The organism is Streptomyces sp. NBC_01320, from assembly GCF_035974375.1.
Classification (GTDB): Bacteria; Actinomycetota; Actinomycetes; order Streptomycetales; family Streptomycetaceae; genus Streptomyces; species Streptomyces yanii.
This window is the reverse complement of sequence record NZ_CP108390.1, coordinates 6,470,794-6,699,596: the sequence shown is the minus strand read 5'-3', so window position 1 is coordinate 6,699,596 and position 228,803 is coordinate 6,470,794. Positions and strand designations below refer to the sequence as shown.

At 69.8% G+C, this 228,803-nt stretch carries 205 protein-coding genes, 2 tRNA genes, 3 rRNA genes and 7 pseudogenes (2 of these 217 only partly in view); 87 read left to right on the top strand and 130 right to left on the bottom strand.

Annotation, left to right across the window (positions count from 1 at the left end; translation table 11 throughout):
• The 4 genes from OG395_RS30515 to hemL form a co-directional block, all read right to left on the bottom strand.
• Nucleotides 1-80, bottom strand: the 5' end (the start) of a protein-coding gene (locus OG395_RS30515; RefSeq protein WP_327245793.1) for a TlpA family protein disulfide reductase. The gene continues 532 nt to the left of window position 1, outside the view; only the first 80 of its 612 coding nucleotides appear in the window; its start codon is at nt 78-80; the stop codon falls past the left edge of the window.
• A 67-nt stretch (nt 81-147) separates the two neighbouring features.
• Complete coding sequence (locus OG395_RS30510; protein WP_327245792.1) at nt 148-1,398, bottom strand: hypothetical protein; 1,251 nt, start codon at nt 1,396-1,398, stop codon at nt 148-150.
• A gap of 209 nt (nt 1,399-1,607) precedes the next feature.
• Complete coding sequence (locus tag OG395_RS30505) at nt 1,608-2,321, bottom strand: histidine phosphatase family protein (RefSeq protein WP_327245791.1); 714 nt, start codon at nt 2,319-2,321, stop codon at nt 1,608-1,610.
• Nucleotides 2,318-3,625, bottom strand: coding sequence for a glutamate-1-semialdehyde 2,1-aminomutase (hemL, locus tag OG395_RS30500; RefSeq protein WP_327245790.1), 1,308 nt, complete (start codon nt 3,623-3,625; stop codon nt 2,318-2,320). Before hemL ends, OG395_RS30505 begins: the two co-directional genes overlap by 4 nt.
• 284 nt (nt 3,626-3,909) lie before the next feature.
• On the opposite strand from hemL, the gene OG395_RS30495 reads away from it, so the two are divergent.
• From OG395_RS30495 to OG395_RS30485, 3 genes are all read left to right on the top strand, one after another.
• A complete protein-coding gene (locus tag OG395_RS30495) occupies nt 3,910-4,491 on the top strand; it encodes a hypothetical protein (RefSeq protein WP_266984526.1) in 582 nt (193 codons plus the stop codon).
• Nucleotides 4,492-4,625: 134 nt separating this feature from the next.
• A complete protein-coding gene (locus tag OG395_RS30490) occupies nt 4,626-5,750 on the top strand; it encodes a hypothetical protein (protein ID WP_327245789.1) in 1,125 nt (374 codons plus the stop codon).
• Nucleotides 5,751-5,871: 121 nt separating this feature from the next.
• Nucleotides 5,872-6,234, top strand: coding sequence for a hypothetical protein (locus OG395_RS30485; RefSeq protein ID WP_327245788.1), 363 nt, complete (start codon nt 5,872-5,874; stop codon nt 6,232-6,234).
• Here the strand turns inward: OG395_RS30485 and OG395_RS30480 are convergent.
• Complete coding sequence (locus OG395_RS30480) at nt 6,167-6,739, bottom strand: TIGR03086 family metal-binding protein (protein ID WP_327245787.1); 573 nt, start codon at nt 6,737-6,739, stop codon at nt 6,167-6,169. The genes OG395_RS30485 and OG395_RS30480 overlap by 68 nt on opposite strands.
• Nucleotides 6,740-6,827: 88 nt before the next feature.
• On the opposite strand from OG395_RS30480, the gene OG395_RS30475 reads away from it, so the two are divergent.
• Nucleotides 6,828-7,634 (top strand): helix-turn-helix domain-containing protein, encoded by an 807-nt coding sequence (locus tag OG395_RS30475; RefSeq protein ID WP_327245786.1) that lies wholly within the window; start codon nt 6,828-6,830, stop codon nt 7,632-7,634.
• Nucleotides 7,635-7,663: 29 nt separating this feature from the next.
• Entirely contained in the window at nt 7,664-8,260 is a 597-nt protein-coding gene (locus OG395_RS30470) for a GNAT family N-acetyltransferase (RefSeq protein WP_327245785.1), read from the top strand.
• Here OG395_RS30470 and OG395_RS30465 read toward each other — a convergent pair.
• The gene (locus OG395_RS30465; protein WP_327245784.1) at nt 8,229-8,672 is read right to left on the bottom strand and encodes a GNAT family N-acetyltransferase; all 444 of its coding nucleotides are present in this window, start codon (nt 8,670-8,672) and stop codon (nt 8,229-8,231) included. The genes OG395_RS30470 and OG395_RS30465 overlap by 32 nt on opposite strands.
• Before the next feature lie 112 nt (nt 8,673-8,784).
• Between OG395_RS30465 and OG395_RS30460 the strand changes: the two are divergent.
• The 3 genes and pseudogenes from OG395_RS30460 to OG395_RS30450 form a co-directional block, all read left to right on the top strand.
• Nucleotides 8,785-8,984, top strand: a pseudogene (locus OG395_RS30460) (metallophosphoesterase); the annotation flags it as partial.
• 113 nt (nt 8,985-9,097) lie between these two features.
• Nucleotides 9,098-9,937 (top strand): SDR family oxidoreductase, encoded by an 840-nt coding sequence (locus tag OG395_RS30455; protein ID WP_327245783.1) that lies wholly within the window; start codon nt 9,098-9,100, stop codon nt 9,935-9,937.
• A gap of 75 nt (nt 9,938-10,012) precedes the next feature.
• Entirely contained in the window at nt 10,013-10,762 is a 750-nt protein-coding gene (locus OG395_RS30450) for a Mut7-C RNAse domain-containing protein (RefSeq protein WP_327245782.1), read from the top strand.
• Nucleotides 10,763-10,819: 57 nt separating this feature from the next.
• Here the strand turns inward: OG395_RS30450 and OG395_RS30445 are convergent, their stop codons facing one another.
• The 3 genes and pseudogenes from OG395_RS30445 to OG395_RS30435 all read right to left on the bottom strand — a co-directional run bounded on the left by OG395_RS30445 (nt 10,820) and on the right by OG395_RS30435 (nt 12,341).
• Nucleotides 10,820-11,323 (bottom strand): MarR family winged helix-turn-helix transcriptional regulator, encoded by a 504-nt coding sequence (locus OG395_RS30445; protein WP_327245781.1) that lies wholly within the window; start codon nt 11,321-11,323, stop codon nt 10,820-10,822.
• Between the two features lie 65 nt (nt 11,324-11,388).
• Nucleotides 11,389-11,636: pseudogene (locus OG395_RS58460) on the bottom strand (TetR/AcrR family transcriptional regulator); the annotation flags it as partial.
• 180 nt (nt 11,637-11,816) lie between these two features.
• On the bottom strand, nt 11,817-12,341 hold the full coding sequence (locus tag OG395_RS30435; protein WP_327245779.1) for a hypothetical protein: 525 nt from the start codon (nt 12,339-12,341) through the stop codon (nt 11,817-11,819).
• A gap of 117 nt (nt 12,342-12,458) precedes the next feature.
• On the opposite strand from OG395_RS30435, the gene OG395_RS30430 reads away from it, so the two are divergent.
• Together OG395_RS30430 and OG395_RS30425 are read left to right on the top strand one after the other, a co-directional pair.
• Nucleotides 12,459-12,794, top strand: a complete 336-nt coding sequence (locus tag OG395_RS30430; protein WP_266984500.1) for a YnfA family protein — start codon at nt 12,459-12,461, stop codon at nt 12,792-12,794.
• A gap of 234 nt (nt 12,795-13,028) precedes the next feature.
• Nucleotides 13,029-13,787, top strand: a complete 759-nt coding sequence (locus OG395_RS30425) for an SDR family NAD(P)-dependent oxidoreductase (RefSeq protein WP_327245778.1) — start codon at nt 13,029-13,031, stop codon at nt 13,785-13,787.
• 79 nt (nt 13,788-13,866) lie between these two features.
• Here OG395_RS30425 and OG395_RS30420 read toward each other — a convergent pair whose 3' ends face one another.
• The gene (locus OG395_RS30420) at nt 13,867-15,060 is read right to left on the bottom strand and encodes an RtcB family protein (RefSeq protein WP_327245777.1); all 1,194 of its coding nucleotides are present in this window, start codon (nt 15,058-15,060) and stop codon (nt 13,867-13,869) included.
• A 169-nt stretch (nt 15,061-15,229) separates the two neighbouring features.
• On the opposite strand from OG395_RS30420, the gene OG395_RS30415 reads away from it, so the two are divergent.
• The 3 genes from OG395_RS30415 (at nt 15,230) to OG395_RS30405 (ending at nt 18,579) form a co-directional block, all read left to right on the top strand.
• Entirely contained in the window at nt 15,230-16,018 is a 789-nt protein-coding gene (locus OG395_RS30415) for a DUF3558 domain-containing protein (RefSeq protein ID WP_327245776.1), read from the top strand.
• A 142-nt stretch (nt 16,019-16,160) separates the two neighbouring features.
• Nucleotides 16,161-17,021 carry a DUF3558 domain-containing protein gene (locus OG395_RS30410; RefSeq protein WP_327245775.1) on the top strand — a complete coding sequence of 287 codons (861 nt, stop codon included), beginning with the start codon at nt 16,161-16,163 and terminating at the stop codon, nt 17,019-17,021.
• Nucleotides 17,022-17,220: 199 nt separating this feature from the next.
• Nucleotides 17,221-18,579: a DUF2637 domain-containing protein gene (locus tag OG395_RS30405; protein WP_327245774.1), complete on the top strand. Its 1,359-nt coding sequence runs from the start codon at nt 17,221-17,223 to the stop codon at nt 18,577-18,579.
• A gap of 102 nt (nt 18,580-18,681) precedes the next feature.
• On the opposite strand, the gene lysS is transcribed toward OG395_RS30405, so the two are convergent.
• The gene (lysS, locus tag OG395_RS30400) at nt 18,682-20,442 is read right to left on the bottom strand and encodes a lysine--tRNA ligase (protein ID WP_327245773.1); all 1,761 of its coding nucleotides are present in this window, start codon (nt 20,440-20,442) and stop codon (nt 18,682-18,684) included.
• 134 nt (nt 20,443-20,576) lie between these two features.
• Here lysS and argS point away from each other — a divergent pair, with 134 nt between their 5' ends.
• The 4 genes from argS (at nt 20,577) to OG395_RS30380 (ending at nt 25,400) form a co-directional block, all read left to right on the top strand.
• Nucleotides 20,577-22,352 carry an arginine--tRNA ligase gene (gene argS / locus OG395_RS30395; RefSeq protein ID WP_327245772.1) on the top strand — a complete coding sequence of 592 codons (1,776 nt, stop codon included), beginning with the start codon at nt 20,577-20,579 and terminating at the stop codon, nt 22,350-22,352.
• A gap of 154 nt (nt 22,353-22,506) precedes the next feature.
• Entirely contained in the window at nt 22,507-23,931 is a 1,425-nt protein-coding gene (locus OG395_RS30390; RefSeq protein ID WP_327245771.1) for a hypothetical protein, read from the top strand.
• A 329-nt stretch (nt 23,932-24,260) separates the two neighbouring features.
• A complete protein-coding gene (locus tag OG395_RS30385; protein WP_327245770.1) occupies nt 24,261-24,593 on the top strand; it encodes a hypothetical protein in 333 nt (110 codons plus the stop codon).
• An 84-nt stretch (nt 24,594-24,677) separates the two neighbouring features.
• On the top strand, nt 24,678-25,400 hold the full coding sequence (locus OG395_RS30380; protein WP_327245769.1) for a hypothetical protein: 723 nt from the start codon (nt 24,678-24,680) through the stop codon (nt 25,398-25,400).
• 79 nt (nt 25,401-25,479) lie between these two features.
• On the opposite strand, the gene OG395_RS30375 is transcribed toward OG395_RS30380, so the two are convergent.
• On the bottom strand, nt 25,480-26,253 hold the full coding sequence (locus tag OG395_RS30375; protein ID WP_327245768.1) for a class II aldolase/adducin family protein: 774 nt from the start codon (nt 26,251-26,253) through the stop codon (nt 25,480-25,482).
• Nucleotides 26,250-27,230, bottom strand: coding sequence for a C-terminal binding protein (locus OG395_RS30370; protein WP_327245767.1), 981 nt, complete (start codon nt 27,228-27,230; stop codon nt 26,250-26,252). The genes OG395_RS30375 and OG395_RS30370 overlap by 4 nt, the downstream gene beginning before the upstream one ends.
• A gap of 219 nt (nt 27,231-27,449) precedes the next feature.
• On the opposite strand from OG395_RS30370, the gene OG395_RS30365 reads away from it, so the two are divergent.
• From OG395_RS30365 to OG395_RS30320, 10 genes and pseudogenes are all read left to right on the top strand, one after another.
• Nucleotides 27,450-28,349 (top strand): Lrp/AsnC family transcriptional regulator, encoded by a 900-nt coding sequence (locus OG395_RS30365; RefSeq protein ID WP_327245766.1) that lies wholly within the window; start codon nt 27,450-27,452, stop codon nt 28,347-28,349.
• 199 nt (nt 28,350-28,548) lie between these two features.
• Nucleotides 28,549-30,204 carry an amidohydrolase gene (locus OG395_RS30360; protein ID WP_327245765.1) on the top strand — a complete coding sequence of 552 codons (1,656 nt, stop codon included), beginning with the start codon at nt 28,549-28,551 and terminating at the stop codon, nt 30,202-30,204.
• Nucleotides 30,205-30,275: 71 nt separating this feature from the next.
• A complete protein-coding gene (locus OG395_RS30355) occupies nt 30,276-31,625 on the top strand; it encodes an MFS transporter (protein ID WP_327245764.1) in 1,350 nt (449 codons plus the stop codon).
• Nucleotides 31,626-32,066: 441 nt separating this feature from the next.
• Nucleotides 32,067-32,537 (top strand): helix-turn-helix domain-containing protein, encoded by a 471-nt coding sequence (locus tag OG395_RS30350; protein WP_327242201.1) that lies wholly within the window; start codon nt 32,067-32,069, stop codon nt 32,535-32,537.
• The gene (locus tag OG395_RS30345) at nt 32,426-33,208 is read left to right on the top strand and encodes an IS630 family transposase (protein WP_327243833.1); all 783 of its coding nucleotides are present in this window, start codon (nt 32,426-32,428) and stop codon (nt 33,206-33,208) included. Before OG395_RS30350 ends, OG395_RS30345 begins: the two co-directional genes overlap by 112 nt.
• A gap of 27 nt (nt 33,209-33,235) precedes the next feature.
• Entirely contained in the window at nt 33,236-34,042 is an 807-nt protein-coding gene (locus OG395_RS30340) for a HEAT repeat domain-containing protein (RefSeq protein WP_327245763.1), read from the top strand.
• Nucleotides 34,043-34,226: 184 nt separating this feature from the next.
• Nucleotides 34,227-34,433: pseudogene (locus OG395_RS30335) on the top strand (Scr1 family TA system antitoxin-like transcriptional regulator); the annotation flags it as partial.
• Nucleotides 34,424-34,552: pseudogene (locus tag OG395_RS30330) on the top strand (DUF397 domain-containing protein); the annotation flags it as partial. The pseudogenes OG395_RS30335 and OG395_RS30330, both read left to right, overlap by 10 nt.
• A gap of 24 nt (nt 34,553-34,576) precedes the next feature.
• Nucleotides 34,577-35,236, top strand: a complete 660-nt coding sequence (locus OG395_RS30325; RefSeq protein WP_327245762.1) for a maltokinase N-terminal cap-like domain-containing protein — start codon at nt 34,577-34,579, stop codon at nt 35,234-35,236.
• 51 nt (nt 35,237-35,287) lie between these two features.
• The gene (locus OG395_RS30320) at nt 35,288-36,094 is read left to right on the top strand and encodes a DUF4253 domain-containing protein (protein ID WP_327245761.1); all 807 of its coding nucleotides are present in this window, start codon (nt 35,288-35,290) and stop codon (nt 36,092-36,094) included.
• Between the two features lie 45 nt (nt 36,095-36,139).
• On the opposite strand, the gene OG395_RS30315 is transcribed toward OG395_RS30320, so the two are convergent.
• The 7 genes from OG395_RS30315 to OG395_RS30285 form a co-directional block, all read right to left on the bottom strand.
• On the bottom strand, nt 36,140-38,983 hold the full coding sequence (locus OG395_RS30315; protein ID WP_327245760.1) for a PDZ domain-containing protein: 2,844 nt from the start codon (nt 38,981-38,983) through the stop codon (nt 36,140-36,142).
• Between the two features lie 246 nt (nt 38,984-39,229).
• Nucleotides 39,230-40,228, bottom strand: coding sequence for a porphobilinogen synthase (gene hemB, locus OG395_RS30310; protein WP_327245759.1), 999 nt, complete (start codon nt 40,226-40,228; stop codon nt 39,230-39,232).
• Nucleotides 40,229-40,354: 126 nt separating this feature from the next.
• Nucleotides 40,355-42,022: a bifunctional uroporphyrinogen-III C-methyltransferase/uroporphyrinogen-III synthase gene (locus tag OG395_RS30305; RefSeq protein WP_327245758.1), complete on the bottom strand. Its 1,668-nt coding sequence runs from the start codon at nt 42,020-42,022 to the stop codon at nt 40,355-40,357.
• Nucleotides 42,019-43,005, bottom strand: coding sequence for a hydroxymethylbilane synthase (hemC, locus tag OG395_RS30300; protein ID WP_327245757.1), 987 nt, complete (start codon nt 43,003-43,005; stop codon nt 42,019-42,021). The genes OG395_RS30305 and hemC overlap by 4 nt, the downstream gene beginning before the upstream one ends.
• Nucleotides 43,002-44,504, bottom strand: a complete 1,503-nt coding sequence (locus OG395_RS30295; protein WP_327245756.1) for a glutamyl-tRNA reductase — start codon at nt 44,502-44,504, stop codon at nt 43,002-43,004. The genes hemC and OG395_RS30295 overlap by 4 nt, the downstream gene beginning before the upstream one ends.
• Nucleotides 44,501-45,274, bottom strand: a complete 774-nt coding sequence (locus tag OG395_RS30290) for a redox-sensing transcriptional repressor Rex (RefSeq protein WP_327245755.1) — start codon at nt 45,272-45,274, stop codon at nt 44,501-44,503. The genes OG395_RS30295 and OG395_RS30290 overlap by 4 nt, the downstream gene beginning before the upstream one ends.
• 272 nt (nt 45,275-45,546) lie before the next feature.
• Nucleotides 45,547-45,822: a glutaredoxin family protein gene (locus OG395_RS30285; protein WP_326604418.1), complete on the bottom strand. Its 276-nt coding sequence runs from the start codon at nt 45,820-45,822 to the stop codon at nt 45,547-45,549.
• A gap of 158 nt (nt 45,823-45,980) precedes the next feature.
• On the opposite strand from OG395_RS30285, the gene OG395_RS30280 reads away from it, so the two are divergent.
• The 3 genes from OG395_RS30280 to OG395_RS30270 all read left to right on the top strand — a co-directional run bounded on the left by OG395_RS30280 (nt 45,981) and on the right by OG395_RS30270 (nt 49,491).
• Nucleotides 45,981-46,937 carry an HAD family hydrolase gene (locus OG395_RS30280; RefSeq protein ID WP_327245754.1) on the top strand — a complete coding sequence of 319 codons (957 nt, stop codon included), beginning with the start codon at nt 45,981-45,983 and terminating at the stop codon, nt 46,935-46,937.
• A 376-nt stretch (nt 46,938-47,313) separates the two neighbouring features.
• Entirely contained in the window at nt 47,314-48,090 is a 777-nt protein-coding gene (locus tag OG395_RS30275; protein ID WP_030928170.1) for an ECF subfamily RNA polymerase sigma factor, BldN family, read from the top strand.
• 210 nt (nt 48,091-48,300) lie between these two features.
• On the top strand, nt 48,301-49,491 hold the full coding sequence (locus OG395_RS30270) for a DUF5667 domain-containing protein (RefSeq protein ID WP_327245753.1): 1,191 nt from the start codon (nt 48,301-48,303) through the stop codon (nt 49,489-49,491).
• 100 nt (nt 49,492-49,591) lie between these two features.
• Here OG395_RS30270 and OG395_RS30265 read toward each other — a convergent pair whose 3' ends face one another.
• The 12 genes from OG395_RS30265 to OG395_RS30210 all read right to left on the bottom strand — a co-directional run bounded on the left by OG395_RS30265 (nt 49,592) and on the right by OG395_RS30210 (nt 63,354).
• The gene (locus OG395_RS30265) at nt 49,592-50,647 is read right to left on the bottom strand and encodes a lysophospholipid acyltransferase family protein (protein ID WP_327245752.1); all 1,056 of its coding nucleotides are present in this window, start codon (nt 50,645-50,647) and stop codon (nt 49,592-49,594) included.
• Between the two features lie 15 nt (nt 50,648-50,662).
• Nucleotides 50,663-51,757: an NAD-dependent epimerase/dehydratase family protein gene (locus tag OG395_RS30260; protein ID WP_327245751.1), complete on the bottom strand. Its 1,095-nt coding sequence runs from the start codon at nt 51,755-51,757 to the stop codon at nt 50,663-50,665.
• Nucleotides 51,758-51,970: 213 nt separating this feature from the next.
• A complete protein-coding gene (locus OG395_RS30255; protein WP_003948845.1) occupies nt 51,971-52,069 on the bottom strand; it encodes a 30S ribosomal protein bS22 in 99 nt (32 codons plus the stop codon).
• A 109-nt stretch (nt 52,070-52,178) separates the two neighbouring features.
• The gene (locus OG395_RS30250) at nt 52,179-52,394 is read right to left on the bottom strand and encodes a helix-turn-helix domain-containing protein (protein WP_327245750.1); all 216 of its coding nucleotides are present in this window, start codon (nt 52,392-52,394) and stop codon (nt 52,179-52,181) included.
• A 128-nt stretch (nt 52,395-52,522) separates the two neighbouring features.
• Nucleotides 52,523-53,338 (bottom strand): phosphatase, encoded by an 816-nt coding sequence (locus tag OG395_RS30245; protein ID WP_327245749.1) that lies wholly within the window; start codon nt 53,336-53,338, stop codon nt 52,523-52,525.
• Between the two features lie 121 nt (nt 53,339-53,459).
• Entirely contained in the window at nt 53,460-54,632 is a 1,173-nt protein-coding gene (locus OG395_RS30240; protein ID WP_327245748.1) for an acetoin utilization protein AcuC, read from the bottom strand.
• Complete coding sequence (locus tag OG395_RS30235; protein ID WP_327245747.1) at nt 54,601-55,800, bottom strand: MFS transporter; 1,200 nt, start codon at nt 55,798-55,800, stop codon at nt 54,601-54,603. The genes OG395_RS30240 and OG395_RS30235 overlap by 32 nt, the downstream gene beginning before the upstream one ends.
• Before the next feature lie 41 nt (nt 55,801-55,841).
• Nucleotides 55,842-56,486 (bottom strand): HAD family hydrolase, encoded by a 645-nt coding sequence (locus OG395_RS30230; RefSeq protein WP_266984437.1) that lies wholly within the window; start codon nt 56,484-56,486, stop codon nt 55,842-55,844.
• A 72-nt stretch (nt 56,487-56,558) separates the two neighbouring features.
• Nucleotides 56,559-56,675 (bottom strand): 5S ribosomal RNA (rrf, locus tag OG395_RS30225).
• A 79-nt stretch (nt 56,676-56,754) separates the two neighbouring features.
• Nucleotides 56,755-59,879 (bottom strand): 23S ribosomal RNA (locus OG395_RS30220).
• Between the two features lie 299 nt (nt 59,880-60,178).
• Nucleotides 60,179-61,704, bottom strand: a 16S ribosomal RNA gene (locus OG395_RS30215).
• Together the 16S, 23S and 5S rRNA genes form the textbook arrangement of a ribosomal RNA operon.
• Nucleotides 61,705-62,337: 633 nt before the next feature.
• Nucleotides 62,338-63,354 (bottom strand): GlxA family transcriptional regulator, encoded by a 1,017-nt coding sequence (locus tag OG395_RS30210; protein WP_327245746.1) that lies wholly within the window; start codon nt 63,352-63,354, stop codon nt 62,338-62,340.
• 74 nt (nt 63,355-63,428) lie between these two features.
• On the opposite strand from OG395_RS30210, the gene OG395_RS30205 reads away from it, so the two are divergent.
• A complete protein-coding gene (locus OG395_RS30205; RefSeq protein ID WP_327245745.1) occupies nt 63,429-64,016 on the top strand; it encodes a cysteine hydrolase family protein in 588 nt (195 codons plus the stop codon).
• A 3-nt stretch (nt 64,017-64,019) separates the two neighbouring features.
• Here OG395_RS30205 and proC read toward each other — a convergent pair whose 3' ends face one another.
• The 10 genes from proC to OG395_RS30155 form a co-directional block, all read right to left on the bottom strand.
• Nucleotides 64,020-64,829, bottom strand: coding sequence for a pyrroline-5-carboxylate reductase (gene proC / locus OG395_RS30200; protein WP_327245744.1), 810 nt, complete (start codon nt 64,827-64,829; stop codon nt 64,020-64,022).
• Between the two features lie 76 nt (nt 64,830-64,905).
• On the bottom strand, nt 64,906-65,727 hold the full coding sequence (locus OG395_RS30195; RefSeq protein WP_327245743.1) for an ABC transporter permease: 822 nt from the start codon (nt 65,725-65,727) through the stop codon (nt 64,906-64,908).
• Nucleotides 65,724-66,491, bottom strand: coding sequence for an ABC transporter ATP-binding protein (locus OG395_RS30190; protein WP_327245742.1), 768 nt, complete (start codon nt 66,489-66,491; stop codon nt 65,724-65,726). The genes OG395_RS30195 and OG395_RS30190 overlap by 4 nt, the downstream gene beginning before the upstream one ends.
• A gap of 182 nt (nt 66,492-66,673) precedes the next feature.
• Nucleotides 66,674-67,447: a class I SAM-dependent methyltransferase gene (locus OG395_RS30185; RefSeq protein WP_442818617.1), complete on the bottom strand. Its 774-nt coding sequence runs from the start codon at nt 67,445-67,447 to the stop codon at nt 66,674-66,676.
• 16 nt (nt 67,448-67,463) lie between these two features.
• Entirely contained in the window at nt 67,464-68,012 is a 549-nt protein-coding gene (locus OG395_RS30180) for a hypothetical protein (protein ID WP_327245740.1), read from the bottom strand.
• 76 nt (nt 68,013-68,088) lie between these two features.
• Nucleotides 68,089-68,556 (bottom strand): acetyltransferase, encoded by a 468-nt coding sequence (locus OG395_RS30175; protein WP_327245739.1) that lies wholly within the window; start codon nt 68,554-68,556, stop codon nt 68,089-68,091.
• A 154-nt stretch (nt 68,557-68,710) separates the two neighbouring features.
• The gene (gene ilvD / locus OG395_RS30170; protein WP_326792483.1) at nt 68,711-70,561 is read right to left on the bottom strand and encodes a dihydroxy-acid dehydratase; all 1,851 of its coding nucleotides are present in this window, start codon (nt 70,559-70,561) and stop codon (nt 68,711-68,713) included.
• 235 nt (nt 70,562-70,796) lie between these two features.
• On the bottom strand, nt 70,797-71,459 hold the full coding sequence (locus OG395_RS30165) for a TetR/AcrR family transcriptional regulator (RefSeq protein ID WP_327245738.1): 663 nt from the start codon (nt 71,457-71,459) through the stop codon (nt 70,797-70,799).
• The gene (locus OG395_RS30160; protein ID WP_327245737.1) at nt 71,456-72,283 is read right to left on the bottom strand and encodes a sugar phosphate isomerase/epimerase family protein; all 828 of its coding nucleotides are present in this window, start codon (nt 72,281-72,283) and stop codon (nt 71,456-71,458) included. The genes OG395_RS30165 and OG395_RS30160 overlap by 4 nt, the downstream gene beginning before the upstream one ends.
• Nucleotides 72,284-72,409: 126 nt before the next feature.
• Nucleotides 72,410-73,360, bottom strand: coding sequence for a Ppx/GppA phosphatase family protein (locus OG395_RS30155; protein WP_327245736.1), 951 nt, complete (start codon nt 73,358-73,360; stop codon nt 72,410-72,412).
• A gap of 40 nt (nt 73,361-73,400) precedes the next feature.
• On the opposite strand from OG395_RS30155, the gene OG395_RS30150 reads away from it, so the two are divergent.
• Nucleotides 73,401-74,282: a hypothetical protein gene (locus OG395_RS30150; protein ID WP_327245735.1), complete on the top strand. Its 882-nt coding sequence runs from the start codon at nt 73,401-73,403 to the stop codon at nt 74,280-74,282.
• A 24-nt stretch (nt 74,283-74,306) separates the two neighbouring features.
• On the opposite strand, the gene OG395_RS30145 is transcribed toward OG395_RS30150, so the two are convergent.
• Nucleotides 74,307-76,178, bottom strand: a complete 1,872-nt coding sequence (locus OG395_RS30145) for a BACON domain-containing protein (RefSeq protein ID WP_442818616.1) — start codon at nt 76,176-76,178, stop codon at nt 74,307-74,309.
• A gap of 195 nt (nt 76,179-76,373) precedes the next feature.
• Here OG395_RS30145 and radA point away from each other — a divergent pair, with 195 nt between their 5' ends.
• Together radA and disA are read left to right on the top strand one after the other, a co-directional pair.
• Nucleotides 76,374-77,786 (top strand): DNA repair protein RadA, encoded by a 1,413-nt coding sequence (radA, locus tag OG395_RS30140; protein ID WP_327245733.1) that lies wholly within the window; start codon nt 76,374-76,376, stop codon nt 77,784-77,786.
• 80 nt (nt 77,787-77,866) lie between these two features.
• Nucleotides 77,867-78,991: a DNA integrity scanning diadenylate cyclase DisA gene (gene disA / locus OG395_RS30135; RefSeq protein WP_327245732.1), complete on the top strand. Its 1,125-nt coding sequence runs from the start codon at nt 77,867-77,869 to the stop codon at nt 78,989-78,991.
• Between the two features lie 231 nt (nt 78,992-79,222).
• On the opposite strand, the gene OG395_RS30130 is transcribed toward disA, so the two are convergent.
• Entirely contained in the window at nt 79,223-79,987 is a 765-nt protein-coding gene (locus OG395_RS30130; protein WP_442818775.1) for a hypothetical protein, read from the bottom strand.
• Between OG395_RS30130 and OG395_RS30125 the strand changes: the two are divergent.
• From OG395_RS30125 to cseC, 6 genes and pseudogenes are all read left to right on the top strand, one after another.
• A pseudogene (locus OG395_RS30125) lies at nt 79,986-80,672 on the top strand (phosphatase PAP2 family protein); the annotation flags it as partial. The gene OG395_RS30130 and the pseudogene OG395_RS30125 sit on opposite strands and share 2 nt — an antisense overlap.
• A 343-nt stretch (nt 80,673-81,015) precedes the next feature.
• Nucleotides 81,016-81,918, top strand: coding sequence for an A/G-specific adenine glycosylase (locus OG395_RS30120; RefSeq protein ID WP_327245730.1), 903 nt, complete (start codon nt 81,016-81,018; stop codon nt 81,916-81,918).
• 344 nt (nt 81,919-82,262) lie between these two features.
• Entirely contained in the window at nt 82,263-82,913 is a 651-nt protein-coding gene (locus OG395_RS30115) for a SigE family RNA polymerase sigma factor (RefSeq protein ID WP_327245729.1), read from the top strand.
• Nucleotides 82,901-83,662: a hypothetical protein gene (locus OG395_RS30110; RefSeq protein ID WP_327245728.1), complete on the top strand. Its 762-nt coding sequence runs from the start codon at nt 82,901-82,903 to the stop codon at nt 83,660-83,662. The genes OG395_RS30115 and OG395_RS30110 overlap by 13 nt, the downstream gene beginning before the upstream one ends.
• A gap of 9 nt (nt 83,663-83,671) precedes the next feature.
• The gene (gene cseB / locus OG395_RS30105; RefSeq protein ID WP_327245727.1) at nt 83,672-84,376 is read left to right on the top strand and encodes a two-component system response regulator CseB; all 705 of its coding nucleotides are present in this window, start codon (nt 83,672-83,674) and stop codon (nt 84,374-84,376) included.
• Entirely contained in the window at nt 84,373-85,752 is a 1,380-nt protein-coding gene (gene cseC / locus OG395_RS30100) for a two-component system sensor histidine kinase CseC (protein WP_327245726.1), read from the top strand. Before cseB ends, cseC begins: the two co-directional genes overlap by 4 nt.
• 132 nt (nt 85,753-85,884) lie before the next feature.
• On the opposite strand, the gene OG395_RS30095 is transcribed toward cseC, so the two are convergent.
• Entirely contained in the window at nt 85,885-87,474 is a 1,590-nt protein-coding gene (locus OG395_RS30095; RefSeq protein WP_327245725.1) for an MDR family MFS transporter, read from the bottom strand.
• 125 nt (nt 87,475-87,599) lie between these two features.
• Between OG395_RS30095 and OG395_RS30090 the strand changes: the two genes are divergently transcribed.
• A complete protein-coding gene (locus tag OG395_RS30090; RefSeq protein ID WP_327245724.1) occupies nt 87,600-88,184 on the top strand; it encodes a TetR/AcrR family transcriptional regulator in 585 nt (194 codons plus the stop codon).
• A 125-nt stretch (nt 88,185-88,309) separates the two neighbouring features.
• Here OG395_RS30090 and OG395_RS30085 read toward each other — a convergent pair whose 3' ends face one another.
• Nucleotides 88,310-89,008, bottom strand: coding sequence for a M23 family metallopeptidase (locus tag OG395_RS30085; protein WP_327245723.1), 699 nt, complete (start codon nt 89,006-89,008; stop codon nt 88,310-88,312).
• Between the two features lie 598 nt (nt 89,009-89,606).
• On the opposite strand from OG395_RS30085, the gene OG395_RS30080 reads away from it, so the two are divergent.
• The gene (locus tag OG395_RS30080; protein ID WP_327245722.1) at nt 89,607-89,732 is read left to right on the top strand and encodes a trypco2 family protein; all 126 of its coding nucleotides are present in this window, start codon (nt 89,607-89,609) and stop codon (nt 89,730-89,732) included.
• A gap of 91 nt (nt 89,733-89,823) precedes the next feature.
• Nucleotides 89,824-90,024, top strand: a complete 201-nt coding sequence (locus tag OG395_RS30075; protein WP_327245721.1) for a hypothetical protein — start codon at nt 89,824-89,826, stop codon at nt 90,022-90,024.
• Nucleotides 90,025-90,106: 82 nt separating this feature from the next.
• On the opposite strand, the gene OG395_RS30070 is transcribed toward OG395_RS30075, so the two are convergent.
• Nucleotides 90,107-92,635, bottom strand: a complete 2,529-nt coding sequence (locus tag OG395_RS30070) for an ATP-dependent Clp protease ATP-binding subunit (protein ID WP_266984391.1) — start codon at nt 92,633-92,635, stop codon at nt 90,107-90,109.
• Between the two features lie 430 nt (nt 92,636-93,065).
• Between OG395_RS30070 and OG395_RS30065 the strand changes: the two genes are divergently transcribed.
• Complete coding sequence (locus OG395_RS30065; RefSeq protein ID WP_327245720.1) at nt 93,066-93,704, top strand: SCO3374 family protein; 639 nt, start codon at nt 93,066-93,068, stop codon at nt 93,702-93,704.
• On the opposite strand, the gene OG395_RS30060 is transcribed toward OG395_RS30065, so the two are convergent.
• From OG395_RS30060 to OG395_RS30015, 10 genes are all read right to left on the bottom strand, one after another.
• Nucleotides 93,683-94,018, bottom strand: coding sequence for a histone-like nucleoid-structuring protein Lsr2 (locus OG395_RS30060; RefSeq protein WP_327245719.1), 336 nt, complete (start codon nt 94,016-94,018; stop codon nt 93,683-93,685). The genes OG395_RS30065 and OG395_RS30060 overlap by 22 nt on opposite strands.
• 144 nt (nt 94,019-94,162) lie before the next feature.
• Nucleotides 94,163-94,720, bottom strand: coding sequence for an amino-acid N-acetyltransferase (locus OG395_RS30055; RefSeq protein ID WP_266984385.1), 558 nt, complete (start codon nt 94,718-94,720; stop codon nt 94,163-94,165).
• A gap of 9 nt (nt 94,721-94,729) precedes the next feature.
• Nucleotides 94,730-95,146, bottom strand: coding sequence for a BlaI/MecI/CopY family transcriptional regulator (locus OG395_RS30050; RefSeq protein ID WP_327245718.1), 417 nt, complete (start codon nt 95,144-95,146; stop codon nt 94,730-94,732).
• Nucleotides 95,147-95,268: 122 nt separating this feature from the next.
• Nucleotides 95,269-95,448: a hypothetical protein gene (locus OG395_RS30045; protein WP_327245717.1), complete on the bottom strand. Its 180-nt coding sequence runs from the start codon at nt 95,446-95,448 to the stop codon at nt 95,269-95,271.
• 60 nt (nt 95,449-95,508) lie between these two features.
• Nucleotides 95,509-96,090, bottom strand: coding sequence for a hypothetical protein (locus OG395_RS30040; RefSeq protein WP_327249501.1), 582 nt, complete (start codon nt 96,088-96,090; stop codon nt 95,509-95,511).
• Between the two features lie 138 nt (nt 96,091-96,228).
• The gene (locus OG395_RS30035) at nt 96,229-97,026 is read right to left on the bottom strand and encodes a type III pantothenate kinase (RefSeq protein WP_327245716.1); all 798 of its coding nucleotides are present in this window, start codon (nt 97,024-97,026) and stop codon (nt 96,229-96,231) included.
• Nucleotides 97,026-98,069, bottom strand: a complete 1,044-nt coding sequence (nadC, locus tag OG395_RS30030) for a carboxylating nicotinate-nucleotide diphosphorylase (RefSeq protein ID WP_327245715.1) — start codon at nt 98,067-98,069, stop codon at nt 97,026-97,028. Before nadC ends, OG395_RS30035 begins: the two co-directional genes overlap by 1 nt.
• A gap of 2 nt (nt 98,070-98,071) precedes the next feature.
• Nucleotides 98,072-99,823, bottom strand: a complete 1,752-nt coding sequence (locus OG395_RS30025) for an L-aspartate oxidase (RefSeq protein ID WP_327245714.1) — start codon at nt 99,821-99,823, stop codon at nt 98,072-98,074.
• Nucleotides 99,820-100,833, bottom strand: coding sequence for a pantoate--beta-alanine ligase (gene panC, locus OG395_RS30020; protein WP_327245713.1), 1,014 nt, complete (start codon nt 100,831-100,833; stop codon nt 99,820-99,822). Before panC ends, OG395_RS30025 begins: the two co-directional genes overlap by 4 nt.
• Nucleotides 100,830-101,789, bottom strand: a complete 960-nt coding sequence (locus OG395_RS30015; RefSeq protein ID WP_327245712.1) for a Rossmann-like and DUF2520 domain-containing protein — start codon at nt 101,787-101,789, stop codon at nt 100,830-100,832. The genes panC and OG395_RS30015 overlap by 4 nt, the downstream gene beginning before the upstream one ends.
• A 181-nt stretch (nt 101,790-101,970) precedes the next feature.
• Between OG395_RS30015 and OG395_RS30010 the strand changes: the two genes are divergently transcribed.
• Nucleotides 101,971-103,164 carry a threonine aldolase family protein gene (locus OG395_RS30010; RefSeq protein ID WP_327245711.1) on the top strand — a complete coding sequence of 398 codons (1,194 nt, stop codon included), beginning with the start codon at nt 101,971-101,973 and terminating at the stop codon, nt 103,162-103,164.
• Between the two features lie 123 nt (nt 103,165-103,287).
• Here OG395_RS30010 and OG395_RS30005 read toward each other — a convergent pair whose 3' ends face one another.
• Nucleotides 103,288-103,554 carry a hypothetical protein gene (locus OG395_RS30005; protein WP_327245710.1) on the bottom strand — a complete coding sequence of 89 codons (267 nt, stop codon included), beginning with the start codon at nt 103,552-103,554 and terminating at the stop codon, nt 103,288-103,290.
• A 104-nt stretch (nt 103,555-103,658) separates the two neighbouring features.
• Here OG395_RS30005 and OG395_RS30000 point away from each other — a divergent pair, with 104 nt between their 5' ends.
• Complete coding sequence (locus OG395_RS30000) at nt 103,659-104,771, top strand: DUF5937 family protein (RefSeq protein ID WP_327249500.1); 1,113 nt, start codon at nt 103,659-103,661, stop codon at nt 104,769-104,771.
• A 79-nt stretch (nt 104,772-104,850) separates the two neighbouring features.
• Here OG395_RS30000 and OG395_RS29995 read toward each other — a convergent pair whose 3' ends face one another.
• Nucleotides 104,851-105,528, bottom strand: coding sequence for a response regulator transcription factor (locus tag OG395_RS29995; RefSeq protein ID WP_327245709.1), 678 nt, complete (start codon nt 105,526-105,528; stop codon nt 104,851-104,853).
• Nucleotides 105,529-105,571: 43 nt separating this feature from the next.
• Nucleotides 105,572-106,771: a sensor histidine kinase gene (locus tag OG395_RS29990; protein ID WP_327245708.1), complete on the bottom strand. Its 1,200-nt coding sequence runs from the start codon at nt 106,769-106,771 to the stop codon at nt 105,572-105,574.
• A 96-nt stretch (nt 106,772-106,867) separates the two neighbouring features.
• On the opposite strand from OG395_RS29990, the gene OG395_RS29985 reads away from it, so the two are divergent.
• Nucleotides 106,868-107,875 carry an SAM-dependent methyltransferase gene (locus tag OG395_RS29985; protein ID WP_327245707.1) on the top strand — a complete coding sequence of 336 codons (1,008 nt, stop codon included), beginning with the start codon at nt 106,868-106,870 and terminating at the stop codon, nt 107,873-107,875.
• Between the two features lie 110 nt (nt 107,876-107,985).
• A complete protein-coding gene (locus tag OG395_RS29980; protein WP_327245706.1) occupies nt 107,986-109,128 on the top strand; it encodes an NADH-quinone oxidoreductase subunit D in 1,143 nt (380 codons plus the stop codon).
• Nucleotides 109,129-109,161: 33 nt separating this feature from the next.
• Here the strand turns inward: OG395_RS29980 and OG395_RS29975 are convergent, their stop codons facing one another.
• From OG395_RS29975 to OG395_RS29960, 4 genes are all read right to left on the bottom strand, one after another.
• Nucleotides 109,162-110,166 (bottom strand): hypothetical protein, encoded by a 1,005-nt coding sequence (locus OG395_RS29975; protein WP_327245705.1) that lies wholly within the window; start codon nt 110,164-110,166, stop codon nt 109,162-109,164.
• A gap of 106 nt (nt 110,167-110,272) precedes the next feature.
• Nucleotides 110,273-111,250 carry an ABC transporter substrate-binding protein gene (locus OG395_RS29970; protein ID WP_327245704.1) on the bottom strand — a complete coding sequence of 326 codons (978 nt, stop codon included), beginning with the start codon at nt 111,248-111,250 and terminating at the stop codon, nt 110,273-110,275.
• 60 nt (nt 111,251-111,310) lie between these two features.
• Complete coding sequence (locus tag OG395_RS29965; protein ID WP_327245703.1) at nt 111,311-111,985, bottom strand: ABC transporter permease; 675 nt, start codon at nt 111,983-111,985, stop codon at nt 111,311-111,313.
• Nucleotides 111,986-111,988: 3 nt separating this feature from the next.
• Entirely contained in the window at nt 111,989-112,702 is a 714-nt protein-coding gene (locus OG395_RS29960; RefSeq protein WP_327245702.1) for an ABC transporter permease, read from the bottom strand.
• 299 nt (nt 112,703-113,001) lie between these two features.
• On the opposite strand from OG395_RS29960, the gene OG395_RS29955 reads away from it, so the two are divergent.
• Both OG395_RS29955 and OG395_RS29950 read left to right on the top strand, forming a co-directional pair.
• Complete coding sequence (locus OG395_RS29955; RefSeq protein ID WP_327243526.1) at nt 113,002-114,201, top strand: IS110 family transposase; 1,200 nt, start codon at nt 113,002-113,004, stop codon at nt 114,199-114,201.
• Between the two features lie 82 nt (nt 114,202-114,283).
• Nucleotides 114,284-115,462 carry a betaine/proline/choline family ABC transporter ATP-binding protein gene (locus OG395_RS29950; RefSeq protein WP_327245701.1) on the top strand — a complete coding sequence of 393 codons (1,179 nt, stop codon included), beginning with the start codon at nt 114,284-114,286 and terminating at the stop codon, nt 115,460-115,462.
• Nucleotides 115,463-115,507: 45 nt separating this feature from the next.
• On the opposite strand, the gene OG395_RS29945 is transcribed toward OG395_RS29950, so the two are convergent.
• Entirely contained in the window at nt 115,508-116,629 is a 1,122-nt protein-coding gene (locus tag OG395_RS29945) for an alpha/beta hydrolase (RefSeq protein WP_327245700.1), read from the bottom strand.
• A gap of 140 nt (nt 116,630-116,769) precedes the next feature.
• Here OG395_RS29945 and OG395_RS29940 point away from each other — a divergent pair, with 140 nt between their 5' ends.
• From OG395_RS29940 to OG395_RS29915, 6 genes are all read left to right on the top strand, one after another.
• Nucleotides 116,770-118,611 (top strand): phosphatidylglycerol lysyltransferase domain-containing protein, encoded by a 1,842-nt coding sequence (locus OG395_RS29940; protein ID WP_327245699.1) that lies wholly within the window; start codon nt 116,770-116,772, stop codon nt 118,609-118,611.
• Between the two features lie 30 nt (nt 118,612-118,641).
• Nucleotides 118,642-119,502, top strand: a complete 861-nt coding sequence (gene folP / locus OG395_RS29935) for a dihydropteroate synthase (protein ID WP_442818615.1) — start codon at nt 118,642-118,644, stop codon at nt 119,500-119,502.
• The gene (locus OG395_RS29930) at nt 119,499-119,972 is read left to right on the top strand and encodes a nuclear transport factor 2 family protein (RefSeq protein ID WP_327245698.1); all 474 of its coding nucleotides are present in this window, start codon (nt 119,499-119,501) and stop codon (nt 119,970-119,972) included. Before folP ends, OG395_RS29930 begins: the two co-directional genes overlap by 4 nt.
• Nucleotides 119,973-120,190: 218 nt before the next feature.
• Entirely contained in the window at nt 120,191-120,550 is a 360-nt protein-coding gene (gene folB / locus OG395_RS29925; protein WP_266984344.1) for a dihydroneopterin aldolase, read from the top strand.
• Nucleotides 120,547-121,158 carry a 2-amino-4-hydroxy-6-hydroxymethyldihydropteridine diphosphokinase gene (gene folK / locus OG395_RS29920; protein WP_327245697.1) on the top strand — a complete coding sequence of 204 codons (612 nt, stop codon included), beginning with the start codon at nt 120,547-120,549 and terminating at the stop codon, nt 121,156-121,158. The genes folB and folK overlap by 4 nt, the downstream gene beginning before the upstream one ends.
• Before the next feature lie 98 nt (nt 121,159-121,256).
• The gene (locus OG395_RS29915; protein WP_327245696.1) at nt 121,257-121,739 is read left to right on the top strand and encodes a DUF3180 domain-containing protein; all 483 of its coding nucleotides are present in this window, start codon (nt 121,257-121,259) and stop codon (nt 121,737-121,739) included.
• 41 nt (nt 121,740-121,780) lie between these two features.
• On the opposite strand, the gene folE is transcribed toward OG395_RS29915, so the two are convergent.
• The 6 genes from folE to dacB form a co-directional block, all read right to left on the bottom strand.
• Complete coding sequence (folE, locus tag OG395_RS29910; RefSeq protein ID WP_327245695.1) at nt 121,781-122,386, bottom strand: GTP cyclohydrolase I FolE; 606 nt, start codon at nt 122,384-122,386, stop codon at nt 121,781-121,783.
• A gap of 145 nt (nt 122,387-122,531) precedes the next feature.
• Nucleotides 122,532-124,559: an ATP-dependent zinc metalloprotease FtsH gene (gene ftsH / locus OG395_RS29905; protein WP_327245694.1), complete on the bottom strand. Its 2,028-nt coding sequence runs from the start codon at nt 124,557-124,559 to the stop codon at nt 122,532-122,534.
• A 215-nt stretch (nt 124,560-124,774) separates the two neighbouring features.
• On the bottom strand, nt 124,775-125,314 hold the full coding sequence (hpt, locus tag OG395_RS29900) for a hypoxanthine phosphoribosyltransferase (RefSeq protein WP_072487175.1): 540 nt from the start codon (nt 125,312-125,314) through the stop codon (nt 124,775-124,777).
• Between the two features lie 99 nt (nt 125,315-125,413).
• On the bottom strand, nt 125,414-126,496 hold the full coding sequence (gene tilS, locus OG395_RS29895; RefSeq protein WP_327245693.1) for a tRNA lysidine(34) synthetase TilS: 1,083 nt from the start codon (nt 126,494-126,496) through the stop codon (nt 125,414-125,416).
• A gap of 198 nt (nt 126,497-126,694) precedes the next feature.
• Entirely contained in the window at nt 126,695-127,828 is a 1,134-nt protein-coding gene (locus OG395_RS29890; RefSeq protein WP_326792489.1) for a zinc-dependent metalloprotease, read from the bottom strand.
• 49 nt (nt 127,829-127,877) lie between these two features.
• Entirely contained in the window at nt 127,878-129,383 is a 1,506-nt protein-coding gene (dacB, locus tag OG395_RS29885) for a D-alanyl-D-alanine carboxypeptidase/D-alanyl-D-alanine endopeptidase (protein ID WP_327245692.1), read from the bottom strand.
• An 86-nt stretch (nt 129,384-129,469) separates the two neighbouring features.
• Here dacB and OG395_RS29880 point away from each other — a divergent pair, with 86 nt between their 5' ends.
• Together OG395_RS29880 and OG395_RS29875 are read left to right on the top strand one after the other, a co-directional pair.
• Entirely contained in the window at nt 129,470-129,964 is a 495-nt protein-coding gene (locus OG395_RS29880; protein WP_037691000.1) for an inorganic diphosphatase, read from the top strand.
• 204 nt (nt 129,965-130,168) lie between these two features.
• Complete coding sequence (locus OG395_RS29875; protein ID WP_327245691.1) at nt 130,169-131,890, top strand: threonine/serine ThrE exporter family protein; 1,722 nt, start codon at nt 130,169-130,171, stop codon at nt 131,888-131,890.
• A 30-nt stretch (nt 131,891-131,920) separates the two neighbouring features.
• Here the strand turns inward: OG395_RS29875 and OG395_RS29870 are convergent, their stop codons facing one another.
• Nucleotides 131,921-132,637: a DedA family protein gene (locus tag OG395_RS29870; RefSeq protein WP_327245690.1), complete on the bottom strand. Its 717-nt coding sequence runs from the start codon at nt 132,635-132,637 to the stop codon at nt 131,921-131,923.
• Between the two features lie 146 nt (nt 132,638-132,783).
• On the opposite strand from OG395_RS29870, the gene OG395_RS29865 reads away from it, so the two are divergent.
• The gene (locus OG395_RS29865; RefSeq protein WP_266984322.1) at nt 132,784-133,149 is read left to right on the top strand and encodes a YbjQ family protein; all 366 of its coding nucleotides are present in this window, start codon (nt 132,784-132,786) and stop codon (nt 133,147-133,149) included.
• Between the two features lie 54 nt (nt 133,150-133,203).
• Here the strand turns inward: OG395_RS29865 and OG395_RS29860 are convergent, their stop codons facing one another.
• Entirely contained in the window at nt 133,204-133,962 is a 759-nt protein-coding gene (locus OG395_RS29860) for a MerR family transcriptional regulator (protein WP_327245689.1), read from the bottom strand.
• A gap of 157 nt (nt 133,963-134,119) precedes the next feature.
• Between OG395_RS29860 and OG395_RS29855 the strand changes: the two genes are divergently transcribed.
• Both OG395_RS29855 and OG395_RS29850 read left to right on the top strand, forming a co-directional pair.
• Complete coding sequence (locus OG395_RS29855; protein WP_327245688.1) at nt 134,120-135,397, top strand: ion channel protein; 1,278 nt, start codon at nt 134,120-134,122, stop codon at nt 135,395-135,397.
• Nucleotides 135,398-135,575: 178 nt separating this feature from the next.
• Entirely contained in the window at nt 135,576-137,000 is a 1,425-nt protein-coding gene (locus OG395_RS29850) for a glutamate decarboxylase (RefSeq protein WP_327245687.1), read from the top strand.
• Between the two features lie 25 nt (nt 137,001-137,025).
• On the opposite strand, the gene OG395_RS29845 is transcribed toward OG395_RS29850, so the two are convergent.
• The 6 genes from OG395_RS29845 to OG395_RS29820 all read right to left on the bottom strand — a co-directional run bounded on the left by OG395_RS29845 (nt 137,026) and on the right by OG395_RS29820 (nt 142,577).
• The gene (locus tag OG395_RS29845) at nt 137,026-137,838 is read right to left on the bottom strand and encodes an ABC transporter permease (protein WP_327245686.1); all 813 of its coding nucleotides are present in this window, start codon (nt 137,836-137,838) and stop codon (nt 137,026-137,028) included.
• Nucleotides 137,835-138,773 (bottom strand): ATP-binding cassette domain-containing protein, encoded by a 939-nt coding sequence (locus OG395_RS29840; protein ID WP_327245685.1) that lies wholly within the window; start codon nt 138,771-138,773, stop codon nt 137,835-137,837. Before OG395_RS29840 ends, OG395_RS29845 begins: the two co-directional genes overlap by 4 nt.
• Nucleotides 138,774-138,868: 95 nt before the next feature.
• Nucleotides 138,869-139,510 (bottom strand): PadR family transcriptional regulator, encoded by a 642-nt coding sequence (locus OG395_RS29835; RefSeq protein WP_327245684.1) that lies wholly within the window; start codon nt 139,508-139,510, stop codon nt 138,869-138,871.
• 18 nt (nt 139,511-139,528) lie between these two features.
• Nucleotides 139,529-140,080, bottom strand: a complete 552-nt coding sequence (locus OG395_RS29830) for a DinB family protein (protein ID WP_327245683.1) — start codon at nt 140,078-140,080, stop codon at nt 139,529-139,531.
• A gap of 103 nt (nt 140,081-140,183) precedes the next feature.
• Nucleotides 140,184-141,641 (bottom strand): aldehyde dehydrogenase family protein, encoded by a 1,458-nt coding sequence (locus OG395_RS29825; protein ID WP_327245682.1) that lies wholly within the window; start codon nt 141,639-141,641, stop codon nt 140,184-140,186.
• A 54-nt stretch (nt 141,642-141,695) separates the two neighbouring features.
• Nucleotides 141,696-142,577, bottom strand: a complete 882-nt coding sequence (locus OG395_RS29820; protein WP_327245681.1) for a helix-turn-helix domain-containing protein — start codon at nt 142,575-142,577, stop codon at nt 141,696-141,698.
• A gap of 306 nt (nt 142,578-142,883) precedes the next feature.
• On the opposite strand from OG395_RS29820, the gene OG395_RS29815 reads away from it, so the two are divergent.
• On the top strand, nt 142,884-143,408 hold the full coding sequence (locus OG395_RS29815; RefSeq protein WP_327245680.1) for an ATP-binding protein: 525 nt from the start codon (nt 142,884-142,886) through the stop codon (nt 143,406-143,408).
• Between the two features lie 60 nt (nt 143,409-143,468).
• Here OG395_RS29815 and OG395_RS29810 read toward each other — a convergent pair whose 3' ends face one another.
• Nucleotides 143,469-143,711, bottom strand: a complete 243-nt coding sequence (locus OG395_RS29810; RefSeq protein ID WP_037690973.1) for a DUF397 domain-containing protein — start codon at nt 143,709-143,711, stop codon at nt 143,469-143,471.
• 260 nt (nt 143,712-143,971) lie between these two features.
• Here OG395_RS29810 and OG395_RS29805 point away from each other — a divergent pair, with 260 nt between their 5' ends.
• On the top strand, nt 143,972-144,445 hold the full coding sequence (locus tag OG395_RS29805; protein ID WP_327245679.1) for a hypothetical protein: 474 nt from the start codon (nt 143,972-143,974) through the stop codon (nt 144,443-144,445).
• Nucleotides 144,446-144,467: 22 nt separating this feature from the next.
• On the opposite strand, the pseudogene OG395_RS29800 reads toward OG395_RS29805, so the two are convergent.
• Nucleotides 144,468-146,309, bottom strand: a pseudogene (locus OG395_RS29800) (FUSC family protein).
• 85 nt (nt 146,310-146,394) lie between these two features.
• Nucleotides 146,395-147,561 carry a DUF2786 domain-containing protein gene (locus OG395_RS29795; protein WP_327245678.1) on the bottom strand — a complete coding sequence of 389 codons (1,167 nt, stop codon included), beginning with the start codon at nt 147,559-147,561 and terminating at the stop codon, nt 146,395-146,397.
• Between the two features lie 106 nt (nt 147,562-147,667).
• Here OG395_RS29795 and OG395_RS29790 point away from each other — a divergent pair, with 106 nt between their 5' ends.
• From OG395_RS29790 to OG395_RS29775, 4 genes are all read left to right on the top strand, one after another.
• Nucleotides 147,668-148,450 carry an ABC transporter ATP-binding protein gene (locus OG395_RS29790; protein ID WP_327245677.1) on the top strand — a complete coding sequence of 261 codons (783 nt, stop codon included), beginning with the start codon at nt 147,668-147,670 and terminating at the stop codon, nt 148,448-148,450.
• Nucleotides 148,444-150,576: an ABC transporter permease gene (locus OG395_RS29785; RefSeq protein WP_327245676.1), complete on the top strand. Its 2,133-nt coding sequence runs from the start codon at nt 148,444-148,446 to the stop codon at nt 150,574-150,576. The genes OG395_RS29790 and OG395_RS29785 overlap by 7 nt, the downstream gene beginning before the upstream one ends.
• Nucleotides 150,577-150,629: 53 nt before the next feature.
• Nucleotides 150,630-150,998, top strand: a complete 369-nt coding sequence (locus OG395_RS29780) for a hypothetical protein (protein ID WP_327245675.1) — start codon at nt 150,630-150,632, stop codon at nt 150,996-150,998.
• Between the two features lie 74 nt (nt 150,999-151,072).
• A complete protein-coding gene (locus OG395_RS29775) occupies nt 151,073-152,767 on the top strand; it encodes a bifunctional 3'-5' exonuclease/DNA polymerase (protein WP_327245674.1) in 1,695 nt (564 codons plus the stop codon).
• Nucleotides 152,768-152,773: 6 nt separating this feature from the next.
• On the opposite strand, the gene OG395_RS29770 is transcribed toward OG395_RS29775, so the two are convergent.
• Complete coding sequence (locus tag OG395_RS29770) at nt 152,774-153,052, bottom strand: hypothetical protein (protein WP_327245673.1); 279 nt, start codon at nt 153,050-153,052, stop codon at nt 152,774-152,776.
• A gap of 138 nt (nt 153,053-153,190) precedes the next feature.
• Here OG395_RS29770 and OG395_RS29765 point away from each other — a divergent pair.
• Together OG395_RS29765 and OG395_RS29760 are read left to right on the top strand one after the other, a co-directional pair.
• A pseudogene (locus OG395_RS29765) lies at nt 153,191-153,739 on the top strand (DUF2804 domain-containing protein); the annotation flags it as partial.
• 37 nt (nt 153,740-153,776) lie between these two features.
• Nucleotides 153,777-154,457: a phosphotransferase gene (locus tag OG395_RS29760; protein ID WP_327245672.1), complete on the top strand. Its 681-nt coding sequence runs from the start codon at nt 153,777-153,779 to the stop codon at nt 154,455-154,457.
• On the opposite strand, the gene OG395_RS29755 is transcribed toward OG395_RS29760, so the two are convergent.
• The 4 genes from OG395_RS29755 to OG395_RS29740 form a co-directional block, all read right to left on the bottom strand.
• A complete protein-coding gene (locus OG395_RS29755; RefSeq protein WP_327245671.1) occupies nt 154,438-154,905 on the bottom strand; it encodes a hypothetical protein in 468 nt (155 codons plus the stop codon). The two genes, OG395_RS29760 and OG395_RS29755, sit on opposite strands and share 20 nt — an antisense overlap.
• Nucleotides 154,906-154,993: 88 nt before the next feature.
• On the bottom strand, nt 154,994-155,425 hold the full coding sequence (locus OG395_RS29750) for a GntR family transcriptional regulator (protein ID WP_376333690.1): 432 nt from the start codon (nt 155,423-155,425) through the stop codon (nt 154,994-154,996).
• Between the two features lie 168 nt (nt 155,426-155,593).
• The gene (locus OG395_RS29745) at nt 155,594-156,580 is read right to left on the bottom strand and encodes an ABC transporter permease (RefSeq protein ID WP_327245669.1); all 987 of its coding nucleotides are present in this window, start codon (nt 156,578-156,580) and stop codon (nt 155,594-155,596) included.
• Nucleotides 156,577-157,515, bottom strand: a complete 939-nt coding sequence (locus tag OG395_RS29740) for an ABC transporter ATP-binding protein (protein WP_327245668.1) — start codon at nt 157,513-157,515, stop codon at nt 156,577-156,579. Before OG395_RS29740 ends, OG395_RS29745 begins: the two co-directional genes overlap by 4 nt.
• 1,040 nt (nt 157,516-158,555) lie before the next feature.
• Here OG395_RS29740 and OG395_RS29735 point away from each other — a divergent pair.
• A complete protein-coding gene (locus tag OG395_RS29735; RefSeq protein WP_327245667.1) occupies nt 158,556-158,792 on the top strand; it encodes a hypothetical protein in 237 nt (78 codons plus the stop codon).
• On the opposite strand, the gene OG395_RS29730 is transcribed toward OG395_RS29735, so the two are convergent.
• The 4 genes from OG395_RS29730 to OG395_RS29715 form a co-directional block, all read right to left on the bottom strand.
• Complete coding sequence (locus OG395_RS29730; RefSeq protein WP_327245666.1) at nt 158,773-159,564, bottom strand: ABC transporter permease; 792 nt, start codon at nt 159,562-159,564, stop codon at nt 158,773-158,775. The genes OG395_RS29735 and OG395_RS29730 overlap by 20 nt on opposite strands.
• Entirely contained in the window at nt 159,561-160,547 is a 987-nt protein-coding gene (locus OG395_RS29725; RefSeq protein ID WP_327245665.1) for an ATP-binding cassette domain-containing protein, read from the bottom strand. The genes OG395_RS29730 and OG395_RS29725 overlap by 4 nt, the downstream gene beginning before the upstream one ends.
• 75 nt (nt 160,548-160,622) lie before the next feature.
• Complete coding sequence (locus tag OG395_RS29720) at nt 160,623-161,465, bottom strand: DUF4097 family beta strand repeat-containing protein (RefSeq protein ID WP_327245664.1); 843 nt, start codon at nt 161,463-161,465, stop codon at nt 160,623-160,625.
• Between the two features lie 97 nt (nt 161,466-161,562).
• Entirely contained in the window at nt 161,563-162,081 is a 519-nt protein-coding gene (locus OG395_RS29715; RefSeq protein WP_327245663.1) for a toxin-antitoxin system HicB family antitoxin, read from the bottom strand.
• Between the two features lie 339 nt (nt 162,082-162,420).
• Here OG395_RS29715 and OG395_RS29710 point away from each other — a divergent pair, with 339 nt between their 5' ends.
• The gene (locus OG395_RS29710) at nt 162,421-162,630 is read left to right on the top strand and encodes a hypothetical protein (protein WP_327245662.1); all 210 of its coding nucleotides are present in this window, start codon (nt 162,421-162,423) and stop codon (nt 162,628-162,630) included.
• Between the two features lie 68 nt (nt 162,631-162,698).
• On the opposite strand, the gene OG395_RS29705 is transcribed toward OG395_RS29710, so the two are convergent.
• From OG395_RS29705 to OG395_RS29635, 15 genes are all read right to left on the bottom strand, one after another.
• Nucleotides 162,699-162,772 (bottom strand) — tRNA-Thr (locus OG395_RS29705).
• A 126-nt stretch (nt 162,773-162,898) separates the two neighbouring features.
• Nucleotides 162,899-164,428, bottom strand: a complete 1,530-nt coding sequence (locus OG395_RS29700; RefSeq protein ID WP_327245661.1) for an alpha/beta hydrolase — start codon at nt 164,426-164,428, stop codon at nt 162,899-162,901.
• An 86-nt stretch (nt 164,429-164,514) separates the two neighbouring features.
• Entirely contained in the window at nt 164,515-165,720 is a 1,206-nt protein-coding gene (locus OG395_RS29695; RefSeq protein WP_327245660.1) for a DNA polymerase III subunit delta', read from the bottom strand.
• 118 nt (nt 165,721-165,838) lie between these two features.
• On the bottom strand, nt 165,839-168,973 hold the full coding sequence (gene tmk, locus OG395_RS29690; RefSeq protein WP_327245659.1) for a dTMP kinase: 3,135 nt from the start codon (nt 168,971-168,973) through the stop codon (nt 165,839-165,841).
• Between the two features lie 152 nt (nt 168,974-169,125).
• On the bottom strand, nt 169,126-171,984 hold the full coding sequence (gene topA, locus OG395_RS29685; RefSeq protein ID WP_327245658.1) for a type I DNA topoisomerase: 2,859 nt from the start codon (nt 171,982-171,984) through the stop codon (nt 169,126-169,128).
• A 334-nt stretch (nt 171,985-172,318) separates the two neighbouring features.
• Entirely contained in the window at nt 172,319-172,516 is a 198-nt protein-coding gene (locus OG395_RS29680) for a hypothetical protein (RefSeq protein WP_327245657.1), read from the bottom strand.
• Between the two features lie 160 nt (nt 172,517-172,676).
• Entirely contained in the window at nt 172,677-173,498 is an 822-nt protein-coding gene (locus OG395_RS29675; RefSeq protein ID WP_327245656.1) for an ABC transporter permease, read from the bottom strand.
• A gap of 49 nt (nt 173,499-173,547) precedes the next feature.
• Nucleotides 173,548-174,351, bottom strand: a complete 804-nt coding sequence (locus tag OG395_RS29670; RefSeq protein ID WP_327245655.1) for an ABC transporter permease — start codon at nt 174,349-174,351, stop codon at nt 173,548-173,550.
• The gene (locus tag OG395_RS29665; protein ID WP_327245654.1) at nt 174,348-175,379 is read right to left on the bottom strand and encodes an ABC transporter ATP-binding protein; all 1,032 of its coding nucleotides are present in this window, start codon (nt 175,377-175,379) and stop codon (nt 174,348-174,350) included. The genes OG395_RS29670 and OG395_RS29665 overlap by 4 nt, the downstream gene beginning before the upstream one ends.
• An 81-nt stretch (nt 175,380-175,460) precedes the next feature.
• On the bottom strand, nt 175,461-176,468 hold the full coding sequence (locus OG395_RS29660) for an ArsR/SmtB family transcription factor (protein ID WP_327245653.1): 1,008 nt from the start codon (nt 176,466-176,468) through the stop codon (nt 175,461-175,463).
• A gap of 28 nt (nt 176,469-176,496) precedes the next feature.
• Nucleotides 176,497-178,008, bottom strand: a complete 1,512-nt coding sequence (locus OG395_RS29655) for a class I SAM-dependent methyltransferase (protein WP_327245652.1) — start codon at nt 178,006-178,008, stop codon at nt 176,497-176,499.
• A gap of 80 nt (nt 178,009-178,088) precedes the next feature.
• Nucleotides 178,089-178,715 (bottom strand): small secreted protein, encoded by a 627-nt coding sequence (locus tag OG395_RS29650; RefSeq protein ID WP_327245651.1) that lies wholly within the window; start codon nt 178,713-178,715, stop codon nt 178,089-178,091.
• Between the two features lie 301 nt (nt 178,716-179,016).
• The gene (locus tag OG395_RS29645) at nt 179,017-181,452 is read right to left on the bottom strand and encodes a sodium-translocating pyrophosphatase (RefSeq protein ID WP_327245650.1); all 2,436 of its coding nucleotides are present in this window, start codon (nt 181,450-181,452) and stop codon (nt 179,017-179,019) included.
• A gap of 288 nt (nt 181,453-181,740) precedes the next feature.
• The gene (locus OG395_RS29640; RefSeq protein WP_327245649.1) at nt 181,741-182,193 is read right to left on the bottom strand and encodes an ATP-binding protein; all 453 of its coding nucleotides are present in this window, start codon (nt 182,191-182,193) and stop codon (nt 181,741-181,743) included.
• Between the two features lie 414 nt (nt 182,194-182,607).
• Nucleotides 182,608-182,961: an STAS domain-containing protein gene (locus OG395_RS29635; RefSeq protein WP_003967428.1), complete on the bottom strand. Its 354-nt coding sequence runs from the start codon at nt 182,959-182,961 to the stop codon at nt 182,608-182,610.
• A 78-nt stretch (nt 182,962-183,039) separates the two neighbouring features.
• On the opposite strand from OG395_RS29635, the gene OG395_RS29630 reads away from it, so the two are divergent.
• The gene (locus OG395_RS29630) at nt 183,040-185,565 is read left to right on the top strand and encodes a DEAD/DEAH box helicase (protein ID WP_327245648.1); all 2,526 of its coding nucleotides are present in this window, start codon (nt 183,040-183,042) and stop codon (nt 185,563-185,565) included.
• Here OG395_RS29630 and OG395_RS29625 read toward each other — a convergent pair.
• The 7 genes from OG395_RS29625 to ssd form a co-directional block, all read right to left on the bottom strand.
• Entirely contained in the window at nt 185,459-185,839 is a 381-nt protein-coding gene (locus OG395_RS29625; protein ID WP_442818774.1) for an Rv3654c family TadE-like protein, read from the bottom strand. The genes OG395_RS29630 and OG395_RS29625 overlap by 107 nt on opposite strands.
• Nucleotides 185,840-185,976: 137 nt before the next feature.
• Entirely contained in the window at nt 185,977-186,378 is a 402-nt protein-coding gene (locus OG395_RS29620; RefSeq protein ID WP_327245647.1) for a TadE family type IV pilus minor pilin, read from the bottom strand.
• Nucleotides 186,365-186,574, bottom strand: coding sequence for a DUF4244 domain-containing protein (locus OG395_RS29615; RefSeq protein WP_327245646.1), 210 nt, complete (start codon nt 186,572-186,574; stop codon nt 186,365-186,367). The genes OG395_RS29620 and OG395_RS29615 overlap by 14 nt, the downstream gene beginning before the upstream one ends.
• Before the next feature lie 55 nt (nt 186,575-186,629).
• Complete coding sequence (locus OG395_RS29610; RefSeq protein ID WP_327245645.1) at nt 186,630-187,433, bottom strand: type II secretion system F family protein; 804 nt, start codon at nt 187,431-187,433, stop codon at nt 186,630-186,632.
• A complete protein-coding gene (locus OG395_RS29605; RefSeq protein ID WP_442818614.1) occupies nt 187,430-188,311 on the bottom strand; it encodes a type II secretion system F family protein in 882 nt (293 codons plus the stop codon). The genes OG395_RS29610 and OG395_RS29605 overlap by 4 nt, the downstream gene beginning before the upstream one ends.
• Nucleotides 188,308-189,456 carry a TadA family conjugal transfer-associated ATPase gene (locus OG395_RS29600; RefSeq protein WP_327245644.1) on the bottom strand — a complete coding sequence of 383 codons (1,149 nt, stop codon included), beginning with the start codon at nt 189,454-189,456 and terminating at the stop codon, nt 188,308-188,310. Before OG395_RS29600 ends, OG395_RS29605 begins: the two co-directional genes overlap by 4 nt.
• Nucleotides 189,453-190,580 (bottom strand): septum site-determining protein Ssd, encoded by a 1,128-nt coding sequence (gene ssd / locus OG395_RS29595; protein ID WP_442818613.1) that lies wholly within the window; start codon nt 190,578-190,580, stop codon nt 189,453-189,455. Before ssd ends, OG395_RS29600 begins: the two co-directional genes overlap by 4 nt.
• Nucleotides 190,581-191,084: 504 nt before the next feature.
• On the opposite strand from ssd, the gene OG395_RS29590 reads away from it, so the two are divergent.
• Complete coding sequence (locus OG395_RS29590) at nt 191,085-191,924, top strand: HAD family hydrolase (RefSeq protein WP_327245643.1); 840 nt, start codon at nt 191,085-191,087, stop codon at nt 191,922-191,924.
• Between the two features lie 536 nt (nt 191,925-192,460).
• Here the strand turns inward: OG395_RS29590 and OG395_RS29585 are convergent.
• Entirely contained in the window at nt 192,461-193,285 is an 825-nt protein-coding gene (locus tag OG395_RS29585; protein WP_327245642.1) for an oxidoreductase, read from the bottom strand.
• 102 nt (nt 193,286-193,387) lie between these two features.
• Between OG395_RS29585 and OG395_RS29580 the strand changes: the two genes are divergently transcribed.
• Entirely contained in the window at nt 193,388-194,383 is a 996-nt protein-coding gene (locus OG395_RS29580; RefSeq protein ID WP_327245641.1) for an ATP-binding protein, read from the top strand.
• Nucleotides 194,384-194,440: 57 nt separating this feature from the next.
• Here OG395_RS29580 and OG395_RS29575 read toward each other — a convergent pair whose 3' ends face one another.
• Nucleotides 194,441-195,766 carry a hypothetical protein gene (locus OG395_RS29575; protein ID WP_327245640.1) on the bottom strand — a complete coding sequence of 442 codons (1,326 nt, stop codon included), beginning with the start codon at nt 195,764-195,766 and terminating at the stop codon, nt 194,441-194,443.
• Nucleotides 195,767-196,052: 286 nt separating this feature from the next.
• Here OG395_RS29575 and OG395_RS29570 point away from each other — a divergent pair, with 286 nt between their 5' ends.
• From OG395_RS29570 to OG395_RS29545, 6 genes are all read left to right on the top strand, one after another.
• Nucleotides 196,053-198,665 carry a bifunctional SulP family inorganic anion transporter/carbonic anhydrase gene (locus OG395_RS29570; protein WP_327245639.1) on the top strand — a complete coding sequence of 871 codons (2,613 nt, stop codon included), beginning with the start codon at nt 196,053-196,055 and terminating at the stop codon, nt 198,663-198,665.
• A gap of 166 nt (nt 198,666-198,831) precedes the next feature.
• On the top strand, nt 198,832-200,829 hold the full coding sequence (acs, locus tag OG395_RS29565) for an acetate--CoA ligase (RefSeq protein ID WP_327245638.1): 1,998 nt from the start codon (nt 198,832-198,834) through the stop codon (nt 200,827-200,829).
• A 251-nt stretch (nt 200,830-201,080) separates the two neighbouring features.
• The gene (nhaA, locus tag OG395_RS29560; RefSeq protein ID WP_327245637.1) at nt 201,081-202,487 is read left to right on the top strand and encodes a Na+/H+ antiporter NhaA; all 1,407 of its coding nucleotides are present in this window, start codon (nt 201,081-201,083) and stop codon (nt 202,485-202,487) included.
• A gap of 47 nt (nt 202,488-202,534) precedes the next feature.
• The gene (locus OG395_RS29555; protein WP_327245636.1) at nt 202,535-203,074 is read left to right on the top strand and encodes a phage holin family protein; all 540 of its coding nucleotides are present in this window, start codon (nt 202,535-202,537) and stop codon (nt 203,072-203,074) included.
• Nucleotides 203,071-204,066 (top strand): alpha/beta fold hydrolase, encoded by a 996-nt coding sequence (locus tag OG395_RS29550; protein ID WP_327245635.1) that lies wholly within the window; start codon nt 203,071-203,073, stop codon nt 204,064-204,066. Before OG395_RS29555 ends, OG395_RS29550 begins: the two co-directional genes overlap by 4 nt.
• A gap of 163 nt (nt 204,067-204,229) precedes the next feature.
• Nucleotides 204,230-204,433 (top strand): hypothetical protein, encoded by a 204-nt coding sequence (locus tag OG395_RS29545; RefSeq protein ID WP_266984224.1) that lies wholly within the window; start codon nt 204,230-204,232, stop codon nt 204,431-204,433.
• Nucleotides 204,434-204,487: 54 nt separating this feature from the next.
• Here the strand turns inward: OG395_RS29545 and OG395_RS29540 are convergent, their stop codons facing one another.
• The 3 genes from OG395_RS29540 to nth form a co-directional block, all read right to left on the bottom strand.
• The gene (locus OG395_RS29540; RefSeq protein WP_327245634.1) at nt 204,488-205,693 is read right to left on the bottom strand and encodes a MarP family serine protease; all 1,206 of its coding nucleotides are present in this window, start codon (nt 205,691-205,693) and stop codon (nt 204,488-204,490) included.
• Between the two features lie 88 nt (nt 205,694-205,781).
• Entirely contained in the window at nt 205,782-206,507 is a 726-nt protein-coding gene (locus OG395_RS29535; protein WP_327245633.1) for an NUDIX hydrolase, read from the bottom strand.
• A gap of 59 nt (nt 206,508-206,566) precedes the next feature.
• Nucleotides 206,567-207,454, bottom strand: coding sequence for an endonuclease III (nth, locus tag OG395_RS29530; RefSeq protein WP_327245632.1), 888 nt, complete (start codon nt 207,452-207,454; stop codon nt 206,567-206,569).
• Nucleotides 207,455-207,767: 313 nt separating this feature from the next.
• On the opposite strand from nth, the gene OG395_RS29525 reads away from it, so the two are divergent.
• Nucleotides 207,768-208,442 (top strand): Crp/Fnr family transcriptional regulator, encoded by a 675-nt coding sequence (locus OG395_RS29525; RefSeq protein WP_030925113.1) that lies wholly within the window; start codon nt 207,768-207,770, stop codon nt 208,440-208,442.
• 122 nt (nt 208,443-208,564) lie between these two features.
• Here OG395_RS29525 and OG395_RS29520 read toward each other — a convergent pair whose 3' ends face one another.
• The 4 genes from OG395_RS29520 to OG395_RS29505 form a co-directional block, all read right to left on the bottom strand.
• Nucleotides 208,565-209,395 carry an MBL fold metallo-hydrolase gene (locus tag OG395_RS29520; RefSeq protein WP_266984220.1) on the bottom strand — a complete coding sequence of 277 codons (831 nt, stop codon included), beginning with the start codon at nt 209,393-209,395 and terminating at the stop codon, nt 208,565-208,567.
• Nucleotides 209,392-210,306 carry an NUDIX hydrolase gene (locus OG395_RS29515; protein WP_327245631.1) on the bottom strand — a complete coding sequence of 305 codons (915 nt, stop codon included), beginning with the start codon at nt 210,304-210,306 and terminating at the stop codon, nt 209,392-209,394. Before OG395_RS29515 ends, OG395_RS29520 begins: the two co-directional genes overlap by 4 nt.
• 171 nt (nt 210,307-210,477) lie before the next feature.
• The gene (locus tag OG395_RS29510; protein WP_266984217.1) at nt 210,478-210,948 is read right to left on the bottom strand and encodes a RidA family protein; all 471 of its coding nucleotides are present in this window, start codon (nt 210,946-210,948) and stop codon (nt 210,478-210,480) included.
• Complete coding sequence (locus OG395_RS29505) at nt 210,948-211,106, bottom strand: DUF4177 domain-containing protein (protein ID WP_019992579.1); 159 nt, start codon at nt 211,104-211,106, stop codon at nt 210,948-210,950. Before OG395_RS29505 ends, OG395_RS29510 begins: the two co-directional genes overlap by 1 nt.
• A gap of 71 nt (nt 211,107-211,177) precedes the next feature.
• On the opposite strand from OG395_RS29505, the gene OG395_RS29500 reads away from it, so the two are divergent.
• Entirely contained in the window at nt 211,178-212,164 is a 987-nt protein-coding gene (locus tag OG395_RS29500) for an ArsA family ATPase (protein ID WP_327245630.1), read from the top strand.
• Nucleotides 212,161-213,531 carry an ArsA family ATPase gene (locus tag OG395_RS29495; protein ID WP_327245629.1) on the top strand — a complete coding sequence of 457 codons (1,371 nt, stop codon included), beginning with the start codon at nt 212,161-212,163 and terminating at the stop codon, nt 213,529-213,531. Before OG395_RS29500 ends, OG395_RS29495 begins: the two co-directional genes overlap by 4 nt.
• Nucleotides 213,532-213,563: 32 nt before the next feature.
• On the opposite strand, the gene OG395_RS29490 is transcribed toward OG395_RS29495, so the two are convergent.
• Nucleotides 213,564-213,911, bottom strand: a complete 348-nt coding sequence (locus tag OG395_RS29490) for a WhiB family transcriptional regulator (protein ID WP_327245628.1) — start codon at nt 213,909-213,911, stop codon at nt 213,564-213,566.
• A 407-nt stretch (nt 213,912-214,318) separates the two neighbouring features.
• On the opposite strand from OG395_RS29490, the gene OG395_RS29485 reads away from it, so the two are divergent.
• The gene (locus OG395_RS29485; RefSeq protein WP_327245627.1) at nt 214,319-216,556 is read left to right on the top strand and encodes a transglycosylase domain-containing protein; all 2,238 of its coding nucleotides are present in this window, start codon (nt 214,319-214,321) and stop codon (nt 216,554-216,556) included.
• Nucleotides 216,557-216,638: 82 nt separating this feature from the next.
• On the opposite strand, the gene OG395_RS29480 is transcribed toward OG395_RS29485, so the two are convergent.
• Nucleotides 216,639-217,103: a GatB/YqeY domain-containing protein gene (locus OG395_RS29480; protein ID WP_266984209.1), complete on the bottom strand. Its 465-nt coding sequence runs from the start codon at nt 217,101-217,103 to the stop codon at nt 216,639-216,641.
• Nucleotides 217,104-217,182: 79 nt separating this feature from the next.
• On the opposite strand from OG395_RS29480, the gene OG395_RS29475 reads away from it, so the two are divergent.
• The 3 genes from OG395_RS29475 (at nt 217,183) to OG395_RS29465 (ending at nt 219,490) form a co-directional block, all read left to right on the top strand.
• Complete coding sequence (locus OG395_RS29475; protein WP_327245626.1) at nt 217,183-218,121, top strand: metallophosphoesterase; 939 nt, start codon at nt 217,183-217,185, stop codon at nt 218,119-218,121.
• Nucleotides 218,122-218,218: 97 nt separating this feature from the next.
• Nucleotides 218,219-218,292, top strand: a tRNA-Pro gene (locus tag OG395_RS29470).
• A gap of 415 nt (nt 218,293-218,707) precedes the next feature.
• Nucleotides 218,708-219,490 carry a DUF4118 domain-containing protein gene (locus tag OG395_RS29465; RefSeq protein ID WP_327245625.1) on the top strand — a complete coding sequence of 261 codons (783 nt, stop codon included), beginning with the start codon at nt 218,708-218,710 and terminating at the stop codon, nt 219,488-219,490.
• Here the strand turns inward: OG395_RS29465 and kdpC are convergent.
• The 6 genes from kdpC to OG395_RS29435 form a co-directional block, all read right to left on the bottom strand.
• On the bottom strand, nt 219,435-220,094 hold the full coding sequence (kdpC, locus tag OG395_RS29460) for a potassium-transporting ATPase subunit KdpC (protein WP_327245624.1): 660 nt from the start codon (nt 220,092-220,094) through the stop codon (nt 219,435-219,437). The two genes, OG395_RS29465 and kdpC, sit on opposite strands and share 56 nt — an antisense overlap.
• Before the next feature lie 30 nt (nt 220,095-220,124).
• On the bottom strand, nt 220,125-222,254 hold the full coding sequence (kdpB, locus tag OG395_RS29455) for a potassium-transporting ATPase subunit KdpB (RefSeq protein WP_327245623.1): 2,130 nt from the start codon (nt 222,252-222,254) through the stop codon (nt 220,125-220,127).
• On the bottom strand, nt 222,254-223,918 hold the full coding sequence (gene kdpA, locus OG395_RS29450) for a potassium-transporting ATPase subunit KdpA (RefSeq protein ID WP_327245622.1): 1,665 nt from the start codon (nt 223,916-223,918) through the stop codon (nt 222,254-222,256). Before kdpA ends, kdpB begins: the two co-directional genes overlap by 1 nt.
• A gap of 11 nt (nt 223,919-223,929) precedes the next feature.
• Entirely contained in the window at nt 223,930-224,019 is a 90-nt protein-coding gene (gene kdpF / locus OG395_RS29445; protein ID WP_327245621.1) for a K(+)-transporting ATPase subunit F, read from the bottom strand.
• Between the two features lie 241 nt (nt 224,020-224,260).
• Nucleotides 224,261-226,780, bottom strand: a complete 2,520-nt coding sequence (locus OG395_RS29440) for a sensor histidine kinase (protein WP_327245620.1) — start codon at nt 226,778-226,780, stop codon at nt 224,261-224,263.
• 320 nt (nt 226,781-227,100) lie between these two features.
• Nucleotides 227,101-228,803: the 3' portion of an APC family permease gene (locus tag OG395_RS29435; protein ID WP_327245619.1), read on the bottom strand. Its footprint extends 115 nt past the window's final position; 1,703 of the gene's 1,818 nt are visible here — the last part of the coding sequence; its start codon lies off the right edge, out of view; the stop codon is at nt 227,101-227,103.

Here is a 228,803-nt window from a genome sequence, read left to right as displayed (position 1 = left end):
AGGGTCAGCGCCAGTGCGGCGGCCGCTGCGGGGGCGGCGAGCAGGGTGAAGCGGCGTCGGGGTGCGCGGCCAGAGCTCATGTGAAAAGTTTCGCATGGCTGTTTCGGGGATCTTGCGCACCCCCCTCGGTGCCCGTAAAGCCCGTTGTCAGGCCCGTTTAAAGAAGGACTTCCAGCCACCGTCGGGCGACTGGCCGACCTCCAGCGTACGGAGCTTCGCGAGCACGGCCGGATCCTGGACGTCGAGCCAGTCGACGAACTGCCGGAAGGAGACGAGCCGCACATCCGGCTTCCCCGCGATCCTTTTGATGGTCTCCTCGGCCGCATCCATATAGATGCCGCCGTTCCACTCCTCGAAGTGGTTGCCGATGTAGAAGGGTGCGCGATTCGACCCGTACGCACGGTTGAACGCGGCGAGGTACGACTGAGTGGCCTGGGTGCGCCATTCCGGATAGCGCGACGGCATTCCCCGGGTGGTGTTCTGTGACTGGTTCGCGAGGATGTTGTAGTCCATCGACAGCACTTCGAAGGTGTGCCCGGGGAACGGCATGCCCTGTAGCGGAAGATCCCATATGCCCTGGCGCTTCGTGGGCCAGATCTGGGTGCCGCCGGGCGAGCTCGCGTCGTAGCGCCAGCCCAGTCGGCGCGCGGTGGGCAGCAGATTGTTCTGACCGAGCAGACAGGGGGTGCGGCCGCCGACGAGTTCCTTGCGGTAGTCGAAGGGCAGCGGGTCGAGATCGGTCCAGCCGGTGTTGGTGCGCCATTCGGTGACGAAGGAGACGGCCTGATCGATTTCGCTCCGCCACTGATCGGCCGTCCAGTTGGCGACCGATCCGGACCCGGCACAGAAGTGCCCGTTGAAGTGCGTGCCGATCTCATGGCCTTCGAGCCAGGCCCGACGGACGTTCTTCAGCGTCTCCCTTATGTGACCGTCGCTGAGATAGCCGATGTCGGAGGCGCCGATTTCGTTGTTCGGTGGCCGGTACCGGAATTTCTTCGACTCGGGCAGCAGATAGAGCCCGGAGAGGAAGAAGGTCATCGCCGCGTCGTGCTCCTTGGCGAGTTCGAGAAAACGCGGAAAGAGCCCTGTGCCGAGCTCACCCGCCCCGTCCCAGGAAAAGATCACGAACTGCGGCGGGGTCTGTCCGGGTTCGAGCGGGACCGGCGCGGAAGGCTGGTGCGGCTGCTTCCCGGTGTCCGCGGTGGAACCGTCACCGATCTCCCCGGCGTCCTCCTCCTCGCCGCCGCCCCTGGCTTTCCCGTCCGCTCCCGTGTCCGCCCTGCCAGGGCCTGGCCGCCCCGTTGTGGAGCGGTCCGACGAGCCGCAGCCCGCCACCCCGATTGCAGCTGCAGCCCCAAGTCCCGCTCCGAGCAAACTCCTTCGGCTGATGTCGCGCATGGCGTCCCCATCTGCGGTCGTTCTGACTCAAGTCCATACAAACTGGCGAAGGCTTAGATGAACGAAACAACACGACGGTTCCGCCGATTATCACAAGTTTCTTTGCATGACCAGACCCCGCTCTTGACCTGTCCTTGTTCCTGACCCGAACGCACCACGGGCCCCGGCCGACACATCGGCAGGGGCCCGTGCGGGTCGAGAAGTCCCGGCTACGCGCCGAACGCCTTGGACTTCCCCTTCGCCGGCTTCGCGCCAGCCAGCAGGTGCGCAGGAACCAGATCGCGGGCCGGCTCGGTGTAGCCGACCGAGACGATCTTGTCGCCCTGATACGTGAAGCTGGTCAGCGAGGCCAGCGTGCACTGCCGCTTGCGCGGGTCGTGCCAGAGCCGCCGTCGCTCGACGAAGCTCCGGACGATCCAGATCGGCAGCTGGTGGCTGACGCAGACCGCCTCGTGCCCGCGGGCCGCGTCGCGCGCGGCGTCGAGGGCGCCCATCATCCGTACGACCTGCTCGATGTACGGCTCGCCCCAGGACGGGCGGAAGGGGTTGGTGAGGTGCTTCCAGTTGTCCGGCTTGCGCAGCGCACCGTCGCCGACCCCGAAGGTCTTGCCCTCGAAGACATTGGCCGCCTCGATCAGCCGCTCGTCGGTGCCCAGGTCCACGCCGTGCGACTTGGCGATCGGCGCCGCCGTCTCCTGGGCGCGCTCCAGCGGGGAGGCGACGACATGGGTGATGTCGCGCTTCTCCAGGTGCTCGGCCACCCGGTCGGCCATCTGCCGGCCGAGCTCGGAGAGGTGGTAGCCGGGACGGCGTCCGTAGAGCACGCCCTCGGGGTTGTGCACCTCCCCGTGCCGCATCAGATGGACGACCGTGATGTCCTTGCGCGCAGTGTCTGCGGAGCTGGTACTGCTGGTCTCGCTCATGCGGTGGCCTCCGAGGCGGCGCGGGCAGCGGCGGGCAGGGCGGCGGCGATCCGCTCGACGGCCTGCGTGTCGTGGGCGGTGGAGACGAACCAGGACTCGAACGCGGACGGGGGCAGATAGACGCCCTGCGACAGCATCGAGTGGAAGAAGGCGGTGAAGCGGAAAGCTTCCTGCTTCTTGGCGTCCTCGTAGTTGCGCACCGGCTGGTCCGTGAAGAACACGGAGAACATGTTGCTCGCCGCGGACACCGTGTGCGCGACGCCCTCCTTGGTGAACGCCTCGCTCACCAGGGACCGGATCTCCGCGGAGACCGCGTCGACCCTCGCGTACGCCGCGTCGTCGAGCAGCCGCAGCTGGGCGAGACCGGCGGCGGTGGCGATCGGGTTTCCGGAGAGGGTGCCCGCCTGGTAGACGGGGCCGACCGGGGCGAGGTGCGCCATCACGTCGGCACGCCCGCCGAAGGCCGCGGCCGGGAAGCCCCCGCCCATGACCTTGCCGAAGGTCATCAGGTCGGGCCGCACGCCGTCGATGCCGAACCAGCCGGCCCGCGAGGTACGGAATCCGGTCATGACCTCGTCGGAGATGTACAGCGCACCGCCCTCGGCGCAGAGCTCCTTGAGCCCGGCGTTGAAACCGTCCAGCGGCGGCACCACACCCATGTTGCCGGGCGAGGCCTCGGTGATCACACAGGCGATCTCACCCGGGTGCGCGGCGAACGCGGCCCGCACGGCTTCCAGGTCGTTGTACGGCAGCACGATCGTGTCGCCGGCCTGCGCGCCGGTGACGCCCGGGGTGTCCGGCAGACCGAAGGTCGCGACCCCGGACCCGGCGGCGGCAAGCAGCGCGTCGACGTGCCCGTGGTAGCAGCCGGCGAACTTCACGACCTTCGCCCGACCGGTGAACCCGCGGGCCAGCCGGATCGCGGACATGGTCGCCTCGGTGCCGGAGGACACCAGCCGCACCTGCTCCACGGGCTCGATCCGGGCCACGATCTCCTCGGCGAGCGCGACCTCGCCCTCGCCGGGCGTACCGAACGAGGTGCCGCGGGCGACAGCCTCCTGGACTGCGGCGATGACCTCGGGGCGGGAGTGGCCGAGGATCATCGGCCCCCACGAGCACACGAGGTCGACGTACTCACGGCCGTCGGCATCGGTGAGGTACGGACCGGTACCGGACACCATGAAGCGGGGCGTACCGCCCACGGCCCGGAAGGCACGTACGGGAGAGTTCACGCCACCGGGCGTCACGAGGGACGCGCGGTCGAAAAGCGTCTGCGAAACTGGGGCTTCGTATGAATACGGCACTTTGGTCCTGATCTGCGATTCGGAAGGTCGGGGGGCCGGGCCGGAAATCCGGCCGCCAATGAGCAGGAAGCGTGATCTCCTCGTATGACGAAAGGACGTCAGCCCTCTCTCGTCTGCAAAACTGGGGCGTCATAGGGAAAGCTCACACAAGCCATGGTGTCAGAGCCTCCGGCGGTCTTGCGGACAGGTGTTTCACACCACGCCCGTGGGGGAGGTCACTGGCACGAAGATCGGGTTGCGCGGCGGGGGCTGTGTCTCCTAAGTAGTAGTCGGATGGATGAGATATGCATCGCGGTGGCGAAGTGGGCGAAGGGACCGACGACCTGGGGCCCGAGCCTGCCCGCCGAGGTCGGCACAGGCGTGAGGCCGAGCGCCGGCAGGGCATTCAGGCCGGCAGTGCGCAGTCCGGAAGCGGGAGTGGTGGCCGGGTGGGGGTGACCTACAAATATTTCGGGGCCCCCGACGGGGCCACGGCCGCGCGGGTGCCCATTTCCATGCGCCCCGAGGAGCTCGGCGGCGACGAGCTGGGCATGGGCGGCATGTTCACCAAGATCAAACCGGAGACGGTGGCGGCCATGGTCCTCACCGGCATCCAGGGCATACCCCTGCACAAGGTCCCCCCGCTGGAACTGGTCGTCCTGCACCCGGACTACGCCGTGGTCAAACTCCCCATGACAGTCGTCGACCCGCTGCGCGGCGTCGGCGAGGAGTCGGTCGGCGCCGCAGCCTTCATCTGGTCCACGGTCCCGGACCGCGGCGGCCCGCGCGACGCGTTCAACGTCTACCAACTGCTGCACGAGTGGCAGGATTTCAGCCATCGTCTGCATGACGCGGGGCATCAGGCGTACTGCCTGGTCTGGCCCTGAGCCGGGGTTCCCGCACGTCCCGCACGTCCCGAGCCGGTCCCGACCCCACCCCGTGGCCCGGCTGTCACCCATGGGCTCTACGGTTCTCCCTTGTTCTGGTGCACGCCGCAGGCTGCACGTTCGGGAGGGGAACCATGATCACCAGCGCTGTAACCGCGCGTCTTGTCGCCACATTCACCGCGCCCCTGGACCGGGAGCGCGACGCCGCGTACGCCCCGTCCGTTCTGCGGTGGCCGGACCGGCGTCTGCTGATACAGCGGGGCGATGCCGAGGCGGTCGCCGTCGGACTGGACGACAGGTCCGTCCCGCGGACCCGCTTCCCGGCGCCGTGGCCGCGCCGTTTCGGTACGTTCACGGTGGCGCCGGGCGGGGATCTCGCGGTCTTCTCGGGGGTGCATGCGGTGCGCGCCGTCGATCCGGCGGGCGTGGTGCGCTGGGAGGTGCGGCACGGCTGCTGGGAGGGCGGCTGCCGCGTCCTGCACGAGTCGTACGAGGAGTACGCGGACGACAAGGCGCACCTGTACGCGGACAGCGGCTCGGCGGTGTTCTCGGCGGACGGGTCGCTCGTGTGGGCCCATGTCCGCGGCCCCGTCGCCTCGGCCGGCCCGGATCCGGAGGCGCTCGACGAGTGGCTGGTGATCGATGCCGCCGACGGGCGGGTGCTGGGCCGGGCGGACGCGGAGACCGTGGCCGCAGGCTCGGAGCACGTACCGCACCCGGATCCGGCACAGATGGGGCTGAGCGTCGGCGAGGGCCAGGACGGGGCACCGCTGCTGTGGGGGCGGTGGGACGGGGTGGAGCTCTCCGTGGAGCAGTTCGGCGAGCAGGAACGGATCCTGACGTCGGTGAGCCCCACCGGTGAGTACTTCCTGACCGTGGCCCACGACCTGGACTCGCTCGCCCTGCACCGGGTCGCGGACGGCGAGGTGGTGGCCGAACTGCATGCGGAGGACGCCGTGCCCCGTCATCCCGACGCGGATCCGGACGACTGTGACGCCGACGAGGTGATGTGGGACTACGAGTGCGGCTTCCTGGACCGGGAGACCGCGATCACCAGTACGGACCAGGAGGAGGAGTTCGGCCCGGTCCGGCACTGGCTGCTGGAGACGGCGGGAATGCGGTCTGCCGGGCAGATCGCGTACCCTTTCCCGGTCTGCGGCACGCCCACGGCGCTCGGCGACGGCACCTGGTACACGGTGTCCAGGGACGGGGATGCCCTGCACGTGTGGACTCCGGACAACCGGAGGGTGTCCGGTTGACCCCCACAACCGGCCATTCATTGGCCGAAGAATGATCTTCAGCCCGCCTGCCGGACATGCCGATGCAGCCCATACGACCCACGTGGTCGTGTGCGGGGCATCGACATCGAGGAGACCTGCCATGGGTGACACGCTGCTGGCCCTGTCCATCCCTCTGCTGGTCTTCGCCGGGGGGATCTACGCAGGGTGCGAGAACTGGTGGCGGCGCCGGCACCCGGCGCCGCCGTCGCCGTACACCCATCAGGCGGCCCGCCTCGCCGAGCGCGAGACGGCCGAGGCGGCGAAGGAGATCGTCGACGAGGCGTACGCGACGCTCGGTGCGTTCTACGGCGCCGCGGGAGCGCCGGAACCGGCCGAGCAGAGGCCGACGCCGGCGGAAACCCTCGGCGCCGCGAGCGCCCCGGGCGTCCCCGGGGTCACGCCCGGGGCGGCTGCCAGCCCGGGTCGCGGCCGGTCATACCCAGCATCCGCTCAAAGGGGCTAGCACTGTCCGGCACGGGAAAGGGTTCGCCGTACACCTTCGCCTTCCGCGCGTTCGGCGCCATGTCGGCGACACCGGGCCCCAGTTCGCGCACCACGGCCTCGTCCGGAACGAATTCCTGCCCGGTGGCGCGCGCCAGGTCCCATGCGTGCACGGTCAGATCGCCCAGCACCATCTGCGCGACGGTTCTGGCGGGGAACCCCATGGAACCCGCGGTCCCCTCGTCCGCACCCGGCGCACCCCACGCCGCCACCAGCTCGGCCGTCTCCTCGCCGAAACGGCTGCGCCAGTCGCCGGTGACCACGGTCGGCTTCGCGCCGAAGTCCGGCTCCTCCCTGGCCGCCAGGGCCTGGAAGTTGACGACCACCTGGAAGAGGTGGTCGACCAGGGCCCGCACGTCGTACTCCGTGCACGGCGTGGGGTCGCCCAGCTGGCCGTCGTCGATCCCGCGCACCACAGGAATCGCCCGCTCCGCGGCCACGTCCAGCAATTCACTGATCTTCTTCATGCTTCAACCGTGCATCCGGCAATCGCCCGCTTCCTGAAGAAACGCGGCACGGATGACTCGAACTTTTGTGCGGCATAGGATCGCGGCCATGTCAGGTCCTCGACGCGACTACCGGGGCATCGTCGACGCCCACGAACTCTTCTCGCACGTGCACTTCCGCCGACGCGAGCCCGCCCCCGGGCTGCGGACGCAGGTGGCGAACTACTGGCTGATCGACTGGGACCTGCCGGAGCCGTACATCTCGCACGTGGTGCCGCACCCTTCGGTGAACCTGGTCTTCCAGCACTACGAGAGCACCGGCGAGCCCGCCTTCGCGGAGGTCGCGGGCATCGGGCTCCAGCTCTTCAGCCAGAAACTGGAGGGCCGGGGACGGGTGTGCGGGGTGAAGTTCCGGCCGGGCGGCTTCAGGCCGTTCGCACCGGACCACCCGGTGTCGCGGTGGTCGGGCCGCCGGCTCATGGCGGACGAGGTCCTCGCCGTACCGGCGCCCGTGGCGGCCGTGCTGGACCCGTTCGAGGAGGACGCACGGGTCGCGGCGCTGGACGCGTACCTGCTGGCGCTCGTCCCGGAACCCGACCCGCAGGCCGAGCGCGTGATGGCGCTGGTCGAGCGCGTCCGCACCGACCGCACGATCCGCCGCGTCGACGAACTCGCCCGCACCGAAGGGCTGTCGGCGAGGTCGCTGCAGCGGCTCTTCGCCACCTATGTGGGCGTCGGCCCCAAGTGGGTCATCCTGCGCTACCGCATCCACGAGGCGCTGGAACGTGCGGAGACCGACCCGGAGGTGGACTGGGCCACGCTCGCGGCGGAACTCGGTTACAGCGACCAGGCGCACCTGGTCAGGGACTTCACGACGACGCTCGGAGTGCCGCCGACGGCACTCGCCGGGCGCTGATTGTCAGTGCCGCGTCCTACTGTTGGCGTATGGAGCACACTCCCCCGTCATCCGCGTCTCCCGTACGGATCGAGCCCTGGTCGGACGGCGACCTGGAGCTCCTGCGCCGGGTCAACGCGCCGGAACTGATGGATCATCTGGGCGGTCCGGAGTCGGAGGAGCAGCTCATGGTGCGCCACGGCCGCTATGTGGAGCTGAGCGCGGACCGCACGGGCCGGGGCAGGATGTTCCGGATCACCCTGACCGACGGGAGCCGGGGCGAGGCCGTGGGGACGATCGGGTTCTGGGAGCGCACCTGGCAGGGCCAGGAGGTGTACGAGACGGGGTGGGCCGTCCTCGCCGGCCACCAGGGGCGGGGCATCGCCACGGCCGCGACCAGGGCCGTCGTCGAGCAGGCGCGGGCCGAGCGCAAGCACCGCTATCTGCACGCCTACCCGTCCGTCGGCAACGGCGCGTCGAACGCGGTGTGCCGCAGGGCGGGCTTCATCCTGATCGGCGAGTGCGACTTCGAGTACCCGCCCGGCCATGTGCTGCTGACGAACGACTGGCGACTGGACCTCACTCCGGAGCTCGGTTCCGGGCCCGGCCCCGGGCTCAGTCCGAATTCCGGGCCAGAGGCTTGTTGAAGCTGAACGCGACGATGTCCAGCCGCTCCCGCAGATAGAAGCGGTGGGCATCGGTGCGATGGGTGCCCGAGTCCAGACTCAGGTCCAGGCAGCCGGCCTCCCGGGCGCGCTGCTCCAGATACCCCAGCAGCCGGCGGCCGACACCGGTGGACCGGGCGTGCTCGGCGGTGACCAGATCGTCGACGTACAGCTTGCGGATCTGGCTGGTGTTGTCGACGATCCGCCATCCGGCCGCGCCCACGCATGCGCCGTCGCCGTCGTGGACGGCGGTGAAGCGGAGCCCCTGCGGGTACCCCTTGTCGTACACCTCGCGGAAGAGGTCCTCCGTCAGATGCGGGCGGAGTTCGCGCAGCACGGGAAGAAGGTCCGTGGTCAGTCGGGGGTCGCCGGGTTCGAGGTCGGTGATCTTCATGCGGGAACTGTAGGCACTGCCCCGGGGGCTTGCGAGGGGGATCCGGCAACCATTCTCATGGCCGATGGCCCATCGACTACGAGAACCGCTTCACCGAGCGACGGGGGACCCGATGCTGCTGGCACACATCAGCGATCTGCATCTCGACGGAACGGCCCGTGCCACGGACCGCGCGAGCAGGGTGGTGAACTACCTCAACTCCCTGGTCCGGCAGCCGGACGCGGTCTGGTCACCGGCGACATCGCGGACCACAGCGCACCCGAGGAGTACGCCGAGGCGGCCCGCCTGCCGGCCACGCTGACCGCGCCCGGCGTCACCCGCGGGCCCGCCCAAAACGTTTGACGGGCGGGCCCCCTCATGGATATTTATCTGCACTGCGCAGCTTATGCGTTACGCACAAAATAACTGAAGGAGCTCACCCCGTCATGCTCACTCTCGTCACCGGAAGCCGCGGCCGTGTCGGTTCCGCACTCGTTTCGCTCCTGCACCGCGGCGGCCACGCCGTGCGCGCCGCCTCCCGTGCCCCCGCCCGGCTCGACCCGCCCGCCGGAGTACCGGCCGTGGCGTGCGATCTCGCCGATCCCGCCACCTTCGCCCCCGCGCTGGACGGCGTCGGCTCCGTCTTCCTGTACGCCGAACCGGCCGGGACCGACTCGTTCCTCACCCGGGCGGAGGCAGCCGGAGTCCGGCACATCGTGCTGCTCTCCTCCAGCTCGGTACTCGGCCCGGACGCGCAGGAGAACCCGATCGCCCGCTCCCACCACGCGGTCGAGCAGGCGCTCGCCGCCTCGCCGCTCACCACGACCTTCCTGCGCCCGGGCGCCTTCGCGACCAACGCGTACCAGTGGTCCGCGGCGGTACGGAGTCACGGCGCCGTGGACCTGCCCTACCCGCGCAGCCACACCAGCCCGATCCATGAGGCGGACATCGCCGAGGCCGCCCTCGCGGTCCTCACCGAACACCGACTGCAGGGCGCGGCGTACCACCTGACCGGTCCCGAATCGCTCACAGCCGCCGAACAGATCGGCCTGCTGGCGGCGGCCTCGGGGCGCCCCGTCACGGTCAACGCCGTGAGCCGGGCGGCCTGGAAGGAATCCGTCGCCCCGCACATCCCCGAGGAGGTCGCCGAGGGACTGCTCAGTTACTGGGCATCCACGGACGGTTCACCGGCCGAGGTGACCGGCGAGACCGAGAAACTGACCGGCCACCCGGCCCGTACGTTCGCCGCCTGGGCCGAGGAACACGCGGAAGCGTTCCGCGCCTGAGCCGGCCCACCCCCTGCTGCCCCACGCCCATGAATTCCCTGGCTCACACAGACCGCCCGGTGGCATGCTGACGACGTGAACGGACCGGAGATCCACCTCGAAGTCGCCCCTGAACTGTGGCTCTTCGTTGCCCATGAACGCCGCAACGGACGCACGTCAGTGACCACCGACGGAGCCTCGACGCTCGGCCATGTCGTGGAATCGCTCGGCGTCCCGCTCACCGAGGCCGGCCAACTGCTCGTGGACGGCCGCCCCGTCCCCGTCTCGCACATCCCGGGCGCGGGCGAACTGGTGGAGGTGCGCGCGGTGGCGCGACCCCAGCGCGTCGAGGGCGCGCCACTGCGCTTCCTGCTCGACGTCCACCTCGGCACGCTCGCCCGGCGGCTGCGACTGCTGGGCGTCGACGCCGCGTACGAGAGCGAGGACCTCGGCGACCCGGCGCTGGCCGCCATGTCGGCGAAGGAGCAGCGGGTGCTTCTCTCCCGGGACCGGGGACTGCTGAGGCGGCGGGAGATCTGGGCGGGGGCGTACATCTACAGCGATCGTCCGGACGACCAGCTGCGGGACGTGCTGGAGCGGTTCACACCGGAGCTGGCCCCGTGGACCCGGTGCACGGCCTGCAACGGACCACTGACCGACGCGGACAAGGAATCCGTCCGGGAGCAGCTGGAGCACGGCACACAGCAGTCGTACGACGTCTTCGCGCAGTGCACGGAGTGCGGTCGGGTGTACTGGCGCGGTGCCCACCACTCCCACCTGGAGACGATCGTCGCCGACGCGGTGCACGAGTTCGGCGCCCGGGATCAGACCGGCCCGGTCCGGTAGGGCCGTCCGGCGGGGCGCGGCCGGACACGATCCGCACGGCACACCTGACGAATCGCCCTATGCCCCGCCCTGCGCCGCATCGAACTCCCCGCTCCGCAGCCGCGCGATCTGGGCCGCACCGAGCTCGACCGTCCGCCGCATATGAGCGATGAGGAGTGCCACCTCGTCGTCGTCGTACGCCTCGAACATCGCCGCCCAGTCCCGACTCAGCCCCTCCCAGACGGCGCCGAACTCCGCCATCCGCTCCGGCACGGTCGCGACGAGCACCCGCCGCCGGTCCGCCGTGTCGCGCTCGCGCGTCACATAGCCGGCCCGTTCCAGCCGGTCGACGAGCCGGGTCGCCGACCCGGTGGTGAGCCCGGTCAGCTCCGCGATACGTCCCGTGGTGACGGGTTCCGCTTCGAGGCCGAGCAGGTTGAGGCACTGCAGATCGGTGGGGTGGATCCGCAGATGGTCGGCGACGGCCTGATTGAAGAGGGCGTACGCGGCCATGTAGCGGCGCGACTCGATGGACAGCTCGGCCAGCAGAGCACTGCGCCGGACCGGGGACTTCTGCGGCATGCAGAGAGTGTACGAAGCAGACACTGCTCCTGCGTCATCCTCACGGGCCCGGACCACCGCACTCACTACGGCTGCTCGGCGATCGGATAGCGCTGGACGGTGGGCGCGAGCCAGGCGATCACCTCGTCACGAGGCATCGAGACAGCGGGCGCGACGCGCAGGACATCGCGGGCGAGCGCCATCCCGAAGATCTGGGACGCGACGAGCGCCGCGCGGCGCGGGCCTCGGCGGGGACCGGGCGGACACCGGCAGCTATCGGACCGAGCTGCTCCGCAAAGACGGCCCGCATGCGTTCGGCCCCCGCGTCATTGGTCCGTCTCGCCATGGCCCGCACCCTGCCGCAGCGAGCGGTTCACGCGGCCCGACCCGGCGGCGCTGCAGGCCGCTCCCACCCGATGACCACCGATCGGCCCCGGCACCGTGCACGTCGCGCGTCCACGGCGCCCGCCGCGCCCGCGACCGCCACCGCACCGGCCCCTCGCGCCACCAGAGGTCAGAAGACGTACTCGTCACCGGTGGCGGGCGCCAGCACCTCATGCCGGTTGTTGTCGGGGTTCCGGTCGGTCGCACCACCGTTCCAGACGGTGTCGATCCGTACGACCACCTCGTTCGGCCGCCTCGCCAGCTGCAACTCGAGCGCGAGCTGGCGGCCCGCCCACTCGTCCGCCCGTAGCGGACCCGTCCGGCACAGCACGGTTCGGGCGCTCGCCTGCAGACACTCGACCGGCATCTCCTGCAGGCCGCTGAGGGGCACCGAGAAGCGGAACCGCACGGTCACGCTCGCCGGACTCGACGGACCGTGGTTCTCGCTGTGCAGCCAGATCCCGAGCCCCCTGCCCCACAGCGAGACATGCCCGTGGTGCGAGACGTCCGCCTCCCGCGCCACCCGCCGGTCCGCCGGCACGGGCACGGGCCCCGTCGCGACCGCCTGTCCAGCCCCCCATGCCACTGTCGACACCGTTGCCGCCATCGCCGCCGCGGCGGAAACCGCCAGCCGAGCCTTACGCGTGACTACCATGCCCCGAAGATACTGATCACCCTGAATTATCCGTATTTACACACCGATTCCCCGCTCCACTCCACCCGCTTGCCCCACCCATCCGAACCCACCCGACCCGCATGAAACGCTGCACCCATGGTCGTCGCCCGCTCTGTCGCACTCTTCGCCGTTGCCGCGCTCTTCGAGATCGGCGGTGCCTGGCTCGTCTGGCAGGGCGTGCGGGAACACCGGGGCTGGATCTGGATCGGCGCCGGAGTCATCGCCCTGGGGGCGTACGGCTTCGTCGCCACGCTGCAGCCGGACGGTGAGTTCGGCCGCATCCTCGCCGCGTACGGCGGCGTCTTCGTCGCGGGCTCGCTCGCCTGGGGCATGGTCGCCGACGGCTACCGCCCCGACCGCTGGGACGTCATCGGCGCGCTGATCTGCCTGGCCGGCATGGCCGTGATCATGTACGCCCCCCGCAACCACTGAGAATCAGCACCCCACCGGCCACGTCGTCGACACCCACCACCGACCGACCGACCGCCGACCACGCCGATAACCCCCACCGCTCGGGCGCCGACCGCCGGCCACGCCGACACCCGCCGGACTCCGGCACCTCTCCCCGCCCCGGCCGCCTCGGGAAATGCGGCCGCCGAACGGAACCTCGCGCCGCCTGCCTATCCTGACCCCGTACCGATCAGCTGTCCGAGGAGTCGAGTCCGCATGGCCGCCACCCCCATCGCCGTCATCACCGGAGCGAGCAGCGGCATCGGTGCCGCGACCGCCCGGCAGCTGGCCGCCGCCGGCTACCGCGTCGTCCTGACCGCCCGCCGCAAGGACCGCGTCGAGGCGCTCGCCGCCGAGATCAACGAGGCGGGCCACGAGGCCACGGCGTACGCCCTGGACGTCACGGACCGCGAGGCGGTCGACGCTTTCGCCACCGCCTTCCGCTCCCTCGCCGTCCTCGTCAACAACGCGGGCGGCGCGCTCGGCGCGGACCCCGTCGCCACCGGTGACCCGGCCGACTGGCGCCAGATGTACGAGACGAACGTCATCGGTACGCTCAACGTCACCCAGGCCCTGCTCCCCGCCCTCACCGCGGGCGGCGACGGCACGATCGTGATCCTCTCCTCGACGGCGGGCCTGTCCACGTACGAGGGCGGCGGTGGCTACGTGGCCGCCAAGCACGGCGAACACGTCCTCGCCGAAACCCTCCGCCTGGAGATCGTCGGCACCCCGGTCCGCGTCATCGAGGTCGCCCCCGGCATGGTCAAGACGGAGGAATTCGCCACCACCCGCTTCCGCGGCGACACCGAGAAGGCCGCCAAGGTCTACGCCGGCGTCGATGCCCCCCTCACCGCCGACGACGTGGCCGACACGATCACCTGGGCCGTCACCCGCCCCAGCCACGTCAACATCGACCTCCTGGTGGTCCGCCCCCGCGCCCAGGCGTCCAACTCCAAGGTCCACCGCACGCTCTGAAGCCATCGGCCCGCACGGAGGAGCCCCGGACCACCACCACAGGGTCCGGGGCTCGTCTTCGTAGCGGCGCCAAGGGCACTCAGCCCTTCACACACACCACCTGCTTCAGCTTCGCGACGACCTCCACCAGGTCCCGCTGCCGCTCGATGACCTGCTCGATCGGCTTGTAGGCGCCCGGGATCTCATCCACGACGCCGGAGTCCTTACGGCACTCCACGCCCCGCGTCTGCTCCTCCAGGTCCCGCGTCGAGAAGCGCCGCTTGGCCGCGTTGCGGCTCATCTTCCGGCCGGCACCGTGCGAGGCCGAGTTGAACGACTTCGCGTTCCCGAGCCCCTTCACGATGTACGAGCCGGTGCCCATCGACCCCGGGATGATGCCGAAGTCGCCCGAACCGGCACGGATCGCCCCCTTACGGGTGACCAGCAGGTCCATGCCCTCGTACCGCTCCTCCGACACATAGTTGTGATGGCAGGAGATGACCGGTTCGAAGGTGACCCGGGCCTTCTTGAACTCCTTGCGGACGACGTCCTGGAAGAGCCCCATCATGATCGCGCGGTTGTGCTTCGCGTACTCCTGGGCCCAGAACAGGTCGTTCCGGTACGCCGCCATCTGCGGGGTGTCCGCGATGAAGACGGCCAGGTCACGGTCGATCAGACCCTGGTTGTGCGTCAGCTTCTGCGCTACCCCGATGTGGTGATCGGCGAGTTCCTTACCGATGTTCCGGGACCCGGAGTGCAGCATCAGCCACACCGAACCCGCCTCGTCGAGGCAGAACTCGATGAAGTGGTTTCCGGATCCAAGCGTTCCCATCTGCTTGATGGCACGTTCATGACGGAATTTGACCGCATCCGCAACCCCGTCGAACCGTGCCCAGAAGTCGTCCCAGCCCGCGGTCGGGAAGCCGTGCAGTCGGCCGGGGTCCACGACGTCGTCATGCATGCCCCGGCCCACCGGAATGGCCTGCTCGATCTTCGACCGAAGCCGCGACAGGTCGCCCGGAAGGTCATTGGCCGTCAGGGAGGTCTTCACCGTGGACATGCCGCACCCGATGTCCACTCCCACCGCCGCCGGACAGACCGCACCACTCATCGCGATCACCGAACCGACGGTCGCACCCTTGCCGTAATGCACGTCGGGCATGACGGCCAGCCCCTTGATCCAGGGCAGCGTGGCAACGTTCCGCAGCTGCTGCATCGCGCCGTCCTCGACCGAAGCCGGGTCGGCCCACATCCGGATGGGCACCTTCGCCCCCGGCACCTCTACGTACGACATAGCCCCTCGATCCCCCCGAAAAGTCTGAAAGCGCAAAACCGGTGCCAAGGTCGGCAAAAGAGTCGGCCGACCGGCAATCACAGCGGCGCGTGCGATACACATTGTGTCCACCGGCCGCCATCGAGCGGCAACTTCTTTTCGCTCGAAGGGAGCCCGGACCGTGCGACGAATGGCGTACGTACCCGGCGTCGCACTCCTCGCAGTGCTGACGGCCGGCTGCACCGGTGGCACCGGTACCGAAGGCCCCGCCGCCGACAGCAAACCCGGCAGCCCGAGCATCGCCGCCGCCCCGTCGGGCAAGTACCGCACGCTTCCCGAGCCCTGTCGCTCCATCGCGCGATCCACGCTGAAGGACCTGCTTCCGGGCATCGCCGAACTGCCGGAGAACCAGCAGGAGAAGGCGTACAGGGGCACGGCCGCCGTCACCTATGACACCGACCGCAGGGTCGGCTGCCAGTGGAAGTCGGAGGCCGCGGCCTCGTCCCGCTCCGTCGTGCTCGACTTCGAGCGCGTCGTCTCGTACGACACCTCGGTGAGCGACGAGGACCGCGCCCGCGAGGTGTACGGGAAGAAGGAGACCGCGGCCCACCTGCCGTCCGGCACCTTCACCCCCGGCGACGCGGAGAAGGTGACGACCTCCCCGTCGGACTCCCCGTCGGACTCCCCCTCCGGCTCTGCGCAGGGCACCGACGGCGACGCGGGCGCGGGCTCCGAGGACCTCCGTCCGCGCACGCTCGACGGCCTGGGAAATGACGCATTTCTGGACGATCTGCTCACTCGGGCAGGATCCAGCGCACAACACCGCACGGTGAGCGTGGTATTCCGCACATCGAACGTCATCGTGACCGTCCGGTACTCCGAGCAGCCCGCCCTCGCGAGCCAGGTCCCGGACAGCAAGGAACTGCAGGAGAAGGCCCAGGCGCTGGCCCGGAAGCTGGTCGACAAGTTCAGCGAATAGCCCGCCGCGGGGCGCCACCGAACCGCACCCGCGTCGGTCGGCGGAGGCGGCATCCGGCCGCCGTCCGTCGTACCGTGGCCCTCCGGAACACCCGCCCGAGCACCATGCCACCCGCCCGTCGCGCCACCCGAGTGAAGGAACCATGCACCGATCAGCCCCGCGACTCACCCGCATACTCGCCTGCGCCGCCGTCCCGGTGATGCTCGTCGTCGCCGGCTGCTCGTCGGACTCCGACAGCAAGAAGGAGTCGGGCTCGTCCTCGGCCTCCGCTCCGAGCGCGCAGAAGACGGAGGCGACGGTCGAACCGGCGAAGTTCGCCGCGCTGCCCGACCCGTGCGACGCGGTCTCCGCAAGGACGATCACCTCCCTGGTGCCCAAGGCCAAGAGCAACGCCGGTACGCCGGCCCGGTCCAGCGACACCACGGCGCGCGCCGGCTGTTCCTGGAACGGCCTCGACGACAACGGCGTCAAGGGCTCGCAGTACCGCTGGCTCGACGTCGGCTTCACCCGCTCCGAATCGGACCAGGCGCTCGGCAGCGGCGCCAAGCGCGCCCAGGAGGACCTCGCGAACCAGGTCGCCAAGAGCAAGGCGACCGAGGGCGCCAAGAAGGTCGTCGAAGCCCCCGTCAGCGGTATCGGCGACCAGGCCACCACCATCACGTACGACCTCACCAAGACGAAAGAGGACTTCAAGTACGCGACGGTCGTGGCCCGTACGGGGAACGTCGTCGTCACCCTGACCTACAACGGCGCGGGTTACGCGGGCGCGAAGACGCCGTCCGGCGACGACATCCTGAAGGGCGCCGAGAAGGCCGCCAAGGAGGCGGTCGCGGCGGTCGCGGAGGTCGCCGATAACGGGAAGAAGTCGAGCCCGTCCGCGGGCACATCGAAGTCTCCGACGGCGACGAAGTCCGCGGCGTCCGCGAAGTCCGGCTCGTCCCCGAAGTCGACACAGTCGGCGCGCTCCCCCAAGTCGACGAAGTCCGCGGCGTCCACGTCGTAAGACCGCACCACCGCCCGCCGGGCATTCCCGCAAGATCCACGGCAGGTACCCGAACAACCCTGCGCAGAAGCAGTCTTACGAAGCCCGGCCCTCCCCCGAGAGCCGGGCTTCGCCCCTCCCCGAGCACCGCACCCCACGCGCATGTGCCAGGCTGTGCCCGCCAGAAGTCGAAGTCGGGAACGCAGGGAGGGGATCGCGGGTGGCCGCGATGCAGCTGACACGCACGCACCGGATACTCATCGGGATCGTCGTCGCCGGCGCGGCAGTCATTGCCGCGATCGGCTTCGCGGGCTCGTACGCCGCGGTGCGCGCGCTCGCAGAACAGAAGGGCTTCGGGAACTTCTCCCTGGTCTTCCCGATCGGCATCGACGCGGGCATCTGCGTACTGCTGGCGCTGGACCTGCTGCTGACCTGGATGCGGATCCCGTTCCCACTGCTGCGCCAGACCGCCTGGCTGCTGACCGCCGCGACGATCGCCTTCAACGGCGCCGCGGCCTGGCCGGATCCGCTGGGCGTCGGCATGCACGCGGTGATCCCGGTGCTGTTCGTGGTCGCCGTCGAGGCCGCCCGGCACGCGGTCGGCCGGATCGCCGACCTCACGGCCGACAAGCACATGGAGGGTGTCCGTCTCACTCGCTGGCTGCTCTCCCCGATCCCGACGTTCAAGCTGTGGCGCCGGATGAAGCTGTGGGAGCTGCGTTCGTACGAGCAGGTCATCAAGCTCGAACAGGACCGGCTGATCTACCAGGCGCGGCTCCAGGCCCGCTTCGGCCGCCACTGGCGCCGCAAGGCGCCGGTCGAGTCCCTGATGCCTCTGCGGCTGGCGAAGTTCGGTGTCCCGCTGGCCGACACAGGCCCGGCCGGGCTGGCCGCAGCCGGTATCGAGCCGGCCCTGCTGCCGCCGGCTCCGGCGGCAGCCGAAACGGTGCACCCTCAGCCCGAGCTGCCGTACGCCGCCCAACAACAGCAGCAGTACGCCGAGCCCCGGCAGCACCCGCAGCAGGCCCAACAGCAGTACGCCCACCCCTCCGACCCGGCCGCCGAGGAGTGGCCCCCGGAGGGCCCCGGCGCCCACGAGAGCCCCTGGTTCGCGGCGCCGCAGGTCCCGGAGGGCGCGTACGAGGGCGCGTACAACCCCACGTACGTCGAGGGCCTGGAGCCCACCCCGGTCATGATCCCGTCGGGCCCGGGCGGCCGCACCCGTCCCCTGGGCAACGTGGGCACGATCGGCGCGGTCCCTCACCCCCGCAGCGAGGAACCCCTGCCGGAGCAGCTGGAGCAGCCGCAGGGTCTGCCCCAGGAGGAGCCGCAGCCCCAGCAGGAAGCCGATCCGGCGGAGTGGGCCGAGGCGGAGATCGAGTTCGGCAACATCGCGTACGAGGTGTTCTCCGACCTCACGCACCAGCACCAGGTCCACCCGAGCGCCGAAGTCCTCGACATAACGCTCTCGGACGTCCACGGCGTCAGTCACCCGCGCAGCACGGCCCTGCTCCGGCGCCTGATCCCGGGCTTCAAGCAGCGCTTCGACAACGAGATGGCCGAGAACCACATCGCGTAGCCACCCCCGACTCCGTCCGCCGCACGAGAGTCGGACCGGAACCGGCAGAACGGAGGGCCGTCACCCGAATCACCGGGTGACGGCCCTCCGTACGACCGACTCCTACGCGCCCATCAGCTTCCGCACCCGGTCCGCGCCGACGGCCAGCAGCAGCGTGGGCAGCCGCGGACCGGTGTCACGGCCGACCAGGAGCTGGTACAGCAGCACGAAGAACGACCGCTGCGCGGCCTTCAGCTCGGGCGTCGGCTTGGCGTCCGGCTCCAGCCCCGCCAGGGCCTTCGGCACCCCGTAGACCAGCGTCGTGAGGCCGTCCAGCGACCAGTGCGTGTCCAGCCCGTCCAGGAGCAGTCGCAGCGACCGGCGCCCCTGGTCGTCCAGCGAGCCGAGCAGTTCCTTGTCCGGCTCGTCGCGGACGATGGTGCGGGCGTCGGCGGGGACCTGGTTGGTGATCCAGTTCTCCGCACGGTCGAGCCGCGGCCGCGCCTCGTCGAGCGAGCCGATCGGGTTCTCCGGGTCCAGCTCGCTCAGGATGCGCAGCGTCTGCTCGTCGTGGCCGGCGGTGATGTCGACGACGGACGCGAGGGTGCGGTACGGCAGCGGGCGCGGCGTGCTCGGCAGCTCACCGGCGGCCGTGCCGATGGCCCGCGCGTATGCGGCGGCGTCGGCGGGCAGCACGGAGCCGTCGGCGACCTTGCGCGCCAGCGAGTCCCACTCGTCGTACAGCCGCTGGATCTCCTGGTCGAAGGCGATCTTGAAGGACTGGTTGGGCTTGCGGCGCGCGTACAGCCAGCGCAGCAGCGGTGCCTCCATGATCTTCAGCGCGTCGGCCGGGGTCGGTACGCCGCCCTTGCTGGAGGACATCTTCGCCATTCCGGAGATGCCGACGAAGGCGTACATCGGGCCGATCGGCTGCACACCGTCGAAGACCTCGCGGACGATCTGGCCGCCGACGACGAACGACGAACCGGGCGAGGAGTGGTCCACGCCGCTGGGCTCGAAGATCACTCCTTCGTATGCCCAGCGCATCGGCCAGTCGACCTTCCAGACCAGCTTGCCGCGGTTGAACTCGTTGAGCCGGACGGTCTCGGCGAAGCCGCAGGCGGTGCACGTGTAGTTCAGCTCGGTCGTCTCGTCGTCGTACGACGTGACGGTCGTGAGGTCCTTCTCGCAGTTGCCGCAGTAGGGCTTGTACGGGAAGTAGCCGGCGGAGCCACCGCTGCCGTCGTCCTCGCTCGCCGCGCCGGAGCCCGCCTCGGCCTCCAGCTCGGCCTCGTCGACCTTCTTCTGCTGCTGCGGCTTCTTGCCCTTGCCCGCGGCCGCCGGGTCCTTCTTGGTGCGGTACCGATCGAGGACGGCGTCGATGTCGGCGCGGTGCCTCATGGCGTGCAGGATCTGCTCGCGATAGGCCCCCATCGTGTACTGCTCGGTCTGGCTGATGCCGTCGTACTCGACACCCAGCTCGTCCAGCGCGGCCGTCATGGCGGCCTTGAAGTGCTCCGCCCAGTTCGGGTACGCGGACCCGGCCGGGGCGGGCACGGACGTCAGCGGCTTGCCGATGTGCTCGGCCCACGACTCGTCGACACCGGGGACGCCCGCCGGGACCTTCCGGTAGCGGTCGTAGTCGTCCCACGAGATGAGGTGCCGGACCTGGTGCCCGCGGCGGCGGATCTCGTCCGCGACCAGGTGCGGGGTCATGACCTCGCGGAGGTTGCCGAGGTGGATCGGGCCCGACGGCGAAAGACCGGACGCGACGACGACCGGTTTGCCAGGCGCACGACGCTCCGATTCGGCGATGACATCGTCCGCGAAACGGGAGACCCAGTCGGCCTCGGTGCTGCTCTGACTCTGAGCCACGGTCGGCACGTCCTTCTCTCTGGTAGGGCTCGTAGGGGCACCGTCCATTCTCCCAGGTCCCACCGGCAGCGCGAAAACGGCTTTACAGTGCGTGGGATACTGGGCGCGATCCCTTGTACCCCTACGGAAACGGCAGCCATCCCATGGCCTCGGTCAATTCCCTCGCTTCCACGCTCCAGCAGCAGCTCGCGGACGCCCTGACGGCAGCACTGCCGGATGCCGGCACCGCGGACCCGCTGCTGCGCCGAAGCGACCGGGCCGACTTCCAGGCCAACGGAATCCTGGCCCTCGCCAAGAAGCTGAAGGGCAACCCGCGTGAGCTGGCGTCCCAGGTGACGGCGGCGATCCCGGCGGGCGACCTGATCAAGGAGATCGAGGTCTCCGGCCCCGGCTTCCTGAACATCACGCTCAGCGACAAGGCGATCATCGAGACCCTCGCCGCGCGCGCCGCGGACGACGAGGGCCGGCTCGGCGTGCCGTACGGGCAGAACGCGGGCACGACGGTCGTCGACTACGCGCAGCCGAACGTGGCCAAGGAGATGCACGTCGGGCACCTCCGCTCCGCGGTGATCGGTGCCGCGATGGTGGAGGTCCTGGAGTTCACGGGTGAGAGCGTGGTCCGGCGCCACCACATCGGCGACTGGGGCACCCAGTTCGGCATGCTCATCCAGTACCTGATCGAGCACCCGCAGGAGCTCGACCACCGGGGCGGCGAGGAGCAGGACGGCGAGGCCGCCATGTCCTCGCTGAACCGGCTCTACAAGGCGTCGCGGGCGCTCTTCGACTCCGACGAGGAGTTCAAGGCCCGGTCCCGGGACCGGGTGGTGGCGCTCCAGGCCGGTGACGAGGAGACGGTCACGCTCTGGCAGCGGTTCGTCGACGAGTCGAAGATCTACTTCTACTCGGTCTTCAACAAGCTCGACATGGAGATCCGCGACCCCGACATCGTCGGCGAGTCCGGCTACAACGACATGCTCGAAGAGACCTGCCGGATCCTGGAGGAGACGGGCGTCGCCGTCCGCTCCGAAGGTGCGCTGTGCGTCTTCTTCGACGATGTGAAGGGTCCGGACGGCAACCCGGTCCCGCTGATCGTCAAGAAGACGAACGGCGGCTACGGCTACGCGGCGACCGACCTCTCCGCGATCCGTGACCGGGTCCAGAACCTCAAGGCGAGCACCCTGCTGTACGTCGTGGACGCGCGGCAGTCGCTCCACTTCAAGATGGTCTTCGAGACGGCCCGCCGGGCAGGCTGGCTGAACGAGGACGTGAAGGCGCACCAGTTGGCGTTCGGCACGGTCCTCGGCAAGGACGGCAAGCCGTTCAAGACGCGTGAGGGCGAGACGGTCCGGCTGGTCGACCTGCTCGACGAGGCGATCGAGCGGGCGACGGCCGTCGTGCGCGAGAAGGCCGAGAAGGTCGGCCTGACCGAGCAGGAGATCGTCGAGAACGGCGAGTACGTCGGTATCGGCGCGGTGAAGTACGCCGACCTCTCCACGTCCGCCGTCCGGGACTACAAGTTCGACCTGGACCAGATGGTGTCGCTGAACGGCGACACGTCCGTGTACCTCCAGTACGCGTACGCCCGTATCAAGTCCATCCTCCGCAAGGCGGGCGAGACCCGGCCGATCGCGCACCCGGAGCTGCAGCTGGCCCCGGCCGAGCGGGCGCTGGGTCTGCATCTGGACCAGTTCGGCGAGAACCTGGCCGAGGTGGCGTCGACGTACGAGCCGCACAAGCTGGCCGCGTACCTCTACCAGCTCGCCTCGCTCTACACGACGTTCTACGACCAGTGTCATGTGCTGAGCGACGACAACCCCGCCGAGGTGGTCGAGAACCGGCTCTTCCTCTGCGACCTGACCGCCCGCACCCTGCACCGGGGCATGGCACTGCTCGGCATCCGCACCCCCGAGCGTCTCTGACCCTCTGTCTCCCCCTGTGACCTGCTGAAATCGCCTATTGACCGGGTGTCGGCCACCGGGCGATTGTGTACGCGGCCGACCTGTTCGGCCGCGTACACAACAGTCACAGGCGGGGGACGGACCCATGCAGGTCGACGGCGAAGAGGACAGATCGGTGCGCGCGGAAGCGGAAGCACTGCTGCGGGCGGGACGGCTCTTCGAAGCCCGGTGCACGGCACAGGACGCGCTCGACGCGGACGGGCCGGACGCCGGGCTCTACGCCGTTCTGGGACGGTCCCATGCGGCGGAGGACGCGGACGACGAGGACGATCTCGCCGAACGGGTCTACCACAGAGGGCTCGCCGCGTTCCCCGACGACCTCGACCTGCTCGCCGCCTATGCGGAACTCTGCCTGAACAGCGACCCGTTCGACCACCCCGCCCGGTACAGGCGCGCCCCCGAGCTGGCCGAGCGGCTGCGCGAACTGGCGCCGGGCTCTCCGCAGGCGCTCCGCGTCGAACAGGCCGCCTCGCGCCGCGGCAGGCTCACCGGCAGGACCGGCCCGCAGCCGCCGTCGGAGTCCCGCACCCAGCGTCACGACGCCCGCGAGGCACTGACCTCGGCAGCGGCGGCAGGCGCGGCCCCGCACGAGGCCGCGCGCAGCGCCCGGGAACAGGCAGGCGAGCGCCCGTCCGACCTCCGTCTGGCCGTGCGCGCCGAGACCCTTGCGGCACTGACCCGCCCGGGCCTGGCTCCGCTCCGTCTTCTGGTACGTGCTCCGCTGGCAAGTCTGGCGGCGCTCTCGGTGACCGTGGGCGCCGCCGCCCTGGCCGTACCGGCGTTCCACCTGCCGTGGTGGGTGTCGTTCGCGGGCCTGGTGCTCTGCCTGCCGCACCGGCTGCTCGCGCTTCTGCTGCGCGCGGCCCGTCGCCGGGCCGCGACCACCGCCCCGCCCACCGGCGCCGAGGAACCGGACCCGACCGCATACCCCCTGCTGCAGCCCGTCCCGACGATCTCGCGCAGGGAGCGGACCGTGTTCCTGACCTCGGCTCTCGTCGTCGTCGCCGCGGTGACGACCGCCGGGGTGTGGTCGGACGCCCGGTACCGGTCCTACCCGCGCTACACAGCATCGCCTCCGGCTGTCTTCCGGGGAGCGCAGCTGCTCCCCGGCACCCCGGCCGGAACCGCCATCAGCGATGCGATGACCATCGAATGGGACTCCGAGGTCGGGGAGCCGTTCACGTACGTCTACGGGACGCCGGGCCGAGCACAGCCCGACGCCATGGTGTTCGGCGCGATCGGCGACTTCCACGACACCTCGCCCGATGTCGTCGAGTTCTTCGAGAAGGGGCTGGGGGGCACCCTCTCGAGGGCCGGCACCGCTTGGAACGCCGACCCGGGCGACGACGGCGGATGGCTGCGCTGTGTGGCGTACACGCCCGTCGTCGACAGCAGCGCGCGCCAAGTGGCGTGCAGCTGGGCCGACAAGGGCAGCCTGGGCACGGTCGTCGTCAACGAGGAGGGGCTGGATCACGAGTCCGCAGCCGGGCTGACCCGGGCGCTGCGCCACGCGATCCTGCACACCGGCCCCGAGGCCTGACAGGCTCCGCCGTCAGTGGCCCCGGACCGTCCCTCGAGCACCGTGGTCAGGTCCTCGTATCAGCCGGTGAGCCACTCGGCGGTGTCGCAGTGGCGCCTTCCGGGACAGCACCCGCACATGCAGACCGTGCAGGACGACCGCTTCCTGCGAGGTGCCCTGCACGCTGAGTTCGAGAAGTGCCCTGCACGCTGAGTTCGAGCAGCATGTCGCCGCAGTCCACACCGCCGAGCGCCTTGGCCCAGCCACGGGTGTCCTGCGGCGCGGGCGGCGGAGGCACGGACGCCGGCTTCTGGTTGAGCAGGTAGTACTGCCCGCAGGGCGCCTCCCAGTTGTACGAGCTGATGGTGACGTTCGGGGCGGCGCCCCCGTTCGCCCGCCGCTCCGGCCCCGCTGCCCGGATCCTCGACGCCAGCCGTCCGCAGGCCGTGGTGACGCCCGGCCCGGGCCAGTTCGCGTACGCCGCCATCGGCCTGACCGGCGGCACCGAGGTGAAGGACCAGCACAAGGGCACCCGTCTCGCGGTGCACTTGTCCGCGAAGGACCCCTCGGGCTCCACGGGCACCGTTCCGGACGAGCTGGAGCTCCCGGCCGACACCTACTGGGACGAGAAGCGCTTCGTCACCTACCGGCAGAGCGACATGGCCGACGCCCTCACCTACTGAGTCCGCACCCACTGAACCGCCAACTCCCCGCCTCCCAGGGGGAGTAGATCGTAGGATCGAAGATCGAAACCTGAAGGAGGCAGCGTGCGGGCAGAAAGTGGCGGCAGACCACCGACGTCGAACATACGAACAGCGGCAGCCGTCGCAGCCGCAGTCGCATCGCTGGTGCTGATCACCAGCTGCGGCCAGGCGTCGGGATACCGCGCGTCGGACAACGCGTCCAGCACCTCCTCGCCGACCCCGAGCGTGAACCCGTCCTACGGCGCGAAGTTCCTTGCCATCAACGAGTGCGCTGCCCCCGAACCCGGCCGGACGGACGTCTACCGCGAGGTCCCGTGCGACGACCCCGAGGCCGTCGCACGGGTGACCAACCGGATGAACACCGGCCACGCCGAGCCGTTGTCGGGCACCAGCTGCTTGGATTACACGGACTTCGCGATCGATGTGCCGGTCAGTCTCGCCACCCTGGAGGGCACACAGGCGACGGGTGAGAGCTACGCCTGCATGCGCAACCTGAAGCCTCCGCACCCCGGCGAGCCCGGCGGGGGCGGCGGCCCGGGAGTCGAGGTCGGCGACTGCGTGAGCGGCGGGTCGAAGGACGGGGACGTGATCACGGAGGCCGCCTGCCGGACCAAGGGCAAGAAGGGCGGCGCGACCCACAGGATCATAAAGATCGTTGAGGACGGGTTCGTGGGCGGCTTCAATGACCCGTGCGACTACAAAGCCGACGCCGTGTTCACCGAGAACCCGGTCTTCGACTCCGACCCGGCCAGGAACGACCGCGTCCTGTGCGGCAAGAAGCTCTGACCCACACGACCGGGGGAGCAGCCCCGCCACCGGCCCCGGCCCCCGCTCCCCCGCCCCCGGATCCCCCACATCCTCCGGTTCAGTCCCCGTAGTCCGGCGCCACCCGGTCCAGCAGACGCAGCATCGCCGCCCAGGCCAGGTCGTACGCCCCGTCGTCCTGGAAGTCCGCGTCCGCCTCGCCCGCGAGCTGACGGGCGGTGTACTCGCACGTCTCGGGGGAGGGGACGATCAGCGGTCCGCCGCCGGCCTGGGCGGTGACCTGGATCTCGCAGGCCCTCTCCAGGTAGTACATGCGCAGGAAGGCCTGGGCGGCGCTCTCTCCCACCGTCAGCAGACCGTGGTTGCGCAGGATCAGCGCCGGGTGGGTGCCGATGTCGTCGACCAGGCGCTTCTGCTCGTCGAGGTTGAGGGCGACGCCCTCGTAGTCGTGGTAGCCGACGCGGTTGTAGAACTCCATCGACATCTGGTTGAGCGGCAGCAGCCCGTCGCGCTGTGCGGCCACGGCGCAGCCGGCCCTGGTGTGGGTGTGCAGCACGCAGTGGGCGTCCTCGCGCGCGGCGTGGATCGCGCCGTGGATGACGAAGCCCGCGGGGTTGACCGGATACGGGGTGGGCTCGACCGGGTTGCCCGCCAAATCGATCTTGACCAGGTTGGAGGCGGTGATCTCCTCGAAGAGGAGACCGTAGGGGTTGATGAGGAAGTGGTGATCTGGCCCCGGAAGCCGCAGCGAGATGTGCGTGAAGATCAGGTCGGTCATCCGGAAGTGCGCCACGAGCCGGTACACGGCGGCGAGTTCGCGCCGCAGCCGCGTCTCCTCATCGACAGTTGCGTCGGCGGTCTGCACGTCGGTCATGAGGGGGCTCCTTCAAGGGTCGGGTCGACCACGGGGGTGAGGGGTCGTCCGGTGCGGTGCCAGGCGATGACGTTCTCGGCGGGTGCGCACACGTAAGCCCGCTGCGACGCGTCGGACAGATAGGCGCTGTGCGGGGACAGCTGGATGCGCGGGTGGCTGCGCAACGGGTCGTCGAGCGGCGGGGGTTCGACCGGGAACACGTCCAGTGCCGCCGCCCCGAGCCGTCCGCTGTCCAGGGCGGCCAGCAGGGCCGCTGTGTCGACGAGTTCGCCGCGGGCGACGTTCACGAGGAAGGCGCCGGGCCGCATCCGGGCGAGCAGCGCCGTGTCGACCATGCCGCGGGTCTGCGGAGTCAGCGGTGTGTGCAGGGAGAGTACGTCGGAGCCGGCGACCAGTTCGTCCAGGCCGAGCCGCTCGACACCGTCGGGCCACCCGGCCACGTCGGCGTGCGGGTCGTAGGCGGCGACGCGGCCGAAGACGGGGGCCGCGATCCGGGCCAGGACCCGCGCGATGCGTCCGAATCCCCACAGTCCGAGTGTCAGCTCCCCCGCCCTGCGCGGCAGTGCGGCGAATTCGGTGTTCCAGCCGCCACCGCGCACGGTGGCGTCTGCCTGGGGCAGCGCACGCACCAGGCTGAGCGCACTGGCGAGTGCGTGCACCGCGACGTCCTCGGTCGCGGCGTGCGGAAGGTTGCTCACCCACAGCCCGCGGCGCCGCGCCTGCACCGTGTCGATCATGTCGTACCCGGCGGACATGGTGGCCAGCATCCCGACACCGGGGAGGCGGTCGAGCAGTGCGGCGTCCACGGGCGCGTAGCCGACGATCAACGCGACGGCGTCACGCGCGGCGGCGGCGATCGCGTCCGGGTCGCGGCTGCCGACGACGCGCGTGTCGAATCCCGCGTCGGTCAGCAGTCGTACACCCGGACCGACGTCGAGTTCCTCGGGGTCCGTGAACACCACCAGGGGCCGACTCATCCCATCCTCCTCAAGTTGCTCAGAGCGTCATGCGATGATGATTCGTTCGCCACGCTCGCGCAGAACCTACGTTTCATCCGAGAGAATTGTCCAGCGACGGTGATGCGATCGTCAGCGATACGCGCCGTCCGGGTCCGGACCCCGAACCCCGGTGTTCGAGAATGGACCCCGCACCGGGCGCACCCGCCCCGGGCTGTCGAGCCGAGGGGAACCGCTCAGGTGGATCTGGACCACACCGATCTGGCCGTCGTCCGCGAACTGCAGACGGACGGCCGCCTGACGTACGAGACGCTGGCGCAGCGCGTCGGCCTCTCCCGTCCCGCCACCCGCGCCCGGGTGCAGCGGCTGCTCGCGGGTGGCGGCGTGCGGGTGGTGGCCGTCGTGCATCCCGCCGTACGGGAGCTGACCGCATCGGCCCACCTGTCGATCGGTGTGAGCGGCCCGGCCGAGCCGGTGGCCCGCACGATCGCCGCCATGCCGCAGGCACCGTTCGTCACACTCACCGCGGGCAGCCGCGCCATCATGGCGGAACTGCGCACCAAGGGACTGGCCGAGCTGGACCGGGCCGTGGAGTCCATCCGCTCCCTGAAGGGTGTGGACGTGGTGGATCCACTGATCTCCCTGGAGCACCTCAAGGATCCTTATCTGCTGGCGGGCCGGCCCGAGATGCCGGAGCCGGACGAGACGGACCGGCTGATCCTGGACGAGCTGGAGCGCGACGGGCGGCTGCCCTTCGCGGAACTCGCCGAGCGCGTGGGCCTCTCACCCGGCGCCGCCCGCGCCCGCACGCTGCGCCTCCTCGACGGCGGTGTCGCCAAGGTGCTCGCACTGGTGCGCCCGGAGCTGCTGGGGCTGGGCTTCCTGTGCGGGTTCGCCGTACGACTGGACGGCGAACGGGATGCGGTCGCCCGACGCCTGGCGGCCTGGGACCGGGTCTCGTTCCTCTCCGCCTGCATGGGGCGCGCGGAGCTCGTCGGAACGATCAGCGCGGAGTCCCTCGCGGCGGTGCGCGACACGTTGGAGGACATGCGGGCCTGCGCGGGCGTGCGCGCAGTGGAGAGCTGGATCCACCTGGAGTTGATCAAGGAGCGCTACGACCTCACCAACCACCCGTCCTGACGAGAAACCCTCCCCCCGCGATCACTCGGCGGACGATACGTAAGTAAAACTCGCCATCACATTCCGAAAAATTTGTGAGCGAAGGGTCTAGGCAAGGCATCGTCTGCTGCATATCGTCCATGCGAACGAATCAGCCGTTGCGGACTCTCCGTGCGTACGGCTCCTCATGGACGTCCCCCGGTCGAAAGCAGGCCCCCTCATGCACCACCCCCTCGACGACACCGACCGCACGCTCCTGGTGACCGGCGCGGCCGTCGCCGCGCCCGGCACCTCCGTACGCGCCGAGGCGCTGGCCGTCCGCGGCGGCCGGGTCGTCCACGTCGGCACGGCCGAAGACGCCCGCGCCGCGCTCGGCGGCCGCGCCGACGACGTCCTCGACCTCGACGGCGGCCTCGTCCACCCCGGATTCGTCGACGCCCACTGCCACCCGGTCATGTACGGGCAGGCGCTCGCCTGGGTCGACTGCCGCCCCGAACGCGTACCCGACATCGAGACGCTCGTCGCCGTTCTCACCGACGCCGCCCGCGAACTGCCCGCCGGAGTCCCCGTGCGCGGCTTCGGCTACGAGCACCGCCGGCTCGCCGAGCGCCGCCACCCCACCTGCCACGACCTGGACCGCGTCGCCACCGACCGCGAGGTGTACGTGATGAACGCCTCCGGCCACGGCGGCGTCGTCAACTCCCACACCCTGCGCACCTGCGGCGTCACCGCGGGCACCCCCGACCCCGAGGGCGGCAGCATCGGCCGCTTCACCTCCGGCGAGCCCGACGGCCAGCTCTGGGACGCCGCCTGCGATCTGCTCACCGGCCCCGGCGGCGTAAAAATCGGCAACCACGGCCCGAACTTCCACCTCTCCGAGCCCGACGCCATCATGGCCGACCACCTCCAGCGCGCCCAGGACGTCTTCCTCGCCGCCGGAGTCACCACCGTCGGCGACGCCCAGGCGTCCCGCCGCGAGATGGAGACGTATCTGCGCGCCCGCGCCGACGGCTCCCTGCGCATGCGCGTCTCCGCCTACCTCACCTCCGCCCTCCTCGACACCGCGCTCGACCTGGGCGTGGTGAACGGCTTCGGCGACGACCTTTTCCGTGTCCAGGGCGTCAAGTTCTACGCCGACGGGACACTCGGCGGCTGGACCGCGTACTTCCCCGAGGGGTACGCCGCCGACTGCTGCCACCACGGGCAGCTGTACCACTCGGCGGAGGAGTACGCCGAGATCGTCGCCCGCGCCCACCGCGCCGGCCTCCAGACCGCCACGCACGCCCAGTCCCCGTACGCCATCGGCATGGTCCTCGACGCCATCGAGAAGGCACAGGCCGGCCGGGAGCGCCCCGACATGCGCCACCGGATCGAGCACTCCGGCCTGCCCACCGACGAACAGATCGCCCGCATGGGCCGGTTGGGCGTCATCCCGGTGATGCAGCCCCAGCACCACCTGCGCACCGGCGACGGCACACTGACCGCCGTCGGCGACCTCGGCCACCGCTACAACCCGGCAGGCACCTGCCTCGCCGCCGGCGTCCCCGTCGTCTTCAGCTCGGACGCCCCCGTCGCCCCGCCCGCCCCACTGGAGGCCGTCTCCGCCGCCGCGACCCGGCGCACCGTCCTCGGCACCGTCCTCGGCGACTCCTCGCTGCGGATGCCCGTGGCGGACGGTCTGCGCGCACACACCGAGTCGGCCGCCCGGGCCCTGCACCGCGAACACGCCGTGGGCGCCCTGGCCCCGGGCATGCTCGCCGACTTCGTCGTCCTGGACAGCGACCCGCTCACCGCGGACCCGGCCGGACTCGCCTCCATCGGCGTACGCGAGACCTGGATCGGCGGCACCCGCGCCTGGTCCGCCCCCGGCCGCTGACCCGCCCCTTCCGCTCCTCTCTCCGCTCGCCCCACCCCTTCCTCGCCGCCCCTCCCGCCCCCGGAGGCCCCATGTCCCCGCAGCCCAGCACCGATAAGAGCCCGTACAGAGCCGCCGTCGCGGCACTGGCCGGGACCTCCATCGAGTGGTACGACTTCTACGCGTTCGCCACCGCAGCGGCGATCGTCTTCAACGACGTGTTCTTCCCGCCGGACATGTCGCCGTACCTCAGGACCCTGTCCGCCTTCGCGACCTTCGCCATCGGCTTCCTGCTGCGCCCGCTCGGCGGCATCGTCTTCGGACATATCGGTGACCGCGTCGGGCGCAAGAAGACCCTGGTCATCACGCTGGTGATGATGGGCGTCGCGTCCTTCGCCATCGGCCTGCTGCCCACGTACGCCCAGGTCGGCGCCCTCGCCCCGATCCTGCTGATCGTGCTGCGCCTGGTCCAGGGCATCGCGATCGGCGGGGAGTGGGGCGGCGCGGTACTGATCGCCGTGGAGAACGCCCCGCGCGGCAAGGCCGCCTTCTTCGGATCGTTCGCCCAACTCGGATCATCCGTCGGCGCATTGCTCTCCACGGGCGCCTTCAGCCTGATGAACCTCTTCGGCGACGACGCGTTCATGAGCTGGGGCTGGCGCGTGCCCTTCCTGGCCTCCGCCGTGCTGGTGATCGTGGGCCTGATCGTCCGGGTCAAGCTGGAGGAGTCCCCGGTCATGGAGGAGGTACGCAAGGAACAGGGGGCAAAGGAGGACGGGGCGGCCAAGCTGCCCGTCGTGGAGGTCTTCCAGAAGGCCTGGCGGACGGTCCTCATCGGCGTCTTCGCACTGGCCACCGCGACCGGCGGCTATTACGTCGTCACCAGCTTCCTGCTCTCGTACGGCACCGGGGACCTCCACCTGTCGGAGTCCATGCTTCTGAACGGCCTCACCCTGGCCGCCTTCCTGGAACTCCTCGTCACGCCCTGGCTGTCCTGGCTCGCCGACCGGGTCGGACCGCACAAGGTCGTGATCGCCGGCCTCGCGGGCGTCATCGTCCTCGCCGTGCCCCAGTTCATGGTGCTGGGCACCGGCAGCGTCTTCCTCATCTGGCTGATGATGCTGGCCATGCGCCTGGTGATGTCCGCGCTGTACGGGCCCATCGCATCGATCCTCGTCGAGGGCTTCGCCCCGCACGTCCGCTACACCGGCATCTCCCTCTCCTACCAGATCTGCAACATGATCTTCGGCGGCCTCGCACCGCTGGCCGCGGTCTCCCTCGCGGCGGCCGCGGGCGGTCACTACTGGCCGCCGGCCGTGATGCTGATGGTGATCTCGGCGATCGGCATCGTCTGCACGGCGCGCCTGCGCCGGCTCGGCACGCCACCGTCCGACGACCGTACGCCGGACCCGGCCCGGCAGGCGGTACAGGCCGCCTCGTAGGACCTGCGGCCACGCCGTGTCCTCGATCGCCGGACGGCCTTGAATTGGAAGCCCGTCCGGCGATCGAGGACACAACGGAACCGGACGGACCCGGTCGAGCCATGCGGCCACAGCACTGGTGCCCCTCCCGGCAAGCTCTGCCCCCTCGCACCGTCCAGCACGCCCTCCCCCAAGGCCATAAGGGCCAGGGGGGACCCCCTTCTGCGTCGGCCAAAAGCCCTGGTGGCTCCTTCCCCAAGCTCTCCACTCCGTTCGAGCAGGGCAGACCCCGTCCAAGGACATCCGGCCGCCTTGCGATCGCACGCACCGGACGACGCTCCTCACGGGTCAAACATCGCCGGTCACGGCACTAGTAGCGTGTCGCCGCTTAGTTATGGTGCACCTGACTGGGAGGTTGGTGTCTGGCAGATTCCTTCCCCTTTGCCAGATAGGACTGTTGTCATGGGTTCGCAGAAGAAGCGGCCGGTCAGTTTGACCGCGCAGGATCGTGAGGATCTGGTCCGGGTGACCACGACAGGTGTTCGTGGAGCCTCGATGATCATGCGTGCGCGGGTGCTGCTTGCGCTGGACAGCTCGGTGGGTGAGGTGGACACCAAGGAGGTGATCGCGGCCCGGCTCGGCGTCTCCGGTGAGACGTTGCGGCTGGTCGCCAAGCGTTTCACCGAGACCGGTGGCGATGTGCACGCCACGATTGCTCGGAAGAAGCGCGACCTCCCGCCGGTGCCCTCGCCGGTGACCGGTGAGGTCGAAGCCCGGCTGATCGCGATGGCGTGCTCACAACCACCCCAGGGCTATACCCGGTGGTCGCTGCGGCTGCTGGAGAAGCACGTCGCGCTGGTCGAGGACATCCCCGACCTGGACCACTCCACCATCGGGCGGGTCTTAAAAAAACGGAACTGCGTCCTCACCTGAGAAAGTGCTGGACCATCCCGCCACGAGCGAACGCGGAGTTCGCGGCCCGGATGGAAGACGTGCTGGCCGTCTATGCCCGGCCCTACGATCCGGCACGTCCCGTGGTGTGCATGGACGAGAAGCCCTACCAACTCCTCGACCATGCCCGCGACCCGCTCCCGGCCCGCCCTGGTCACGACGCCTGCCAGGACAGCGAGTACATCCGCCGCGGCACGTGCTCAATCTTCGTGTGGGCCGAACCCCTGCGCGGATGGCGTCGAGTCCAGGCACTGTCCCAGCGGACCCGGATCGACTGGGCCGGCCAGGTCAAACAGTTACTGAGCGTGGACTACCCCGACGCCAAGGCCGTGGTGCTGGTGATGGACAACCTCAACACCCACGGCATCGCCTCACTGTACGAGGCATTCGAACCAGAAGAGGCCTTCGCCCTGGCCCAACGCCTCGAGATCCACCACACGCCCAAACACGGGTCATGGCTCAACATCGCCGAGATCGAACTCTCCGCGCTGACCCGGCAATGCCTCGACCGCCGGATCAGCAACCTCGACAACCTCAACACCGAACTCTCAGCCTGGCAGAACGCCACCAACACCGACCAACGTCAGGTCGACTGGCAGTTCACCACCCACGACGCACGCATCAAACTGCGCCACCTCTATCCCAAAAATTAGCTGCGACGGTCTACTAGCATCGGCCTCATGGCGATGTTCGTGCACCTGACACCCACCGCGAACGCGGCCCGCATCCGCCGCTCCGGGATACGGGCCATCAGCCACCGCCGCGACGGATCGCGGGGCCTGTTCTGCTTCCCCGTCCTCCCGTCGTACACCCTCACCCACCAGTGGCTGCGCGAACTCGCCCGGCACGGCGGTCCCCGCGGCCTCGTCGCCGTACACATCCGCCTGCCGGACGACGAACCCGTCACGGTCGGCCGCTACAACGACCGCCCCGGCCAAGGACCCACGGCAACCACAGCGAGCGAAGCCGTACGCCGCATCGCCGCCCTGGACGACCCACGCGGCTGGGAAGTGTTCGTCCCCAGAGCCACCACCAAACGCGAAGTGCACCGGCTCCGCGCCGTCAGCCAGGTCACCGGATGGCGCTACTTCCCCGACTCCAACGGCAAGGCACCCTGCACCTGCATCGGTTGCAGGGTGCGCGGCGAGTACGGATCGCAGCGCCTGCGCGAACGCCGCCCGCACCCCCTGGACGGCCCGGCCCCCGCCAACCCGGTCCTCCTCCGCCGGATCGCCGCGGCGGGTAACCCCGGCGACCCGACCGTGCTCACCGAGACCCTCCACTGGTTCGGCCTGCGCCGACGCGGGCCGATCGACCAGCTGGCCCACCTCGGGGACCATCCGGACCCACGGGTCCGCGTGGCCCTCGTCGAGGCCGTCGCCAACTGGTCGACACCGGGTGTCAAGGAACTCCTCCACCGGCTCGGACGGGACCCGCACCCGGACGTCCGCGAGGCCGTCGAGTTCACCCGACCCGATCAGCCCTGACCGAACTCCCACCACACAACCTTGCCGGGCTCCCCACACCCCACAGATCCGCCGGCGCCTCCACGATCAGCGGCCCCCGCCCCGCCGGCAAGCGCGGTGCGTACGAACTCCCTGGCCGCACGGACCGACCGACGCTCCCGCCGGTGGAACCGCTCGCGCAGCAGCGGGAGTTCCGCGCACGTGCGCAGAACTCCCGGGCATTTGCCTCCAGATCCTTCCGCTGCACCGTCGCACTCATGCTGGTCCCGACGGCCCCTTCGCGCTGCTGGAAACACCGGACTACGAGCACGTCGCCCACTCCGAAACACAGCGTGGCGGCCTGCTTGTCTCCGACCCCGATGAGGTCAGCATCCTGGCCCAGAAATATGCGATGCTGCGAGCGTTGAGGTAGCCACCCACCCCACCGCCGTCCACGTCCGCGACTCCAAGAACTCCGACGGCCCCTTCACCATCGCCCCCGCCGCCTGGTCGGCCTTCACCGGCTTCGCCGGCGGCCGGCGACTCGTCTGAGCCCACGGGAGGGATACCACCGCCATGGCTTTCATCCACCACACCACGCTGACGCCCACCAAGCTGGAACTCCTCGCCGACTGGCTGCCCGCGCAGCCCTGGTACCGCGGCAAGGGACAACCCGAGCTGGTGAAGGTCGGCGGATTCCGACTGGACGACCCGAAGGGCGAGGTGGGGATCGAGTTCATGGCGGTCACCGACACGTCGGGAGACCAGCCGGTCACGTACCAGGTGCCGTTCAGCTATCGCGGCGCACCGATCGCGGGCGCCGACGCAGCGCTCATCGGCACCACCGAGCACGGGGTGCTGGGGCAGCGGTGGGTGTACGACGGAACGCGTGACCCGGTCCTCGTCGCCCAGCTGTTCGCGCTGATCGTCGGCGAGGCAGAGCCGCAGATGCAGAGCACGAGCGACACCCCCGACCCTTCCGTCAGCGGTTGGTTCGCGGAGTCCGGCGTCACGACGGCGATCGCCTCCACGACCGTGAGCGACGACCCGGACGGTACGGACCTCCTCGTGGAGACAGCATCCGACGGACGACGCCTGACCATCCACATCAACCGCGTTCTCCAACCCGGTCAGGACACCGAGGGGCGGGTACTCGGCCACGTCACCGCGGACGCGCCGATGCCCGACGGCACCACGGCGCGCACCGCGTTCGCCGTCGTTCACGCACACCCGTAGTCCACGGCCCGCGCCCCACCGCTGTCAGTGACCGCGTCTAGAGTCGCGGTCATGGCGACGCTCCCGAACCCGCTTCCGTCCCTGGCCACCTCCGGGCTCCAACTCCCGCCCGGCACACTGGTGGACGAGACGCACGACGGCCCGTGGCACGAACCGCTGCTCTGGTACGCGGACGGGCCCGCGACCCCGGACACCTGGCCGCTACTGCTCGCCGAAGGCAGGGCGGTCGGGCTGCTCCCCGTACTGCTGGACGGCGGGACACGCGGTGAGTGGCCCGAGAACTGGGAGCTCAACCCCGGCATGACGTCGTACCCCGGCGACCACGACGCCGAAGAGGTGCTGGGCGAACTCTGGGAGGAGTACGCGGAGGACGAGCTCGAAGGCGCCGCGATCGACCCGTTCGGCCCGGACTGGCCGGGCCTCGCACCCGACCCGTCCGTGAGCGACCCCGTCGACGCGGAGGAACGGGCCGCCGGAATCGCCGCCCGCCTCACCGCCGAGGACAGCCGGATACCGGGAGCCCGCGCGGCCCTGGTACCCGCCCGGCGCAGCGCGGACATACCGGCGGCGATCGGCTGGACGGGCCCGCTCAATTACGAGAACGACGTGGCGCGGCTCTGCGCAGTGCTCCGGTCCTGGGAGGACCGCTTCGGCATACGGGTCGTGGCGCTCGGCTTCGACCACCTGACCGTCTCGGTGGCCACACCGCCCACCACCGTCGACGAGGCGGTGGCGGTCGCCGCCGAGCACTTCGCGTTCTGCCCGGACAACATCGCCCACAACACCCCGGACACCCTGCGCGCCTACGCGGACCAGTACGTGCTGGGCAAGGAGTCCTGGTCGTTCTGGTGGGACTGAGAGCCGGGGCGGGGACCTCGCCCCAGGTCCCCGCCCCCTCTCCCGCTAGTGGATCCTGAAACTGTCGACGATCATGTAGTCGCTCGTCTTCATGACGCCCTTGAGGGTGTGGATTCCGGGTGTCAGCCCGGTCCTGCTGAAGACGGTCTTCTGGTGCACGCGAGTGGCGTTGTAGTTGTCGATCGTGCCGACGGACAGGCCGTCGAGGAAGAGCTCGACCTCGCCCTCGTCGGTGTTGACCTGGGTGATGAGGTCGATCGCGGTGCCGTTGAAGGCGAGCTCGAAGGAGTCGCCCGCGGCCTGCGTGGCATGCACGTCGTCGGCCCATCCACCGGCCCCGCCCCGGGAGCTGTTCTTCCAGTCCCATCCGGTGCCCGTGTACACGACCCCTGAGGTGTTGTTGATCTGCTCGCCGCCGACGGGCTTGCGCAGGATCACGTCGGCCGATGCCTGGTTGCGCCAGACCTTCAGCGGAACGTCGGTGCCGGGAGCCGCCTGGTTGTACACGAGCCAGAAACTGTTGCGGTCGGTGACCTGACGGCCTCCGATCTCTCTGATGACGTCATTGGCGCGCAGCCCTTGCCGGTACGCCTCCGAGGTGTTCGGCACGGCGGCCAGGTGCAGACCGTTGGTGTCGGTCAGGCCCGTGGCGGACTTGATCGCGTCGGAGTGGATCCGCGTCACCGGGGCGCCCAGCAGCGGTTCCGGGAAGGCGTCGAGGGTGTCGGTGGCGGGAGACACGGTGGGCCAGGTGAGCGGCGGCGGCGTGGGGGAACCGGCCTTGCCGAAGCCGTCCATCGCGATGTTGCGGAAGCCGAGCGCCAGCGCGGGCGAATCGGACCCGACGGTGTAGTCGAGCTTCTTCGGGTCGTCGAAGGGGGAGGCACCCGTGAACTTCGGGTCGGCGATCACCGACCGGGTGTCCAGCCCCTGGGCGCGCCAGGCGTCGCCGAGCCCCTGGACGGTCTTCCCGTTGTTCCAGAACAGGTTGTCGTTGATGACGGGCTTGCTCCTGGCCATGTCGACCTGGATCAGGCTGTAGGGGGTGTCGGTGACGAAGACGTTCTTCTCGACGACATCGCCACTGTCCGCGAACCAGACATGGAAGTGCGCGCCGCCGTTGACGAACACGTTGTTGCGTACGGTCCGGTGGAAGCCTTCACGCAACTTGACCCCGCCATTGAGCAGCAGATTGTCCTCGATGAGGTAGTTGGAGCTGCCGTCGTCGAGGTCGATGTCCCAGTGCGAGGAGTGCCGGATCCGGTTGTGGCGGATGACGGTGGTCTCCATGGCGTCCAGTCCTGCGTACGACTTCTTCGTCGCGTCATCGGCGGTCAGCGGCCAGAAGCGGTCGCGGCCCCAGGAGTTGAACGGCCCGTGGTCGGACGTCTCCTTCACGCAGTTGAAGATGTCGTTGTTCTCGATGAGGTGCCCGCCCCACGTGCCGTCGTTGATGTCGACGCATGCACGGGGACCGTCGTGGATGGTGTTGCCGTCGACGGTGACGCGACGGCTCATCGATATCTGCACGCCGGAGGTCTGCTTCTCGAACTGACCGTTGTCGTGCATGTAGTTGTCGCGGATGCTGATGTCGCGAGGGTAGTTCTCCGTCTTCGGTCCCGGCCGGGTGTCGCTGATGGTCCTGCGCATGCTGTCCCAGGTGGACGGCTCACGGACCGCGTCAGGGCTGCCGATGACAGCGACATCGGAGGCTCCGGAGTGGCTGAACTCATTGCCCGATACGGCGTCACGGCTGTTGTACCCGTCGACGAGGACCGCGTTGCCACCCACCTGGTCGAAGTGCGAGTCGCTCACCACGACGTTCTCGGTGTTCTTCAGATGAACCGCAGCCGCTCGCGCGAATGCCCAGTCGCCGAGCTGGAGCTTCTCGTACGGCTGGTTGAACAGCGTGCGATGGGTCTGGGTGAAGGTGAAGCCGGAGAAGGTCAGATGGTGGACGGCATCGCCCGGACCGTTGCCCTCCACTCGGATCAACTCGTTCTGCTCTGCCGTCTCGACACGCGCCTTCGCGGGATCGACGCCCTCGGGGGGATAGAAGTAGAGCTTCCCGGCGGGCTTGTCGTAGAACCACTCGCCGGGCGCGTCGAGCTCCTCGAAGACGTTCTCGACCATGCGGTACGTACCGTGCAGACCGCTGCCCCGGTTGTTGTCACCGACCCAGGCAAGCTCCGGCGTGCCGTCCGCCTTCACGCCCGTGACCTTGAAGGAGTTCCCGCCCCACATGCCGTTGTGCAGACCACGCACGAGAGCCGTCGTCGGATTCTTCCAACGGGCCACGCGTTGCGCGGAGATGGCGTCGGCTGCGTACCCACCGAGGATCGCCGTGTCCGGGTCGTGGTTCGGGTACCGGGCAAGCGTCTGCCGCTCCCCGTCGAGGAAGAGCCCGTCGAAGTCGAGGCCGGCTCCGATGTCGGCGACCTCGACGGCGCCCGAGTAGGAGCGCCACTGGGGTGCGAGAGTGCGGCCGCCGCTGATGACGACGCGCTCGCCGGGCGCCGCGACATAGCGGACCGGGGCTTTCGCGGTACCCGAGTCGGCGACGCCGAATCTCAGCGTGGACTGCACCCGGTACGTACCGCCGTGCACCACGACATCGACCGGTCTCTCCTGACGCACCGCCGCACGAAGCGATGTGCGGACAGCCTTCTGAACCCGCTCCAGCGTCCGGAACGGCTTGGCCGCCGATCCCTTGGCCTTGTCACTGCCGGTGGGTGAGACGTGAAAGACGATCGGCGCCCCGCTCCGGGCGGCGGCAGGGGCGACGGGCAGTACAACCAGCCCGACGCCCATCGCGGCGACGGCCACGACGGAAGTCAGCGCTGAGGCCGGGGTTCGGCGGCCGGGACACAGGCCTGGGACGGCGCGCATGGGCACTCCTCATCGACGGTCACGCCGGGTCGGCTTTCCAGAGAAGCCAGGCATCCAATGTCTGAGCCCAACTTCTGCGAGTTGTACAGGGATTACCGCACCGAAAGCTATAAATACATCGGATGATCGTCAAGAGGTTGAGACGCCCCGGATCGCATCAGAGCCTCCGGAAGAGCTCCGCCCGAACGCACGAAGGCCCGGCCCACGGGGATTCCGTGGGCCGGGCCGCTTCGAGAACGCGTCCGCTCAGCGCCGCCCGAGCCGCTGCGCGACCTCCGTCGCCCAGTACGTCAGGATCATCTGCGCACCCGCGCGGCGGATCCCGGTCAGGCTCTCCATGATCGCCGCGTCGCGGTCGATCCAGCCCTTCTCGGCGGCGGCCTCGATCATCGAGTACTCGCCGCTGATCTGGTACGCGGCAACCGGCACGTCCACCGAGTCGGCGACCTTCGCCAGGACGTCCAGGTACGGTCCGGCCGGCTTGACCATGACCATGTCGGCGCCCTCGTCGAGGTCGAGCGCCAGCTCGCGCAGGGACTCGCGGGCGTTCGCCGGGTCCTGCTGGTACGTTTTGCGGTCGCCCTTGAGCGAGGAGCCGACCGCCTCACGGAACGGCCCGTAGAACGCCGACGAGTACTTCACCGTGTAGGCGAGGATCGAGACGTCCTCGTGACCCGTCTGGTCGAGCGCGTCACGGATGACGCCGACCTGGCCGTCCATCATGCCGCTGGGGCCGACCACATGGGCGCCCGCGTCCGCTTGGACCTGGGCCATCTCGGCGTACCGCTCAAGGGTGGCGTCGTTGTCGACGCGGCCGTCGGCGGTCAGGACGCCGCAGTGACCGTGGTCCGTGTACTCGTCGAGGCACAGGTCCGACATGACGACGAGGTCGTCACCGACCTCTTCGCGCACCGCGCGCAGACCGACCTGGAGGATGCCGTCCGGGTCGGTGCCCGCCGTCCCCCGGGCGTCCTTCTTCTCATCCGCCGGAACACCGAAGAGCATGATCCCGGAGACCCCGGCCGAGACCGCGTCGACCGCGGCCTTCCGCAGGGTGTCCAGGGTGTGCTGCTGGACACCGGGCATGGCCGAGATGGCGACGGGCGCCGTGATGCCCTCGCGTACGAACGCGGGCAGGATCAGGTTCGCCGGGTCGAGCCGTGTCTCGGCGACCATCCGTCGCATCGCCGGGGTCGTCCGCAGCCGCCGGGGGCGGGAGCCGGGGAAGTTTCCGTACACAGTCATCCTTCGACGATAGACCCGTACACATCACCGTCTTACCGACACCCGTGCCGGAAAAACGGACCGGAGAACGGGCAGGGGCCCGGCCGCCGAAGCAACCGAGCCCCTGAACACCCCCGAACGGGCCGGTCAGGTCGTCGTACGACGCCTGCGAGCACCCGGACGCCGCTCGCTCGGCCGCGTCACCGGGTCACCGGCCTCCTTCGCCGCCTCCCGGCGCTGCGCGCCGAACTCGGCGAGCGCCTCGGCCAGCTTGTGCACCGACGGCTCCGGGGAGAGCACGTCGACCCGCAGGCCGTGCTCCTCCGCGGTCTTCGCCGTGGCGGGGCCGATGCACGCGATGACGGTCACGTTGTGCGGCTTGCCCGCGATACCGACCAGGTTCCGGACGGTCGACGACGAGGTGAAGAGCACCGCGTCGAAACCGCCGCCCTTGATCGCCTCACGCGTGTCGGACGGCGGCGGCGAGGCGCGGACCGTGCGGTACGCGGTGACGTCGTCGACCTCCCAGCCCAGCTCGATGAGGCCGGCGACGAGCGTCTCCGTGGCGATGTCGGCGCGCGGCAGGAAGACACGGTCGATCGGGTCGAAGACCGGGTCGTACGGCGGCCAGTCCTCCAGCAGACCGGCGGCGGACTGCTCACCGGACGGCACCAGGTCCGGCTTCACACCGAAATCGATCAGTGCGGCGGCGGTCTGTTCGCCGACCGCGGCAACCTTGATCCCGGCGAAGGCACGGGCGTCGAGCCCGTACTCCTCGAACTTCTCCCGGACCGCCTTGACCGCGTTGACGCTGGTGAAGGCGATCCACTCGTAGCGGCCCGTGACGAGGCCCTTGACCGCGCGCTCCATCTGCTGGGGCGTACGCGGCGGCTCGACGGCGATCGTCGGGACCTCGTGCGGCACGGCGCCGTACGAACGCAGCTGGTCGGAGAGCGACGCCGCCTGCTCCTTCGTCCGCGGCACGAGCACCTTCCAGCCGAAGAGCGGCTTGGACTCGAACCACGAGAGCTGGTCCCGCTGGGCGGCGGAGCTGCGCTCACCGACCACGGCTATGACGGGCTGGTGCCCGTCCGGCGACGGCAGCACCTTCGCCTGCTTCAGGACCTGGGCGATCGTCCCGAGGGTCGCCGTCCAGGTGCGCTGGCGCGTCGTCGTACCCGCGACCGTCACGGTCAGCGGGGTGTCGGGCTTGCGGCCCGCCGAGACCAGCTCGCCCGCAGCGGCCGCGACCGAGTCCAGCGTCGTCGAGACGACCGCCGTGGCATCGCTCGCGCCGACCTCGGCCCAGCAGCGGTCCGACGCGGTCCGGGCATCGACGAACCGGACGTCGGCGCCCTGCGCATCACGCAGCGGCACACCGGCGTACGCGGGCACGCCGACGGCGTTCGCGACACCCGGCACGACCTCGAAGGGAACGCCGGCCGCGGCACAGGCGAGCATCTCCGCGCCCGTGTTCCCGTCCAGGCCCGGGTCCCCGGAGACGGCACGGACGACCCGCCTGCCGCCCTTCGCGGCCTCCATGACAAGATTGGCCGCGTCCCTGAGAACGGGCACCCCGGCGGCTGTTGACGTCACGTCAACAACCGCCAGCTCGGGCGTGCTTACGCCTGCCCGCGCATGGCCGCGGACGACGCCGAGAACGTCCGGCTCGGCGACAAGGACGTCCGCGCTCGCGAGCGCCTCGACAGCGCGCAGAGTCAGCAGTCCCGGATCGCCGGGACCGGCGCCGAGGAAGGTGACGTGCCCTGCGGACAGGACCGGAAAGTCGGATGCGGCGGGGCCGGTGGGGCTCAAAGTGCTCGCTCCCCCATAAGACCGGCCGCACCCTTGGCAAGCATCTCGGTCGCGAGCTCGCGACCGAGGGCCGCCGCGTCGTCGGGCGACGTGGGGACGGGACCGGTGGTGGACATCTGTACCAGCGAGGAACCGTCGGTGGAACCGACGACACCGCGCAGGCGCAGTTCGTTGACAACCTGTCCGTCGACCAGGAGGTCGGCCAGCGCACCCACAGGTGCGGAGCAGCCGGCCTCCAGGGCGGCGAGCAGGGCGCGCTCGGCGGTCACGGCGGCCCGGGTGTACGGGTCGTCGAGCTCGGCGAGCGCTGCGGCGAGGTCCGCGCTGGTTGCAGCGCATTCGATCGCCAGTGCTCCCTGGCCGGGAGCGGGCAGAACGGTGTCGACCGACAGGAAGTCGGTCACCTCACCGATCCGGCCGAGGCGGCTGAGCCCGGCCGCGGCAAGAACCACCGCGTCCAGTTCACCGCTTCGTACAAATCCGATACGCGTATCGACGTTGCCGCGGATCGGCACGGTCTCGATGTCGAGGCCATGGCTGCGGGCGTACGCGTTGAGCTGCGCCATGCGGCGGGGCGAACCGGTGCCGATGCGGGCACCGGACGGCAGCTGCTCGAAGGTCAGACCGTCCCTCGCCACCAGCACGTCGCGCGGGTCCTCGCGCACCGGCACGGCGGCGAGGACGAGGCCCTCGGGCTGCGCGGTCGGCAGGTCCTTCAGCGAGTGGACGGCGAAGTCCACCTCGCCGCGCAGCAGCGCCTCCCGCAGCGCCGCGACGAACACACCGGTGCCGCCGATCTGCGCGAGGTGCTCGCGGGAGACATCTCCGTACGTGGTGATCTCGACGAGCTCGACGGCGCGCCCGGTCACCTCGCTGACCGCGTCGGCGACGAGGCCGGACTGCGCCATGGCGAGTTTGCTGCGCCGGGTGCCCAGCCGGAGCGGCACGTCGGTCTGCGCGCGCTGGGATGAGTTGTCGGTCATGACCGCCCTCTATTCGGGTCGTTCAGGTCTGCCCGGGAGACGGCGGCGACCGTCTGCGGGTCGAGGTCGAAGAGTTCCCGCAGCGCATCGGCGTACCCGGCGCCGCCGGGCTCGCTGGCGAGCTGCTTGACCCGCACGGTGGGCGCGTGCAGGAGCTTGTCGACGACGCGGCGCACGGTCTGTGTGATCTCGGCGCGCTGCTTCTCGTCCAGGTCGGGGAGGCGTCCGTCGAGCCGTGCGATCTCGCCGGCCACCACATCGGCGGCCATCGTGCGCAGGGCGACGACGGTCGGCGTGATGTGGGCGGCGCGCTGGGCGGCACCGAACGCGGCGACCTCGTCGGCGACGATGGTGCGCACCTGGTCCACATCGGCGGCCATCGGGGCGTCCGCGGACGCCTCGGCGAGCGACTCGATGTCGACGAGGCGTACACCGTCGAGGCGCGTCGAGGCGCCGTCGATGTCGCGTGGCATCGCGAGGTCGAGCAGGGCGAGCCTGACCGGTCCGGCGGACTGGGACTGCGCGGGCACGGTGGCCCGGCGGACGGCCTGTACCTGCGCGGTCGTGGTGGCGGAGCCGTTCTCCACCCACGCGGCGTGCTGATCCAGGTCGGCGGCGGGCACGGCGGGCGCCGGGGGGGCGGTGACGGCCCCGTCGAAGGGCAGCCCGAGCGCTCCGGCGACGGCTTCGGCGGTCAGCACGAGACCGGTCGCACCGGTGCAGGAGACGACGACATCGGCACGTGTCAGTTCGTCGGAGACCGCGGCCATCTCCACGGCGCGGGCAGTCACTCCCGTACCGCCGGGCTGATGCAGGATCTCGACGAGCCGGTCGGCGCGGGCCCGGGTCCGGTTGGCGACGACGATCTCGGCGACACCTGCACGGGCCAGCGTGGCGGCGGCCAGCGAGGACATCGAACCGGCGCCGATCACCAGGGCACGCTTGCCCTTCGCCCAGACGGCGACATCGGCGCCGCCGGCGAGCTGCTGCAGACCGAAGGTGACGAGCGACTGCCCGGCCCGGTCGATCCCGGTCTCGCTGTGGGCACGCTTGCCGACCCGCAGGGCCTGCTGGAACAGGTCGTTCAGCAGGCGACCGGCGGTGTGGAGCTCCTGCCCCAGAGCCAGCGCGTCCTTGATCTGGCCGAGGATCTGGCCCTCGCCGACGACCATCGAGTCCAGCCCGCACGCCACCGAGAAGAGGTGGTGGACGGCCCGGTCCTCGTAGTGCACATACAGATACGGAGTGAGCTCGTCCAGCCCGACCCCGCTGTGCTGGGCGAGGAGCGTGGACAACTCGGCGACACCGGCGTGGAACTTGTCCACGTCGGCGTACAGCTCGATGCGGTTGCAGGTGGCCAGGACGGCGGCCTCGGCCGCGGGCTCCGCGGCAAGGACGTCCTGCAGCAGCTTGGCCTGCGTCCCGGCAGCCAGCGAGGCCCGCTCCAGTACGGAGACGGGGGCGCTGCGGTGGCTCAGCCCTACGACAAGAAGACTCATGCCGGCATCACGGCGGGAACGTCCCCGTCGGGTCCCTTCCGGCTGCTGTCCGTGGCGGCGCGCACGGGCGGCGCGGCCGGGTCGACGCTGCTCCCGCCGACGGCTTCCTCGCCCGCCTTCCGCTGCTCGTGGAAGGCAAGGATCTGGAGCTCGATCGACAGGTCGACCTTGCGGACGTCGACGCCCTCGGGCACGGAGAGCACCGTCGGCGCGAAGTTCAGGATGGAGGTCACGCCCGCGGCGACGAGCCGGTCGCAGACCTGCTGCGCGGCACCGGCCGGGGTCGAGATGACACCGATCGACACGCCGTTGTCGCTGACGATCTTCTCCAGCTCGTCGGCGTGCTGGACGGGGATCCCGGCGACCGGCGTACCGGCCATCGCGGGGTCGGCGTCGATCAGCGCGGCGACCCGGAAGCCACGGGAGGCGAAGCCGCCGTAGTTGGCGAGCGCGGCGCCGAGGTTACCGATACCGACGATGACGACCGGCCAGTCCTGGGTGAGCCCGAGCTCGCGGGAGATCTGGTAGACGAGATACTCGACGTCGTACCCGACGCCGCGCGTCCCGTACGACCCGAGGTAGCTGAAGTCCTTGCGCAGCTTGGCGGAGTTGACCCCCGCCGCCGCGGCGAGTTCCTCGGACGAGACCGTGGGGACCGAGCGCTCGGAGAGCGCGGTCAGTGCGCGGAGATACAGCGGAAGCCGGGCGACGGTGGCCTCGGGAATTCCTCGGCTACGGGTCGCCGGTCGGTGAGTTCGGCCAGTTGCCACGGTGCTCCTGCGGGATGAGCGGGGCTGCAGGCGGCCATATGTTCCAAGACCGCCCCGTCGAATGCAGGCTATGTCTTTGTGAACGCGTGCACAAAGATGGTGTCCGTTTTGTCCGGTCAAAGTGACCGGGGTCACGCACATCCGTCGCGCGATCCCGGAACCACGGATCGCATCAGCCCGTTGCAGGCCCGAAGGGGGCAAGGCGGTACACACTCCTCACGACTACACCCCCGAGACCACTCAAAACGCCCACGATGGTAACCGGGTTTCGCTCAGGAAAGCAGTGCGCTGCGCAGCCTCGCCGGGTCCACCCGCCAGAACGTGTGCTGTTCGTTATCAATGAGGACGACCGGAATCTGCTCCCAGTACTCCCGGTGCAGCTCCTCGTCCTGGGTGATGTCCTTCTCCTCCCAGGACGCGCCGGTCTCCTCGCAGACCTCCCTCACCACCAGCCGCGCGTCGTCACAGAGGTGACAACCGGGCTTCCCGACCAGGGTCACGACACGGTCCGCGGGCTTCTTCTTCGTGCGACGCAACAAGGCACTCATGTCTTTATTCTGCGCCGCCCGCCCGCCGTTTCCGGAGCCCGTCGGGCGCCGATCCGTTACGCCCGGAATCGCCCGTTTAACAATTCGGTCCCCGAGAGTTCACGCCACCGCATCCCGGCACGTCGGTCAAGGCCGAACGGACTGGCTATGCTCACGACATGGCCGCTCTTGGATGGCTCACACCCCGTAGGCGTTCCGCGACAGCACGGAGCGTGCTGGCAGGCGAGGCAGCAGCCGAGGCAGCGCGGAAGTCGTCACTCCCCGCCGAACAGCCCGCCGGACGATCCACCGGCACGGCCCCCGTCACGACCGAGGAGCCGGAACCGGCCTTCCCGGTCGTCGGTGACGAACGGGCCGCCGCCTTCTTCGACCTGGACAACACCGTCATGCAGGGCGCGGCGATCTTCCACTTCGGCCGCGGCCTGTACAAACGCAAGTTCTTCCAGCGCCGCGAGCTGACCCGGTTCGCCTGGCAGCAGGCCTGGTTCAGACTGGCCGGCGTCGAGGACCCGGAACACATGCAGGACGCCCGCGACAGCGCCCTGTCCATCGTCAAGGGCCACCGCGTCTCCGAGCTGATGTCCATCGGCGAGGAGATCTACGACGAATACATGGCCGACCGCATCTGGCCCGGCACCCGCGCCCTCGCCCAGGCCCACCTCGACGCCGGACAGAGGGTCTGGCTGGTCACCGCCGCCCCGGTGGAGACGGCCACGATCATCGCCCGCCGCCTCGGCCTGACCGGCGCGCTCGGCACGGTCGCCGAGTCCGTCGACGGTGTCTACACCGGCCGCCTGGTCGGCGAACCGCTGCACGGGCCCGCGAAGGCCGAGGCGGTCCGCGCCCTGGCCGCTGCCGAGGGCCTCGACCTGGCGCGTTGCGCGGCGTACAGCGACTCGCACAACGACATCCCGATGCTGTCCCTGGTCGGACACCCGTACGCGATCAACCCGGACACCAAGCTCCGCAAGCACGCCCGGGCCCTGGACTGGCGGCTGCGCGACTACCGCACGGGCCGCAAGGCGGCCAAGGTCGGCATCCCGGCCGCCGCCGGTGTCGGCGCCCTCGCGGGCGGCACCGCGGCCGCAGTCGCCCTGCACCGCCGCCGCCGCTGACCCGCGGACGCACCGACGCACCGACCATGTGGCCCGGCCCCCGCCTCCGGGGGGCCGGGCCACGCCCGGCCGCGCCGCCAATCGGGACCTCTTACCCACCGACCGCTCCCGCCAGTCGGATTGCGCGCACCCGACCACAACCCGTCGCGGCCGCAGCCAGATCACGAAGTAATCCGATCAATAACCGGTCACGATGTGCTACTTGATGCGTCGCATAGTCGCTACAGAAGCGACGGAATCGATGATTTGAGCAACTGGGTGTAGCACTGCCTGTACGAAGCGTTATTCTCCTCAGACGCATTCCGGAACCCCTGCTCACTACGACGAGTGACGGTTTCGCACTGCACGTGATGGAAGCTCTGCCTCTGGGAGTCCCGTGTACCCACACGTCGGGGTTGACGCCTCGGGCCTGGCTACGCTGCGCGCAACGGTCGCCGACCGCTTGCGCGGCTTCGTCCCCACCGCGTACGCCGTACCCGCCTTTGCCACCCCTGCACCTGTCGGCCCTTGCTACGCCCTGGCCGAACGCGGTGCGGCGGTCGGAAGACGCAGCAACCGCGGCGCAACGACCACGTCCACCGTTCGTCGGCCGACCGCCGACAGCGACAGCGCGCGCATGATGGATCTCGTCGAGCGCGCACAGGCCGGTGAGGCTGACGCCTTCGGCCGCCTCTACGACCAGTACAGCGACACCGTCTACCGATACATCTACTACCGGGTGGGCGGCAAGGCGACGGCGGAGGACCTCACCAGTGAGACCTTCCTGCGCGCCCTGCGCCGCATCTCCACCTTCACCTGGCAGGGCCGCGACTTCGGCGCCTGGCTGGTCACGATCGCCCGCAACCTGGTCGCCGACCACTTCAAGTCCAGTCGGTTCCGGCTGGAAGTGACCACCGGCGAAATGCTCGACGCCAACGAGGTCGAGCGCAGCCCCGAGGACTCCGTCCTGGAGTCCCTCTCCAACGCCGCACTGCTGCAGGCCGTGCGCCGACTCAACCCCCAGCAGCAGGAATGCGTGACGCTGCGCTTCCTGCAGGGCCTCTCGGTCGCCGAGACGGCCCGCGTGATGGGCAAGAACGAGGGCGCGATCAAGACCTTGCAGTACCGCGCCGTCCGCACCCTTGCCCGGCTGCTGCCGGACGACGCCCGCTGAGAACACCCTCGGCGACTCCCCGATCACGCACTGGTCCGATCATCTTTCGTGCGTAACCCAAGTGCCGCGCCACTCGTTGTGCCGGTTGCAGGCCCCCTGTCGTCACTCCATGTCCGCCGACACTCACTCTTTCGTGTGGAAGCGCTCAAGGTGTGCAACCTTCCGGACCCCCAGGGGAGTCGACCGTCATGACGAGAGGAGGTGCCGCCAGTGATCGCAAACGTTTCGGCACACCGGCGGGCGAACGCCTTCGCCCAGGCCCTGGATGAGCAGGAGCTCCGGGGTGCGGCGGCCGTACAGCCCGAGGAACCGGCCGAACCGGCCGACCACGGAACGCTGTTGGCCCTGGCGAACGGCCTCGGTGAGCTGCCGAGACCGGAGTTGGATCCCGAGGTCAAAGTGGTGCAGCGAGCGCAGCTCGTGGCCGCCATGGAGGCCATGTTTGCCGAGGGCGGCGCATCCACGGGCCCTACGGTGCCCGAACAACGGAGCAAGGGGGCCCACCGGGCCTCCCCGCTCCGAAAACTGCGCCCCCGCTCCCGCTGGACGAAGGGTCTCGCCGCCGGCGGGCTCACCGTCGGCGTGGCCGCGGGAGCCTTCGGTGGAGTAGCCGCTGCCAGTTCCGACGCCCTTCCGGGTGATTCGCTGTACGGGCTGAAGCGCGGCATGGAGGACATCCACCTCGGTATGGCCAACGGCGATACCGACCGCGGCGAGGTCTACCTCGACCAGGCATCGACGCGGCTGAGCGAGGCCCGCAGGCTCATGGAACGCGACCGCGCGGGCGATCTGGACCACGAATCACTGGGCGAGATCAGGCGCACGCTGAACGGCATGACGCACGATGCCACCGAGGGCCACCGCCTGCTCCACGCCGCGTACCAGCGCGACGGAACACTCGGCCCGATCCAGACCCTGGACTCCTTCTCCCGCAACCATCGCGGAAGCTGGAGCAACCTGCGCGACCGCCTGCCGGTCCAGCTGACGGACGTCGGGGACGAGGTCAGCTCGGTCTTCGAGGCCATAGACCAAGAGGTCGCACCGCTGCAGTCCCTGCTGCCCCTCACCCCGGACCGGAGCGCCGACTCGCAACAGTCCGGATCGTCGCAGCAATCCGACGACCCGTCCCTCATGGACAGCCCGGCACCCTCGTCCCCCGAAGCCTCACAGGGCCGGCGGGGCGACACCGGCACCCCGGACCCGTCCGGTTCGGCCTCCACCTCGGCCGACGGCCTGATCGCGGGCGGCGCGGACGGTCTCCTGGACCTCCCGTCACCGGGCGCCACCCCGTCCACAACGGGCAGGGGATCCACCCCACCCACCCCGGACGTCACACTGCCCCCGCTACTCCCCGGGCTGCTCCCAGGCCTGGGAATCAACAACGAGAGCGCAGACGACTAGGGGACACCCGTGGCCCCAACCGTCCTCAATCGCCGGCACATCAAGCCTGTCCGGCGATTGAGGACAAAATGCCCCCCGGACGCCCCGGGCACAGGCACCGTCAGAAGAACACCGACCGCCGCTGAACCAACAACTTGTACAGCGTGTGCTGAATCTGCTCCCGCACCTGATCCGTCAAGTTGAACATCAGCATCGGATCCTCCGCCGCCTCCACCGGATACCCGTCCGTAGAAATCGGCTCACCGAACTGAATCGTCCACTTCGTCGGCAGCGGAACCGCACCCAACGGTCCCAGCCAGGGAAACGTGGGCGTGATCGGGAAGTACGGAATCCCCAGCACCCGCGCCAGCGTCTTCGCGTTGCCGATCATCGGGTAGATCTCCTCCGCCCCCACGATCGAGCACGGCACGATCGGCACCCCGGCCCGCAGCGCCGTCGACACGAAGCCGCCCCGCCCGAACCGCTGCAGCTTGTACCGATCGCCGAACGGCTTGCCGATGCCCTTGAAGCCCTCCGGCATCACCCCGACGACCTCGCCCTGCCTCAGCAGCCGCTCCGCGTCCTCCGCGCAGGCCAGCGTGTGCCCGGCCTTCCTGGCCAGTTCGTTCACCACCGGCATCACAAACACCAGGTCCGCGGCGAGCAGCCGCAGATGCCGGTCGGCCGGGTGGGTGTCGTGCACGGCGACCTGAAGCATCAGCCCGTCCAGCGGCAACGTCCCCGAGTGGTTGGCCACGATCAGTGCCCCGCCGTCCGACGGGATGTTCTCGATGCCCTTCACCTCGACCCGGAAGTACTTCTCGTACATCGGTCTCAGCACCGACATCAGAACCTGATCGGTGAGCTCCTTGTCGTACCCGAACTCGTCGACCTCGTACTCGCCGGTGACCCGCCGCCGCAAAAACGCGAGCCCACTCGCGATCCGCCGGTCCCAGCTGCCGCACCGAGCCCCTTCCTGAGCCTGCGCACCCTCCACGGGTTCCCCGTCCCCCTGCACCACCTCCTGCGCCTGCACGGCGTCGTGCTGCCCCGGCAGGGCACTGAGGGCTGCGGTGCCCACCGCGGGCCCCGCCGCCGCCCTCCGGCGGGCGGAACGCTGCGCGCCACCCGACCGTGAACGGTCGTCATCGAACGGAATGACCTTGGCATCCACCATCGTCGGTGCGCTCCTCTACCTGACGCCGGGGGTCGGTTGTGTGTCGCCTGCCCCGGTGATCACCGGAACCTCGCCGGTCCCGCCGGCGAACGGCATCGCCGTCAGCCGGTCGACGGCCCTGCCCACCGTCCCGGGCGGCAGCAGTCCGGGGCCCACGCTGCGCGCGAACGCGGCGAACGTCTCCGAGGTGGTGAATCCCGGGTGGAAGCCCAGCGTCTCGCGCATCTGGACGGTGGAGACCACCCTGCCATGCGTGAGGAGCCTGATCTGCTCCGGCGAGAAGTCCGTCATGCCGACCGTACGCAGCGCCTGCCCCACCCAGGTGACGGCGGGCAGCGGCACCGGCATCGTCGGCCGCCCGAGCCGTCGCGCGCACTGCGAGAGCAGCAGCACCCCGTCGCCGGCGATATTGAACGTGCCACTGTTCAGCGTCCCGCGCCGCGGCTCGTACGAGGCGATCCTCAGTACATCGATGACATCGTCCTCATGCACGAACTGGAGCCGTGGGTCGTACCCGAACACCGTCGGCAGCACGGGCAGTGCCAGGTAGTCGGCGAGCGGCGAGTCCGCGTCCGGCCCGAGGATGTTCGCGAACCGCAGCACGCACACGGCCACGTCGGGCCGGCGGCGAGCGAAGCCCCGTACGTATCCCTCGACCTCCACCGCGTCCTTCGCGAAGCCACCACTCGGCAGGGACTTGGGCGGGGTGGTCTCGGTGAAGACCGCCGGATCGCGCGGCGCGGAGCCATACACACTCGTACTGGACTTGACCACCAGCCGCCGGACCGTCGGCGACTTCTGGCAGACACCGAGCAATTGCATGGTGCCGATGACGTTGGTCTCCTTGACGGTGGTCCGGCCGCCCGCGCCGAGCGCCTTGCCGCTGACGTCCAGATGCACGACCGTGTCGACTGCGTGCGCGGCAAGGACTCTGGCGATCGCGGGCTGGCGGATGTCCACACGTACGAAGTCGGCGTCACCCAACTGGTGTGCGGGCGCGACCGCGTCGACGGCGATCACCCGGTCCACGTCCGGATCACGCTGGATGCGCCGCACGAATCGGCCTCCCAGTTGCCGGGCCGCTCCCGTGACGAGCACGACCTTCCCCAAGATCAGCGCCTTCCGTCGAAGAGGTTTCCCCTGGCGGTCACCGTAGCGGGTGGATGTTGCCCTGTGATGACTGCACGGCGGCCTTCTGCCGAGTCTTTGGCCCAAATGTGCGTCACACGGCCCACACACGCCCGCAGAGGCCCCTCCCGCAAACGCACCGCAGCCCCCCCGCCGTATCAGCGGGAGGGCTGCGGATTCACGAACTGCGTTCGCTTACTTCTTGTTGCGACGCTGAACGCGCGTGCGCTTGAGCAGCTTGCGGTGCTTCTTCTTGGCCATCCGCTTGCGCCGCTTCTTGATAACAGAGCCCACGACTACCCTCGCTCACTTCTCTTCACTGGTGCGGGGCGTCTGGGCCCACACGACCTACGTCGGCCTAGCCTACCCGCCACCGGGTGAGGGACGTAATCCGAGGCGACCGTCAGGCGGACTCCACCCCCACAAAGGACTCGCGGAGATACTCGTGAACCGCTTGCTCCAGGACCCGGAAGGACCTGCCCACCCGGATCGCCGGCAGATGACCACTGTGCACCAAGCGGTACACGGTCATCTTCGACACGCGCATGACCGAGGCGACTTCCGCCACGGTCAGAAACTTGACCTCGTTGAGAGGCCTCTCGCTGCCAGCACCAGCCATGACCCACCTGTACCTTCCGCACGAGACGCGCACCGGCTTCCCCTCCGGTGACTCTTCGTCGTTGTGCGCTCACTCCCCAGATTAGGGGCGGGTGATGCGAGTGGGGAAGAGGAGGGACCATCGGCCGCCTACTGTGACAGACACGCCCGATTGAGCACATAGCGAGTAAGCGGCCGGTAGTAATCGGACCGCACGGCGTCGTCGAGCGGAACGGCGACCGACACCCGCCCCTCGGCCTCCCCGACGAACAGTGCGGGATCGTCCGTATCCGCCAGACCGATTGCCTCAATGCCCAACTGACCTGCGCCGCAGACCCAGCCGTGGTCCCCGACGACGAGCTCCGGAAGTCGCCCGTGAACCGTCACCGCCGCCTCCAGCGCGACCCGGACCGGCAGCGGCGAGTGGGTATGTGCGCCCGGCTCACTGCCGTGGGGCCGCACGCCCGGTTCGCGCACCATGGCGACTCCCCGTACGTAGTCGAGCTTGTACGTGCGTACGCCGAACCGGGTCGTTATGTCGATACATCTCCCCTGCGCGGGGGTGAGTACGGCGCACCCCGCCGCCGACATGGCGTCTGCCAGTTCGACGTAGAACCCGAGCAGCCGGTGCGGATGACCGGTCCCGAACAGCACCGGTGCCCTCCGGACCGCCGCGCTCGACAACCGCTGGGCAAACGCATCCAGACCGGCCAACGTCCGCTCCGGATCGATCACATCAGGACCCGCAACGTGAGCGGGATCGTTCGAAACCCCGCACTTGTCGGCCATCAGCCGAAGCACATCGGGCTCCTTCCACCCCCATGCGGGGTCGAGCCCGAGCATCACCCGCGGATCCCTGGCCGCGAACAGCCGATAGCTCCGCAGACTCACCTCCCGCGAGGTGGCCACGGGCCCGGCCAGCCGGGCCGCCAGCAGATGCGCGCGCAGCGCTCCGGTGCTCAACACCCTGCCGATGCTGCCTCAATCACCCGGACGGAGGGCCAAAAGAAGGGTTGGGCCCCACAGTTGGCGTAACTCGTCCCCACCGCCGCGCAGAAACGGCCGAACCGGACCGCCCCCACCCGCCTCAGGCCAGCAGCCCCCGCAACGGGAACGCCGCCCGCCTGGTCGCCCGCACCGCCTGGTCCAGCCGGTCCGCCGGGTCGTACCCCGTCTCCCACGACTGCCACGAAGGCGTACGCCCGTCGGTCATCCGAGCCGGCCCCAGCTGCCGGGTCCGGGCATAGACCTCGTCCCGCCACGAGGCAGGAACCACCACCTCAGGGTCCACCGGCGCATGCGCGGCGATCCCCACCAGATGCGTCCAGGACCTCGGCACCACATCGACGACCGCATACCCGCCCCCGCCGAGCGCCACCCACCTCCCTCCCTCCGCATGCGCGTGGGCGAGCTCATGGCACGACTCCATGACCGCCCGCTGCGCGTCCAGCGACACCGCCAGATGCGCGAGCGGATCCTCGAAGTGCGTGTCGGCCCCGTGCTGGGTCACCAGCACCTGCGGCCGAAAGTCCTCGATCAGCTCCGGCACCACCGCGTGGAACGCCCGCAACCACCCCGCGTCCCCCGTACCGGCGGGCAGCGCCACATTCACCGCGGCCCCCTCCCCCGCACCGGAACCGGTCTCCTCCGGCCAGCCGGTCTGCGGGAACAGCGTCCGTGGATGTTCGTGCAGCGACACGGTCAGAACCCGCGGGTCCTCCCAGAACGCGGCCTGCACCCCGTCACCGTGGTGGACGTCCACATCGATGTACGCGACCCGCTCCGCACCCAGTTCCAGCAGCCGGGCAATGGCGAGCGCCGGGTCGTTGTAGATGCAGAACCCCGACGCAGCGCCCGGCATCGCATGGTGCAGCCCGCCCGCGAAGTTCACCGCATGCGCGGTGTCCCCGCGCCACACCGCCTCGGCGGCGGCCACCGACTGCCCGGCGATCAGCGCCGACACCTCGTGCATCCCCACGAACGCCGGATCATCCATCGTCCCGAGCCCGTAGTTCTGATCGGCCGCCCTGGGATTCGCGGAGGCCGCGCGCACGGCCGCCACGTAGTCCTCACGGTGCACGAGCCGCAGCGTGGATTCCCCGGCCGGCTTGGCGGCCACCACATCCACCGCGCTGTCGAGACCGAACGCCCGCACCAGACCCATCGTCAGGGCCAGCCTGACGGGGTCCATCGGATGACCGCCCCCGAAGTCATATCCCGTTACTGCGTCATCCCACATCAACTGTGCGCGGCCGCTCATGCCCGCCACCGTATCGGGCGGGCTCCGAACCGAACGACTTGGCGTACACGAGCGTCGCGAGCACCAGCACCATCGGGACCAGCATCGCGCCCCGGTAGCTCCACGCGTCCCCGAGCGCACCCACCAGAGGCGACCCCACCAGGAACCCCACATAGTTGAAGACATTCAGCCGGGCGATCGCCGTATCGCTGGCCCCCGGGAACATCCGCCCGGCGGCCGCGAACGTCTGCGGCACGATCACACAGAGCCCGAGCCCCAGCATGGTGAACCCGAGCATCCCGATCCACGCCCCGGAAGCCACCGCCACCACCGCGAAACCCGCCGCAGCCAGCACACTCCCGAACCGCACGACAGCCACAGCCCCGAACCGCCGCACCCCGAAGTCCCCCACGGCCCGCCCGAGCAGCGTCGTCACCATGTAGACGTTGTACGGAACGGTCGACAGCTGCTCGGAACTCCCCAGCACGTCCTGCAGATACTTCGCACTCCAGTTGGAGACCGTCGAGTCCCCGATGTACGCGAAGCTCATCACCAGACAGAGTGGCATCAGCAGCTTGAACGAGACCGAGCCGCCCTGACGCTCTGCCTCCTGCCCATCGTCCTCAGCCTTCCCCTCGACGTACCACCGGCTCCCGATGAACGCGGCGGGCAGCAGCAGGACGACCGTGGGAAGGTAGGACACCAGCAGCGTGAGATCCCAGTGCGCCCCGGCCCACGCCATCGACGCCCCGGCGATCCCGCCCAGGCTGTACGCGGCGTGGAACCCCAGCATGATGCTGCGCCCGTACGCCCGCTGAAGGCTGACCCCCATCATGTTCATGGAGGCGTCGAGCGCTCCGACGGACAGTCCGAACACCCCGAGCGCGACGGCTGCCTGCCACAGTTCGCTGCCGGCCCCGACACCGAGCAGCGCCAGCAGCACGACGGGCTGCGCCCACCTCAGTACGACCCGGGGCCGTACCCGCGCGACCACCTTCTCGGTGACCACGCTGCCCACACCGGCCAGGATCGGTACGGCGGCGAGGAACACGGGCAGCAGCCCGTCGGATATCCCGTACCGGTCCTGAATGGCTGGAATGCGCGTCACGAGCAGGGCAAAGGTCACCCCTTGCACGAAGAAGCTCAACGCCAAGGAGGCCCTACCGTGCCGCAGCCGCGCATCCGTCATGGCCGCAGCGTAGGGCCCTGGCCTACCCATGGGTAGATGGATCAGGCGAGCAGTTCCCGCAGTTGGGCCATGTCGGAGAAGTGCCCGGTCACCCCGGCGAGCTGGTCGGCGGGCATCATCGACGTGAACCCGTACACATCCATCCCCGCGGCCCGCGCCGCCTCCACCCCGAGCGGGCTGTCCTCGATGACGACACACCTTTCGGGCGGAACGCCCATCCGCTCAGCGGCAAGGAGGAACAGGTCGGGTGCCGGCTTTCCGTGCCCGACGTCCTCCGCGCTGAAGATCCACTCCTCCTCGAACCACTGGTCGAGCCCGGTCTTGCGGTGCCCGACCCGGATCCGTTCGTGGCTCCCGGAGGAGGCGACGCAGTACGGCACGCCGTCGGCGACGAGCTTTCCCAGCACGTCGTCGACGCCTTCGACGGGTTCCAGCTCTTCCTGGAAAGCGGCGAAGATCCGGGAGTGGAGCGTCTCGTCGAAGTCCGCGGGCAGCTTCTCTCCCGTCCTCTCCTCGACGAGGTCGTGCACCCGGTGCACGGCGGACCCCATGTAGTCACGGAGCGATTCCTCGTACGAGGTGGGGTGACCGAGCTCGGTCAGGTAGCCGGAGAGGACGGTGTTGGAGATCGGCTCACTGTCGACGAGCACACCATCGTTGTCGAAGATGACCAGTTCGTAGCGCATGGTTCGAGCCTAGACGCTCAGAACGCAGAAAAGCCCCGTGCCACAAGGGCACGGGGCTTTCCCGGAATAATTGTTCGGCGGCGTCCTACTCTCCCACAGGGTCCCCCCTGCAGTACCATCGGCGCTGAAAGGCTTAGCTTCCGGGTTCGGAATGTAACCGGGCGTTTCCCTAACGCAATGACCACCGAAACACTATGAAATTAACCAACACCGGGCAACAACACGGCCGTTCGTTATTTCAGAACTAACACAGTGGACGCGAGCAACTGAGGACAAGCCCTCGGCCTATTAGTACCAGTCAGCTCCACCCGTTGCCGGGCTTCCACATCTGGCCTATCAACCCAGTCGTCTACTGGGAGCCTTAACCCCTCAAAGGGGGTGGGAATACTCATCTCGAAGCAGGCTTCCCGCTTAGATGCTTTCAGCGGTTATCCTTTCCGAACGTAGCCAACCAGCCATGCCCTTGGCAGGACAACTGGCACACCAGAGGTTCGTCCGTCCCGGTCCTCTCGTACTAGGGACAGCCCTTCTCAATATTCCTACGCGCGCAGCGGATAGGGACCGAACTGTCTCACGACGTTCTAAACCCAGCTCGCGTACCGCTTTAATGGGCGAACAGCCCAACCCTTGGGACCGACTCCAGCCCCAGGATGCGACGAGCCGACATCGAGGTGCCAAACCATCCCGTCGATATGGACTCTTGGGGAAGATCAGCCTGTTATCCCCGGGGTACCTTTTATCCGTTGAGCGACAGCGCTTCCACAAGCCACTGCCGGATCACTAGTCCCGACTTTCGTCCCTGCTCGACCCGTCGGTCTCACAGTCAAGCTCCCTTGTGCACTTACACTCAACACCTGATTGCCAACCAGGCTGAGGGAACCTTTGGGCGCCTCCGTTACTCTTTAGGAGGCAACCGCCCCAGTTAAACTACCCATCAGACACTGTCCCTGATCCGGATCACGGACCCAGGTTAGACATCCAGCACGACCAGAGTGGTATTTCAACGGCGACTCCACAACCACTGGCGTGGCTGCTTCAAAGTCTCCCACCTATCCTACACAAGCCGAACCGAACACCAATATCAAACTGTAGTAAAGGTCCCGGGGTCTTTCCGTCCTGCTGCGCGAAACGAGCATCTTTACTCGTAGTGCAATTTCACCGGGCCTATGGTTGAGACAGTCGAGAAGTCGTTACGCCATTCGTGCAGGTCGGAACTTACCCGACAAGGAATTTCGCTACCTTAGGATGGTTATAGTTACCACCGCCGTTTACTGGCGCTTAAGTTCTCAGCTTCGCCGACCCGAAAGTCAGCTAACCGGTCCCCTTAACGTTCCAGCACCGGGCAGGCGTCAGTCCGTATACATCGCCTTACGGCTTCGCACGGACCTGTGTTTTTAGTAAACAGTCGCTTCTCGCTGGTCTCTGCGGCCACCCCCAGCTCACCGAGTAAATCGGATCACCAGTGATGGCCCCCCTTCTCCCGAAGTTACGGGGGCATTTTGCCGAGTTCCTTAACCATAGTTCACCCGAACGCCTCGGTATTCTCTACCTGACCACCTGAGTCGGTTTAGGGTACGGGCCGCCATGAAACTCGCTAGAGGCTTTTCTCGACAGCATAGGATCATCCACTTCACCACAATCGGCTCGGCATCAGGTCTCAGGCTCATGTGTGACGGATTTACCTATCACACGCCCTACACCCTTACCCCGGGACTACCACCGCCCGGGCTGGACTACCTTCCTGCGTCACCCCATCGCTTACCTAGTACAAGTCTGGTTCGTCGGCTCCACCACTACCCTCAACTCCGAAGAGATCGGGCCGGCTTCACGGACTTAGCATCGCCTGATTCAGTATTGGGCGTTTCAAAGCGGGTACCGGAATATCAACCGGTTGTCCATCGACTACGCCTGTCGGCCTCGCCTTAGGTCCCGACTTACCCTGGGCAGATCAGCTTGACCCAGGAACCCTTAGTCAATCGGCGCACACGTTTCTCACGTGTGTATCGCTACTCATGCCTGCATTCTCACTCGTGAACCGTCCACAACTCGCTTCCGCGGCTGCTTCACCCGGCACACGACGCTCCCCTACCCATCCGTACTCCCGTTGGGGATACATGTACGAATGACACGACTTCGGCGGTACGCTTGAGCCCCGCTACATTGTCGGCGCGGAATCACTTGACCAGTGAGCTATTACGCACTCTTTCAAGGGTGGCTGCTTCTAAGCCAACCTCCTGGTTGTCTCTGCGACTCCACATCCTTTCCCACTTAGCGTACGCTTAGGGGCCTTAGTCGATGCTCTGGGCTGTTTCCCTCTCGACCATGGAGCTTATCCCCCACAGTCTCACTGCCGTGCTCTCACTTACCGGCATTCGGAGTTTGGCTAAGGTCAGTAACCCGGTAGGGCCCATCGCCTATCCAGTGCTCTACCTCCGGCAAGAAACACACGACGCTGCACCTAAATGCATTTCGGGGAGAACCAGCTATCACGGAGTTTGATTGGCCTTTCACCCCTAACCACAGGTCATCCCCCAGGTTTTCAACCCTGGTGGGTTCGGTCCTCCACGAAGTCTTACCTCCGCTTCAACCTGCCCATGGCTAGATCACTCCGCTTCGGGTCTTGAGCGTGCTACTAAAACGCCCTGTTCGGACTCGCTTTCGCTACGGCTTCCCCACACGGGTTAACCTCGCAACACACCGCAAACTCGCAGGCTCATTCTTCAAAAGGCACGCAGTCACGACTATTGCTCCGAAGAACAACAGCGACGCTCCCACGGCTTGTAGGCACACGGTTTCAGGTACTATTTCACTCCGCTCCCGCGGTACTTTTCACCATTCCCTCACGGTACTATCCGCTATCGGTCACCAGGGAATATTTAGGCTTAGCGGGTGGTCCCGCCAGATTCACACGGGATTTCTCGGGCCCCGTGCTACTTGGGTGTCTCTTAAACGAGCCGTCAATGTTTCAGCTACGGGGGTCTTACCCTCTACGCCGGACCTTTCGCATGTCCTTCGCCTACATCAACGGTTTCTGACTCGTCTCACAGCCGGCAGACCGTGAAAAAGAGATCCCACAACCCCGCATGCGCAACCCCTGCCGGGTATCACACGCATACGGTTTGGCCTCATCCAGTTTCGCTCGCCACTACTCCCGGAATCACGGTTGTTTTCTCTTCCTGAGGGTACTGAGATGTTTCACTTCCCCTCGTTCCCTCCACACTGCCTATGTGTTCAGCAGCGGGTGACAGCCCATGACGACTGCCGGGTTTCCCCATTCGGACACCCCCGGATCAAAGCTCGGTTGACAGCTCCCCGGGGCCTATCGTGGCCTCCCACGTCCTTCATCGGTTCCTGGTGCCAAGGCATCCACCGTGCGCCCTTAAAAACTTGGCCACAGATGCTCGCGTCCACTGTGCAGTTCTCAAACAACGACCAGCCACCCATCACCCCACCCGAAAAGGGCGAGTTCACTGGGGCCGGCAACTGAAGGCGACCATACGGCCGTACCCTCAGACACCCAACAACGTGCCCGACACAACCGATCCCTTCCCACGTTCCACGCCGAAGCAGTACTAGTGAAAAACAACCTGTCGTGCCGAATAGTCAACGTTCCACCCATGAGCTACCACCGTCGAACATTTGCCGACGTAGTGGCCTCTGACCAAGCACGCTTGGTAAGAAGTGCTCCTTAGAAAGGAGGTGATCCAGCCGCACCTTCCGGTACGGCTACCTTGTTACGACTTCGTCCCAATCGCCAGTCCCACCTTCGACAGCTCCCTCCCACAAGGGGTTGGGCCACCGGCTTCGGGTGTTACCGACTTTCGTGACGTGACGGGCGGTGTGTACAAGGCCCGGGAACGTATTCACCGCAGCAATGCTGATCTGCGATTACTAGCAACTCCGACTTCATGGGGTCGAGTTGCAGACCCCAATCCGAACTGAGACCGGCTTTTTGAGATTCGCTCCGCCTCGCGGCATCGCAGCTCATTGTACCGGCCATTGTAGCACGTGTGCAGCCCAAGACATAAGGGGCATGATGACTTGACGTCGTCCCCACCTTCCTCCGAGTTGACCCCGGCAGTCTCCTGTGAGTCCCCATCACCCCGAAGGGCATGCTGGCAACACAGAACAAGGGTTGCGCTCGTTGCGGGACTTAACCCAACATCTCACGACACGAGCTGACGACAGCCATGCACCACCTGTATACCGACCACAAGGGGGGCACCATCTCTGATGCTTTCCGGTATATGTCAAGCCTTGGTAAGGTTCTTCGCGTTGCGTCGAATTAAGCCACATGCTCCGCTGCTTGTGCGGGCCCCCGTCAATTCCTTTGAGTTTTAGCCTTGCGGCCGTACTCCCCAGGCGGGGAACTTAATGCGTTAGCTGCGGCACCGACGACGTGGAATGTCGCCAACACCTAGTTCCCAACGTTTACGGCGTGGACTACCAGGGTATCTAATCCTGTTCGCTCCCCACGCTTTCGCTCCTCAGCGTCAGTAATGGCCCAGAGATCCGCCTTCGCCACCGGTGTTCCTCCTGATATCTGCGCATTTCACCGCTACACCAGGAATTCCGATCTCCCCTACCACACTCTAGCCTGCCCGTATCGACTGCAGACCCGGGGTTAAGCCCCGGGCTTTCACAACCGACGCAACAAGCCGCCTACGAGCTCTTTACGCCCAATAATTCCGGACAACGCTTGCGCCCTACGTATTACCGCGGCTGCTGGCACGTAGTTAGCCGGCGCTTCTTCTGCAGGTACCGTCACTTTCGCTTCTTCCCTGCTGAAAGAGGTTTACAACCCGAAGGCCGTCATCCCTCACGCGGCGTCGCTGCATCAGGCTTTCGCCCATTGTGCAATATTCCCCACTGCTGCCTCCCGTAGGAGTCTGGGCCGTGTCTCAGTCCCAGTGTGGCCGGTCGCCCTCTCAGGCCGGCTACCCGTCGTCGCCTTGGTAGGCCATCACCCCACCAACAAGCTGATAGGCCGCGGGCTCATCCTTCACCGCCGGAGCTTTTAACCCCGTCCCATGCGGGACAGAGTGTTATCCGGTATTAGACCCCGTTTCCAGGGCTTGTCCCAGAGTGAAGGGCAGATTGCCCACGTGTTACTCACCCGTTCGCCACTAATCCACCCCGAAGGGCTTCATCGTTCGACTTGCATGTGTTAAGCACGCCGCCAGCGTTCGTCCTGAGCCAGGATCAAACTCTCCGTGAATGTTCTCCCGTGATCGGGATGACACACACGAGAGCGGAACGACCGGTCGGAATAGGACCGATCGTTCACAGCGTCCTCGCTGTGTAATTGCCTACCGGAACCGTGAGGCCCGGCAGGACTTTCAAAGGAACCTCGAACCTGCCGAAGCAGGCCGGGGTATCAACATATCTGGCGTTGACTTTTGGCACGCTGTTGAGTTCTCAAGGAACGGACGCTTCCTTTGTACTCACCCTCTCGGGCTTTCCTCCGGGCTTTTCCCTTCGGTCTTGCGTTTCCGACTCTATCAGACTCTTTCGTGTCCGATTCCCGGTCGAAGCGGGTTCCGCTTTCCAGTTCTTCGCTTTCGCGTTTCCCTTTCCGGCGAGTCCGACTCTATCAGATCCTTTCGGGCCTGATTCCCAGTCAGCGGGGTTTGTCTTCCCGGCTGTTGGGCCGTTCCGACGAGTGAGACTTTAGCGGAATCCTGGGCCCCGACGCTAATCGGGGTCGCGCTCCTTCGAACGCGGATTCCTCATTTCGCAAATGTGCACAGAAAGCTGGGCGACAGATGTCGCTTGCTCGATGTGGTTCCTGCGGAATGGCTGTCCGGGGACCGACCGGAGTCGGCGCTCACATCGGACAACCCGGAGAACATTACGGATGCAGGCGGCCCGTGTCAACCTCCGGCTGACCCGGGGTGTGGCGGAAGGCCAGGCGGTAGTCCCGGGGGCTGGTGGCCAGGTGGGTCGCGAAGTGCTGGCGCATGGTGATCTCGCTGCCGAAACCCGTACGGCGGGCCACCTCGGGGAGCGGGAGGTCGGTCCGCTCCAGAAGCTTCTGGGCTGCGGCGATGCGTTGAGTGATCAGCCAGCGCAGCGGCGTGGTGCCCGTGGTCGCCTGGAAGTGGCGGGCGAAGGAGCGGGGGGACATGCCGGCGCGGGCGGCAAGGCCGGCCACCGTGTGGGGTTCGGCCAGGTGGGTCAGAGCGACGGCCCGTACCGCGGCAAGGGTGTCGGCGTCCCGGTCCGTGTGCGGGGTGGGGTGCTCGATGAACTGGGCCTGGGTGCCGGTGCGGAACGGGGCCGTGACCATCGAACGGGCGATCGCCGCTGCGGCTTCGGCGCCATGGGCCGTCCGGACGAGATGGAGGCAGAGGTCGATACCGGCCGCGGTGCCTGCTGACGTCCAGACGTTGTCGTCCTGGAGGAAGAGGGCGTCCGGGACGACCGTCACCTGAGGGTGGTGGGTGCGGAGGAGGTCGGTGAGGTTCCAGTGGGTGACGGCTTGGCGGCCGTCGAGGAGCCCTGCCTGGGCGAGAGTGAAGGCACCACCACAGAGTGCGGCTATGGGGGTACCTCGGGTGTGGGCGCGGCGGAGTGCGTCGAGGACCGGCGCGGGAGCGGGTGTCAGGTGGTCGTCGAGGCCGGGGACGACGATCAGGTCGGCGCCGGTCAGCCAGGCGAGGGTGCGGTCCGGGCTGAGGGAGAGGCCGCCGCGCAGCGGGATGGGGGCCTGGTCGGCGGCGGTGCGGCGCAGGTCGAAGAGCGGGACGCCGCGGTCGGTGCGGTCCACGCCCCAGACCTCGGTGATGACCGAGACGTCGAAGGCGCGGATGCCGGGGAACGCCACCAGCGCGATGCGCGTGGGGGTGGAGGAGGCGCGGGGCGGCATGCAGGCAGTAAAGCATCGATCGATGGCTTTTTGCCCTCTGGGTGATACCGATCCGAGGCGGCAGCATCGTTCGTATGGAGATCGCAGAGAACGCAGCGCTGGTCGTGGTGGACGTGCAGAAAGGCTTTGAGGAGGAGGCTCACTGGGGGCCGCGGAACAATCCCGAGGCGGATCGGAATATTGCGGAGCTCATCGACGCCTGGCAGACGAGCGGACGGCCCGTCGTGTTCGTGCGGCATGACTCGACGAAGCCGGATTCGCCGCTGCGGCCCGGCTATTCGGGGAACGCGTTCAAGGGATATGTGGAGGAGCGGCGTGGGAAGGGCAGCGGGCCCGAGCTGTTCCTGACGAAGACCGTGAATTCCGCCTTCTACGGCACGCCCGATCTCGGGACGTGGCTCAGTGAGGGCGGGGTGCGGCAGATCGTGGTGGCCGGGATCCAGACGAATATGTGCGCGGAGACGACGGCGCGGATGGGCGGGAATCTCGGGTACGAGGTGTTCTTCGCGTTCGATGCCACGCACACGTTCGACGGGGTCGGGCCGTGGGGGTGGGTGCTGAGCGCGGACGAGCTGGCGCGGGCCACCGCTGTGTCGCTGCACAGCGGTGGGTTCGCGAAGGTCGTGACCAGTGCGGAGCTGGTGGCTGCCGCCGGGAAGTGAGGGTCAGCCGTTGCCCGAGGCCAGCTCGCGGCTGCGGTCGCGGGCTGCTTCGAGGGCGGCGATCAGGGCGGCGCGTACGCCGTGGTTCTCCAGCTCCCGGATGGCACTGATGGTGGTGCCGGCCGGGCTGGTGACGGCTTCGCGGAGCTTGACCGGATGTTCGCCACTGTCCCGGAGCATCACCGCCGCACCGATGGCGGCCTGCACGATCAGGTCGTGGGCCTGGGCCCGGGGCAGGCCGAGCAGGATGCCCGCGTCGGTCATCGCCTCGACGAGGAAGTAGAAGTACGCGGGTCCCGAGCCGGACAGTGCAGTCGCGGCGTCCTGCTGGGACTCGGGGACGCGGAGAGTCTTGCCCACCCCGCCGAAGATCACCTCGGCGGTGGCGAGATGTTCGGCGGTGGCGTGACTGCCCGCCGAGATGACGGACATGCCCTCGTCGACGAGGACGGGGGTGTTCGGCATGACCCGTACGACCGGAGTCCTCGCGGCGAGGCGGTCCTCGATGAAGGCGGTTGTGATACCGGCGGCGGCGCTGATGACCAGCCGGTCGGCCGTGAGGTGGGAGGTGAGTTCGTCGAGGAGCCGGCCCATGTCCTGGGGCTTGACCGCGAGGATGAGGACGTCGGCGCGCTTGGCGGCTTCGGCGTTGGTGACGGACTCGACGCCGTAACGGGTACGGAGTTCCTCGGCACGCTCGGAGCGGCGGGCGGTGACCAGCAGGTCAGCCGGGCGCCAGCCCGCCCGGATCATGCCGCTGAGCAGGGCCTCGCCGATCTTGCCGGTGCCGAGGACTGCGACTGTCTGGGTCATGCGGTTCACCCTCCGGACGGTGCGGTGGTACGCGGTTCTGGTGGTGCGTCGTCGCCGCCATCCTCGCACCGGCACGTCAGGTGGTGCGGCGGCGGAGGGTGGCTGCGCCGAGGGCGAGGACGAGGAGGGCGCAGCCCGAGACGATCAGGACGTCGCGGACGAAGTTGCCGGTGACCTCGGTGTGGTGGAGGACTTCGTTCATGCCGTCGACCGCGTACGACATGGGCAGGACGTTCGAGATCGCTTCGAGGGCGGGTGCCATCCGGTCGCGCGCGATGAACAGTCCGCAGAGCAGGAGCTGCGGGAAGATCACGGCCGGCATGAACTGGACGGCCTGGAACTCGGACGCGGCGAAGGCCGAGACGAAGAGGCCGAGGGCCGTGCCGAGCAGGGCGTCGAGCAGGGCGACGAGAAGCAGCAGCCAGGGGGAGCCGACCACGTCGAGGCCGAGCACCCAGACCGAGAGCGCGGTGGCCAGGAGGGACTGGAGGATCGCGACGGCGCCGAACGCGAGGGCGTAGCCGGCGATCAGGTCGCCCTTGCCGAGCGGCATGGCGAGGAGGCGTTCCAGAGTGCCCGAGGTGCGTTCGCGGAGGGTGGCGATCGAGGTCACCAGAAACATCGTGATCAGCGGGAAGATGCCGAGGAGCGAGGCGCCGATGGCATCGAAGGTCTGTGCGCTGCCGTCGAAGACGTACCGGAGCAGCGTGATCAACACGACCGGGATGAGGAGCAGCAGCGCGACGGTCCGCGGGTCATGGGTCAGTTGGCGCAGGACGCGGGCGGCGGTGGCGAGGGTGCGGGCGGGGCCGAGGGCCTGGGGTCCGGGCCGGTCGCGGCCGCCTGTGGGGGCCTGCGGGGTGGCGGTGGCCTGCTGCGGCGTGTTGGCCGTGCTCATCGGGCGTTCTCCTGGGAAGTGGCGGCCTCGTCGACCAGGTGGAGGAAGGCTTCTTCGACGGTGGCGGTCCGGGCGTGGGTGCGCAGTGCCTCGGGCGTGCCGTCGGCGAGGATCGCGCCCTCGCGCATGAGGAGCAGGCGGTGGCAGCGCTCGGCCTCGTCCATGACGTGGGAGGAGACGAGGAGCGTGGTGCCGTGGTCGGCTGCGAGGGCGTGGAAGAGGCTCCACAGGTCGCGGCGGAGCACCGGGTCGAGGCCGACGGTCGGTTCGTCGAGGACGAGGAGTTCGGGCGTGCCGAGCAGGGCTGCGGCGAGGGAGACACGGGTCAGCTGGCCGCCGGAGAGGGTGCCGGCGAGGGCGTCCGCGTGGCTGGTCAGGTCGACATCGGTAAGGGCGCGGGCGACGGCGGCGCGGCGGGCGTCCCGGTGTCTGCGGCCCGGCTGAAGGATCGCCGCGAAGTAGTCGAGGTTCTGCCGGACGCTGAGGTCGGTGTAGACCGAGGGCGCCTGGGTGACGTACCCGATACGTGGGCGGAGGGTGGGGTGGCCCGCGGGGTTGCCGAGGACGTCGAGCGTGCCTGTGACCTTGGCCTGGGTGCCCACGACAGCTCGCATCAGGGTGGATTTACCGCAGCCCGAGGGGCCCAGAAGGCCGGTGATCCTGCCGGGTTCGACGGTGAAGTCGAGACCGCGCAGGACGGTGCGGCCGCCTCGTACGACTGTGAGGCCGTGGGCCTCGATGGCGGCACCCGAATAATTCATCATGCGATGAATTTTGATCCTCGGCACGGTCGCTCGTCAAGGGATCGGGGCGGCGCAGCCTTCGAAGGCGCGGAGGCGCCCTCGGCGCGGGCTGGAGCCGCGCATCTGCAGCGGCCCTGGAGGCGTGGGAGGCACGAGAGCGGTGGGGAGTTGTGGAGGTGGGTGGGGCCGGGTCGGCGTGAGGGTCAGCGCCTTGCCACGCCGAGGTCGACCACGTGACTCTCCTCGACCGCGCCGTCCGGAAAGAGCTCCGCCAGGCAGTCGCGCTCCTCGGCGAGGAACCGGCGCGTGGGTTCCTCGCCGAGGACGAGGAAGGCGGAGTGGCTGCCGAGGTTGGCGAGGTGGGTGTCGACGGAGACCTGGCGGGTCCAGGGCACCAGGCGGTGCACGAAGCCGAGTGCGGCCGGCAGGTCGCGGGAGCGGACGGGCGAACCGTGGGCGCTGTCGTCCGCGCCGAGGAAGCGGCGGAGTCGGGCGTCCTGCCCGGCGATCCAGGGGACGGCGTGATCGCAGACGTTCCACCAGAGCGCGAGCGCGCCGCCCGGGCGCAGGACGCGAAGGGCCTCGGAGGTGGATCGGCTCTGGTCGGTCCAGTGCCAGGACTGGGCGTACGTGATCAGGTCGGCCGACGCGGTGGCGAAGGGAAGGCGGTTGCCGTCGCCGCGCACGATCGGTACGTGCGGGAGTGTGCGGTGCAGTTCCGCCGCCATCCCGGGGCCCGGTTCGACGGCAGTGACGTGGGCCCCGCGCTCGGACAGGAGCTGGGTGGAGATGCCGGTGCCCGCGCCGACGTCGAGGGTGCGGGCGCCGCGCAGGGGGTGGCCGGTGAGCTCTTCGACCGCGGCGAAGAGGGCGGGCGGGTAGCCGGGGCGGGCCGCGGCGTACTGGCCGGCGGCGCGGTCGAAGGAGAGGGCGCGGGAACGAGGCGTGGTGGGGTCTCCGTGGGGCATGGGGGTCATCCTGGCCCCGGTGGGGTTACTTGCGGCGGGGTTTCCTGTCCTTGGGCGTCTTGCGGCCTGCCGGGTTTCCGGTCCGGGCCGAGCGGCGCTTGGCGTACTGGGCGACGGCCGCCTCGTACTCCGTGCGCCGCAGCTTCTCGCCCGGCGCCTCCAGGAACGAGCGGAAGAAGTACGCGAGCAGCGAGCCGATGAAACCGATCGTCTTCAGGCTGCGCAGGTTGTCCTCGCCGACCGGCTCGGCTGGGCGGCGGCTGAACCCTTCCCAGGTCTTGCGGAAGGCGATGGCGCTGCAGATGCCGAACATCAGGACGACCAGGATTCCGACGAAGCTGCCGACGTCGGCGATCTCCAGGCCCTGGTAGGCGAAGCGGAGCACGAAGCAGGAGGCGACGGCCGCGGCGAGGGAGCCGAGGGCGACACCGACGCGACGGAGCGCGTACCGGCCGTCGTGCTCGACCCAGGTCGTACCGAAGAAGCGGATGGGCTCGGGCTGCGGGCCGGGGGCGGTGCCGGCGCTCGCGGTGCTGGGCTCAGTGCGGTCGGAGGCTTCGCTTTTCTCGCTCACGAGGTCGATTATCCCCGGGGCGGCGGTACCGGCGGCGGCGCTGCCCCTGCACGGGACGGAGCAGCGCCGTCCGGCATCAGCCGCAGTGCTCCCACGGGCTCGTGTACGTGTACGTACCGACGCCCGCCTCGATCATTCCGCCCCACTTCACGCAGCGGCTGCCTGCGGCGAGGCGTACCGGACCGGCGTACGAGGAGTACGTGCCCTGGTCCTTCGCCTGCTCCTTGCCGTCGCCGTCCACATCGAGCCAGGCGCCGGTCGGCAGCGCGTAACCGCTGGTGGAGGAGGAATGGAGGGTGACCACGCAGTTGGACTTGGTGCTCGCGTTGTAGAGCAGATAGACGCGGCCGAGTTCGGTGGTGGAGTTGCGGAAGGCGTGCGAGTCGATCTGGGTGTAGCCGGATCCGCAGATACCTGCCGGGGTGGCGGCTTCTGTGGACGCCGCGTGGGCCGGGACGGCGCCGAGGGCCGCCAGTGCGGCGATCGTCGAGGCGATGACCGCCGAGCGCTGGATGCGGATGTCGGTACGGACAGGGATGTGCATGCTCCCCCAATCGTGAGAACGCATGATGGGCGTGATTCTGGGCATCTGCCCGGATACGTGGAGTGACTACCCGTCCGTCTCGTCGGGCACACGCAGTGGCCCCCGGCGTATGAGAACGCCGGGGGCCACTGCGTGTGCGGGATCTGGTGTCGTGTCAGCCGAGCTTCGAGACGTCGCGCACCGCGCCGCGGTCCGCGCTCGTCGCCATCGCCGCATACGCGCGCAGCGCCGCCGAGACCTTGCGCTCGCGGTTCTTCGGCGCGTACACGCCGTTCAGCGCCTCACGGCGGGTGGTCAGTTCGGCCTCGGGGACGAGGAGCTCGATCGAACGGTTCGGGATGTCGATCCGGATCCGGTCGCCGTCCTCGACCAGTGCGATCGTGCCGCCCGACGCCGCCTCCGGCGATGCGTGGCCGATCGACAGGCCCGACGTGCCGCCGGAGAAGCGGCCGTCGGTGACGAGCGCACAGCTCTTGCCGAGGCCGCGGCCCTTCAGGAAGGAGGTGGGGTAGAGCATCTCCTGCATGCCGGGGCCGCCGCGCGGACCCTCGTAACGGATGACGACGACGTCGCCCTCCTTGATCTCCTTGCGGAGGATCTTGTCGACGGCCTCGTCCTGCGATTCGCAGACGACAGCCGGGCCCTCGAAGGTCCAGATCGACTCGTCGACGCCCGCCGTCTTCACGACGCAGCCGTCCTCGGCGAGGTTTCCCTTCAGGACCGCGAGGCCGCCGTCCTTGGAGTACGCGTGCTCCAGGTCGCGGATGCAGCCGCCCGCCGCGTCCAGGTCGAGGGTGTCCCAGCGCTCGGACTGCGAGAAGGCCGTCGCGGAACGCACGCATCCGGGGGCCGCGTGCCACAGCTCGACGGCCTCGGGGGACGGGGAGCCGCCGCGGACGTCCCAGTTCTTCAGCCACTCGCCGAGGGTGGCCGAGTGCACCGAGTGCACGTCCTCGTTGAGCAGGCCGCCACGGTGCAGCTCACCGAGGATGGCGGGGATGCCGCCGGCCCGGTGGACGTCCTCCATGTAGTACGTGCCGCCGGGGGCCACGTTGGGGGCGACCTTCGAGAGGCAGGGGACGCGGCGCGAGACCTCGTTGATGTCGTCGAGGTCGTAGTCCAGCTCGGCCTCCTGCGCGGCGGCGAGCAGGTGCAGGATCGTGTTGGTGGAGCCGCCCATGGCGATGTCCAGCGCCATCGCGTTGTCGAACGCGGCGCGGGTGCCGATGGAGCGCGGCAGAACCGTCGCATCGTCCTGCTCGTAGTAGCGCTTGGTGATCTCGACGACCGTGCGGCCGGCCTCCTCGTACAGCGCCTTGCGGGCGGTGTGCGTGGCGAGGACGGAGCCGTTGCCGGGGAGGGAGAGGCCGAGGACCTCAGTCAGACAGTTCATCGAGTTGGCGGTGAACATGCCGGAACAGCTGCCGCAGGTGGGGCAGGCGTTCTCCTCGATACGGAGGATGTCCTCGTCCGAGACGTTCTCGTTGACGGCGTCACTGATCGCGTTGATCAGGTCGAGCTTACGGACCGTGCCGTCGACGAGGGTGGCCTTGCCTGCCTCCATCGGGCCGCCGGAGACGAAGACCGTCGGGATGTTGAGGCGCATCGCGGCCATCAGCATGCCGGGGGTGATCTTGTCGCAGTTGGAGATGCAGATCAGCGCGTCCGCGCAGTGCGCCTCGACCATGTACTCGACGGAGTCAGCGATCAGGTCTCGGGACGGGAGGCTGTAGAGCATCCCGGCGTGGCCCATCGCGATGCCGTCGTCGACGGCGATCGTGTTGAACTCACGGGGGACGGCGCCTGCGGCCTTGACTGCGTCGGAGACGATCCTGCCCACGGGGGCGAGGTGGGTGTGGCCGGGGACGAACTCGGTGAACGAGTTGGCGACCGCGATGATCGGCTTGCCGATGTCCTCGCCGGCTACGCCCGAGGCCCGCATAAGGGCGCGGGCGCCCGCCATGTTGCGGCCGTGGGTGACAGTGCGGGACCTCAGCTGGGGCATCGTCTCTCGCTCCTTCGACAGAAAAGACTGTCTTCGAGCCTACGCCTCGGCTCCAAGATCTGGACACGGTGTCCGGAATGCGGGACGGGGTGCTCAGTGGGCGGGCGGGGTGCGGCTCGGTCGTTGGGGGTCGCTGCGCGGTCGTTCCCCCTGCCCGCTCCCTTCCTGGAACCGGGGCTCCACCCCGGCCCAGGGCCTCGAACGCCGTACGGACCGAAAGGCCACCCGGCGGCGGTCAGGTCTCCGTCAAGTAACGCTGGAGCGTCGGTGCGACCATGGCGATGATCTTCTCGGGGTCCGCCGAAGCCAGCGGCTCCGCCTGGATCACGTACCGCAGCATCGCGATCCCGAGCATGTGCGACGCGGCCAGTTCCGCACGGAATGTCGCGTCCGGTACGTCGAGCGCCTCCGCGATCCGCTCCAGCAGCCGTCGCAGGACGAAGCCGCGCAGCACCTTCGCCGCCCCTTCGTGCGTCAGGGCGGAGCGCATGATCGCCAGCAGGGGAGCCCTGGACGCCGGGTTCTCCCACACGCCGATGAAGTAGCGGGCCAGCCGCTCCCCCAGTCCGTCCGTGCCCATGCCCAGGACGGACGGGACCACGAGGGCGGGTTCGAAGGAGACCTCGATCGCCGCCGCGAAGACCTCGTCCTTCGTACCGAAGTAGTGATGGACGAGTGCGGCGTCGACGCCTGCCGCCTTGGCGATGCCCCGGATCGACGTCTTGTCGTAGCCGCGTTCCGCGAATTCGGTACGGGCCGCTTCCAGGATGCGTTCGCGGGCGCCGGGGCCGGTGTCTGCCGTCGTACGGGCGGGGCGACCTCGGCGCTTCGGGCGCTCGGGGGGTGTGTGCGCCGTGCCCTCCCCGCCGGTGTTCCCGCCTGCCCTGCCGGGGGTCATGGGCGCGGGACCTGCGCCGACGAGGAAGCCAGGTGGAGCCGGGTGAAGGCGAGCGCCTCCGCCAGGTCGGCTTCACGTTCGGCTGCGGACATGGCACGGCGGGTGTTGACCTCGATGACGACATGGCCGTCGAAGCCCGTACGCGCCAGGCGCTCCAGCAGTTCCGCGCAGGGCTGGTCACCGCGGCCGGGCACCAGGTGCTCGTCCTTGTTGGAGCCCTTGCCGTCGGCGAGGTGGATGTGGGCGAGCCGGTCGCCCATCCGGTCGACCATGGCCATGCCGTCGGTGCGGGCGGTCGCGGTGTGCGAGAGGTCCACGGTGAAGTGGCGGTAGTCGTTGTTGGTGACGTCCCAGTCGGGGGCGTACGCGAGCATCTCGCGGTCCCGGTACCGCCACGGGTACATGTTCTCGACGGCGAAGCGCACATCCGTCTCGTCCGCCATCCGCCAGATGCCGGTGACGAAGTCGCGCGCGTACTGACGCTGCCAGCGGAACGGCGGATGGACGACGACGGTCGTCGCTCCGAGCTTCTCCGCGGCCGCGCGGGCCCGCTGGAGCTTCACCCATGGATCGGTGGACCAGACCCGTTGGGTGATCAGCAGACAGGGCGCGTGAACGGCGAGGATCGGCACCTGGTGGTAGTCCGAGAGCCGTCGCAACGCCTCGATGTCCTGGCTGACGGGATCGGTCCAGACCATGATCTCGACACCGTCGTAGCCCAGACGCGCGGCAACCTCGAAGGCCGTCGCCGTCGACTCCGGATAGACGGAAGCCGTCGACAGGGCGACCTTCGCATCCGGGATGCGCACCACTGGTTCTGCCACGCAGACAGCGTACGGGGCAGGTGTGCGCCCCACCGAGGCGTCGGGGCGGAAAGTGAGAAGGGCCATGACTCCGCTCCCGGCGTTCCGCGCTCCCCCGTCGCCCCGGTCCTCCGGCGGAACGCTCGGTCAGTTGAGGGCAGCGGCCGCCCCCGTCGGGAGGTGGTCCAGGCGGCGCAGGATCACTCCCTCACGCAGCGCCCACGGGCAGATCTCCAGCTCCTCCACGCCGAACAGATCCATCGCCCCCTCGGCGACCATCGCCCCGGCGAGCAGCTGCGCGGCCCGCCCCTCGGAGACGCCGGACAGCCGTCCGCGCTGGTCGGCTGTCATGGCCGCCAGCTTGGGCACCCATTCCTCCAGCGCCTTCCGGGTGAGGGCGCGCTGCACGTAGAGGCCCTCGGCGGAGCGCGCGGCGCCTGCGATCCTGGCGAGCTGCTTGAACGTCTTGGAGGTCGCCACGACGTGGTCGGGGCGGCCGAAGCGGCTGAACTCGCCGACCGTACGGGCGATGCTGGCCCGCACGTGGCGGCGCAGCACCTTCACCTCCGTCGGGTCCGGCGGGTCCTGCAGCAGCCAGCCGGCGGTGAGGCGCCCGGCCCCGAGCGGCAGCGACACGGCGGCGTCGGGCTCCTCGTCGATGCCGTACGCGATCTCCAGCGAGCCGCCGCCGATGTCGAGGACCAGCAGCTTCCCTGCCGACCAGCCGAACCAGCGGCGGGCCGCGAGGAAGGTGAGCCGGGCCTCCTCCTCGCCGCTGAGGACGGCGAGATCGACGCCCGTAGCCTCCCGTACCCGGGTGAGCACCTGGTCGGCGTTGCTCGCTTCCCGCACCGCGGACGTGGCGAACGGCAGCACGTCCTCGCAGCCCTTGTCCTCGGCGGCCTGCAGCGCACCGTTGATCGTCGACACGAGCCGGTCCACGCCCTCGGGACCGATCGCTCCGTCCGCATCGAGAAGTTCGGCCAGGCGCAGTTCCGCCTTGTGCGAGTGCGCGGGCAGCGGGCGGGCGCCGGGATGCGCGTCCACCACCAGCAGATGAACCGTGTTCGACCCCACGTCGAGGACTCCGAGTCTCATACGCGAAACGCTACTGCTCCCGCGGACTTACTCTTGGCCCGTGCCAAAGACGAAAAAGGCGAAGCCGGGCAAAGTCACGAATAAGCAGAGAACGAAGCAGGAGATGCAGCAGCCGGAAATGAACGGGCCTGACCGGTCCGAAGACGAGAAGGGGATCGACTTCGCACGCGCCTGGGTCGAGTTCCCCGACCCCGCGGACGACGAGCAGATCTTCCGCTGCGACCTGACCTGGCTGACCTCCAGGTGGACCTGCATCTTCGGCAGTGGCTGCCAGGGCATCCAGGCGGGCCGTGCGGACGACGGGTGCTGCACGCTGGGTGCGCACTTCTCCGACGAGGACGACGAGAAGCGGGTGGCGGACCACGTCTCCCGGCTGACCCCGGAGCTGTGGCAGTTCCACGACGTCGGCACGGAGACGGGCTGGGTCGAGGTCGACGACGACGGCGAACGCCAGACGCGCCGCTGGAAGGGGTCCTGCATCTTCCAGAACCGGCCCGGATTCGCGGCCGGAGCCGGGTGTTCGCTGCACATCCTGGCGCTGCGCGAGGGCAAGGAGCCCTTGGAGACCAAGCCGGACGTGTGCTGGCAGCTGCCGATCCGGCGTACGTACGACTGGATCGACCGCCCCGACGACACGCGCGTGCTCCAGGTCTCGATCGGCGAGTACGACCGCCGGGGCTGGGGTCCGGGCGGTCACGACCTGCACTGGTGGTGCACGTCGGCGACCTCGGCGCACGGGGCCGGGGAGCCGGTGTATGTCTCGTACCGGCCCGAGCTCACCGAGCTGATGGGCAAGGAGGCGTACGAGCGGCTGGTCGAGCTGTGCGAGGAGCGGTTGTCCTCGCTGCTGCCGATGGCGCCGCATCCGGCGGATCCGGTAGGACCCGCGAAGGCCCAGGGGCCCAGTCGCCCGCGGGGCTGAGGACCGACGGGCAGAGTTCGGCATTCACCCCGTCGGCGCCGGGTCGGACGGGGTTGTCCCCGGATCGGACGGGCTGGACGAGTTCGACGGGTCCGGTGACGGCGGCTGAGTCGGGTCGGTCGGCGAAGGGTCCGTCGGTGACGGGTCCGTCGGTGACGGGTCCGTCGGCGATGGCGTGGGATCCGTCGGGTCCGGCGACGGGTCGGTCGGCGAAGGGTCGGTCGGCGAAGGGTCGGTCGGCGAAGGCGTGGGATCCGTCGGGTCCGGCGACGGATCCGTGGGACCCGGTGAGGACGGCGGCGGGTCGGAGGGCACCGACGGGCCGCCGGACGACGTCGCTCCGTGCCCGCTGATCGCAACCGCCGAGCCCGACGGGGCGAGCCCGACACGGGCGCCCCAGGCACCCGCCGGTTCTCTCGCATGGTCGACGAGGACGCGGATCGTGACGCTCTCACCTGCGGCCAGGGTGCCGGAGGACCTGCTGAGCCGCAGCCAGGGCGCATTCGCCCGCGCCGACCAGGCCACGGGCGCGCTGCCCGAGGCAGTCAGCGTGATCAGCGTCGTGCCGCCGGAGGAACGGGCGGTGACCAGGATCCTGCCGGGGCCGTGCTGTCCCGTCCCCGCGCTGATGACCTCGGCAGAGACATCCGGCGTACGGCTGCCGTCCTTGAAGCGGGCGCCTGGCTCGGGGCTGGCGTTGCCCGCATTCTCGTAGCGGTCGTGCGGGTCGCCGTCGAGACCGCGCCGGTCGTCCGTCCCGGTCGCGGTGACCGACGCCCCGTCGTGCCCCTCGCCGGTCAGCGGCGCCCCCCTGTAGGCGGACCACAGGGCAATCACGGGGGCGGCGACAACAGTCGCCACCACCGTCGTCGTCACAACTCTCGCCCGGAGCCGGTCCCGGCGCGCGGCGTGGTCCTTGGGGTCCATCGGGAAGCCCGTCCGGTCGAAGCGCGGACTGCCGGACCGATTCCTCTGGGCGTGGATCATCGCGACGTATGCGGACGGCCGTGGCGCCTCGACGACCGGCAGCGCGGCCGCAGGGGTCAAGGCACCGCCCGGCCAGGGGCCCTCGGCGCCCGCCCGTTCGGCGGCGCGACGACAGCGGGGGCAGTCGTCGACGTGACGGACGAGTTCGCGGCGCAGGGCGGCGGAGAGCAGGACGCGGTGGTCGCCGGTGAGTCGGGCGACGGTGGGACAGTTGCCGGTCTCGACGACGGCGAGGGCGGCGCGGGTGCGTTCCACCTCGCAGGCCGCTGCGGCGAGGATCTCGCGGGCGGCCGCGGGTTCGAGGCCGAGGACGGCGGCCACGGCGCGCGGGGCGAGGCCGTGGCGTACGGCCAGTTCGAGCGCTTCGCGTTGTTCGGGCGTGGTGCCGGCCGCTTCGGGCCACGCGAGCTGTGCGAGTTCGCGGCGGTGTGCTTCGGCGGCCGCGGCGGAATCGGGGGTCGGGGCGTGGGCGTTCGTGAGGCCCGCCTCGCTGGTGGTGTCGGGGGGTGGGGTGACGGCCGGGAGCGCACGGTTTTCCGAACGTGCCCCCCTGTGGGTCTTCCCGTCCGGCTGTTTCCCCTGCTGCTGGCGATGCGCCTGACGACCCCGTTTCTGCTCGGCGAGCCTGCGCAGGCACGTCCACCTGGCCAGCGCGTAGAGCCAGGTTTTACGTTCCTCCTCACCCGCGGGACACCGCCCGTCCTGCCGTTCCGCGAGGGCGAGAACACTCCCGAGCGCCTCGACGGCGACGTCGTGGTCGCAGAGCACGGAGAGGCAGTAGGTGAACAGGCCGTCGAGATGCGGCTCGTAACGAGCGGGCGGTCGCTGCGGCGACGAGTGGGGCGCACCGCGCTGCATCCGGTGTGCGCCGGTGGTGGGTGTAGCGGTCTCCAGCCTGCTGCTCGTCACCCGGCGACCGTAGGCAGGGCAAGGCATGTTCTTGGCGACTCTTGCCCACTTTTAACCCTTACGGGTGAACGTATCGCTCAAAAGGGGACAGGAACCCCTGATTCCGCCGGAGCCTCCTCTCCGTTCCCTGCCACCGCGACCGCCTGCGCACCCGCGCCGGGCGGTGTTGTCGGTCCTCCCCTATACGGTGGCGCCATGGCTGCCCGTACGAAATCCGCGAAGGACCGGCCGTCCTATCGCTGCACCGAATGCGGCTGGACCACCGCCAAGTGGCTCGGCCGTTGCCCCGAATGCCAGGCGTGGGGGACGGTCGAGGAATTCGGCGGCGTCCCTGCCGTACGGACCACGGCGGCCGGCCGCGTGAGCACGGCCGCTCTCCCCATCGGCCAGGTCGACAGTCGGCAGGCCACCGCCCGGTCGACCGGTGTCGACGAACTGGACCGGGTGCTCGGCGGCGGGCTGGTCCCCGGCGCCGTGGTGCTGGTCGCGGGCGAGCCGGGCGTGGGCAAGTCGACGCTCCTGCTGGACGTGGCGGCCAAGGCCGCCAGTGACGAGCACCGCACTCTCTATGTCACCGCGGAGGAGTCCGCGAGCCAGGTGCGGCTGCGTGCCGACCGGATCCACGCGATCAACGACCATCTCTACCTCGCGGCCGAGACCGACCTCTCCGCGGTCCTCGGCCATCTGGACGCGGTCAAGCCGTCCCTGCTCATCCTCGACTCCGTACAGACCGTCGCCTCGCCCGAGATCGACGGTGCGCCCGGCGGTATGGCGCAGGTCCGCGAGGTCGCCGGAGCGCTCATCCGCGCCTCGAAGGATCGCGGCATGTCCACGCTGTTGGTCGGCCACGTCACCAAGGACGGCGCGATCGCCGGGCCGCGGCTGCTGGAACATCTCGTCGACGTGGTGCTGTCCTTCGAGGGCGACCGTCATGCGCGCCTCCGGCTGGTCCGCGGCGTGAAGAACCGGTACGGAGCGACGGACGAGGTCGGCTGTTTCGAACTGCACGACGAGGGCATCACCGGCCTCGCCGACCCGTCCGGGCTCTTCCTCACCCGGCGCGACGAACCCGTACCCGGCACCTGTCTTACAGTCACCCTGGAGGGACGGCGCCCGCTCGTCGCCGAAGTGCAGGCGTTGACGGTCGATTCGCAGATCCCGTCGCCCCGGCGCACCACCTCCGGGCTCGAGACGTCCCGGGTCTCGATGATGCTGGCCGTTCTGGAGCAGCGCGGCCGGATCAGCTCGCTCGGAAAACGGGACATCTACAGCGCGACGGTCGGCGGTGTGAAGCTCTCCGAGCCCGCCGCCGACCTCGCGGTCGCACTGGCGCTGGCCAGTGCGGCAAGCGACACACCACTGCCCAAGAACCTGGTGGCGATCGGCGAAGTGGGCCTCGCGGGCGAGGTCAGACGGGTGACCGGGGTGCAGCGCAGACTGGCCGAGGCACACCGGCTGGGCTTCACCCACGCACTGGTTCCGACCGACCCGGGGAAGGTCCCGGCCGGTATGAAGGTCACGGAAGTCGCCAACATGGGCGACGCGCTGAGAGTACTCCCGCGCCGGTCTCGTACGGAGGCCCCACGGGAGGACAACGCGCGCCGGTAGACTTTGCCCTGGTCTCGCCCGTCCGTACGAACGGTATGAGGGACGTAAGGGCACCGCAAACCTGTGACCGGAGGAGTGCAGTGGCAGCCAACGACCGGGCAGCATCGCCCGGAAAGTCCGGCCAAGGCACCGGTAACGAGGCGCTGATGCGCGCCTCGCTGAGCGCCGTCGCGCCCGGAATGGCCTTGCGGGACGGCCTGGAGCGCATTCTCCGCGGCAACACCGGCGGGCTGATCGTGCTGGGCATGGACAAGACCGTCGAGTCCATGTGCACCGGCGGCTTCGTGCTGGATGTCGAGTTCACCGCGACGCGACTGCGCGAGCTGGCCAAGCTCGACGGGGCACTGATCCTCGACAAGGACATGAGCAAGATTCTTCGGGCCGGCGTGCAGCTGGTCCCGGACGCCTCCATCCCCACCGAGGAGACCGGCACCCGCCACCGCACGGCGGACCGGGTCTCCAAGCAGTGCAACTTCCCTGTCGTCTCGGTCTCGCAGTCGATGCGTCTGATCGCGCTGTACGTGGACGGGGAGCGGCGGGTCCTGGAGGAGTCCGCCGCGATCCTGTCGCGCGCCAATCAGGCCCTCGCCACTCTGGAGCGGTACAAGCTCCGGCTCGACGAGGTGGCGGGCACGCTCTCCGCGCTGGAGATCGAGGACCTGGTGACGGTCCGCGATGTGACGGCTGTCGCACAGCGGCTGGAGATGGTGCGCCGGATCGCGACCGAGATCGCCGAGTACGTGGTGGAGCTGGGCACCGACGGCCGGCTTCTCTCGCTCCAGCTCGACGAGTTGATCGCAGGCGTCGAGCCGGAGCGCGAGCTGGTCGTGCGCGACTATGTGCCGGAGCCGACCGCGAAGCGGTCCCGTACGGTCGCGGAGGCGCTGACCGAGCTGGACGCGCTCTCTCACACCGAGTTGCTCGAACTCCCCGTCGTGGCACGGGCCCTGGGGTACAGCGGCTCACCCGAAACCCTGGACTCGGCGGTCTCGCCGCGCGGCTTCCGGCTGCTGGCGAAGGTGCCGCGACTGCCCGGGGCGATCATCGACCGGCTCGTGGAGCACTTCGGAGGACTGCAGAAGCTGCTCGCGGCGAGCGTGGACGATCTCCAGACGGTGGACGGGGTCGGCGAGGCGCGGGCGCGGAGCGTGCGCGAGGGGCTCTCGCGGCTGGCCGAGTCGTCGATTCTCGAGCGGTACGTGTAGGCGCGGGTCTCACGTCGGCTCGGGGCCCGGTCGGTGGACCGGGCCCCGACGTGCGTGTGGGGCCGTGTTCACGTTCCGCTCAGCACGCCGGTACTTCGCGGACCGGTCATTGGCGGGCCGGTACTGCGCGAGCCGGTCTTTCGCGTCGGTCGTTCGCGTCGGCTCCTCGCGGACTCGTCCTTCTCGAACTGGCCCTTCGCACACCGGTACTTCGCAAGCCGGCCTTGCGCCTCAGTCCTTCGCGAGGACGAACGACGCGCGCTGCACGGGCTCGCCGGAGGTTTTCGCCTCGACGAGGTACGTACCCGGCCCCACTGATCCTGCGGCTGGCGTCGCGCACTGCGGAGCGCTCTTCTTCCGGTCCCACTCCACGGTGTGAACGATGGTCGCCCCCGCCGGGACCTCCAGCAGCACACTGCCCGCGTTGCGCGGGCAGTCCTTCGAGGACCACACCTCGGCGTCGTCGCCACCGGCCTCGGTGACGGTGAGCACCGCGCTCTTCGGTCCGAAGTCGGCCTTGCAGGCGGTGGACGAGGTGTTCTTGGCGATCAACCGGAACTTCGGCTTCTCGTCGGGGCCGTAGCTGAGCTCGGTGCGCAGGGTCAACTGCAGTGCGGAAGGGGTGCAGTCGGGGATCGAGGAGCCGGCCGGGACCTGCTGGCCCTCGGTTCCGCCGCCGGAATCCGATCCGGTGCCAAAGTCGCCGTTGCTGCCGTCGCCTGTCCCGCCCGTGGTGCCCTCGGAGCCCGCGTCGGTACCGCCGCTGCCGTCACCGCTGCCGTCCGTGGTGCCCGACTCGTCGCGCCCGCCCGGCTGTTGGCTGATGGCCGGCCCCGAACTGGCAGGCCCAGGACCGATGGAGTGTGCCGGACCGGACCCGTTGGGCCGGGAATCGTCCTTGTTCCCCTTGCTCCCACCGGAGGTGACGGCCCATACGATCAGCAGCGCGAGCAGCGCAATCAGCGTCGCCGCTACGGCCCTCCGTCGCCAGTAGATGGTGGAGGGAAGCGGCCCGATCGGATTGCGCAGAGATCCCACGGCGCAAACTGTACGAGAAGTCGGCGCCAACTCCCGCCCCACCCGCCGCTCCGAGCCCCAAGTTTTGCGGATCATCATCATGGGGTGGCTGGATTCCGACCCCTACTTTCGTCAGGTGCACCCCCTGGCGATCGCGCAATGTGACAATCGCGCACTGTTGCCTACGGTCAGTCACATGAAGAGTTCGACCACTGAGGCTGTGTACAGAGACATCACCGACTTCGCGCACGGCGCGCCGCCATGGGTGCAGCATCTCGCCGAAGTACGGACGGAACTCGGGCTGCTGGTCTTCGGCATCCTGTTCGTCGTGGGCTGGTGGCGGGCGCGCGGAGAGCGTGCGGGAGCCCTCGCCCTGTCGGTGCTTGCGCCCCTCGCGACGGCGGTCGGCTATGTCGTCAGTGCGGTGCTCAAGGCGGCTGTGGACGAGGAGCGCCCGTGTCGTGCGGTCGTCGGCGCGGCAGCCTCATTGGTGCCCTGCCCGTCGACGGGCGACTGGTCGTTCCCGAGCAATCACGCGGCCACAGCCGGCGCCGCCGCCGTCGCACTGGCGTGCGCCCGGCCGCGCACGGCCTGGTCCCCGGTGCCGATGGCGTTGCGGATGGCGCTCTCCCGGGTCTTTGTCGGGGTGCACTATCCGTACGATGTCGCGGTGGGGCTGCTGGTGGGCGGATCCGTGGCGGCGCTGGTGACCGTCCTGCTGTCCCGTCCGACGCGCTCGCTCGCCCGGACGGTACGGGACAGCCGGGCATCCCTCGCGGTCTGGATTTCCGGCCCGGGGGCGGGCGGCCCGGACAGGGGCCACAACACAGGCCTCCGATCGGGCCGGGACCTCGGCGAAAGCACGGGCGGCAGTCCGGGCGAAGACGCTGACCGGGCCTCATCGTGGGGACAGACGGGTGGCGTTATCACCCCAAGAGCCCTCAAGCGGGGCGACACCACCGTGACCATGACCATCGCCTGCCCTTCCGTGTCAGGATCGACATGCGATGACTGCCATGACTGCGACACAGACGCCCCCCACATCCCTCCACGCTCCCGTGATCGGGTGGTTCGACCAGCACGCCCGCGATCTTCCCTGGCGCCGCCCCGAGGCGGGCGCCTGGGGTGTGATGGTGAGCGAGTTCATGCTGCAGCAGACCCCCGTCAGCCGGGTCGTCCCGGTGTACGAACAGTGGCTGGCCCGCTGGCCGCGCCCCGCCGACCTCGCCGCCGAGCCGCCCGGTGAGGCGGTCCGGGCATGGGGCCGGCTCGGTTACCCGCGGCGTGCGCTGCGGTTGCACGGCGCCGCGCAGGCAATAACGGAACGGCACGGCGGCGACGTGCCGAGCGAGCACGGCCAACTGCTCGCACTGCCCGGGATCGGTGAGTACACAGCGGCGGCCGTGGCCTCGTTCGCGTACGGGCAGCGGCATCCCGTACTCGATACGAACGTCCGCCGGGTGTTCGCCCGGGCCGCGACCGGCATTCAGTACCCGCCGAACGCGACCACCGCCGCCGAGCGGAAACTCGCCCGCGCGCTCCTCCCTGACGAGGACGAACGAGCGGCCCGCTGGGCAGCAGCCACGATGGAACTCGGTGCGCTCGTCTGCACCGCCAAGAACGAGGACTGCACGCAATGCCCGATCGCCACACAGTGCGCCTGGCGGCTGGCCGGGAAGCCCGCGCACGAGGGGCCTCCGCGCCGCGGTCAGACCTACGCCGGTACGGACCGGCAGGTGCGCGGACGGTTGCTCGCCGTTCTGCGTGAGGCGGTGACCCCGGTGTCGCAGGCGGCACTGGACACCGTGTGGGACGAGCCTGTGCAACGGGCACGGGCGCTGGACGGCCTGGTCGCCGACGGCCTGGTCGAACCGCTCCCGGGCGGCCAGTACCGACTTCCGCTGAGCTGAGGGCTGTCCCGTCATCCCTGGCGGAGAAACGCGCGGCGTCGGATGCGGTGCATCGCAAGGCGGAGGGGCGTCCGCATACGGGGTGTATGCGGACGTTCCGACAATGCGGCGAGGTGCCGTAGCTGTCGTCGTGCGCCTGCCGGGGATGACGGGACACTCCCTGGGAACAGAGCAGGGAGGCCCTCCCCCACCGCTGTTACACAATCGATGGACAGCCGTGCGTCGGCGTATGGCTGCTCCGCACAGCGCCGTGACAACCGCTCCGTAACGTCTCCGACCGTCAGCCCACGCACCAATGGCCGGCAGAAGTCAAACGGGGATCGACGGGGACGGAGGCGGTTGGAATGGCGCAGGGCGAGGTGCTCGAATTCGAAGAGTACGTACGCACCCGGCAGGACGCTCTGCTGCGCAGTGCGCGCCGCCTGGTCCCCGACCCGGTGGACGCGCAGGACCTGCTGCAGACAGCCCTGGCCCGTACCTTCGGCCGCTGGGACGGCATCGCCGACAAGTCCCTGGCCGATGCCTACCTGCGCCGCGTCATGATCAACACCCGTACGGAGTGGTGGCGGGCCCGCAAGCTGGAGGAGGTGCCCACCGAGCAGCTGCCCGACGCCAGCATCGAGGACGGCACCGAGCAGCGCGCCGACCGTGCTCTCCTGATGGACGTCCTGGGTGTGCTGGCTCCCAAGCAGCGCAGCGTCGTCGTGCTGCGACACTGGGAGCAGATGAGCACGGAGGAGACGGCCGCGGCGCTCGGTATGTCGGCCGGTACGGTGAAGAGCACGCTGCACCGTGCGCTGGCTCGGCTGCGCCAGGAACTGGAGAGCCGCGAGACCATGAGCAGGGAAGCCAGGATCCGTGAGGACCGGGGTCACACGGCGGGCGACCGGGCTCCGGCCATCGGTGCCGCGCAGGGTGCGCGGGCAGGGGCGCAGCTCCGCGGACAAGCGGACCGGCGTCATGACGAACGGGGGCGGGAGCGGTGCGCGGCCTGACAGGCAGCGGTGAAGGCGGGGACACGGCGACCGGCAGTAGTGGTGCCACCGCCGGGGACACGGCGACCGGCCGATACGACGGGGCGACCCGCAGCGGTGGTCGTCGGCTGACCGGGTGGGCGGCGAGCGGTACGGCACTGGTCGGGCTCGCCGTTCTGGTGCTGCTCACCGTCAGCTGTTCCACCGGTGGTACGGGCACTCGTGACGAGGGCCCGGCAGGCACCCAGCCGGTCGCCCAGGTCACGCCGTCGGCCACCGCGCCGTCCACGGCGAAGCCCGCCCCGCGGGTCGATCCCGTCCAGCTGGTCAAGCGGGACTCCCGGGTGAGCGAGCGGGTCAGGACGGACCTGAAGCCCTGCACGGGCAGCGAGTACCCGGTCGACTCCTCGTACGGCAGGCTGACGGGCGGCTCCGCGCCGGACGTCGTGGTGAACGTGATGACCTGCGGCGACGCGGTGGGCGTCGGCACCTACGTGTACCACCGGCAGAGCAACGGTACGTACAAGAACATCTTCACCACCGAGCAGCCCGCGGTCTACGGCACCATCGACCGGGGCGATCTGGTCGTGACGACGCAGGTGTACGAGAAGAGGGACTCGGTCGCGTACCCGTCGGGCGAGGAAGTGGTCACGTACCGCTGGGCCGACAGCCGGTTCGCCGAGCACGACCGGGTGCACAACGACTTCAACAGAGCCGTCGGCAACGGAGAAGGGGAATTCCCGCAGCCCACGGAACCGACGAAGAACTGAGAGCAGTCGATGGCCGAGACCCACGTCCTGTTCGTCGAGGACGACGATGTCATCCGCGAGGCCACCCAGCTGGCGCTGGAGCGTGATGGCTTCGCGGTCACCGCGATGCCCGACGGCCTCTCCGGTCTGGAGGCGTTCCGGGCCGACCGGCCGGACATCGCCCTGCTCGACGTGATGGTGCCGGGCCTGGACGGGGTCAGTCTGTGCCGTCGTATTCGCGACGAGTCGACCGTGCCCGTGATCATGTTGTCCGCGCGCGCCGATTCGATCGATGTGGTGCTCGGCCTGGAGGCCGGCGCCGACGACTACGTCACCAAGCCGTTCGACGGCGCTGTTCTGGTCGCCAGGATCCGAGCCGTGCTGCGCCGATTCGGTCATGCGTCGGGCGGCCGGCCGGGCGGCGCGGAGGCGGAGTCCGAGCCTGTCGGCGGGGTGCTGGTCTTCGGCGACCTGGAGATCGACACCGAGGGCATGGAAGTGCGCAAGGGCGGCGCGCACGTGGCGCTGACCCCGACCGAGATGCGGCTGCTGCTGGAGTTCTCGTCCGCGCCCGGCACGGTGCTCTCGCGCGACAAACTGCTCGAACGGGTCTGGGACTACGGCTGGGGAGGAGACACGCGGGTCGTGGATGTCCATGTGCAGCGGCTGCGTACCAAGATCGGGCAGGACCGGATCGAGACGGTTCGCGGTTTCGGCTACAAACTCAAGCCATGAAGCGGCTGGCACTGCGGACCGGGGTCCGCTGGAAGATCAGTATCGCGATCGCCGCAGTGGGCGCGCTCATCGCCGTGGCGCTGAGCCTCGTCGTCCACAACGCCGCCCGCGTCTCGATGCTGGAGAACGCCCGTGAGGTGCAGCTGGAGCGGCTGACGTACGCGCAGCTGCTGTACGAGGCGACGAAGACGAAGAAGGCCGATCCCAAGTTCGGTGCCAAGCTCAACGACCCGACGATGCCGCGGAGCCTGCGGGAGGAGACCCGTAAGAACCGGCGCGCCACGCATGTCGACGAGTACGGGAACGGGGTGCCCGATGTGTGGGCCGCAGTGCCGCTGGCCAATGGCGACGTGCTGTCCCTCCACACCCGCTTCGCGGACCGTTCCGCCACGATCATGGGCGATCTCGACCGGGCGTTGATCATCGGCTCCGTCTCGGTGGTCTTCGGTGGCTGCGCGCTGGGCGTGCTGATCGGGGGACAGCTGTCGCGCAGGCTGCGCAAGGCCGCGGCCGCGGCCGGCAAGGTCGCGCAGGGCCATACGGAGGTACGGGTCCGGGAGGCCATCGGCGGAGTCATACGGGACGAGACCGACGAGCTGGCCCGCGCGGTGGATGCCCTGACGGACGCGCTGAACGAACGCATCGAGGCGGAGCGCCGGGTCACCGCGGACATCGCGCACGAGCTGCGCACTCCCGTGACCGGACTGCTGACCGCCGCCGAGCTGCTGCCGCCGGGCCGCCCCACCGAGCTCGTACGGGACAGGGCGCAGGCGATGCGCACACTCGTCGAGGACGTGCTGGAGGTGGCCAGGCTGGACAGTGCGTCGGAGCGTGCCGAGCTGCAGGAGATCGCGCTCGGTGAGTTCGTCAGCCGCCGGATCGCGCTGCTGGACCCCGATGTGCGGGTCCAGTTGGTCCACGAGTCGTGGGTCAACACCGATCCGCGCCGGCTGGAGCGCATCCTCGGAAATCTGCTGGGGAACGCCGCGAAGCACGGCTCCACTCCCGTGGAGGTCACGGTCGAGGGCCGGGTGGTGCGCATCCGCGACCACGGGCCCGGTTTCCCGGAGGCGCTGCTGCGCGAGGGCCCGAGCCGGTTCCGTACCGGAAGCAGTGACCGCTCCGGGCGCGGTCACGGCCTGGGGCTGACGATCGCGGCCGGTCAGGCCCGGGTGCTCGGCGCCCGGCTGACGTTCCGCAACGCGGCGCCCCAGGGCGCGGCAGAGGGGACCGGCGGGGCGATCGCCGTGCTGTGGCTGCCGGAGCACGCCCCGACGAATACCGGCAGCTTCCCGATCCTGCACCTCGCCGAACAGCGCCGGCCCGGGAGTTCGCGGGCGGTCGCGCCGTCGGACGGCGCACCGTTCGGCAGCTGAACCGGCCGGGCAGCGACGAAGGGGCCCTGGGGCGCGCGGTCCGCGCGCCCCAGGGCCCCTCTGGTCACTGTCGGGTCAGACGTTCTCGCTCTGCTTGGCGTCGGCCACCGGCTCCGGTGCCTCCACGCCGCTCTAGGCGGTGGGCTCGGCCTTGGCCTCCGGGCCCGCCCCCCGCAGCGGTACCTCCTTGACGAACACCGCCGCCACCAGCGCGATCACACCGACCGACGCGCCGACCAGGAAGGCGATGTGCGTGCCGGACGACACCGCGACCTGGTACGCCTCACGCACCGCGTCCGGCAGCTTCGCCAGGCTCGCCGCGTCCAGCTGCGCGGACTTCGAGGTGGCTGCTCCACCGCCGCGGGCCGCCATTTCGTCCTGCACCCGTCCGGTGAACAGCGCACCCATGATCGCGACGCCGAAGGAGCTGCCGAGCGTGCGGAAGAGGGTGGTCGCGGAGGAGGCCACGCCCATGTCCTTCAGCTCGACGCTGTTCTGCGCGACGAGCATCGTGATCTGCATCAGGAAGCCCATGCCCGCGCCGAGGACCGCCATGTAGATGCCGGAGGTGAGGCGGGTGGTGCCGGTGTCCATCTGCGAGAGCAGGAACAGGCCGGCCACCATCAGGATGGAGCCGATGATGGGGAAGATCTTGTACTTGCCGCTGCTGGTGGTGACCCGTCCGGCGATCAGCGAGACGACCATCATCGACAGCAGCATCGGCAGGAGCAGCAGACCGGAGTTGGTCGCGGACGCACCCTGGACGGACTGCTGGAACAGCGGCAGGAAGAGCACCGCTCCGAACATCACGAAGCCGGACATGAAGCCGACGACCGACATCAGTGTGAAGTTGAGGTTGCGGAAGATGTGCAGCGGAATGATCGGTTCTGCAGCCTTCGTCTCGACGAAGAGGAAGCCGACGAGCGAGACGACACCGATCGCGATGAGCTCCATGATCACGGCGGAGTCCCAGGCGTACTCCGAACCGCCCCAGGTGGTGACCAGCACGATCGCGGTGATGCCGACGGTCAGCAGTCCGGCGCCGAGGTAGTCGACCTTCGCCTTGGTGCGCTTCTTGTTCGGCAGGTGCAGCACGGCGGTGACCATGGCGAGGGCGACGGCGCCCAGCGGCAGGTTGATGTAGAAGCTCCAGCGCCAGCCGAGGTGGTCCGTGATGGTGCCGCCGACCAGCGGCCCGCCGATCATGGCGATCGCCATCACACCGGCCATCAGCCCCTGGTACTTGCCACGCTCGCGGGGCGGTACCAGGTCGCCGATGATGGCCATGACGCCGACCATCAGGCCGCCCGCGCCGAGCCCCTGGATCGCGCGGAAGCCGATCAGCTGGCCCATGTCCTGGGCCATGCCGCTCAGCACGGAGCCGATCAGGAAGAGCACGATGGACGTGAGGAAGATGCCCTTGCGTCCGTACATGTCGCCGAGCTTGCCCCAGATCGGGGTCGAGGCCGCAGTGGCCAGGGTGTACGCGGTGACGACCCAGGACAGATGCTCCAGGCCGCCGAGATCACCGACGATGGTCGGCATGGCGGTGCCGACGATCAGGTTGTCGAGCATGGCCAGCAGCATGGTGATCATCAGGGCGAGCATCACCACCCGGACGCTGCGCTGCCGCGGTTCGGGTGCGGCGGGCGGCTCGTCGGCAGTCTTCTCGGCTGCTCTGCCGCCCGGCTTCCCGTCCGCCGCCTTCTTCAGGTCCGACATGGTTCCCAACTCCCCTGATCCCCTGTTAGCCGGGCCCTTACTTGCCGCCCGGCTAGTTGACTACACTGGGGAAAGTAGACCCGTAACTAGCCGGGCGTCAAGTAAGTTTTTTTGGGGAGCGCACCATGGGCAGCACACCGCAGCCGCGGCGGGGCAATACGCGCCAGCGGATCCAGGACGTTGCCCTGGAGCTCTTCGCCGAGCAGGGCTACGAGAAGACCTCGCTGCGCGAGATCTCCGAGAAGCTGGACGTCACCAAGGCGGCGCTGTACTACCACTTCAAGACCAAGGAAGACATTCTCATCAGCATCTTCGAGGACCTCAACCGGCCCGTCGAGGAGCTGATCGCCTGGGGCAAGGAACAGCCCCGCACCCTGGAGACGAAGAAGGAGCTCCTGGTCCGCTACAGCGACGCACTGGCCGCGGCGGCGCCGCTCTTCCGGTTCATGCAGGAGAACCAGGCGACCATACGGGATCTCAGCATCGGGGAGACCATCAAGGGCCGCGTCGTGGCCCTCGTCGATCTGATCAAGGAACCCGACGCGCCACTGACCGACCAGGTGCGTTGCTTCACCGCACTCTTCACACTGCACGCGGGCATGTTCGCCCTCAAGGACTTCGACGGCGACCCCGAGGACAAGCGCAAAGCCGTCCTCGAAGTCGCCTTCGACCTGATATCCCAAGCCCACGGCCCGGGCCCCGCGAGTTAGTGCCGTGACCGGCCGTGTTTGCCCCATGAGGAGCGTCGTCCGGTGCGTGCCGGGGGCGCGACGGGGCAGAGCTTGCCGGGAGGGCACGAGCGGGATCCGGGCCGTGGTGCGGTCGTCAGGTCGGATCAGACCGCGACGCCCTGCTGGTGCAGGAACGAGACCGGGTTGATCGCCGAACCGTAGTTGGCGGTGTGACGGATCTCGAAGTGCAGATGCGGGCCGCTGGAGTTACCGGTGTTGCCGGAGAGGGCGATCTTCTCGCCCGTGCTCACGGTCTGACCTATGCGCACGTCGATCCGCGACAGGTGCGCGTACTGCGAGTACGTGCCGTTGCCGTGCTTGATCACGATGGCGTTGCCGTACGCGGGACCGTCGCCGCCACCGTTCGGGCCGGCCTTCACAACGGTGCCGGAGTGCGCGGCCTTGACCGTGGTCCCGCTCGGCACGGCGAAGTCCTGGCCGGAGTGCTTGTGAGCCCAGCGGCTGCCGTCGGTGCCGAAGCTGGCGCTCAGCGTGTACTGGCGGACCGGCGTCACCCAGGAGACGGACTTGCCGGCGGCTTCCTTGGCGGAGCTGCGCTCGGCCTGCTTCGCCGCAGCGGCCCTCTCGGCCGCCTTGCCCTGCGCGGCCGCCTGCTCGGCGACCGAGTCGGCCGCGGTGGTGCTGATCAGGGTCGCGGTGCCGGGGGCGCTCGCCGGGGCGGCCGCGAACGCAGCGCCCGCGCCGAGAACCATCGACGTCCCCAGGCCGGCTGCCACCACGGCGCCACGGACACGGGACATGGACGGGCGGCGGGAGTGCTGGAACGTAACGCGCTTCGACATATGCGGAGAACCTCCGGATGTGAGTGAACCCGGCTTGTCCGCCGGGTTGGCCATCCCTTGGTAACCCGCCACCCCGTCTGTACTCAAACACCCCATCTACGAAGAAAAGCCGTATTCGGGGCCCACGGAACCCGCTGTCACGGGTCCCGGACCCTCGACACACAACTCGGCCGAAACTCCTCGGCCGGACAGGTTTAACCCCAGCTCCAAACCGCCTGAAACGGACATGTTGCTGCGTTTCGGGCCTCCCCTTCCGTCGCACCGAAGGCCCCGTTCCACTGCGGGCCGAAGGCCCCATCCACGATCACCGTCCCGTCTCCTATGCCGCGTAGTAAGGCCGAAAGGGGGTGTGCTGCTTGTCACCGCCGACAGGACCGAAGACGTCCGATTCGGGACCTTCGGCATGGAATCGACTACGCTGTCACGGCAGACGCTCAGCTCCCGGGGGGACAGCGATGACCAGCGAGAGCACCGACGCCGGCGCCATGGACGGCATCGAGCTCGCAGACGCGGTCGAGTCCATCCGCAACCAGCTCATCGACGCCGCGAGCCGCGCCACCGGCCGCCCCGTGGCCTTCGAACCCGGCGCCACATACAGATGGCGTTCACCCTCGAACTCCGCAAGGAGGTCAAGGGCGGCGGCGAGGTGAAGGCCCGGGTGGTGGAGACGGGCGCCGACGCGTCCCGTGCGACGGGCCGCACCCACAAGGTCTCGTCACCCTGAAACGGCGCGGCACCACGACCGGCGAGCCCTGGCGGATCGGTCACGGGGATGCGGGCAGCACGGCGCACTTCGGCCGCGGTACGGTGCAGCCGTGAGTGCGACGCGACCCACGGCTCGCACGGTCGCCGTCCATGGCTCAGGGCCCGTCCAGGGCAGCGGAGCCCTGCTCGCCCCGGCCGCACGCGAAGGCCTCATCGATCTGTCCCCGCTCGAAGCCCTGCCCGGCCTCCGGGTGAACATCATCGGCGGTTCGCGGATCATCGGTGGCGAAGGGCTCATCGTGCACACGTGACGGCACAGCGAAGGGGCTGCCCCGGAACCGTACGAAACGGTCCGGGGCAGCCCCTTCGGATGCTCAGACGCTCAGCGCGCCCTTACACGTCCTTCGTCAGGTTCGGGCCGGCGCCGCCTGCCGCCTGCTCGATCGGCGGGACGTCGGGCAGCGCCGACTTCTCCTCGCCGCGGAAGGTGAACTTCTTCTCCTCACCCTCGCCCTCGGTGCCGACGACCACGATGTGACCGGGGCGCAACTCACCGAAGAGGATCTTCTCGGAGAGGATGTCCTCGATCTCGCGCTGGATCGTCCGGCGCAGCGGCCGGGCACCCATCACGGGGTCGTAGCCCTTCTTGGCCAGGAGCGACTTGGCTTCCGCGCTGAGCTCGATGCCCATGTCGCGGTCCTTCAGGCGCTCGTCCACCTTGGCGATCATGAGGTCGACGATCTGGATGATGTCTTCCTCGGTGAGCTGGTGGAAGACGACCGTGTCGTCGACGCGGTTCAGGAACTCCGGCCGGAAGTGCTGCTTGAGCTCTTCGTTGACCTTGTTCTTCATCCGCTCGTAGCCGGTCTTGACGTCACCCTGGGCGGCGAAGCCCAGGTTGAAGCCCTTGGAGATGTCCCGGGTCCCGAGGTTGGTCGTCATGATGATGACCGTGTTCTTGAAGTCCACGACCCGGCCCTGGGAGTCGGTCAGGCGACCGTCTTCCAGAATCTGGAGCAGTGAATTGAAGATATCGGGGTGGGCCTTCTCGACCTCGTCGAAGAGGACGACGGAGAACGGCTTGCGGCGCACCTTCTCGGTGAGCTGGCCACCCTCTTCGTAACCCACGTAACCGGGGGGAGAACCGAAGAGGCGGGAAACCGTGTGCTTCTCGCTGAACTCCGACATGTCGAGGGAGATCAGCGCGTCCTCGTCGCCGAAGAGGAATTCGGCGAGCGTCTTGGAGAGCTCGGTCTTACCGACACCGGACGGGCCGGCGAAGATGAACGAGCCACCGGGGCGCTTCGGGTCCTTCAGACCGGCTCGCGTACGGCGGATCGCCTGCGAGAGGGCCTTGATGGCGTCCTTCTGGCCGATGACGCGCTTGTGGAGCTCGTCCTCCATGCGCAGCAGTCGGGAGGACTCCTCCTCCGTCAGCTTGAAGACCGGGATGCCGGTGGCGGTGGCCAGGACTTCGGCGATGAGCTCGCCGTCGACCTCGGCGACGACGTCCATGTCGCCGGCCTTCCACTCCTTCTCCCGCTTGGCCTTCGCCGCCAGCAGCTGCTTCTCCTTGTCGCGGAGGGAAGCTGCCTTCTCGAAGTCCTGGGAGTCGATGGCCGACTCCTTGTCGCGGCGGACACCCGCGATCTTCTCGTCGAACTCGCGGAGGTCCGGCGGCGCGGTCATCCGGCGGATGCGCATCCGGGAACCGGCCTCGTCGATCAGGTCGATCGCCTTGTCCGGCAGGAAGCGGTCCGAGATGTAGCGGTCGGCCAGCGTCGCGGCCTGGACCAGCGCCTCGTCCGTGATGGAGACGCGGTGGTGGGCCTCGTAGCGGTCGCGCAGCCCCTTGAGGATCTCGATGGTGTGTGGCAGCGACGGCTCCGCGACCTGGATGGGCTGGAAGCGGCGCTCAAGAGCGGCGTCCTTCTCCAGGTGCTTGCGGTACTCGTCGAGCGTCGTCGCACCGATCGTCTGGAGCTCACCTCGCGCCAGCATGGGCTTGAGGATGCTCGCGGCGTCGATCGCGCCCTCGGCGGCGCCCGCACCCACGAGGGTGTGGAGCTCGTCGATGAACAGGATGATGTCGCCGCGGGTGCGGATCTCCTTGAGGACCTTCTTCAGGCGCTCCTCGAAGTCACCGCGGTAGCGGGAACCGGCGACCAGCGCACCGAGGTCGAGGGTGTAGAGGTGCTTGTCCTTGAGGGTCTCGGGCACCTCGCCCTTGACGATGGCCTGCGCCAGGCCCTCGACGACCGCCGTCTTGCCGACGCCGGGCTCGCCGATGAGGACCGGGTTGTTCTTGGTACGACGGGACAGCACCTGCATGACCCGCTCGATCTCCTTCTCGCGCCCGATGACCGGGTCGAGCTTGGATTCGCGAGCGGCCTGGGTGAGGTTCCGGCCGAACTGGTCGAGCACCAGGGACGTGGAGGGCGTGCCCTCCGCGGGGCCGCCTGCGGTGGCCGCCTCCTTGCCTCCCGAGTACCCGGAGAGCAGCTGGATGACCTGCTGCCGCACCCGGTTCAGGTCGGCGCCCAGCTTCACGAGGACCTGGGCGGCGACGCCCTCGCCCTCGCGGATCAGGCCGAGCAGGATGTGCTCGGTGCCGATGTAGTTGTGGCCAAGCTGAAGAGCCTCGCGGAGCGACAGCTCCAGGACCTTCTTGGCTCGGGGGGTGAAGGGGATGTGCCCGGACGGGGCCTGCTGGCCCTGACCGATGATCTCCTCCACCTGCTGGCGGACCGCCTCGAGCGAAATCCCGAGGCTCTCCAGGGCCTTAGCGGCGACACCCTCACCCTCATGGATAAGGCCCAGGAGGATGTGCTCGGTGCCGATGTAGTTGTGGTTGAGCATCCGGGCTTCTTCCTGAGCCAGGACGACAACCCGCCGCGCGCGGTCGGTGAACCTCTCGAACATCGTTAATCGCTCCTCAGAGCGGTCAGGCAGTAAGGGGTCGGTCCCCTCCCTGTCCTTCCGCAGCTTAGTCCCGCAAGCGGGGACCGCTCATTCCAACTGCCGACACCCGTCCATGGCCTCCTGCCCCGAACGCCGACAACTGCTCCAACCCGATGGTGCGAGACGATGTTCCCGCAGGCCAGGCAGATACCCCTATCGCCAGTACGCCGATGGCGAACGTGAGACGTGCCGAGCTGCGTGTCGCCCCTCCCCACTAGGGATGTTCTTACCCGCAATTACAGACAGTCCATGCGGCGCGCGCCGGTTCCCTCCGCTACGGGCGAACATCCTTGCGCGCGGAAATGCGCTCGCACGCCCCCGCCATGGACACTTTGCGCACACGATCACCGACTCTGCGTAACTCTTGGGGCGGTCCGGCAGTTCTTCGGACATGGCCCTTACCGTCCCGCCCCCACGCGCAGCGCTCGCCGACGAGCGCAAGGGTGACTGTGCGTGGTGGTACGAGCACGAACTCGGCTGGCCGACGGAAGGGACAGCTCCGGTGCGGTTGCCGACCGGGCTGCGGTTCGACGTCCTGGAGCTGCCTGTGGCCGCGGGGTACGCGGCGCTGCGGCGAGTGGGGCGCACCGGACCCGTGGCGCTGACGGGGCGGACCATGGGGCTGCTGGTGGCCGCGGGGAGCGCCGACGAGCTGCCGGGGCTGCTCGACTGGCTGGAGTGGGGCGGGGTCTCCCTCGCGCTGACCGCCGTCGGTACGGGCGGGCGGATCATCGCGCCGACGCCGCCCGGCTGGGCTCCTGGCTCGCCGGGGGCCGCCGCATGGCTGCGGCCCCCCGAGCTGCGGCACGAGGGGAAGCCGGGGCTCCCGGCCCTCGCCGGCCTCGGGAGCAGGGGTGGGGGTGCTCCCGATCTCGTACGGCTCGTGGACGCGGTGGCAACGGAATGCCACCGGGCCCGGTTGATGCATGCCCGGACGGGGCGAACGACAACGGTGCAGCCGACAGCAGCGCCATCTGCAAAGGGACTGCCGACGGGTCGGTCGGCAACTCAGCCGTTGGCCTTCTCGTAAGCCTCGCGGATCTCTGCCGGAACACGACCACGGTCATTCACATTGTGACCGTTCTCGCGCGCCCACTTACGGATCTCAGCAGTGTCCTTGTTGCCACCGGTAACGGCGCGACCCTTGCCACGGCCCGCCCCGGCACGGCCGCCGGTACGCCGGCCACCCTTGGTGTACGGCTCAAGAAGACCACGGAGCTTGTCCGCGTTGGTCGTGGTGAGGTCAATCTCGTACGTCTTGCCATCCAGAGCGAACGTCACCGTCTCGTCCGCCTCGCCACCGTCGAGGTCATCGACAAGAAGGACCTGAACCTTCTGTGCCACCGGATTTCCTTTCATCGAAAATGCAGTACGCGGAAAGGAAACCGCTTTTCCCCGGAAAACACAAACCCCTGGGAGAGGTTCAGGAGTGCAAGAACACGGGAAACATGCGCGATTCGGACATAGGGATCCGGCGTCTTCCGACGGTCACAGGTGCAGAAGCATCCGGCTGTTGCCCAAGGTGTTCGGCTTCACGCGTTCGAGACCGAGGAACTCTGCCACACCCTCGTCATAGGAACGCAGCAGCTCGCTGTAGACATCTGTGTCGACCGGCGTCTCTCCGATCTCCACGAAGCCGTGCTTGGCGAAGAAGTCGACTTCGAAGGTGAGGCAGAAAACCCGGCGCACACCCAGCCAGCGGGCGGTCTGCAACAGCTTGTCCAGCACTTGATGCCCCACTCCGGCGCCCTTGATGCTGTGATCGACCGCGAGAGTACGGACTTCGGCGAGGTCTTCCCACATCACATGGAGTGCGCCGCAGCCGATGACCCGGGCGTCCTCGTCGCGTTCCGCGATCCAGAACTCCTGGATGTCCTCGTAAAGCGTCACCGTTGCTTTGTCGAGCAGGATGCCTTCACGTACGTACCCGTCGAGGAGGCGGCGGACCGAGGGCACATCGCTCGTCCGGGCACGCCGGACGGTGATGGCTGCGTTTATAACCGACGGTTCGGTACGGAAATCGGTATGCGGAAGCTCTGAGGACATGCCCAGACGCTATCGCCCGGACTCCGTGTCCGCGCCATCGGACGGGCGCTCGCCGGCCTCCGGCAGCTCCGGCGATACGATCCGCATCGCGTCACTGAGAGCTTCCCGCTGCTCGGCGGACATCATGCCGAAGAAGGCGACAAGTGCGGCGGCGGGGTTGTCGCTCTGGGACCAGGCTTCGTTCATCAGTGCGGCCGAGTAGGCGGCGCGGGTGGAGACCGCCGTATATCGATATGCGCGGCCTTCGACTTCCCTGCGCACCCAGCCCTTCTGATGGAGATTGTCCATTACCGTCATGACGGTCGTGTACGCGATGGACCGTTCCTTCTGAAGGTCCTCAAGGACTTCCCGCACGGTGACCGGACGGTTCCATTGCCAGACCCGTGTCATCACGGCGTCTTCCAGCTCTCCCAATTGGCGAGGCACAGCGTCACCTTAGTGCTAGATGTCTGGAATGGCCGGTTATTTACGCAACAAAAGGGCGTGCGGCTCCTGATGAGCCGCACGCCCTTCATGCGGTACGCGAGGTGCGGTACGCGCCGTACCGGTCAGACGCCCTCGGTCCGCGGTGTCTGCTGCGCCGCCTCGGCGCGGCTGAGCGCCGAGTCCACGGCCGCGTCCTCCTTGGCCTTGTTCGGGCCGCCCTGGCTCTTGACGATCGTCACGACGAGGCCGATGAAGAAGGCGGCCATCACCACGGGGGGCACGAGCGCGGATACGTAGTCCATGGGATCCAGAGTAGCGATCCCGGTACGGACTTCCGCGCGACCCCTCCGTCGTCCGCGTGGCTACCCCGCGGCGCGCTGTTGCGGGGGCGGGACGGGCCGACGGCGAGGCGGGAAGACTTCCGAGGGCTTCGGGGCGGGGCGCTCGGACGGCGGCACCGGACGGGCCGGGGCTGCCGGAGTCTTCGGCTTTTCGGGCTCCGCGGCAGCGGCCCGACCGCCGGGCAGGGCGAGCAGACGGCTGCGCGGCGCGGGCGCTGTCGTGGGGACGGCGCGTCCGGCGAGACGGGCCCGCACCGACCGCTCGGCGAGCACGTGGCAGCGCTCCAGGAGCGCCGCGGCAACCGGTCTGCCCCGTTGGGTGCGCAGGGCGGCCAGATCCTCCGGGCGGGGGTCGTATCCGGCGGCCAGGGCATCCTGGAGCAGCTCCAGATACCGGGCGACCGAGCCTGGCAGGGCGTCGCGGTAGCGGACGAGGTCGGCGAGGAGGAACGCGCGCAGCCGTCCCGCCTCCCCGACCGCCTCGTCCAGGGAGCTCGCGAGCCGCAGGCAGTCCTGGACGTCCTCGTCGGGCAGGGGCGCGGGGCGGAGGGCGTTGGCGAGGGCGCGTCGGAGCACACGCAGCTCGTCCGCGCTGAACGCCATACCGCCGCGTGATCCGTAAGGCGTGGGCATAACGCGACAATACGTGCTAAATGGACAAAATCCGTTTAGCTGGGCGATGGCGGCGCGGCGGCAGTCTTCACACCGCCGCGCCGTTCCCGCAGGTACCCGGCGCGTGTCCTACATCCGGGCGATGTTGCGCTCGTACACCAGTCGCAGCCCGATGAGCGTGAGCCAGGGCTCGTGCTCGTCGATGACGGAGGACTCCCCCAACACCATCGGAGCAAGGCCGCCGGTCGCGATGACGGTGACATCGTCCGGGTCGGCCGCCAGCTCCTTCTTCATGCGCTCGACGACTCCGTCGACCTGGCCCGCGAAGCCGTACACGATCCCCGCCTGCATAGCCTCGACCGTGTTCTTGCCGATCACGCTGCGCGGCCGGGCCAGCTCGATCTTGCGGAGCTGGGCGCCCTTCACGCCGAGCGCCTCGACCGAGATCTCGATGCCGGGGGCGATGACCCCGCCCGCGTACTCGCCCCGGGTGGAGACCGCGTCGAAGGTGGTCGCCGTGCCGAAATCGACGACGATCGCCGGGCCGCCGTAGAGATCGACGGCCGCGACCGCATTGATGATGCGGTCCGCGCCGACCTCCTTCGGGTTGTCCATCAGGATCGGGACGCCCGTCTTGATGCCCGGCTCGACGAGCACGGCGGGCACGTCGCCGTAGTAGCGGCGGGTGACCTCGCGCAGCTCGTGCAGGACGGCCGGGACCGTGGAGCAGATCGCGATGCCCTCGATGCCGTCGCCCAGCTCCTCGCCGAGCAGCGGGTGCATGCCCATCAGGCCGTTGAGCAGCACCGCGAGCTCGTCCGCGGTGCGGCGGGCGTCGGTGGAGATCCGCCAGTGCTCGACGATCTCCTCACCGTCGAACAGGCCCAGGACGGTGTGGGTGTTGCCGACGTCGATGGTGAGCAGCATCAGACGCCGGCCCCGTCGGTGTCGCGGAAGTCCAGGCCGATGTCGAGGATCGGCGAGGAGTGGGTGAGCGCGCCGACGGCCAGGTAGTCGACGCCTGCGGCGGCGTAGGCACCGGCGGTGTCGAGGGTGAGGCGGCCGGAGGACTCCAGGACCGCGCGGCCGCCGACGAGCGCAACGGCCTCCTCGGTCCGGGACGGGGTGAAGTTGTCCAGCAGGATCAGGTCGGCGCCCGCCTCCAGGACCTCGCGGACCTGGTCCAGGGTGTCGACCTCGACCTCGATCGGTACGTCCGGGAACTCGTCCCGCACCCGCTTGAACGCCTCGGCGACGCCGCCCGCCGCGATGACGTGGTTGTCCTTGACCAGTGCGGCGTCGGAGAGCGACATCCGGTGGTTGACGCCGCCGCCGCAGCGCACCGCGTACTTCTCCAGAGCGCGCAGGCCCGGGGTGGTCTTGCGGGTGTCGCGGACCTTCGTCTTCGTGCCTTCGAGCACATCGGCCCAGGCGCGGGTGGCGGTCGCGATGCCGGAGAGCCTGCAGAGCAGGTTGAGCGCGCTGCGCTCGCCGGTGAGCAGGTCGCGGGTGCGGGTGGTGACGGTCAGCAGCTTCTGGCCGGGAGCGACACGGTCGCCGTCCTCGACATGGCGCTCGACCTCGAACTCGGCCGTGCAGACGATGGAGAGGACGGCCTCGGCAACGCGCAGACCTGCAACGACGCCGGCCTCGCGGGCGGTGAAGTCACCGGTGGCCATGGCCTCCTCGGAGACCGTGGCGACGGTCGTGACGTCCACACCGCCGTCGAGGTCCTCCTCGATGGCGACGTGCGCGACGTCCTCGACCTGGACCGGGTCGAGGCCGGCGTCGGCGAGCAGCTGGGCGAGGTCGGGGTCGAGACCGCACTCCAGGGGGTCCAGCTCGTAGCCTTCCTCCCCGCCGCAGCCGCAGGCGTCCCCGCAGCCGCCCGCGGCCGGTGCGGGCGCGCCGATCTGGATCAGCGGTACGTCCACGGGTGTGGGGCGCGGATTCTCTTCGGGCGTGCTCACGGTTACGGCTCCTCGGGAGTGGGGTGGTTCATGGGTGCTGCTGCGCAGTCTGGTGCCCCCGTCGCGCGTACGGGCGGGAATGCCTCGGACTCCGTACGGGCCAGGACCAGCTGCCGGTCGGGAGTGAGCCGGACGACGAGGTGGCGGCGCCAGGTCTCGTCGTCGCGCTCGGGCCGGTCCTCGCGCCAGTGGCAGCCGCGGGTCTCCTCGCGCTCCCGGGCGGCAGCGACCAGGACGCGCGAGACGAGGAGGAGGTTGGTGGCCTCCCATGCCTCGACGCCGGGCACCGCGACCTTGGGCTCGGCCGCCTCGGCGTCGACGGCGGCGCTGCGGTGCAGGGCCTCCAGCTTGTCGGCGGCGGTGGCGAGGCTTGCGGCGGAACGGAGGACTCCGGCGCCCTGGGTCATGATCCGCTGGATCTGCGGCCGCACCTCGGGGGCAAGGAGCGGGGAGGAGGCGGGGAGTCCGGCGGCCGGGATTTCGGAGGCCGGTGGCTGCACGGTGCGCGAACCGCTCGCGACGATGTCCGCGGCGATGCGTTCGGCGAAGACCAGCCCCTCCAGGAGCGAGTTGGACGCCAGCCGGTTCGCGCCGTGCACACCCGTGCAGGCGACCTCTCCGCACGCGTACAGACCCGGGACCGTCGTCCGGCCGCGCAGGTCGGTGCGGATGCCGCCGGAGGCGTAGTGCGCGGCGGGCGCCACCGGGACGGGTTCGGTGATCGGGTCGATGCCGTGGGCACGGCAGGCCGCCAGGATCGTGGGGAACCGCCGCTCCCACATCTCGGCGCCGAAGTGGCGGGCGTCGAGATACATGTGCTCGGTGCCGTGCAGCTGCATCTGACGGGTGATGGCCTTGGCGACGATGTCGCGGGGCGCCAGCTCCGCCAGTTCGTGCTGTCCGACCATGAACCGCGTACCGGACGCGTCGACGAGATGGGCGCCCTCGCCCCGTACCGCTTCCGATACGAGGGGCTGCTGGCCCTCGGAGTCCGCGCCGAGGAAGAGGACCGTCGGGTGGAACTGGACGAACTCGAGGTCGGAGACCTCCGCACCGGCCCGCAGGGCGAGCGCGACACCGTCGCCGGTGGAGACCGGCGGGTTGGTGGTGGCGGAGAAGACCTGGCCCATGCCGCCGGTGGCAAGGACCACTGCCGGGGCGTGGACCGCGCCGACGCCGTCGTGCTGGCCCTCGCCCATGACGTGCAGGGTGACGCCCGCGGTACGCCCTTCGGCGTCCGTCAGCAGGTCCAGCACCAGGGCGTTCTCCACGGTGTGGAGGGCGGCGGAGCGGACCGCCTCGACCAGGGTGCGGGAGATCTCGGCGCCCGTCGCGTCCCCGCCCGCGTGGGCGATACGGCGGCGGTGGTGGCCGCCCTCGCGGGTGAGCGCGATGTCGCCGGTGTCGGTGGTGTCGAAGTGCGCGCCGGTCTCGATCAGGCGGCGTACTGCGTCGGGGCCCTCGGTGACCAGGGTCCGCACCGCGGACTCGTCGCACAGACCCGCGCCCGCGACCAGGGTGTCGGCCAGGTGCTGTTCGGGGGTGTCGCCCTCGCCGAGCGCCGCGGCGATGCCGCCCTGCGCCCAGCGGGTGGAGCCGTCGTCGAGGCGGGCCTTGGTGACGACGACGGTGGCGAGGCCCGCGGCCGCACAGCGCAGCGCGGTGGTGAGGCCGGCGACGCCGGAGCCGACCACCACGACATCCGCGTCGATGGCCCAGCCGGGGGCGGGGGCGGTCAGCCGTATTCCGGTCACGTGTCGGCTCCGAAGGTCAGCGGGATGTTGTCGATGAGTCGGGTGGCACCCACCCGCGCGGCAACGGCGAGGATCGCGTCACCGGTGGTCCGGTCATCGGGGATCTCGGTGAAGTCGGCCGGGTCCACGAGCGCCAGATAGTCCAGTGCGAGCGGGGGCTGCGCGGCGGCCGCGTCGTCGAGGATCGTGCGCGCGGCGGCGCGTACCGCCGCGGGTCCGTCGTCCGGCCGGGCCCAGGCCACCGCCTGGGTGTCGGCGGCCGCGCGGACCTCACCGAGGCGGGTGAGCGCGGCGGCCCGGCCCGTCGTCGCCGTAGTGGTCTGCGCGCGGGCGTGCAGCGCCTGCTGGGCGGCGAGCCGGTCCCGGGCGGCGAACAGGGCCCGGGAGAGAGCGAGGGCGGTGCGGCGCTCCTCGGCGTCGAGGAAACGGTTGCGGCTGGAGAGCGCGAGTCCGTCGGGCTCGCGGACGGTCTCCACGCCGACGATCTCCACCGGGAAGTTCAGATCGCGCACCATGCGGCGGATCAGCGCCAGCTGCTGGGCGTCCTTCTGTCCGAAGAACGCGGCATCGGGGCGGGTGAGGTGCAGCATCTTGGCGACGACGGTCAGCATCCCGTCGAAGTGTCCCGGGCGGGACGCACCTTCCAGACGCTCGCCCATCGGGCCCGCGTCGATCCTGACCTGTGGTTCGCCGCCGGGGTAGACCTCGTCGACCGACGGGGCGAAGACGGCGTCGGCGCCGGCCGCGCCCGCGACGGCGAGATCGGCGTCGAGGGTACGGGGGTAGCGGTCGAGGTCCGCCGCCTCGCCGAACTGCAGCGGGTTGACGAAGACGGTGACGACGACCTGGCCGTCCGGGCCCGCGGCGGTGCGTGCGGCACGGATCAGGGTGGCGTGGCCCTCGTGCAGGGCTCCCATCGTCATGACGACGGCCCGCGGCCCCTTGCGTGTGCCGAACGTGTCGAGTTCGGCCGCGGTACGCAGCAGCGTGGCTGCTCCGGTCGTGTTCATCGGATCCCTCCCGGTCCGGTGCTGCCCGCGCCGCCCGAGCCGGTCGCACCGTCGGACAGGACGCCGAGCAGGTCCTCCGCCAGTTCCGGCTTGAGCAGGCCGTGCGCGAGCGCCCGGTCGGCGGTCGCACGGGCCATGGCGAGGTATCCGGCCACGGTCTGCGGGGCGTGCCTGCGCAGCTCGCCGATGTGAGCGGCGACCGTGCCTGCGTCGCCGCGGGCGACCGGGCCGGTCAGCGCGTTGTCACCGGAGCGCAGCGCGTTGTCGAGTGCGGCGCCGAGGAGAGGGCCGAGCATCCGGTCGGGGGCCGCGACCCCTGCCGTACGCAGCAGCTCCATCGATTGGGCGACCAGGGTGACCAGGTGGTTCGCGCCGAGGGCGAGCGCCGCGTGGTAGAGCGGACGGGACTCCTCCGCGATCCATTCGGGTTCGCCGCCCATCTCGATGACGAGCGCCTCGGCGGCGAGCCGCAGTTCCTCGGGGGCGGTGACTCCGAAGGAGCAGCCGGCCAGCCGCTGTACGTCGACAGCGGTGCCGGTGAACGTCATCGCCGGGTGCAGGGCGAGCGGCAGGGCGCCGGCCCGCAGTGCGGGGTCCAGGACCCGGGTCCCGTAGCGCCCCGACGTGTGGACGATCAGCTGTCCCGGGCGGACCGCGCCCGTCTCGGCGAGGCCCTCGACCAGGCCGGGCAGGGCGTCGTCGGGGACGGTCAGCAGCACCAGCTCGGCGCGGGCGAGCACCTCTGCGGGCTGCACGAGGGGGACGTCGGGCAGAAGCGTGGCGGCGCGGCGCACGGAGGCGTCGGAGACACCCGAGACGGCGACCGGGCGGTGCCCGGCGAGCTGCAGGGATGCGGCGAGGGCAGGGCCGACGCGACCCGCGCCCACGACGCCGACGGTGAGGCGGGCGGGGCGGTCCCTCGCGTCGAGGGGCTCCCTGGGTGTTGATGCGTTCACGCGGGCGATGGCCTTCCGTTCCAGTCCGCGGGGGGTACCGGACGATTTCTCTGCATGCTACGCCAGCGTTTCGTCCGGGCCCCCGGCCGTCCACAGGCTGTGGACGAACGCGTGGATCGCCGACGGGCAGGGGCCGCGCAGCGGTGTGGGCGGGGGCGGCGTTCTGCGTGATGATCGTCCCATGGCAGACACGGATGAGCAGGTGCAGGTGCGGGACGAGGTACGGGGTGGCTCCCCGGACGACGAACAGGCGGAGCGCCTTCGCCGGCTCGGCGCCTGGCGGCGGGCCGAGCGGGCCCTTGCGCGGCCGCAGGTCGACCGCACCCTCGGGGAGCAACTGGCCGACCTCGCCGCGCACGCCGCGTCCGTCGCCGACCCGGACCAGCCCGCGGACATCTACGGGGACGGCGTCGTCGCCCAGCTGGAGACGCGGATCGCCGGGCTGCTGGGCATGGAGGCGGCGGCGTTCTTCCCGACCGGGACGATGGCGCAGCAGGTCGCCCTGCGCTGCTGGGCGGGGCGCACTGGCAATCCGACCGTGGCGCTGCACCCGCTCGCCCACCCCGAGGTGCACGAACGCGGCGCGCTGGGGGTGGTGAGCGGGCTGCGTACCGTCCACCCGACGTCCGCGCCGCGGCTGCCCACTGCGGAGGAGATCCGCGACTTCGCCGAACCGTTCGGCACGCTGATGCTGGAGCTTCCGCTGCGCGACGCCGGTTTCGTCCTGCCGGAGTGGGAGGAACTGGAGGCCGTGGTGGCGGCCGCGCGCGAACGTGATGCAGTGGTGCACATGGACGGCGCGAGGCTGTGGGAGTGCGCCCCCCGGTTCGGACGCGGGCTGCCGGAGATCGCGGCCCTGGCGGACAGCGTGTACGTGTCGTTCTACAAGACCCTCGGCGGGCTGTCGGGGGCGGCGCTCGCCGGTTCGGAGTCCCTGATCGAGGAGGCGCGCACCTGGCGCCACCGGTACGGCGGGCAGCTCTTCCAGCAGTTCCCGGCCGCGCTGGCCGCGCTGATCGGTCTGGAACGGGAGCTGCCGAAACTGGCTTCGTACGTGGCGCAGGCGAAGGTGGTGGCCGGTGCGCTGGCCGAGGGGTTCGCGGAGTCCGCGGTGCCGTGGTTCCGGGTGCATCCGGAGCCGCCTCACACGCATCAGTTCCAGGTGTGGCTGCCGTACCCGGCGGATGTCCTGACGGAGGCGGGAGTGCAGCAGGCGGAGGAGACGGGCGTGGCGCTCTTCCGCAGGTGGCACCCGGCCCCCGCGGGGCCGCCCGGGATGTCGTACACGGAGGTCACGGTGGCGGAGGCGGGACTGGAGTGGACGAAACGGGAGGTGCGCGAAGCGGTGGGGGAATTCGTGCGGCGGCTGACTTAGAGCCTGTCGGGTGCCGGGCGTCCGGGGCCGTTCCGTCCTCAAGCGCCGGACGGGCCGACCGGTGGCGCCGGGGCCACCGCCCCGGCCGGTGGGCGCCCCGGTCGTCCGAGCACCCGTCCGTCCTCACACGCCGGACGGACCGGAAGTGCCGGGCCGGGCGGGGCTGCCGGACCGGCCGACGTGGCCCGGCGGGCGGCGGGTGAGGCGTTCTCGTAGAGCAGTTCTCCAGCGGCGGTTCGCCGGGCGGCCTTCGATCACCGCTTCGAAGCGGCGGGCGTCGCGGGCCTCCCGCACGACCTCCCAGTCGTGCCGGCCAGGCAGCGGCGGCGGCACTTCCCCGTGCTGAGCTGCGCGGTAGCTGTCGATCATGTGTTGCTGCATCGCGTCCATGACCTCAGCGTGGGCCGCTCCGGCGGGTCCGGCCCGTCGATTGACGACCACTGTCAAATGGCGCGTGACGCTCTCGCCGCACCCCGCACTATGGAGGGGTGAGCGTGAACATCGACATCGCGGGACTGCCGTCCGAACGCATCGTCTTCGAGACCTCGCCCCTCGCCGAGCTGGGGCTCGCGCTGCATGCGCTCTCCGAGCCGGGGCACCACCCGGGCCTGCACGGCTGGGCGACGGCGACCGGCAGTGCGCTGGAGCCGGACCTGGCCGACCGGCTGCACGAGGCCGAGTTCCTGTGGCGGAACACGTTCTCGGACGTCTTCATGGCGTTCGCCGGGGTCCGCGGCGGTGACGGCAGGACCGGGGCGACACTCGCCGAGGACCTCGACATCCTCGACCGGCTGGACGACGAGCGGTTCGTCGCCTCCGCCCTGGAGTTCACCTGCGCCAGCCTGTACGGGATCGGTGCCCCTTCCCCGCTCAGCGACCCGGGCATGCGCGCCCGCGCCCTGGACATGGCGGCGGCGCGCGGTCCGCGGCAGGTGGAGTTCACCCAGCAGCTGCTGGCCGACCCCGCCCCCGTACGCCGCTGGGTCCGGCGCCTCCTCGAGGACTGCGACGAGGCGTTCTTCGCGGACACCTGGCGCCGGGTCCAGGTCCAGCTGGTCGCCGATGCCCGGCACAAGACGGATCTGTTGCGCCGCAAGGGCACCGGCGAGGCGCTGGGCGCGGTGTCCGCAGCGCTCTCGCTCGACGAGAGCGGCAGCCGGATCAGCGTCGACAAGATGACCGAGGGCTCGACCACCGCGACCGCCCCGTCCATCGGCGCCGGGCTGACGCTCATCCCGTCCAGCTTCGGCTGGCCGCATCTGATGGTGCTGCACGCACCCGGCTGGCGCCCGGTGATCCACTACCCGGTGCACCGCCCGGAACTGCCGTCCCCCGCCTCGGTCGAGATCCTGCAGCTGCGGATGGAGGCGCTGGCCCACCCCATGCGGATGCGCCTGTGCCGCAACCTCGCCCGTTCCCCGTACACCACCGGTGAACTCGCCGACTCGCACAGCATCACGGCGCCCGAGGTCTCCCGGCATCTTTCGGTACTGAAGAAGGCCGGGCTGGTGACCACGCGACGCCGCGGCCGCTACGTACTGCACCAGCTGGACCTGACCGTGGTGGCCCGGCTCGGCAGCGACTTCCTGGAGGGTGTGCTGCGGTGAGCGGCGCCGGGCGCCGTGGGCTCGGTCCAGCCACTGTGCCTGAGAGCCTGTCGGGTCCCGCGGAGAGACCGATGTGGGGTCAGCCCGCCCCGCCCCCGCCGGCCCGCACCAGCCCCGTCTCGTACGCGAGGACGACCACCTGCACCCGGTCGCGCAGGTTCAGCTTGGTGAGGATGCGGCCGACGTGCGTCTTCACCGTCGCCTCGGACAGCACCAGGCGTGCCGCGATCTCGCCGTTCGACATGCCCTGCGCCACCAGCAGCATCACCTCGCGTTCGCGTTCGGTGAGCTTGCCGATGCCTTTGTGCTGCGGTTCGTCGCCGCTGCTCGGCAGCAGGGGCGAGAAGCGGTCGAGCAGTCGTCGCGTGGTGGACGGGGCGACGACCGCGTCTCCGCTGTGCACCGAACGGATCGCGGCGAGCAGTTCACCCGGCGGCACGTCCTTGAGCATGAAGCCGCTGGCCCCCGCCTTCAGTCCGGAGAAGGCGTACTCGTCGAGGTCGAACGTGGTCAGGATGAGCACCTTGGGCGCATCGGGCCCGTCACAGATGCGCCGGGTCGCCTCGACGCCGTCCAGCCTCGGCATGCGGACGTCCATCAGCACCACATCCACGGCGGTGGAACGAAGGTTCTCGATCGCCTCCGCGCCGTCGCCGGCCTCGGCGACGACCTCCATGTCCGGCTGGGCTGCGAGCACCATCCGGAAACCGGTGCGCAGCAGCACCTGGTCGTCGACGAGCATCACGCGGATCGCCATGAGGGTTCTTGTCTCCTGTTCCTGTCCAGCAAGGGGCAGTGGGCTAGTGGGCGGGCTTGAGCGGCAGCAGCGCGCTGATCCGGAAACCGCCGCCGGGGCGCGGCCCGGCGTCGAGCGTGCCGCCGACCATGCCGACCCGCTCCCGCATGCCGATCATCCCGTGGCCCGCGCCGTCGGCGCCGCCGTCCTCGTACAGTTCGTGCGCGGCGCCCCGGCCGTCGTCCTCGACCAGCAGCCCGAGCCCGTCGTCGAAGTAGACCAGCCGCACACTCGCACCGGCGTCCGGGCCACCGTGCTTGCGGGTGTTGGTCAAAGCCTCCTGCACGATGCGGTACGCGGTCAGCTCGACCCCACTGGGGAGCGGGCGCGGGGTTCCCTCGATCTTGAAGTCCACTGCGAGGCCGGTCTGCCTGACCTGCTCGATCAGGTCCTCGATCTGCTCGACGTCGGGTTGCGGAACGTACTCCCCGCTCTCCCGGGCGTCGCCGGTCCGCAGCACCCCGAGCAGCCGGCGCATCTCGGCGAGTGCCTGCCTGCCGGTGCTGGAGATCGTCTCCAGGGCCTGCCGGGCCTGGTCGGGTGCCGCGTCCATCACGTACGCCGCGCCGTCGGCCTGCACCACCATGACGGAGACGTTGTGTGCGACGACATCGTGCAGTTCGCGGGCGATACGGGCCCGCTCGGCGGCCACCGCGACCTTCGACTGCGCCTCGCGCTCCCGCTCAAGACGGGCGGCGCGCTCCTCCAACTGGTCGAAGTACGCCCGCCGGGTCCGCATCGAGTCGCCGAGCACCCAGGCGAGCACGAACGGCACCGTCATGACGATGACGACGAAGACCTCCTGCACCCAGTTGCCGTGCGGCTTGTTCGGCCAGCGCAGCTGTGAAAGACCGGCCGCGCAGAGACTGCAGACCAGCGCGAGCCGGGACGCCCAGCGCTCACCGACCGTGGCCACGGTGAAGGTGATCACCAGCATGGCGAAGTTCGCGACGCTCGGTCCGACACCGAAAACCAGCTGCGCGACGCCCATCGCGACGGCGAGCAGCAGCATCTTCTCCGGTGCCCGGCGGCGCAGCGCAACGACCAGGCAGAGACCGATGACGATCGGCACGGCGGGGAGCCGCTGCGATCCGCGGCTCGGGTCGGCCACCACGGACACGCCGGAGAGACCGAGGAGGACGACAGCCCAGAAGGTGTCGACGCCCGTCGGGTGTCTGCGGATGAAGTCGTAGAGGCGCTGCACGTAACCCAGCGTAGGGAAGGCCGACAGGTGACCGGGTCAGCCGAAGGACCGATCCGGTTCCTGGGACCGTACTCCCCAAGGTGGAGACTTGGCTCCGTGACGGATGAGTGGCGTGGGTGGCAGGAGGCGGCAGAGACCGCTTTGTACGGGGACGGGGGGTTCTACCGGAGCCCGGAGGGGCCTGCCGGGCATTTCCGTACCTCCGTGCATGCCTCGCCGCTGTTCGCCGCCGCCGTGGCCAGGCTGCTGGCCGGGACGGCGCGGGAGCTGGGAACGGACCGGGTCGATCTGGTCGACCTGGGGGCCGGGCGGGGCGAGCTGCTGACAGGGGTACTGGCGGCGTTGCCGGGCAACGCCCCGGCGGGGCTCGTCGTACGGGCGTACGCGGTGGAGATCGCCGCCCGGCCGCCGGGTCTGGATCCCCGGATCGAGTGGTGCGCCGAGCCGCCGCAGGGGGTGCGGGGGCTGCTGTTCGCCAACGAGTGGCTGGACAACGTGCCGACGCCGGTCGCGGAGACCGACGCGGACGGCGTCGACCGGTATGTGCTTGTCCGGACGGCGGACGGCACGGAACGGCTGGGTTCACCGGTGACCGGGGCGGACGCCGAGTGGCTGCGCCGCTGGTGGCCGTCGGCCGGTCCTGGCAGCCGCGCGGAGATCGGGCGGCCGCGCGACGAGGCGTGGGCGCGGGTGGTCGCCACCTTGTCCGAGGGGCTCGCGGTGGCGGTCGACTACGCCCACGTACGGGAGGCGCGGCCGCCGTTCGGCACGCTGACCGGTTTCCGGGCGGGGCGCGAGGTGCGGCCGGTGCCGGACGGCAACTGCGACCTGACCTCGCATGTGGCGCTGGACGCGTGCGCTGCGGCGGGTGCGGGGGGCGGGATGGAGCCGGAGGTGGTGGATCAGCGGGAGGCGCTGCGCGGGCTCGGAGTCAGCGGGGAGCGGCCGTCGCTCGCACTCGCCTCGACCGACCCGTCGGCATATGTGCGGGCGCTGGCGTCGGCGGGCGAGGCGGCCGAGCTGACCGCACGGGGCGGACTGGGCGATTTCGGATGGCTGATGCAACGGGTGGGGACGACTCCGTCGAGCCCCTCCGGCGTTTGACGAGCGCGCTCCGCGGCAGCGCCCCGGAGGCAACGCGGTCCGCCGCGCGGACGGGCCGGAAAGCCCGGGGCCCGGAGCACGCTGTGCGGCACGCAGGGAATACTGGCCGTATGACGGAGACGACGGTCGGCATCGGTGGCGCGGCGGAGAGCACCGACATGGTGCTCAACATCGGGCCGCAGCACCCCTCGACACACGGCGTGCTCCGACTGCGGATCGTCCTCGACGGCGAGCGGATCCAGCACGCCGAGCCGGTCATCGGCTATATGCACCGCGGTGCGGAAAAGCTATTCGAGGCGCGCGACTACCGGCAGATCGTGATGCTCGCCAACCGTCACGACTGGCTGTCGGCTTTCTCCAACGAGCTGGGTGTCGTGATGGCTGTCGAGCGGATGCTCGGCATGGAGGTCCCGGAGCGCGCGGTCTGGACGCGGACGCTCCTCGCCGAGCTGAACCGGGTGCTGAACCACCTGATGTTCCTCGGCTCGTACCCGCTCGAACTGGGCGGCATCACCCCGGTGTTCTACGCCTTCCGGGAACGCGAGGAGCTCCAGGCCGTGATGGAGGAGGTCTCCGGCGGCCGGATGCACTACATGTTCAACCGGGTCGGCGGTCTCAAGGAGGACCTCCCCGCGGGCTGGCTCGGCCGCGCCCGGGACGCCGTCGCGTCGGTCCGCTCACGGATGGACGTGTACGACCGGCTGGTGCTCGGCAACGAGATCTTCCGGGGCCGTACCCGCGGTGTCGGTGTGCTGTCCGCCGAGACCGTGCACGCGTACGGGGTGTCCGGGCCGATCGCCCGCGCCTCCGGGGTCGACTTCGATCTGCGGCGCGACGAGCCGTATCTGGCGTACGGGGAGCTGCAGGACACCCTCAAGGTCGTCACCCGCACCGAGGGCGACTGCCTGGCCCGGTTCGAGTGCCTGCTGGAACAGACCCACAACGCGCTGGACCTGGCGGACGCCTGCCTGGACCGGATGGCCGGGCTGGCGCCCGGTCCGATCAACCAGCGGCTGCCCAAGGTGCTGAAGGCCCCCGAGGGCCACACCTACGCCTGGACCGAGAACCCGCTCGGGATCAACGGCTACTACCTGGTGTCCAAGGGCGAGAAGACCCCGTACCGGCTGAAGCTCCGCTCCGCCTCGTACAACAACATCCAGGCGCTCACCGAGCTGCTGCCGGGCACGCTGGTCGCCGACATGGTCGCGATCCTGGGCTCGCTGTTCTTCGTCGTCGGCGACATCGACAAGTAGCTCCGCCGCCGACGCCCGGCGGCAGGGCAGGCCCTACGAGATCGCGCTGCGCAGCTCCACGACGTCCAGTTGCTCCGTCTCGTCGTGCGCGGTCAGGTCGATGACCTTGCCGACGGCCCGGTTCTGCGCCGCCCCCCTGCGGTGCGCTTCCAGCGCCTCCTCGCCGACGACGTCCGCGAGGTCCTCGTTCTGCACGGACTCGATCGCGGCGTGCGCCTTCTGCGTACCGAAGAAGTCGAAGCTGCCCTGCGGCACCGGATGACGGCGGGACGCGGCGTACGGAACGACCGCGCTGGCGGCCGGGACTGCGCGCGGCGCGGGGAGCGCGGTGGACGGGCGGGCCGGGGGCAGGGCGGCCGACGGGCGGCGGTGCTGTTCGGCATCGGCCGCCGCGTGCTTCCCCTTGCGCTCCTCCGCCTCCTGGGCGCGCTCCGCGAGATCGCGCTTCCTGGCCTGCTCGGCGGTGCGGCGGGCCTCCTGGAGCGCGGCGTTGCGGGTGAGGTCCTGCAGGGCCTGGGCGGCGCGCGCATACGCGGCCGGTGTCGGCGTGGAGCGGGCGGCGGGCAGCTCCCGGGGCGAGGCGGCCGCTTCGAGCGCGAGCTGCCTGCGTCCCTCCAGCGCGCCGGCCCGCTCGGTCTCGGCGTTGGCGTAACGGCGCAGCAGTGCGGCGTGCTCGCCGCGCAGACCGGCGAGCTCCACACGCTTGCGGCGCAGCTTCGTCTCCAGCCGGACGCGCAGGGCCCGCGACTCCTCCAGGTCGGCCTCGAGCTCCGCGATCCGCTCCTCGGTCTTCCATTCGTCGCTTGCGCGGGCACGCGTCAGCTCCGCGACGCGACGGCCGGCCTCCCGGTCCCAGGAGCGCATCAGATACGCACCGGTGACGGCGGCGGCCGCAGCGGCGGCGACCAGTCCGCGCAGGACCAGGGGCTCGGCGAGGAGCCAGGCGCCCGCAGCACAGACGACCGACGCTCCGGCGACGACCGAGGGCGGAAGGATTCTGTGCAGAGGTGGCGAATGGCGATGACGTCCACGTGGCATGGCCTGAAATTTACCGTGCGTACGGGTCGCTTGGGAGGCCGCCCGGCAATCTGTTCCCCGCCGGTTACCTGACGGGTTACCCGGCGGCCCCCGAAGAGGCCCCTTCCTACTTCTTGATCAGACCTTTCGACTGCAGATAGTCCTTGGCCACATCGGCCGGCTTGGCCCGCTCGGCGTCGACCTTGCGGTTCAGTTCCGCGAGGTCCTCGGTGGTGAGCGTCTTGGTGAGCTTGCCGAGCGCATCGGCAATGTCCTGCGCTCCGGCGTCCTTGGCATTGAGAACCGGAACGACGTTGTCCGCATTCTGGAGCTTCTTGTCGTCCTCCAGGAACACCAGGTTGAAGCTGTCCAGCACCGCGTCCGTGGTGGTCGTGAGGACCAGCTGGTCCTTGCCGTCCTTGACGGCCTGCTTGGACTGCGGGGTGCCGACTCCCTTCGGGTCGATACCGGTGACATCAATGCCGTACGTCTTCTTCAGACCCGGTGCGCAGAAGGGCCGCACCTCGCACTCGTCACCCGCCGCGATCTTCACCTTCAGCTTGGACGCACCCAGATCCGAAAGGGTCTTGAGCTTGTTCTTGTCGGCGAATTCCTTGGTCACCGCGAACGCGTTCTGGTCGACCGCTTCGCCGTACGGGAGCACCTTCAGCCCGCGCGGGGTGGCGAGCTTCTCCAGCGCGGCGGTGGTGGCCGCCGGGTCACCGGAGGCGACCGGGTTCTTCTCAGCCGTCTTCGCGCCGTTCGCCTTGGCGTTGAGGAATTCGGCGATCGTCGCGGCGTATTCCGGTACGACGTCGATCTCGCCCTTCTCCAGGGACGGCTCGTACAGTTCCCGGTTCTTCACCGTGGTGACCGAGGTGCTGTATCCGGCGTCGCCGAGGATCTGTGCGTACAGCTCGGCGAGCACCTTGGACTCGGTGAAGGCCGCGGCGCCGACGACGAGCGAGCCCTTCTTCCCCGAGTCACCGGACGCGGCGGAGCCGCCCTTGTCCTTCTCCAGACTGTCGCCGCCGCAGGCGGCGAGCGAGCCGGCCAGTGCGACCATGCCGATGACCGCGCCCGCTATGCGTGAGGTCTTGCTCATGATGTTCTCCGTCCACAGCAACAGGGCTGATTACGAGTCGTGTCGGGCAAATCGGATGGGTCAGGCGGTCCGGCGGCGGCGGAGCGGCGACAGAGCCCGGTCCAGCCCCACCAGCACGGCCTCCACCGCCAGGGCGAGCACGGCGACGAGCAGCGCGCCGGCGACCACCTGCGGTGTGTTGTACGTGTTGAAGCCGGCGGTGATGATGCGGCCGAGCCCGCCCTGACCGACCATGGCGGCGATCGTCGCCGTGGCGATCACCTGGACCGCCGCCGAGCGCAGACCCGTCATGATCATCGGATAGGCGAGCGGGAGCTCGACCCGCACGAAGAGCTGGGCGCCCGACATCCCCATGCCGCGCGCCGCCTCGGCCACCGACCGGTCCACCTCCGTCATCCCGACATAGGCGTTGGTCAGCAGCGGCGGCACGGCGAACAGGACCAGCGCGATGATCGTCGGCACATAACCGGCGTTGCGCAGCGGCGACACCATGAACAGGGCCAGCACCGCGAAGACCGGGATCGCCCGCCCCACATTGGAGAGGTTCACGGCCAGTGCGCCGCCCTTCCCGATGTGGCCCAGGTACAGGGCGACCGGCAGCGCGATCGCGCAGGCCAGCACGAGCGACACCCCGCTGACGTACAGATGCTCGCCGAGCCGGTGCCCCGCCCCGCTCTCCCCCGACCAGTTGGCGCCGGTGGTCAGCCAGGTCCAGGCCTCGCCGAGTACTCCCATGGGTCAGACCGCCTTCACCTTGGCGACCGCGCCCACGGCGTCGCGCGTCGTGCGTATGCGGGTCCAGGGCGTCAGCAGCCGTTGCGCCCCGAGCAGCAGCAGGTCCGCGACCACCGCGAGCAGCACGCAGAGCACCGAAGCAGTGAGCACCTGCGCCTTGAAGAAGCTCGGCAGGGCGTCCTCGATGAGGTTGCCGAGGCCGCCTCTGCCGACGATCGAGCCGACCGTGGTCAGCGCGACGGTGGAGACGGTGGCGATCCGGACCCCGGCCATCACCGCGGGCAGGGCGAGCGGGAGTTCGACCTCCCACAGGAGTCGGCCCGGCCCGTATCCCATGCCCTTCGCGGCGTCCTTCGCCTCCTGCGGCACGGCTTCGAGCCCGGCCAGGATGTTCCGTACGAGAATGGTCAGCGAATACAGCACCAGGCCGGTGACGACCAGCGCGGCCGAGAGCCCGAACAGCGGCAGCAGCAGCGAGAACATCGCCAGCGACGGCACGGTGTAGAGCACCGTCGTCAGTCCGAGCACCGGTCCCGCGACGCGCCGGCTGCGGCGTGCGAGCAGCGCCAGCGGAAATGCCACCAGGAGTCCGATCACCACCGAGACAGCGGTGATCCAGATGTGCTGAACGGTCGCATCGGTCAACTCCTGGCTACGGGAACGGAGATACTCACCGCAGATCCAGTCGTTCGTCACCAGGCAGTTCTGGCCGGCCATCCGTCCCCCACCTCCCGTTCGCCGGTCCGTACCGATGTCTGGCGACCCTATCCCCGACCACTGACATTGATACTCGTAAGTGGGTTCCGGTGGTCGTGGCTCCACCACTGACTGACGCCCTGCTGGGCTGTCCTCCGGTTGTTCTGTCCGGCTGCCGGGACCCGTTCTTCATGGCTCCGGCCAGGTGGAACATGACCTGATAGGAGCTTGGTCAGAAGCCCCCTCAATGTCCTGTCTGCCCCACCCGGCCGGGCGCCACCTCCGGCTAGGAAGGCACCTTCAGCATGACAGCAGCGGGCATGACGGACACAGCGCACGAGACCGTGTACGGAGGAGTCGACTCCCACAAGGACACGATCCACGTGGCGGTCGTCACCGACCACGGTGGCCACGTCACCGACGCCGAGTTCCCGACCACGACCGCCGGCTTCGCCGCGGCGATCGCGTTCCTCAACGCACACGGCACCGTGACCGCCGTCGGAGTGGAGGGAACCTCCTCCTACGGCCTCGGATTCACCCGTGCCGCCCGCCACGCGGGCCTGGCAGTGGTGGAGGTCAACCGGCCCGACAAGGCCGAACGCCGCCGGATCGGCAAGTCCGATCCGATCGACGCCTACGCGGCCGCCCGCGCCGCCCTGTCCGGACGGGCGGCAGCCGCGCCGAAGGATGACACCGTCAGCGGCATACGCGCCCTCCACAACGCAGCCCGGTCCGCGATCAAGGCCCGCACCGCCACCCTGAACCAGATCGGCCACATCCTCATCACCGCCCCGGACGGCATCCGCGCCAAGTACCGTGCCCTGCACGGCAAGACGCAGATCAACGCCCTCGCCCGCCTGCGTCCCACCGGCGACCAGCTGCATGTCGCCGTCCTGACCGCACTGAAGAGCCTCGCCCAGCGCGTCCAGGCCCTCACCACCGAGCACGACGCACTCACCGCGGCACTGGACGCCGCCGTCACCGAGCAGAATCCGGGCCTGCGCGCCGCCTACGGCGTCGGCCCCGACACCGCCGCCCAGCTCCTTGTCACAGCCGGCGGAAACCCTGAACGCCTGCGCACCGAGGCATCCTTCGCAGCCCTGTGCGGCGCCGCCCCCGTACCCGCCTCCAGCGGCAAAACCAACCGCCACCGTCTCTCCCGGGGCGGCGACCGCGCCGCCAACGCCGCTCTCTACCGGATAGCCCTCGTACGGATGGCCAGCGATGGCCGCACCCGCGACTACGTGACCAGGCAGACCGAAGCCGGACGGACCAAGAAAGAGATCATCCGACTCCTCAAACGCGCGATCGCCCGGGAAGTCTTCCGCTGCCTCACCACAGCGGTGGCCGTCCCCGCCATCGCCGACCTGCGACCCGCGCGCCAGGCCAAGAAAATCACCCTCACCGCCGCCGCCCACCACTTCAACGTCTGGCCCGCAGTCATCTCCTGCATCGAACGCGGCACCCGCCGTGACGACACCCTCGCCAACGCCTACCGCGACTGGCTAACCGCCGCTTGACAGCCAATAGGAGCATCAATCGCCGAGGCCGTTGTATTCCAGCAACATGTCCTTCACAGAACACGCGCCACAATGGGGAACCATGATCCGTTTCGAGCACGTCACCAAGCGGTACGCCGACGGGACGACCGCGGTCGACGACCTTTCCTTCGAAGTGGCCGAGGGTGAACTGGTCACGCTCGTAGGGCCGTCCGGCTGCGGCAAGACCACCACCATGAAGATGGTCAACCGGCTGATCGAACCGACCGAGGGGCGGATATTCCTCGACGGGGACGACATATCCGCCATCGACCCCGTCCGGCTCCGCCGCCGTATCGGCTATGTGATCCAGCAGGTCGGGCTGTTTCCGCACAAGACGGTGCTGGAGAACACCGCGACGGTTCCTCATCTCCTGGGCTGGAAGCGGGGAAAGGGCCGCGAGCGCGCCGCGGAACTCCTGGATCTCGTCGGACTTGACCCTTCCGTTTATGGCGACCGATATCCGGACCAGCTCTCCGGTGGTCAACGCCAACGCGTGGGAGTGGCAAGGGCGCTGGCCGCCGATCCGCCGGTACTGCTGATGGACGAGCCTTTCGGCGCGGTAGACCCGGTGGTCCGCGAACGGCTGCAGAACGAATTCCTCAAACTCCAGGCCCAGGTCCGGAAAACCGTGTTGTTCGTCACGCACGACATCGAGGAAGCCGTCCGGCTCGGCGACCGCATCGCCGTCTACGGACAGGGCTCCATCGAGCAGTTCGACTCCCCCGCGACCGTGCTCGGTGCCCCCGCCACCCCGTACGTCGCGGACTTCGTCGGAGCCGACCGCGGCCTCAAGCGGCTCTCCGTGACCCCCATCGAGGAGAGCGACCTCGACCAGCCGCCCGTCGTCCATCTGGACGACCCGCTCTCCCGGGCGACCGAGCGGCTGCGTGCCCAGGGTGCGCGCTGGGCCGTCGTCCTGGACGTCGACGACCATCTGCACGGCTGGATCCCGGCCGGCACCGCCCTCACCGAGGCCAAGGGCACGGTCCGCGAACACGCCCGCCGCATGGAGGCGTGGCTCCCCGTCGGCGCCCCGCTCAAGCAGGCGTTCGCCACGATGCTGCAGCACGACGCGGGCTGGATCGCGGTCATCGACAAGGAGAGCACCGGCCGGTTCCTCGGGGTGCTCACCCCTGCCCGCCTCCATGAGGCGCTGCGCCGCTCGATCGACGCGGATGCCCAGGACCTTCCGCGCGCCGACGTGAACGTGGAGACGGTGGCCCGGGCGGGTTCGATCTGAACCGGGGGCACGCGCCCGGCATCTCCACGGGTCTGCCGCACCCGGTCAGTTCTCGCTCAGCCGGCTGCTCATCCACTCCAGCGCCGAAGGGATCTCCCGCCGCCAGGTATTGAAGTTGTGCCCGCCGCTGTCCAGGACGATCGAGGAGACCTGGGCGGGCGCCTTCACCTTCGCCATGAACCTCCGCGTACTCCTGTAATTCCCCTCGCCCTGCCGTGACGTCGTCACCAGGAACGACGAGTCGGGCTGGGGCAGATGGTCCAGGCTCCACAGCAGGTTCGCGCGCTCGCGCTCCGCCCGGTTCCCGTGGAAGAGATCACCGGTCGTCGGGTCCTCGGCCGCCTTGTAGTACGCGGACAGACCGGCGCTCGCCGCGAACCTGTCCGGGTGGTGCAGGCCGATCTTCAGTGCGCAGTACCCACCGGTCGAGTTGCCGATGATGCCCCAGTTCCGTGCCCGCTTCCCGATCCGGTACGAGTCCGAGACCGCCTGGGGCAGGTCCTTCGCGAAGAACGTCTCGGTCTGTGGCCCGCCCGCTATGTCCACGCACTCGGTGTCCCGCGGCGGGGCGACCGTGGGCCTCAGCAGCACCAGGATCATCGGCTGCGCCCGTCCGGCTTTCACCCGATCGAATGCGGTGCGTGGATACTCAAGACGCTTCAGGAGGTTCTCCGCGGTGCCCGGATAGCCGGTGAGGACGACGACCGCGGGGAACTTCCGGTGGGCGTACTCCGGCTGGAAGTACTCCGGCGGAAGATACACGTACGCCGAACTCTCGATCTTCGACCGCCGCCCCGCGATGACGACCTTGTCGATCCGGCCGCCCGCCGTGGGGCGCGAACCACCGGGAACGTCCGGCTGCTGTACCCCGACCCGGACGATGTTCTTCGATGCCAGGGTCCCCGCCGCCCCGTCCGTGACGACGCCCAGTTCCTGCTGCCCACCGAAGAGATCGGCCCAGGAGCCGTAGAACAGAAAGGAGTTGTTGGCCATCAGGCCGACCGAGATGAAGACCATCACCTGGGTCGCCAGCAGCAGGCCGACGCGGCCGAACACCGCAGGCACACTGCGGCGCGCCAGTCTCGGCCAGATCAAGACCGTGGCAGCGAACAGAACGACGGCCGGCACAGTGGACAGGGTCAGAACTGCCTTGCTGGTGAGCCCCATGGTTGAGTGAGCTTTCTTGTCAGGAATTTTCCGGGATGCGGGTGAACCCACCGCCCGGAAGCCTCGTCCTAGAGGTCGCACATCGTCCGGACCGCTTCGGCCGACGGACACAAAAATCTCTCGCGGAGCCACGGGAAGCGATGTCTATCACGCTAGATGGGGATAAATCGGGATCGGTTCCGAATGCTGTACGCAAGTTCGTACGCGGACCGCGCCCCCAATCCGTACCGGCGCTCGTCGGCGCCTCCTGCACCCTCGTCGGTCTGATCGACGTCGCCGCGGGGGTGTTCCCGCGCTTCCGGCACAGCCGGATGCACACGCTCGCCGAAGTCCTTCCAGGAGCCCTCGGCCCCTTCGCCGCCGCGCTGTCGCTGAGCGCAGGCGTCCTGCTGCTGCTCCTCGCCCACGGCCTCAAGCGGCACAAACGGCGGGCCTGGCGCGCCGCCGTGGTCCTGCTGCCGGCAGGCGCGGCTGCGCAGTTCGTCTACCGGCACTCGATCCTCGGCGCCCTCGTCTCCCTCACGCTCTGCTACCTACTGGTCCGTCACCGTAGTGAATTCGCCGCGCTCCCCGACCCGCGCAGCCGGTGGAGGGCGCTGGCCAACTTCGTTCTCCTCGGTGCGGGTTCGCTCGGCCTGGGACTGATCATCGTCTCCGTTCACCCCGGCCACGTCGTCGGCAACCCCTCCATCGCCGACCGTCTCCAGCACGTCCTCTACGGGCTCTTCGGCTTCGAGGGACCCGTCGAGTACGCCGGAGTCACCTCCTGGACCGTTGCGTACTCGCTCGGCGCACTCGGTCTGCTGACCGCCGTCACCACCATCTACCTCGCGTTCCGCCCCGAACATCCGGCCGCCAGGCTCACCGAGGAGGACGAGGTCCGGCTGCGGGCCCTCCTCGACAAGCACGGCGGCCGCGACTCGCTCGGCCACTTCGCGCTCCGTCGCGACAAGGGCGTCGTCTTCTCCCCCAGCGGCAAGGCCGCCGTCTGCTACCGCGTGGTGTCCGGGGTGATGCTGGCCAGCGGCGACCCGATCGGCGACGTGGAGGCCTGGCCGGGCGCCATCGAACGCTTCATGGACGAGGCCAAGGCGCACTCCTGGACCCCCGCGGTGATGGGCTGCAGTGAGACGGGCGGCGAGGTCTGGACCCGCGAGACCGGGCTCGACGCGCTGGAGCTCGGCGACGAGGCGGTGGTGGATGTCGCGGATTTCTCGCTCGCCGGGCGCCCGATGCGCAACGTGCGCCAGATGGTGAAGCGCATTGAGCGCAGCGGTTACGAGACCCGCGTGCGGCGCGTCCGCGACATAGGCGAGACCGAGCTGGCCCGCATCCGGCGGGCCGCCGCCGACTGGCGTGGCACCGATACCGAGCGCGGCTTCTCCATGGCGCTCGGCCGGATCGGCGACCCGGCCGACGGCGACTGCATCATCGCCACCGCCCACAAGGCCGACGAGCACACCGCCGACTCCCCGTACGGCGATCTCAAGGCCGTGCTGCACTTCGTTCCGTGGGGCACGGACGGCATGTCCCTGGAGCTCATGCGCCGCGACCGCGCCGCCGACCCCGGGATGAACGAGCTGCTGATCGTCGCCTCCCTGCACGACGCGCCCCGGCTCGGCATCGAACGTGTCTCGCTGAACTTCGCGATGTTCCGCTCGGCGCTCGCCCGCGGCGAGAAACTGGGCGCGGGCCCGGTGCTGCGGGGCTGGCGCGGGCTGCTGATCTTCCTGTCGCGCTGGTACCAGATCGAGTCGCTGTACAAGTTCAACGCCAAGTTCCAGCCCCGCTGGGAGCCCCGCTTCGTCGTCTATCGCACCAGCCGCGACCTGCCCCGCATCTCGTTCGCCGCGATGCAGGCCGAGGGCTTCGTCAACGTCGGGCTGCCCCGTCCGTTCGCCCGCCGATTCCCGGCCTCCCGGCCCCGTCCCTGCGCCCACGCAACGGGTCCCGGACCGGAGCACGGTCCCAGCGCGGCGTAACACCGCTCCGTACGGGCCTACGCTGGTCGCATGAGTACGTTGCGTGGACGAGGCACGGTCCAGGGCCTGCCGGAGTGGGACCGCTGTGCGGTCATGGGTGTCGTCAATGTGACCCCCGACTCCTTCTCCGACGGAGGCCGCTGGTTCGACACCACGGCTGCGATCAAGCACGGCCTCGACCTGGTCGCCGTAGGCGCCGACCTGGTCGATGTCGGCGGCGAGTCGACCCGTCCCGGCGCCAGCCGGGTGGACGAGGCCGAGGAGCTGCGGCGCGTGATCCCGGTCGTGCGGGGGCTGGCCCAGGAAGGCGTCACGGTCTCCGTGGACACCATGCGGGCCCGGGTCGCCGAACAGTCCGTCGCCGCAGGTGCGGCCCTGGTCAACGATGTGAGCGGCGGGCTCGCCGACCCGGACATGATCCCGGTCGTCGCCGCCGCCGGAGCGCCGTTCGTGGTCATGCACTGGCGTGGCTTCAGCGAGTCGATGAACAGCCGTGCGGTGTACGAGGACGTCGTCGCCGAGGTCGTCGCGGAGCTGCGGACGCGGATGGACGCGGTGGTCGCGGGCGGGGTCGCCCCCGAACGGATCGTGGTCGACCCCGGCCTGGGCTTCGCCAAGGACGCCGCCCACGATCTCTCCCTCGTCGCCCACCTCGACGAGCTGCGCGCGCTGGGCCGCCCCCTGCTGGTCGCCGCCTCCCGCAAGCGGTTCCTCGGCCATGTGCTGGCCGGTGAGGGCGCCGCACCACCGCCCGCCCGGGAACGCGACGCGGCCACCGCCGCAATCTCCGCCCTCTCCGCCCAGGCGGGCGCCTGGGCCGTCCGGGTCCACGAGGTCCGGGCGACCGCCGACGCCGTCCGGGTCGCCCGCGCGGTCGAGGGAGCCGCGTGAGCGACGACCAGGAACAGGTGGCCGCCGACATCGCGGCGGTCGAACAGGCCAACACCGCCTTCTACGAGGCGATGGAACGCGGCGACCTGGACGCGCTCTCCGGACTCTGGCTGCCCGGCGAGAACCTCACGATCTCCTGCGTCCACCCCGGCTGGCCGGTGCTCAGCGGACGCGGCGAGGTACTGCGCAGTTACGCCCTGATCATGGCGAACACCGAGTACATCCAGTTCTTCCTGACCGATGTCGGGGTCTCGATGACCGGGGACACGGCCCTGGTCGTCTGCACCGAGAACATCCTCAGCGGCGGCCCCGCGGAGGACGGCGGCGACCTCGGACCGCTGGTCGGCCAACTCGTCGTCGCCACCAATGTGTTCCGCCGCACCGAGGACGGCTGGAAGCTCTGGTCCCATCACGGGTCCCCGGTGCTGACCGAGTCCGAGGACGAGGACGAGGACGAGTCGCCGTCCTGACCCCCTTGCGGGGGGCGCGCTCCCGGACGGATACGCCCCCGAGGGGATTGGACTCCGGGCCGCAGGGTAGGGGACGCGCCTACCAGCCCCGCACGATCCCGTCCATGGCCCCCGCGGGCGAGCGCTGTCCGCGCTCGCAGGTAGATTCGAAAGAGGGCACCTTGCCGTCCGCACGCGGCCCCGTGTCTCTACGACCAACAACAGCAGGAGTGATTCGCGTGGATCGTGTCGCGCTGCGCGGCCTGAAGGCCCGTGGGAACCATGGCGTCTTTCCCCGGGAACGGGAAGAGGGCCAGACCTTCATCGTCGACCTGGTTCTCGGCCTCGACACCCGCCCCGCGGCAGCCGCCGACGACCTGACCAAGACGGTGCACTACGGCGTGGTCGCCGAGGAGGTCGTCGACATCGTGCAGGGAGAGCCGGTCGATCTGATCGAGACACTCGCGGAGCGCATCGCCCAGAAGTGCCTGGGACACGAAGGCGTCGAGGAGGTCGAGGTCGTCGTGCACAAGCCGGATGCGCCGATCACCGTCCCGTTCGACGATGTGACCATCACCATCACCCGGAGCCGAGCATGACTGCATTTTCTACCGAGGGGCAGAGCGACCCGACCGTACAGCCGGTGCCCGCCTCCGTGGTCGAGCAGGTCGACGCGGCGGACGTCACCCTCTCCAACCCCAAACCGGCCGTGATCTCGCTCGGCTCCAACCTCGGCAACCGCCTGGAGACCCTCCAGGGAGCCATCGACGCGCTGGAGGACACCCCCGGCCTCCGGGTCAAGGCGGTGTCCCCGGTGTACGAGACGGAGCCGTGGGGGGTCGCCCCCGGCACCCAGCCGTCGTACTTCAACGCGGTGATCGTCGTGAAGACGACACTGCCCCCGTCCTCCCTCCTGGAACGCGGCCAGGCCATCGAGGAGGCCTTCGACCGCGTCCGCGAGGAGCGTTGGGGCCCGCGCACCATCGACGTGGACATCGTGGCTTACGCGGATGTGGTCTCCGACGACCCGGCGCTGACCCTTCCCCACCCCCGGGCCCACGAGCGGGCCTTCGTGCTCGCCCCGTGGCACGACGTCGACCCCGAGGCGCAGCTGCCCGGCCACGGCCCGGTGGCGGAGCTGCTCGGCAAGATCGGCCGCGGCGGCGTACACCCCCGGGCCGATCTGGAACTCCGCCTGCCCGAGTAGTCGTTAGGCTCAGGGCAGGTCAGCACAGGACACAGAACAGACAGCCGGACAGACAGGCGGACAGCCCGGTCGGCCGGCGGCGAAGGGCGGCTTTCTCGGTGAAGCAACTACGGCTCGGGGTACTGGCCGGACTCTTCGCCGCGGCCGGCGTGCTGTCCTGGGGCGGTGCCCGCCTCTGGGACTCCCTCGCAACCCTGCCGAGCGTGCCCCTCGCCGCGCCCATCGTGCTCGCGGTGATCGCCGTCATCCTGCTCGCGACGGCGCTCTCCATCCGCTCCCGGCTGCGCGCGCAGCGCGAGCGCCGCCCGGGCGCGAAGGGTGTCGAGCCGCTGATGGCCGCCCGCGCCGTGGTCTTCGGCCAGGCCAGCGCCCTGGTCGTGTCGCTGGTCGCCGGCCTGTACGGCGGTACCGGGGTCTTCCTGCTCGGCTCGCTCGACATCCCGGCCCGCCGCGACCAGGCGATCTACGCCGGTTTCGCGGTGCTGGCCGGGATCGGGGTGGTCGCCGCCGCCTTGTTCCTGGAGCGCGTCTGCAAGCTCCCGGAGGACAAGGACGACGACAAGAGTGCCGCCTCCGCCTGACGCTCCGACCGCGCCCGGCCCACCGGCACCGCCTCTGGCCCTCAGCGGGCCATGATCAGGCTCATCGCCTCGGCGCGCGTCGCGGGGTCGCGGAGCTGGCCGCGTACCGCCGAGGTCAGCGTCTTCGCCCCGGGCTTGCGGATGCCGCGCATCGACATGCACATGTGCTCGCACTCGATGACGACGATGGCTCCGCGCGGCTCCAGGATCCTCATCAGTGAGTCGGCGATCTGCGTGGTCAGCCTCTCCTGGACCTGCGGGCGCCGGGCGTAGACGTCGACCAGCCTGGCCAGCTTCGACAGGCCGGTGATCTTGCCGGTGGTCGCCGGGATGTACCCGACATGCGCGACTCCACGGAACGGCACCAGGTGGTGCTCGCAGGTCGAGAACACCTCGATGTCCTTGACCAGCACCATCTCGTCGTGGCCGAGGTCGAACGTGGTCGTCAGGACGTCCTCGGGCTGCTGGCTCAGACCCGCGAATATCTCCTTGTACGCCCGCGCCACCCGTCCCGGCGTCTCACGCAGCCCCTCCCGGTCCGGGTCCTCCCCGACGGCGAGGAGAAGCTCGCGCACTGCGGCCTCGGCCCGCTTCTCGTCGAACTCACCGATCGAACCCTGGCCGTCCAGCGTCACCGGGTCGGTCATCTGTGCCTCGTTCCTTCAGCTGTCACCTGCGCGGACATCGCGCAGACATACAAAAAGCCGCGCCCCCACAGGCTAAAACCTGGGGGGCGCGGCATCCATTCCGGGTCGGTGGAGCCCCGTGACAGGGGCCACACCGGGGTCCGCACTAGCTCTCGGGACGGTCCTCAGGGATCGCCTCGGTGGCCGGAACGGTGTCCGTCGGGGTCGACCCGTTGGCCGTGGTGACCCCGTTGGTGAGGGCGAGCTCCTTCGGCGACAGCACCGGCGGCCGCGTCGACGGCGTACGCCGTGCGGAGCCGGTCCACGCCGGGCGGGCCGGACGCTTCACGATTCCGGCGAAGATCTCGGCGATCTGCTCCTTGCCGAGGGTCTCCTTCTCCAGCAGCTGGAGAACCAGGTTGTCGAGAACGTCGCGGTTCTCGACGAGGATCTCCCACGCCTCGTTGTGCGCGGTCTCGATGAGCTTCTTGACCTCTTCGTCGACGAGCGCCGCGACCTCTTCCGAGTAGTCGCGCTGGTGGCCCATCTCCCGGCCCAGGAAGGGCTCGGTGTTGTCGCCGCCGAACTTGATCGCGCCGAGCCGCTCCGTCATGCCGTACTGCGTGACCATCGCGCGGGCCGTGGCACTGGCCTTCTCGATGTCGTTCGCAGCGCCGGTGGTCGGGTCGTGGAAGACCAGCTCCTCGGCCGCGCGCCCGCCCAGCATGTAGGCCAGCTGGTCGAGCATCTCGTTGCGCGTCGTGGAGTACTTGTCCTCCTCCGGCAGCACCATCGTGTAACCGAGGGCGCGGCCGCGGGAGAGGATCGTGATCTTGTGCACCGGGTCCGAGTTGGGGGAAGCCGCCGCGACCAGGGCGTGTCCGCCCTCGTGGTACGCGGTGATCTTCTTCTCCTTGTCGGACATGATCCGGGTCCGCTTCTGCGGGCCCGCCACGACGCGGTCGATCGCCTCGTCCAGCATCTCGTTGTCGATCAGCTTCTTGTTGCTGCGCGCCGTGAGGAGCGCCGCTTCGTTCAGCACGTTCGACAGGTCGGCACCGGTGAAACCGGGCGTACGACGGGCCACTGCGCCGAGATCGACGTCCGGGGCGACCGGCTTGCCCTTCTGGTGCACCTTGAGGATTTCGAGACGGCCCTGCATGTCCGGCCGGTCGACCGCGATCTGCCGGTCGAAACGGCCCGGGCGCAGCAGCGCCGGGTCGAGGATGTCCGGCCGGTTCGTGGCGGCGATCAGGATGACGCCGCCCTTCACGTCGAAGCCGTCCATCTCGACGAGCAGCTGGTTCAGGGTCTGCTCACGCTCGTCGTGACCACCGCCGAGACCCGCACCACGGTGCCGGCCGACGGCGTCGATCTCGTCGACGAAGACGATCGCCGGGGCGTTCGCCTTGGCCTGCTCGAACAGGTCACGGACCCGGGAGGCACCGACACCGACGAACATCTCGACGAAGTCGGAACCGGAGATCGAGTAGAACGGGACGCCGGCCTCGCCCGCGACGGCGCGTGCGAGCAGCGTCTTGCCCGTACCGGGAGGCCCGTACAGCAGGACGCCCTTGGGGATCTTCGCGCCGACGGCCTGGAACTTCGCCGGCTCCTGGAGGAACTCCTTGATCTCGTGGAGTTCCTCGACGGCCTCGTCGGACCCGGCCACATCGGCGAAGGTCGTCTTCGGGGTGTCCTTGGTGATCAGCTTGGCCTTGGACTTGCCGAACTGCATGACCTTGGAGCCGCCACCCTGCATCTGATTCATCAGGAACAGGAAGACGACCACGATCAGCACGAAGGGCAGCAGCGAGAGAAGGATCGAGAGGAACGGGGACTGCTTCGACGGCGAGACGGTGTAACCCTTCTCGATGTCACCGCTCTCGAACTTCTTCTGCAGCGTGTCGGCGAGCTGGACACCCTGGTCACCGATGTAGCTCGCCTGGAACTTGCTGCCGGACTCGCCCGAGAGTTTCTGGCCGTCCTTCAGCTCGATCTTGAGGATTTGTTCGTCGCCGGTGGTCAGCTTGGCCTGCTCCACCTGGTTCTTGCTGATCGCCTGGATCACCTTGCCGGTGTCCACCGTCTTGTAGCCGCCCGACGAGCCGACGACTTGCATCAACACGACCACGGCGAGGACGGCCAGCACGATCCACATGACCGGCCCACGGAAGTATCGCTTCACGTCCATCCATACGGAGCGAAGTCGCCCCGTCCCTCCTGCCCGTAGGTAAATGCTGCTGTGAGAAAAGACTGTTCTTCGGACGGTACCCCAGCATTGTCGCCTGTGACCGCCTGGGCCGTCTGTCAAACCCGCCTTCAAAGGCTCCAACGCCGGGAACCCGTCAGGGGTTCCCGGGGGTGCATCCCGGGTCGGGTGCGGGCCGAGGAGGGCTGCGGGGGCCTTCAGCCGCCGTAGACGTGCGGGGCGAGCGTGCCGACGAAGGGCAGGTTGCGGTACTTCTCCGCGTAGTCCAGCCCGTAGCCGACGACGAACTCGTTGGGGATGTCGAACCCGACCCACTTGCAGTCGAGCGCGACCTTCGCCGCATCCGGCTTGCGCAGCAGGGTGCAGATCTCCAGGCTGGCGGGTTCGCGCGAGCCCAGGTTCGACATCAGCCAGGACAGGGTCAGGCCCGAGTCGATGATGTCCTCGACGATCAGGACGTGCTTGCCCTTGATGTCGGTGTCCAGGTCCTTGAGGATCCGGACGACACCGGAGGACTGGGTGCCCGCGCCGTACGAGGAGACGGCCATCCAGTCCATCGTGACGGGGGTGGACAGCGCGCGCGCCAGGTCCGCCATCACCATCACGGCGCCCTTGAGGACGCCGACGATGAGCAGGTCCTTGCCCGCGTACTCCGCGTCGATCTTCGCGGCCAGCTCGACGAGCTTCGCGTCGATCTCTTCCTTGGTGAGGAGCACCGACTGAAGGTCGGTGCCCATGTCCTTCTCGTTCACCCGCGTCTCTTTCTTTGCCTGCCCGGTCCGGGGTGGTGCCCCGGCCGTGCGCGGCCGCTCGCCTGCATGTCAGCCGCTCGTGCTTCAGCTCTGCCGAATCACCAGTCTGCCACCCTGGCGCCGCGCTTCGACGCGGCCGGGCAGGTTGATGGCCTGCTGGCCGCGCCAGCCGGTGATCAGACGGTCGACTTCTTCGATGTGGCGGGCGAAGAGGGAACCGGCCGGAGCGCCTGCCTCTATGGCCGCCCGGCGCAGCACCCGACGGCGCACGGCGGGGGGCAGCGCGTACAGCTTGGCGCAGTCCAGCTGCCCGGCGTCGTCCCGTACGGCGGTGTCGGCCTCGGCGGCCCAGGTGTCCAGTGCGTCGGCGTCGTCGCGGGAGAGCTGCGCGGTACGGGCCAGGGCTTCGACCACGCCTTTGCCGAGGGCCTTCTCCAGGGCGGGCAGGCCCTCGTGGCGCAGCCGGGAGCGGGTGTAGGCGGGGTCGACGTTGTGCGGGTCGTCCCAGACGGGCAGGGACTGGACAAGGCACGCCTTGCGGGCGGTCTGCCGGTCGAGCTGCAGGAAGGGGCGTCGGTAGCGGCCGGCCGGGCCGGAGGCGGCGGCCATGCCGGAGAGCGAGCGGATACCGGAGCCGCGGGCGAGGCCGAGCAGGACGGTCTCCGCCTGGTCGTCACGGGTGTGGCCGAGCAGGACGGCGGCGGCGCCGTGACGCTCGGCCGCGGCGTCCAGGGCGGCGTAGCGGGCGTCGCGGGCGGCAGCCTCGGGTCCGCCGTCGCGGCCGACGTGCACGGAGACGGCCTCCACCGGGTCGAGGTCCATGGCGGCGAGGCGGGCGACGACCTCGGCGGCGCGGACGTCGGACCCGTCCTGGAGGTTGTGGTCGACGGTGATGCCGCCGGCCCGGACGGCGAGTTTGCGGGCCTCGAAGGCGAGGGCGGAGGCGAGCGCCATGGAGTCGGCGCCGCCGGAGCAGGCCACCAGCACCAGCGGGGCGTCGGGGCGTTCGGGGAGCGCGGGGCGCCGCCTGCCCGGGCCGGCTTCGGCGAGCTCGGGGCGCGGGGCGCGTTCGGTGCGTTCGGCGCGTTCGGCGAATTCGTTCAGTACGTCGTGGAGTACGCGGCGGACCGCCAGGCGTATCGCCGCGACCGCAGGATGGGGACCCATGTCCGGTGCCCTTCGTGAAGTTTTGGGGGTGCCTCGGAGCGTCGGGACGGAAAGAGTGCCGTCACCCAGAGTGCGTCGATGGTGACAGAGCCAAGCCGTTCATCGAGCATTGCACGCCTTCCCATGCCCCTACGGTCCCTCGGATGGGTGATTACCGGGGCGTACTTCTTCCGGCTTCCCCCATCGACCGCCCCATGATCACGACTCTGCCTTACGGTGCACCCTCGCGATCCAGTCCGCCGGTTTGGCGATCTCAGCCTTGGTTGGCAGCGTGTTCGGGGAGGTCCAGACCCGGTTGAAGCCGTCCATGCCGACCTCGTCGACGACGGCACGCACGAACCGCTCGCCGTCCCGGTACTGGCGCAGTTTGGCATCGAGGCCGAGGAGCTTGCGCAACGCCTGGTCGAGGCGGCTGGCGCCGCGCGCCCGGCGCTGCTGGAACTTCTCCCGGATCTCTCCGACGGAGGAGACGACCTCGGGGCCGACGCCGTCCATCACGTAGTCGGCGTGTCCTTCGAGCAGGGACATCACGGCGGTGAGCCGGCCGAGGATCTCGCGCTGGGCGGGGGTCTGGACGATCTCGACGAGGCTGCGGCCGCCGTCCTCGCCCTCCTCGCCCTCGGGCGTGCTGCCGGCGAGCGACTGGGCGGCCTCGCGGAGCCGTTCCAGCACGGTCATCGGGTCGACGTCGGTCTCGTCGAGGAACGACTGGATTTCGCCCTGCAGATGGTCGCGGAGCCAGGGGACTCCGGTGAACTGGGTGCGGTGTGTCTCCTCGTGGAGCGCGACCCAGAGCCGGAAGTCGTGCGGGTCGACGTCGAGTTCGCGCTCGACGTGGACGACGTTCGGGGCGACGAGCAGCAGTCTGCCGCCGCCGCTGAGGGGGGCCGGGAGCTCACGGCTCGCGGGGGCGAACGTCTCGTACTGTCCGAGGACCCGGGAGGCCAGGAACGACAGCAGCATGCCCAGCTCGACGCCGGTCACCTTGGAGCCGACCGCACCGAGCACGGCTCCGCCGGGGCTGCTGGAGCGCCGGTTCTCCATTTTTGCCAGGAGTGGACGGAGCAGTTCGCGGAAGCCCGCGACGTTCGCCCTGATCCAGCCGGCCCGGTCGACGACCAGGACCGGGGTGTCCTCGGGTTCGGCCCCCTCCGGGATCATCCGGGTGAAGGAACGGACGTGCTCCTCCGACGCCTTGGCATGCCTGCGGAGTTCCGCGACGACCTCGCGGGCCTCCTCGCGGCTGATGTCGGGTCCCGGCCGCACGAGCCGGGTCGCGGTCGCGACCGCGAGATTCCAGTCGACCATCTCGGCACCACCGATGCTCGTCATGCGTCAACCGTACGTGCTCGGGTCCGTCCGCGGTGTGCTGTTGACCCGCTCATCGGGTACGGACGGCGAGGCTCGTGGCGAGGGCGTCGAGGGCGGACTGGGCCTCGGCCGGTGACGTCGTGCCGGACGCCAGGAAGGCGAAGGCGAGCAGCCGGCCCCGTGCGTCCACGACCGTCCCGGCGAGGGTGTTCACTCCGGTGAGGGTGCCGGTCTTGGCGCGGATCAGTCCGGTGCCGCGCGAGGTCGAGGTGTACCGGTTGCTGAGCGTGCCGGTGAATCCGGCCACCGGGAGGCCGGTCAGGACGGGTCGCAGCTCGGGGCGGCCGGGTTCCGCGGCGCGGGCGAGGAGGCCCGCCAGCAGCCCGGCGGTGACCTTGTCCTTGCGATTCAGTCCGCTGCCGTCGGCGAAGTTCGCGCCGGCCAGCGGCAGGTGCAGCTTCTTCAGTCGGGCGGTGACGGCCCGTCGGCCGCCGTCGAAGTCGGCCGGTTCGCCGGTGGCCAGGGCGGTCTGCCGGGCCAGCGCCTCGGCGATGTCGTTGTCGCTGTTGGTCAGGGCCCGTTCGACCAGGGCGGACAGCGGGGCGGAGAGATGCTTGGCGACCGGCCGGGACGTGGCGGCAGCGCGGCCCGGCGTGGGCGCGGACCCGGTGCCGATGCCGGCGTCCTTCAGGAGTCCGGCGAAGGTGCGGGCGGCGTCACGCGCCGGGTCGCCGCTGCGCGGGGCGGGTCCGCGGTCCGTCCGGTCGAGCCGCCCCTCGTCCAGCATCAGGGCGCTGACCGGGGCGATGTTCTCGTTGGGGCCGATCGGGTGCCGGGCGGGACCGGAGTACCGGGAGGTGTCGTACCGGAGCCGGACGGTGTCGACGCCCCGGTCGCGCAGGGCTCGTACGGTGCCGCCGGCCAGTTCGCGCAGCGCCGCCTTGTCGAGGGTGGGGTCGCCGCCGCCCACGAGGGTGAGCGTGCGGGAGTCCGGGGATGCCTGGACGGTCGTGGCGATGCGGTGGTCGGGGCCGAGGGCGGAGAGTGCGGCGACGGCAGTGGCGATCTTGACGGTGGAGGCGGGCGTCATCGCGGTGTCGGCACCCTTCCCGTACAGCCGCTTGCCGGTGGCCGTGTCGATGACGACAGCGGTACGGACGGTGCCGAGCGCGGAGGAGTCCAGCAGTTTGTCGAGGGTGGTGCGGAGAGCGGCCGCTGCTCCGTCCGGAGTGTCCGGCTCGTCCGGGGCGGCCTTGTCGGCCCGGGTGCCGAGGGCCGCGAGGACTGCCGGGGCACTCGGGGCGGGGGCCGGTGCGGCGGGCGCGGCGGGTTCGTGATGTGCGCCACCTGTACGGTCCCTGGCGGCGGCCCACTGCTGCTCGGCCTTACGCTGACCCGAGTCCCAGGGACCGGCGGCGAGGACGGCGCCGGCTGCGAGCGCCAGGCCGAGGACGGCGGAGCCTGCCGTGAACTGCCAGTTGTTCCATCCGTTCACCTTGTTCAGGCAACCCGCCACGGCCGGCCTGCGCAACGCGTTCAACGGGTTGATCGACGGTCTTTTCACCGGCTCGGTCACCGTTGACCAGCCCCTTTCGCGAGCACACATCTCCGTGGGGGACACTTAATCACCAGTCGTATGTGTTGATCATGGAGGAGCCACCCGTGGAGTTCGACGTCACCATCGAGATCCCGAAGGGTTCGCGGAACAAGTACGAGGTGGACCACGAGACCGGTCGGATCCGCCTGGACCGTCGACTCTTCACCTCGACCAGCTACCCGGCGGACTACGGCTTCGTCGAGAACACCCTCGGCGAGGACGGCGACCCGCTGGACGCGCTGGTCATCCTGGACGAGCCGACCTTCCCCGGCTGCCTCATCAAGTGCCGCGCCATCGGCATGTTCCGCATGACGGACGAGGCCGGCGGCGACGACAAGCTGCTGTGCGTCCCGGCCTCCGACCCGCGGGTGGAGCACCTGCGCGACATCCACCACGTGTCGGAGTTCGACCGCCTGGAGATCCAGCACTTCTTCGAGGTCTACAAGGACCTGGAGCCCGGCAAGTCCGTCGAGGGTGCCGACTGGGTCGGCCGCGCCGAGGCCGAGGCCGAGATCGAGGCCTCCTACAAGCGCCTCGAGGCGCAGGGCGGCAAGCACTGACACAGCGGTGTCCGTGACCGCCGCGCAGGCGTGATCCCGGTTCCGCTCACGGTTCCCGCTGCGGTTCCGTAAAGAGTTCGGCGCAAGGAACGGGCGGCACATCCCTCAGCGGTGTGCCGCCCGTTTCGCATGTGCGCCCATGTCCGTGCCCATACTGGGCAGGAGCGCAACCCAAGACGCGCAGCCAAGAAGGAGCGAGGTCCAGTGGTGGCGGAACCGGGCGGTCCCGAGGATCAGAAGCCCCAGTCCGACGAGGCGCGCAGCGCCTTTGTCCCGCCGGCCGGTGTGGGGCGCCCCGCTGCGCCGTCCGAGGACGACCACCCCACCTCGGAGTTCGCCCTCCCGGCCGGTCTGACGACCGAACCGCAGGGGTCCGGATCCGGCCCGGGATCGGGTTCCGCTTCCGGACCGGGTTCCGGCTCGGGCTCGGGCTCGGACACGATCGGTTCGGCCTTCGCCCCGCCGCGCACGTACAGCGCCAGCCAGTCGCCGCCCGCCTTCACTCCCGCGCACGGCATCCCGATGATCCGGCTGACCAAGGAAGCTCCTTGGCAGGACCGGATGCGCACGATGCTGCGGATGCCGGTCGCCGAGCGGCCGGCGCCCGAGCCGGTGCAGAAGCCCGACGAGGCGGGACCAGCGGTGCCGCGCGTGCTCGACCTGACGCTGCGTATCGGGGAGTTGCTGCTCGCGGGTGGGGAGGGCGCGGAGGACGTCGAGGCAGCGATGTTCGCGGTGACCCGCTCGTACGGTCTCGACCGGTGCGAGCCGACGGTCACCTTCACCCTGCTGTCGATTTCGCACCAGCCGTCACTGGTCGACGACCCGGTGACGGCGAGCCGTACCGTACGCCGCCGCGGCACCGACTACACGCGGCTGGCCGCCGTCTTCCGGCTCATCGACGACATCACCCACGAGGACGTCGAGGTCTCCCTGGAGGAGGCGTACCGACGGCTCGCCGAGATCCGGCGCAACCGGCATCCGTACCCCGGCTGGGTGCTGACGCTGGCCGGTGGCGGGCTGGCGGGTGCGGCATCGGTGCTGGTCGGCGGCAACGCAATGGTCTTCGTGGTGGCGGCGGTCGGCGCGATGCTCGGCGACCGGCTCGCCTGGCTCTGCGCCGGGCGCGGGCTGCCGGAGTTCTACCAGTTCGTGGTGGCGGCGATGCCCCCGGCCGCGATGGGGGTCGCGCTGACCTTGAGCCACTCGACGGACATCCGGCCGTCCGCCGTCATCACCGGTGGGCTGTTCGCGCTGCTGCCGGGGCGGGCCCTGGTGGCGGGCGTCCAGGACGGGTTGACCGGCTACTACATCACCGCCGCCGCCCGTCTGCTCGAAGTCATGTACTTGTTCATCGGCATCGTCGTCGGTGTGCTGCTGGTCCTGTATCTGGGACTTCAGCTGGGGGCCCAGCTGAACCCCGAAGCCAGGTTCGTCGCCCACGACCGTCCCGTGGTGCAGATCCTGGCGTCGATGGCGCTCTGTTTCGCCTTCGCGATCCTGCTCCAGCAGGATCGGTCCACCGTGCTGGCAGTGACCCTCAACGGCGCCGTGGCCTGGGTGATCTACGGCGCCATGGCCAGGACCGGCAACATCTCGCCGGTGGCGGCGACAGCGACGGCGGCCGGTCTGGTGGGCCTGTTCGGGCAGCTGCTCTCGCGCTACCGGTACACGTCGTCGCTGCCGTTCATCACGGCGGCGATCGGCCCGCTGCTGCCCGGCTCGGCCACGTACTTCGGTCTGCTGGGCATGGCACAGGGCAATGTGAACGCCGGGCTCGCCTCGCTGTCGTCCGCGGCGGCGACGGCACTGGCCATCGCGATCGGGGTGAATCTGGGAAGCGAGATCTCCCGGCTGTTCATGCGGGTACCCGGGGCGGTCGGCGGGGCGAACCGCCGCGCGGCCAAACGGACGCGCGGCTTCTGACCCGGATACGGGCCCCGTATCGAGCAGCGGTCAGCGCCTGGCGTGGCGGCCGCGCTGACCCGTGGACGGGGCGCCACCGCCGGCGATCGGACCCCGGTCCTCGCCGCCCCCGGCGGCCGCTTCCTTCTTCGACCTGCTGCGGGCGCGCAGGAACTCGATCGCGATCGGCACCACCGAGATCAGCACGATCAGGATGAGCATCGCCTCGATGTTGTTGCGGACGAACTCGATCTGCCCGAGCCCGGCGCCGAGCAGTGTGACCCCGACGCCCCAGAGCACACCGCCGATGATGTTGAACGTGATGAACGAGCGGTAGTTCATCCGGCTCACACCGGCGATGATCGGCGTGAACGTACGCACGACGGGCACGAAACGGGCCAGGATCAGCGACTTCGGCCCGTACTTCTCGAAGAACTCGTGGGCCTTCTCGACGTTCTCCTGCTTGAAGAGGCGGGAGTCGGGGCGCTTGAAGAGCGAAGGTCCGACCTTGCGGCCGAAGAGATAGCCCACCTGGTCGCCGATGATCGCCGCCAGCGCCACGAGGACGCAGACCAGCCACAGCGGGGTGTGCAGCTTGTCCGTCGTCACCAGCAGACCCGTGGTGAACAGCAGGGAGTCGCCGGGCAGGAAGAAGCCGATCAACAGCCCGGACTCGGCGAAGACGATGACCAGCACACCGAGCAGTCCGAACTGCCCGATGAGATGGTCCGGGTCCAGCCAGCTCGGTCCGAGCGCAAGCGTATTCAAGGGTCCGGGCTCCAGGATCGGTCGATGGCAGCTGCGTGGCCGCCCAAAGCTATCAACGCCGGAAGACAGCTCCGGGTTCCAGTGGGCCGCGCGGGGATGCACACAGGGTGAACCGGGACAAAGCTGTCCCCAGGAGGTGCCACACGATGGGCATTGAGGATTACGGCGGTGGGCAGACGGCACAGTCCGATGTCCTGGTCGTCACCACGAACGACGTCCCCGGGTACCGGGTGACCCGGGTGATCGGTGAGGTGTTCGGTCTGACCGTGCGCTCGCGTCACCTCGGCAGCCAGATCGGCGCCGGGCTGAAGTCGATGATCGGCGGCGAGCTGAAGGGGCTGACCAAGACCCTCGTCCAGACCCGCAATCAGGCCATGGAGCGGCTTGTCGAGCAGGCGAAGGCGCGCGGCGCCAACGCGGTGCTGATGATGCGGTTCGATGTGACGGAGGCGGCCGACGTGGGCACGGAGGTCTGCGCGTACGGCACGGCGGCCGTTGTCGAGAAGGCCTGACGTCCCGACGGGCACCGACGGGGGCCGAGGCGCTCTCGACCCCCGTACCCGGCGTTACGCCCGGTGCTCCGCGTTGGCGTTGATCGCATCCCGCAGGTGTTCGGCCAGGCCAGGCCCGATCGACTCGTAGTAGGCGCGGAACTGCGGATCGCTGACGTACATCTCGCCGAGCCCACGGTGGATCTCGTAGGTGCACTCGTAGAACCACGTGGAGATGTGGAGCCGGTGCGCCTCGGCGAGCTCCGTCGCCCGCTCCCCGGTGGCGGGTTCGCCCGCCGCCATCACCGCGGTGTACGCCTCGCTCCACTCGGCGACCTCGGCCTGCATCCGCTTCCAGTCGTCCTTGGTGTAGCCGGCCGCCCGGCGCTGCGACTCCGCGTACGCGGCGGTGGAGCCCCAACGGCGCTCCGCCTCCTCCGCGTGCTCCTCCGGGTCCTTGGCCCCGAAGACCTCGAACTTCTCCTCGGGCGTGAGATTGATACCCATCTTCCGTGCCTCCATGGCTGTTTCGACGGCGGCGGCCATCTTCTGGAGTTCGGCGATCCGGCCGGACAGCAACGCGTGCTGGCGGCGCAGGTGGTCCTGCGGATCCGCGTCCGGGTCGTCGAGCAGCACCGCGATCTCTTCGAGCGGGAAGCCGAGTTCCCGGTAGAACAGGATCTGCTGCAGCCGGTCGAGGTCGGCATCGCTGTAACGCCGGTGGCCCGCGTGGCTGCGCCCGCCGGGCGAGAGCAGTCCGATCCCGTCGTAGTGGTGCAGGGTGCGCACCGTGACTTTGGCGAACCCGGCGACCTGTCCCACGGAAAAGTCCACGGCCCTCCACTCCTTTCTGCTTTCGCTCCGTACGCCGGTGCTTCCGTACGGACCCGAGCCTGAGCCCTGACGTGACGTGAGGTGCAAGCCCGAAATGGCCCTCACACCCCGATGCAATAGGTAAGTTATGCGGCTTTTGCGTCGTTATGGTGACCCGATGGCCTCCGACTCCGTCGCTCTCGCCCAGCCCACCCCGGCGCGCCGGCTGCTGCTCCTCATCCTGCCCGCCCTGGTCGTCGGGACGGCCTCGGCCCTGATCCTGCTCGCCGTCAGCCTGCTCGCCGAGCAACTCCAGGACGTGCTCTGGAAGACGCTTCCCGACGCGCTCTCCATCGGCCGGTACTCCTCGCCGTGGATGATCGTGATGCTCACCGCGACCGGCCTCGCCGTCGGGCTGGTCGTCCGCACGGTGCACGGCCACGCGGGCCCCGATCCGACCACCACCGGGCTGGTCGATCCGCCTCTGCCTCCGGACGTCGTACCCGGACTGCTGGTCGTGACGGTGCTGGCGCTGGCGGGCGGGGTCAGCCTGGGGCCCGAGAACCCGATCACCGCCGCCAACATCGCGCTCGCCTTCTGGCTGGGCCGCCGGGCCGCCCCGGACAGTACGACCGACCTCTGGATCGCGCTCGCCTCGGCCGGGACGATCGGCGCCCTCTTCGGCACCCCGGTCGCCGCGGCCCTGATCCTCACCGAGTCGCTCACCGCGGTCGGCGGCGAACCGGGCGCGCTCTGGGACCGGCTCTTCGCCCCGCTCGCGGCGGGCGTCGCGGGGGCGCTCACCATGACACTGCTGGCCCATCCCAGCTTCGACCTGTCGCTGCCGCCGTACCCGGGAGCGCACTGGGTCGACCTGCTCTCGTCGACCGTGATCGCCTCGGCGGGGGCGATGCTCGGTCTGGCGGCGGTGTACGCGGTGCCGTACGCGCACCGGGCGTTCCGCGCACTGCGGCATCCGGTCCTGATGCTGACCGCCGGCGGTCTGCTGCTCGGGCTGCTCGGCGCACTCGGCGGCCATCTCACCCTCTTCAAGGGCCTGGACGAGGTGAAGGAGCTCAGCGCCGATCCGAGCGGCTGGTCGGCCGGGCAGTTCGCCACCATGGCCATGGTGAAGACGGCCGCCCTGGTGATCGCCGCGACCTGCGGCTTCCGGGGCGGACGGATCTTCCCGGCCGTCTTCGTGGGCGTCGCGCTCGGCATGTGCGCCCATGCGCTGGTCGACGCGGTTCCGTTGGCCCTTGCGGTGCCGAGCGCGGTGCTGGGGGTCCTGCTGGCCGTCACCCGGCAGGGCTGGCTGAGCCTGTTCACGGCGGCGGTGCTGGTCAGTGACTCGGCCGTACTGCCGCTGCTCGCCTTCGCCTCACTGCCGGCCTGGCTGCTGGTGACCGGACGGCCGCAGATGCAGCTGCACGCGGACGGCACACCGCTGCGGTGAACCGGGGCCCCTCCCGGTCCCGTCCGACGCGCCGGTCACGGCAGTTGTCCGTATCGTCGCTTCATATGGTCATGCCTCGCTCGCCCCACGGACGACGGCCTCGCGGCCGGGAGCCGACCCCGGGCGCCGAGCGGACCACCCGCCAGAACCACCACCAGCTGAGAAGGGCTGTCCGCCGATGCCTCTCCATCAGGGTTCGAACCACGGCAAGGAACCGTCCGCGGAGCGCCGCAGGCTCGCCCTCAACCCCTTCTTCGGGGAGGCGGACCCGACCGTGGGCATGACGTCCGCGCCGCCCAGGCACCAGCTGCCCGACGGTCCGCTGCCACCCTCCACCGCGTACGGACTCGTCCACGACGAGCTGATGCTCGACGGCAACTCCCGGCTCAATCTCGCCACTTTCGTCACCACCTGGATGGAGCCCGAGGCCGGGGTGCTGATGGGTGAGTGCCGGGACAAGAACATGATCGACAAGGACGAGTACCCCCGCACCGCCGAGCTGGAGCGGCGCTGTGTGGCGATGCTCGCCGACCTGTGGAACGCCCCCGACCCGTCGACGGCCGTGGGCTGTTCGACCACCGGATCCAGCGAGGCCTGCATGCTCGCCGGCCTGGCGCTCAAACGACGCTGGGCGGCCAGGAACGCCGACCGCTACCCGGCGACCGCCCGGCCCAATCTGGTCATGGGCATCAATGTGCAGGTCTGCTGGGACAAGTTCTGCAACTTCTGGGAGGTCGAGGCCCGGCAGGTCCCGATGGAGGGTGGCCGCTTCCATCTCGACCCGCAGGCCGCCGCCGAGCTCTGCGACGAGAACACCATCGGTGTCGTCGGGATCCTGGGCTCCACCTTCGACGGTTCGTACGAGCCCATCGCTGATCTCTGCGCCGCCCTGGACGCGCTGCAGGAGCGCACCGGGCTCGACATCCCCGTCCATGTCGACGGTGCGTCCGGGGCGATGGTGGCGCCGTTCCTGGACGAGGACCTGGTGTGGGACTTCCGGCTTCCCCGGGTGTCGTCCATCAACACCTCCGGGCACAAGTACGGCCTGGTCTATCCGGGCGTCGGCTGGGCTCTGTGGCGCTCGCCCTCCGAACTCCCCGAGGAGCTCGTCTTCCGGGTCAACTACCTGGGCGGCGACATGCCGACCTTCGCACTGAACTTCTCCCGGCCCGGCGCCCAGGTGGTGGCTCAGTACTACACCTTCCTGCGGCTGGGGCGGGAGGGCTACCGGGCCGTTCAGCAGGCGTCCCGCGATGTGGCGAGCGCACTCGCCGCCCAGATCGAGAAGCTGGGCGACTTCCACCTCCTCACCCGGGGCGACGAGTTGCCCGTCTTCGCGCTGACGACCGCGCCCGATGTGCGGGCGTACGACGTCTTCGACGTGTCACGCCGACTGCGCGAGCACGGCTGGCTGGTGCCCGCGTACACCTTCCCCGCCAACCGACAGGACCTGTCGGTGCTCCGGGTGGTGTGCCGCAACGGTTTCTCCTCGGACCTCGCGGAACTGCTCATGGAGGACCTGCGCCTGCTGCTGCCCGACCTCCGCTCCCAGCGCCATCCGCTGAGCCACGACCGGGACGTGCCGACGGCGTTCCACCACTGAGAGCCTGTCGCAGGGCCCGGAGGTTCTACCCGCCGACCCGGGCGAACCTCCGCACCGCCAGCGGGAAGAACACCGCGATCAGCGCCACCGGCCAGGCCACCGCGAGAAGTTCGGCATGGGCGGCCGCCCATGAACCCCCGGAGCCGCCGGGGTTGCCGAACAGCCCGCGGACCGCCGTGGCCGTCGCCGACATCGGGTTCCACTCGACGACCGCGCCCAGCCGGCCCGGCATCGACTCCGGTGCCGCGAAGACGTTGGAGAGGAAGCCGACCGGCCAGACCAGGATCTGCACCGCCTGCACCATCTCGGGCCTCCCCGCCACCATCGCCAGCTGGATGCCGGTCCACAGCATCGCGAACCGCAGCAGCAGGAGCAGCCCGACCGCGCCCAGCGCCGCGGTGGGCCCGTTGTGCCAGCGCCAGCCGACCGCGTACCCGACGCCGGTCATCACCGCGAGCGCCGCCACCGACTGGAGCATGTCCGCGACGCTCCTGCCGACCAGCACCGAGCCGGAGAACATCGGCATGGCGCGGAACCGGTCGATGACGCCCTTGGTGAGGTCCTGGGTGACCGCGAGCATGGTCGCTTCCAGGCCGAACGCCATGGTCAGCGCGAGCATGCCGGGCACCAGGAACTCGGCGTGGTCACCGTCGACGCCTCGGCCGCCGCCGACCAGATACGTGAACATCAGCAGCAGCATCACGGGAAAGGCCAGACCGACGACGATCCGCACCGGCTGCCGCGCCCAGTGGGCGAGTTCGCGCCGGGTCATCGTCCACGAATCGGCCAGCACCCAGCCGGCCGCGCTCATGCCGGCCCGCGTACCGATGGCACTCATGCGGCAACCTCCGCGTCCGTGCCCGTGAGCGCCATGAAGACCTCGTCGAGCGTGGGCCGGCGCACCGCGATGTCGTCCGCCTCGATCCCCGCCTCCTGCAGCGCCCGCACCGCCCGGGCGAGTGTCGCCATCCGGTCCCCGGCGGGCGCCCCGATCAGCCGCCGGTCGGCGTCGAGAACTGCGCCGTCCGTCAGGAGCGCCGCAGCGGAGTCCAGTTGGGATGCGTCACGGACGACGACGTCGATACGGTCCCCGCCCACCCGCGCCTTCAATGTGTCGGCGGTGCCGTCCGCAACCACCCGGCCGCCGTCGATCAGCGAGATCCGGTCCGCCAGCTGGTCGGCCTCCTCCAGGTACTGCGTCGTCAACAGGACGGTCGTGCCCCCTCCGACCAGGGAGCGCACCGACGACCACACCTCGGCGCGGCCGCGCGGGTCGAGTCCGGTCGTCGGCTCGTCCAGGAAGAGCACCTCGGGGTCGGTGATGAGGGACGCGGCCAGATCGAGCCGCCGGCGCATACCACCGCTGTACTCCTTGACCGGCTTGCGGCCGGTGTCCGCGAGCCCGAAGCGGGCCAGCAGTCCGTCGGCCCGTACACCCGCCCGGCGTGCGCCCAGATGGTGCAGCCGGCCGAACATCTCCAGGTTCTGCCGCCCGCCCAGCTGCTCGTCGAGGGCGGCGTGCTGCCCGAGCAGTCCGATCCGCCGCCGGACCTCGCCGGCTTCGCTCCGTACGTCGAACCCCACCACCTCGGCCCGGCCCCTGTCGGGGCGGAGCAGCGTGGACAGGATGCGTACGGCCGTGGTCTTACCCGCACCGTTGGGCCCGAGCACGGCGTGCACCGTGCCTCGGCCGACCGTGAGATCGAGGCCGTCCAGGGCGCGCCTGCCCCTGTACCTCTTGTGCACATCGTCGAGAACGATCGCGTCCGCCACCCTCGCCACACCCTCTCGTCGCCACCGCAGGCCATCTAGTCAAACTTGACTAGATGGGGAAAGGTAACCGGCTCCAACCCATTCGTCAAACTTGATTAGTCGAGATCTCCGGGATCCGGAACACCGGTCGCATACGGGTTCTCCTCACCCTCGGCGAGTACCCCGACGAACGGATCGCCCTCCCCCGCGAAGGTGTACGCGCCGCCCTCGATCCGCTCGATCAGCCCCCGCGTCCACTCGGCTCCCGCGTCCGCCGAGTGGACCCACATGTTCATGATCTCGCCGATGTGCCCCAGCGACTCGGGCCCGTCCTCGGGCGTGTAGTACTCGGTGACCGAGGCCCGCCAGGCCGCCAGCCTCGCCACCCGCTCCTTGAGCAGCGCGACCGCTTCGGACCGTTCCAGGTCGACGATGAAGCCGATGCCCGCCGACAGCACGTCCATCTTCTGGTCGTACGAGGTCAGCGCCGCACGCAGCAGGGCGAGGTACTCCTCGGTGCCCTTCTCGGTGATCTCGTACTCGGTACGGGGCGGACCGCCCGCGGTGCTCGGGGCGACCTCATGGGCGATCAGCAGCCCTTGCTTCGCCATCTGCTTCAGGGCGTGGTAGACCGAGCCCGGCTTGGCGTTGGACCACTCGTGGGCGCCCCAGTACTCCAGGTCGTTGCGGACCTGATAGCCGTGCGCCCGGCCGTGCTGACGCACGGCACCGAGGACCAGCAGCCGGATCGCGGACATCCCACCCACCCTTCCTATTCAACTTTGACTAGGGTAGCCCGCCTCCTCGGCGACCAGTTCGAACGCGGTCCGGCCGTCCAGGGACTCCCGGATGATGTCCGCGTGTCCGGCGTGCCGGGCGATCTCCTCGACCAGATGGATCAGCAGCCAGCGCATCGAGCAGCGCTGGTCCTTCGGGAACCAGGGCGCCTCGGGCAGCGGGAACGTGTCGTTCATGCTCTCCACCGAGTGGATGAACTCCTCGGTCTCCGCCGCGACCTTCGCCGAGAACTCCAGCATCTGCGGGACCGTCTCGTCCCCGACCAGCCGGAAGCTGTCCCCCCAGGTCTCTTCGGTGCGGGCCTTCTCGTTGGGCCGCTGCTGGGCGAGGCGCAGCCAGTTCAGCTCGGTCTCCGCGACATGCTTGAGCAGCCCGGAGAGGGAGAGTTCGCCGGCGCTGGGCCGGCTCGCCGCCTGCTCCTCGGTGAGTCCGAGCAGTGAGCGCCGGATCGCGCCGCGCTGGGCCTCGACGAAGGAGAGGAGCGCGCCGCGCTCGTCGCCGTGGGTCTCTGCGGGAACGTGAGTGACCATGATGTCCGCCCTTCAGGGCCGTTCGAGCCTGCGCTCGGTGTCTTCCTGACACCGACCAAGCTACGGACCCTTGCGGACAGCTTCCGTCCTCAACAGGCGGGCATCAGAGCGAGAATTCGGTCCGGCCGTGCTGGATCGAGATCCACTTCTGGGTGGTGAACGCCTCCACGGTGGCGTCGCCGTTCAGGCGCCCGGTCCCGGAGGACTTCTCGCCGCCGAACGCCACCAGCGGGTCGTCCGCGATCGTGGAGTCGTTGACGTGGAACATTCCGGTGACGATTCGCTGCGCGAACCGGACCCCGCGCTCGGCGTTCCCGGTGTGCACGGCGCCGCTCAGCCCGTACGGGGTGTCATTGGCGATCCGTACGGCCTCCTCCTCGCCGTCGAACGTCATCAGCAGCGCCACCGGACCGAAGATCTCCTGGGCGAGCAGCGGCGAGTCGTCCGGGAGCCCCGCGAGGACGGTCGGCTCGACGAGATTGCCGCGGGTGCCGCCCCGAACGAGCGCCGTGGCACCTTCGGCGACCGCCTGGTCGACCAGCGCGGTCAGCGCGTCGGCCTGGAAGGTGTTGATGACCGGGCCGATCTGGGTTTCGGGGTCGCGCGGGTCGCCGGTCCTGAGCGCCGCCACCTTGGCGGTGAACTTCTCGATGAACTCGGGTGCGAGGGAGCGGTCCACCAGGATGCGGTTGGCGGCCATGCAGACCTGCCCCTGGTAGACGAAGCGGCTGAAGACGGCCGCGTCGACCGCGTAGTCGACGTCCGCGTCGTCCAGCACCACCAGGGCGCTGTTGCCGCTGAGTTCGAGGATGGTCCGCTTGAAGAGTCCGCCCGCGGTCGCACCGACATGGCGGCCGACCCGGTCCGAGCCGGCGAAGGAGATCACCTTGGGCACGGGGTGCGCTATCAGCGCGTCGCCGATCTCGGCGATGTCGGTGACCAGGACGTTGAGCAGTCCGGCGGGCAGCCCGGCGTACTCGAAGATCTTGGCGATCAGTCCGCCGCCGACGACGGGAGCGTTCTGGTTGGGCTTGATGACGACGGCGTTGCCGAGGGCCAGGGCCGGTGCGACCGACTTCATCGTCACCAGGAAGGGGAAGTTGAACGGGCTGATCACGCCTATGACGCCGACGGGCAGCCGGTAGACGCGGTTCTCCTTGCCGTCCACCGGGGACGGCAGGATCCGCCCTTCGAGGCGTACCGCCTGCTGGATCGCCTCGCGCAGGAAGTCCTTGGCGCAGCGGATCTCGAACTCCGCCTTGAGCCGGGTGCCGCCCAGTTCGTCGTTGATCGCCCCGATGATGTCCTCGGTGCGCTCCTCGGTGATACGCAGGGCGCGTTCGAGGACGAGGCGACGTTCGTACGGGTTGGTGGTGGCCCAGACCCGCTGGGCACGCTCGGCGGCACGGTAGGCCTCGTCGACCTCCTGCGCGGTGGCGACGGTGATGGCGGCGAGCTTTTCCCCGTTGTACGGATTGAAATCGATGATGTCCCACGAGCCCGTGCCGGTCCGCCACTCACCGTCGATGTACTGGTTGGCCAGCTCGTTGAAGAAGGACATGCGATCCCTTACTGCAGGTGCAGACTCCCGTTGATACGTCATCGTACTGATGAATCAGGAGAGTTGGAGAAGGCCGCGGAGCAGATCACGACTCTCCTCGGGGCCCGGACTGTCGTGGTGGAGCCGCGTCATCGCCTTTTCGTACTGGGCGACTTCCTCGGCCTTGTCCAGATAGAGCGCACTTGTCAGCTGTTCCAAATAGACAATGTCCGACAGGTCGGATTCCGGGAATCGCAGCATTGTGAAGGAGCCGCTCTCTCCGGCATGCCCGCCAAAACTGAAGGGCATCACCTGAAGCGTGATGTTCGGCTGTTCCGACATCTCGATCAGATGCCTCAATTGCGCGCGCATCACCTCGCGTTCGCCGTACGGGCGGCGCAGTGCCGCTTCGTCCAGCACGGCATGGAAGCTCGGGGCGCGTTCGGAGACGAGGGCCTTCTGCCGCTCGAGCCGGAGCGCGACCCGGCGGTCGATCTCGGCGGCGGGGGCGCCGGACATGCCGCGGGAGACGACGGCGTGCGCATACGCCTCGGTCTGCAACAGGCCGTGGACGAACTGGACTTCGTAGATCCGGATGAGCGAGGCCGCCCCCTCCAGACCGATGTATGTCTGGAACCAGCCGGGCAGCACGTCTCCGTAACTGTGCCACCAGCCCGCCACGTTGGCCTCGCGCGCCAGGCCGAGGAGCGAGTCGCGCTCCACCTCGTCCGTGACCCCGTAGAGCGTGAGCAGGTCCTCGACGTCCCTGGCCTTGAAGCTCACCCGTCCCAACTCCATGCGGCTGATCTTCGATTCGGAAGCACGGATGGAGTAGCCGGCCGCCTCGCGGGTGATGCCGCGCGAGTCGCGCAGCCGCCTGAGCTGAGAGCCCAGCAGGATGCGCCGCACCACGGATCCACTCGACTCGCCTGCCGCCACTGGTCCAACCCTCCCCATCGCTTCCCGGACATCGGGGCACCCCCTGAACCCCAAGAGCCGGATTCTGCCATCAAAACGCTTCAGCCCGTACTCATTCGATTACAGAAATGAGAAGACTTACAGAAAGCCATGAAACTGCCGGCAGGAAGAAATGAGCAAGAACCGGCACGGGGCCGGACAGGTCCGGCGCGTGCACGTGCATCTGCCCTTGCATCTGCTCAGCGCATTCGGAACCATGGGCCCCGCGCACCTGCGTGCTCGTTCGTGTTGTGCCGCTGTACCACCGCAGTCCCGCTACAGCCGCGAATCCCGGGAGTGCCTCGCATGGGGACGAATGGATCGACGATGCTCGGGCCGTTACGGCAGGGGCTTCCCCCCATCGATCCCTCAGCCGCCTCCGGATCGGCCACCTGCACCCTGCCGTCCCGGTACGAAGCCGTCGGTGGGGCCCGCCAGTTCACCAAGGCGACGCTGGCCCGGTGGGAACTGAGCGACCGTTTCGACGACGTCGCCCTGGTCGTCTCCGAACTCGTCACCAACGCGCTGCGGCATGCGCTGCCCGAGGAAGTCCCGAGGGGCCCTCAGGAGGCTCCGGTGAAGCTGCACTTGATGCGCTGGTCCTCACGCCTGGTGTGCGCGGTGCGCGACCCCAGTCAGGCGAGTCCGGTGGCGTCCGAGGCGCCGGACTCGGCGGAGTCGGGCCGCGGCCTGTTCCTGGTCGAGTCGTTCAGTGACGGCTGGGGCTGGCACCCGTCCCCCGCACTGGGTCCGGAACATCCGCCCGCGGGCTCGCAGGCCCCGCGCGGCAAGGTTGTCTGGGCGCTGTTCCGGCTCTCCGACACCGTCTGACACACGAGGCCCGGCGCGGCGTTCCGCGCCCACGGCCTGCGTTTTCCGCCCTTACGGCGGTCAGCCGCCCGCTATCAGGTGATCGAACTCCCCGTCCTTCACGCCGAGCAGCAGCGCCTCTATCTCGGCCGGCGTATAGACCAGGGCGGGCCCGTCGGGGTGGCGTGAATTCCGCATCGCCACATCCCCGTCGGGCAACTTGGCGAACTCCACGCAGGATCCCTGGGAGTTGCTGTGCCTGCTCTTCTGCCAGACGACTCCGCGAAGCTCTGTGGCGGCCATGCCGTTGTACACGTGGTGCACAGGACGCTCCCCGAGTTGCAAGGTGCAAGTGTCAACTGGTTCGGATCATAGCTGTGTTCATATGCCGATGCATGAGCAGATGCACGTGCACGCGGGGTGTTCTCTTGATTACAGCTTTACCTTCGCCCGCCTGCCCGCTCTCCGGAGAGATAGACGATCGGAGCGTCTATTTGGCTCCCGGCAGCAGGAGTTGCCCCGCAAATCGATCCGCACGCCCTGGTAACTTTGGGCGGTCTTTCGTCAACAAGGGGGAATTCCAAGTGCACCCACTCGTACGAACCGGCGCCGTCGTCGTCGCGGGTCTGGCCGCCGCGGTCGCACTGACGGGCTGCGGGAGTGACAGCGGGAAGAGCGACTCGGACACCGGCGCTGCCGACGGGCCCACCTCGGCACCCGCCGACGGCGGCGACAGCGGTTCCGCGGGAGACGCCGCGGCGCTCGACGGGACGTGGGCCGGGGTGACCGACGGCAAGGCCGTCGCGCTGTCCGTCACCGCCGGCAAGGCCGCGCTCGTCGCCGACGCCCACGTCTGCTCGGGCGAGGTGAAGGACATGGGCAAGGTGATGCTGGCGCTGAAGTGCACCGACGGCGACACCGCCCGCACCATGGGAGCCATCGCGTCCAACGACGGCAGGACGATCGTCGTGGAGTGGGACGCCGGCGGCCAGGACACGCTGGCGAAGACGGAGCCGGGTGCGCTGCCGACGGGACTTCCGGGCCTGCCCACCCCGTGACGCGGGAGCGGTGCCGCGCCGTTCAGCTCCGTCCGGCACCGCTCGTCACGGGCCGGCCGCCCACGCCGGCGTCCAGCGCCCGGGAGAACTCCTCCAGGGACTCCAGCAGCAGATCGGCCCCGTTCCGTACGACCGGATCGGATGTTCGCCCGCGCCTCTCGTCCTCCTCGTCCCACCGCTCCAGCGCCTCACGGACCGCCTCCCAGCGCGGTGCGCGGCGCTCCCGCACGTCCTTCGCGCCCTGCCCGGTGGCCCGGCGCAGCGCGTCGGCGAGCTGCGCGGCGGCGGGGACGGGGGTGGCATCACCCTCCGGCAGGTGCGCCTCCATCAGCATCGCAGCCCGGCCCAGCTGGGCAAGGGCGTGCTGGGCGTCCTCGGCGGCCGTGCGGGAGAGGCCGCGGTGGCGCACGGGTTCGTGCTGGGCCCTCGCGACCGCCTCCTGCCAGGCCACACGGGCTTCGCGGAAGGCGAGCAGCGCGGCGCGGACGTCCTCGGGGCCGCACTCCGCCGGATGCGCGTACTGGTCGACGGCGCTGGCGGCGTACCGCCCCCCCGGCCCCCAGCCAGTCACCGAGCCGGTTGCGCAGCCGAGGGGTTTCCCAGGCCGGGTAGACGGCATACGAGATCATCGCGAGGAGCCCGCCCACCAGGGTGAGGACGACGCGTTCGGCCACGGTCTGCGACCAGTCGTCGCCCGCCATGCCGAGCAGGAAGACAACGTACGCGGAGACGCACGCCTGGCCGACCACGTACCCGGTGCGCATCAGCAGGTACATCAGCAGGGCACAGACGATGGCGAGCGCGGCGGCGGGACCGACACCGGGGTGGGTGGCCTGGACGATGGCGGTGGCGACGAAGACCCCGACGATCGTGCCGCCGAACCGGCCCGCGGCTCGGGCATACGTCTGGGAGAACTCGGGCCGCATCACCATGACGGCGGCCATCGGCGCCCAGTAGCCGTGACCGAACGGCAGGGCGGCGCCGATGAGATAGCCGCCGGCGACGACGACGGTGGCCCGGACGGCGTGCCGCAGGATCGGCGAACCGCGGCGCAGTTCGGCGCGCATCGCCCGCAGGACGACGGGCACCAGCCGCAGCAGGGTGGGCCGGCGGCGGTGCGGGGCGATCGTGTCGGCCGCGTCATCGGCCTCCGCCCGGTCCTCCTTCGTCCCGTCGCCCTCGGCGGTCTCGATGACATCGGCGAGCAGCGCGCTGAGGCGGCGCGCGGCACGGCGCGCGGCTCCGGTGAGGATCGCCCCGGTGTCGGGGGTCCTCAGGGCGGCGACGGCGGGGGCGGGGAGGCGCTCCGGGGTGCCGTGCCGGATGGCGCGGGCCGCGGCGTCCAGTACGGAAGCTGCGGCGGCGAGGAGTTCGCGGACCCGGCCGCGTTCCGGACCTTCGGCGGGGGCGCCCACCGCCGGGTCCGCGAGCGAGGCGAGCACCGGCCTGATCCGTTCGGCGAGGCCACGGGAGCCATGCAGTTCGGCGGGGCGGTGGCGGGCCTGACGCGGGGTGACGGCAGCCGCGCTGCGGGCGGTCATCAGCGGGACCGGGTCGAACTCGGCGACCGGGTCGTGGCGCAGCCTGCGGGCGTAGTCGGCCTCCGCCGCCAGTGCGTCGGCGCACCGGAGACCAGGGCCAGGACGGGCCGGGGGCGCCAGCTGCGCTGGAAGGTGGCGATGGCCGCCTGGAAGGCGCCGAACGCCGAACTGGCGGCGACCACCGGCCCGAAGAAGGCGAGGCCGACCCCGATGACCAGGGCGAGTCCGGCCGCACCACGGATCGCGATGAGCGGTTCGAGGCGCCGCCGCTCGATCGTCAGCCCCGCGCGGGCGGTCTCTCTCAGCGCCCGGAGCCAGCTCATGGACCGAGCCTAGCCGGAATGCCCCTTATGGGGATTTCCGGTCATCCGGCCGGCAGCGGGGCGCCGCCCGCTCGCGTACGCCCCACTACCGGGGACCGTCGATGCCCGGCCGCCGCTCGCCCATCCGGGCCCGGTCGGCGGCCGCCGTGCCGTGCGCCCAGCCCTCGCCGTCCGTCACTCCGCGCACCCGGGTGCTGGTCGTCCGAGGGAACATCCGGTCCGCGGCGTCCGTGACCGCCACGTCCCGCGCCGCCAGGACCGGCAGCAGATCGCCGTCGGCGGCAACTCCCTCCGAGACCGAGGCCGCGGTCACCCGGGCGGTGTCGGACGCCAGGCGCGCACCCAGCCGCTGCACGTACGCCATCAGGAAGGACTGACGGAACGTCTTGGTCCGCTTGCGCCCGCCGGCCCGCTGCCCCGCCTCGGCCTTCGCCATCGCCGCCGTGCCCTGGACCAGCAGGGAGGTGTACAGCAGCTCCACCGCCTCCAGGTCCGGCTCGAAGCCGACGACCGTCGAGAAGCCCAGCTCGCTGTTCCACACGGCACGGCAGCGATTCGCGGAGGCGACGGCGTCGAGAAGGATCGCCTTCGCCGTCTCGTACGGGGCATCGACCCCGATCCGGCAGGCGCCCGGCACCTCCTTGCTGTGCGTACGGGCGGCGAGGAGGGCCTCGTCGATGGAGTGCCGGGCCATCAGCTCCTGTGCCTTGGTGGTGAGGGCCTCCGCCTCCTCCGGGAACCCGGTCGCCTCCGCCTTCGCGAGCAGCGCGCGGATCCGGGTCAGCATGCGCGGTTCGTCGTGCGCGGGCGGCAGATCGAGCAGGCGGCCGGGGGCGCCGGGCGGCGGGCCGACCGGCTCGATCGAGGGGAGCCGGAGCAGCAGCCGGTAGAGACCGAGGAGGGCGGAGGCGTACGAGAACCGGTCGGGCCGGTTCCGCGGCGGCGGCGCGGGCAGCTCGGCCAGCTGGGACCGCCAGCGGGGCGGCAGCTGCTCGTACCGGCCGGTCTCCGAGGTGATCAGCCCGGCGGCGAGCCCGGCCCCGGTCTCGTCGAGTTCGCGGCGGACGATCCGTACGACATCGGCGGGCTGCCAGCCACGCTCCCAGGCCCGGCGGAGGAACTCCTCTCCGCGTCGGACCAGTTCCGCGTCGGCCGCCGGATCGGCGGCGAGGAGGGAGGCACCGGCGTCGAGACCGGCGTCGCCGTCCGAGTAGAGGGCTGCCGCGAATGCCTGGTCGATCACCGGTTCCATGAGGTCAGGGTAGGCAGGGCGGCGCGGCGGGGTAGGCCTGGCCCTACCGCGGATACAGGTTCTGGTGGTCGTGTCCGGAGGTTCCGCGCGCGGTTCGATCGAAGACATGACCTCCACTGCTGCCGCCGACGCGGTACGGCTCCGCTCCGTACGACGCTCGTACGGGAACCTCGACGCCCTCGGCGGCGTCGACCTCACCGTCCGCCCCGGCACCTTCACCGCCGTCATGGGGCCCTCCGGCTCCGGCAAGTCGACGCTCCTGCACTGCGCGGCCGGGCTCGACCGGCCGACGTCCGGCACCGTCGAGGTCGGGGGGACGGCGCTGACCGGGCTCAGCGAGCGCCGGCTGACACTGCTGCGCCGGGACCGGATCGGTTTCGTCTTCCAGTCGTTCAACCTGGTCCCCTCGCTGACCGCCGCCCAGAACGTGGCGCTGCCGCTGCGGCTCGCGGGCCGCCGGCCGTCCCGTACCGAGGTGCGCGCCTCACTCGCGCGGGTCGGACTCGCCGACCGGGCGGGCCACCGGCCCACCGAGCTCTCCGGCGGCCAGCAGCAACGGGTGGCACTGGCGCGGGCCCTGATCACCCGGCCCGCGGTGCTCTTCGGGGACGAACCGACCGGCGCACTGGACACCGCGACGGGCCAGGAGGTGCTGGTGATGCTGCGGGAACTGGTGGACCAGGAGGGACAGACGGTCGTGATGGTCACGCATGATCCGGTGGCCGCGGCGTGCGCGGACCGGGTGGTCTTCCTGGTCGACGGACACATCGCGGACGACCTGACCGGACTCTCCGTGGAACGGATCGCGGCCTGGACGACCGCAGCGCGCACGAGCGCGGCCCGTACGAACACTGCGATCAGGGACCGCGCGGAGGTGGCATCGTGCTGACCGTCGCCCTGGCCGCGCTGCGGACCCGCTGGACCACTCTCATCGGCACCTTCGTCGCACTCGCACTCGGCGTGGGGCTGGTCACGACCATGGGGCTGGGACTCGCCTCGACCTTCGGCGCCCCGGACCGGAAGCCGCAGCGATTCGCCGCGTCGCCGGTGGTGGTGAAGGGCATCGACACGCTGACCGTGCGGGTCCGGCGCGGACCGTCCACCGCTCATGTCACCAGGAGGCTCGCTCATCCACACCCTGTGGATATCAAATTGCTGCGCGACCTGGCGGCGCTCGGGCCGGTGGCCCGCGACGGACAGGACATCGGCGGCGGCCCGGACGCCGTGGGCGTGGACGCCCCCGTCGCCGAGGTCCGCCGCGTCGTGGGCGACCGGGCGGAGGTCCTCACCGGCGACGAACGCCGTCGCGCCGACCCGGTGACCGCGCGGGACGCCGAGGCCCTGTCGGCCGTGAACGCCCTGCTCGGCACGGCGGGCTCCGTCACCGCGTTCGTCTCGGTCTTCGTCGTCGCGTCGACGTTCGCCTTCGCGGTGGCACTGCGCCGACGGGAGTTCGGTCTGCTGCGCACGGCGGGCGCCACCCCCGGCCAGCTGCGGCGAATGCTGCTGGTGGAGGCGGCCGTGGTCGGCACCCTCGCCTCGGCGGCCGGATGCGCACTGGGCGACTGGGGCGCACCTCACCTCGCCCGGCTGCTGGTCGACGGCGAGATGGCACCCTCCTGGTTCACCATCCGCCCCACGGCCTGGCCGCTCCACGCGGCGTTCTGGACCGGCCTGACCATGGCACTGACCGGCGTCTGGGCGGCGTCGCGACGGGCAGGCAGGACCGGTCCGGCCGAGGCGCTGCGCGAGGCCGACATCGACACGGGCGTGCTGCCGCCCGTGCGTCGGCTGCTGGGCTTCGCGCTACTCGCGGGGGCCGGGTTCCTGATGACGAAGTCGCTGGTCACAGACCCGTCCGGGCTGTTGAAGCGGAAGACGTACATGACACAGCCGATGGTGCTGATCACCGGTGTCGCCCTGCTCGCGCCGCTGCTCGTACGCCCGTTGACCCGGCTGGTCCGGCTTCCCGGGGCGACCGGAATGCTCGTACGGGCCAATGCGGCGGCGTCCCTGCGTCGTACGGCCGCCGTGGCCGCTCCCGCACTGATCGCAGTGGTGCTGGCCGGCTCGGTGCCGGGTTCCGCGATGACGGTGGCGCGGGCGAAGGGCGCCGAGGCGCGCGAGCACACCCGGGCCGATCTGGTCGTGACGGGCGCGGACCTCGAGGTACGGCGGATCCCCGGGGCGATGCTGTCCGCGTCCGCGTCGACCGCGGTCTTCGTACGGGAGGAGGGCACCGCGCTCATCGAGGCGGAGGCTCGGGCCGTCGACGACGCGAAGACGCTCGCGGCCGTCGAGCGGCTGCCGGTGGTGGCGGGCGATGTCCGTGACCTCGACGACCGTTCGATCGTCGTGAACGAGGAATGGGAACAGCACACGGTGGGCGCGACGGTACGGGTATGGCTCGGCGACGGCCGCCCGGTGTCGCTGCGGATCGCGGCGGTGCTGGCCATCGGTACGGGGAACAACGGCGCGTATGTCACGGCGGCGAACGCGCCGACGGCTCCGGTGGACCGCATCGACGTACGCCTCACCCCCGGCGCGGACAGGACGGCGGTCGCCGCCGCACTGCACGGCACCGGTGGCACGGTGCGGTCGACGCAGCAGTGGCTGGCCGCCACGCATCCGCGCTCGAGCCCGCAGACGCGGCTCGGCCTGCTGGTGGTGCTGGGCATCGCCCTCGTCTACACGGCGATCGCGCTCGCCAACACGCTGCTGATGGCGGGATCCGTACGGTCCGCGGAGCTGGGCGCACTACGGCTGGTCGGGGCGACCCGCACGCGGGTCCTCGCGATCGTCGCCGGGGAGACGCTGCTCGCGGTGGCGCTGGGGGCTGCGCTCGGCATGGCCGTGACCGCGGTCGACCTGGCAGGACTGGGCGCCGCACTCGCCTCACTGTCCGCACCGGTGACGGTGTCGGTGGAGTGGCCGGTGGTGGGGGCCGCGGCCGGGGTGTGCGCGGTGGTGGCGGTCGCGGCGGCGATGCTCCCGCGGGCCGTACGGCGCCGGTGAACCGGAGCGCGGGTCGGCGCGGGCTGTGACTGCTGAACATCAGGACCATCGCGATGACCACGACGATCGGCACGATCACGGTGAGCGCCGGTCCGACCGGGTTGCGGTGGCCGTGCACGGCGGTCGGTGCCCCACCTGCTGGCACCTCACCTGCTGTGGACGGAGACGGGCCCGCAGTCGCGATCGGCATCCCTGCCATGGCGGTCATGGCTCCTGATCAACAGCGCTGCCGAAGCGCCCCGGCCCGCGAACCGCCACTGTATCCGGGCAAGTTCCCGGGCGAGTTCGCGGACAGCTCAGGGCAGAAGCACGGGATTCCCCCGTACGTGACCCGCCTCGCTCACCTCGTGGGCCCGGAAGACCTGCCCATCCAGCCGTACCGGATCCTGCAGTCGACCGGGTTGACCCCGGCGGCGCCGTGAACGAACCCGGCCGTCGGAACCGCCCTCCAGCCGGCCCCACCCCACTGTCAGTCCCACCTGCCAGACTCACGCACATGACCGAACGCTGGGCTCTGGCCACCACAGAGACCGGCGGCGCCCGCCTCACCCCGCTGACTGCCGACGGCCTCCCCGCCGCCCCGGTCCTGACCGAACCCGACCTCGTGGAGGCAGTCCGTTCCCGCCCGGACGTCATCCGCTGGGTCTGGCGGTCGACCGCCGAGATCTATCCCCGCCTGCTCGACGCGGGCGTACGGATCGACCGCTGCTACGACATCGAGGCAGCCGAGTCCCTCCTCCTCGCACACGAGGGCCGGCTCGGCGAACCCCGCTCCGCCGCGGCCGCCCACGCCCGCCTCCATAACGCCCCCGTACCCCCCGATCCCCCCTCCCGCGCCGCGGAGCCCGGCTCGCAGCCCTCCCTCTTCGAGCCGCAGTCCGGCACGGACATCCCCTTCGAGGCGCTTCTCCAGGTGTACGCGGGGCAGCTCCGCCGCCACGACGCCACCGCCCACCCCGGCCGCATGCGTCTGCTGACGGCCGCCGAGTCGGCCGGCATGCTGGTCGCCGCCGAGATGAACCGGGCCGGCCTGCCCTGGCGGGCCGACGTGCACCGGGATCTCCTGCACGACTTGCTGGGCGAGCGGTACGCCGGCGGCGGCGAACCCCGCCGACTGGCCGAGCTGGCCGAAGAGGTGTCCACGGCGTTCGGCCGTCGGGTCCGCCCGGACCTTCCCGCCGATGTGGTCAGGGCGTTCGCGCAGGCCGGGATCAAGGTGAAGTCGACCCGCCGCTGGGAGCTGCAGGAACTGGACCATCCGGCGGTGGAGCCACTGATCGAGTACAAGAAGCTGTACCGGATCTGGACGGCGCACGGTTGGAGCTGGCTCCAGGACTGGGTGCGGGACGGCAGGTTCCGCCCCGAGTACCAGCCGGGCGGCACCGTCAGCGGCCGCTGGACCACCAACGGCGGCGGGGCGCTGCAGATCCCCAAGGTGATACGGCAGGCGGTCGTCGCCGACGAGGGCTGGCGGCTGGTCGTCGCCGACGCCGACCAGATGGAGCCGAGGGTTCTGGCCGCGATCGCCCGCGACCCCGGCCTGATGGAGGTCGCGGGCCATGACGGCGACCTCTACACGGCGCTGTCGGACCGCGCCTTCCACGGCGACCGCGACCACGCCAAACTGGCGCTGCTGGGAGCGATCTACGGCCAGACCTCGGGCGACGGCCTGAAGAACCTCGCGGCGCTGCGACGACGCTTCCCGCTCGCCGTGGCGTATGTCGACGACGCGGCGAAGGCGGGCGAGGAGGGCCGTCTCGTACGGACCTGGCTGGGCCGGACCAGTCCGCCGGCGGCCGGGAGCGGCGACGACGACGAGGCCGGCATCCCGCAGGAGAGCGACGAGCAGCCGTCCGTGGAGGGCGAGTTCACGCCGGGCTACGCCTCGTCGAACGCCCGGGCGCGTGGCCGCTTCACCCGGAATTTCGTGGTGCAGGGCAGCGCCGCCGACTGGGCGCTGCTGTTCCTGGCCGCACTGCGCCGGTCCCTGGCCGCCGCCGGTCTCCGGGCCGAACTGGTCTTCTTCCAGCACGACGAGGTGGTGGTGCACTGCCCCGAGGAGGAGGCCGAGGCAGTCGTGAAGGCGATCCGGGCCGCCGGTGACCTGGCAGGGCGGACCGCCTTCGGCAGGACGCCGGTGCGCTTCCCTTTTACGACGGCGATCGTGGAACGCTACTCCGACGCCAAGTAGCAGAGCTCACCCGTCGGGGTGCTCGGCCTCCTCCGTCCCGGGCTCGCCCTTCCGCAAGGGTTGCGTGGGCCGCGTCGGCTGCGTGGGCTGCACTGTCTCCACGGGCGGAACGACGCGCCCTGTACCCGCACCCGGCCCTCCGAACCCGCCGAACCCGGCCAGCCCATGGTCGTAATGCACGGCCCGCAGATGCTGATGCCGGTGCCGGGCATTGAGCAGATGGATGACGTACGCCGTCAGCGCGATCATCGCCAGGACGACCGCCACGGTGATCAAGGTGTCCATGAGAGACGGCCCCCTTCGCGCGCGCAGGCCGAGACTTCTTCAGGCTACTCCGCGAGCCGTCCGCACAGGTCGCCGACCGAACGGGGAAAGCGCCCCGGACCAGGAACGTTTCCCTTCCGTCCCGGACCTGGGCGCTTCGTGCCCTGGAGCGAGCGCCGCTTCCAGTACACGTCCAAGCACACCGCACGCCCCGCCTCCGGCACGGTCCGGATCGGCACGCGGGTCCTGGAGTTCGGCGCCGACGGCGACGCCTGGGCCACCCTCGACCACGGCCGGGGCCGCTGGCCGCGCTCGGTCGACTGGAACTGGGGCGCCGCCTCGGGCCGTACGGACAGCCGGACCGTCGGCCTCCAGTTCGGCGGGCGCTGGACGCGGGGCACCGGTTCCACCGAGAACGCGCTCTGCGTGGACGGCCGGCTCAGCAAGATCGGCGACGAGCTGGAATGGCGCTGGACCCCCACGGACCACCTGGCCCCCTGGACGATCCGTACCCCCGGAAGCTCCCAGGTCGACCTGGCCTTCACCCCGTTCCACAACCGCTCCACCCGCACCGACGTCGGCCTGCTCGCCAACCGCACCGATCAGTGCTTCGGCCACTACAACGGCCGGATCAGGGACGACCGGGGCCAGGACATCGTCGTCGAGCAGCTCCTCGGCTGGGCGGAGGACGTCCATATGCGCTGGTGATCTCCCCGGCATCCCGCCACGGCAGTAGGTTCCCCTCATGCGAATAGGCCACTTGCTGGGCACGGGACGATCTGCCGATGTGTACGCGATGGACGAGGCGTGGGTCCTGCGCCGCTACCGCGACAGCAGTGACGCCAGACCGGAGTTGGCCGTGATGTCCTACCTCTCGGCCTTCGGCTACCCGGTCCCCCGCCTCGGCCCGAGCCCGGTCGCCGCCACACCCTCCGACCTCGTACTGCAGCGCCTGACCGGCCCGACCATGCTCGAGTCCCTGCTCTCCGGCGCACTCACCGGGGACGAGGGAGCCGCGATCATCGCCGGTCTCCTCACCGACCTGCACACGATCCCGGCCAGGCTCTCCCCGGATCCCGAGGACCGGATCCTCCACCTGGACCTGCACCCGGACAACGTGATGCTGACGCCCGACGGCCCGGTGGTGATCGACTGGCGGACCGCCGCGGAGGGGCCGCCCGCCCTGGACCGGGCCATGTCGTCGCTGATCCTGGCCCAGGTGGCGGTCGACCGCACCTCCCCGCTGGCAATGGGCGCCCGCTCCCTGCTCACCGCTCTGCTCCCCCACCTCGCCGACCAGGGCGGCATCCCGGAAGCCCAGCTGGCCCAGGCGGTCCGTCGCCGCGCGGCGGCCCCGAACCTGACGCAGGACGAACGGGAGTTCATCGACGAAGCGGCGGGCCTGATCAGCGAATGGGCCGGATGAGGATCAATTCGGCGACCGGTCGCTGAGGGGCGACGGCGGTCTCGATGTGCCGGACGACCCGGAGCAGATCCCGGCGGCCGAAGTACCCCATCCGGTCGTCCTGGAACGCCTCCGCAGACGTACCCCGCTCCAACTCCGCGGTACATGCGTCGAGTCGTACGCGCATGTCTTCCGTCCACTCACCATCGACGCCGAGACAGGCAGCCGCGCACCGGTCCACCTCGCGCGCCGGCTCACTGCTGAGCGCCCCGGACTTCCGAAGCCGCCCGCGCCAGTGAGCGATCGCGAACAGGGCGCCTTCGCGCGGAGCGCCGTACCAGTGGACGCAGTCGTCCGGATCGACCTGCCCGGCCGGCACGGTCCGCTCGCCCCGCCGCTTCGCCGCGGCCCGTTCGACGGCGTACGCCCGTAGCTCCGCCTGCCACACGGCCCGGCCGGCCTCCAGCACACCGAGCGCCCTCAGAGCCTGGCTTCGTCCCGGCGGAACGGACCGGCCTTGGCCTCCAGATGGGCCACCGTCGCCGGGAGCCCGCTCGCTATCGTGCACCAGGCCGTATGGGCTGCAGCAGGCCCTTCTCTTCCTGCAGCGGTCGCGCGAATGTCTCCTCGAAGACCGCGGTGATCAGACTGCGGACGTCCTCACCGCTCATCCCCTCCTCGTGCGCCTGGCGCATCCAGTCCGCGAGCCCGGCACGCAGCGGGGAGTCGGCGCCGGTCCGGGGCTCGGCCAGGGAGTGCGTGATGAACGTCCCCGCGCCCTGGCGGACCTCGACGAGACCGGCCCGTTCCAGTTCCCGGTACGCCTTCAGCGTGGTGTTCGGGTTCACTTTGGTGGCCGCGGCCACCTGTGCCGCGGTGGGCAAGCGGTCGCCGACGGCCAACACACCCATGCGCAAGGCCTGTTCGACCTGTCGGACGATCTGCAGGTAGGTGGGGACGCCGCAGCGGCGATCAATGCGGAACGCCATCACTTCGTTCACTTCGCCGCCCCCTTCCTGCCGTCCCAGTCCTTCCGCACCGCGGCCGACGGCGTCCTCCGCGTGCAGCGCCCTTCCAGCCTATGCCGCCGCCCGGTACGGACGACGGTCCGCGAACCGGTGCCGGGAGAAGGCCCGGCATGCCCTCTGCCTCGCGGTTCACAACGGACGCCGGCCCACCCGGACCACGATGAAGGCGATCAGCAGCACGCTGAGGCCTCCCAGGATTCCGGCCCCGGTCCACTGCATGACCGGCATCTGGTCGTAGCCGAAGTACTCGACCGTGGCGTTGACGATGCCCTTGTCGGCGAGGCACGCCTCGTACTTCTCCTCCTGGACACAGGTGCCGTAGCCGAAGAGCTCCCCGGAGGCGGTGCTGACCCAGTTGTCCACCTGGACCGCGTCCGAGAGCTTCGCCGGGAACTCGGCGCCGATCGGGTAGGAGATCCGGCGCGGGGCGGCCAGCTCGGGCCGGACGAACGACCAGACGACCTGCGTCACTACGGCGAAGAGGAACGTGCCGACCATGGCGGCCAGGACCCGGCGTGCGATCAGTCCGATCGCGATGCCGCCGACGGCGGTGAACAGGGTGAGCGCGGCGAGCATCGGCCCGGTGTTGTCGAACACCGTGCCCTGCATCCAGTCCCCCTCGCCGAACACACGGACCGCCCGCCACCACCACGTGAACAGGGAGCCGAGGACGATCGTGGGCAGCAGAACGAGAACCACACCGGTGCCCAGCTTGTAGCTCAACCACCGCTTGCGCGGCACGGACTGCGTGGTGGCCAGCTGCGCCGTGCCCTGCTCCTGGTCGGAGGCGATCAACGGGGCGCCGCAGAAGACCCCGAGGACCACGGGCAGCGCACTCAGAATGGGCACGGTCTTCTCAAGCTTCGAGTGGATCGCCAGGACCACGCCGCTGTCGACCTTGTCGGCAGGCCTGCCCGGCCAGCCGGCACCGCGCACGGCGTCCAGCGAGGCCGCACGCTGGTAGACGAGCCAGATGGCGCCCAGGACGGTGAACGCCGCCACCATCAGGAACATGACGCGATGCTGACGGAACATCAGCCAGGCCAGTCCGCGTATCCGCAGCGGGCTCCTCCTGCTGCCGGTGGTACCGGCCGGGGTGTGGGTGAGAGTGCTCATGCCGCACGCTCCGCTCGCCGGTCGGACTGGGCGGTGGGGGTGAGCAACGGCGGCGCTTCGGGCGAACGGAGATAGGCGAGCAAGATCTCTTCCAGACTGGGTTTCATCGACCGCCAGTCGCCGTGCACGGGACCCTCGGTCCGTATCAGGGCGTTGAACTGGCGGCCTGTCGTACGGGTCTCGACCACGGTGTGGAGCGCCAGCCCGGCGGGAAGCTCCCCGGACTCCCCCACCGCTCCGGTTACCAGCTTGTGGCGCGCCATCAGCTCGTCCGTCTCACCGGCCATCCGGATCCGCCCGCCGGAGACGACCAGCAGGTAGTCGCACATGTCCTCCACTTCGGTGAGCATGTGGGACGACATCAGTACGCTCGTGCCGCGCTCGGCGGCCTCGGCCATCAGCAACGCGCTCATCTCGTCGCGGGCGAGCGGATCGAGATCGGCCATCGGCTCGTCCAGCAGCAGCAGGTCGGGCCGCTTGCCGAAGGCGAGCGCGAACGCCACCCGGGTGCGCTGCCCCCCGGACAGGGTGCCGATCCGGGCATGCAACGGAACATCGCCGGCCCGCACGATCCGCTCGGCCGCTGCCTGGTCCCAGCGCGGGTTGAGTTCCTGCCCCGTCCTGAGCGTCTCGGTGACGGTGAAGCGCTTGAACAACGCCTTCTCCTGGCCGAGGAAGGCGTATCGCGGCATGACGCCGGGAGAGTCCACCGGAACCCCGAACATGCGCAGTTCGCCCGTCGTGCCCTCCACCAGCCGGGTCGCGATGCCCAACAGGGTGCTCTTTCCCGCCCCGTTGGGCCCCACCAGTCCACAGATCCGCCCGGCGGGCAGCCTGAACGAACAGTCCTGAAGCGCCCATCCGCGCCGGTACTTCTTCCCCAGCCCTTGCGCCTCAAGGGCCCACGGGCTGCCGGCGGTGTCCGGAGTGATCATGTCGGGCGCACCCTCCCTCAGATTCAACTAGTCAACTAGTGGAATCATGGTCTTGGCTGCTCGTGACTGTCAAACGCCGCCGAACCGGACCCCGCACCCGACTCCGCATGCGCCCGCGCCCACCCACGTCTCGGCCCCGGCCCCCGAGACGGGTGCCGATCTCGTCCGGGCAAGGAAGAACCCCAGGTCACGGTGAGTGAGTCCTGGGGTTTCCCTAAGAGCTTGGAATTCGAGCCCGAGACCCTCCGCATGACGAGTTCGTCGGCGATCAGTCGCCAGTACCCCTGAGAAGTACGCCGGTCCGTCTTAGAAGTACGCCCAGTCCGTCGCCTCCGGATCGGAGACGTGCAAGAGGTTCTCCAGCAGCCGGTTCAGGACGTCACGCGGCGTTTCATCGGCTCGCACAGACCCGGAGCGCACATACGGTGGCTCCCGGTGCCCCATATCGACCCGCAATCGTCAGTCGTCGCTGACGACTCCGATGGTCGATACGTTGCTCTGCCGGGAGCCTAGCCAGTTGCCGAGATGGGTGTCACTCGGGTCGATGGGACGTCTCCATCGGCGGTGTGGCTCTCACCGGTTGTCTGGTGTATTTGTTAGCTTCCTCCTTATTTGTCCATAGTCAAGAGAAGAAGCGAAAAAGATTCACCACGGATGGCGCGGCCCGGACGCTGCATGGCGGGTGGTGGCCTGGAGGGCTCGCTGAACCGATGACGGACAGGGCGGCACCGCCGTCAGGGAACGGACCCGGGACCTACACCAGCCAGTAGCCCGAAGGAAAAGCCCCAGGTCACGACGAGTGAGTCCTGGGGTCTCTCTGAGCCTCCGGGATTCGAGCCCGATACCTATGCAGGGCGAGGGCCGCCGGGTACGTGCCGGACGGTGTCGCCCCGTGCCTCCTGGTCCTGATTTCGCCGATCAGCGCCGCGCGGCAGGTTGCACCGTCCGGCTCGCGGCAGTCTGTGCCGCGGCGTCCGTTCACGCATCGCCCACGCATCGCCCACGCAGAAGGGGCCACACGTCGCAGCAGGTGGAGATGGATGTCGTCGGCGGGATCGGTGCGGGTGCGGGGAGCCGGCGCAGGCGTCCAAGCCCGGTGGGCGGCCTCCGGCGCTGCCTTTGCGCTTGCGGTTGGCGAGTTCCAGCCGACGATGTCGGCGGCGCGGGCCCGGCAGGCGGCGGAGAACGCCGACGGGGCGGCGTACGCCGACGCGGTGTCGGAGTACGCCGCCCTGAAGCGGGACGAGCTGCCGGCCCCTACTTCGGGTCGCGATTGAACAGCGACTTGGACCAGACGTAGCCGAGCACGGCCAGCCCCACGCACCAGGCCACGGCCAGCCACCCGTTGTGGCCGATCTCGCTGCCGAGCAGCAGCCCCCGCAGCGTCTCGATGGCCGGGGTGAACGGCTGGTACTGGGCGATCGGCTGGAACCAGCCCGGCATCGCGTCGACCGGCACGAACGCGCTGGAGATGAGCGGCAGGAAGATCAGCGGCAGGGCGTTGTTGCTGGCGGCCTCGGCGTTCGGGCTGGACAGGCCCATACCGACCGCGATCCAGGTGAGCGCCAGGGCGAACAGCGTGAGCAGCCCGAACGCCGCGATCCACTCCAGGACGGTGGCATTCGTGGCCCGGAACCCGATCGCCACGGCGACGGCTCCGACGAGGACCACGCTCATCACGCACTGCAGCACGCTGCCGACGACGTGCCCGATGAGCACCGACTCGCGGTGGATCGCCATCGTGCGGAAGCGGGCGATGATGCCCTCGGTCATATCCGTGGCGACGGACACCGCGCTGCCGATCGTGGTGCCGCCGATGGTCATCAACAGGATGCCCGGGACGAGGTACGCGATGTACTCGGACCGGTCGGCACCGCCGTCCCCGATACCGGCGCTCATCACATCGCCGAAGATGTAGACGAAGAGCAGCAGCATCATGACCGGGGTGAGCAGCAGGTTCAGCGTCAGGGACGGGTAGCGTCGCGCGTGCAGGAGGTTGCGGCGCAGCATCGTGGACGAATCGCGCATCGCGAGGGAGAGGGAGCTCATCGGACATCCTCCTTGGGCTGGTTGGGGACGTTGGTTCCGCCGGTCAGGGCGAAGAAGACGTCGTCGAGGTCGGGGGTGTGCACGGTCAGTTCGTCGGCCTCGATGCCGGCGGAGTCCAGCCAGTCGAGGATGGAGCGCAGCTCGCGCTGGCTGCCGTCGCTGGGGATCTGCAGCGCCAGCGCCTCGTCGTCGCGGGTGACGTCGCGCAGCGCGACGGCGGCGCTCCGGTACGCGGCCGGGTCGGAGAACCGCAGCCGCACGTGCCCGCCCGGGATGAGCCGCTTCAGCTCGTCGGCGGTGCCCTCGGCGGCGATCTTGCCGTCGTTGAGGACGGCGATGCGGTCGGCGAGTTCGTCGGCCTCGTCCAGGTACTGGGTGGTGAGGAAGACGGTGACGCCGCCCGTGACGAGCTCGCGGATGATCTGCCACATGTTGTGGCGGGAGCGCGGGTCGAGGCCGGTGGTCGGCTCGTCGAGGAAGATGATCCGCGGGTTGCCGACCAGGGTCATGGCGATGTCGAGGCGGCGCTTCATGCCGCCGGAGTAGCTCTGGGCGGGCTTCTTGGCGGCCTCGGTGAGGTCGAACCGCTCCAGCAGCTCGGCGGTGACACGTCGTCCCTCGCGCTTGGAGAGGTGGTGCAGGTCCGCCATGAGAAGCATGTTCTCCTCGCCGGTGATCAGGCCGTCGACGGCGGAGAACTGTCCGGTGACGCCGATCGCGGCACGCACCCCGTCCGGTGACGTGGCGATGTCGTGGCCCGCGACCTGGGCCTGCCCGCCGTCGGCGGTGATGAGCGTGGACAGGATCTTCACGGCGGTGGTTTTGCCGGCGCCGTTGGGTCCGAGCAGCGCGAACACGGACCCGGCCGGGATGTGCAGATCGATGCCGTCGAGGACGGCCTTGTCGCCGTACGACTTGCGCAGACCGACGGCGAAGACGGCGGCCGGCGACGGGTGACCGTCCGCCCGCCTGGACGTGGGCATGACAGGTGAAGGCATGGGGCCCTCCGCTTGAAGGCTGACGTGGGCTGGGGATGGGGCCGGTTGAGGATGTGGCGCTCAGGCCTTGGCGCGGCGGATGTCGATGTTGCCGTGCCGGGTGCGGGCACGGACCTTGACGGTGCCCTCCGTCTTCTCGGGGGTCTCGGACGCGGTGAGCGTGTTGCGCACCTGGCCGGAGCCCGAGCTGACGTCGAGCCAGGCGGCCGTGCCCTCGCGGACGCCGACCTCGATGGCGCCGTAGGAGGTCTCCAACTGGACGGTGCCACCGGCAACTTCGCCCACACGCAGGGTGCCGTGGGCGGTGGTGGCGGTGACCGAGTCCTCGGCGCGCCGGATCTCGATGTCGCCGTTGGCGCCGCTCACCCGCAGCTCGCCGGTCGCGGCGCCGACGGTCGTGGTGCCGTGCGAGTTCTTCAGGACGGCGGGGCCGTCGACGAGGCCGACGCGCAGGCTGCCGGAGCTGGTGGTGATCTCGGCCATGCCCTCGATCCGGTCCACGGTGATCGAGCCGTGCGACGCGATCAGCTTCAGCGGGCCGGTCGCATCGAGGCGGACGTCGCCGGACGAGGTCTTCACGCGGACCTCGCCGAGCCGGCCCTCGCTGAGCACCTGGGCCCAGGCGCCGGTCATGTCGATGCGCGAGCCTGTGGGCAGTTCGACTGTCACGTCGACGGTGCCGGTGCGGCCGAACAGATTGGACTTGGGCGTCCTGACGGTCAGTACGCCGCTCGCGTACGTGACCTCGGTCTGGTCGGCCGCCCGTACGTCCTGGTCCCGCTTCGGGTCGCGGGGTTGCACCTCGACGACGGTGTCGAGGCGGTCGCCCGCGGTGAACTGGATGGAACCGGCCTCCACGTGAGCCGTGGCCGAGATCGGTTCGGGAGTGTCGAAAGAAGGCATGGCTGTCCCGTCCTCTTGGGTCTTCGGGTCGTCCCCGCTGGTGGGACGTGGTGTGGGTGAAGTGGTGTGGGTGAAGTGGTGCGGGCAGGGGGCGCGGTCAGCGCACCCAGCCCGTGAAGCTCTGTCCGACGGTCCGGGTCTTCTCCGTCGTACGCGGCCGGGTGCCGCCGTCGACCGCGGCCGACACGGCGCGCACCAGCCACGCGTTGACCGACAGGCCCTCGCGGGTCGCGGCCTCCTCGGCGCGGGCCTTGAGGTGGGCCGGCAGACGCAGGTTGACGCGGGCGGTGCCGCCCTCGTCGCCGTCGGCCGGGGCCGGGGTCTTGAACGGTTCGACGGGTGCGGCCGGCTCCGTGGGGACGCCGCCGTCGGTGGGCGGCGGTGTCACCACGAAGTCGGGGTCGAGCCCGCGCAGCCGTACGTCGACCGAGCCGGGGGCGAGTTCGCGGGTGATCTCGTCCATCGCGGCGGAGAGCACGTTGAGCATGGTCAGCCGGGTCGCCGACTCCAGGGGGGCGGTGAGCCTCTCGGCCAGCTCGCGGGCTTCGTCGCCTCCGGCTTCGGCGGCCACCGCGAGTTCGCGGCGGAGGGTGTCGACATACGGGGTGAGGTCCATGACGCCATCATGGCACCACAATGGCGCCATGCGCAAGCCGCGAGGCGGCATCTCCGGGTCGACCACCCGGCACAATCACTCTGACCTGCGAAAACATACTGGCGCCTACCTGGGCGATTGTGGCGCCATGCGCACTGATGTGCTTTTGGGAGCATGGAATGGCACCGGGCGGCACCGGGCGGCACCGGATGGCGCCAAGCGGTGCCACCCGGAATCATGGGATGCCATGCGATGCCGCAAGAAGGTGACCTGCCCCCGCCACGCGGTCCGCCGCTGGGCCGAACCCACCCGAGGCCGCACGGTCGGGGCCACCCCGCCCGGTCAGGACTGTGTGAGGTCGTGATCAAACGCGCCGACCCGGATCCGCACAAGGCCGCCCAGAAGGCCGCTGCCGCCGAACCCGGACTACGGGACCAACTCACCGCCGAAGCCGTCCGCCTCGCGCAACAGGCCGGCGAACTCGCCGTCCCCGTCAGGCCTCACCTGGTCGCGGACGACGTCACCCCCACCACAACTCAGATCACCGACCGCCGCGCGACCCGCACCTGACACCGACGCCGCGTCCGACAAAAGCAAAAGCCCCAGGTCACGGCGAGTGAGTCCTGAGGCTTCTACAGAGCCGCCTTCGGGATTCGAACCCGAGACCTACGCATTACGAGTGCGTTGCTCTGGCCAACTGAGCTAAGGCGGCACGCCCTGTCGCACTATGGTGCGAGCAGCAGCGTCGCTAAGTTTACACAGTTTCGGAGGGTGCTCCGCACCACCCGCCTCCGGAGCCGAATGCGCAGGTCAGGTGGGTGGAGGGAGCCGTGGCGGGTCAGGAGCACTTCTTACCCTCGGCCGGCGGGGTGCCGTCCAGGAGGTACGTGTTGATCGCCGTGTCGATGCACTGGCTGCCGCGGCCGTACGCGGTGTGACCGTCGCCCTCGTACGTGAGGAGCCTGCCCGAGGAGAGCTGGGCGGCGAGGGACTGGGCCCACTTGTACGGGGTCGCCGGGTCACGGGTGGTGCCGACCACGACGATCGGGGACGCGCCCTTCGCCGTGATGCGGTGCGCGGTGCCGGTGGGCGCAACAGGCCAGTGGGCGCAGTTCAGGGCAGCCCAGGCGAAGGCCTTGCCGAAGACCGGGGAGGCCTTCTCGAAGCTGGGCAGGGCCTGCTCGACGGCGTCCGGGCCGGTGAAGGCCGGGGGCACGTCCAGGCAGTTCACCGCGGCGTTGGCGAACATCAGGTTCGCGTACGTGCCGTTCGGCTTGCGCTCGTAGTAGCTGTCGGACAGGGCGAGCAGACCGGACCCGTCGCCCGCCCGGGCGCCGACGAGGGCGCTGCGGAGCTGGGGCCAGGTCCCCTCGTCGTACATGGCGGCGATGACACCGGTGGTGGCGAGGGACTCGCCGAGCTTGCGGGAATCGCCGGCGGGGATGGGCTTGGCGTCGAGGTCGGTGAAGAGCTGCTTCAGACGGGTCGCGGCGTCGGCGGTGGAGGTGGTACCGAGCGGGCAGTCCGACTTCTTCACGCAGTCCGCGGCGAAGGCCTGGAACGCGGTCTCGAAGCCCGCCGTCTGGTCGCGGTTCATCTCCAGCGACGAAAGCGAAGGGTCCATCGCACCGTCGAGGACGAGACGGCCGGTCCGGCCGGGAAAGAGTTCGGCGTACGTCGCACCGAGGAAGGTGCCGTACGACGCCCCGAGGTACGTCAGCTTCTCGTCGCCGAGCAGGGCCCTCAGAATGTCCATGTCGCGGGCCGTCTCGACGGTGGAGACATGCGGGAGGATCGTGCCGGAGCGCTGCTCACAGCCGTCTGCGAACTTCTCGAAGGCCGTACCCAGCTCCGAGACCTCGGCACTGTCGTCGGGGGTCTGGTCGACCTGGGTGTATGCGTCCATCTGCGGTCCGGTGAGGCATTCGACGGGCTCGCTGCGGGCGACGCCGCGCGGGTCGATGGCGACCATGTCGTAGCGGGCGCGGACCGGGGCCGGGTAGCCGAGGGCCGCATAGTTCTGGAGGTAGCCGATGGCCGAGCCGCCGGGGCCGCCCGGATTCACCAGCAAGGAGCCGATCCGCTTGCCCGGACCGGTGGCCTTCTTCCGGGAGACGGCCAGCTTGATGTCGCCGCCGTCCGGCTTCCGGTAGTCGCGGGGCGCCTTCATCGTGGCGCACTGGAAACCGGAGACGCCGCAGTCCCGCCAGTTCAGATGCTGTGCGTAGTACGGCTGGAGCGCCGCTGGTGCGGCGGGCGTCGAGCCCGACGCGCTCGTCGTCGAACTGCCTTTGCTGCAGCCGGAGATGAGGAGGCCGGTCGTGCCGAGCGCGGTGGCGAAGGTTCGGAGCAGACGCCTGGTATCCATGCCCGGAGCGTAGCCCTCAAGGGGCGACCGGCCCGTTTCGTTACCCATTCGGATGAATCGGCGGTGCGCAACAAGGTGTGGACGGATCAGCCGGCGCGCAGAGCCATCGTCATCGCCTCCACCGCGAGCAGCGGCGCCACATTGCGGTCCAGCGCCCGGCGGCAGGCGATCACCGCCTCTATCCGGCGCAGGGTGCGCTCGGGCGTCGATGACCCGGCGATGCGGTCGAGCGCGTCCCGTACATCGAGATTGGCGAGGGCGATCTGCGTGCCCAGCTGCAGCGCCAGTACGTCGCGGTAGAAGCCGGTCAGATCGGTGAGGGCAAGGTCGAGGCTGTCGCGCTGGGTACGGGTCTTGCGGCGCTTCTGCTTGTCCTCCAGCTCTTTCATCACCCCGGCCGTGCCGCGCGGCATCCGGCCTCCGGCAGCCGCGCCGAGCGCGGCCTTCATGTCCTCCGTCTCCTTGACGTCCACCTCCTCGGAAACCTGCTTCGCGTCCTCCGTGGCGGTGTCGATCAGCTCCTGGGCGGCCTTGAGACAACCACCGATGTCCTCCACCCGGAGCGGAAGCTTGAGCACGGCCGCGCGGCGCGCACGGGCCTTCTCGTCGGTGGCCAGGCGGCGGGCCCGGCCGATGTGCCCCTGAGTGGCACAAGCAGCTGCCGCGGCCCGCTCCGGTTCGATTCCGTCACGCCGGATCAGTACGTCGGCAACGGCGTCGACGGGGGGCGTGCGCAGGGTGAGGTGACGGCAGCGGGACCGGATGGTGGGCAGCACATCTTCGAGCGAGGGCGCGCAGAGCAGCCACACCGTACGGGGCGCGGGCTCCTCGACCGCCTTCAGGAGCACGTTTCCCGCGCCCTCGGTGAGACGGTCGGCGTCCTCCAGGATGATCACCTGCCAGCGGCCCACGGCCGGGGACAGCTGGGCGCGGCGGACCAGCTCACGGGTCTCCTTCACACCGATGGAGAGCAGGTCCGTACGGACCACCTCGACGTCGGCATGCGTCCCGATGAGGCTGGTGTGGCAGCCGTCGCAGAAACCGCACCCCGGGGCGCCGCCCAGCGCGCGGTCCGGGCTGGTGCACTGAAGGGCGGCGGCGAAGGCGCGGGCAGCGGTGGACCGCCCGGAACCCGGCGGTCCGGTGAACAGCCAGGCGTGGGTCATCTTCGACCCCAAAGGCACCTGATCCCCCGCGGAAATGGCGGTGACCAGCGCATCGGCGTCCCGAGCGGCCGCGCCGAGCTGCTCCTGCACCCGGCCCTGGCCGACCAGGTCGTCCCATACGGTCATCGGTCACCGCCCTTCCGGTGGTGGTCTACGGCTCCGGCTTCCCATTGTGGGGGAAGGGTCTGACATTCCCGGCGATCCGGTCCGCCCCATCAACCCGGGCAACCCGCCGCAGCCGCTCTCAGCGGCGCGGGCGACGGCCCCGTCCGGAGGTGCCACGGCCCTCGTCGTCCCGGTCGTGGTCGCCGAGCAGCTCGTCGGCCAGGGTCGGCAGATCGTCCAGCGGAGTCTCCTCGGCCCACTCCGGGCGACGGCGGCGGCCCCGGCCCGGACGCCGCTCCTCGGCTGCCTCCGGGACGGCGTGCGGATCGCTGATCTGCGGCAGCTCCCGGGTGCGCTCGTTCTCGCCCTCCGGTACGGCGTCCGCCGGGCGCTCGTCGCGGAAAATACCCCGCGGAACGCGGTCCGCCGGCTGCTCGTCGCCTACGTCCCGTACCGGTGGGAGTACCGCGGTCTCGTCCGCGGAGCCCGTGGCGTCCCGTACCGCAGGCCGCTCGGACGGATCGGTGATCCTCGGGATCATCGCCGTCTCGGCCTGGTCCGAAGGCGTGTCGACCGGTGACGGCACCGGCTGCGTCACCTCGTTCGGGCTGACGACCGGCGTCGGCACCGTCAGCTCGTTGTCCGGGACGGAAGCGGACGCCGCCGCCTCCGCGCGGGCGGCCTCTGCCGCCGCGGCCGCCTCGGCCTCAGCCTGCCGCCGGGCAGCCTCGGCCCGCAGCAGCGCCTCCTCCGCCTTGCGCTGCTTCTCCAGCCGCCGCGCCTCGGCCTCCTTGCGCAGCCGGGCCTCCTCCTGGGCCTGCCTGCGCAGCCGCTCCTGCTCGGCCTCGCGCGCCTGCTCCTCGGCCTCGCGCCGGACCCGCTCCTCCTCGGCGACCCGACGGGCCTCCTCGGCCCGCAGACGGGCCTCCTCCGCCTGCCGCTCGGCCTCGCGCTGCCGCGCCTCCTCCAGCTCGCGGCGCTTGCGCTCCTCCTCCTCGGCGCGGAGCTTGGCGAGCTGCTCCTGACGCTCGCGCTCCAGCCGCTCCTCCTCCGCCTTGCGCGCCGCCTCTTCCTCGGCCTTGCGCCTGGCCTCTTCCTCGGCCGCCTTGCGCGCCTCCTCCTGGGCCTTGATCTCGGCCTCGGAGAGCGGCAGGAGCTGGTCGAGCCGGTGGCGCACAACGGTGGTGATCGATTCCGGTTCCTGGCCGGCGTCCACAACCAGGTAGCGGGTCGGGTCTGCGGCGGCCAGCGTGAGGAAACCGGACCGTACCCGGGCGTGGAACTCGGGCGGCTCGGACTCCAGCCGGTCGGGCGCCTCGGTGAACCGTTCCCGCGCGGTCTCCGGGTCGACGTCGAGCAGCACCGTCAGATGCGGTACGAGTCCGCTCGTCGCCCACCGCGAGATCCGGGCGATCTCGGTCGGGGAGAGGTCGCGGCCCGCGCCCTGGTAGGCGACGGACGAGTCGATGTAGCGGTCGGAGATGACGATCGCGCCGCGCTCCAGCGCCGGACGGACCACCGAGTCGATGTGCTCGGCGCGGTCGGCTGCGTAGAGCAGTGCCTCGGCCCGGTTCGAGAGCCCGGCCGACGACACGTCGAGCAGGATCGAGCGCAGCCGCTTGCCGACCGGCGTGGCGCCGGGCTCGCGGGTGACGACGACCTCGTGGCCCTTGGCCCGGATCCACTCGGCGAGCGCCTCGACCTGGGTGGACTTGCCGGCCCCGTCGCCGCCCTCCAGGGCGAGGAAGAAACCGGTGGCGGCGGGGGCGACAGCCGGTTCGCCGCCGCGCAGGGCCTCGCGCAGATCACGGCGCAGCGGCACTCCGGAACGGTCGTCCGTCTTCGCGAGGACGATCGCAGCGACCGGCAGCAGCAGGGCGCCGATGAGCATGAGGGCGAACGCGGCGCCGCCGTGCGCGAAGACGAAGTCGCCGACCGTCAGCCGGTGGGTGCCGATCGCTGCGGCCAGCAGCGGTCCCGCGACCGCGCCGAGCGCGACCAGGACCCGGGCGGCTGCCTGGAGGTGCTCGGTCGTCCTGGCCCGGCGGGACTCCTCGGTCTCCTGGTCGACGAGCGTGTGGCCGGTGTTGGCCGCGACACCCGCCGCGTAACCGGCGAGGACCGCGAGGAACACCACGGTCGCCGTGTCCGGCACCAGACCCATCGCGAGGAGCGCGACCCCGGTGACGGCGGTGGCGAAGACGAGCAGCCGGCGCCGCGACAGGGTGGGCAGCACCTTCTCCGCGGTACGGATACCGGCGGCTGTGGCGCCCGTCAGGGTGAGGATCAGCAGGGCGAACGTGGCCGGTCCGCCACCGAGGTCGTAGGCGTGCAGTGCGGCGACGGCTGCTGCGGCGGCGATCGCTCCGGCGACGGCCGCGCACGCGCCGACGATCAGCGGGACGGCGCCGGTGCGGCCCTTGTCCGGGCCGTTGCCGGTGGACGGCCGTCGCAGACCCTCCAGGGGCGAGCGCGGGCGGGGCGTCGGAGAACCGGGGAGTTCGAGGAAGTAGAGGGTCGAGATCGAGGCGGAGAACAGTCCGGCCGCGACGTACGAGCCGAGAGCCGCCTGGTGGAAGGAGAACCACTCAAGACCCGAGCCCAGCAGATTGCCGATCAGCGTGGCGATCAGCAGAACGGCCGCGGCGGCGGGGACGGCGGCGAAGTCCGTACGGAGGGAGAGCCTGCGCAGGGCGTCGAGGTGGTCCGGCAGCGGGCGTACCGCGGCGCCCTCGGGGGGCGGCGGGGAGGGCAGCAGCGCGGGCGCGGCGCTCTCCTTCGCGACCGTCCACAGCCGTTCGCCGGCGCCGGTGACGAAGACGGTGATGAGGATCATCATGAGCGCCCTGTCGGGCATCCAGTCGATCCACAGCGGCGCGACGACGAGCAGCGCGAGCCGCAGGCCGTCCGCCCCGATCATCAGCCACCGCCGGTCCAGCGGTCCACCGGGCGCGGTGAGCGTCGTCAGCGGCCCAAGGAGTACGGCTCCGAAGAGGAGCGTGGCAAGGATTCGGGCACCGAACACGGCGGCGACGGCAAAGGCCGCCCCGCGGTATCCGGATCCGAATGAGCCCTCGAGGACCGCCGCTTGCAGCGACAGCAGCACCATCACGAGAAGGGCGAGTGCATCGCCGATACCGCCGACGAGCTGCGCGCTCCACAACCGCTTCAGCGGGGGAACACGCAACAGGGCTCGTACGGCGCGCTCGCGTGAGTCTGCGGCAAGTGTGTCGGAGGTGGGGCTCACGACCGTTGGCTGCTCGGCTCGCGTCATCCGCCCAGCCTATCCGGAGCGGTGCGGTCAGCGACGGCCCCATCCGAACATATGGGCGCCCGAGTGGGGTGAGGAGGTGCTCCCCCGCACGCCGGAGGGGCTGGAATGTCCAGCCCCTCGGGTGTTCGGGAACGCGCTGACCGCCGGTGCGGTCAGTCCTCCACGGACGACGCGCTCGCCTTCTTCGCCGCCGCGGTCGTCTTCTTCGCGGCCGTCGTCTTCTTCGCGGCCGTCGTCTTCTTGGCTGCCGCGGTCGTCTTCTTGGCTGCCGTCTTCTTGGCGGCCGTCGCCTTCTTCGCGGGCGCCTTCTTCGCCGGGGCCTTCTTCGCCGTCTTCTTCTTGGCGGGTCCCTTGGCGCGCTTCTCCGCGAGGAGCTCGTAGCCGCGCTCCGGCGTGATGTCCTCGACGCTGTCGTCGGTCCGCAGCGTCGCGTTCGTCTCACCGTCGGTGACGTACGCGCCGAAGCGCCCGTCCTTGACGACGACCGGAGCACCGCTCACCGGGTCCGTGCCGAGTTCCTTCAGCGGCGGCTTGGCAGCGGCGCGTCCGCGCTGCTTGGGCTGGGCGTAGATCGCGAGGGCCTCTTCGAGCGTGATGTCGAAGAGCTGGTCCTCGGACGTCAGCGAACGTGAGTCCGTGCCCTTCTTCAGATACGGACCGTAGCGCCCGTTCTGCGCGGTGATCTCGACACCCTCGGCGTCCTCGCCGACGACCCTCGGCAGCGACATCAGCCTGAGCGCGTCCGCCAACGTCACCGTGTCCAGCGACATCGACTTGAAGAGCGACGCGGTCCGCGGCTTCACCGCGTTCTTGCCGGTCTTCGGCGTGCCCTCGGGCAGCACCTCGGTGACGTACGGGCCGTAGCGCCCGTCCTTGGCGATGATCTGGTGCCCGGTGACCGGGTCCGCACCGAGCTCGTAGTCGCCGCTCGGCTTGGCCAGCAGCTCCTCCGCGTACTCGACCGACAGCTCGTCGGGCGCCAGGTCCTCCGGCACGTCCGCGCGCTGGTGGCCCTCGGCGTCCTTCTCCCCGCGCTCGATGTACGGGCCGTAGCGCCCGACGCGGAGCTTGATGTCGTTGCCGACGGGGAAGGAGGAGATCTCCCGGGCGTCGATCGCGCCGAGGTCGGTGACGAGCTCCTTGAGACCGCCGAGGTGGTCGCCGTCGCCGTTGCCCGCGGCGGAGGCCGCGCCACTGACGGCGTCGTCGCCCTCACCGAAGTAGAAACGCCTCAGCCACGGCACGGACTGGGCCTCGCCCCGCGCGATGCGGTCGAGGTCGTCCTCCATCCGCGCGGTGAAGTCGTAGTCGACGAGTCGGCCGAAGTGCTTCTCCAGCAGGTTGACCACGGCGAAGGAGAGGAAGGACGGGACGAGCGCCGTGCCCTTCTTGAAGACGTAGCCGCGGTCGAGGATCGTGCCGATGATCGAGGCGTACGTCGACGGGCGGCCGATCTCGCGCTCTTCCAGCTCCTTGACCAGCGAGGCCTCGGTGTAGCGGGCCGGGGGCTTGGTGGCGTGGCCGTCGACCGAGATCTCGTCGGCGGACAGCGCGTCGCCCTCGGCGACCTGCGGCAGCCGGCGCTCGCGGTCGTCGAGCTCGGCGTTCGGGTCGTCGGCGCCTTCGACGTACGCCTTCATGAAGCCGTGGAAGGTGATCGTCTTGCCGGACGCGGAGAACTCGGCGTCGCGTCCGTCGCTCGCCCGGCCGCCGATCTTCACGGTGACCGAGTTACCGACCGCGTCCTTCATCTGGGAGGCGACGGTCCGCTTCCAGATGAGCTCGTAGAGCCGGAACTGGTCGCCGGTCAGACCGGTCTCGGCGGGCGTGCGGAAGCGGTCGCCGGAGGGGCGGATCGCCTCGTGCGCCTCCTGCGCGTTCTTGACCTTCCCGGCGTACGTACGCGGCTTCTCCGGCAGGTAGTCGGCGCCGTACAACTGCGTGACCTGCGCCCTCGCCGCGGAGACCGCGGTGTCGGAGAGCGTCGTGGAGTCGGTACGCATGTAGGTGATGAAGCCGTTCTCGTACAGCTTCTGGGCGACCTGCATGGTGGCCTTCGCCCCGAAGCCCAGCTTCCGGCTCGCCTCCTGCTGGAGGGTCGTCGTACGGAACGGGGCGTACGGGGACCGGCGGTACGGCTTCGACTCGACGGACCGCACGGCGAACGCGGAGTCGGCGAGCGCGGCGGCCAGGGCCCGGGCGTTCGTCTCGTCCAGGTGCAGCACCTGGCCGGAGCCGGATTTCAGCTGTCCGTCCGGACCGAAGTCGCGGCCCTGGGCGATCCGGCGGCCGTCGACCGCGCTGAGGCGGGCGGTCAGCGTCGACGGGTCGGAGGCGTCACCGGTACGGCCGGTGGCAAAGGCGCCGGTCAGGTCCCAGTACTCGGCGGAACGGAAGGCGATGCGCTCGCGCTCCCGCTCGACGACGAGGCGGGTGGCGACGGACTGGACCCGGCCCGCAGAGAGCCGCGGCATGACTTTCTTCCACAGGACCGGCGAGACCTCGTAGCCGTAGAGGCGGTCGAGGATACGGCGGGTCTCCTGGGCGTCGACCATGCGCTGGTTCAGCTCGCGCGGGTTGGCGACGGCGGCCTGGATCGCGTCCTTGGTGATCTCGTGGAAGACCATCCGGTGGACCGGGACCTTGGGCTTGAGCACTTCCTGCAGGTGCCACGCGATGGCTTCGCCCTCGCGGTCCTCATCGGTGGCGAGGAAGAGTTCGTCGGACTCGGCCAGCAGCTGCTTGAGCTTTCTGACCTGCGCCTTCTTGTCCGCGTTGACGACATAGATGGGCTGGAAGTCATGCTCGACGTCGACGCCGAGCCGACGGACCTCGCCGGTGTACTCGTCGGGAACCTCTGCGGCGCCGTTCGGCAGGTCGCGGATGTGCCCGACGCTCGCCTCGACGACGTATCCGGGGCCGAGGTAGCCCTTGATCGTCTTCGCCTTGGCAGGCGACTCGACGATGACGAGTCGGCGGCCGCCCTGTGCGGTCTCGCTGGTCGGGGACAACTTCGCTCTTCTCTCCGGTCGACACTCGATGGGCATCCGGGCAGCGCGATGACGCTGCCGACGGTGCTGTCGCTGCGGAGTGTGACGGTACAACCCGCCCCCGTGTCAAACGGCAAAAGCCCGCAACGGCCACTCGAACGGTAACCCGACTTCCGCCATTCCTGCCGCCCGGAGTGCCCGATACGCGGCGTGCACGGTCGCTGCCTGCGGGTTTCGCGGCGCGGTGGCGGTACTGCGGCCGCCGGAGGAGAGGGGCGGGACAACCGGGCGTGTTCACGTCCCGGGCCGGGTGATCACACGGCGGCGACGCGGGTGGCGAGGCGGCAGCCGTGGATCAGATGCGGGTGAAACACCCCACACCGAGGACGAGGAAAAGTACGCCGAACAGGGTGGCGAGTGTGGCGGAGAGAACGGGGCGCACCCTGTACGCCACCGGCGCGCGGTGCACGACGCGCGCCCCCGTCCAGACCAGCAGCGCGGTCCCGAACAGCGCGAACGTCGTTCCGGCGAATACCGCAGGTCCGCTCTCCATGCCCGTACGCCTCTCCGTGGCCGCCCGGCCCGGGGCCGCTGCCCGCGTCGAGTCAGGGGGAGGCTGTCACTCGGGGGCGACACCGGTGCGAACCCCGGGTGAACTCCAGTGCCGCGGTTCACCGGGTCGCGCCCCGCCCGGGCCGCGCTCGTTGGCCGGATCACATCAGGTCGAGGGTCGCGTGACGCCGGCTGCCACGTTCGAACACCGCCAACAGGACCACGGCGAGCACCGCGTATCCGGCCCCCGTCGCCAGCTCGGCGCCGAGCCGTCCCCGGTCGAGGCCACCACCTGCGGACAACTCCCCCGCGGCCTCGGCGGCATGGGTCAGCGGGAGAACGTCCCCGACGGCCCGCATCCACTCCGGCAGGGTCTCGCGCGGCACATTCGCGCCGGTCAGCAGCAGGAGTACGGATGCGGCCACATTGGACACCAGGAACACATCGCGGAAACGCAGACCCAGCGCCCCGAGGGCGAGGCCGAAGACGGAACACCCGGCCGAGGCGGCGAGCAGCACTGCGGCAAGACCGGGCAGCGCACCAAGCGGAATCCGCAGGCCCAGCAGGAGAGTGGCGACGGTGAGCGTGAAGACACTGATGAGGAGGCCGTTCAGTACGTACGGCAGGGCGCGCCCGAACCAGAGCGGAGCCCGGTGCCGAGGGCTCAGCAGCACCGCGCCGAGCGTGCCGTAACGACGCTCGTTGGCGACGGCCATGGTGCCGCCGTAGACGCAGGCGGTGGAGGCGGCGACAACGGCGTTGCCCAGCAGGTAGAAGCGGTCGTCGGCGACCCCCAGCTGCCGTCCGAGGAAGACGAAGAACAGCAGTTGCAGCAGCGGGCCGACCAGCAGGGTGCCGATGAACATGGGCGGCGTCGTCCAGTTGAAGAGTGCCCGGTAGGAGATGGCGCCGCCGACCACGACGAGGCGCAGCGTACGGACGATCCTCCGGGTGAGGGCGCGGGAGAGGGAGAGGAAGGACATGCGGGAACTCCAGGGCTTCGGGGCTGTGGGGCTGACCGGCCGTCCGGCTTCAGGCGAGGGAGAGCGTCGCCGCGGCCCGTGCGCGGTGTTCGACCCGCCCCAGGACCAGCACGGCGATCAGCGCGTAGAACAGGCCGAGGGTGAGGGCCACGGCCATCGGGGCCAGCACCTCACCGGCGGACGAGCCGCCGGAGGTCGCCGCGTGCACGGCCCGAGAGCCCCACGTGGTGGGCAGCGCCCAGGAGACCGGACGCGTCCAGTCCGGCAGCACGGTGATGGGCACGAGCATCCCGGACAGCAGCCACACGGGCGCGTCCAGCGGGTTGGCGAGGGCGTTGGCGTTGCGCAGCAGCACGAACGTGGCGGCGAGGAGCAGTCCCATCATCCCGAGCGACAGGACGCACACCGGTACGGCCACCAGGAACAACACCGGGTGGGCGAAGTCGAGGGGCACGTCGAAGAGCACAGCGCCCCAGATCACGGTCGCACCCATGGCGTACGTGCCGATGACGGCCGTGGCGAGCGTGATGGGCAGAAGGACGAGGGGGAGCGGCGTGGGCGAGCTGACCAGCGTCTCCAGGGTGCCGAGCCAGCGCTGGTTCTGTACGGCTCCGCCCGATCCGAAGAGCACCGAGGACCAGATGCCCATCAGCCCCGCTCCGACGGCAGCCGTCAGCAGACGGTCGGGGTCGTCCGCGGCACGGAAGAGGTAGACGGCGAGGGTCGCGTACACGAGGGGAACGAGAACGGCGAAGGTGATTTCGAGCGGTGAGCGGCTCATGTACGAGACATGGGTACGTACGCCGACGACGGTCAGGCGCAGAATCCGGGGCACGGTCGTCATCGTGGTCATGCCACGACCTCCTCGGACCGGTCGGCCGCCGCGGCCCCGGGTCCACGATCCGCACCACTCTCCGACTCCTCGACGATCGCGATGTACGCGTCCTCCAGGGTGGGTTCGCGCGTGACGACGCGTCCGATCCGGATCCCGTCGAGCGCGGCCAGGACCCGTGAGTGCAGATCGGCGCCCCGCTCCATCTGCACCATGACGGCCTGCCGGCTGCCGCGCTCCTCGGCAGCCACTCCGCGTACCCCGGGGAGTTCCCGGATGCGGTCGAGGTGCTCGTCGGCCGCTCCGTATGCCTCGATCTCCAGGATGTCGCGCTCCTGGACCCGGGACTTGAGCCGGTCCGGGGTGCCGAGCGCCTGGATCGTGCCACCCGCGATCACCGCGATCCGGTCGCACAACTCATCGGCCTCGGCCATGTAATGGGTGGTGAGCAGGACGGTGGTGCCACCGGTCCGCAGATCGGCGACGGTACGGCGCAGATCGCGCGCCGCCACCGGGTCGACGCCGATGGACGGCTCGTCGAGGAAGAGGACGTCGGGCTTGTGCAGCAGGCCACGGGCGATGTGCAGGCGTTGCCGCATCCCGCGCGAGTAGCCCTCGACGCGTTCCTTCTCCCGGCCGGTCAGACCGACCAGATCGAGGAGTTCGGCGATCATGCGCCTCTGGTCGCGCGGTTCGACCCCGTACAGCTCGGCGAAGTAGCGCAGGTTGTCGAGGGCGGAGAGCCGGTCGTACAGGCCCCGGTCGCCACCGAAGACGTAACCGATCCTGCGTCGTACGGCGACCGGGTCCGACGCCACGTCGTGGCCGAGGACCCGGGCCGTGCCGGAGGTGGGCAGCAGCAGGGTGTTGAGCATCTTGATGGTGGTCGTCTTGCCCGCTCCGTTGGGGCCGAGCAGTCCGAACAGCTCGCCGCGCGCCACCTCGAAGCTGACGCCGCGCACGGCTTCGGTCACGGTACGGCGGGGGCGCAGAAAGCCGGTGCGGCTGCTGTAGGTGCGGCGGAGATTCTTCGCCTCGATCGCAAGCATGACGGGGACGCTAGGCCTGCCCGTACCGCACCGGCCATCAATTCGGGGGCGGCCGAATCGTCGCTCACGCCCCGGTCCCGGTCAGGACACGGCGCGCAGCACGTCCTCGCCCGAGAGCAGCGCGAGCAGCGCCCGGCCGGTGTCCGTGAGCTGGTAATAGACGCTGCGCCCGACCCGGTGGCGGGTGACGACGTCCGCGTCGGCGAGGACGGACAGGTGCTCCGAGACCGTGCTCTGCGCGAGCCCGAGCCTGTCGGCTATCCCGGCCGTGGTGAGCGGCCCGCCGAGCTGGCGCAGCACCGATGCCCGGCCCCGTCCGAGCAGCACACCGAGCCGGTCGGTGGCTTCCGGTCCGGCCCCGGCGGGTTCGCGGAGCGCGCCCGCGCCGCGGGCCTGGAAAGAGACGGCGATGACCTCGGGATCGTCGGTGGAGTAGAGCCGGCAGCCCTCGGCGAAGACGAGCGGTACCAGCAGGAGCCGCCGCTCGCCCGCCCGGTACTCGGCGTCGATGTGCTTGGTCAGCTCAAGGATCGGCGGCGTCCACCGGGCCCGCGCCTCCAGCCCGGTGAAGAGCGCGTCGATGCCTTCGGTGGCGAACGTCCGGGCGCGGATGAGGACTTCGTCCTCGACGAGGCGCCGCACGGTCGGCCAGTGCGGCTCCATCGCCCCTTCCCAGTACGCGGCGTAGGAATCCGCGAGCGCGGCGCAGGCCGCCTCCGGATCCGCCAGGTAGGGCCGGATGCGCGGATGGTCCTCGAGTCCCGGATAGTGCTCCTCGACCCCGACCCGTACGACCTCGGGCGGCGTGGCCCTGATGATGTCCAGCTCCGTCTCTACGGACGAGGCACCGACCGGCCGGGGGAGCAGGAAGTCCGGGAAGCTCAGCGGGCCGTCGGTCAGCAGCCGCAGCGCCGCGGTCCGGTCGTCCTCGCGCAGCACTTCACGGGCCCGCCCGACCCACTTCTCGTACGGCCAGGAGGGCTTACGGTGCGGCTTGGCCAGATGCAGGCTGCAGAAAGCGTCCCACAGCGGGCTGATGGCGATCCGGGTCGCGCCGAGCGCCGCCTCGTCCAGCTCAATCTGGATCACCCGGCGGTCACCGTCCGCTCCGCGCTCATCAGGCCTCCCCCACCGGCTCCAGGAACCCTTCCTCCACCAGCAGTCGGATCGCCTGCGGGGTACGGTCGCGCAGCAGCACCGGGTCCTCGTTCATCAACTGGGCGATCGCGTCCAGGATCCGGCCCGCGGGCAGCGTCCCGTCGCAGACGCCCGCGAAACCGGCACCGACCGCGTCGACCTTCGTCGCGCGCCGCATGCCGCGGTTCTGACGCAGCACCACATGCTCGGGGTCCTCCGCGCCCGGCAGTCCGACCTGCTCCTGCATCACTTCCGGAGCGAGCGTGAAGTGGTCGGCGAGCAGCGCCGCGTCATCGTGCGTCCGCAGATAGTCCTGGCGCGCGAAATGGTCCTTCACGACCGCGCCGAGCGGCTGTTCCACCGGATGCGGCCACTCCTCGATCACGACCGACGGATTCCCGTCGGCCGCGGCCGCGGACTTCCGGAGCGTGATCCAGCCGAAGCCGACGCCCTTCGTCTTGCGGGCCTCGAACTCGTCCAGCCAGGCGTCGTACCGTGCGGCGTACTCCGCGGGGTCCGTACGGTGGTCGCCGCTGTCGCGCAGCCACAGCTCGGCGTACTGCGTGATGTCCTGCACTTCGCGCTGGACGACCCAGGCATCGCAGTCACGCGGCACCCAGGAGCGCAGCCGGTCCTGCCACTCCTCTCCCTCGACGTGCTGCCAGTTGGCGAGGAAGTGCGCGTATCCCCCCTCGTTCAGCCGGTCGCCGGCCTGCTGCACCAGCGTCCGGCACAGGTCGTCGCCGCCCATGCCGCCGTCGCGGTACGTGAGACGGGCGCCCGGCGAGATGACGAACGGCGGATTCGACACGATGAGGTCGTACGTCTCGGTGCCGACCGGCTCGAAGAGCGAACCCTCGCGCAGATCGGCCGGGGCGGCACCGGACAGGGCAAGGGTCAGCCGGGCGAAGGCGAGGGCACGGGGGTTGAGGTCCGTGGCCGTGACCCGGATGGCGTGCTGCGCGGCGTGCAACGCCTGGATGCCGGAGCCCGTACCGAGATCGAGCGCGGAGGCGACCGGCGTACGGACGGTGATCCCGGCGAGTGTGGACGACGCCCCACCGACGCCGAGGACCACCCCCTCTTCGTGCGAACCGATGCCACCCGCGCCGCCGACCGCACAGCCCAGGTCGGAGACGATGAACCAGTCCTGCCCCTCGGGCCCGCTGTACGGCCGCACATCGACGGCGGCCCGCACCTCCTCGCCCGCGCGGATCACCCAGCCGTCCTCGACGCACTCGTCCAGCGGGAGCGCGGCGCGGGCCCGCTCGTACGGGACGGGGCGCTGAAGCAGGAAGAGCCGCACCAGCGTGTCGAGCGGGGAGTCGCCACGGGTGGCCCGCAGTGCCGGAACCGTCTCGCTGCGGGCGAGCGCGGCATAGGCGGGCGCGCCGAGCAGGTCGAGGAGCCCGTCGGCGGTGAAGGCGGCGGCAAGCAGGGCTTCGCGGAGCCGGGGCGAACGGTCGGGCGCGGGGAGACTGGTCGTACTCACCCGCCCATTGTGGCCGCTCCCACCGACAACGGCAGCGGCCCGGCAGCATCGGAGCTGCCGGGCCGGTCGTACCGCCGTTGTCAGGGCTTCTTGCTGGGCGACGCGGAAGCCGACTTCTCGGGGGTCTTCGACGGCGTGGCGGCCGGCGGGACCGAAGCCGTCGGCTTCTGGCAGCCCGGCTGCTTGGCCATCGCGATGCCGACCTTGCCGGACTGGAGCTTCTTCAGCGCCTGGTCACCATTGGTGCTGATCTTGTTCAGCTCGTCGGCGATGCCCTTCAGGCCGTCGGCGAACTTCGCCTGGTCCTTGATGTCGAGCGCGTCGACCTTCTTCTGCAGTTCCGCGTAAGCGGCCGAGGAGGCGTTGAGCTCCTTCACGGCCTCCTTGTGCGTGGTCGCGCCGTTGTCGACCGGCGGTGCACCCGCCGAGTCCACAGCTGTGCCCAGCGCCTTGTACGCCTGCGAGATCTGCTGGAAGGCGGCCGAGTCCGTCTTCTGGACATCGGCGGGCTTGCTGTTGTCTGCGGTCTGCTGCTGGATGGCGGCGTTGGCGTTCGCGATCTTCTGCAGCTGGGGCTTGACCTGGTCACAGACCTTCTTGGCCCAGTCGTTGACCTTGTTGTCGCTGCCGCTGTCGTCGCTGCAGCCCGACAGCGTAAGTACCAGTACCGCACCGCCGGACAGTGCGGCTGCAAGCTTCTTGTTCACCGGATCGGTCCCTTCCAAGGCTCTCGGCCCCGGAACTTACACGCCAAATGACCTCCATCCGGGTGCCGGTCGTCCGATGGATGACCTTTTGTAGCCATTTGCACCAAGGGAAATGAGGGAGATACAACTCACGCGCGAACGGGTGAACGCGCGCAGCAGGCGAACGGCAAACGGGTGGGCAGCGCATCGGGATGCACCGTCCACCCGTTCCTTGACCAGGTCATGCCCTTGCTTGATCAGGTACTGCCCCGGGTTGATCGGGAACAGCCCGGGAGCTGTCGCCCCCTTCCCTGCACCCGCCTCATGAAACGGCAGCCGGGTCGGTCGACTTGGCAGTCGCGCCGCCGCCGTCGTCGTCGGAGTCGTCCTTGTCGCCCACGGCGATCCCGCGACGCTTGGAGACATAGACCGCGCCGACGATGACGGCCAGGGCGAGCACCGCCACCATCGCCCGCACGCCCGCGCTCGCGTCCGCCCCGTAGCTGAACTGCACCACCGCCGGCGCGATGAGCAGCGCCACCAGGTTCATCACCTTGAGCAGCGGGTTGATCGCCGGTCCCGCAGTGTCCTTGAACGGATCGCCGACTGTGTCGCCGATCACGGTGGCGGCGTGGGCCTCGCTGCCCTTGCCGCCGTGATGACCGTCCTCGACGAGCTTCTTGGCGTTGTCCCACGCGCCTCCGGAGTTGGCGAGGAAGACCGCCATCAGCGTCCCGGTGCCGATCGCGCCCGCGAGGTACGAACCGAGCGCCCCGACACCGAGGGTGAAGCCCACCGCGATCGGCGCCAGCACCGCGAGCAGCCCGGGCGTGGCGAGCTCACGCAGGGCGTCCTTGGTGCAGATGTCGACGACGCGCCCGTACTCCGGCTTCTCGGTGTAATCCATGATCCCGGGGTGCTCGCGGAACTGCCGCCGCACCTCGTAGACCACGGATCCGGCGGACCGGGACACCGCGTTGATGGCCAGGCCGGAGAACAGGAAGACGACCGCGGCCCCGAGGATCAGCCCCACCAGGTTGTTGGGCTGCGAGATGTCGAGGCTGAGGGTCATTTCCCCGGCCTTGGCACCCACGTCGTCGACCGCCGTGGCGATCGCGTCGCGGTACGAGCCGAAGAGCGCCGACGCCGCCAGCACGGCGGTGGCGATGGCGATGCCTTTGGTGATGGCCTTGGTGGTGTTGCCGACGGCGTCCAGGTCGGTGAGGACCTGGGCACCGGCGCCCGTGACGTCGCCGGACATCTCGGCGATGCCCTGCGCGTTGTCGGAGACCGGTCCGAAGGTGTCCATGGCGACGATGACCCCGACGGTGGTGAGCAGCCCGGTCCCGGCGAGGGCCACCGCGAAGAGCGCCAGCATGATCGACGTACCGCCGAGCAGGAACGCCCCGTAGACGCCGAGGCCGATCAGCAGCGCGGTGTAGACGGCGGACTCCAGACCGATGGAGATCCCGGCGAGCACGACGGTGGCCGGGCCGGTCAGGGAGGACTTGCCGATGTCCTGGACGGGGCGCCGGCCGGTCTCGGTGAAGTAGCCGGTGAGCTGCTGGATCAGCGCGGCCAGCACGATACCGATGGCGACGGCGACCAGGGCGAAGACCCGGGGGTCACCGCTGTGCGTTGTGATCGCGCTGTCGGTGACGCCGTCCAGGTCGGCGTACGAGGACGGGAGGTAGACGAAGACGGCCACCCCCACCAGGACGAGCGAGATCACCGCGGAGATGAAGAAGCCTCGGTTGATGGCCGTCATCCCGCTGCGGTCGGCGCGCCGCGGAGCGACCGCGAAGATGCCGATCATCGCGGTGACCACGCCGATCGCCGGCACGATCAGGGGAAAGGCCAGTCCGGAGTCTCCGAAAGCGGCCTTGCCGAGGATGAGCGCGGCGACGAGCGTCACGGCGTACGACTCGAACAGGTCGGCCGCCATGCCCGCGCAGTCGCCGACGTTGTCGCCCACGTTGTCGGCAATGGTGGCTGCGTTGCGCGGGTCGTCCTCAGGGATGCCCTGCTCGACCTTGCCCACGAGGTCGGCGCCCACATCGGCGGCCTTGGTGAAGATGCCGCCACCGACCCTCATGAACATGGCGATGAGCGCGGCACCGAGCCCGAAGCCCTCGAGCACCTTGGGCGCGTCGGCGGCATAGACGAGAACCACGCACGAGGCGCCGAACAGCCCGAGTCCCACCGTGATCATGCCGACCACGCCGCCCGTGCGGAAAGCAATCTTCATCGCCCGGTGCGATACGTCGGTGAGATCTTTTTCCGGTTCGCCTTCCGCCGGAGTCGCCTCACGCGCGGCGGCGGCCACTCGCACATTGCTTCGGACGGCCAGACGCATGCCGATGTATCCGGTGGTCGCCGAGAAAAGCGCACCCACCAGGAAGAACAGCGACCGGCCGGCGCGCTGCGACCAGTTGTCGGCCGGAAGCAGCAGAAGCAGGAAGAAGACCACGACAGCAAAGACGCCGACAGTGCGCAGCTGCCGGGCCAGATAGGCGTTCGCGCCTTCCTGGACGGCTGCCGCGATCTCCTTCATGCGGTCGGTGCCCTCACCGGCCGCCAGCACCTGGCGGACCAGCAGTCGGGCGACGATCAGTGCGGCGACGGCGACGATCGCGATGACGATCACGATGACGCGGTTGTCATCGGTGAGTACCGCGGCCGCGAGAGAGGTGGGTCGGTCGGAAAGTGCGGAAACTTCGGGCAGTTCTGCCAGTGGTGTGTTGATGAAGCCCGCCATACGTCCTCCTTGACGCTCAGCGCTCAAGACGTGGACGGATTGTAAGGAGCAGAACCTGATCAAAACAGTCCGCGGTAAATGTAAATCGCCTTTACCCGCCGATCGGTAAATGATCGCACCCTCGGATTGCTCCGAATGCAGTAATGGGGCAGAAGCATTGTCCGTAGATCGCTGATCAAGCAGGAATGAAAAAAGGCCCTGCTCGGCAGGGCCTCGGAGAGTGGATCAGGAGTTACGGATCGGGGCGGCGCCGCGACGGGCCGGCCCCGCTGTGACGCCTCCGGCGCCTCAGGGATGCAGTGTTGCGGGCGTCTTCGGCCAGCTCATGCGGATCACTCCGCCGTCGGTTCCCGATCTGACTTCCACATCGTCGACGAGGCCGCTGATGACCGCGAGCCCCATCTCGTCCTCGCTGTCGGCGTCGGTCTCGGTATCCGGTTGGCCGGGCGTCGCGCCGGACGCCTCGGCTGCCTCGGCCTCACCGCCGGGGCCGGGCACCTCGTCGCCGACCTCGATGGAGAAGGACTTCTCCTCCTCGGTCAGGACGACCTTGACCGGAGCGGTGATTCCGTGGTTGCGGTGCAGCCCTACGGCGCGGCTGCAGGCCTCGCCGACGGCGAGTCGGACCTCGTCGAGCACTGCCTCGTCGACCCCGGCCCGGCGCGCCACAGCGGCCGCCACGAGGCGGGCCGTCCTGACGTGTTCGGGCTGGGCGCTGAAGCGGAGTTCAACAGTGGCCATGCGATCCCCCTCAGACGTACGGGCGTGCATCTCAGGGACCCGGGCGCAGTGCCCGGTATCCCCGCTCTCTTCCTCCGGAAGCCGGAAGAGCCACCGGCCCCGACAGCCGACATGCGACCGACGGCAGTCGGCCCACCGACCCGCCGACGGGTCACCCCGTCGACGCCCGAAAGGCGTCCGCACCGATGGCCGACCGTCCGCTGCCGGGCGTGTCGCAGCCGACGGCCCGGCCCGGCTGCCGGCATGCCGATGACCCGGCACCACGACTTCCACCGAACCAGCCGTCCGCCGAACGGGCCGCAGTCCGGCCCGGCTGTGCACCGGACCGACCGACTGCCGGCCCGACCGACTGCCGGCCCGACCGACTGCCGGACCGACCGGCTGCCGGCCGATCCGAAAGCAGGCGGTCAGCCGTCAGTCGGTGGCCGCGACAGCCTCGTCGACCGTGGTGTGGATCGGGAACACCTTGGTCAGACCAGTAATCCGGAAGATCTTGAGAATGCGCTCCTGGTTGCAGACCAGGCGCAGTGAGCCCTCATGGGCCCGGACGCGCTTCAGGCCGCCCACGAGCACGCCGAGGCCGGTGGAGTCGAGGAAGTCGACGCCTTCCATGTCGACAACCAGGTGGTAGCTGCCGTCATTCACCAACTCGACCAACTGCTCGCGCAGCTTGGGCGCGGTATACACATCAATCTCGCCACCGACCTCGACGACCGTACGGTCGCCACCAGGGCCGGACACATTGCGAGTCGACAAGGACAGGTCCACGGATCCTCCAGCACCTTGCTATCGAGCGGTCGCCCCTCGGTCTCCCCGACGGAGCCAGGGGACGGATCGCCAGCCGCGATGGCATTCAATCACTTACCAGCAGCCATGCACGACGCCTTGAGACCATTGTCCGTCACGGCGGTGACACACTCGGTGCCGATGGCCAAGAATCACCGCCCCAGTCGACCACCCGAGAGCAGGGACTCCCACCCCTCTCCCGCCATGGTCCTCGACCGGCTCGCCGCAGCGGCGGGCCGGTCCGCGCGCATCACTCATACGGAGCACTTGCCCCCACGGACGGGTGCCCATGCCATCTGGCCCGATCGCATCCGGCCGGAAGTGATCGCCGCTGTCCAGAAGGCCGGTATCGACCACCCGTGGGCACACCAGGCGGCCGCCGCGGAGCACGCCCTGGACGGCGAATCCGTCGTGATCGCCACCGGAACCGCCTCCGGCAAGTCGCTCGCCTATCTGGCCCCGGTTCTCAGCACCCTGCTCGACGGCTCGGAGGCCCCCAACGGCCGTGGCGCGACCGCCCTGTACCTGGCCCCCACCAAGGCGCTCGCCGCCGATCAGCGGCGTTCGGTCAAGGACCTCGCGGCGCCGCTCGGCAACGCGGTCAGGCCCGCGGTCTACGACGGCGACACTCCGGTCGAGGAACGCGAATGGGTACGTCAGTACGCCAACTACGTCCTGACCAACCCCGACATGCTGCACCGCGGGATCCTCCCGTCCCATCCGCGCTGGTCCTCCTTCCTGCGCGCCCTGCGCTATGTCGTCATCGACGAGTGCCACACCTATCGCGGCGTCTTCGGCTCCCATGTCGCCCAGGTGGTGCGCCGACTCCGCCGCCTGTGCGTCCGCTACGGAGCCGATCCGGTCTTCCTGCTCGCCTCGGCGACCGCCGCGCAGCCCTCGGTCGCCGCAGGCCGCCTCACCGGCCTCCCGGTCATAGAGGTCGCCGACGACGCCTCGCCCCGCGGCGAGATGGTCTTCGCCCTGTGGGAGCCACCGCTGACCGAGCTGCACGGCGAGAAGGGCGCCCCCGTACGCCGTACGGCCACCGCCGAGACCGCCGACCTCCTCACCGACCTGACCGTCCAGGGCGTCCGCTCGGTCGCCTTCGTGCGCTCCCGGCGCGGCGCCGAACTCATCTCCGTCATCGCCAAGGAACGCCTCGCGGAGGTGGACAGCTCGCTGCCCGCCCGGGTCGCCGCCTACCGCGGGGGCTACCTCCCCGAGGAACGCCGCGCCCTCGAGCGCGCCCTGCACTCCGGCCGGCTGCTCGGTCTCGCCGCCACCACCGCCCTCGAACTCGGTATCGACGTCTCGGGCCTCGATGCCGTCGTCATCGCCGGTTACCCCGGCACCAGGGCGTCGCTGTGGCAGCAGGCGGGCCGCGCCGGGCGCTCCGGCCAGGGCGCCCTGGCCATCCTGGTGGCCCGCGACGACCCGCTGGACACCTTCCTCGTCCACCACCCTGAGGCTCTGTTCCAGCAGCCCGTGGAGTCGACCGTTCTGGACCCGGACAACCCGTACGTCCTCGCCCCTCATCTGTGCGCTGCCGCCGCGGAGCTTCCGCTCACCGAGAGCGACCTGGAGCTGTTCGGGCCGGCCGTGGCCGAGCTGCTGCCGCAGCTGGAGGCCGCGAAGCTGCTCCGCAAGCGAGCGTCGGGCTGGCACTGGACCCGGCGCGAGCGGGCCGCCGATCTCACCGACATCCGTGGCGAGGGCGGCCGCCCGGTCCAGATCGTCGAGGAGGGCACCGGCCGGCTGCTGGGCACCGTCGACGAGTCGGCCGCGCACACCACCGTCCACGAAGGAGCTGTCCACCTCCACCAGGGCCGCACCTATCTGGTCCGGAAACTGGATCTGGAGGACTCGGTGGCGCTGGTCGAGGAGGCCGGTCCGCCGTACTCGACGACCGCCCGTGACACCACCTCCATCACCGTCCTGGAGAGCGATACGGAGGTCCCCTGGGGTGACGGAAGGCTCTGCTACGGCTCCGTGGAGGTCACCAACCAGGTCGTCTCCTTCCTGCGTCGCAAACTGATCACCGGCGAGGTCCTCGGCGAGACCAAGCTCGATCTGCCGCCCCGCACGCTGCGCACCCGCGCGGTGTGGTGGACGGTCACCCAGGACCAGCTGGACGCCGCCCGCATCAACCCGGAGATCCTCGGTGGCGCCCTGCATGCAGCCGAACACGCGTCGATCGGGCTGCTGCCCCTGTTCGCCACCTGCGACCGCTGGGACATCGGCGGCGTCTCCGTACCCCTCCATCCGGACACCCTGCTGCCGACGGTCTTCGTGTACGACGGCCATCCGGGCGGCGCCGGATTCGCCGAGCGGGCCTTCCACACCGCCCGCAGCTGGCTCACCGCCACCCGCCAGGCCATCGCGTCCTGCGAGTGCGAGGCAGGCTGCCCGTCGTGCATCCAGTCCCCCAAGTGCGGCAACGGCAACGACCCGCTGCACAAGCGGGGGGCCGTACGCCTCCTCACCGAGCTCCTCCGCTCCGCCCCGGCGGACCCGGAGCAGGCGGGGGAGCCGCCGAGCCCGGAAGCGGACCGGGACCGCCCGTCGGAGGGCCCGCCCGGGACCTGACCTCGGGTGTGTACGGCCCGAACCGCACCCGGGCCGTCACATCGGCGATCTCCCCCCGCACGGCGCACCGCACCACCGCCGCACCCTGCGCCTCGGCCACCTCCGCGGCCGCCCTGCACGCCACCTCGGCCCCGCGCAGGGCCCGGTCGGCGGCTGCCAGGGCCGCCAGGTCCGCCGCCCCGCCGGCCCGGTGCCGAGCGACCACCACCTGGCCGAGCGCAAGCACAGCCGCGAACACCGCGCACAGCGCTGCCGTGGTCACCGTCACCCACACCGTCGCCACCCCCCGGTCACGCCCCTCCCCCCACCCGCGCGAACCCACCACCCGCAGCGCTCGTCGAACCCGCCTCACCCACGAGGTCAGTCGCACCCGTCGCTTCCGTCGCAGGGGCACCGCCCCGATCGCCCCCGTCACGGCTCCGCCCCCAGCGTGTCCTCGGCCATCGCTGCCGCGTCCGCTCTCAGCGTCAGGGCCAGCGCACCCGGTCCGGGCGTCGGCGCCGCCACCCGTACCCGCCACAGCTCCCCGGCCCGTTCCACCTCCACACGCGCCCGGTCGGGTGCCACCGAACGGGCGACGGCCAGCACCTGCGCCTCGGGCTCGGACCGGGCTGCCGCCCGCGCCCCGGCCCTTGCCGCATCCACACACCGGATCTGGGCAGAGGCGGCCATCAGCGCCCAGAGGAGAGCCAGGGCGAACAACACCAGCACCGGGATCACCATGGCCGCCTCCGCCGTCACCGCACCCCGGTCTCCTCCTCCCCCTTCGCGGTCCCCGACTCCGCGCCCCGAACGCCTCTCAGACCTTGGCATCGAGGGCGTCCGTGAGAATCGACTGCAGTGCCGCCATGACCGGCGGACTCGTGACCACCTTGTAGAGCACCGCCGCCAGCGCGCAGGCGGCGATCGTCCCCACCGCATACTCGGACGTCGTCATCCCGCGGTCCGTCCGGACTCGGCGCGCCACACCCCGTGCCCAGCCCCTGATGCGCTTGATTTGCCCTGTCATGTCAACCCCCAGAAGTTTTCTTTTTTCCGCTCGGTCACTCATTCAATGCTTTTGTTCATCGGCCTTGCAGGAGTCCGTTCGCCAGGCCGATGACCACCGGTGCCACACCGACCGCCAGGAAGGCGGGCAGAAAGCAGAGCCCCACCGGAGCTGTGATCAGTACGCCGGCCCGCTGGGCGCGCGCCACGGCCTCGCTCGACCGCTGCGCCCGCATCGCCTCGGCCAGCCGGGCGACCGGTTCCGCTGCCGGAGCCCCGGTCGAACCCGCCCGGTCCAGACAGCGGGCCAGCGCACCGGCGCCCGGTATCTCGCCGAACCTCCCCCAGGACACGGCAGGTTCGCCGCCCAGCCGGATCTCAACCGCCGTCCGCGCCAGTCGTTCCCCGACCGGACCGCCCAGCGACTCCCCCACCGCCTCGGCCGCTTCTCTGGGGCCGGCTCCGGCGGAAATGCACGCCGCCAACAGGTCGGCCGCCAATGGGAGCCGGCATTCGGTCTCCGCAGCTTCCGCAGCGGAAACGGCAGGTCTGCGCCGATGCCGCGTCTGCTGCCACCGCCATGTGCCGTACGCCGCCACCAGTCCGACCGCGCACCCCCACGGACCACCGACGAGGAACCAGCCCGTCGCCGCGGCGCCCAGCAGCACGGCCCAGTTCTTCACCCGAGCCCCGGACACCGGCCGCTTGCGCCGTCGCCTCCCGGCGTCGACCGCCAGCAGTACCGCGCCCCGGCGACGCACCACACGACACCGCCTCCGCCCGGCCAGGCAGACGGCCAGGTATCCGACCGCGCCCAGGGCGACCGCCACCGGAACCGGCCCGCAGACGATGTGCACCACCACGCCGGCCCCTTCGCTCATGGCCCCTCCCCCGCCCGTACGATCCGGCCGGCCCAGCAGAGACCGGCCGTCTCCAGCAGCCCGCCCGCCAACAGGCAGACCAGCCCGGCCGGACTGTGCAGGAGCACCCCCAACGGGTCGGCCCCGAGCGCCGCCCCCAGCCCCAGACCGAGCACCGGCAGCAGCGCCAGCACGGCCACCGTCGACCAGGCCCCCGCCAACTGCGCCCGCAATTCCTCCCGCCGGCGCCGCTCGGCCCGCAGTGCGCCCTCCAGGCGGTCCAGACCGGCTACCAGCCCCGCCCCGCCGTCGACCGCCACCCGCCAGCAGGCCGCCACCCCGGCGAGCCCCTCCAGCCCGGGTTCGCGCGCCGCCTGTCCGAGCGCCCCCGGCACATCGCCACCGAACCGCGCCGCGGCCGACACCGCGGCTTCCGCCGCACCCATCGCCCCCGTGCCACGCACCGCCACCAGCAGTGCCTGCCCCGGCTCGTGCCCGGCCCGCAGTTCGCCCACCACCGCACCGCACAGCGCCACCACGGCATCCGCCCGGCGCTCCCGCTCCTGCCGCCCGGCCCGCTTCCGAAGCCCTCGCCGCACCAGCGGTACCGCCAGCGCCCCCGCGACCACCGGCAGCAGGGACTCGCCCAGCACAGCGAGAAGCAACGCCGCCGGAAGACACAGCCACTCCCGCCGCTCCCGGAACATCCCCGCGCACCACAGCCGGACCCGGTCCCGGCCGATCAGCGGCTCCGGCTCCAGCACCGAGCCGACGAACAACGCCCGCGCCCGCCGCGTTCCTCGGCCCCGCCCCACCATCAGCCAGGCCGCGGCCCCCGCACACACGGCCGACGCATACGTCGCGCACTCCGGCGCCCCCACCGCCGTGCCACCGGTCACAGCACACCCCCGATCAGAGACCACAGCCGCTCCCGGCCCCGCTCGTGGACAAAGCCGTCGGCTCCCCACCGCAGCGCCGGGACGGTCACCACCAGTCCGGCCGCATCCCGCTCCAGCACATGCACCTCGGCGATCCGGCGTATCCCGGCCCGGTCCCGTACGAGATGGATCACCACCGACAGTGCCGCCGCCAGCTGACTGTGCAGCGCCACGCGGTCAAGACCGGCTGCTGTTCCCAACGCCTCCAGCCGCGCCGGGACATGCTCGGCAGCGTTGGCGTGAACCGTCCCGCAGCCACCCTCATGGCCGGTGTTCAGCGCAGCGAGCAGTTCGGTGACCTCGGCGCCCCGCACCTCCCCGACCACCAGGCGGTCGGGCCGCATCCGAAGCGCCTGCCGCACCAGGTCCCGCAGAGTCACCCGTCCGGCACCCTCCTGGTTGGCAGGGCGTGACTCCAACCGCACCACATGTGGATGGTCCGGGCGCAGCTCCGCCGAGTCCTCGGCGAGCACGATCCGCTCCCGCTCCCCGACGGCACCCAGCAAACTCGACAGCAACGTGGTCTTCCCCGCCCCCGTCCCGCCACTGATCAGGTACGAGACCCGGGCCTCGACCAGCGCCCGCAGCACCCGGTCACCACCCGGCGGTACGGTGCCCGCCGCGACCAACTCCGCCAGCGAGAAGGCCCGGGGGCGCACCACCCGCAGCGACAGACAGGTGGAACCCACGGCCACCGGCGGCAGGACCGCATGCATCCGGGTCCCGTCCGGAAGCCGCGCGTCCACCCAGGGCCGCGCATCGTCCAGCCGCCGTCCCGCCACCGCCGCGAGCCGCTGCGCCAGCCTGCGCACCGCCGGAGCGTCGCGGAAGGTCACCCCGGTGAGTTCGAGCCCACTGCCCCGGTCCATCCACACCCGGTCCGGTGCGGAGACCAGCACATCCGTCACCGCCGGATCGGCGAGCAGCGGTTCCAGAACTCCCGTACCGACAAGTTCGCCGCGCAACTCCTCTGCCGCGCCGAGGACTTCGGCATCACCGAGAAGCCTTCCCTGGGCGCGCAGCGCGGCTGCCACTCCGGCCGGGGTCGGTGCGGCGCCGCTCTGCGCAAGCCGCTGCCGCACGGCATCGAGGAGCCCGTCGGTCATGATGCACCTTCCCCGTCGGGGCCCGCGCCGACTCCACCAGCAAGCGCCCGCTCCCAGAACGCCGTACAGAATCTGGCGAGCGGCCCGCGGGCACTGGAGCCGGGCGGCGCTCCGTCGTCCTGAGCCGCCAGCAAGCCTGGTTCCAGCGGGAGTTCACCGGCGAGCGGCAAGTCGAGCGCCTGCGCCACCCAGCGCTCGTCCAGCCCCGACGCGTAGGGGCCGCGTGCCACCACCCGCAGGTCGCCCAGGACCATCCCGGCCATCGACGCCACGCGTTTTGCCGCCGCGACCGCCCGCAGTTCACCGGGGACCACGAGCAGCCCGAGGTCCAGCTGTGCCAGCGCCTTCGCCACCGACTCGTCGACCCGGCGCGGCAGATCGACGACCACCACCCCGCCGAGCCTGCGGGCGGCCGCCAGCACCGCCTCCATGGCCTGCGGTGGGATGACCACCCAGTCGTCACGCCCCCAGCTGAGCACCCGCAGCCCGTGCAGTGCGGGTAGCGACTCCTCCAGGGCACCACCGCCAACCCTCCCTTTGGAATGGGCGAAATCCGGCCACCTCATTCCCTCGGCCCGCTCGCCTCCGAGCAACACATCGATGCCACCGCCCAGCGGATCACCGTCGATCAGCATCGTCCGCCGCCCGGCCCTGGCCGCGGTCACGGCGAGAGCACAAGCAAGCGTGGACGCGCCGGCGCCGCCCCGCCCGCCGATCACCCCGACGGTGAGAGCGGGCCGCCCCACCCCCTCCGCCGCATTGGCGATCTGATCGACGAGCCAGCTCTCCGCATCGGGCAGCCGCAGGACATATTCGGCCCCGATCTCGACGGCCTGCCGCCAGACATCCGGCGCGTCCTGGTCGTGCCCGACGAGCATCACGCCCTGTCTGCGCAGCGCTCCGCGGCATCGCGGAGCCGCATCGTCGCCCACCAGGACCATCGGAGCCTGCTCCCAGCCGCCTCTGCCTTCGGGCAGCGTGTGATGCACCTCGGGCTCCGCGCCGGCGGCCGCGCACAGCCGCAGCAGATCGTCGAGCAGTTCCACATCCTCGGTCACGATCAACGGTCCGCCCCGGCGTTCTCCGACGAGCTGCAGACGATCCCGTGCGATGGATTCAGCCACGATCTCCGCCCCCTTCTCACTGCACCTTCACCGCGGTTTCGCAGCGATCTCGGAGCGTTCCGAGATCGGCGATAACCGGAACCCGCGGACTTCACGGGTGGAATCACCGTGCAGCGCTTCGGAAAATCGTGTGGATCTTGCTCTAAAACTGTGGACAACTCCACCGTTGTGAATATCTCGGTCACCCAAACCGGCGACTTCCGGAGAGCAGCACTTCCGTTACACACTGTGACGACAGAGAGGTATGCAGGAGGGCCGAAAAGACAGGCCGTCGCGGCCGGGAAGGGGGACAGAATGCTTGATTCCGGGCGGTAGAAACGCGCCCGGACATGCGACGACCCCCGCCGGGGGGGAGAGCGGGGGTCGTCCCCACGGCCGACTCGGGGGGGGGAGGAGTCGGACCGGGTTAGCACGGTCGCGAACGATCCGTGACTTCCATGGTGTACCCGAGAGCCTTCTCAGGCAAACCCGTGCACCGGAGTTTACGCCGAATGGTGGGCCCCTATGCTCTGCCTTGTGGAAAACCACTCCTTGCCGCGCACAGCAGCCTTCTTCGACCTGGACAAGACGGTCATTGCGAAGTCATCGACTCTGACCTTCAGCAAGTCCTTCTACCAAGGCGGACTGATCAACCGCCGTGCCGTACTGCGCACCGCGTACGCACAGTTCGTGTTCCTCGCCGGGGGCGCAGATCACGACCAGATGGAGCGGATGCGCGAATATCTCTCCGCGCTCTGCAAGGGCTGGAACGTCCAGCAGGTGAAGGAAATCGTCGCCGAGACCCTGCACGATCTGATCGACCCGCTCATCTACGACGAGGCAGCGACCCTCATCGAGGAGCATCACACCGCCGGACGCGATGTGGTCATCGTTTCCACCTCGGGCGCCGAGGTCGTCGAGCCGATCGGCGAGTTGCTGGGCGCCGACCGGGTCGTCGCCACCCGGATGGTCGTCGGCGACGACGGCTGTTTCACCGGTGAGGTGCAGTACTACGCATACGGGCCGACGAAGGCCGAGGCGGTCAAGGCGCTCGCCGTGTCCGAGGGGTACGACCTCTCGCGGTGCTACGCATACAGCGATTCCGCGACCGATGTACCGATGCTGGAGTCCGTGGGCCACCCGCACGCGGTCAATCCGGACCGCGCACTGCGGCGCGAGGCGACGCTCCGGGAGTGGCCGATTCTCGTCTTCAACCGCCCGGTCCGACTCAAGCAGCGGCTGCCCGCCTTCTCCATGCCGGCGCGCCCGGCACTCGTCGCCGCGGCGGCGGTGGGCGCGGCGGCCGTCACAGCGGGGCTGGTCTGGTACACCTCGCGCCGGCGCACGACCACAGCATCCGGCTGACCTCGTGCACCCGGCCCGGTCCCCGAGCCCGGCCCACACCCGAACGCGCCCTCGGCCGCTGTTCCGGGACGTGGGCCGGGGTGCCGGCCACTCACGTCCGACACCCGCCGCGGCGTCCGGATTCCACCCCCAACCACCCGCCCGGCTCGCCCGTATTTGAACGCAAAAGTAAAGAAGTGCGGCCAGCACTACCGCTTACCCTGACTCTGGAGTACAAAGGACTCAACGGCCCGCGAGACCAAGGACATCCGAAAGGATTACCTGATAACGCAGAGAAGGCCCCACGGACCGAGCATGAATACCCAGCACCCACGCGACGTCGACCCGTCGATTACGGGCCAGCCGCACCAGGGAACGGGCTGAGTTCCCGACCTGATGGGCAATTTTCGAGGACGCATGGTAACTGGGTGGACGTGCCAGCGGCGGTACCGAGGACGGTACCGCCGCAACCCTTTTATCGGGCAGTGAAGCTGACGAAGCGCAACAGGATTGACCGACCCGCCAGTTGAGGTGCGCGCCGGCAGCTCCGTGGACCGTCACGCGGCTCCGCGCTGAAGCGCTTCGCAGACCGCCGTCGACTCCCTGACTCCCAGCTCCACCGCGCGCCCGCAGTGAGCGATCCAGGTGGACATCCCATCCGGCGTTCCCGACCGATACCCCTCGAACGCCGCGACGTACGCCGCCCTCCCCTGCTCGGCGTGACCGACCTCGGCGGGGCAGATCGCTTTCGGGTCGAGCCCGCTCCCGATCAGGACGATCCGCTCGGCGGTCCGCGCGACAAGGCCGTTGTACGAGCCGAAGGGACGCAGCGCCAGCAGTTCGCCGTGCACGACCGCAGCCGTCACCAGCGCGGGCGCCGCACTCCCCGAAAGGATCAATCCGGAGAGCCCCTCCAGCCGGCCGGCGACCTCGTCGGCATCGGGCAGCGGCGCTTCGATGAGCGGCTCGTCGACCGGTTCACCGGCCAGCCGCGGGCGGCCGACAGTGTCGTCGGGCGCGGCCCCGCCTGCCGCCACGAGGTGCAGCCGGGCAAGGACCCGCAGCGGCGACTGCCGCCAGATCGAGAGCAGTTGGCCCGCCTCCGCGGTCAGCCGCAGGGCGGCACCGATCACCTGCGACTCCTCGTCGCCGCTGAAGTCGGTGCGCCGGCGCACCTCCTCCAGGTTCCAGTCGGCGCCGGAGAGTGCGGCGGAGCCGCGGGCGCCGCGGAGCGCCGCCTCCGCGGTGATCTCGTTACTGCGGCGCCGCATGACGCGGTGGCCGTAGACCCGGTCGACGGCCTTGCGTACGGAGTCCACCGCATCGGAGACACCCGGCAGGGCGCCCAGGGCGGCGAGCGGATCTGAGGCAGTCGTACTCATAAGTAGCGAGGCTACGCGCCCCCCGCGGCCTTACCACCCCGGAGTGGCCTTCTTCACGAAGTGTGACTGCGCAGCGCAGTTGCACCGCTACCCTAGGTGAACATGAAGATCGCTTTCGTGGGGAAGGGCGGCAGCGGCAAGACCACGCTGTCCTCGCTCTTCATTCGCCACCTTGCCGCCAACGAAGCCCATGTCGTCGCGGTGGACGCCGACATCAACCAGCACCTCGGGGCCGCGCTCGGCCTCGACGAGAAGGAGGCCGCAGCACTGCCCGCCATGGGTGCGCACCTGCCCCTGATCAAGGAATATCTGCGAGGCAGCAACCCCCGCATTGCCTCGGTGGAGACAATGATCAAGACGACTCCGCCCGGCGAGGGCTCGCGACTGCTGCGGGTCCGCGAGGACAACCCGGTCTACGACGCGTGCGCCCGCACGGTCGGGCTCGACGACGGGGACATCCGGCTGATGGCCACCGGACCGTTCACCGAGTCGGATCTCGGGGTGGCGTGCTACCACTCCAAGGTCGGCGCGGTCGAGCTCTGCCTCAACCACCTTGTCGACGGCCCCGAAGACTACGTGGTCGTCGACATGACCGCGGGTTCGGATTCGTTCGCGTCGGGCATGTTCACCCGCTTCGACATGACGTTCCTGGTAGCCGAACCGACCCGAAAGGGCGTTTCGGTCTACCGCCAGTACAAGGAGTACGCGCGGGACTTCGGGGTCGCCCTGAAGGTCGTGGGCAACAAGGTGCAAGGCCAGGACGACCTGGACTTCCTGCGGGCCGAGGTCGGCGACGACTTGCTGGTCACGGTCGGCCACTCCGACTGGGTCCGGGCGATGGAGAAGGGACGTCCGGCCCGCTTCGAACTTCTGGAGGCGGACAACCGGATGGCCCTGCAGGCTCTGCAGAACGCCGCGGAGGACTCGTACGAGCAGCGCGACTGGGAGCGCTACACGCGTCAGATGGTGCACTTCCACTTGAAGAACGCGGAGAGCTGGGGCAACGAGAAGACGGGCGCCGACCTGGCCGCCCAGGTCGACCCCGCCTTCGTGCTCGACGAGCGGAGCGCACAGGCAGCCGCAGTACAGCCCGCGTGAGCCGGTCGTTCGAAGCCCCGTCCACCGACGACCCGGTGGGCGGCGGATCGACGGGCTTCAGTGCTCCACCGGCTCCATGTCGGATTCACCGGGAGCCTTGACGGTCCCTGGAGTCCCGGCCGTTCCGGAGGCCTGGGCGGCGAGATGGGCCGCCCAGCCCTCCTTCGGCGCCTGGCCGACGTCGAGTGTGCGGAGTTTCGCCAGCGTCGCCGGGTCCTGGGCGTCCAGCCAGTCGGCGAGCTGTCTGAAGGAGACACAGCGCACGCCCTCCTTGGTGCAGATCGTCTCGATGGTCTCCTCGACGGCACGCATGTACGTGCCACCGTTCCAGGACTCGAAGTGGTTGCCGATGATCAGCGGCGCCCGGTTCCCCTCGTACGCCCGGTCGAAGGCCTGGATCAGGCCGTCGCGCATCTGGTCACCCCAGTACTCGTACTGGTCCGGGTCGCCCTGCATGGCCGTCCCGGACTGGTTGGACATGAAGTTGTAGTCCATCGACAGCGTCTCGAACCCCTGCCCCGGCACCGGAACGCGTTGCAGGGAGAGGTCCCAGACGCCGCCCCTCTTCTTCGGCCAGACCTGCTTGCCGAAGCCGCTGGAGTCGTAGCGGAAGCCCATCGACCGCGCTGCGGCCACCATGTTCTTCCGCCCCTCCAGACAGGGGGTGCGGCCGCCGACCAGCTCCGTGTCGTAGTCGAAGGGCAGCGGCTTCTCGTCCGCGAGGTCCGGGACGTTCGTCCTCCACTTCTTCACGAAGGACTTGGCCTGGCTGATCTCGCGCTTCCACTCGGCGACCGACCAGGTGCCGACGCCGCCGTTCGGGCCGCAGAAGTGGCCGTTGAAGTGGGTGCCGATCTCGTCGCCGTCCTGCCAGGCGCCCCGGATCTGGGTAATGGTGTCCCTGATCCCCTTGATGTCGCTGAAGCCGATGTCGGAGCTGCCCGCGTTGTGCTTCGGCGGGTCGTAGAGCTCCCGCTTCTCCTCCGGCAGCATGTACACGCCGCTGAGGAAGTACGTCATGTTCGCGTGGTACTTCCTGCCGACCTCGCGAAAGTGGGAGAACAGCTCCTGGCTGTCCCCACCCACGCCGTCCCAGGAGAACACCACGAACTGCGGAGGCGTCTGACCAGGCGCCAGGCGTAGCGGCACGGGCTGCTTCGGCTGGCTGCCGGTGAAGGAGGTCGAGCCGTCACCGATGAGCCGGAAGGCCTTCTCGGGGGCGTTCCCCTTAGGTCCGGCAGCCCCCTTCTCCGCACCCGGCCCAGCAGCCCCGTGAGCCGAACCCGAAGTCGAACCGGAACCCGAGCCGGAACAGCCGGCGACTGCCGCAACGAGCGCGACGGCCATGACACCCAGGGCGGCCCTTTTCGTGGCGGCCATCATCCGCCCACCCTCTTCCTTTTCGGGTAATTTGCATGGAATGCGCCGACACGGTACGGGCACGTTCGCACGCGACCTGAGCGAATCAACACGACACGCCGTACGAAAAGCTGCTTATTCACGTGAATGGGTGATTCGCTGGCCCATTTGCCCTTAATCGTCGACACCATTCTTTACTCTCCATTACGATCTATTTACTGAGAGTTGAGAAATCCCGCCGCTGCACGCCGTGACCCACGGCCGCGTCCCCCACGTTCCGCGACCGCGCCGCCCCGGAGGAGACGGGAACATGTCTGCCTGCGTCCCCACTCGTGATGACCACACGTCCCGCAGTTGGCGCCAGTCCAACGGCCCGGGAATCAAGCGACCTCACAGCCCGCCACCGCCGCGTCGCGGCGGACGATTCCGTATCGCGGGCGCCGACCTGTCCGCATCGATCACTGTCTTTCTCATTGCCGTCCCCATATCGCTCGGCCTCGCCGTGGCCATGGACGCCCCACTGGAGGCCGGACTCGTCTCCGCGGCCGTCGGCGGCATCGTCGCCGGACTGCTCGGTGGCACCCCCCTTCAGGTCAGCGGTCCATCCGCCGGACTGACCGTGGTCACAGCCGAGTTGCTCCAGATCTACGGCTGGCGCACCACCTGCGCGATCACCATCGGCGCCGGGCTGCTGCAGATCCTGCTGGGCGCGGTGCGTGCGGCGCGCAGCGCTCTCGCCGTCAGTCCCGCCATCGTGCACGGCACCCTGGCGGGTATCGGCGTGGCCATCGCGCTGGCCCAGCTGCATATCGTGCTCGGCGGCTCACCCCAGAGCTCAGCCGTCGAGAACGCCCTCGCACTGCCTGCCCTGTTGGACCGGCTCAGCCCGGCCGCCCCTCTCGTCGGCGGGCTGACCATCGCCATCCTGATGGCCTGGCCACGGCTCCCCGGGCGGATCGGGCGGGCGGTCCGGAGAATTCCGGCGGCCCTCGCCTCGGTGGCGATCGCCACAGCGGTGGCGGCGGTGGCGGCTCCCGGCGTCGCCCGGGTGGATCTGCCCTCCTGGCGGTCGCACGCCCTGCCCGAACTTCCGCAGGGCCCCGTACTCGCCCTCGCCACCGCCGTGTTCACCGTGACGCTGGTGGCCAGCCTCGAATCACTGCTCGCGGCGGTCGCGGTGGACAAGCTGACCACCGACCGCGCCGGGCGGCAGAGCACGGAGTCTCCCGCCCCGGCAGTCCCGACCGCCCCGCCGGTCAGGCGCTCCGACCTCGACCGCGAATTGCGCGGCCAGGGCGTCTCCAATGTCCTGGCCGGCCTGCTGGGCGGGCTGCCGGTGTCAGGGGGCGCGGTGCGCAGTTCGGCGAATGTACGAGCCGGGGCCACCGGTCGCGCCTCCACCGTCCTGCACGGTGTCTGGGTCCTGCTCGCCGCCGGGTTGCTGGTCACGGCGCTGGAGTGGATCCCACTGGCCGCGCTCGCCGCGCTGGTGATGATGGTCGGCATCCAGATGGTGAGCTACGCCCATATCCGCAATGTTCACAAGCACCGCGAATTCCCGGTCTACGGGGCGACGATCACCGGCGTGGTGCTCTTCGGTGTGCTGAAAGGTGTGGCGCTCGGCATCGCGGTGGCCGTCGTCATCGCTCTGCACCGGCTGACCCGGACACGGATCACGGCGACGGATCAGGGTGGACAGCATCTCGTGGTTGTGCGTGGACAGTTGACGTTCCTCGCGGTTCCACGGCTCAGCCGAACGCTCGGCCGGCTTCCCCAAGGCGGCGATGCAGTCGTCGAGTTGGACGGCTTCTTCATGGACCATGCGGCATACGAGACGATCCAGGACTGGAGCAACGCGCAGACCGCCCAGGGCGGCCGGGTCGTCTTCACCGGCAGATCCGGGGGCCGGATCGCCGAGCCTGCCTCGGCGGCGCACTCCTGCTGCCGCCCCTGGACGCCGTGGCGCAATCACCACTGCCACGGCCGGCCCGAACAGGAAAGCGTCCACCACCGCGGCACGCGAGCCGGCGCCGGCAGAGAGCACCATGCCACCCCCAGCCCCAGCCCCGGAACAACCGACACCACGGCGGCCGACACCATGACCGACGTCACGAGCAGCTCAACGCCGACCCCAAGGGCCGCGGCCCCAGCCGCCGAACCCATTCCCGGCACTCCTTCATCCACCGCCCTCCCCGCCACCCCCCGTCGGACCGGCGCGCACCGGCTGGTCAGTGGTCTGAGTTCGTTCCAGCGCAACACGGCTCCGCTGGTGCGCGAGGAGCTGGCCCGGCTGGCCCGGGAGGGGCAGCGCCCCTCCCAGCTCTTCATCACCTGCGCGGACTCCCGTCTGGTCACCAGCATGATCACGGCCAGCGGTCCGGGAGACCTGTTCACCGTGCGGAACGTCGGCAATCTGGTGCCCCCGCCGGGCGCGGAAGCCGGCGACGACTCGGTGGGCGCCGCGATCGAGTACGCGGTGGACGTGCTGCAGGTGGAGTCCATCACCGTCTGCGGCCATTCCGGCTGCGGCGCGATGCAGGCACTGCTGGGCGCCAAGCCGGACAACCCACACACGTCCCTGTGGCGGTGGCTGCGGCACGGTCTGCCGAGCCTGGAACGGATGGCGTCCCGGCATCGCGCCTGGGCGCGAATCTCCGGCCGGCTGCCCGCCGATGCCGTGGAGCAGCTCTGCCTCACCAACGTGGTCCAGCAGCTGGACCATCTGCGCGCCCACGAATCGGTATCGCGGCGACTCGCCGAGGGCACACTGCAGCTCCACGGGATGTACTTCCATGTCGGTGAGGCGCAGGCATACCTCCTGACCGAGGGCGCGAGCGCCGGTACATGTATCGACGAGGTCTTCGCCCACGTGGGCCCCGGCGATCCTTCCGGTTCCGGCGAGTTGGAACGTACAAGCGCCTGAACCGCACGCACCTCGGGTCCGTGAGACCTTGTGGTCCCGCTTCCGCATTGCACTGTGCTGCACCGCATCGCAGGTGGGGGGGCGGGACCGTGCCCTATACACGAAAACACAGGTCTAAACCAATTCCTGGCAGACACTTGTCACCCGGCCCCTGGCCTGATGAGCTATGCCCCGGGACACAACGGACACCCTGGGAATGGGAGATGTCGTGAGCAACGAAAGCCTGGCCAATCTGCTCAAGGAGGAGCGGCGGTTCGCACCGCCCGCCGATCTGGCCGCGAACGCCAACGTCACAGCCGAGGCGTACGAGCAGGCCGAGGCGGACCGGCTGGGCTTCTGGGCCGAGCAGGCCCGGCGCCTGACCTGGGCCACGGAGCCGACCGAGACGCTCGACTGGAGCAATCCGCCCTTCGCGAAGTGGTTCGCGGACGGCAAGCTGAACGTCGCGTACAACTGTGTGGACCGCCATGTCGAGGCGGGGAACGGCGACCGGGTCGCCATCCACTTCGAGGGTGAGCCCGGCGACAGCCGCGCGATCACCTACGCGGAGCTGAAGGACGAGGTCTCCCGCGCCGCCAACGCCCTCACCGGGCTCGGTGTCGGCAAGGGCGACCGGGTCGCCGTCTACCTGCCGATGATCCCCGAGGCCGCCGTCGCGATGCTGGCCTGCGCCCGCATCGGCGCCACGCACTCGGTGGTCTTCGGCGGCTTCTCCGCCGACGCCATCGCCGCCCGCATCCAGGACGCGGACGCCAAGGTCGTCATCACCGCCGACGGCGGCTACCGCCGCGGCAAGCCGTCGGCGCTGAAGCCCGCGGTCGACGACGCCGTATCCCGTTTCGACAGCGTCGAACATGTCCTCGTGGTGCGGCGCACCGGCCAGGACATCGCGTGGACCGAGGGCCGCGACATCTGGTGGCACGAGATCACCGGCCGCCAGTCCGCCGAGCACACCCCCGAGGCCTTCGAGGCGGAGCAGCCGCTCTTCATCCTCTACACCTCGGGTACGACGGGTAAGCCGAAGGGCATCCTGCACACCTCCGGCGGCTACCTCACTCAGGCCGCGTACACCCACAACGCGGTCTTCGACCTCAAGCCGGAGACCGATGTCTACTGGTGCACGGCCGACATCGGCTGGGTGACCGGGCACTCGTACATCGTGTACGGACCGCTGGCCAACGGCGCGACGCAGGTCATGTACGAGGGCACGCCCGACACCCCCCACCAGGGGCGTTTCTGGGAGATCGTGCAGAAGTACGGCGTCACGATCCTGTACACCGCCCCGACCGCCATCCGTACGTTCATGAAGTGGGGCGACGACATCCCCGCCAAGTTCGACCTGTCCTCGCTGCGGGTCCTCGGTTCGGTCGGTGAGCCGATCAACCCCGAGGCGTGGATGTGGTACCGCAAGCACATCGGCGCCGACAGGTGCCCGATCGTGGACACCTGGTGGCAGACCGAGACCGGCGCGATGATGATCTCGCCGCTCCCCGGTGTCACGGCCACCAAGCCCGGTTCGGCGCAGCGCGCCCTGCCCGGCATCTCCGCCACCGTCGTCGACGACGAGGCCCACGAGGTGGAGAACGGCGGGGGCGGCTACCTCGTCCTCACCGAGCCGTGGCCGGCGATGCTCCGCACCATCTGGGGTGACGACCAGCGCTTCATCGACACGTACTGGTCGCGCTTCGAGGGCAAGTACTTCGCGGGCGACGGCGCCAAGAAGGACGAGGACGGCGACATCTGGCTGCTCGGCCGGGTCGACGACGTGATGCTCGTGTCGGGGCACAACATCTCGACGACCGAGGTCGAGTCGGCGCTCGTGTCTCACCCGTCCGTCGCCGAGGCGGCCGTGGTCGGCGCGGCCGACGAGACGACCGGTCAGGCCATCGTCGCGTTCGTGATACTGCGTGGCACGGCGTCCGCCTCCGACGAACTCGTCGCGGACCTGCGCAACCACGTCGGTGCCACGCTCGGCCCGATCGCCAAGCCGAAGCGGATCCTGCCGGTGGCCGAGCTGCCGAAGACCCGCTCCGGCAAGATCATGCGGCGTCTGCTGCGTGACGTCGCGGAGAACCGCGAGCTGGGCGACGTCACCACGCTCACCGACTCCTCGGTGATGGACCTCATCCAGACTCAGCTGCCGGCGTCTTCGTCCGAGGACTGACAGAGGCACAGGCAGAAGGCCGGAGCACCGGCCGACGTAGGTGTACGAACCCCAGGGGCATCCGGCAACGCGCCGGGTGCCCCTGGGGCATTTAAGGTGAAGATCACTGGATACGCCCCCGCACACCCCGGGTACAGTGGCAGCAACGTCAACAACACATCAAGAAATCTCCACAGGGTGTGCCGGGAAGTCTGGTCGGCAAGTGCATCAGCCATGCCATCGCTGCCGTACCGACCCGGAGGTCTCCACTCGTGGCCGCGCCCACCCCCACACCCACGCCGTCGCACCGGACCTTCCTCGGGCGCCTCTCCCTCCCCGAGCGGAACTACCTCGCGGACGCCCTGCGCACCGAGACCGTCGGCGGAGTCATCCTGCTGGGCGCCGCCATCGCGGCGCTGGTCTGGGCGAACACCCTCGGCTCGAGTTACCGGGCCCTCAGCGAGTTCCACTTCGGGCCGGAGTCCCTGGGACTGAATCTCTCCGTGCAGCACTGGGCGGCCGACGGGCTGCTCGCGGTCTTCTTCTTCGTCGCGGGCGTCGAACTCAAGCGCGAACTGGTCGCGGGTGAGCTGCGCGATCCCAAGGCGGCCGCGCTGCCGGTCATCGCCGCGGTGTGCGGAATGGCCGCGCCGGCCGTCGTCTACACGCTGGTGACGGTGATCGGCGGCGGTTCGACCGCCGGATGGGCCGTCCCCACGGCCACCGATATCGCCTTCGCACTCGCTGTGCTCGCGGTCATCGGCACCTCGCTGCCGTCCGCGCTCCGCGCCTTCCTGCTCACGCTCGCCGTCGTCGACGACCTCCTCGCGATCCTGATCATCGCGGTCTTCTTCACCGCCGACATCGATCTCGCCGCGCTCGCCGGCGCGTTCGTCGGCCTCGCCGTCTTCTACCTCCTGCTGCGCAAGAACGTGCGTGGCTGGTACGTCTACATCCCGCTCGCCCTGGTCATCTGGGGACTGATGTACAACAGCGGCATCCACGCCACCATCGCCGGTGTCGCCATGGGGCTGATGCTGCGCTGCACCCGGCGCGAGGGCGAGGAGCACTCCCCCGGCGAGCACATCGAGCACCTGATACGCCCGCTGTCGGCCGGTCTCGCCGTGCCGCTGTTCGCGCTGTTCTCGGCCGGGGTGCCGCTCTCCGGCGGCGCGGTGGCGAGTGTCTTCACGCGGCCCGAGACGCTCGGTGTCGTGCTGGGGCTCGTCGTCGGCAAGGCGGTCGGCATCTTCGGCGGTACGTGGCTGACCGCCCGTTTCACCAAGGCGGAGCTGAACAAGGACCTGGCCTGGGCTGACGTCTTCGCAATCGCCTCACTCGCGGGGATCGGCTTCACCGTCTCGCTGCTCATCGGTGAGCTGGCATTCGAGGGCGACGCGTTCATCGAGAACGAGATCAAGGCAGCCGTGCTGCTGGGGTCGCTGATAGCGGCCGTGTTCTCCGGTGTGCTGCTCAAACTCCGGGTACGCACCTATCGAGCGCTGTACGAGGCGGAGGAGCGCGACGAGGACGAGGACGGGGTACCCGACATCTACGAACAGGACGATCCGGCGTACCACCTCCGGATGGCCGCGATCTACGAGAAGAAGGCCGCAGAGCACCGGCGCCTTGCCCAAGTGGCGGGGGTGGCGAGCAGCAAGCCGGACAGTCCGGCATGATCTGACACCAGATGTGTTGAGCAGGAGAGCAGAAGAGGGAGTCAGGGATGAGCGACCCCGGCAACTACGCGGGCAGCGCCGACCGCAGTCTCGGGCAGCTGGTCGCCTCGGCGACGGCCGAGATGTCCGCGCTGGTGCACGACGAGATCGCCCTGGCCAAGGCCGAGGTGCGGCAGGACGTCAAGCGGGGTGCGACCGGCAGTGTGGCGTTCATCGTCGCGGGAGTGCTGATCCTGTTCTCGTTGCCGGTGCTGAGCTTCGCGGCGGCGTACGGAATCCACAACCTGGGGCTCGGGCTCGCCTGGTCGTTCCTGATCGTGGGCGGTGCGTTCATTCTGCTGGCGATCGTGCTCGCGCTGATCGCCATGGCCAAGTTCAAGAAGGTCAAGCCGCCGGAGAAGTCGATCGCGTCGGCCAAGCTGTCGGCGGCCGTGCTGCAGGGCGTCAAGCCGCACCCGCGTCCGGCGATCACCGCGAGTGTCGGTCTCCCGGCTGTCACCGCCTCGGGCAGCACGCAGACGGAGAAAGCCGGAGCGAAGTCCGCGGTCAAGGACAATGCATCCGCTGTGGCACGCTCGTCCACATGACCGTCCCCGATTCCAGCGCATTCGGCCCCACAGGCCCCGGCCCGGGCTCCGGCTCAACAGGCCCTGCCTCCGTCTCCGGCAGTCCCGTACGGATCGACGGTCCCTGGATCCACCGGGATGTGGCGGCCAACGGGGCACGCTTCCACATCGCCGAGCTGGGCGACGGCCCTCTGGTACTGCTGCTGCACGGTTTCCCGCAGTTCTGGTGGACCTGGCGCCATCAGCTGACCGCGCTCGCCGACGCCGGGTTCCGTGCCGTCGCGATGGATCTGCGCGGGGTGGGCGGCAGCGACCGTACGCCGCGGGGGTACGACCCCGCCAACCTGGCCCTCGACGTCACCGGCGTGATCCGGTCGCTCGGTGAGCCGGACGCGGCGCTGGTCGGTCATGACATGGGCGGATACCTCGCCTGGACAGCCGCGGTGATGCGGCCCAAGCTGGTGCGCCGGCTGGTGGTCTCCTCGATGCCGCATCCTCGCCGCTGGCGGTCCTCGATGCTCTCCGACTTCGCGCAGTCCCGGGCAGGCTCGTACATCTGGGGCTTCCAGCGCCCCTGGGTGCCGGAGCGTCAGCTCGTCGCGGACGACGGGGCCTTGGTGGGCCGGCTGATCCGTGACTGGTCGGGGCCGCGGACGTCCGAGTTCCCCGACGACGCGGCAGTGGACGTCTACCGGCGTGCGATGTGCATCCCGTCGACGGCTCACTGCTCGATCGAGCCGTACCGCTGGATGGTGCGCTCCATGGCGCGCCCGGACGGCATCCAGTTCAACCGCCGAATGAAACGACCGGTACGGGTGCCAACGCTGCATCTGCACGGTTCGCTCGATCCGGTGGCCCGTACGCGGAGTGCGGCGGGGTCCGGCGAGTACGTCGAAGCGCCGTACCGTTGGCGACTTTTCGATGGTCTGGGGCACTTCCCGCACGAGGAGGATCCGGCCGGTTTCTCGACCGAACTCATCAACTGGCTCAAGGATCCCGAGCCCGACCGGTAGCCCCGGGACGGGCCCTGGGGGTGGCCGAACAGGTAACCGGTCGCGATCAACCGGTGGCCGGAAGAGCACAGTTGTCCGACGAACAGCCAATTGCCCGGCGCATAGGCCAATTGGCTGGTGCCCGCACGATTACCGACCATGAGGCACGGGCAGACGTCGGGGTATGGGCTGGACGCACGACTTCGGTGACGCAGCACGCAATCGTCGCTCGACCGCTACGGCGGATCCGAGCATTCATGAGGGGGACGGCCCTCGGGGCCGGGTGCTCGGTGTGCATGACCTGCATGATCCCCAGCTGGGCATTCCGCACATTCTCCGCCGCCGGGCCCGCTGGGTCTCGGCGCGGCTGCGCCATCCCCGCGGATGACGCAGTCCTGACCTGATCACACGGATCGGACCCGGGCCGACCCCTGTCCGTTCCCTACAGCGCACACGCCTGACTGTCGACCTGCTGGTTGGCGGTGCGGCCGTCGGCGATGTCCTGGCGGATCTCGTCGGCGGTCAGGGCGTAGCCCGTGTCGGGGTCGTCCAGCGACTTGGCGAAGACGACCCCGTACACCTTGCCGTCGGGGGTCAGCAGCGGTCCGCCGGAGTTGCCCTGGCGGACCGTCGCGAAGAGCGAGTACACATCGCGGCGGACGGTGCCCCGGTGGTAGATGTCCGGGCCGTCGGCCTCGATGCGGCCGCGGACACGCGCGGAGCGTACGTCGTACGAGCCGTTCTCCGGGAAGCCCGCGACGATGGCGTCGTTCCCCGTCGCGGCGTCGCGGTCCGTGGCGGTGAATTTCAGCGGCTTCGCGTCGAGATCCGGGACGTCGAGTACGGCGATGTCGCGCTGCCAGTCGTAGAGGACGACCTTCGCGTCGTACAGCCGCCCCTGGCCGCCGATCTGGACGGTCGGCTCGTCGACGCCGCCGACGACATGGGCGTTGGTCATCACCCGACGGTCGGAGAAGACGAAGCCGGTGCCTTCGAGGACCTTGCCGCAGCTCGGGGCCGTACCGACGACCTTGACGATGGACTGCTTGGCGCGGGCCGCGACGGGGCTGCCGGCCAGGGCCGGATCCGGGGCCTTGACCTCGGTGATCGGCTCGTTGGCGAAGGGGCTGAAGACCTGCGGAAAGCCGTTCTGCGCGAGGACGGAGGAGAAGTCCGTGAACCAGGTGGAGGCCTGGGCGGGCATCACTCGGGAAATGCCGAGCAGCACCGAGGAGTTACGCACCTCCTTGCCCAGCGTCGGCAGCGACGTGCCCGCCAGCGCGGAACCGATCAGCCACGCCACCAACAGCATCGCGACCACATTGACGAGTGCGCCGCCGGTGGCATCGAGGGCGCGGGCGGGCGACCACGTGATGTACCGCCGGAGTTTGTTGCCGAGGTGGGTGGTGAGGGCCTGGCCGACGGAGGCACACACGATCACGATGATGACCGCGACCACGGCGGCCATGGAGGAGACCTCGGAGCCGTCCGTCAGCTGGTCCCACAGGACCGGCAGCAGATAGACGGCGACCAGGCCGCCGCCCAGGAAGCCGATGACCGACAGGATGCCGACGACGAAGCCCTGGCGGTAGCCGATCACTGCGAACCACACGGCGCCGGCCAGCAGCAGGATGTCCAGCACGTTCACCGTCTATTGCCTCGCAGATTCGTCACCGGACCCGTTCGTTCGGCTGGGACCGGGCAGGCCCGAACGGCCCAGCACGGAAGTCAGCCTGTCATGCGCGCCAGTCGAGCGGCACCTGCCTGGTCCCGTCCCAGGGGCGCTCCCAGCCCGCGAAGTGCAGAATGCGGTCGATCACCCCGGCGGTGAAACCCCAGACCAGTGCCGATTCGACCAGGAATGCCGGGCCTCGGTGACCGCTGGGGTGCACCGTCGTCACCCGATTGGCCGGATCAGTGAGATCCGCCACGGGAACCGTGAAGACCCGGGCAGTCTCGGCCGGATCGACGACCCCGACCGGGCTCGGCGCCCGCCACCAGCCAAGTACAGGCGTGACGACGAAACTGCTCACCGGGATGTAGAGCCGGGGCAGCACAGCAAAGAGCTGAACGCCGCGCGGATCGAGTCCGGTCTCCTCCTCGGCCTCCCGCAGAGCCGCCCTGAGCGGTCCTGCGGTCGCCTGGTCGCCGTCCTCGGGGTCCAGGGCTCCCCCGGGGAAGGAGGGCTGCCCGGGGTGGGAACGCAGTGAGCCCGAGCGCTCCATCAGGAGCAGCTCGGGCCCTCGCTCGCCCTCACCGAACAGGACCAGGACGGCGGACTGCCGCCCGGCGCCGCTCTCGGGCGGCAGAAAGCGGCTGAGCTGCTGGGGCTCGATGGTCGGTGCGGCGAGGGCGACGGGCTCGAGCCACTCGGGCAGCCCGTCCGTCGAGACGGTGATCGCGTCGTCCCGGCCCACGCCTGCGGAGTGATCCTCCACGTGGCTCTGTTCGTGCGTCTTCATAGGCACCCCTCGTCTCACAACGCCTGCGGTCGCGCATTTCGTTCCGGAAGGGCGCTCCGTCACCCGGCGCCCAGCGCCGGAGCGGGCTTGCCCGGGTAGTCGGGCGGCGGGCTCAGCCGCTGGCCCGGCTGTCCGCCCATCTCGTACTTCAGGAGCTTCCGGGCCTTCTCCGGATCCGTCTCACCCTCGCCGTACGAGGGACAGAGCGGGGCGATCGGACAGGCGCCGCAGGCGGGCCTGCGGGCGTGGCAGATGCGGCGGCCGTGGAAGACGACGCGGTGCGAGAGCATCGTCCACTCGCTCTTGGGGAAGATCGCGGCGATCTCCGCCTCGACCTTCTCCGGGTCCTCCTGCTCCGTCCACTTCCAGCGGCGGACGAGCCGGCCGAAGTGGGTGTCGACCGTGATGCCGGGGACACCGAAGGCATTGCCGAGGACGACATTGGCGGTCTTGCGGCCGACGCCGGGCAGCGTGACGAGGTCCGCGAGCCGCCCCGGGACCTCACCGCCGAAGTTGTCCCTGAGGGCCGCGGAGAGCCCTATCAGCGACCTGGCCTTGGCCCGGAAGAAGCCGGTCGGCCGGATGACCTCCTCCAGCTCTTCGGGGACGGCCGCCGCCATGTCCTCGGGGGTCGGGTAGGCGGCGAACAGCGCGGGGGTGGTCTGGTTGACTCTCAGATCGGTGGTCTGGGCGGAGAGGACCGTGGCGACCAGGAGCTCGAAGGGGTTCCGGAAGTCCAGCTCCGGATGGGCGTACGGATAGACCTCGGCGAGCTCGCGGTTGATCCGGCGGGCGCGGCGGACCATCGCGAGGTGCGACTCCGGCTTCGCGGACTTTCCCGGCCTCACCGCTGCCCCGCCCGTCTGCTCGGACGCCCCGGACGCCTTCGCCGATGCCCCGGCCTTCTTTGCGGACCCCTTGGACTTCCCGGACCCGCCGGACGTCACCGACTCCCGGGGTGGGCGTTTTGCGGCTTTTGCCGGTTGGCTCGTAGACTGTTCGCCCACAGCGGAATTACGGTCTTCCGACACCCCATCAACCCCCTTGGCCTGCGCTCTCACCGGCTTGTTGGACACCCGGCCAGCCTAGAGCCAGGCACTGACATCCGCCCCGGTCACTGTGGATCCATCCCCAATCGGCCCCCTGCCGCACGATGGGGCGCGCCCGTGCGTCAAACTGGTTTGTGATTGATCGCACTGTTTTACCGTCCGGCATGATGGGGACCACGGTTCCCTGAACAGGCCGACAAGGAGAGAACTCGTGGACGACGTTCTGCGGCGCGCCCCGCTTTTCGCGGCGCTCGATGACGAGCAGGCCGCGGAGCTCCGCGCCTCGATGAGTGAGGTGACCCTCGCACGCGGCGACGCTCTCTTCCACGAGGGCGACCAGGGTGACCGCCTGTACGTGGTCACCGAGGGCAAGGTGAAGCTCCACCGCACGTCCCCCGACGGGCGCGAGAACATGCTGGCCGTCCTCGGCCCCGGCGAGCTGATCGGTGAGCTGTCGCTCTTCGACCCGGGCCCCCGCACCGCCACCGCCACCGCGCTGACCGAGGTCAAGCTCCTCGGCCTCGGCCACGGCGACCTGCAGCCCTGGCTGAACGCCCGCCCCGAGGTGGCTACGGCCCTGCTGCGCGCTGTCGCCCGCCGACTGCGCAAGACCAACGACCAGATGTCCGACCTGGTCTTCTCCGACGTGCCGGGCCGTGTCGCCCGCGCCCTCCTCGACCTGTCGCGCCGGTTCGGCGTCCAGTCGGAGGAAGGCATCCACGTCGTCCACGACCTGACCCAGGAAGAGCTGGCCCAGCTGGTCGGCGCCTCCCGCGAGACGGTCAACAAGGCGCTTGCCGACTTCGCGGGCCGCGGCTGGCTCCGCCTGGAGGCACGCGCCGTGATCCTGCTGGATGTGGAGCGCCTGGCGAAGCGTTCGCGCTAGCCAGCCCCCCTCACGACGCGAGAGGCCCCGCCGGACGGCGGGGCCTCTCGCGCGTCACGGTGGCTCGGCCACGTGTCGGCGCCTCGCAGCCCCGATATCAGCGCCATGGGCGTAACAGCGGCTCAGATCAGCCCGTGCTCGCCCAGATACTCCAGCTGCGCCCGCACCGACAGCTCCGCCGCGGGCCACAGAGACCGGTCCACGTCCGCGTACACGTACGCCACCACCTCCGTGGCCGAGCGGTGCCCGGCCTCCACCGCCGTCTCCACCTGGGCGAGCCGGTGCGCGCGGTGGGCGAGATAGAACTCGACCGCGCCCTGTGCGTCGTCCAGGACCGGACCGTGCCCCGGCAGCACCGTGTGCACCCCGTCGTCGACCGTCAGCGAGCGCAGCCGCCGCAGCGAGTCGAGGTAGTCGCCGAGCCGCCCGTCCGGGTGCGCGACGAGCGTGGTGCCACGCCCGAGGATCGTGTCGCCGGTCAGCACCGCCCGGTCGGCGGGCAGATGGAAGGAGAGCGAGTCGGAGGTATGCCCCGGGGTCGGGACCACCCGCAACTCGAGCCCTCCGGTGGTGATCACGTCGCCCGTCGTCAGCCCCTCCTCGCCGAGCCGCAGCGCCGGGTCCAACGCCCGCACCGTCGTACGGGTCAGCTCGGCGAAGCGCGCCGCGCCCTCCGCGTGGTCGGGGTGACCGTGGGTGAGGAGCGTGAGGCCGATCCGCCGGCCGGCGCGCTCTGCGGTGTCGATGACGGCCTGCAGATGGCTGTCGTCCAGAGGGCCCGGGTCGATGACGACCGCGAGGTCGGAGTCGGGCTCGGCGACGATCCAGGTGTTGGTGCCGTCGAGCGTCATCGCCGAGGCGTTGGGGGCGAGAACGTTGACCGTACGGGCGGTCGCGGGGCCGGAGAGGACCCCACCGCGCGGCTGCCCGGGCAGCGCTGCTGCGTCGCTCATGCGGAACCATCTCCGGTCGGGATGTGCTTGGTGAATTCGTCGTGCCCCGGCCAGCTCAGCACCAGTTCACCGTCCTCCAGCCGCGCCTGCGCGAGTACGGGAGTGAGGTCCTGGGAGGACGCGGCCTTCAGCGCCTCGGCAGCGGTGCCGTACGGGCGCAGCTGACGCAGCGTCGACACGGTCGGCGGCATCATGAGCAGCTCGCCCCGGTCGTATCCGTCGGTGGCTTCCGCCGGGGAGATCCATAGCGCGAGGTCGGCCTCGGTGGAGGCGGAGGGGGCACCTCCCGTGCCTTCGGGGCCATGGGAGAGGGTGCGCTGACCCTCGGGAAGCGCGGCGACGAAGAACCATGTGTCGTAGCGCCGGGGTTCGAACTCCGGCGTGATCCAGCGCGCCCACGCCCCGAGCAGATCGGAGCGGAGCACGAGCCCGCGCCGGTCCAGGAACTCGGCGAAGGACAGCTCGCGGGCGACGAGGGCCTCGCGGTCCGCCTCCCAGTCGGCGCCCGTGGTGTCGCTGACGACGGTGTCGGCGGTCGGCCCGGCGAGGAGGACACCCGATTCCTCGTACGTCTCGCGGACCGCCGCGCAGACGATGGCCTGCGCCTCGGTGACCGTACGGACGCCGAGCCGCTCGGCCCAGAGCTCCAGCGCGGGTCCGGCCCAGCCGACGAGGCGGTCGTCGTCGCGCGGGTCGACGCCGCCACCCGGATAGGCGTACGCACCCCCGGCAAAAGCCATGGAGGTGCGGCGGCGCAGCATGTGGACGGTGGGCCCGCCCTCGGTGTCAGCGGGGTCCCGGAGCAGCATCACGGTGGCCGCGCGCCGGGGCGTCGCGGCCGTGAGCTCACCTGCGGCAAGTGCCCGGATCCGGTCGGGCCATTCCGGTGGGTACCACTGACCATTGGACATGGCCGGAGGCTATCCGGAACCGCGACGATGTTCGAGAGGCAGCAAGGGGCGCACGGGGCGCGACGGGCTTCAGGCGTGGACTCTGGGCCGTGAAACGCGTGATCCCGTCCGGTCGCACGGACCGGACGGGATCACGGATCACGGAGGTACCCGCCTCACTGCGGCAGCGGCTCAGGCCCCGTCCAGCTCGACCTGCACCTCGACCTCGACCGGCGCGTCCAGCGGCAGCACCGCGACACCCACGGCGCTGCGCGCGTGCACGCCCTTGTCGCCGAGCGCCGCGCCCAGCAGCTCGCTCGCACCGTTGATCACGGCGGGCTGCCCGGTGAAGTCGGAGGCCGAGGCGACGAAGCCCACGACCTTCACGACCCGCTTGATCCGGTCCAGGTCGCCCGCGACCGACTTCACGGCGGCCAGCGCGTTGAGCGCGCAGGTCCTGGCCAGTTCCTTGGCCTCGTCCGGCGTGACTTCCGCACCGACCTTGCCGGTGACCGGAAGCTTGCCCTCCACCATGGGCAGCTGGCCCGATGTGTACACGTACACCCCGGACTGGACGGCCGGTTGATACGAGGCGAGCGGCGGTACGACGTCCGGCAGCGTCAACCCGAGTTCGGCGAGCTTCGCCTCGACGGCGCCCGCCACTACGGCTTCTCCCGCTTCAGGTAGGCCACGAGCTGCTCGGGGTTGTTCGGGCCGGGAACGACCTGGACCAGCTCCCAGCCGTCCTCGCCCCAGGTGTCCAGAATCTGCTTCGTCGCGTGCACGAGAAGGGGCACGGTCGCGTATTCCCACTTGGTCATAGGCCGACTGTAATGCCTGGCACGTACGGGCTCGTGCGTAGCCCGGGGCCGTACTGGTTAGGCTCGAATACGTGAGCAGGTTCCAGGTCGTCAGCGGCAAGGGCGGTACCGGTAAGACCACGGTCGCCGCCGCCCTCGCGCTCGCCCTCGCGACCGAGGGCAAGCGCACTCTCCTCGTCGAGGTCGAGGGCAGGCAGGGCATCGCCCAGCTCTTCGAGGCGGATTCCCTTCCGTACGAGGAGCGCAAGATCGCAGTCTCGCCGGGCGGCGGCGAGGTGTACGCCCTCGCGATCGACGCGGAGCGTGCGCTCCTCGACTACCTCCAGATGTTCTACAAGCTCGGCAGCGCGGGCCGGGCGCTCAAGAAGCTCGGTGCGATCGACTTCGCCACGACGATCGCGCCCGGTGTACGGGACGTGCTGCTGACGGGCAAGGCCTGCGAAGCCGTGCGCCGCAAGGACAAGCAGGGCCGGTACAGCTACGACTACGTGATCATGGATGCGCCGCCCACCGGCCGCATCACGCGCTTCCTCAATGTGAACGACGAGGTGGCGGGGCTGGCCCGGATCGGCCCGATACACAATCAGGCGCAGGCCGTGATGCGGGTGCTGAAGTCCCCGGAGACAGCGGTCCACCTGGTGACGCTGCTGGAGGAGATGCCGGTCCAGGAGACCGCGGACAGCGTCGCGGAGCTGCGGGCGGCCGAACTGCCGGTGGGCCGGGTCATCGTGAACATGGTGCGGCCGCACTTGCTGGACGAGGACGCGCTGCGTACCGCCTCGGGGGGCCGCCGCAAGGAGATCGCCAAGACGCTCACCCGGGCGGGCGTGACCGGGTCCGCGGCGCTGGTACGTCCGCTGATCGAGCAGGCTTCCGAGCATGCCCAGCGGGTCGAGCTGGAGCGCGAGCAGCGCGCGGTCCTCGCGGATCTGGACCTGCCGACCAACGAACTTCCGCTGATCGGCGAAGGCGTGGACCTGCCCGGCCTGTACGACCTGGCGGTCGAACTCCGCAAGCAGGGCATGGGCGACGAGGCGGGCCAAGGGGTGGGTGCATGAGAGCGGGTACGGAACCGGGCACCGATGCGCGTACGGACGCCGGTACAGGCACAGCCACGGGCACCGCGCCCGTGCTGGACACCGACGCGCTGCTCGACGATCCGGACATCCGGATCATCGTGTGCTGCGGCTCGGGCGGTGTCGGCAAGACCACGACCGCGGCGGCGCTGGGCGTACGGGCCGCCGAGCGCGGCCGGAAGGTCGTCGTCCTCACCATCGATCCGGCCCGCAGGCTCGCCCAGTCGATGGGCATCCTCTCGCTGGACAACGTCCCGCGCCGGGTGCCGGGCATCGAGAGCGCCGGTGAGGGCGGCGGTGAACTGCACGCCATGATGCTCGACATGAAGCGGACCTTCGACGAGATCGTCGAGGCGCACGCGGAGGGCGAGCGGGCGCGCGCGATCCTGGAGAACCCCTTCTACCAGTCCCTGTCGGCCGGTTTCGCAGGCACGCAGGAGTACATGGCGATGGAGAAGCTGGGGCAGCTGCGGGCGCGCAACGAGTGGGACCTGATCGTCGTCGACACCCCGCCGTCGCGTTCCGCGCTGGACTTCCTGGACGCGCCCAAGCGGCTCGGCTCGTTCCTGGACGGGAAGTTCATCAAATTGCTGATGGCTCCGGCGAAGATGGGCGGCCGGGCCGGGATGAAGTTCCTCAACGTCGGCATGTCGATGATGACCGGGACGCTCGGCAAGCTGCTGGGTGGCCAGTTCCTGCGTGACGTACAGACGTTCGTCGCGGCGATGGACACCATGTTCGGTGGCTTCCGGACCCGGGCGGATGCCACGTACAGACTGCTGCAGGCGCCCGGCACGGCGTTCCTCGTCGTCGCGACACCGGAACGGGACGCGCTGCGCGAGGCCGCCTACTTCGTGGAACGGCTGGCCGCGGAGGACATGCCCCTGGCCGGTCTGGTCCTCAACCGGGTCCACGGCAGTGACGCCGCCCGGCTCTCCGCCGAGCGCGCCCTGACAGCCGCAGAAAATCTTGACGACATCGGCATTGTGGATCAGACCACCGGGAAGGCTGGACTTCGTGACCCGGCCGACTCGGCAGTCACCTCTCCCGAAGACCCCGAGTCGCCGCCCTCCCCCGCCCGTTCCGAGGACACCCAGGATGCTGACACCGAACCAGAGGCTGACGCCGTCTCCGTCGAGCAGCTGACCGCAGGCCTGCTGCGGCTGCACGCTGAACGCATGCAGGTGGTCGCGCGCGAACAGCGCACCCGCGACCGCTTCACCGCACTGCACCCCGAGGTCGCCGTGACCGAAGTCGCGGCGCTGCCCGGAGATGTGCACGACCTCGCAGGACTGCGGGCCGTCGGGGACCGGCTCGCGACCGATTCCGCTCCGGCCGGAGCTGCGTAACTCACCCGGACGGCCGGGTGGACCCCGGCGGTCTACCCCACGGCGGCGTAGGTCTCGTGCAGTTCGTCGTGCAGACCGATGGCCACCGGCAGGATGCCCGTCGACCGCTCGTACTCACTGCGAGCGGTCTCCAACAGCCGGCGCCAGGACGTGACGGTGGGTCGCCTGCGCAGCAGCGCGCGACGCTCCCGTTCCGTCATTCCGCCCCACACGCCGAATTCGACGCGATTGTCCAGCGCATCGGCCAGGCACTCGGTCCGCACCGGGCAACCGGTGCACACCGCCTTGGCCCTGTTCTGCGCTGCCCCTTGTACGAACAGTTCATCCGGATCGGTAGTGCGGCAGGCTGCCTGCGCACTCCAGTCGGTTACCCAGCCCATCCCGGCGCCGTCCTCTCCCGAATCGAGGCTCCCCCACGGCGGTAGCGGCATATTCACCGCTGCCAGTTGAGGACGTTACGGAAGGTGGCGACAGCACAACACCCCCTTCGGGCCCAATCTTGAATGGCCCGAACGGACTATGCGTACGCGGCAGATCACCCAGGGGAGTGAGGTGAGGACATACAAGAATATCCCGTCAAAATAGGGACAATTTACCCGAGTCGCAACGGGCGTTCGATGACACATGGGGCGAATTCGGGGCGCCCGATGTGCCGGCCGACCCGAGGCTGGGTCACGGCCGAGTGCTGCATGGGGGTTGATACGGAACCGGACTGCTGTGACAGTTGTGAGCAGCTTAGGCCAAGGCATATACGCGTGTCCGGCGAATGAGAACGTAGGCTGCCCCCATGCCAAAGAACCGCTCGGGCGGGGGTCTCACCGCGACCCAGCAGGCCGCCAAGTTCCTCGGTGTCGCCGCACTCTCCGGAGTCGTGCTCGCAGGCATCGCGCTGCCGGCCGCCGGAGCACTGGGGCTCGCCGCGAAGGGGACGGTCGAGGGATTCGACGAGATCCCGGCCAACCTCAAGACTCCGCCGCTGAGCCAGCGCACCAAGATCCTGGACAGCAAGGGCGGCATGCTCGCGACGGTCTACTCGCGTGACCGCACCGTCGTGCCGCTGAAGGACATCTCCCCGTACATGCAGAAGGCGATCATCGCGATCGAGGATGCCCGCTTCTACCAGCACGGGGCGGTCGACCTCAAGGGCATCCTGCGCGCGATGAACCGCAACGTACAGGCGGGCGGGACCGCGCAGGGCGCGTCGACCCTCACCCAGCAGTACGTGAAGAACGTCTTCGTCGAGGAGGCGGGCGACGACCCGGACAAGGTCGCACAGGCCACCCAGCAGACGATGGGCCGCAAGATCCAGGAACTGAAGTACGCGATCCAGGTCGAGGAGGAGCTCGGCAAGAAGAAGATCCTGGAGAACTACCTCAACATCACGTTCTTCGGGCAGCAGGCGTACGGCATCGAAGCGGCCTCCCAGCGCTACTTCTCCAAGTCGGCGAAGGACCTGAAGCTGGAGGAGGCCGCCCTGCTGGCCGGCATCGTCCAGTCGCCGAGCCGCTACGACCCGGTCAACGACGCGGAGGAGGCGACCAAGCGTCGCAACACCGTGCTCCAGCGGATGGCGGATGTCGGGGACATCACTCGCACGGCGGCGGAGAAGGCGCAGGCGACTCCGATCAAGCTGAGGGTCAGCAAGCCGAAGAACGGCTGCATCACGGCCGTCAGCGGGGCCTCCTTCTTCTGTGACTACGTCCGCAAGGTCTTCCTCACCGACCCGGTCTACGGCAAGACGCAGGAGGAGCGGGCCAAGGTCTGGAACCAGGGCGGACTCACGATCCGCACGACGCTCGACCCGCAGGCGCAGGCGGGCGTGCAGGACTCGATCAAGAGTCACGTCTACAAGACGGACAAGGTCGCCACTGCCGTGACACTGGTCCAGCCCGGCACCGGCAAGATCATGGGCATGGGCCAGTCCAAGCCGTACGGTTTCGGGGCGAACGAGACCCAGTACAACTACTCGGTCAACAAGGACATGGGCGGCTCGAACTTCGGCTTCCCGACCGGGTCGACGTTCAAGCCGTTCCTCGCCGCGGCGGCCATAGAGGGTGGCAGGCCTGCGACGCAGATGTACTCGTCGCCGTACGAGATGGACTACCCCGACACGGTTCAGACCTGCGGGAAGCCGTGGGTCAACAACACCGTGCCGAAGTATCACCTGAAGAACGAGAGCGAGTCCGAGGAGGGGCCGTACGCCCTCAAGGAAGCGATGGCGAAGTCGGTCAACACCTACTTCGTCCAGATGCTCCAGGACATCGGCATGTGCCCGGTCTCCCAGATGACCGACAAGCTCGGTGTGGTGCAGGGAGACGGCACCAAACTGCCGCAGAACCCGTCCACACTGACCCTCGGCTCCAACGGCCTCTCACCGCTCACAATGGCCAGCGCGTATGCCGCCTTCGCCAACCAGGGCACGTACTGCACGCCGATCGCCATCGAGGCGGTCAGGACGGCGGACGGCAAGTCGCTCCCGGTACCGAAGACCACCTGCTCGCAGGCGATGTCGCAGACGACGGCCGACACCGTCAACACCCTGCTGCGCGGTGTGATCGACTCCGGTACCGGTCAGCAGGCCGGCCTGCAGAGCCGCGACAACGCGGGCAAGACGGGTACGACCGACCGCCGTTTGAACGCCTGGTTCGTCGGCTACACGCCGAACATGTCCGGCGCGGTCTGGGTCGGCAGCCCGTCCCAGAGCGTCGAGATGGAGGGCGTCACCATCGGTGGCGTGTACCAGGACAAGGTGTACGGCGGCCAGGTCCCCGGACCGATCTGGCGCGACGCCATGACGAACGCCCTCAACGGACTGCCCGCCCCGTCGTTCAACACCATCGACATCCCGGACCCGCCGGACAACACGGACGAGGGCCCGGGCAGGGGCCGGGACAGGGGCCGGGACAGGAGGCGGGACAGGGGCGACGGCAACAACCCGTTCCCCGGCGTCAGCATCCCGCCGGACTTCCTCGGCGGGAACAACGGAGCCCAGCGCCCGGGTAACGGCGGCACGAAGGGTCCCTGACCGGCCGCTCGGTCCATGAACGAGGAGGTGGGGTGATCCGGAACATTCCGGGTCACCCCACCTCCTCGTATGTACGGTCCGCTCAGCCCGCGAGGAGCTTCTTCACCGCGGCGGCCACCCGGCCGCCGTCCGCGCGCCCCGCGACCTTCGGGTTCACGATCTTCATGACGGCGCCCATCGCCCGCGGCCCCTCGGCGCCGGCGGCCTTCGCCTCGTCGACCGCCGAGGCGACGATCGCACCCAGCTCGTCGTCACTGAGCTGCTTCGGCAGGTACGCGTCGAGCAGCTCGCCCTCCGCCTTCTCGCGCTCGGCCTGCTCCGTCCGGCCGCCCTGGGCGAAGGCCTCGGCCGCCTCGCGGCGCTTCTTCGCCTCCTTGGCGATGACCTTCTGCACCTCGTCGTCGGAGAGCTCACGCGATGTCTTGCCGCTGACCTCCTCCTTGGTGATCGCGGTGAGGGTCAGCCGGAGCGTCGACGAGGTCAGCTCGTCGCGCGCCTTCATGGCCGTGGTGAGGTCTTCCTTGAGCTTGGACTTGAGCGTGGTCATGTGCTGATTGTGGCAGGTGCGGGGTGGCCACCGCCTGCCGGTTTCCCTGTCACCGCATCGTGTCTGCGACGATGGGCACATGCGCGCACGCTACGGAGTACCCCTGAAAGTCACGGCAGTCGGCGCAGCGGTGGGCGCCGCCGGGCTCGCTTACGCAGCAGGTTTCGAAGCCCGCTCGTTCCGGCTCCGACGGGTCGCCACCCCCGTACTCCCGCGCGGAGCACGCCCGTTGCGCGTCCTGCAGGTCTCCGACATCCACATGGTGACCGGCCAGCGCAAGAAGCGCGGCTGGCTGCAGTCGCTGGCCGGCCTGCGCCCGGACTTCGTCGTCAACACCGGCGACAACCTCTCCGACCCGGAGGCCGTACCGGAGCTGCTGGACGCGCTCGGTCCGCTGATGGAGTTCCCGGGTGTGTACGTCTTCGGCTCCAACGACTACTACGGCCCCAAGCTCCGTAACCCGGCCCGCTACCTCTTCGAGAAGGCCCAGGGCAAGCACGGCCTCAACGGCAACGCCCCCGCGGTCGGCGTCGTCCACAACCCGTGGAAGCCGATGCGCGATGCGTTCGACGAGGCGGGCTGGCTGGACCTGAGCAACACCCGGGGCCGCCTCAAGCTCGACGGCCTGGAGCTCGCCTTCACCGGCCTCGACGACCCGCACATCAAGCGCGACAGGTACGCGGAGGTCTCGGGCGGCCCCGAGACGGGCGCCGATCTGTCCATCGGCGTGGTCCACGCCCCGTACCTGCGCACCCTCGACGCCTTCACCGCGGACGGCTACCCGCTGATCCTGGCGGGGCACACCCATGGCGGCCAGCTCTGCATCCCCTTCTACGGGGCTCTGGTCACCAACTGCGACCTGGACACGGACCGGGTCAAGGGGCTCTCCAGCCACACGGTCGGCGACCGGCGCGCCTACCTCCACGTCTCCGCAGGCTGCGGTACCAACCGCTACACCCCGGTCCGCTTCGCCTGCCCGCCCGAGGCGACCCTGCTGACGCTGACGCCCCGCGACTGAAACCCGGGGCGCCTCGCCCACCGGGACAGAAACCGGATTTCGCCTCCGGGCGCCGGTGGGCTAAAGTAATCGATGTCGCCGGGAGACCGGCGGCGATCGGGGTGTAGCGCAGCTTGGCAGCGCGCTTCGTTCGGGACGAAGAGGTCGTGGGTTCAAATCCCGCCACCCCGACAGCTGAAACACCAGGTCAAGGGCTTGATCCTCTCTGAGGGTCAGGCCCTTCCTGCGTCTCCGGTGATCGTTCGGGAGAAATCCGGGAGAAGATCTTGGTCGGTGTCTCCCGGGCGGCGGCCCGGCGCCCCGTCCTGAGACGCGCCATGGGCCGGCTCGCGTCCTACGCGTCCGCGAATCCGAGGCGGCGTGGAGCCGGAGCCTCGACCTGAGCAGGACCGCAGACCAGTGAGCCTGCAGTCGGCGGCCTCGTGAGGGAAAGAACCCCGGGGGGTCCACACCGAACTGGTCAGCAGCCACGCACTCGCCTCGCACGGAAGGTGCCGTGCGGCGACATCAAGTTCGCGTCAAAGCGGTGCGGAAGGGAGCGCAAGGGTGCTCACCTGCGGCTATACCTGAGGTGGAGGTGAGTGTGATGCTCTGGCACCTCACCCGGAACCGGATCGCGGTCGTGGCCGCACTCGCGGCACCGCCGGCGGTATGCGCGTTGCTGGTGCCCTTCCGGACCTCGCTGTCCGCTGCCAACTCGGCACTGGTGCTCGTTGCCGTGGTGGTGGCGGTGGCCGTTCTCGGTCACCGTGCCGCCGGCGCACTGGCAGCCGTGTCCGCGGCGGTGTGGCTCGACTTCTTCCTCACCGAGCCCTACGGGCGATTCGCCATCACCAAGTCCAGCGACATCGCCACCGCCGTGCTGCTGCTGCTCGTGGGCGTCACTGTCTCCCAGCTCGCGGCCCGAGCCCGGGAGCTGAAGGTGATCGCCATCACGGACGACGACTACCTGGCGCAGATCCACCACACGGCGCGGCTCGTCGAGACCGCCACCGGCCCGCAGATCGTGGTCGATCACGTGAGCCGGCAACTGGTGGGACTTCTCGGCCTGCGCGGCTGCCGCTTCGAATACGGCACCCTCATCGGGCACCCGCCCCGTCTGCTGGACAACGGGACCATCAGCTGGGGCCGTCGGCGTTGGGACGCCGACCGGGACGGTCTGCCGGACGAGGAGCTGGAGTTGCGGGTCGTCCACAATGGGCACTTCCACGGCCGGTTCATGCTTCGGGCCGCACCGGGCGCCGCCCCGTCGCTCGCAGCTCGCCTGGTCGCGGTGACCCTCGCCACCCAGGTCGGGGTGGCCTTCGACGCCGTCAGCGACCTGCCCGGAGGGCACCTGGGTGGCCGAGCCGGGTCAGAGCATGGTTGAGCTCGACGACGTTGACGCGTGGCTGCCCCAGGAAGCCCAGTTCCCGTCCCTGGACGTGCTGGGTGACCACGCTCCTGACCTGGGCGGGGGCGAGGTGGCGTGCCTTCGCGACGCGGTCGATCTGTTCGTACGCGTAGGCCGGGGAGATCGCCGGATCGAGGCCCGAACCACTGGCCGTGACGGCGTCCGCCGGGACGGACGCGGGGGAGACACCGTCGAAGGCGGCCACGGCGGCCCGGCGTGCCCGGATGTCCGCGATCAGTTTCGTGCTGTTAGGACCGAGGTTGGAGGCTCCGGAGTTCGTCGGATCGTAGCCGCCGACGGATGGGCGGGGCTGGAACCAGGCGGGGTCGGGTCGCGGCACCTCGTTCGGATCGTGGGGGTTCTTCTTCGGCAGGGTGAAGTTCTGGCCGATCAGGCTGGAGGCCACCACTTGGCCGTTGGTGGCCAGCGGGGAGCCGTTGGCCTCGTGGGAGAAGCCGGTCTGGGCGATCGCGGTGACGAGCAGCGGATACGCCACGCCCGTGACCACGGTGAACACGAGCAGCATCCGCAGTGCCGCCAGATGGTGGCGGAGCACGGCGGGGAGGACGGGGGGCGCCATGGAGGGCCTTCTCCTGTCGTTGGCCGGCTGTCAGCGCAGGCCGGGGATGAACTGGATGACGAGGTCGAGCAGTTTGATGCCGATGAAGGGCAGAACGAGCCCGCCGAGCCCGTACATCCAGATGTTTCGGCCGAGCAGCTCGGCCGCGGATGACGGGCGGTAGCGCACACCACGCAGCGCGAGCGGGATCAACGCGATGATGATCAGAGCGTTGAAGACGATCGCGGAGGCGATCGCCGACGTCGGGCCGTGCAGGCGCATGATGTTGAGCCTGTCGAGGCCCGGATAGACGCCGGCGAACATCGCCGGGATGATCGCGAAGTACTTTGCGACGTCGTTGGCGATCGAGAACGTCGTCAGCGCGCCACGGGTGATCAGCAGCTGCTTGCCGATCTCCACGATCTCGATGAGCTTGGTGGGGTTGGAGTCCAGGTCCACCATGTTCCCGGCCTCCTTGGCGGCCGAGGTGCCGGTGTTCATGGCGACGCCCACGTCCGCCTGTGCGAGGGCCGGCGCGTCGTTGGTGCCGTCTCCCGTCATCGCGACCAGCTTGCCGCCCTCCTGTTCGCGTCTGATCAGCGCCATCTTGTCCTCGGGTGTGGCCTCGGCAAGGAAGTCGTCCACACCGGCTTCCTGGGCGATGGCGTACGCGGTGAGCGGGTTGTCGCCCGTGATCATGACGGTCCTGATGCCCATGCGGCGCAGTTCGTCGAAGCGTTCCCGCATGCCCTCCTTGAGGATGTCCTTGAGGTGGATGACGCCCAGCACACGGGCGGTCCGCACGGTGCCGTGCCGTGACACCTGGCCCACGACCAGCGGGGTTCCTCCGCTCGCGGAGATGCCGTCGACGAGCTGCCCGACGTCGGCGGTGGGGTGCCCGCCGTTCTCGCGGACCCAGCGCATCACGGCGGTCGCCGCCCCCTTGCGCAGCGAGCGGCTCTCCCCCGAGTCGTCGAGGTCGACGCCGCTCATACGGCTCTGGGCGGTGAACGGGACGAACTCGGCCCGGTCCAGTTCCCCCGTGCCGCGGCCGCGCAGCGCGTAGCGCTGCTTGGCGAGGACGACGATCGACCGGCCCTCGGGTGTCTCGTCCGCGATCGAGGACAGCTGGGCGGCGTCGGCGAGCTCCTCCACGCTCACCCCGTGCACCGGCAGGAATTCCGCCGCCTGGCGGTTGCCCAGGGTGATGGTGCCGGTCTTGTCGAGCAGCAACGTGTTGACGTCGCCGGCGGCCTCCACGGCATGTCCGGACATCGCCAGGACATTGCGCTGGACGAGCCGGTCCATGCCGGCGATGCCGATGGCCGAGAGCAGCGCGCCGATCGTCGTCGGGATGAGGGCCACGACCAGGGCGACGAGGATGACGATGGGCTGCTCGGCACCCGCGAAGGCGGCGAAGGGCTGCAGGGTCGCCACGGCGATCAGGAAGATGATCGTGAGGGACGCGAGCAGGATGTTGAGCGCGATCTCGTTCGGGGTCTTCTGCCGGGACGCCCCCTCCACCAGGGCGATCATCCGGTCGATGAAGGTCTCTCCCGGCTTCGAGGTGATCTTCACGACGATCCGGTCCGAGAGCACTTTCGTGCCGCCCGTGACCGCCGACCGGTCGCCGCCGGACTCGCGGATCACCGGAGCGGACTCGCCCGTGATGGCCGATTCGTCGACGCTCGCGATGCCCTCGACCACATCGCCGTCGCCCGGGATGACCTGCCCGGCCTCGACGACCACCTGGTCCCCGAGCCGGAGGTCGACGCCCGGAACCTCCTCCTCCACGGTGTCGGTCGCGCCAGGCCGCCAGCCGACCAGCCGCCGCGCCGTCACGGTGGTCCGGGTACGGCGCAGGGTCTCCGCCTGCGCCTTGCCGCGGCCCTCCGCCACGGCTTCCGCAAGGTTGGCGAAGACGGACGTCAGCCACAGCCATGCCGTGATCACCCAGGCGAAGACGCTGGGCGTCCTGACCGCCGACAGTGTGGTCAGGACCGCGCCGACCTCCACCACGAACATCACCGGGTTGCGAACCATGAGGCGCGGATCCAGCTTGCGGAACGCGTCGGGAAGGGACCGCAGCAGTTGCTTCGGATCGAGCAGTCCGCCCGAGACCCGCTGCGGCTGACGGCCGGCGCCCTGCGGCGCGGGAGTGGAAACGGCGGTGGTGGGCATCAGTGCAGACCCTCCGCGAGGGGGCCCAGGGCGAGCGCCGGGAAATACGTCAGACCGACGACGATGAGGACCACGCCGGTCAGCAACCCGACGAACTGCGGGCGATGGGTGGGCAGGGTGCCCGCGGTGACCGGAACGGGCCGCTGTCCGGCGAGCGAGCCCGCCAGCGCCAGGACGAACACCATCGGCAGGAACCGGCCGAGGACCATGATCACTCCGAGAACGGTGTTGTACCAGACCGTGTTGGCGCTCAGGCCGGCGAACGCCGAGCCGTTGTTGTTCGCCACCGACGTGAGCGCGTACAGGACCTCCGAGAAGCCATGGGCCCCGGAGTTGAGCATGGCCGCCCGCTCGCCGGGGAACGCCATGGCCAGTCCCGCACCCACGAGCACCAGGGCGGGCGTGGTCAGGATGTAGAGCGAGGCGAACTTCATCTCCCGGCCGCGCAGCTTCTTGCCCAGGTACTCGGGCGTACGGCCGACCATCAGCCCGGCGACAAAGACGGCGACGACCGCCAGGATCAGGATCCCGTAGAGGCCGGAACCCGTACCGCCCGGCGCGATCTCGCCCAGCATCATGTCGAAGATCGTCATTCCGCCGCCGCCCGGCGTGTAGGAGTCATGGGCGGAGTTGACCGCCCCGCAGGACGTGAGGGTGGTGGACACCGCGAACAGCGCCGAGGCCCAGATCCCGAACCGTGTCTCCTTGCCCTCTGCCATCGCTCCGGCCGTATGGCCCGCAGTGCTGCTGAGACTGTGCAGCTCGTTGGCGGTCACGATGGCGACCGAGGCGGTCCAGATCACCGCCATCACGGCGACGATCGCGTAACCCTGGCGGTGATCGCCGACCATCGCCCCGAAGGTCCGCGGCAGCGAGAAGGAGATCACCAGCAGCAGATAGATCTCGATCAGGTTCGTCAGGGCGCCGGGGTTCTCGAAGGGGTGCGCGGAATTCGCGTTGTAGAAGCCGCCGCCGTTGGTGCCGAGCTCCTTGATGGCTTCCTGTGAGGCGACCGGACCACCGGTCAGCGTCTGGTGGCCGCCCGCGATGGTGGCGATGTCGTGGGCACCGTGGAAATTCTGGATGACGCCGGTAGCGACCAGGACGATCGCGAAGACGACGGACATGGGGAGCAGAACGCGTAGCACGATCCGGGTCACGTCCACCCAGAAGTTTCCGACGCGATCCGTCTGCTTTCTGGTGAAGCCACGGATCAGCGCGGCCACGACGGCGATGCCCACGGCAGCGGAGACGAAGTTCTGCACCGCCAGGCCCGCCATCTGCACCAGATGCCCCATCGCCGACTCACCCGAATACGCCTGCCAGTTGGTGTTCGTGACGAAGGACGCGGCCGTGTTGAACGACAGGTCCGCGCTGACCGGCTTCATTCCGAGGGAGAGCGGGAAATGGCTCTGCAGGCGCAGGAACCCGTACAGGAACAGCACCGACACCGCGGCGAAGGCCAGCACACTGCGCAGGTAGACGGACCACCGCTGGTCGACGTCGCCGTTCACGCCGCCTGCCCGGTAGATCAGGCGTTCCGCCCGCCAGTGGCGCTCACCGGTCAGAGCGCGAGCCATGTAGTCGCCCAGGGGGCGAAACGACAGCGCGAGCGCCACCACCAGGGCAATCACCTGGAGCCATCCGGCGAGAGTGTCGTCCATGCGGCTCTCCCCTAGAACTTCTCAGGAAAGATCAGGCAGAGGACCAGATAGATCACCAGGCACACGGCGACCACCAGGCCGACGACGTTGTCCACGCTCACAGGCGTCCGACTCCCTTGGCGACCAGGCCGATGAGGACGAACAGCAGAGCGGTCAGACCGACGTAGGCGACGTCCGGCATGCGCGAGGCACCCCCGCAGAGCGGTCAGGGGCGTGGATGTCGGTCCAGCCCGATCGAGGTAGATTCATAACCATTTCTGACGCTATATCAGTCAGCGTCGGGACCGCTCTGTCACCCCGCGGTCCGACGGAGTGAACGCCGCAAGGCAAGCGCCGTTGCTCTCAGCGGCCGACCGAGGCGGCGCCTCCCGGCGCAGAACTCGGGAGGGTGAGCGTCGCCGAGAAGGCGGACTCGTCGGTGGCTGTCTCCAGGCTCCCGTCCATGGCCTCGACCATGTCGCGCGACAGCCGCAGCGCCAGACTGTCGGCACGGCCGGCCGGTGACCACCCGGACGCGCCGGTGGTCATCGACTCCGCGGTGCCGCCGGGCGCCCCGTCCACCACTCGGATCGTCACGCACGTGTCCAGGACCTCGGCGGTGACGGCCGGGGGCCGGTCCGGCGGGCTGTTGCGCAGTGCGTCGGCCCCCAGGGCGGTCAGGGCCCGGGTGAGGAGGGCGGCGTCGGCGATCACATCGGGCATGTACTCCGGCAGGCGCAGCACGATCGAGTGGCCGCCGGGCCCCAGGTCGTCCAGAGCCACGCCCAGCACCTCGTTGAGGTCGACCGGGCGGAGGTAGAGGTCGAGCGCCCCGGCGTGCAGACGGCTCAGGTCGTCGAGATCGGTGACGAGCTGCACGGCGCGGTGGATCGCCGCGTGAGCGGTGTCCAGCAGTCGCGCCTGGTCCGGCCCGCGCTCGCCCGCACGATGACGCCGCAGGCGCGCGAGCGACTCCTCGCCGGTACGCAGCGTGGCGCCCAGATCACGGCCGGCTGCAAGCAGCAGGGACGCCCGGGTGCGCTCGGCATCGGCGAGCGTGTTCGCGCTGCCGTTGCCTCCGGTGATCCGGCCCCGGGCGTGCGCCAGCCCCAACTCGGCGGCGCAGGCGGCGAAGATACGGCGGTCCTCCGGACTCAGCCCGGGACCTCGCGCGGCCAGGGTGAGATCGTCGTCGACCGGGCTCTCCACATCGGACTCGTACGGCTTCTCCGGCGGCAGCTCGCCCGCGCTGGCCACCACGTACCAGCCGGGCGCGGGCGTTGCTTCGAGATCTCGTTCGAGCAGGCTCACGGCGCTGAGCCCGAAGTTCTCCCGGATCAACTCCACCAGTGTCGTCAGGTCCTGACCGCGCATCATGGCCGCGGACAGTCTGCTCAGTGCGCGGGCCTCCGATGTCGCACGCGCGGCCTGGTGCGCGCGCTGCGCTGCCGCGGCCGCCGCCGTACCGACGAGGGCTGCTGTGGCGACGAAGACGACGAGCGCGGTGACCTCGTCGGGGCGCTCCACTCCGAACGAGTGCACGGGCGAGGTGAAGTAGTAGTCCGCCATGAGTGCTGTGGCGACCGCCGCGAGCAGTGCGGGCCAGACGCCGCCGACGAGGGCCACCACCACGACCGCCAGCAGATAGATCACCAGATCGCTGGAGAGACCGAGACGGCCACGCAGAGCGGTCAGCACGAGCGTCAGTACGGGGAGCAGGACCACGGCGCCGGCCAGCGCGCCCCAGTACCGTCGTGCGCCCATGCCACGGCTCGTGTGCGGAAGCCTCAGCCCTGCCGCCCCCGCAGCCTCTTCATGAGTGACGATGTGCACGTCGACGGGCCCGGAGCCCCTGATCGTCCGCTCCCCCACGCCCGCTCTCAGCAGCGAGGCCAGTCGGCCGTGCCGGCTCGCGCCCAGCACGATCTGGGTGACGCTCTCCGCCTCGGCGAACTGGAGCAGCAACTCGACCACGTCCTGGCCACTGGCCTGGTGATAGCTGCCGCCGAGCGTTTCCACGAGGGTGCGCTGGGCCGCAAGCACCGCCGGGTCGACTCGGGTGAGCCCGTCCTCCGGCACCACGTGCAGGGCCAGCAGTTCTGTCCCGGGAGTACGGGTACTGATCCGCGCGGCGCGGCGGATGAGGGTCTCGCCCTCGGGACCACCGCTCAGGGCCACCAGGATGCGCTCCCGGGTCTCCCAGGGAGCGACGATTCCGTGTTCGGCGCGATACCGCTGCAGACCCTCCTCCACACGGTCGGCGAGCCACAACAGGGCGATCTCTCGGAGGGCGGTGAGGTTGCCGACCCGGAAGTAGTGAGTGAGGGCGGACTCGATGCGGTCCGGAGGATAGATGTCGCCGTGCACCATCCGCCGGCGGAGCACCTCCGGCGGTAGGTCGACCAGTTCGATCTGGTCGGCCTGGCGGGCCACCTCGTCGGGCAGCGTCTCGCGCTGCCGTACGCCCGTGATCTGCCGGACCACGTCATTCAGCGATTCCAGGTGCTGGACATTGAGAGTGCTGACGACATCGATGCCGGCGGCCAGGAGTTCCTCCACGTCCTGCCACCGCTTGGCGTTGCGTGCCCCGGGAACATTGGAGTGGGCCAGCTCGTCGACCAGTGCGACCTGGGGACGCCGGACCAGTACCGCGTCTAGATCCATCTCGGTGAACAGCCTCCCGCGATGGCTCAGGGCGCACCGCGGGATGGTCTCCAGCCCCTCGGCCATGACAGCGGTCGGCCGCCTGCCGTGCGGCTCGACGAGGCCCACGACCACGTCCGCTCCCAGCGAGCGCAGCCGCTGCCCCTCCGCGAGCATGGCATAGGTCTTGCCGACCCCGGGGGCGGCCCCGAGGTAGATCCGCAACCGTCCACGTGGCACCGGCGGACTCCTGCTGACTCATCTCCCCCGATGTCATGCTCGCGCCTTCCATGGTCCACCCCGTGATGCCGGCCGCACCCCAGGGCACCGGCCCCGGCCTGAGGGAACACACTCGGAACGATCCGGTCCAAAGGCGACGGCCGACACGGCAGCGGCCAGGCCGACGTGGCCGGCGGCCGGGAGCTTCGTCCATACCGGCGGCATGAAAGCCGCCGCGTGCTCGCCGTGGTGAGGGTGAAGCAGGATTCACACGGGCGCCTCCCGTCACACCTCCATCGTCGCTCCGCACCCAGCCACCGGCGGGAGAACGACGCGACGGCTCAGACCCGGAGCCGATAGGGCAGCAAGCACACCACCACGTCGGTGCGGGCCCGCAGGACGGTGGCGAGGAGGAGGCCGCGCTGGTTCTGGAGGATCTCGTAACGGCGGTGTCTGGGTTCGACCTCGGGGATGAGCACGGCGACCTGGCGTCCGTCCTCGGCGGCGCGCTGCACGTAGTCCACGATCGGCTGGACCAGGGAGTGGTGCGGGCTGTCGATGATGTCGAGCCGGACTCCCGGGTTCCAGCGGTCCCAGGAGTCCCGCAGCGCCTGTGACCTGTCCGGGTCGGCGTGCACGGCGACGGCGACCACCTCGTCGCCCAGGGCGAGGGCGGCGCCGATGGCGTGCCGGGCGAGCTTGCTGACCTCGCCGAGCGGGACGATGACCAGACTCGCGGCGCGCCGGTCCGGGGGCCGCGGGATCCGGCCCAGCTCCAGTTCCTCGCCGACGGCCGTGTAGTAGCGCTGGATGCGGGCGAACAGCAGCATCATCAACGGTACGGCGACCACGACCACCCAGGCGCCCTCCAGGAACTTGGTCGTGAGGAGGATGACCCCGGCCAGCGTGGTCAGCAGCGCTCCGGTGCCGTTGATCAGCGCGCGGCGCCGCCATCCGCCGGGTTTCCCGGTCGCCCAGTGCCGGACGAGGCCGAGCTGGCTGATGGTGAAGCCGATGAACACGCCGATGGCGAAGAGAGGGATCAGCCGGTGGGTGTCGGCGCCGGTCGCGACCAGCAGCAGGGCGGCCAGCAGGGCCAGCGCCACGACGCCGTAGCGGTACACCGGCCGTTCGGCACGCAGCCCGAACAGGTGGGGCAGGCGGTGGTCGCGGGCGAGCAGGCTCATGAGCACCGGCAGGCCGCCGAAGCTGGTGTTCGCCGCGAGGAGCAGGACGAGGGTGACGATGAGGTTGGTTGCGTAGTAGGCCCACCCATCGCCGTAGGCGCCGGCGGTGAGCTGGGCGAGGACGGTGACGTGGCCGCGCGGGGCCACGTGGTCGCGGCGGATCAGTACGGCGAGCCCGACGAGCATCAGGCCGAGCAGTGCGCCGAGCATGAGTTCGGTGCGCTGGGCGCGTTTGACGCGGGGTGTGCGGAAGGTCGGCACGGCGTTGGCGATGGCCTCCACTCCGGTCAGCGCGGAGCACCCGGACGAGAACGCCTTGAGCACCAGCAGGAGACCGAGCGACTCGTGCGCCGGGAAGGACTGCGGGGTGCCGACCACAGCCGCCGGGTGGGAGCGGAACAGGCCGAGCACGACGACGCCCAGAATGGCCACGATGAACAGCACGGTCGGTAGCATCAGCACACGGGCGCTCTCGGTGACACCGCGAAGATTCACCGCCGTCAGCAGGGCCAGGCCGACCAGGCAGACCAGCAGCTTGTCGTGGGCGAGGGCGGGAAAGGCGGACGCCAGCGCGTCGGCGCCCGCGGTCAGGCTGACGGCGACGGTCAGCACGTAGTCGACGACCAGGCTGGCCGCGGCGAGCAGGCTCGACGTGGGCCCCAGGTCCTTCTTGGCCACGGCGTAGGCGCCTCCGCCGTCCGGGTGTACGGCGATGACCTGGCCGTACGACACCACCAGTGCGGCGAGCAGGAAGACGATCGCCAAGGTGATGGGCAGCGCGGTCGTGAGCGCCCCGGTCCCGGCGGCGACGAGAGCCAGCACGATTGCCTCGGGGCCGTAGGCGACCGAGCTGAGCG

What these genes read in the sequence shown, in the direction of transcription:
- OG395_RS30510 (WP_327245792.1), bottom strand. Translation starts at nt 1,398, where the DNA reads ATGCGCGACATCAGCCGAAGGAGTTTGCTCGGAGCGGGACTTGGGGCT.
- OG395_RS30505 (WP_327245791.1), bottom strand. Translation starts at nt 2,321, where the DNA reads ATGAGCGAGACCAGCAGTACCAGCTCCGCAGACACTGCGCGCAAGGAC.
- OG395_RS30495 (WP_266984526.1), top strand. Translation starts at nt 3,910, where the DNA reads ATGCATCGCGGTGGCGAAGTGGGCGAAGGGACCGACGACCTGGGGCCC.
- OG395_RS30490 (WP_327245789.1), top strand. Translation starts at nt 4,626, where the DNA reads ATGATCACCAGCGCTGTAACCGCGCGTCTTGTCGCCACATTCACCGCG.
- OG395_RS30485 (WP_327245788.1), top strand. Translation starts at nt 5,872, where the DNA reads ATGGGTGACACGCTGCTGGCCCTGTCCATCCCTCTGCTGGTCTTCGCC.
- OG395_RS30480 (WP_327245787.1), bottom strand. Translation starts at nt 6,739, where the DNA reads ATGAAGAAGATCAGTGAATTGCTGGACGTGGCCGCGGAGCGGGCGATT.
- OG395_RS30475 (WP_327245786.1), top strand. Translation starts at nt 6,828, where the DNA reads ATGTCAGGTCCTCGACGCGACTACCGGGGCATCGTCGACGCCCACGAA.
- OG395_RS30470 (WP_327245785.1), top strand. Translation starts at nt 7,664, where the DNA reads ATGGAGCACACTCCCCCGTCATCCGCGTCTCCCGTACGGATCGAGCCC.
- OG395_RS30465 (WP_327245784.1), bottom strand. Translation starts at nt 8,672, where the DNA reads ATGAAGATCACCGACCTCGAACCCGGCGACCCCCGACTGACCACGGAC.
- OG395_RS30455 (WP_327245783.1), top strand. Translation starts at nt 9,098, where the DNA reads ATGCTCACTCTCGTCACCGGAAGCCGCGGCCGTGTCGGTTCCGCACTC.
- OG395_RS30445 (WP_327245781.1), bottom strand. Translation starts at nt 11,323, where the DNA reads ATGCCGCAGAAGTCCCCGGTCCGGCGCAGTGCTCTGCTGGCCGAGCTG.
- OG395_RS30435 (WP_327245779.1), bottom strand. Translation starts at nt 12,341, where the DNA reads ATGGTAGTCACGCGTAAGGCTCGGCTGGCGGTTTCCGCCGCGGCGGCG.
- OG395_RS30430 (WP_266984500.1), top strand. Translation starts at nt 12,459, where the DNA reads ATGGTCGTCGCCCGCTCTGTCGCACTCTTCGCCGTTGCCGCGCTCTTC.
- OG395_RS30425 (WP_327245778.1), top strand. Translation starts at nt 13,029, where the DNA reads ATGGCCGCCACCCCCATCGCCGTCATCACCGGAGCGAGCAGCGGCATC.
- OG395_RS30420 (WP_327245777.1), bottom strand. Translation starts at nt 15,060, where the DNA reads ATGTCGTACGTAGAGGTGCCGGGGGCGAAGGTGCCCATCCGGATGTGG.
- OG395_RS30415 (WP_327245776.1), top strand. Translation starts at nt 15,230, where the DNA reads ATGGCGTACGTACCCGGCGTCGCACTCCTCGCAGTGCTGACGGCCGGC.
- OG395_RS30410 (WP_327245775.1), top strand. Translation starts at nt 16,161, where the DNA reads ATGCACCGATCAGCCCCGCGACTCACCCGCATACTCGCCTGCGCCGCC.
- argS (WP_327245772.1), top strand. Translation starts at nt 20,577, where the DNA reads ATGGCCTCGGTCAATTCCCTCGCTTCCACGCTCCAGCAGCAGCTCGCG.
- OG395_RS30375 (WP_327245768.1), bottom strand. Translation starts at nt 26,253, where the DNA reads ATGACCGACGTGCAGACCGCCGACGCAACTGTCGATGAGGAGACGCGG.
- OG395_RS30370 (WP_327245767.1), bottom strand. Translation starts at nt 27,230, where the DNA reads ATGAGTCGGCCCCTGGTGGTGTTCACGGACCCCGAGGAACTCGACGTC.
- OG395_RS30360 (WP_327245765.1), top strand. Translation starts at nt 28,549, where the DNA reads ATGCACCACCCCCTCGACGACACCGACCGCACGCTCCTGGTGACCGGC.
- OG395_RS30355 (WP_327245764.1), top strand. Translation starts at nt 30,276, where the DNA reads ATGTCCCCGCAGCCCAGCACCGATAAGAGCCCGTACAGAGCCGCCGTC.
- OG395_RS30350 (WP_327242201.1), top strand. Translation starts at nt 32,067, where the DNA reads ATGGGTTCGCAGAAGAAGCGGCCGGTCAGTTTGACCGCGCAGGATCGT.
- OG395_RS30340 (WP_327245763.1), top strand. Translation starts at nt 33,236, where the DNA reads ATGGCGATGTTCGTGCACCTGACACCCACCGCGAACGCGGCCCGCATC.
- OG395_RS30325 (WP_327245762.1), top strand. Translation starts at nt 34,577, where the DNA reads ATGGCTTTCATCCACCACACCACGCTGACGCCCACCAAGCTGGAACTC.
- OG395_RS30320 (WP_327245761.1), top strand. Translation starts at nt 35,288, where the DNA reads ATGGCGACGCTCCCGAACCCGCTTCCGTCCCTGGCCACCTCCGGGCTC.
- OG395_RS30315 (WP_327245760.1), bottom strand. Translation starts at nt 38,983, where the DNA reads ATGCGCGCCGTCCCAGGCCTGTGTCCCGGCCGCCGAACCCCGGCCTCA.
- hemB (WP_327245759.1), bottom strand. Translation starts at nt 40,228, where the DNA reads ATGACTGTGTACGGAAACTTCCCCGGCTCCCGCCCCCGGCGGCTGCGG.
- hemC (WP_327245757.1), bottom strand. Translation starts at nt 43,005, where the DNA reads ATGACCGACAACTCATCCCAGCGCGCGCAGACCGACGTGCCGCTCCGG.
- OG395_RS30295 (WP_327245756.1), bottom strand. Translation starts at nt 44,504, where the DNA reads ATGAGTCTTCTTGTCGTAGGGCTGAGCCACCGCAGCGCCCCCGTCTCC.
- OG395_RS30285 (WP_326604418.1), bottom strand. Translation starts at nt 45,822, where the DNA reads ATGAGTGCCTTGTTGCGTCGCACGAAGAAGAAGCCCGCGGACCGTGTC.
- OG395_RS30280 (WP_327245754.1), top strand. Translation starts at nt 45,981, where the DNA reads ATGGCCGCTCTTGGATGGCTCACACCCCGTAGGCGTTCCGCGACAGCA.
- OG395_RS30265 (WP_327245752.1), bottom strand. Translation starts at nt 50,647, where the DNA reads ATGGTGGATGCCAAGGTCATTCCGTTCGATGACGACCGTTCACGGTCG.
- OG395_RS30250 (WP_327245750.1), bottom strand. Translation starts at nt 52,394, where the DNA reads ATGGCTGGTGCTGGCAGCGAGAGGCCTCTCAACGAGGTCAAGTTTCTG.
- OG395_RS30240 (WP_327245748.1), bottom strand. Translation starts at nt 54,632, where the DNA reads ATGAGCGGCCGCGCACAGTTGATGTGGGATGACGCAGTAACGGGATAT.
- OG395_RS30235 (WP_327245747.1), bottom strand. Translation starts at nt 55,800, where the DNA reads ATGACGGATGCGCGGCTGCGGCACGGTAGGGCCTCCTTGGCGTTGAGC.
- OG395_RS30230 (WP_266984437.1), bottom strand. Translation starts at nt 56,486, where the DNA reads ATGCGCTACGAACTGGTCATCTTCGACAACGATGGTGTGCTCGTCGAC.
- OG395_RS30210 (WP_327245746.1), bottom strand. Translation starts at nt 63,354, where the DNA reads ATGCCGCCCCGCGCCTCCTCCACCCCCACGCGCATCGCGCTGGTGGCG.
- OG395_RS30205 (WP_327245745.1), top strand. Translation starts at nt 63,429, where the DNA reads ATGGAGATCGCAGAGAACGCAGCGCTGGTCGTGGTGGACGTGCAGAAA.
- proC (WP_327245744.1), bottom strand. Translation starts at nt 64,829, where the DNA reads ATGACCCAGACAGTCGCAGTCCTCGGCACCGGCAAGATCGGCGAGGCC.
- OG395_RS30195 (WP_327245743.1), bottom strand. Translation starts at nt 65,727, where the DNA reads ATGAGCACGGCCAACACGCCGCAGCAGGCCACCGCCACCCCGCAGGCC.
- OG395_RS30190 (WP_327245742.1), bottom strand. Translation starts at nt 66,491, where the DNA reads ATGATGAATTATTCGGGTGCCGCCATCGAGGCCCACGGCCTCACAGTC.
- OG395_RS30185 (WP_442818617.1), bottom strand. Translation starts at nt 67,447, where the DNA reads ATGACCCCCATGCCCCACGGAGACCCCACCACGCCTCGTTCCCGCGCC.
- OG395_RS30175 (WP_327245739.1), bottom strand. Translation starts at nt 68,556, where the DNA reads ATGCACATCCCTGTCCGTACCGACATCCGCATCCAGCGCTCGGCGGTC.
- ilvD (WP_326792483.1), bottom strand. Translation starts at nt 70,561, where the DNA reads ATGCCCCAGCTGAGGTCCCGCACTGTCACCCACGGCCGCAACATGGCG.
- OG395_RS30165 (WP_327245738.1), bottom strand. Translation starts at nt 71,459, where the DNA reads ATGACCCCCGGCAGGGCAGGCGGGAACACCGGCGGGGAGGGCACGGCG.
- OG395_RS30155 (WP_327245736.1), bottom strand. Translation starts at nt 73,360, where the DNA reads ATGAGACTCGGAGTCCTCGACGTGGGGTCGAACACGGTTCATCTGCTG.
- radA (WP_327245733.1), top strand. Translation starts at nt 76,374, where the DNA reads ATGGCTGCCCGTACGAAATCCGCGAAGGACCGGCCGTCCTATCGCTGC.
- OG395_RS30120 (WP_327245730.1), top strand. Translation starts at nt 81,016, where the DNA reads ATGACTGCCATGACTGCGACACAGACGCCCCCCACATCCCTCCACGCT.
- OG395_RS30115 (WP_327245729.1), top strand. Translation starts at nt 82,263, where the DNA reads ATGGCGCAGGGCGAGGTGCTCGAATTCGAAGAGTACGTACGCACCCGG.
- cseB (WP_327245727.1), top strand. Translation starts at nt 83,672, where the DNA reads ATGGCCGAGACCCACGTCCTGTTCGTCGAGGACGACGATGTCATCCGC.
- cseC (WP_327245726.1), top strand. Translation starts at nt 84,373, where the DNA reads ATGAAGCGGCTGGCACTGCGGACCGGGGTCCGCTGGAAGATCAGTATC.
- OG395_RS30095 (WP_327245725.1), bottom strand. Translation starts at nt 87,474, where the DNA reads ATGTCGGACCTGAAGAAGGCGGCGGACGGGAAGCCGGGCGGCAGAGCA.
- OG395_RS30090 (WP_327245724.1), top strand. Translation starts at nt 87,600, where the DNA reads ATGGGCAGCACACCGCAGCCGCGGCGGGGCAATACGCGCCAGCGGATC.
- OG395_RS30085 (WP_327245723.1), bottom strand. Translation starts at nt 89,008, where the DNA reads ATGTCGAAGCGCGTTACGTTCCAGCACTCCCGCCGCCCGTCCATGTCC.
- OG395_RS30080 (WP_327245722.1), top strand. Translation starts at nt 89,607, where the DNA reads ATGGCGTTCACCCTCGAACTCCGCAAGGAGGTCAAGGGCGGCGGCGAG.
- OG395_RS30070 (WP_266984391.1), bottom strand. Translation starts at nt 92,635, where the DNA reads ATGTTCGAGAGGTTCACCGACCGCGCGCGGCGGGTTGTCGTCCTGGCT.
- OG395_RS30065 (WP_327245720.1), top strand. Translation starts at nt 93,066, where the DNA reads ATGGCCCTTACCGTCCCGCCCCCACGCGCAGCGCTCGCCGACGAGCGC.
- OG395_RS30055 (WP_266984385.1), bottom strand. Translation starts at nt 94,720, where the DNA reads ATGTCCTCAGAGCTTCCGCATACCGATTTCCGTACCGAACCGTCGGTT.
- OG395_RS30045 (WP_327245717.1), bottom strand. Translation starts at nt 95,448, where the DNA reads ATGGACTACGTATCCGCGCTCGTGCCCCCCGTGGTGATGGCCGCCTTC.
- OG395_RS30040 (WP_327249501.1), bottom strand. Translation starts at nt 96,090, where the DNA reads ATGGCGTTCAGCGCGGACGAGCTGCGTGTGCTCCGACGCGCCCTCGCC.
- OG395_RS30035 (WP_327245716.1), bottom strand. Translation starts at nt 97,026, where the DNA reads ATGCTGCTCACCATCGACGTCGGCAACACCCACACCGTCCTGGGCCTG.
- panC (WP_327245713.1), bottom strand. Translation starts at nt 100,833, where the DNA reads ATGAACACGACCGGAGCAGCCACGCTGCTGCGTACCGCGGCCGAACTC.
- OG395_RS30010 (WP_327245711.1), top strand. Translation starts at nt 101,971, where the DNA reads ATGGCAGACACGGATGAGCAGGTGCAGGTGCGGGACGAGGTACGGGGT.
- OG395_RS30005 (WP_327245710.1), bottom strand. Translation starts at nt 103,554, where the DNA reads ATGGACGCGATGCAGCAACACATGATCGACAGCTACCGCGCAGCTCAG.
- OG395_RS29995 (WP_327245709.1), bottom strand. Translation starts at nt 105,528, where the DNA reads ATGGCGATCCGCGTGATGCTCGTCGACGACCAGGTGCTGCTGCGCACC.
- OG395_RS29980 (WP_327245706.1), top strand. Translation starts at nt 107,986, where the DNA reads ATGACGGAGACGACGGTCGGCATCGGTGGCGCGGCGGAGAGCACCGAC.
- OG395_RS29975 (WP_327245705.1), bottom strand. Translation starts at nt 110,166, where the DNA reads ATGCCACGTGGACGTCATCGCCATTCGCCACCTCTGCACAGAATCCTT.
- OG395_RS29970 (WP_327245704.1), bottom strand. Translation starts at nt 111,250, where the DNA reads ATGAGCAAGACCTCACGCATAGCGGGCGCGGTCATCGGCATGGTCGCA.
- OG395_RS29965 (WP_327245703.1), bottom strand. Translation starts at nt 111,985, where the DNA reads ATGGGAGTACTCGGCGAGGCCTGGACCTGGCTGACCACCGGCGCCAAC.
- OG395_RS29960 (WP_327245702.1), bottom strand. Translation starts at nt 112,702, where the DNA reads ATGGCCGGCCAGAACTGCCTGGTGACGAACGACTGGATCTGCGGTGAG.
- OG395_RS29955 (WP_327243526.1), top strand. Translation starts at nt 113,002, where the DNA reads ATGACGGACACAGCGCACGAGACCGTGTACGGAGGAGTCGACTCCCAC.
- OG395_RS29950 (WP_327245701.1), top strand. Translation starts at nt 114,284, where the DNA reads ATGATCCGTTTCGAGCACGTCACCAAGCGGTACGCCGACGGGACGACC.
- OG395_RS29945 (WP_327245700.1), bottom strand. Translation starts at nt 116,629, where the DNA reads ATGGGGCTCACCAGCAAGGCAGTTCTGACCCTGTCCACTGTGCCGGCC.
- OG395_RS29940 (WP_327245699.1), top strand. Translation starts at nt 116,770, where the DNA reads ATGTCTATCACGCTAGATGGGGATAAATCGGGATCGGTTCCGAATGCT.
- folP (WP_442818615.1), top strand. Translation starts at nt 118,642, where the DNA reads ATGAGTACGTTGCGTGGACGAGGCACGGTCCAGGGCCTGCCGGAGTGG.
- folK (WP_327245697.1), top strand. Translation starts at nt 120,547, where the DNA reads ATGACTGCATTTTCTACCGAGGGGCAGAGCGACCCGACCGTACAGCCG.
- folE (WP_327245695.1), bottom strand. Translation starts at nt 122,386, where the DNA reads ATGACCGACCCGGTGACGCTGGACGGCCAGGGTTCGATCGGTGAGTTC.
- ftsH (WP_327245694.1), bottom strand. Translation starts at nt 124,559, where the DNA reads ATGGACGTGAAGCGATACTTCCGTGGGCCGGTCATGTGGATCGTGCTG.
- hpt (WP_072487175.1), bottom strand. Translation starts at nt 125,314, where the DNA reads ATGGGCACCGACCTTCAGTCGGTGCTCCTCACCAAGGAAGAGATCGAC.
- tilS (WP_327245693.1), bottom strand. Translation starts at nt 126,496, where the DNA reads ATGGGTCCCCATCCTGCGGTCGCGGCGATACGCCTGGCGGTCCGCCGC.
- OG395_RS29890 (WP_326792489.1), bottom strand. Translation starts at nt 127,828, where the DNA reads ATGACGAGCATCGGTGGTGCCGAGATGGTCGACTGGAATCTCGCGGTC.
- OG395_RS29865 (WP_266984322.1), top strand. Translation starts at nt 132,784, where the DNA reads ATGGGCATTGAGGATTACGGCGGTGGGCAGACGGCACAGTCCGATGTC.
- OG395_RS29855 (WP_327245688.1), top strand. Translation starts at nt 134,120, where the DNA reads ATGGCCTCCGACTCCGTCGCTCTCGCCCAGCCCACCCCGGCGCGCCGG.
- OG395_RS29850 (WP_327245687.1), top strand. Translation starts at nt 135,576, where the DNA reads ATGCCTCTCCATCAGGGTTCGAACCACGGCAAGGAACCGTCCGCGGAG.
- OG395_RS29845 (WP_327245686.1), bottom strand. Translation starts at nt 137,838, where the DNA reads ATGAGTGCCATCGGTACGCGGGCCGGCATGAGCGCGGCCGGCTGGGTG.
- OG395_RS29835 (WP_327245684.1), bottom strand. Translation starts at nt 139,510, where the DNA reads ATGTCCGCGATCCGGCTGCTGGTCCTCGGTGCCGTGCGTCAGCACGGC.
- OG395_RS29830 (WP_327245683.1), bottom strand. Translation starts at nt 140,080, where the DNA reads ATGGTCACTCACGTTCCCGCAGAGACCCACGGCGACGAGCGCGGCGCG.
- OG395_RS29825 (WP_327245682.1), bottom strand. Translation starts at nt 141,641, where the DNA reads ATGTCCTTCTTCAACGAGCTGGCCAACCAGTACATCGACGGTGAGTGG.
- OG395_RS29820 (WP_327245681.1), bottom strand. Translation starts at nt 142,577, where the DNA reads ATGGGGAGGGTTGGACCAGTGGCGGCAGGCGAGTCGAGTGGATCCGTG.
- OG395_RS29815 (WP_327245680.1), top strand. Translation starts at nt 142,884, where the DNA reads ATGGGGACGAATGGATCGACGATGCTCGGGCCGTTACGGCAGGGGCTT.
- OG395_RS29795 (WP_327245678.1), bottom strand. Translation starts at nt 147,561, where the DNA reads ATGGAACCGGTGATCGACCAGGCATTCGCGGCAGCCCTCTACTCGGAC.
- OG395_RS29790 (WP_327245677.1), top strand. Translation starts at nt 147,668, where the DNA reads ATGACCTCCACTGCTGCCGCCGACGCGGTACGGCTCCGCTCCGTACGA.
- OG395_RS29780 (WP_327245675.1), top strand. Translation starts at nt 150,630, where the DNA reads ATGACCACGACGATCGGCACGATCACGGTGAGCGCCGGTCCGACCGGG.
- OG395_RS29775 (WP_327245674.1), top strand. Translation starts at nt 151,073, where the DNA reads ATGACCGAACGCTGGGCTCTGGCCACCACAGAGACCGGCGGCGCCCGC.
- OG395_RS29770 (WP_327245673.1), bottom strand. Translation starts at nt 153,052, where the DNA reads ATGGACACCTTGATCACCGTGGCGGTCGTCCTGGCGATGATCGCGCTG.
- OG395_RS29760 (WP_327245672.1), top strand. Translation starts at nt 153,777, where the DNA reads ATGCGAATAGGCCACTTGCTGGGCACGGGACGATCTGCCGATGTGTAC.
- OG395_RS29750 (WP_376333690.1), bottom strand. Translation starts at nt 155,425, where the DNA reads ATGGCGTTCCGCATTGATCGCCGCTGCGGCGTCCCCACCTACCTGCAG.
- OG395_RS29745 (WP_327245669.1), bottom strand. Translation starts at nt 156,580, where the DNA reads ATGAGCACTCTCACCCACACCCCGGCCGGTACCACCGGCAGCAGGAGG.
- OG395_RS29740 (WP_327245668.1), bottom strand. Translation starts at nt 157,515, where the DNA reads ATGATCACTCCGGACACCGCCGGCAGCCCGTGGGCCCTTGAGGCGCAA.
- OG395_RS29735 (WP_327245667.1), top strand. Translation starts at nt 158,556, where the DNA reads ATGTCGTCGGCGGGATCGGTGCGGGTGCGGGGAGCCGGCGCAGGCGTC.
- OG395_RS29730 (WP_327245666.1), bottom strand. Translation starts at nt 159,564, where the DNA reads ATGAGCTCCCTCTCCCTCGCGATGCGCGATTCGTCCACGATGCTGCGC.
- OG395_RS29725 (WP_327245665.1), bottom strand. Translation starts at nt 160,547, where the DNA reads ATGCCCACGTCCAGGCGGGCGGACGGTCACCCGTCGCCGGCCGCCGTC.
- OG395_RS29720 (WP_327245664.1), bottom strand. Translation starts at nt 161,465, where the DNA reads ATGCCTTCTTTCGACACTCCCGAACCGATCTCGGCCACGGCTCACGTG.
- OG395_RS29715 (WP_327245663.1), bottom strand. Translation starts at nt 162,081, where the DNA reads ATGGACCTCACCCCGTATGTCGACACCCTCCGCCGCGAACTCGCGGTG.
- OG395_RS29700 (WP_327245661.1), bottom strand. Translation starts at nt 164,428, where the DNA reads ATGGATACCAGGCGTCTGCTCCGAACCTTCGCCACCGCGCTCGGCACG.
- OG395_RS29695 (WP_327245660.1), bottom strand. Translation starts at nt 165,720, where the DNA reads ATGACCGTATGGGACGACCTGGTCGGCCAGGGCCGGGTGCAGGAGCAG.
- tmk (WP_327245659.1), bottom strand. Translation starts at nt 168,973, where the DNA reads ATGACGCGAGCCGAGCAGCCAACGGTCGTGAGCCCCACCTCCGACACA.
- OG395_RS29680 (WP_327245657.1), bottom strand. Translation starts at nt 172,516, where the DNA reads ATGGAGAGCGGACCTGCGGTATTCGCCGGAACGACGTTCGCGCTGTTC.
- OG395_RS29675 (WP_327245656.1), bottom strand. Translation starts at nt 173,498, where the DNA reads ATGTCCTTCCTCTCCCTCTCCCGCGCCCTCACCCGGAGGATCGTCCGT.
- OG395_RS29670 (WP_327245655.1), bottom strand. Translation starts at nt 174,351, where the DNA reads ATGACCACGATGACGACCGTGCCCCGGATTCTGCGCCTGACCGTCGTC.
- OG395_RS29665 (WP_327245654.1), bottom strand. Translation starts at nt 175,379, where the DNA reads ATGCTTGCGATCGAGGCGAAGAATCTCCGCCGCACCTACAGCAGCCGC.
- OG395_RS29645 (WP_327245650.1), bottom strand. Translation starts at nt 181,452, where the DNA reads ATGGCGGGCTTCATCAACACACCACTGGCAGAACTGCCCGAAGTTTCC.
- OG395_RS29640 (WP_327245649.1), bottom strand. Translation starts at nt 182,193, where the DNA reads ATGGCCACTGTTGAACTCCGCTTCAGCGCCCAGCCCGAACACGTCAGG.
- OG395_RS29630 (WP_327245648.1), top strand. Translation starts at nt 183,040, where the DNA reads ATGGCATTCAATCACTTACCAGCAGCCATGCACGACGCCTTGAGACCA.
- OG395_RS29620 (WP_327245647.1), bottom strand. Translation starts at nt 186,378, where the DNA reads ATGCCAAGGTCTGAGAGGCGTTCGGGGCGCGGAGTCGGGGACCGCGAA.
- OG395_RS29615 (WP_327245646.1), bottom strand. Translation starts at nt 186,574, where the DNA reads ATGACAGGGCAAATCAAGCGCATCAGGGGCTGGGCACGGGGTGTGGCG.
- OG395_RS29610 (WP_327245645.1), bottom strand. Translation starts at nt 187,433, where the DNA reads ATGAGCGAAGGGGCCGGCGTGGTGGTGCACATCGTCTGCGGGCCGGTT.
- OG395_RS29600 (WP_327245644.1), bottom strand. Translation starts at nt 189,456, where the DNA reads ATGACCGACGGGCTCCTCGATGCCGTGCGGCAGCGGCTTGCGCAGAGC.
- OG395_RS29590 (WP_327245643.1), top strand. Translation starts at nt 191,085, where the DNA reads ATGCTCTGCCTTGTGGAAAACCACTCCTTGCCGCGCACAGCAGCCTTC.
- OG395_RS29585 (WP_327245642.1), bottom strand. Translation starts at nt 193,285, where the DNA reads ATGAGTACGACTGCCTCAGATCCGCTCGCCGCCCTGGGCGCCCTGCCG.
- OG395_RS29580 (WP_327245641.1), top strand. Translation starts at nt 193,388, where the DNA reads ATGAAGATCGCTTTCGTGGGGAAGGGCGGCAGCGGCAAGACCACGCTG.
- OG395_RS29575 (WP_327245640.1), bottom strand. Translation starts at nt 195,766, where the DNA reads ATGATGGCCGCCACGAAAAGGGCCGCCCTGGGTGTCATGGCCGTCGCG.
- OG395_RS29570 (WP_327245639.1), top strand. Translation starts at nt 196,053, where the DNA reads ATGTCTGCCTGCGTCCCCACTCGTGATGACCACACGTCCCGCAGTTGG.
- acs (WP_327245638.1), top strand. Translation starts at nt 198,832, where the DNA reads ATGCCCCGGGACACAACGGACACCCTGGGAATGGGAGATGTCGTGAGC.
- OG395_RS29555 (WP_327245636.1), top strand. Translation starts at nt 202,535, where the DNA reads ATGAGCGACCCCGGCAACTACGCGGGCAGCGCCGACCGCAGTCTCGGG.
- OG395_RS29550 (WP_327245635.1), top strand. Translation starts at nt 203,071, where the DNA reads ATGACCGTCCCCGATTCCAGCGCATTCGGCCCCACAGGCCCCGGCCCG.
- OG395_RS29545 (WP_266984224.1), top strand. Translation starts at nt 204,230, where the DNA reads ATGGGCTGGACGCACGACTTCGGTGACGCAGCACGCAATCGTCGCTCG.
- OG395_RS29535 (WP_327245633.1), bottom strand. Translation starts at nt 206,507, where the DNA reads ATGAAGACGCACGAACAGAGCCACGTGGAGGATCACTCCGCAGGCGTG.
- OG395_RS29520 (WP_266984220.1), bottom strand. Translation starts at nt 209,395, where the DNA reads ATGAGCGACGCAGCAGCGCTGCCCGGGCAGCCGCGCGGTGGGGTCCTC.
- OG395_RS29515 (WP_327245631.1), bottom strand. Translation starts at nt 210,306, where the DNA reads ATGTCCAATGGTCAGTGGTACCCACCGGAATGGCCCGACCGGATCCGG.
- OG395_RS29505 (WP_019992579.1), bottom strand. Translation starts at nt 211,106, where the DNA reads ATGACCAAGTGGGAATACGCGACCGTGCCCCTTCTCGTGCACGCGACG.
- OG395_RS29495 (WP_327245629.1), top strand. Translation starts at nt 212,161, where the DNA reads ATGAGAGCGGGTACGGAACCGGGCACCGATGCGCGTACGGACGCCGGT.
- OG395_RS29490 (WP_327245628.1), bottom strand. Translation starts at nt 213,911, where the DNA reads ATGGGCTGGGTAACCGACTGGAGTGCGCAGGCAGCCTGCCGCACTACC.
- OG395_RS29485 (WP_327245627.1), top strand. Translation starts at nt 214,319, where the DNA reads ATGCCAAAGAACCGCTCGGGCGGGGGTCTCACCGCGACCCAGCAGGCC.
- OG395_RS29480 (WP_266984209.1), bottom strand. Translation starts at nt 217,103, where the DNA reads ATGACCACGCTCAAGTCCAAGCTCAAGGAAGACCTCACCACGGCCATG.
- OG395_RS29475 (WP_327245626.1), top strand. Translation starts at nt 217,183, where the DNA reads ATGCGCGCACGCTACGGAGTACCCCTGAAAGTCACGGCAGTCGGCGCA.
- OG395_RS29465 (WP_327245625.1), top strand. Translation starts at nt 218,708, where the DNA reads ATGCTCTGGCACCTCACCCGGAACCGGATCGCGGTCGTGGCCGCACTC.
- kdpC (WP_327245624.1), bottom strand. Translation starts at nt 220,094, where the DNA reads ATGGCGCCCCCCGTCCTCCCCGCCGTGCTCCGCCACCATCTGGCGGCA.
- kdpB (WP_327245623.1), bottom strand. Translation starts at nt 222,254, where the DNA reads ATGCCCACCACCGCCGTTTCCACTCCCGCGCCGCAGGGCGCCGGCCGT.
- kdpA (WP_327245622.1), bottom strand. Translation starts at nt 223,918, where the DNA reads ATGGACGACACTCTCGCCGGATGGCTCCAGGTGATTGCCCTGGTGGTG.